This window comes from Sphingomonas ginsengisoli An et al. 2013 (assembly GCF_009363895.1).
GTDB classification, from domain to species: Bacteria; Pseudomonadota; Alphaproteobacteria; order Sphingomonadales; family Sphingomonadaceae; genus Sphingomicrobium; species Sphingomicrobium ginsengisoli.
In genome coordinates this window covers 2586322-2814821 of record NZ_CP045434.1, presented here as the reverse complement: position 1 = coordinate 2814821, position 228500 = coordinate 2586322, and the positions used below count along the sequence as shown (strand labels likewise).

Sequence of the window (228500 nt, the reverse complement as noted above, 5' to 3'; positions counted from 1 at the left end):
TCATCGTCGAGCTCGAGATGCTGCCCGACCAGGCGGGCGACTTCGCCGAAGCCTCGGCCGATCAGGCGCTCGACGCGGTGCTCGAGATCCGCAAGACGCCCTCGCTAACCGCCGCCGCCCAGCAATGCGCGCGGCACGTTCGCGCGATGACCGGGTTCGAGCGAGTGCTGGTCTATCGCTTCGACGAGGAGTGGAATGGCGAGGCGGTGGCCGAGGACCGCGATCCCGACGCCTACCCCTCGCTGCTCGGCCTGCGCTTCCCCGCCTCCGACATCCCCGCCCAGGCCCGCGCCCTCTACGTCAACGCCCCCGCCCGCTTCGTGGTCGATCGCGACGCGGTGCCCGCCGCGCTGGTCGCCCGCCCGCAGGCCGGCAATACGCCCGTTGACCTCAGCCTCGCTTATTCACGCGCCTTGTCGCCCATCCACCTCGAATATCAGCGCAACCTCGGGGTTAACGGTTCGATGTCGATCTCGATCGTGGTCGACGGGAAGCTGTGGGGACTGGTGATCGGCCATCATCGCCGCCCCCACTACGTCACCCCACCGACCCGCGCGCTGGCGACCTTGGTGACCGACGGCTTCGCGCTGCGTGTCCATGAGCTTGCCACCACCTTGGCCTGGGCCGAGCAGCAGGACAGCCTTGAGCAGCAGAACGCCCTGCTCCGTCAGCTCGCCGGCGCCGAGGATTTCGTCACCACGCTCGCCCCGCGCGACGGCGTGAGCCTCGGCCAATTGTTCCGCAGCACCGGCGCGGCGGTGATCAGCGGCGAGCGCGTCGCCACCGTCGGTCACACCCCTGACATCCAGTCGCTGTTGGCGCTCGCCGACTGGCTGCGCGGCGAGGTCGCCCCGGACAACCGCGCCTTTGTCACCGCCGACCTTTCCGAACATTGGCCCGAGGCGCAACGCTGGCGCGACCAGGCCGCGGGGCTGCTGGCGGTGTTCATCGACGCCGGCCGCCGCAACCTTCTGTTGTGGTTCAAGCCGCAGATCACCTCGACCGTCGTGTGGGGCGGCGATCCGAACGAGAAGGTGCTCGCCGACAGTGCCACCGGCACCGTCCTCCCCCGCCGCTCGTTCGAACGCTGGGTCGAGGAGCGCGCGGGCCGCTCCGAACGGTGGGAGGAATGGCAGATCGATGCCGCCACCGCCTTCGCCACCGCGGTCGAGCGGGTCGCGCTCCGCCAGGGCCGCAAGATCGCCGAACTGAGGACCAAGAGCCGCGACCTCGCCGACGCGCTCGAGAAGAAGGACCTGCTCGCGCGCGAGATCGACCACCGGGTCAAGAATTCGCTCCAGATCGTCGCCAGCGTGATGCTGCTCCAGTCGCGGCAGGTCGCCGACGAACAGGCCAAGGCCGCTTTCCAGGACACCTACGCGCGGGTGATGAGCGTCGCCCGAGTCCACGACAGCCTCCAGGCGCGCGACGACCAGATGGTCAATCTCGGCGAGTCGCTGCGTCAGCTCTGCGCCGACCTCGCGCTCGGCGTGCAGAGCCGCGAGGGCGTGGTCGAGGTCGACGTCGACGAGGATCTGCTGGTGTCGAGCACCACCGCGGTCGCGTTCAGCCTGATCGCCACCGAGCTCGTCACCAACGCCATCAAATATGCCTATCCGGGGGGGCGGACCGGCCCGGTCCAGCTGATCCTGCGCGGCGGTCCCGAGGGCAAGCTGACTTTGGTCGTGTGCGACGAGGGCGAAGGGCTGGCCGAGGATTGGGAGACCCGCCAGCGCGAGAGCGGCGGGCTCGGCATGCGGGTCATTCGCGCGCTGCTCAAGCAGATCGACGGTGAGCTCGAGGTCGACCACGACCGCGACCAGGGCGCCTGCTTCACCGTCCGGACCTGACCCGCTGACCGCCGTCGCCGACCTGCTGCGCGAGGGCACCCGCGCCGAGCACGACCGGATCGAGGATGCGCTCGACTGGACGAACTGGGCAGGCGACCGTGCGACCTACGCCGCCTGGCTCGCCCGCCTCCACGCCTTCTACGCCGTCTGGGAGCCGGCGCTTGCCGCCGCCATTGCCGACCCCGCCTTCGTCGATCCCCGCCGCAAGCTGCCGCTGCTCGAGCGCGACCTCGCCGCGCTCGGGAGCGCGCCCGGCCCGCTGGGTGCCGCCCCGACCTATCCCTTCACCACCCGCGCCGAGGCACTCGGCGCTTTCTACGTCCTCGAAGGCTCAACCCTCGGCGGCCAGCTCATCGCCGCCCACGTCCGCGACCGCTTGGGCTTCGAACCCGCCTTCCACGGCAGCTACGGCAAGGCGACCGCCGCCCACTGGCGCGACGTCCGCGACTACCTCGACGCTGCCATTTCTTCGGCGGACCGCACCCAAGCCATCGCCGCCGCCAACCGCACCTTCGCCACGCTCCGCGAGCACCTCGGAATGGACTCTTCGCAACTATAAGTCTTGATCGAAGTTAGTTATGGTGCCGAGCGAACGTAAGCGAGGAGTCCGTCATGCTGCTGCTGGCTGTCCTGGGTGCAACCGCCTTGTCGTCCCTGCCGTCACTGAGCTTCACCGTACCCCCCGACGGCCACAAGTTCGGCTCATCGGTGGTCGTGGACGACTGCGATCGGGCCGAAGCGCAGTTCGGCTGCGCGTCCAGGCTCCTCCTCGCGGGCCACGACAAGGAGGGCGTCGAGGCAATGCGCAGCGCTGCTGCGGGCGGTGACAATCGCGCGCGGCGCGCCTTGGGGCTGATGCTCATTCGCGGCGAATATCTCCCCCGCGACCAGGCCGAGGCCGTGCGCTGGTTTTTGAGCGCCGCCGGCCACGGCGACCGCGCGTCGATGGCCATCCTCGCCACCCTCTACCGCGACGGCATCGGCACCGCCCCCGACCCGCGCAAGGCAGCCCTCTGGCAGAGCCGCGCGGCGCGCTAAAGCGCCAAGATTGATCGGAGAACCTCCCCGTCGAAGATGGGGAGGGGGTGGTGGAGGGGCCAGCCGCGCCGACGTCGCGCGCGCATCTTCGCAAAATCCCGCCGAGCCATCGCCCCCTTACCGCTTGAACAATAGGATTTGGCCTGTTTTGCTGGCGAATGGCGCCGACCAGCGCCCCGCTCTTTGCACCGTCGGCAACCCCCAGCCAGCCGCGCCTCTTCGCGATGTCATCGGTCGCTTCATGGCCGAGCTTCGTGAAGTTTGACCGGTTGGCCGGCACCCCCGAACCAGGGAAACTTGGAAACTTCGCTTCCCGCGGTGGAACGGCATTGGCGCCGCCGACCCCCGAACCAGGGAAACATGGAAACTTCGCATCCCGTCGCGGCACAGATCATGCGCTCTGCGCCGTCGCTTCCTCGTCCTTGTCCTCAACCGCAGCCCGGCCCTTGAAGCCCTGCGCGACCACATACCATTCGCTCGAATCCTTGCGGCTGGCGGGGGGCTTGGCGTGCTTCACCGTGGCGAAGTGCCGCTTCAATTCGGCGAGCAACTGGTGGTCGGTCCCGCCCGCCAGCACCTTGGCGACATAGGCCCCGCCGGGCTTCAGCACGTCTATCGCGAACTCGAGGCCCAATTCGACCAACCCCATCGTCCGCAAATGGTCGGTCTGCGGATGGCCGACGGTGTTGGCCGCCATGTCCGACAGCACGAGGTCCGCCTCGCCGCCGAGGGCCGCCTTCAACTGCGCATCCGCACTCTCGTCGGTGAAGTCCAAGTGGAGGATCGTCACTCCGTCGAGCGGGTCGACGGGCAGGAAATCGATTCCCGCCACCTTCGCCAGCGGCGCCTTCTTGCGCACCACCTGGCTCCACCCGCCCGGCGCGATGCCGAGGTCGACCACCGCCCGGACGCCCTTGAGCAGGCCGTATTTCTCGTCGAGCTCGATCAGCTTGTAGGCCGCCCGGCTGCGATAGCCCTCGGCCTTGGCGCGCTTGACGTAGGGATCGTTCAACTGGCGCTGGATCCACTTGGTTGAGCCGACCTTGCGCCCCTTGGCGGTCTTGACCCGGGTCACAGCTGATACCCGTCGCGGGCCATCAGCGCGCGCAAGATACCCTCGCGGATGCCGCGGTCGGCGACGCCTAGCTGGGCCGCCGGCCAGATGTCGAGAATCGCCTCCAAAATGGCGCAGCCGGCGACCACCAGATCGGCCCGCTCGGCACCGATGCACGGCAGTGCCGCGCGCTCGGGCCCGTCCATCGCCGCGATCGCCGTGCTGATCTCGCGCATCGCCGCGATCGGCACGTGCAGCCCGTCGACCGCGCGGCGGTCGTAGCTCGGCAGCGCGAGATGGACCGAGGCGAGCGTGGTGACCGTCCCGCTGGTCCCGAGCAGGCGGATGTTGGGTTCCTCGCTCGGCAGCAGTTCGGCGAAGCGCGCGAAGCTGTAGCGCGCCCGCTCGACCATCCGGCGGTAGGCGGCGACGCGGTCGGGCCCCTCGAGCGCTTCCTTGCCCTCGCTCTCGGTCAGGCTGACCACGCCCCACGGCGCGCTCCACCACGCCTTGATCCGCGGCGGCGCGCCTTCCTCCTCGTCGCCGGGCTCGACCAGCACCAATTCGGTCGAGCCGCCGCCGATGTCGAAGATGAGCGCCGGCCCGTCACCCGGCTCGAGCAACTTGTGGCAGCCGAGCACCGCAAGTCGCGCTTCCTCCTGCGGGGGGATGATCTCGAGCGCGATCCCGGTCTCGTCGTGGACCCGGGCGATGAAGTCGCGGCCGTTGGCGGCGCGGCGGCAGGCCTCGGTCGCGACCGAGCGGGCAAGGCTGACCCGGCGCCGCTTGAGCTTGTCGGCGCACACCCCGAGCGCTTCCACCGCGCGGTCCATCGCCGCCGTGCTCAGCCGCCCGCTACTCGCCAGCCCCTCGCCCAAGCGGACGATCCGGCTGAAGGCGTCGACCACGACAAAGCTGCCCTCGTGGGGGCGGGCGATCAGCAGCCGGCAATTGTTGGTGCCAAGATCGATCGCGGCGTAGGTGTGGCGCGACGCGCCGGGGGGCGGGAGCTTGGCGTTGGCCGCGGCCGCCGACGGGCGGGGCTGGGGCGCACTGGCGGTCGGGTGCGACGCCATCGGTGACCTGTCTTCTTTCCTGCGCCGCGCTGCCTTGCGGTAACCGGCTGACTTGCCACCGTTGTAGGCTCAAGTCGGCGCCGACCGCAAGTTGACAGCCACTCGGCCCGGACCTAGGTGAGCGCCCGCACCGCAAGCGAGCGCGCTGCCCGATCGTCTAATGGTAAGACTACGGACTCTGACTCCGTCAATCGTGGTTCGAATCCACGTCGGGCATCCAGCTTTTCTCGGTCTTTTCAGTCAGTTATGCCGGCTATTGAGCATGAAAGGTCACAACCTTTGCGTTTGGCTGTGTTCCGCTGATTCCCGCGGTTTGCAAGCCAGTTGCGGCGCTTCCATGCGTCATGGATGCATCATGATGAGACGCGCATCGAACTTTCCGTAGAAACATGGATTAGTTCTGGACTAGGTTCGCATTCTGACCACATTTACCTAGCCGGATAGGCCCACGCTTTTTGCGTCGGCTAGCGGGAGTTAGCTTGTCCATCGACCTGGGCCCCATCCAGTTTGACGAAGCCAAGGTGTTGCGTCAGCTGCGGAGGGACCTGGCCGACGACTGGTTTCCGGACCCTCTCAGATTCGAGGATCTCTTCGACCGGGGTCACGTAGAGCAGATCATTGCAGACAACTTTCAACGGAACGATGGCGCCTTTCGAGCGGGTCGTCGCACCATACTTAACATCCCGAAAGGCAACTTCACTCTTCGCTACGGTCTAGAGACAGGTTTGGCCGATCGAGCTCTCTATCACGCTCTCACCTCGTATCTGGTGCCCTTTTATGATCCGCTGATGCCGTGGAATGTTTTCAGCCATCGAGCAGCTTCCGGCTCTGCGGCTGATCGCTATCTGTTTCGGCGGCCCGTGCCTGCGTGGCAGGACTTCACCGGCATGGTTCGGAACACTCTCGTTGAGGGGTCGGTGCTCCTCTCAACCGACTTGACCAACTATTTCGAGAACATCGATCTTAACATTCTACGTCAAACTTTAGAGGGGCTCATACCGGAGCTTGCCGCTTCGCCCGTCGAAAAGGGACACATTCGCGCTCACATTGCAGCCCTGTTCGAGTGTCTGACCGAGTGGTGTTTCTCTGAACGCTGCGGTTTGCCACAAAACCGGGACGCCTCGTCTTTCCTGGCTAACGTTTACATGCTCCCGGTCGACCGAGCGATGATCGAGTCCGGCTACCAATACTTTCGCTATATGGATGATATTAAGATCGCTTGCGGCGATCGCTTCACAGCGAGACAAGCCTTGAAGCAGCTAAGTCTCCATCTTCGTAGTCGCGGCCTGTCGGTAAACTCCGGCAAGACAACGATGCCGAACTCACATGAAGTAACGCAGATTGCTGAATGCCTGGATGCCGGTCAGGGTGAACTTCAACAGATTGATGCGATTTGGCAGACTAGATCACTAAGATCAATCAGCCGTTCATTCCCTTTGCTAAGTGAACTCACTCAAAGGAAGCTCAGAGCGGGGGAGGTCGGCAGTCGCACGTTCCGCTACTGTATTCGGCGACTAGAAACCCTTGCCAGTAGTCCAGAGTTCGCGGTTCCTCCGCCATATTTTGCAGCTATAACTCCGCTGGTCATCGAAGCTCTCACGGCGCATCCCGCAGCTACTGATGAGTTAGCGCGATACATCAGGGCGGTCCCAACGAGCGCGGACGACCTCAACCAAGTGGCCGCTCTGCTTCAGGACGATCGGCGAAACTTTTACACTTGGCAAAACTATCGCCTCTGGCAGTTGCTCGTGCAGAAGGAACACAGAACCGAGGAGCTTCTGGCTTACGCGGCGACGGTCGTGCAGGAGCAGCCGGACAACGCCACACGCTGCGGGGCGACCTTATATCTCGGAGCATTCGGGAACGATCAGCAGCGCGCGTTGATAGCTCAACGTTTCCGGAGTTTAGACTCTTTCATCGGACAGCGAGCTGCACTGATCGCTGTTCAAGAGCTTCATTTTAGGCCGCACATCGAAGAGCATGTTCAGCCCCATCTCAGAGATGACCTAAGGAATGTCTATCGAGGCTTGGGCCGCGCAGGACGGTATATGGCGCCTCCTGAACCCAGGTCGATCACGCGCATAATAGATGTGGATAGGGACTATGATTGACCTCACTGTCCTCACGTATGTGCCCGATCCCTTCGCGGTGCAGGCGTCACGCTTCTGTCTGAAAACGGCAGAGGGTGAAGTGCGCTTCCTGTCAGCATCTGAGCTGGGCTCAGTGCGGGGGCCGATACTCACCTACGACGTTCCTGCCCTTATCGATGATCTTCGAAGGCTTAACCAATCGCCTCCTACCGGACTCGTCGACATAGGCGAAGCCCTCAGGCTCAAGGTTGGTCTCCCACGAGACGAGGGAGGCGAGAAGCGTTGGAACCTTTGGCGTGCACTTAGTAGGCACTTCCGAGACACCGAGCAGGCGAAGCTTTTTCAATCGGTCGTGCAGGCCAGACACGAGCGTCCGGACACTGAAGAACTCTCGGCGCTCCTAAGCTTGGCCGCCGACGCACTCTCCCGTTTATGGATAGACCTCGCAAAGCATCTTGGTCGCGACGAGTTGGAGCGCCTTTTTCTAGTGGAATGGCCTTTACAGAAGATCTTCTCACATCGGCAGTTCCGAGGAGTGCCGGTGGATTCTACGGGCGCCACGGCTCTTCTTACCTCGCTTTCGGAGGAGAAGTATTCTGCTTACCGGGTTGTCGCAGAAACGCTGAAGATGAGCCCTACGGGGCTAAACTTTTGGAACATTCAAGAGCACCTCAGAAACACCGATGTTTCCCATCTATCTGATGTCGAGCCTGGTGGGCGGCTGCAGGACGCATTCGAGATTGCATCCACTGTGTCGATGTTTGCCGGTGCATTCCTCACTATGGTTAAAGCCGCGAGAGACGAGGCGGTCGTTCGCCGAGCTGTAGGTGCTGACGATCGGTTGCATCCATTCTTCAGCATTCTAGGCACCGTCAGCGGGCGGATCTTGGTGTCTGACCCTTATCTGCAGCAGTTACGACGCGCTTATCGCTCACTCATTGTCGCGGAACCGCGGAAGAGGCTGATCTATCTCGATTACGCTCAGTTTGAACCGGGCGTGCTCGCTGGTCTCGTTGACGATGACGACCTGATCGCCGCCTACAACGAAGGCGACCTTTACACCGCTCTTGCAATGCAGCTCTTTGGCTCCTCGGAAATGCGCTCCGTTGCGAAGCGCGTGTTTCTTGCTTTCTCCTACGGAATGACTCCCGAGCGGATCTCGCTGCTGCTTGCTGGCAAGAACGAAGAATCATCTTTGCGGGAGGCTTATGCGCAACAAATCTCGGCGTTTTTCGCGCGCTTCCCAGCCTTAGAGCGGTTCAAAAGTGATCAGCAGTCGAAGCTCCGAAGCGAGGGCTCCGTTGGTAGTCTCGTAGGCAACAAACGTTACCGGGTCACTGATGGAGATTTGACGTCCAAAGAAAAAAGATGGGCTTTGAATCAGCCAGTTCAGGCCACTGCATCTCTTATTTTCAAAGAAGCCCTTCTGAAGATCAGTGACGCTGTTGGAATGGACGCGATCCTCCTGCCGGTGCACGATGCTGTCTTACTTCAGTTTGACGAAGATGGCTTTGAAAGTCTTACGGAACGGTCGTGCGAGATAATGGTGGAGTCATTCAGCGCACGCTTTCCTAAGCTGCGGCCTAAGGTCACGGCAGGTGCTTTTGCCTGATGTGCCTGTGGATGGGATAAGGCACCGAAGTCACCACAAATAGGCGCCATCCGGGTGATCTGCGCTTGGTGATTCTAGGACTTCCTCTTGACTGATCTTCCCGCGTGAGAAGGGCACCTATTTCTGCGTGCGCTGCGATTCTCTTCCTTGGCTTCTCCTTTGGGGCGTTTCACTAGTCGCAACGACCGTTGCTACTGATGGAACAGCAGATGAAAACGAAGAAGGCAGTGACCTACTACCGTGTGAGCACCGCCAAGCAGGGGAAGAGCGGCTTGGGATTGGAGGCTCAACGGCGGGCCGTGCAAGAGTTCTTGTGCTCGTCAGATTGGGAACTCATCGGTGAGTTCGTTGAAGTCGAATCAGGCAAGATCGATCGGCGACCTGAGCTGGAAAGTGCACTCGCCCACTGCGAGCTCACCGGTGCGACATTGATTGTCGCGAAGCTCGATAGGCTGAGTCGCAACGTAGCGTTCCTGGCTACGCTTCAAGACCGCAGCACTCGTTTCCTCGCCGTCGACATGCCTGAGGCCAATGAGCTGACTATCCATATCATGGCGGCGGTCGCGCAAGCGGAGCGCAAGGCCATTTCTAAGCGGACCAAAGAAGCACTGGCTGCAGCGAAGGCACGCGGGATTAAGTTAGGTGGCTCTCGCGGGAATATGCCCGACCTGCTCAAGGGACCAGCTGCTAGTGCAACCGCAAGATCCGAGACTTCCCGAAAGCGCGCCGAGAAGGTCATGGCGCAGGTAAAGCAGGTTCAGGCCCGAGGTGCTATTAGCCTGCGAGCGATAGCAACAGCGTTGAACGAACGCGGTATCGTTGCGCCACGCGGTGGCGCCTGGAGCGCGGCTCAGGTGAGAACTGTCATGCGGTTGTCGGGGGCGGAGACATCAACAACAGTCACAAAGCGCTACTCGTCTGAGGGCGACAGCTTCGCGGTTGAGGGGTCATACCGATAACGAGTGATCGTCTGATCGCGTATCCTTCCGACAGCCTCGTCTATGACGTTCAGCGGGACGAAGAACCATTCCTTAGCCTCGACCGGCGCACCAAATCGATCAGTAAATCTTGCCTGTAGTCGAGCCCCCGCGAACACCCTGTGAATGAGGTGTTCTAGCTTCGCACGATTTATGTTGAAGAGCTTATAGGTCGCGACGATCTCAACATCCGCGAAAAGGAAAGTCGGGCTCTGCGAAGCTCCGGCAACGCGAGAGCTGACCTCACCTCCGGTCACGCCAATCTTGTGCAGCACCTCGCGGTGTGGAGCGATCGCAGGGTGATCGGACTTGCTTCGCAGCACATATATCGTTCCGCTCTCATGGTCGGCGTTATCAGCCTCTTCGCCAAACAGCGGTCCTGCGGCAGGCTCTGAAACGCGCCTAGCCGCATCATCTTTGTAAAGCGCTCGTTGCAGCGACCACCGCAAGAGGTTGCTTTCCGTTCCATTGGAGTAGATCACTCGCAAACGCGCATCGAACTGACCGTTGGGTGCCTTGATAGTCTCACCTATCTCAGCGACGTAAGCCAACTGTCCTCGGAGGATGAAGAAGTCCCCCTTCGAAATGCTCGCATCCTTACCGAACGGTCTCGTAGTTCTTTCGCCATTAACGAGTTGGCTTTGAACAACATCGAACATCGGCTCGAACGTCTCGAAGTCGCGGCATGGAGTATGTGACGCGATCTCCTCCGAGGCGCGCCTCTCAGCTTGCGAAGACACATTCTTCAACGTGCGTATGTCTGTTTCGCTTCCGATCTCGACGCCGAGCTCTGCAAGTAGCGCCTCGTCGTCGAGCGCGTCGGGATCTTGGACTAGACCATCGGCCGGCGCATCGAGAAGGCCAAAACGGTCTATGCCCTGGAGCAGCTCGCGACAGTCATCCTGCTCGCGCAGTCGATCCAGACGAATCGCAAACAGTCGCTCGAATGTATCTTTGTCCTCACCATGCTGCGGAACACGACCATGCTCTTCGTGAAAGCGCATGATGTCCTCGAAGCCGGCAATGATCCGCTCCTCACGCGGAGTGCGAGCCCTAACCCTTTTGGTCTGAAAGTCGACGCCAAGCTCAGCGAGAAGGTCTCGATCGGACTGCTCAACCATTCGCGGCCTCGGCTGCCTTGCGGGCAAGGAAGGCTACGCCTTCCGCCATGCGCCGCTCCCAGGCATCCTGTGAAGCGATCTCCGGTAGGCGGCCGCGCTCTTGCTTGAACTTCAATGCGCGCTTGGCCAGGTCACGAGCCTCCTCCAGCGTGAGGCTGACCTTTCGAGCAGCGATCGTCTCCGCCACCTGTTTGAGCGTCCCCTCGCTCATCGACTTAGCCAGGATAGCGTAGGCCGCCTCGAAGGGATTGATGCGGTCGATCAAATCGATATCGAGCTCCGTCACGCTCAACGCGAACTTCTTCACCCCATCGATCAGCGCCGTGTTCGCCTTGATCTCACCTTCCGCTTCGTCGCCGGCTGCGAGTTTCTTCGCCTGCTGGGTCAGGTTGAGCGCCGCGATTGCGTGCTGACGGATAGCCTCCTGATCCTCTTCGTCGAGATCAGGATAGCGCTCGCGGACGATCTTCCCCATCCGCATGACAGTAAGCTCTTCGGGCGCAGTTTCGGGATCGAACATGCCCTTCTCGAGGGCCGTTTTGTCCTGGACGAAGGCGGTGATCACCTCGTTCAAGTCCTCGCGGCAAATGCGAGTGGCCTCGGCGCTCTTCGGCTCGACGAGATCCTTGATCTCGAAATGGAAGAGACCGTGCTCTTCATTCACGCCGACATTAGTTTCGCCTTCCTGATAGCCGCCGACATACTCATAGCCTGGCAACGGACCAGCATTCTTGGGCGTGAAGTTGAAGCGCGGCGCCAGCACCTGTTCCATCAGGAGGCTCGCGGCGATTGCCTTAAGCGTGTCGTTGATCGCGTCTACCACCGCTGCTTCCGAAGCATCGGGCTCCGCAATGAGATTCGTGAAGCGTGCGCGCTCCTTGCCTGGGGCGTCGCGGGTGGCGCGGCCGATGATCTGGATGATCTCAGTCAGGCTACTACGATAGCCGACCGTCAATGCGTGCTCGCACCAGATCCAGTCGAAACCTTCTTTCGCCATGCCCAAGGCAATGATGATGTCTACATGATCACGATCGTTGCGATGGGCGGGGTCTTTGAGCGCCTCGACAACTCCGCCGCGCTTCGAGGGATCGTCATCGACGAGATCGGCCACCTTGAGCGTCTTGCCGTTCGCCGTCTCGATCAGCTGAAAGCCCGTAGTTGGATCGGTGCCCTTCCACTTACCGAGGCCGTCCATGATCTCCTCGGCCTCGCGGATCTTGTCCTTCGTGCTCTCTCGCGCATTCACATTCGGAATGTGCACGATCGTCTTCAATGACGGTTCGAGCACCTTCATGATCGCATCGAGGTAGGGGCCGGTGTAGAAGAAGTAGCCGATGTCGAGCGACTTGAGGTGCTCGTATCCGTTCAACTGTTCGTAGTAGGTGTAAGTGACAGTCTCGAACTTCGCCTCGTCGTCAGGAAGAAGCACCGGCTCCGCATCACCGCGAAAGTAGCTGCCGGTCATGGCTACCAGATGCGACTTATCACGGGCCATGAACTGCCGGAGTTGGATTCCCAGCCGATTGTCGTCGTTAGAGCTCACATGATGGAACTCATCGATGGCGATCAGCCGATCGTCGAAGGCTTCGACGCCGAGCTCATCGACCGCAAATCGAAATGTGGCATGCGTGCAGACAAGCACTTGATCGCCGTTGGCCAGAAACTCACCGACGGCCTTGACCTTCGACTTCGCAACCCTTGGCTCGTCGATCGAAGGTGCATTGCATAGGTTCCACTGCGGTTTTACCTCCCAGTCGGCCCAGAACCCATGTTGCGACAGCGGCTCGTCCGCGAAACTCCCACCTATCGACTTTTCGGGAACAACGATAATCGCCTGCTTGAGCCCCTGATGCTGGAGCTTGTCGAGAGCGATGAACATCAACGCACGCGACTTGCCCGACGCTGGCGGCGACTTGATTAGTAAATACTGCTCGCCGCGTTTCGCATAAGCGCGCTGTTGCATAACGCGCATTCCAAACTCGTCAGCCTTTGACGAAGCGCCTGTTTTAGCCGTCTCGAATGAGACCGAAGGAAAGGTGCGGTCCGAAGTCATGATGCGGGTTTCGCTTTTTTGGTCTTAGCTTCTGCGGCAATCATGGTGCCGTAAAGTTGGAACAGCTTTTCCAAACGCTCGGTGTCGTTTCGGAAGCGCCGACCGATGTAGATGCGTTCCAAAGTGTCGTCATTTGCGGCGTGCGCGGCCCTCAAGTCATCAGGCATGTCATCCGACTCATAAAGCTCTGTGATATTCGCGGGGAAACACGCTTCGCGAGCTAGCAGGATGCCTTGAGCACGCGCAGTAAGCTCGTCTTTTTGTGCAGCCGTGAGCCTCGGCAGCGGAAAGGTGTTCCACCCTAGCGTGTTGGAGTAGCGATAGCGCGTTTCTAGCTTACCGCACACCGTCGCGACCCAAACGAGGTGCAGTCGCGACGCGATGATCGCAAGATACCAGAGCGGCACATCAAACAGGCCGAAGGCAAGGTTCGAGATGATTGAACCACGTTCGAAGCAATCGACGGGCAGGTATTCTCGCCTTTCCGAGGAGACTCCGCCCACCGCGATTACAAGCTCGCGGCCGGTCTGACGGATCTCGCCAAAGCGATGCGGCACTCTTGCCAGTGATCTTGTTGCGTCTCGCGAGCTTTTCACTCGGTTGCGTAAGACGGCGCAAACCCTTTGCTTCACAAACGGGACTGCGGCCCATTCCTCCCTCGGCGCATCAGTGAGCCAGAGGCAGTATCTCAGCAGACCCTTCGTCAGCTCATTGGTCCCTAAGAAGCGTCGGACCCATGCTTCCGGCACGCCAGAAGCTTGCGCAGTTTCGCGTTCTTCGCTTGAGAGCAGAAGATGACCCCCGTCATTGGGCATGCTCCCAAACGACATCGGAGCGACCTCCGAGAGAACTCGGCGCCGCTCCTCAACTATGGTCAGCTGATCCGGGACAAGATACGGACCGATGACCGTTGCTCGCTTTGCCAAACCAGCGTCGAAAATGACCTTTGGACGAAGCCCGTTGCGAGCAATGCCGATGATCGAAACCGTGACGACAGCTTTATTGGCCGCAAGATTTGACCACCGAAAGGAAGGCTCGGCGAAGCAAACCTCAAGATCGTCTTTCAAAAGTTTGGGCCAGAAACGCGCAACCTGCCGGCCTTGGTGAACACTGTTTGTGGTTACGAAGGCAAATGCGCCCTCTGACGATCGGATGAAGTTGCAAGCTTTGGCGAACCAGCCGAGAACATAGTCAGCAGTGCCTGTCGAAGCTGTAGGGTCATCAAAAGCTTCCCGGACATCAGCCTTTTGTTCGGGTGTCTGATCTTGGCTGCCCTTATAGGGAGGATTCCCGCAGAGGAAGACCTCGCCCGCAGTCCCATCGCTGTCGAGCGAGAGGCGCCCCGTCGGCCCCGCTAGATCGTGCTCAACAACTTCGGACGATACTACCGGGCAGATAGTTTGCCAGTTGATGCGCAGTGCATTGCCAACATGGATCTGGCCAGTTCGATGGAGCGGCAGCACCATGGCACGAGCCTCGTGTTGACTAATGTATCGGCAATCGGCCTGGAACTCTGCGATGAGGAGCGACAGGCGGGCAATCTCCACGGCGAAGCTCTTGATCTCGATGCCGTAGAAGTTCGTGAGCCGGATCAATGAGCGTGGGTCATCGCCAGTCCGCTGCACAACCTCGTGCTCGATCTCTCGCATTTTGAGGTAAGCGATTACGAGGAAGTTGCCCGATCCGCAGGCCGGATCGAACACACGAATGCCGGCGATGCGCTTCCGCAGGTTACGGAGCTTTCGGATATTATCAGAAGCGGCCTCCAGCTGCTCGCGGAGGTCGTCGAGGAAAAGTGGATTTAAGACTTTAAGGATGTTCGGCACACTTGTGTAGTGCATGCCGAGCTCGCCGCGCTCGTCGTCATCTGCCACGGCCTGGATCATCGAACCGAAGATGTCGGGATTTATCTCCTTCCAGCTTAGCTCGCCGGCGCGCAGGAGATAGGATCGGGCGATGCGGCTGAACTTCGGACACTCGACGCTGCCACTGAACAGGCCGCCATTCACATAGGGGAATGCATCGGCCCAGCTCTTAATCCCGGCGTTCCTACGGTGGCGACTGTCGAGCTGGCCGTTGTGTCGCGTGTCTGTCGCCATGGAACGGAACAGCTCAGCCAGCACCTCGTGAGTATTGCCCCACCGCTCTTCGCCGCTGCCATGGCCGGGGGCGCTCATGCGGGCAACCGTGCTGGTGAACAGTCCGTCTCCCAGGAAAATGCCCGTATCCTCTGCAAAGAAGCAGAAGATTAACCGCGCCATGAACTGGTTCAGCGCGGGCCGCTTCTCCTTGGCGCCCCAATCGGCGTTGTCTTTGAGTAACTCGACGTAGAGCTTGTTGAGCCGTCCGGTCGCCTTGATGTCAATCGGGTTGTTCTTGATCTCGGTGACGGTCGAGATCCCGCCCAAGGGCAGGAAGAAGCCGAAATGCAGCGGCAGATCCGCATACTCGCACGCCATCGCCTCGCCGGAGGCTAAGTCTTCTGCCTCTAGGGTGCCGCCATCCGTCGTGAGAATGAACTTGGCCTTGCTAGCCACCGTTTTGGGGCTGGCGCGGAGGGCTGCCAATGTCTCGCCGACCTGACCAGCCGGTGAGATCGCAATGTGAATGTTGCTGCGCTGGAGGACGCCGCCAGGCACGTCGGAACTGTTGGATGAGCCTGTCCGCAGCCGTCTGACTGTCGTGTCCTTCATGCCGAACGCCGTCAGGAACTGGAATGCAAACTCGTCCCTGTCGAACGGCTCGCCAGCCAGCTCTGATACGGCTTCTTCGATCTCGACGGCGTTCATGGAACTCTACAACCGCTCCCCTCCAAGCAACCGTAGACGACCCCAGGCCGATTTGTCAGCGGCTAACCCGATCTTATCGCATCGCGAGCTGGAGAGCCTTGTCGATCCTCGCGATGTCCGGATTAGCAGTGGTCAGGTCGCCATGCTTACCGGCAGCTTCGATGACGTCCATGAGCTCGTCGACTAACGCGTTAAGCGCTCGTGTTCTTGCTTCATTTCGCGCTGCTTTGCTCCTAGCCCTTACCTCTGCTTCCGCATCAAGCCGCGCTTCGATCTCCGCGATTGTCTCGGCTATTCTGCTCGCCTTGATGCAGCCGCGACGCTTGAACTCGCGTGATACGGTCGCAGGCGAAACTCCGAGCTCTCGCGCAATCTGCACCGCGTGCTTGTGTCCAAGCTCGTAATCGGCAGCTGCCTGATCCCAGCGCTCTGATGCTATGAACTTCGAACATTCTGTAGTCATACTCAAGTATAGCACACATGGGTCAGACTTGGTATGAAAGCTTTCCTGATTGTTCGGTATCAATCCGAACAGCTTTCATCTCAGATCCGCTGAAAAGCGCCACGAATGATTGCTTTAGTGAAGGTCAGAAAGCCGCTTTTAAGCTTTTTGTTCGGAAAGCTTTCAAATCGGCAGCGTAAACTGGCCCGGGCCAACTCACGATCCCCGATCTATCGCTCGCATGCTAAGCCAAAGACGGGTCATTTCAGGCGCGAAGGCCCAGAGGCACAACAAAGACCCACTGGGTTCCTCCTCGCCGAGCTACGACGCCCTCGCGGGTGAGCGAGCGAGCTTCCCTGATCGCCGCTCGCTCCTCATCGCCTAGATGCCTAATCCCAAGCTCTCGCCACATGAGATCGTCGGGGTCTCCACCCTGAGCAAGAACATACTCGCCGAACAGCTCGTGCGCGTCGTCCTTATCCGCTGCGAGCACGTAAGCATGGATAGGGGTGTGATCCTGGAACTCGAACAATCGCATCATTGCTCATCCCCTACATCAACGCTGGAGAGCTCGTCGAAGCGCCGCTCACAAGGCTGGATCGACCAGCCCTCGCCTCTGACAAACGAACCAAAGCCATGGACTTCGTGGGACAGCGCTTTCTCAAGGTAGCTGCGCTCAGATGATGGAACCGTGCTGACGGTGATCTCCTGAAGGTAGAAGCTCGAACACCGGAGCTTCGCGACGACGATAAAGACCCCGAAGAGCTGGCTTGCATGCTCCTCGTCCTCGCAGAAGACATACTCAGAGGATCCATCAACGCTGGAACACGAGAAGCATCTCATAACCGTAACCTCATGTTTCGTTGCTGATGAGGTTAGGTATCGTCGTGCTCAGATAGACGCGGGTGGCTTCAGCATGGCTTAGCTTGGATACCGCTCAATGAGCTTGGCACAGGACGAATGAACGAGAGGTCAGAGGAGCCAGCGGATATATCTGGCTCCCTAACCATCAAAGAATAGCGAGCGCCCTTACCGAAGGCTCGAGCGCAAACTCGTCACGTCTGATTGCCCAAGCCTCGCGAGCGAGAGCAATGTAGGAATGGCTGATGTAGACTCTCCGTCGCCCAAGCCGTTCGTCATAGAGATGCACGTTCTTGGTGATGTATTCGACCCATCGGACACGGCCTTCCACGCCGAGCTTGGAGCATTGGTAGCCGCGGTCCACCTTAACTGAACGCCGACGCCCATTGCGCTTTAGGTCACCGACGAAGGCGTGTTCCAGCGCGACCTTGAACTTCGTTGCTTTCAAGGGATCGTCACAAATAGCAATGCCGTGGAGGTGTGGCTTGCAACGAGCCTTCCCTGACCGCGTGCGGCTTTCAACGACATAACAAAAAGGGAGCTTACAAAGTTCAAGCTTCATGAGCTCCCTGCGAAGCCGCTGGTCGATGTTAGCCATAAACCCGGAACCATTGGCCTCCCATGTCTCCACATATGTCGGGGAAAGATTTGCTGTGAACGGAAAGCACCAGCCGAGCTCCATTCCCAGATCGAACCCAAGGAACATCTTCATACGCTCTGAGAGGTTTCTCCACTCAGGAAGCTCGTATGGTGCATGCTTCGTGTGGTCCCATGTTTGGTCGCAATCGTTCCATACTGATGTGGGGTGGCTGACCTCGCCATAGCCGGTGCGGATGCGACGCCGCGTCTCGTCGTCAGTGAGTAGCTCACCTAACAAAGCGCGTTCTTTCTCGGCGATAGAATCCCGCTCTTGTTTCAAGGCGTTCAAACGCGGAATGGACCGCCGTGGGCAGCTAAAATCGCGTCGGCGCATCGCGGAGATTTTGCGTGCCGATGCGCTTGGTCGTCTGACGGGAGTTGACGACTTTTTGACCGCCGATCTCACAGGAGCTCTCCCGCGCTCATGAAGGCGCGTTCCAGCTCTGACTTACGGAAGTAGAGCCGCCGGCCCTTGCGTATGACAGGGACATGCCCCCGCTCTGCGAGCCGATAAATCTTCCGGCGCGACAAGCCGGTAAACGCGGCCGCGTCATTCGCGCCTTCAATCAAATCCAGGTTCATTCCATCCTCCAAATAATAAAAATAGCATTCTTGTTTCGACGGCATTCGCCCATTGACGGCGGCTCACTCAATGTCAATAAGAACGATAACTTTCTTTTCCTGGAGTATCGATGAACCTGACGTTCAACCAAGTCGAAGCGGTGTTCGCCGCACGCTTCGACATACCGGCCGAAAGGGCAGTCGCCTTTCGTGGTCGTTTGCAGCATTTCCAGCGCTTGAAGTTCCCTTCAGGCGTCAACACCGGGCGAGGCACGAAAGCGACCTACGGGTGGGTGCAGGTCATTCAACTAATGGTCGCGCTCGATCTCATCGACCTGGGTCTCACACCTGACCTGGCGACCAGAAGTGTCAGGCAAAACTCCGATCGACTTATCGGAGCAGTCCACATGGTAGTGACCGGTTTCGGGAGCACCGAGGCACTGGTGAAGGCATTGATGAAGGCGCGGTGCCCCTTCGGCATTACGCAGTTCGCGGTCGCTTCGGTTTTCGCACTGACTCTCCCGCGAGGTGACGATCAAGGCGCATTGATCATGGTCCAGACCGGCAGGGAGTTCACGGAGCAGTTGAACAAAGATCCCGCCGTGGAGCCTGCTGCCATACTCATCAATCTCGGCGCGCGACTTATGCTCGTTGGACAGCATATTGGCCGATGCGCCGGACTCGAACCGATCGAAGTAGCGACCGATCTTATGAGTTGGTCGAGCGAGTGGGCCAACGAAGATAGTCTGAGTTAGTCCATGTCCTCGATCCGTAAACGCAGCTGGACCTCCCCGGCAGGAGAGACAAAGACAGCTTGGCTAGTCGATTATCGTGATGCCGGTGGGCATCGGAGATCGAAGCAGTTCACGCGGAAGAAGGAAGCCGAAGCGTGGCTTGTGAATGCATCCTGGGAGGTGAAGCAGGGCACGCATACGCCCGATTCCAAGTCTATCACGGTCGAGGCAGCAGCACAGCTATGGCTTGATCAAGGTAGGCGGGAGAACTTGGAGCCGACGACCGTCGCCGCGTATGAGCAGCACGTTCGGCTGCATATTGTTCCTCTGTGTGGCGTTCGAAAGCTCAGCCAGCTGACCAAGCCCATAGTTGAAGGCTTTCGGGACGATTTGCTCGACAAGCTCTCACGATCGATGGCGCGGCGAGTGTTGCGCTCGTTGACTGCCATTGTCGCCGAGGCAGAGCGGCGAGGTTATCTCGCGAAAAACCCTTGTTCAGGTGTGACCGTCCGCAAGGCAAACCGTGAGAAGGTGAAACCGGTTATTCCCACCAAGGCGGAGATGAAGGCGATCATCCGAGCGGCACAGGCGTCCGACTTGCCGATGGATGCGCCCCTTGTGGTCACAGACATCTTCTGTGGCCCCCGAGCCTCCGAAGTGCGCGGAATGGTATGGTCCCAGGTCGACCTGAAAACAAAGACACTGACGATTGATCGCCGTGCCGATGCCAAGGGTCAGATCGGAGCGCCGAAGTCTGCGGCTGGCTTTAGGATCATCCCCTTGCCCGATCTCGTCGTTTCCGAGCTGCGAAAGTGGAAACTCCAATGCCCCCGCACTAATCTTGACCTCGTGTTCCCGTCCGAGCGCAAGGCGATCATCTCACATACCTCCCTTCATCGCCTACACATTTGGCCAGTGCAGATGGCGGCCAGGGTGTGTGATGGGGAAGACGCTCGCTATTCCAGCCACGCCTTTCGACATTGCGCTGCATCCTTGTGGATCGAGCAGCGCGTGAGCCCTAAGCGCGTTCAGACCTGGATGGGTCACAGTTCGATCCAGGTGACATTCGACACCTACGGCCATTTGTTCGAGCAGGCGGACGCGGACTCCGCGGTCGTGCAAGCCGTCGAACGCGAAGTTCTCGGCGAGATTGATGCAACACCGATGCAGCAAGGCGCCTAGTTCCTGAATATTTTCAATAGCCCGGCACGGACTCTGACTCCGTCAATCGTGGTTCGAATCCACGTCGGGCATCCAACCCTGAAGCACCGAGAGCAAGCTCAGTCCGCGACGCGGACAAGCTTGGTCGAGAGATGCGAAAGGGCGGCCGGCGGGTAGCTGCAAGCTAGCCCGTCCGACGACGCAGCGGATTCACTCCGCTGCGGCCCCCGCGCCTACTTTCCAGCCTGCTTCCGTCGCGTCTCCCAGCCCTTCTTGGCCGCTTCGGACCGGCTGGATTTGCGCCCCGCGCCGCTTTCCTTGCCGCCGCCCTCGTGGGCGTTGACGGTGCGCCAGGCGCGCTCCTCGGCTTCCTTGCGGCTGGTCCCGCTTGTCACATAATTATCGGCGATATGCTGCGCCTCACGGCGCTGCTTGGCGGTGTAGGCGCTCTTGTCTCCCTGCGGCATGTCGTCGCTGCTCCTTCCGCCTGACCAACGCGCCCAGCCTCGTCCGGATGCGAGTTGCTGCAATGCAGCAGTTGCGCTAAGGGCCGCGCGACTTTCCAAGGACATTTTCAATGACTTCTCGCAACGTGGCGATCATCGCCCACGTCGATCACGGCAAAACGACGCTCGTCGACCAGCTCTTCCGCCAGTCCGGCACCTTCCGCGACAACCAGCGCGTCGAAGAGCGGGCGATGGATTCGAACGACCTCGAGAAGGAGCGCGGAATCACCATCCTCGCCAAGTGCACCTCGGTCGAATGGCAGGGCACCCACATCAACATCGTCGACACGCCCGGCCACGCCGACTTCGGCGGCGAGGTGGAGCGTATCCTGTCGATGGTCGACGGGGTGATCCTGCTGGTCGACGCCGCCGAAGGCCCGATGCCGCAGACCAAGTTCGTCACCGGCAAGGCGCTCGGCCTCGGCCTCAAGCCGATCGTCGTCGTCAACAAGATCGACCGCCCCGACGCGCGCGCCGCCGAGGTGCTGGACGAGGTGTTCGACCTGTTCGTGACGCTCGACGCCAATGACGAGCAGCTCGACTTCCCGGTGCTCTACGCCTCGGGCCGCAACGGCTATGCCGGGACCAGCGACGACGTCCGCTCGGGAGACCTGACGCCGCTGTTCAGCACCATCGTCGACCACGTGCCCCCGCCGTCGGCCGACCCCGACGGTCCCTTCAAGTTCCTGGTCACCCTGCTTGACCGCGACAACTTCCTCGGCCGCATCCTGACCGGCCTGGTCTTCTCGGGCTCGATCAAGACCAACGCGCCGATCCACGCGCTCAATCCCGACGGCAAGATCGTCGAGACCGGCCGCGCCTCCAAGATCATGGCCTTCCGCGGGCTCGAGCGAGTGCCGGTCGAGAGTGCCACGGCGGGTGACATCATCTCGATCGCTGGACTCACCACTGCGACCGTCGCCGACACCATCGCCGACCCGGCGGTGAGCGAGCCGCTGCACGCCCAGCCGATCGATCCGCCGACGCTGTCGATGCGCTTCGCCGTGAACGATTCGCCGATGGCCGGCCGCGAGGGCAAGAAGGTCACCAGCCGCATGATCCGCGACCGCCTGCTGCGCGAGGCCGAGTCCAACGTCGCGATCAAGGTCACCGAGAGCGAGGACAAGGACAGCTTCGAAGTCGCCGGCCGCGGCGAGCTCCAGCTCGGCGTGCTGATCGAGATGATGCGCCGCGAGGGCTTCGAGCTTGGGATCAGCCGCCCGCGCGTGCTGTTCCGCGAGGACGAGAACGGCCAGCGGACCGAACCGTACGAGACCGTCGTGATCGACGTCGACGACGAATATTCGGGCACCGTCATCGACAAGATGGCGATCCGCAAGGCCGAGATGACCGACATGCGTCCCTCGGGCGGTGGCAAGACCCGCATCACCTTTTCGGCCCCCTCGCGCGGCCTCATCGGCTACCATGGCGAGTTCCTCAGCGACACGCGCGGGACCGGGATCATGAACCGGATCTACGAGAAGTACGGGCCGCACAAAGGCAAGATCGAAGGCCGCAAGAACGGCGTGCTGATCTCCAACGGCGCAGGCGAGGCCAACAGCTATGCGCTGGGGCCGCTCGAAGAGCGTGGCATCCTGTTCGTCGGGCACCAGGAAGCGCTCTACGAGGGCATGATCGTCGGCGAGAATGCCAAGACGGACGACCTCGAGGTCAATCCGATGAAGGCCAAGCAGCTCACCAACTTCCGCGCCAGCGGGGGCAAGGACGACGCCATCCGGCTGACCCCGCCCAAGCGGATGACGCTCGAGCAGGCGATCGCCTACATCGACGACGACGAGTTGGTCGAGGTGACCCCCTCGTCGATCCGGCTGCGCAAGCGCTACCTCGATCCGCACGAGCGCAAGCGCCACGCGCGCAAGATGGAAGCCGCCTAAGCGATTCGCCTCGGCTCGAAGCCCCTCGCTCGGTTCACCGCCGAGGGGCTTCGCTTCGTCCAAACCACTGTCCGAAGTCGGGAAAGTTCCTGCGCCCGGTCCGAACGAGAGCTCGGTTCACCGTGCCCTGGGTTGTCGCGCGCCTACCTGTCGGTATCTAGGCGCTACTGAATGTGAGAGCGAGTGAGCGAGCGGCGAGGCCGCGCTCCAGGGCAAGTCGGACGGACGAAGAGCGGCCGGACCTTTCGCAAGAAGGGCCTGGCCGAAGTCGGAAGCCAGCCGCACAGATACGAGACAGAATGACCCGTTTCTTCGGGGCCGGCAGTGTGTCGGCCGTGGCGACCGCCTGTTTGCTGGCCATTGCGGGCGCGACGCCCGCCGCCGCGCAGGTTGCCCCCTCGGCCACGACGCCGCTGGCGATGACCACCGCTTACTCGATCGCTCGGCCGCTCCAGCCGGTGAACGCCAGCCTGACCCGTCCGGCCGCGCCCAGCGTCGCCATTCTCCCCACCACCACGCCGCTGCCGCCGTCGGGCGTCACCACCCCGCCCTCGGGCGCGGTCGCGGTCCGTCCGACTGTCACCCATGAAAGCCTGTGGCCGCTCATCTGGGCCAACATGACCGGCCCGGCGCTCGATGAAGAATTGAGCTGCGTCGCCACCGCCGTCTATTTCGAAGCGCGCGGCGAGCCGTTCGACGGCCAGCTCGCGGTCGCCGAGGTGATCCTCAACCGCGCCCGCTCGGGCCGCTATCCCACCACCTATTGCGGCGTGGTCAAGCAGCCGGCGCAGTTCAGCTTCGTCCGCCGCGGTCAGTTCCCGCGGATAAACGAGCAGAGCGCCGCCTGGCAATATGCCCAGTCGATCGCCCGCATCGCCGGCCGCCAGCTGGTCGAGGCGCTGCCGAGCGACGTCCTGTGGTATCACGCCGACTATGTCGCGCCGGGCTGGGGCCATCGCCTGAGCAAGGTCGAGAAGATCGGCGCGCACATCTTCTATCGCGCCTGATCGCCGAGAGGAGCCGCTTGATGGGCGGTTCCTTGATTTTCCATATACTTCGGTCGTGATCGGTGGTGCCGGGCGCACCAGCCGGTCCGTTCGCCGATAATCGGCCGGCGGCGGATTCTCATCCGCAGCTTTTTCCGCAAGCTTATCCACAGCCGCTGATCGGTGAGGGTGAGATGCTGAAGATCCTGATTGTCGAAGACGACCGCCAGCTCGCCACCACGCTCCAATATCTGGTCGAGGACAATCCGCGCTACCGCGTGGTCGGCCTCGCCGAGGACGCCGCCGGCGCCGCCGCGGTGGCCGAGCAGGACGAGCCCGACCTGGCGCTCATCGACCTCCACCTCGCCCGCGGGACCACCGGCTTCACCGTCGCCGCACGCCTCAACGAGGCGGGTATTCCCTGCCTGTTCGTGACCGGCAAGTCGCCCGGCTTCCCGATGCCCGACCTCGCGCTCGGCTGCCTGATGAAGCCGTTCACCGGCGATGACGTCCACCGCGCCATCGCCATGGCCGAGGACATGATGCGCGGCCGCGAGACGCTCCGTCCGCGGATGCCCAAGAACCTCACCATCTACGAGCCCGACGACGAGCCCGCGCCCGTGCTCGAGCAAGTGAGCTTTGTGCCCGAGCGGCGGTCGCTGACACGCCGGCTGGGCGCCTGGATCACCGGCACTACCCACTAGGCTTGCAACGCGCGCCTTTTGCCGGGAAGGCGAAGGCGATGTCCCGTCCCCGCCTCCCCCGCTCCGTCTGGGTGCTCGGCTTCGTCAGCCTGCTGATGGACCTGTCGAGCGAGATCATCCACGCGCTGCTGCCGCTGTTCATCACCGTGACGCTCGGCGCCTCGGTGACGATGCTCGGCGCGATCGATGGGGTGGCTGAGGCGACCGCCGCCTTCGCCAAGCTTGCCGCCGGGCGGCTGAGCGACCGCGACCAGCGCCGCAAGCCGTGGATCCTCTTGGGCTACGGCCTCGCCGCCGCGACCAAGCCGTTGTTCGCGCTCGCCGGCTCGCCGCTGACGGTGCTCGGCGCCCGGCTGATCGACCGCACCGCCAAAGGTATTCGCGGCGCCCCGCGCGACGCGATGGTCGCCGACGAGACCCCGCCCGAGATCCGCGGCGCCGCCTACGGTCTGCGCCAGGGCCTCGACACGATCGGTGCCTTTCTCGCCCCGCTCGCGGCGGTCGCGCTGATGTGGGCATTCGCGCAGGACGTCCGTGCAGTTTTCTGGATCGCGGTGATCCCGGGCCTCGCCAGCGTCACCCTCGCCTGGCTCGCGCTGCGCGAGCCGCAGCGCCGCGCCTCGCCCGGCAAGGCGCCCCCCTTGCTGCGCGGCCTCACCCACGTCAGCCCGGCCTGCCGGCGGCTGATCTTCGTCGCCTTCATCTTCACGCTGGCGCGTTTCTCCGAGAGCTTTCTCATCCTCAAGGGCGTCGCGGCCGGCCTGTCGCTGACCCTCGCCCCGCTCACCCTCGTGCTGTTCAACCTCGCCTATTTGCTGCTGAGCTATCCCGCGGGCGCGCTCAGCGACCGGCGCGACCCGCGCGCGATCCTCGCCGGCGGCATCGCGCTGCTGGTGATCGGCGATATCGTCCTGGCGGGGACCGACGGCCTCGCCGGGCTGGCGCTGGGCGTGTTCCTGTGGGGCGGACATATGGCGCTGACGCAGGGGCTGTTCGCGCGGATGGTCGCCGACGTGGCGCCGGCCGACGGCCGCGCGACCGCCTTCGGCCTGTTCCAGTTTGCCACCGGCATCGCCACCCTGCTCGCCAGCCTTGCCGCGGGCTGGCTGTGGGATCGCTCGGGGCCGGAGGCGACCTTCATCACCAGCGCGGCGATGGCGCTGCTGGCCGGGCTACTGATCTTCACCCTGCCGAAGACGGCGCCGACCGCTTAGGCTTCGGCCGCCTCGACGCTGGTCCGGCCGTGACCCTGGCCGATCACCGTGCCCTCGCCATGGGGCGGGCGGAATGGCGGCATTCGCCCGGCGGCGGGGGCGTGGTCGACGAACTGGTGCTTGAGCGCCGCGAGGAAATGTACCGCGATCAGCGCAATCAGGACCCAGGCGAGCAGGCCATGCATATTGCCCGCCAACTCCCCCATCTGCCGTGAAATGCCGGGGATCGTCGGAATGGTAATCCCGCCAAGCAGCGTGGTCGTGCCGTTTGGGCTGTGCCCCGACACCGCGACATAGCCGCCGATCGGCAGCCCGATCAGCAGCAGGTAGAATAACCGGTGATTCCACACCGCCGCCACCCGCTCCCAGTGCGAGACATCGGGCGAGAAAGCGGGCGGCGGGTTCTTGAGCCGATAGGTCAGCCGGCCGAGCGTCGCAAGCAGGATCAGGATACCGATCGTCTTGTGCCAGTCGAAGGTGCTCGCCTTCGCGGCCCCCTTGAGATCGTCGAGACTGAGCCCGAGCCAGATCTGGAACAGCACTAGCGCGGCGGTCACCCAGTGAATGGTGACCGCGACGTTGGAATAGCGGCGAATGGGGTTCTGCGGGACGGCGTCGGTCTCGGCCACGGGCCATTCTCCTGCGTAAGTTCAGCAGGGGAAAAGCTTGGGCAACCGTTTCGGGTCCGTCGCCCCGCCCAAAGCCCTAGCGGCCGGTGAACTTCTCGTTCGCGGCCGCCTTGTCGAGGAGCAGTTGGGAGAAGAAGAAATCCTTGCCCATCCGCTCGGCCTGCGCCTTCAGCCCGTCGACGATCTTCTGGAGGCCCTCGGTATCGGCCCAGAACATTGGCCCGCCGCGATAGACCGGCCAGCCGTAACCGTAGATCCAGACCACATCGATGTCCGACGCGCGCTGAGCCATGCCCTCCTCGAGGATCTTCGCGCCTTCGTTGACCATCGTGTAGAGCGTGCGGACGACGATCTCCTCGTCGCTGATCTCGCGCTTCTGCACGCCGGCCTTGGCGCGGAAATCCTCGATGATCTCGGCCACGCGGGCGCTTTCCGACGGCCGACGCTTTTCGTCATAATCGTAGAAGCCGGCCTGCTTCTTCTGGCCCCAGCGGCCCTCGGCGGCGAGCGCGTCGCGGATGTTCTCGATCCGGGTCGGGTCGCGATGCCAGCCGATGTCGACCCCGGCGAGGTCGGCCATCTGGAACGGGCCCATCGGCATCCCGAAATCGGTGTGGACCTTGTCGATCTGCGCCGGGGTCGCGCCTTCGAGCAGAAGTTTGGTCGCCTCGGTCTGGCGCGGGATCAGCATGCGGTTGCCGATGAAGCCGTAACAGACCCCCGCCACCACCGCGACCTTCTTGATCTTCTTGGCGAGCGCCATCGCGGTGACCAGCACGTCGTCGGCGGTCTTGGCGCCGCGCACCACCTCGAGTAGCTTCATCACGTTGGCGGGCGAGAAGAAATGCAGGCCCACCACGTCCTGCGGGCGACTGGTAGCCGCCGCGATCTCGTCGATATTGAGGTAGCTCGTGTTCGAGGCAAGGATGGCGCCCGGCTTGGCGATCTTGTCGAGGCGACCGAAGATTTCCTTCTTCACCTCCATCTGCTCGAACACCGCCTCGATGATGAGGTCGCAGTCGGCGAGCGCCTCGAAGTCGAGGGTGGGGGTGAGCCGGCCCATGAATTCGCCGACCTGACCTTCCGTGAAGCGACCCTTCTTCGCGCTCGCCTCATAATTGCGGAGCATCACGCCGGTGCCACGGTCGAGCGCTTCCTGCGCCATCTCGACGATCGTCACCGGGATTCCGGCCGAGAGGAAATTCATCGAGATGCCGCCGCCCATCGTGCCGGCGCCGATCACGCCGACCTTGCGGATTTCGCGCGGCTTCACGTCTTCGGCGACGCCTTCGACCTTCCCCGCCTTGCGCTCGGCGAAGAAGAAATATTGCTGCGCCTTGGCCTGGGTGCCGCTCATCAGCTCCATGAACAGCCGGCGCTCGTCCATCACGCCCTCGGCATAGGGCTTCTGCGTCGCGACGCGGACTGCCTCGAGGTTCTTCATCGGGGCCTCGAAGCCCTTGAAGGTGCGCGCGTTGGCAGCGACGAACTGATCGAACACCGCCGCGTCGGTGCCGTCGACCTTGTCCTGCTTCTCGCTGGTCTTGGGCAGTGGACGGACGTCGGCGACTTCGGTCGCGTAGGCCACCGCGTGCTGAAGCAGATCGCCCTCGACGATGCGGTCGACGAGCCCGCAGTCGGCCGCTTCCTTGGCGCCGATCGGGGTGCCGCTGGTGGTCATCTGCAGTGCCTTCTCGACCCCCGCGACCCGCGGCAGGCGCTGGGTCCCGCCGGCGCCGGGAAGAAGGCCGAGCTTGACCTCGGGCACGCCCAGCTTCGCGGTCGGCACCGCCACTCGGTAATGACAGCCGAGCGCAACCTCGAGCCCGCCGCCGAGCGCCGTCCCGTGGATCGCGGCGACCACCGGCTTGGTGCAATTCTCGATCCGGTCGACCACCTCGGGCAGCCACGGCATCACCGGCGGCTTGCCGAACTCGGTGATGTCGGCGCCGGCGAAGAAGGTCTGCCCGTCACAGCGGATGACCACCGCGGCCACGTCCCCGGCCGCCTCGGCCTCTTCGATCGCCGCCACCAGCCCCTGCCGCACCGCCGCGCCGAGTGCGTTCACCGGTGGGTTGTTCGAGGTAACGATGAGGACGTGGCCGTGCTTCTGCGTGCTGATGGGCGAGGTCACTGAGGTCTCCGTAAGTTAGATGGCCGTACGGCCGTAATCCTGGCGATTGAACGGGTGCGACGAGGACAGGCCACCGTCGACGACCAGCGCATGGCCGTTAACATAGCTCGACTCGTCCGAAGCGAGGAATAAGGCGGCGTGGGCGATCTCGCTCGGCACCCCGCCGCGACGGAGCGGATTGAGGTGACCCAGCCGGTCCTCCTGCCCCTTGGCGCGGGCGCGGTCGTAGACGAACTCGGTCATGCCGGTTTCGATCAGCCCCGGGCAGATCGCATTGACCCGGACGTTCGAGCCCGCGAGCTGCTGGGCGGCGGTCTTGATCAGACTGATCACCCCCGCCTTGGACGCCGAATAAGCCGCCCCCCCCGCGCCGGAGCGTAAGCCTGCAACACTGGCGGTGCAGATGATCGAGCCGCCGCCCTGCTCCTTGATCACCGGCGCGGCATGCTTGATCGCGAGGAACGGGCCGATCAGGTTGACCCGCAGGATTTCCTCCCAGTCGGCGACCGTCTGCTCGAAGATTGAGGCGAGCCCGCCCGAGATGCCGGCATTGGCGAAGAAGCCGTGGAGCGCGCCATGCTCCTCGCGCGCCATGGAGACGAGGCGGACGACATCCTCTTCCTTGCCCGCGTCGGCGACGTGGTGAGCGCCCTTTAAATCCGCGGCGATGACGTTCGCGCCATGCTCGATGAACAGCCGCGCGGTCGCCTTGCCGATGCCCGAACCCGCGCCGGTGACGATGATCACCTTGCCTTCGAGGCGGGGGTGGTGGCGGTGTTCGGGTTCGACGGACATGATGACCTCGCTTATTTCCGCTCACCCTGAGTAGCCAATGCAATCGGCGTATCGAAGGGCGTAGATGCGTGCTTCGATACGCCGCTGGCGCGGCTACTCAGCATGAGCGGGTTGATTCAAAACCCCGCTCCGAACGTCGATCCCCCGTCGACCACCAGCGTCTGCCCGGTGACGAAGCTGCCGGCCTGGCTGGCGAGGAACAGCGCGGCACCCGCGATCTCGCGCGGTTCACCGATCCGCTTCAGCGCCGAAATGGCGGTGACGCGCTTAAGGATTTCGGGGTTTTCCCACAGCGCGCGGGCGAAGTCGGTGCGGACGAGGCCGGGGGCGATGGCGTTCACCCGCACGCCCTTGGGCCCGAACTCGGCGGCGAGGTTGCGGACAAGCTGGAGGTCGGCGGCCTTGGAGATGTTGTAGGCGCCGATCACGGTCGAGCTGGTAATCCCGCCGACCGAGGAAACGATCACGATCGAGCCCTCGCCACGCTCGACCATCTCGGGCGCGACCATGCTGGTCAGCCAGTGGTTGGAGAGGACGTTGTTGTCCATGATCTTGCGAAACTGGTCGTCGCTGATCCCCGCCATCGGCCCGTAATAGGGATTGGAGGCGGCGTTGCAGACGAGCACGTCGATCCGGCCGAGCTGTGCGCGCGTCTCATCGACCAGATGTTGCAGCGCCTCCTTGTCGGAAATCGACGCGGCGATCGCGATCGCCCTGCCCGCGCCGCGCTCGTTGATCGCGTTCGCGACCTCCTCGCAAGCGTCCTGCTTGCGGCTCGAGATGACGACGGTGGCGCCGTGGGCGGCCATCTCCTCCGCGATCGCCCGCCCGATCCCGCGCGAGGAGCCGGTGACGATGGCGGTCTTGCCGGTGAGGTCGAAGAGGCTGTTCAAGATAAGGTCTCCGTCGTCCCGGCGGAGGCCGGGACCTCAGGTCGCCGCGCTCCGCCTGTTCTCCCTGAGATCCCGGCCTTCGCCGGGATGACGCTTGCTACGGCACCTGCGGGTCGTCCGGCAGATGCTTGCCATATTCGATCAGCGCGATCGAGCGGTTGTGGACCTCGTCGGGACCATCGGCCAGCCGCAGCGTACGAATGCCGGCCCACATGTGCGCGAGCGGCGTGTCCTGGCTCACGCCGGCGCCGCCGAAGGCCTGAACCGCGTCGTCGATCACCTTGAGCGCCATCCGCGGCGCCTTGACCTTGATCATCGCGATCTCGGCCTTGGCGGCCTTGTTGCCCGCCTTGTCCATCCGGTCTGCCGCCATCAGGCAGAGCAGCCGGGTGGCGTCGATCTCGATCCGCGCCTCGGCGACGCGCTGCTCCCACACGCTATGCTCGGCGATGCGCTTGCCGAAAGCGGTGCGGCTCTGGATCCGCGTGACCATCAGCTTCAAGGCCTCTTCGGCGGCGCCGATGGTGCGCATGCAATGGTGGATGCGTCCCGGCCCCAGCCGGCCCTGCGCGATCTCGAACCCGCGCCCCTCGCCGAGCAGCAGGTTGTCGGCCGGAACGCGGACGTTCTCGAGGCGAATTTCCATATGCCCGTGCGGCGCATCGTCGAAGCCGTAGACGCTGAGGTAGCGCTCGACCGTGATGCCGGCGGCGTCCATCGGCACCAGGATCATCGACTGCTGCTGGTGCTTGCGCGCTTCGGTGTCGGTCTTGCCCATCAGGATCGCGACCTTGCAGCGCGGATCGCCCGCGCCCGAAGACCACCATTTCTTGCCGTTGATGACGTAATCCGCACCGTCCTTTTCGATCCGGCATTGGATGTTGGTCGCGTCCGAGCTGGCGACCCCCGGCTCGGTCATCAAAAAGGCCGAGCGGATCTCGCCGCGCATCAGGGGCGCGAGCCACTGCTCCTTCTGCTCCCGCGTGCCGTAGCGGTGGAGCACTTCCATGTTGCCGGTGTCGGGGGCGGAGCAATTGAACACTTCGCTGGCGAAACCGACCCGGCCCATCTCCTCGGCGCACAAAGCATATTCAAGGTTGGTCAGTTGCTCGCCCTCGAAGGCGAAGCTTTCGTCGACATGCTGGAGCGCGCCGCCCGGCGGCATGAACAGATTCCACAGGCCGGCCGCGCGGGCCTTCGCCTTCAGGGGCTCGATCCCCTCGAGATGGTGCCAGCGGTCGCCCTCGTTCAACTCGGCGGCGAGGCCCGGCACCGCGGGTCGGACGTGATCGTCGATGAACTGGCGAACGCGGTCGCGAAAATGAGCCTGCCGGTCGGTAAGGTCGAAATCCATGAAGACCTCTCGGATGAAGCGCTGGGCTTCGCTGTGTCAGAAAGGCAGGCGCCGCGCCAGCCTGCCGGAACGGCGCGCTTGGCCGGCTCGTTGGCCCCCGATGCGACACTATCTTCCCCTCGCCGCCGGGCTGCTCGGCGCCTGTACCGCCCAAGCTCCCACGACCGACAACGCCGCTACCCCGCGCACCGGCGAGGTCGCCGCCGCCAACGCGGTCGAACCGCCGCCGCCGTCCACGGCCGCCGAGAACCGCGCCATGCCCGAGCCGGCGACTTCACCGAGCAAGACCGACGTGCCGGTGACCAACAATCCCGCCCCAGCCCGCGAGGTCGTCAGCGAAGCGCCCTTCACCGCGACCAGCGCGCAAGGGGCCGCCAACGTCGTCCAGACCTATTTCGCGCTGATCGAGGCCCGTAAATACGCCCAGGCGCACCAGCTGTGGGGGCCGTCGAGCGACCTCGCCGACGCGACCTTCGCCGCGCCCTATCGCCAATATCGCGAATATCATGCCGAGGTCGGCAAGCCCGGCGATATCGAAGGCGCCGCCGGCTCGCTTTACGTCGAGGTGCCGGTGCGGGTGTACGGCGTCACCGTGAAAGGCGAGAAGTTCGAGGAGCCCGGCACCGTGACGCTGCGCCGGGTCAACGACGTCGACGGCTCGACCGCCGAGCAGCGCCGTTGGCACATCGCCAAGATCGACCTGCCCCCCAGCCCGCATTGACGAGCGCGCGCCGGCCGTTGCATCGCTGCGCGAAGAGGAGTGCACCATGGCCGACACCGCCGAGCTGACGACTTTCCGCGAGGAGACCCGCGCGTGGCTCGAGGCGAATTGCCCGCCCGAGATGCGCGAGCCGGTCAAATCCGAGGAAGACGTCTGTTGGGGCGGACGTCACTTCCAGTTCCAGTCCGCCGCGCAGAAGAGCTGGCTCGAGGCGATGGCGGCGCGCGGCTGGACCACGCCCGACTGGCCGAAAGAGGTCGGCGGTGGCGGGCTCTCCCCGGCCGAGGCAAAGATTCTCAAGGAGGAATTGCGCCGGATCAACGCGCGCAATCCCTTGAACAGCTTCGGCATCTCGATGCTCGGGCCTGCGCTGCTCAAATATGGCACCGACGAACAGAAGCAGCGCTTCCTGCCGCCGATCGTCCGCGGCGAAATCCGTTGGTGCCAGGGCTATTCCGAACCAGGCGCGGGTAGCGACCTCGCCGGGCTGCAGACCAAGGCCGAGGACAAGGGAGACCACTGGCTGGTCAACGGCCAGAAGGTGTGGACCAGCTACGCCGACAAGGCCGACTGGATTTTCTGCCTCGTCCGCACCTCGACCGAATCGAAGCATGGCGGGATCAGCTTCCTGCTGTTCGACATGGAATCGGAAGGCGTCTCGACCAAGCCGATCCTGCTGATCAGCGGCTATTCGCCATTCTGCGAGACCTTCATGGACGACGTGAAGGTGCCCAAGGATCAGGTGGTCGGCGAGGTCAACAAGGGCTGGGACGTCGCCAAATACCTCCTCGGCCACGAGCGCGAGATGATCAGCGGGATGGGGCTCGGCGGCGGCTCGGCGCTGCTCGGCAAGAGCGTCGGCGCGATCGACGACCCCGTCCTCCGCGCCGAGATCGCCGCCTTCGACGTCGACGCCCTCGCCTTCGCGGCGATGAGCGAGCGTTTCATCGACCAGCTGAAGGCCGGCGAAGCGCACCCCGCCATGCCCAGCATGATGAAATATTCGGGCACCGAACTGAACAAGCGCCGCCACGAACTGGTGATGGCGGCCGGCGGCGCCGACACGCTCGAATGGGAGAGCGAGCGCAGCCGCAAGGGCAAGCCCGCGCGCGAATGGCTCCGCACCAAGGCCAATTCGATCGAGGGTGGGACCAGCGAGGTCCAGCTCGGCATCATCGCCAAGCACATCCTCCGCCTGCCGGGAGCATAGCGAACAACCACCGCTCGTCCCGAGCGAAGTCGAGGGGCGCAGAACGAGCGGTCGTGAAAGCGCGCCTCGACGTCGCTCGACACGAGCGGTGATGGGATGACCAGATGACGTTATTGACCGACGACCAGCGCCAGCTCCACGACATGGCGAAATCCTTCCTCGCCGAGGAAGGGACGATCAAGCAGCAGCTCCGCCATTGGCGCGACATCGGCTGCAAGGACGGCTTCGGCCACGGCTTGTGGAAGCAATTCGCCGAGCTGGGTCTGACCGGTATCGCCATCCCCGAGGATAAGGGCGGGCTTGGTCTCGGCGCAACCGAGGCGGCGCTGGTGCTCGAGGAGGTCGGGCGCAACCTGACGCCGTCGCCCTTTCTCACCACCGCCGTCGCTGCCGTCCGCGCGCTCGAGGGCACTGCGCAGGGCGACCGCTGGTTCCCGGGCATCCTCTCGGGCGAGACGGTCGCCGCGCTGGCAGTCGACGAGGGCAAACACCACCGCCCCGATGCCGTCGCCACCACCGCCACCCGCTCAGGCAACGGTTTCACGCTGAACGGCGGCAAGCAGTTCGTCGTCCACGGCGCTTCGGCTGATATGATCCTCGTTGCCGCGCGCACCGGGGGTTCGGCCGGCGAGCGCGAGGGCCTGACCCTGTTCGCGGTCGAGCGCGACGCCAAGGGGATGGAGGTCGAGAACGTCGCGCTGACCGATCACAGCAAGGCCGCGCGGCTGACGTTGACTGATGTCGCGGTCGACGCCGACGCAGTGGTCGGCGAGGTCGACGCTGGCTGGGCGCCGCTGTCGCGCGCACTCAACGCCGGTCGCGCTGGCTCGGCGGCCGAGCTGGTCGGGGTCGCCGCGGGCGCCGCCGACATGACCACCGACTACCTCAAGCAGCGCAAGCAGTTCGGGAAGCTGATCGGCGAGTTCCAGGCGCTCCAGCACCGCGCCGCGCACTTGTTCAGCGAGATCCAGATCGCCCGCGCCGCCGCCTACAAGGCCGCCGAGCTGCTCGACGCCGGGTCGGACCGGGCTGAGCTGATGGTCCATGTCGCAAAGGCCAAGGCCGGCCGCGCCGCCGCGCTCGCCGTCCAGGAAGGCGTCCAGATGCACGGTGGCATCGGCATGACCGACGAGCATGACATCGGCTTCTACATAAAGCGCCAGGCCGTCCTCGATCGCCTATTCGGCGACTGGCGCTTCCACGCCGGCGAAGTCGCCCGTCTCGCAGGCTACTGACGCTCGAGCAGGAAGTTGATCCGCGCGGTCGCGATCGGCCGCTCGCGCGTTTCCTGCCAGGCGACCGCATCGACATTGGCGACCGTCCGCCCGAGCCGTTCGACCACCGCCTCGGCGTAGGTCTCGCGGTCGCGGCCGCCGAGCAGATAGGTGACCGTGACCGTGATCGGCTTCATCTGCGCCGCGACCTCGTCCGCCTCGGCCAATGCCTCGCGCAGGCTGGTGAAGGCGGCGAACTCGAGCAAGCCGGCGATCGCCCCGCCGTGGAGGAATAAAGGACGGCCCACCACGTCGCCGTGCCACGGCATGACGAAGCGCGTGCCGTTCGCCGTCTCGTCGGCGCGGAGCCCGAGCAGGCGGGCGTAGGGCGGCAGGTCGATCATCCGCGCGTCCTGCGCAAAGCAAGCCCTGACTGCAACCCGCAGCGTCGATGCGTCCAAGGTCGTCGCTCAAGCGTAACTGACGGATGATTCGTCCCATCTTTGCCGCCGCCCTCGCTGTCGCGGCGCTCACTGCCTGTTCCCCCGCCGGTCTGCTCAACGGTCTCGATCACGTCAGCGCGCTCGGCGAGCCAGGCCGCGTCGCGAGCGGGATCGCGTTCGGTCCCGACCCGCGCCTCAAGCTCGACGTTTACGCGCCCCCGCGTGCGGCGCGCGGCGCACGACTGCCGGTGGTGGTCTTCTTCTACGGTGGCGGGTGGGTCGGCGGCGCGCGCGGCGACTATGCCTTCGCCGGCCGGGCGTTCGCCGCCAACGGCTTTGTCGCGGTGGTGCCCGACTATCGGCTGGTGCCGCAGGTCCGCTTCCCGACCTTCGTCGAGGACGGCGCGCTGGCGGTCCGCTGGGCGCGCGATCATGCGGCGGAATTTGGCGGCGACCCCCGCCGGATCACCCTCGCGGGGCATTCGGCCGGCGCCTACAATGCGGCGATGCTTGCGCTCGACCCGCATTTCCTGCGCGACGCCGGAGTCGACCCGCACACCGTCCGCGCCGCGGCGCTGCTGGCGGGGCCGTACGATTTCTACCCGTTCACCGAACAGCGCGGTCAGGACGCGCTGGGGGCGTGGCCGCGCCCGCTCGAAACCCAGCCGATCCACTTCGCCCGGAAGGACGCGCCGCCATTGCTGCTGATGGCCGGCACCGCTGACACGGTGGTCAAGCCGGGTAACAGCGAGCGCCTGGCGGCGCGGCTGCGCGCCCTCGGCGCGCCGGTGGCGCTCAAGCTCTATCCGGGCAAGAGCCACGTCGACTTGGTGAAATCGCTGTCGGTGCCGTTCCGCGGAACGAGCCCGGCGCTTGCCGACAGTGTCGCCTTCCTGCGCGCAAATACGCGCTGAGGCCGAGGCTTACTTGCGCGGTGCCGGGGCTGGCGCGGGCGCTGGCGCAGGCGGCGCGAGCGACTGCATCCTTAGCCCGCTCGCCTGCACGCCCTTGGCGCAGCTGCTCATCTGCGCCGACGCCGTCGCCTGCGTGATCTGCTTCTGCTGCTCGGCGAGATGACGGCGCAGGTCGGCGTTGCTCATCTCCTGCAGCCTGCCGAGATAGTAAAAGCCGCTGACCTGGGCGAGCTTGCGGCCTTCTTCCTTGTCGGACTTGGCCGCGAACAGGTTGCTGAGCATGAAGCAGCGCACGTCCATCGCGGTCGGCGCGGCCGCGGCGGGCGCCGAGATGGTGAGCAGGCCCATCACGGCCGCGGTCGACAGGGTCTTACGGAACACCGGCACTTCCTTCGTTCGCCTGCCCGTGCCGGTCGTCGATGACCAGCGATCCATGGACGTCGGCCAACAGGCTCGGCTCGGCCGGCTTGGGCGCCGCGACAGGCGGAGCGGTGACGGCAGCGACGCTGGGCACCGCGCGGCTGTACCGCGTCGCCGCCACATCGCCAAAGGCGAAGTGGCTGTGATCGACCTCGTCGAGCGATTCGATCAGATTGAAGCCGGCGCGGCGCAGCGCCGCATCGATCATCGCGTGGGTCACGCCCGGGCGCCGCTGCACGTCGATCGCGCGACCCTGCAGGTGGTAGCTATTGAACACCCCGCCGACCCGGCGGTTGTGCTCGGCCGAGCGGAACCCGCTGGTGACCGTCCCGTAGAGCGCGCCGATCCGCGCCGGGGCGAGCAGATAGGGCGAGGAGACCGCGCCGAGCAAATGATCGACCGGCGGCTTCGAGGCGGCAGCCGCTGGCGCGCCGGCGAGCGCGACGCAGGCGGCAAAGAGGGCACCGCCACTACGCAGCGCGAAGGAAAAGCCGACCGGCATGAAGCGCCTTTAACGGCAAACGGGCGGCCGCGTTCCTCCAGATCTGGCGCTGCACCGATTCGACACAGACGCGCGACCGCTGATTCCAAGGTCGGTCCGGACGCGCCCGCGCTGGACTGGCGAGGCCGTCCGACTATGCAGGGCCGGTGACCGCGCGCGATGCCCAGACCCTGCCGACCGGCGATGTCAGCCTGGCCGAGGCGCACCGCTCGATCGCCATGGCTTCCCCCTCGAGCGGCGTGCTGCGCCGGTTCGGGGCATTCGCCGGGCCCGGCTATCTCGTCGCGGTCGGCTACATGGACCCGGGCAATTGGGCGACCGATCTCGCCGGCGGGTCGGCCTATGGCTACTCGCTGCTGTGGACGATCCTGCTCGCCAACTTGATGGCGATGCTGCTCCAGGCGCTGACCGCCAAGCTCGGCATCGCCACCGGCCGCGACCTCGCCCAGGCCTGCCGCGACCATTACAGCAAACCCGTCTCGGTCGCGCTGTGGCTGATCTGCGAGGCGGCGATCGTCGCCTGCGACCTCGCCGAGGTGATCGGCTCGGCGATCGCGCTGCAATTGCTGTTCGGCCTGCCCCTCGTGGTCGGAGTAATCCTGACCGCGCTCGACGTGTTGCTGCTGCTCGCCCTCCAGCGCCGCGGCTTCCGCCAGCTCGAGGCGTTCGTGATCGCGCTGCTGGTGCTGATCGCCGGCTGCATCGGCTACGAGGTGGCGGTATCGCAACCGCAGCTCGGGCCGATGCTGCGCGGCTTCCTTCCGTCGACCGCCATCGTCCACGATCCGGCGATGCTCTACATCGCGATCGGGATCATCGGCGCCACGGTGATGCCGCACAACCTCTACCTCCATTCGGCGGCGGTGCAGACCCGTGCGTTCGACACCAGCCCGGCGGGTCGCAAGACGGCGGTGCGCTTCGCGGTGTGGGACAGTAGCATCGCCCTGCTCCTTGCGCTGTTCGTCAACGCCGGCATCCTGGTCCTCGCCGCCTCGGTGTTCCACGCCTCGGGCCAGACCGGGGTCGCCGAGATTCAGGACGCCTTCAAACTGCTCAGCCCGACCGTCGGCGTGGCCGCCGCAAGCACCCTGTTCGCGATCGCGTTGCTCGCCTCGGGCCAGAGCTCGACATTGACCGCGACCCTCGCCGGCCAGGTGGTGATGGAAGGCTTCCTCGGCCTCAAGCTCGCACCGTGGGTGCGGCGCTTGCTGACCCGCGGGCTGGCGATCATCCCGGCGGTGATCGTCGCCGCGCGCTACGGCGAGAGTGGCACCGCCAAGCTGTTGGTGTTGAGCCAGGTGGTCCTGAGCCTCCAGCTGCCGTTCGCCATCGTCCCATTGATCCAGTTCACCAGCAACCGCGCGCGGATGGGCGCGCTGGTCAACGGCCGCGCGCTGACCATCGCCGCCAGCTTGTGCGCGGCGCTGATCATCGCCCTAAACCTCCGCCTGATCGCGAGCTTCGTGCTGGGCGACTGAACGCCGCTGACGTGCTAGTCTTGTTCGCGGTGGAGGCAGGCGATGCGCGTGACGGGTCGGCTCAGCATGATGTGGGTGGTGGCCGGCATGGCCATGCTGGCAGCGATCGCGCCGGCGGCTGCCGCCGACCCGCCGCAGATCGGCAAGCCCCGCCCGACGCCCACCATCCCCGGCAACGTCCTGCCGCTGCCCCCGGCGACCTACGACCCCGCGCTCAAGATCGGCGGCAACGACATCAAGGCACGCAAGGTCGAGACCCGGCTGAGCGTCGAGGTCAGGGTCAACGACCGCGGCCCCTATCGCTTCATCGTCGATAGCGGCGCCGACAGCTCGGTTATCGGGGCCGGCCTCGCCCGCCAGCTCGAGCTGCCGCTGGGCACCCCGATCACCCTCCACGGCATGACCGCTAGCGCGGTGGTCGACCGGGTCCGGGTCGGCGCCCTCACCGTCGGCACGACCACCGTCCACGACCTCCAACTGCCCGCGCTCAGCGAAAATGACCTCGGCGGTGCGGGGATTATCGGCCTGGACGCGCTGGTTGAGCAGCGGCTGCTGATGGATTTAGATCGCCGGCTGATCAAGGTCGAGGATGCGCGCATCCCGGTGCGCTCCTTCCCCGGCGAGATCGTGGTGACCGCCCGCCGCCGCCGCGGCCAGCTGATCATGACCGGGGTCCGCGCCGACAGCCAGCGGCTCGACGCGATCATCGACACCGGCAGTGAGGTCAGCATCGGCAACGTCGCGCTGCGCGACAAGCTTATCCGCAACAAGCGCGCCCGCTTCGAGACCCTCGACATGATCGGGGTGACGGGCGTGTCGATGAAGATCGAGCTGGCAATCGTCGGCGAACTCGAGATCGGGCCGATCCTGCTACGCGAAGTGCCAATCGCCTTCGTCGACGCCCCGCCGTTCAAGCTGTTCGGGCTCGCCGACCAGCCGGCGCTGTTGCTCGGCACCGACTTGATGGAGAAATTCCGCCGCATCTCGCTCGACTTTCGGGCGCGCAAGGTCCGCTTCCAGCTCCGCCGCTGCTCGAGCGAGGGGATCATCATCAGCACCAACCCCGACCGGATGACCCGCATCCAGGGCCTCAACGGCAACCAGGCCTGCCTCGATTGAGCGGCAGCTAGCGGTGCTGCCGCATTCCCGCCGCACAACGTTGCCACCGGCACCCGCGCACTTTAGGACGCCGCCATGACCGACCGCGACGAACGCCTCGAGACCATCCAGCGCCTGATCGGCGAGTTCAACAAGAAGGGGATCGCGGTCACCGAAGCGACCCGCTTCGCCCAGGACCTCGAGTGGGACAGCCTCACCGTGATGGACTTCGTCGCCGCGGTCGAGGACGAATTCGACATCATCATCACCATGAACCGCGCCGCCGAGATCGAGACCGTCGGCCAGCTGGTCGACGCGGTGGGCGAGCTCAGCCAGCCGGGGAACGCATGACCGATCCCGGCCTGGCGATGACCGCCGATGCCGCGCGGCCGAGCGTGCGCGGCACCGCGCCTGATCTGTTCGACAAGTTCCAGCCGCTGATCGACCAGCGCGAAGCCTTGCTGTCGACCGGACTGACCGACCCGTTCAACCTGGTGATGGAAAAGGTCGAGAGCCCGACCGTCGCCATCTGCAACGGCAAGCGGACGATCCTGCTCGGCACCTATAATTACATGGGAATGACCTTCGACCCCGACGTGATCGCGGCGGGCAAGCAGGCACTCGACGAGTTCGGCTCGGGCACGACCGGCAGCCGGGTCCTCAACGGCACCTACCAGGGCCACCGCGAGTGCGAGGACGCGCTGCGCGACTTCTACGGCATGAGTGGCGCGATGGTCTTCTCGACCGGCTACCAGGCCAATCTCGGGATCATCTCGACGCTGGCGGGGAAGGACGATTACGTCATCCTCGACATCGACAGCCATGCCTCGATCTACGACGGCTGCGGGCTCGGCAACGCCCAGATCGTCGCCTTTCGCCACAATGACGTCGAGGCGCTCGAGAAGCGCTTGAAGCGCCTTCCCGCCGAGGCCGGCAAGCTGGTCGTGCTCGAGGGCGTCTATTCGATGCTCGGCGACGTCGCCCCGCTCAAGGAAATGGTCGCCATCTCCAAGGCGCATGGCGCAATGGTGCTGGTCGACGAGGCGCATTCGATGGGCTTCATCGGCGAGCATGGCCGCGGTGTCGCCGAGGCGCAGGGCGTGATCGACGACGTCGACTTCATCATCGGCACCTTCTCGAAGAGCGTCGGGACGGTCGGCGGCTTCTGCGTCTCCAACCATCCCAAGTTCGAGATCTTGCGGCTGGTCTGCCGGCCCTATGTCTTCACCGCCAGCCTGCCGCCGAGCGTGGTCGCCACCGCCGCCACCTCGATCCGCAAGCTGATGAGCGACACCGGCAAGCGCGAGCATCTGCTGGCGAACAGCAAGCGCCTGCACGGCGGCTTGAAGCAGCTCGGCTTCCAGCTCGGCACCGACGAGCCGCAATCGGCGATCATCGCCGTCATCATGCCCGACCTCGAGCGCGGCGCGGCGATGTGGGAAGCGCTGCTCCACGAAGGCCTCTACGTGAACCTCGCCCGGCCGCCGGCGACGCCACAGGGCATGACCCTGCTGCGCTGCTCGCTCTGCGCCGAGCATAGTGAGGCCCAAGTCGGCGAAATCCTCGGCATGTTTGAGGCGGCGGGGAAGCGCGTCGGGGTGATCTGAGGCGCTTGCCTCCTGCGTTCGCCAAGCGCAGGAGAAAGCCATGACCCTGCTCAACACCGACTTCCGCGCGGCTGCCGCAGCCGAATTCGACTCCATGATCGAACTGCGCCGAGCGATCCACGCCGATCCCGAGCTCGGCCTGCATTGCACGCGGACGACCGAGAAGCTGAAAGCGGCGATTGCCGGGCTGCCGCTCGAAATCCGCGACAGCCAGTCAACCAGCGGCTTCGTCGCGATCCTCCGCGGCGGGCAGCCGGGCCGCACCGTGCTGCTGCGCGGCGACATGGACGCGCTGCCGATCCGCGAGGAGACCGGTCTGCCCTTCGCCAGCCAGGTCGAGGGCAACATGCATGCCTGCGGTCACGACACCCATTCGGCGATGCTGGCGAGCGCCGCCCGTATCCTCTCGGCCCAGCAGGCAAGTCTCGCGGGGACGATCGTCTTCATGTTCCAGCCGGGCGAGGAAGGTCACCACGGCGCACGCTTCATGATCGAGGACAGGCTGCTCGACGATCCGACGCCCGACGCCGCCTTCGCGCTGCACATCTTTCCCAACATCGCCGGCGGGGTGGTGACGACGCGGGCCGGCGCGCTGCTCGCTTCGACCGATGCGCTCAACGCCACCATCACCGGCCGCGGCGGGCATGCGGCGATGCCCTATGACGCGATCGACCCGATTCCGGTGGCGTGCGAGGCGGTCGGCGCGGCGCAAGCCTTCATCGCCCGACGCACCCCCTTCTTCGATCCGGCAATCCTGTCGGTGACCCAGATCCACGCCGGCACCGCCTACAACATCGTCCCCGACACGGTGGAGATCAAAGGCACGCTGCGCACCCTGTCGGACGAGCGGCGCGAAGCCGGTAAGGCGGCGTTCGAGCGGATCATCACCCAAGTCGCCGCCGCTCACGAATGCACCGCCACGGTAAAGATCGACACCGGCTATCCCGCCTGCGTCAACGATCCGCGCGGTGCCCGGCTGATCGCCGAAATTGCCACCGACCTGTTCGGGGAAGGCCAATATGCCGAGATGCCGACCCCGATCATGGGCGGCGAGGACTTCGCCTATGTGCTGCAGAAGGTGCCCGGCGCGATGGCCTTCCTCGGCGTCGCCCCGCCAGGCGAAGAGCCGGGCCCGCGCGCCCCGCTCCACAATGGCAAGATGACCATCCACGAGGACTGGCTCGAGCGCGGCGTCGCGCTCCACTGCGCCTTCGCGACGCGTTTCCTGGCGAGCGGGTGGGAATAGACACGGCGGCGCGGCAATCGGCGGTTCAGACGGTGTGGCGTGAGGTGGATTGCTTCGCGCCGCTCGCAATGACGAAGGATCAGACTTGGCGAATATTCCCACCACGGCCCCGGCCAAGCACACCGAACTGACGATCCGCGGCATCCTGCTCGGCGCGGTGCTGACGGTCGTGTTCACCGCCGCCAACGTCTATCTCGGGCTCAAGCTCGGGATCACCTTCGCGACCTCGATCCCGGCCGCGGTGATCTCGATGGCGGTGCTCAAGCTGTTCAGCGACAGCACCATCCAGGAAAACAACATCGTCCAGACGATCGCCTCCTCCGCCGGAACGCTGAGCGCGATTATCTTCGTCCTGCCGGGGCTGATCATGATCGGCTATTGGAGCGACTTCCCCTACTGGCTGAGCCTGCTGGTGATCGGTCTCGGGGGCATTCTTGGCGTGCTCTATTCGGTCCCCCTGCGCCGGGCGCTGGTGACCGGGAGCGACCTTCCCTACCCCGAAGGCCTGGCCGCGGCCGAAGTGCTCAAGGTCGGCGCCGGGGTCGGCGGGGCCGAAGAGAATCGACGCGGGCTGGTCGCCATCGTCTGGGCCTCGGTCGTTTCGGCGCTCTACTTCACGCTGACCAAGACCAAGCTGATCGTCGACACCGCGACCAAGTCGTTCCGCGTCGGCGCCGGGGCGAGTCACGTCACCGCCAGCCTGTCCTTCGCGCTGATCGGGGTCGGGCACCTCGTCGGCATGGCGGTCGGAATCGCGATGTTCGTCGGCGTGCTGATCAGCTGGACGTGGCTGGTCCCTCATTACAGCGGGCTCGCCGGGCTGGCGTCGGGCGCCGACCTTGAAGCGGTCATCGGCGACGTCTTCCGCAACAAGGTGCGCTTCATCGGCGCGGGCACGATGCTGGTCGCGGCGGTGTGGACGCTGGCCAAGGTGATCGGCCCGATCATCCGGGGCATCACCCAGGCGATCGCCGCCAACCGCGCGCGCGACGCGGGCGAGCAGCTCGAGCTCACCGAGCGCGATCTGCCGATCACCATCGTCGGCGGCGCGATCCTCGCCTCGATGGTGCCGATCGGGCTGCTGTTGTGGGACTTCGCCGGCACTGGGGCGCTCGCCAGCCACGCGCTGCCGCTGGTCGCCATGTCACTCGCCTACATCATGGTCGCGGGGCTGATCATCGCCTCGATCACCGGCTACATGGCGGGCCTGATCGGTGCCTCCAACAGCCCGGTCAGCGGCGTCGGCATCCTCACCGCGGTCGGCATCTCGCTCATCCTGCTGACCGTCGCCAGCGGCCTTGGACCGGAGGCGTCGAAGAGCCTGATCGCCTTCGCCTTGCTGGTCACCGCCATCATCTTCGGCGTCGCGACCATCGCCAACGACAATCTCCAGGACCTCAAGACCGGCCAGCTGGTCGGGGCGACGCCCTGGCGGCAGCAGGTCGCGCTGATCATCGGCGTGATCTTCGGAGCGCTGGTCATTCCGCCGGTGCTGAACGTGCTTAACTCGACGCTCGGCTTCGTCGGCGTTCCGGGGGCGGGCAAGGACGCGCTGAACGCTCCGCAGGCGGCGCTGATCAGCTCGATCACGACCGGCATCCTCGGCGGCAGCCTCGACTGGTCGCTGCTTCGCAACGGCGCGCTGATCGGCGCGGTGGTGGTGGCGATCGACGAAGTGCTCAAGCGCGTGTCGGGCGGCAAATACAGCCTGCCGCCGCTGGCCGTTGGCATGGGCATCTACCTGCCGATGGAACTGACGCTGTTCGTGTCGCTGGGCGCGCTGCTCGGCTGGTTCTACAACCGCTGGGCCGTGCGCGCCGCCAACCCGGCCTTCGCCGAGCGGCTGGGCGTCCTGATGGCGACCGGGCTGATCGTCGGGGAAAGCCTGATGGGCGTCGCTTATGCGATCGTGGTCTACGCCGCCGACAAGGTCGGTGCGAAGGATAGTGCGAACGTCCTTGCACTGGTGGGGGACACGGCCTGGGCAATGCCGCTCGCGATCGCGCTGTTCGCGCTGACTGTCGGTGCGCTCTACGCGCTTACCCGCCGCGCGGCCGCTACCATGCCCGCTGCCGACCCGGCCGACGCCGCGCCGCCACAGGAAAGCTACCGATGAGCGAGCCGCGCTTCCTCGGCCAGTCGACGCCGCTTCCTGGCTCGCCCGAAGAGGCGCAGCTCGACTACGTCCCCAATCCGCGGGCCGGATCGCTCTACCTCGTCCGTTTCGCCGCGCCCGAATTCACCTCGCTCTGCCCGGTCACCGGCCAGCCCGACTTCGCGCATCTGGTGATCGACTATGCCCCGGGTGAAACGATCGTCGAATCGAAGAGCCTCAAGCTGTTCCTCGGCTCGTTCCGCAATCATTGCGGCTTCCACGAGGACATCACGGTCGGGATCGGCCAGCGCCTCACCGAAGAGATGAAACCCCGCTGGCTGCGGATCGGCGGCTACTGGTATCCGCGTGGCGGCATTCCGATCGACGTTTTCTGGCAGACCGCCGCCCCGCCCGAGGGGCTGTGGGTGCCCGATCAGGGGGTGGCAAGCTACCGCGGGAGAGGATGATGCAGAACCTCGTTTCCACCGAATGGCTGGCGGGCGAACTCGGCGCGCCCGACCTCGTCGTCCTCGACGCCAGCTGGCACATGCCCGCCGCCAACCGCGCCCCGCGTGAGGAATATGAGGCGCGACACATCCCGGGCGCCCGCTTCTTCGACATCGATGCCAACAGCGACCATGACGCGGGCTTTCCGCACATGCTGCCCTCGGCCGAGCTGTTCGGCGCGGCGATGACCGACCTGGGCGTCAACGGCGACGACCGCATCGTGATCTACGACGACAGCGACCTCAGGACCTCGGCGCGGGCCTGGTTCATGCTCCGCCACTTCGGCGCGACGCAGGTGGCGATCCTCGACGGCGGGCTGGCCAAATGGGTCGCCGAAGGCCGCCCGCTCGAGAGCGGGCATCCGGTTCGCCGCGAGGCGCGGTTCGACGCCGTCGCGGGCCAGGATCACGTCGTCCACAAGGACGAACTGCTGCGAGGGCTTGGCCTGCCGGTCGTGGACGCGCGCGGCGCCAAGCGCTTCACCGGCGAGGAAGCCGACCCGCGACCGGGCGTCGCCCCGGGTCACATGCCGGGCGCGCACAATCTGCCTTATGCGGGGATGTATAGGGCCGACGGCACCTTCCGTCCGGTCGCGGAACTGCGTGAAGCTTTCGCCTCAGCCCAGGTCGATCCGACGCAGCCGTTCGTCGCGAGTTGTGGGTCGGGAGTCACCGCCAACAGCCTCATTTTCGCCGCGCACCTGCTCGGCAACGACGAAGTCCGCCTCTACGACGGCAGCTGGAGCGAGTGGGGGAGCGACCCGGCGACCCCGAAGGTCACCGGCCCGGCCGACTAGCGCCGAAACAGCGCCTCGACCTCGGCCAGCCCGGCGCGCAAATCGTCCGACAGCCGCTCGGCGGCATGCGGATTGGGGGTCGTAAGCAGGAGCTCGAGCCCGCCCAGCGCGCGGTCGGCCACCCGCTGCGAGCGCCGCGCGAACGCCTGGCGATGGAGCGGCGGGAGGTCGGTCCAGACTTCGGTGATATCGACCGGCTCGGCGCATTGGGCGGCGGTCTTGCCCGCGATGAGGTCGGCAGTACGCAGCGCTTGGCGGATGCTGGCGAGGTGGGCGGCCGCGTGCGCGCCCTCGGATACGACGGGCGACTCGGTGCGGGGAAGCGGTTGGGCCATGCCTCGGGCATGCGCGCCAATGGTGAATCAATGGTAAAAACGGGCACCGGCGCCGGGCCGATCGCCCGCCCCCCGGGTCAGGCCGCGTCGGCGGCCTGGATGTCGCGCAGGATCCAGCCGCGCTGAGGAATCGTCTCGATGAACTCTGCCCCGCCCGACGCCATCCGCAATTTCTTGCGCAGCTTGGAGATGAAGACGTCGATGATCTTGGGCTGCGGCTGGTCGTCGGCGCGGCGGTAGAGATGCTTCAGCAGCATCGTCCGGGTGACGACATTGTTGCGCGCGAAGGCGAGCAATTCGAGCACGCGATATTCCATCTCGGTGATGGCGATCGGGTGGCCGTCGATGCGGATCAGCCGCTGGACCTGGTCGACCGCCAGGCGGCCGCCGCACAAGGTGGCCGGCATTTCCCCACCGGTCGCCTTGATCGTCGACAAGAGCCGCGAGGCCATCTCGTCGCTGTCGTCCTGCACCGTATTGGGCGCGCCGAGCAACTGCTGCTGCAGCTCGGCGATCGTCTTGTGCGCTTCTTCGACCAGCTTGGCGCCTTCCTCGAAGCGCCGGCGCGAACGGTCAAGCATCGCTTCGATCTCGACCAGTCGGCCCGAAAGATTGTCGTCGGCCATGTGTCCCCCGCGTCCTTCCCTTGCTCGAGCTTACGGAACCGAGGCGATGGCCACCTGGCTGTCCGCGGCGGGTGCGGCCAGGAGGGTACGCGTGGTCTCGCCCTTGTCGACCACCTGGGTGTCGTTGTCGCCGACATTGCTGCGAATGCCAAGCGCGACGCGGTCGCCGCCAGCCTTGTCGAGCAGGCTGGTCTCGCTCGCCGAGCGCGGGGCGGCGCCGCCGAACAGCGCCTGGATCGCCTGCTGCTGCGCGTCCGACGCGCTCAGCGAAGCGGTGCCCGGCGCCGGCGGGGTCAGCGTATAGTCGGGCGGAATCACCAGCGGCGCGTTGCGCGCCACCGCGAACTCGTCGAGGCGCTTGGTCTTGCCGCCACCGAAGCTCGAGCAGCCGGACAGCAGGACCGCACCGGCGGCGAGGCCCAAAGCGAGAGTCGACTTACGCATTTTGAACTTTCTCCTTGGGCGGCCGGTCTTTCACCAGCAGAGCCCGTAATATCAGGATCACGACGCCGATACTAATCGCTGCGTCCGCGACATTGAAGACCAGAAACGGCCGGCACACTCCATTGTCGAAGCTGGGGCATAGTGCTTGCGGAACGCCGCGCAGATGAAAGTCAGCGAAATCGAGCACATAGCCATAGCGCGAACGGTCGATGATGTTGCCGAGCGCGCCGCCCAGCACCATGCCCAGCGCAAGCTGGTCGCCACGCTTCGGCTCGCGGAACAACCACACTGCGACCAACACCGCGATACCAGCGGTGAACAGCACCAGCAGCCAACGGCTGGCGTTGCTGGACGCCGTCAGCAGCCCGAGCGAGATGCCGTGATTATGCACTCGCAGCAGGTCGAAGAAGGGCAGCAGAAGCAAACGGTCGCCCTCTTCGCGAAGCGCCAGCGGGCCCGCCACCAGCCACTTGCTGAGCTGGTCGGCGAGGAAGATGAGGGCCGCCGTCAGCAGGCCGAAGGTGGGACGGGTGCGGGTCACCAATTCACTCACGCGACCACCTCCTTGCAGCGGTCGCACAGGCCCGCATTGGCTTCGACCTCGGGCAACAGCCGCCAGCAGCGGTTGCACTTGTCATAGGTCACCCGCTGCACCGCCACGGCCGGACCGCTCACTACATGGCCGGTGTCGAGGACGACTTCCGACACGATGAACAGCTCGGCCAGCTCTGCCGCCGACAACATCGGCCGGTCGGCGTCGTCGGGGAAACCCAGCGCGACCCGAACTTCGAGGCTCGAGCCGACTTCCTTCTCGCGGCGCATCGGCTCGATCTCGGCGGTGACCTGCTCACGCAGGGCGCGATAGCCGGTCCAGATCTCGGTCAGGCGGCGGTCGGCCCAATCGCCGATCTCGGGCCATTCGAGCAGGTGAACGCTGTCGCCATCAGGGAAGCGCGTCCCCCAAACTTCCTCGGCGGTGAAGACCAGCACCGGCGCGGCGTAGCGGACCAGCGCGTGGAACAGCGTGTCGAGGACGGTGCGATACGCCCGCCGCTTCGTATCGTCCGCGCCATCGCAGTAGAGGCTGTCCTTGCGGATGTCGAAGAAGAAGGCCGACAGGTCGTTGTTGCAGAAGTCGCCCAGCGCGCGGGTGTAGGCGTTGAAGTCATAGTCGACGACCGCGCGCTTCAACTCGGCGTCGAGCTTGCTCAACAGCGCGAGCATGTAGCGCTCGAGCTCGGGCATCGCCGCGACGTCGGCGACGCGATCCTCCTCGCCAAATCCGTCGAGCGCGCCGAGCAGGTAGCGGAAGGTGTTGCGGAGCTTGCGATACTGATCGGCGACCCCGCGCAGGATCTCGTCGCCGATGCGATGGTCTTCGGTGAAGTCGACGCTCAGCGCCCACAGCCGGATGATGTCCGCCCCGTTGGTCTCCATCACTTTGATGGGATCGACCGTATTCCCCAGGCTCTTGGACATTTTCATGCCCTTGGGGTCCATGGTGAAGCCGTGGGTCAGCACCGCTTCGTACGGCGCGCGGCCGCGGGTGCCGCAGCTTTCGAGCAGGGAAGACTGGAACCAGCCGCGATGCTGGTCCGATCCTTCGAGATAGAGGTCGGCGGGCCAGCGCAGCTCGGGCCAGCGCCCGCTCTCGAGCGTGAAGACATGGGTGCAGCCGCTGTCGAACCAGACGTCGAGGATGTCGGGAACCTGCTCGAAGTCGTCGGGGTTGCGGTCGGCGCCGAGGAAATGCTCGACGGCGCCCTCGGCGGTCCAGGCATCGACCCCGCCTTCGCGGACCGCAGCGACGATCCGGGCGTTGACCTCAGGGTCGACCAGATACTGACCCGACTTGCGGTCGACGAACAGGGTGATCGGCACGCCCCAGGCGCGCTGGCGCGAGAGCACCCAGTCGGGACGGTCGGCGACCATCGCGCCAATCCGGTTGCGGCCCTTCTCGGGATAGAAGCGGGTGTCAGCAATCGCCTGCAGCGCCAGCTCGCGCAGCGTCGGCGAGCCGGCCGCGGGCTGGTCGTCGATCGCCGTATTGCCGCCTTCGCCTTCCCAGCGCTGCTCGGAGCGGGTGAGCGCGGGCAGATGCTCGAGCGGATTGTCCATCGGCACGAACCATTGCGGCGTGCAGCGATAGATGACCCGCGCCTTCGAGCGCCAAGAGTGCGGATAGCTGTGGCGGAAATCGCTCGCGCTGAGCAGCGCGCCGGCTTCCTTGAGGTCCGAGCAGATCGGGCCGTCGGGGGCGTTGAACTTCGTATTGATGACGCTCCCCTGCCCGCCCAGCCACAGCCAGTCGGCGCGATACTTGCCGTCGCCCTCGACCGCGAAAACGGGGCCGATGCCGTGCGCCTTGCAGACCTCGAAATCCTCCTCGCCATGGTCGGGCGCCATGTGGACGAGCCCGGTGCCGGCGTCGGTGGTGACGTGGTGGCCAGGGATCAGCGGTCGCGGCGTCGCGAAGAAGCCGCCGAGGTGATGCATCGGATGGCGAGCGATGGTGCCGGCGAGGTCGGAGCCTTTACCTCGCCAAGTGCCGCCCCATCGATATTCGTCGTGAACGTCGGACAGCCGCATGAAGACACTGTCCTCAAGCTCCGTAGCTATTAGAAGCTTACGACCACCTGGCTCAGTGACCAATTGGTACTCGACCTCTTCCCCATATGCGATCGCCTGATTGACCGGGATCGTCCACGGGGTGGTCGTCCAGATCACCGCATGGGCACCGACCAGCTCGGGGATCGGGCTCTCGACGATCTCGAACGCCACGTCGATCTGGGTCGAGGTGACGTCCTCATATTCGATCTCGGCCTCGGCCAGCGCGGTCTTCTCGACCGGGCTCCACATCACCGGCTTGGCCCCGCGATAGAGCTGGCCGTTGGCGGCGAATTTCAGGAGCTCGGAGACGATGGTCGCCTCCGCCTCGGGGTCCATCGTGAGGTAGGGCTTGTCCCAATTGCCGCCGATGCCGAGCCGCTTGAGCTGCTCGCGCTGGCGGTCGACCCACTGCTGGGCATAGGCACGGCACTCGGCGCGGAACTCGGCCGGGGGCACCTCGTCCTTGTTGCGCTTCTGCTTGCGATACTGCTCCTCGACCTTCCACTCGATCGGGAGGCCGTGGCAGTCCCAGCCGGGCACATAGGGCGCGTCCTTGCCGAGCAGAGTCTGGGTGCGCACCACCATGTCTTTCAGGATGTGGTTGAGCGCATGGCCGATGTGCATGTCGCCGTTGGCGTAAGGCGGGCCATCGTGGAGGATGAATTTTTCACGCCCCGCGCGGCTTTCCCGGACGCGAGCGTAGAGGTGCTCGGCCTGCCAGCGGCTGAGAATCTGCGGCTCCTTCTGCGGCAGCCCGGCCTTCATCGGGAAGGCGGTCTTCGGCAGGAAGACGGTGTCGCGCCAATCGCGCGTAGCAGAAACGTCGGTGGTGGGTTCGTCAGCCATTTGCGGGCGGCTCTAGCGAGGCGAAAGCGGCAAGGGAACCTTTCGCCCACGCTCGTCATGCTGAACTTGTTTCAGCATCCATGCCGCCACCCGCGCCGCGGCCCGAGGATGGATCCTGAAACAAGTTCAGGATGACGCGGCGATGACCTACTCGCGCTCCCGCCGCCGCTCGAGCCCCGCATTGGCGGCGTCGATCTGCGCCTGGTTGCGGAAGTCGCGGTCGGGGTGCAGCGCCGGCCCGACCGTCCAGATGTCGTCGACCAGCACGAAGCCCTTGAAGCTGTCGGGCACCTGGCCGAGCTGTTCGGGCAGGGTCAGCCCCATCCCCAGCCCGGGCGAGCCCTGCGGGCCGACCACAACCACCCGCCCACCGACCCGCGCCATCCGCGCGAGCAGCCGGTTCGGCCAGCCGGCGAACGCCCAGGCGCGATCGAGCGGCACATACATCGTCCCATTCCGGCAGGCCTCGGGGACGATCCCGAACCAGCCGGTCTTGAGATAGCCGATCGTGCAGGCCTGCACGCTCGTCCCGCTGAATGTCCACGCGTCGGGAAAGGCCGCTTTGACCCGCGCCATCAATGCCGGATCGCCGGTGAAGGCGTCGCCACGCTGCTTGACGTCACGCTCGGCCGCCTTGAGCGCGGCGACCAGCCGGTCGGCCTCGGCCGGATCGCGGCTCTTGAGCGTGAACAGGATCGAGGTCCGCGGGAGCGCCGCCAGCCCTTCCTCGAGGCTGGGGATGCGCGCCCCGGTCTTGCCGCGCAGCGGGAAGGTCTTGCCGCCGTCGGCGCTGTAGCCATAGCCCGGATCGAGCCCCTGCAACTGCGCCAGCGTCGCGGCGCGCGTGTCACCGTGACCGTTGGTCCGGCAATCGAGCTTCCAATCGTGAAACAAGGCGATCTTGCCATCGGCGGTGGGCACGACCTGCACCTGCACCATGTCGGCGCCCAGCCGCTGCGCGTCGGCCATCGAGCGCTCGGTGTTCTCGAGCTCATTGTGCACCGGTTGCTCGATCCGCGTCGCCGAGCAGCCGTCGTCGGTGAGGCCCTGGTGATCGAACAACTGGCTGACCCCGCGGCTGGCAATCAGCCGCAGGCTGCCGCGCGGAGCGGGCGCGAGCCAGCTCGCGTTGAAGACGGTCAGCGCGACCAGCAAGGTGGCCAGCGTGCCGAGGATGCGCCACGTCCAGACGATCGCGCGCGAGCGCGGCTTCTCGGCGAGCTCCCCCTCCTCGTCGGTCATGCGAACAGCAATCGGCGGGCCTCGGCCTCGTCGGCCCGCATCTGCGCGGCAAGCGCCTCCATGTTGGCGAACTTCTGCTCGGGGCGGAGGAAATGATGCAGCGCGACCTCGATCGGCTGGCCGTAGAGGTCGCCCGAAAAATCGAACAGGTAAGCTTCCAATAATTCGACCGGCGGATCGAAGGTCGGACGGACGCCAAGGTTGGCGACCCCGGCATGCTCGCTCCCGTCGGCCAGCGTCACCCGCACCGCATAGATGCCATAGGCCGGCCGCTGATAGTCGGCGAGGATGAGGTTCGCGGTCGGATAGCCAAGCTCGCGCCCGCGCTTGTCGCCGTGCTGAACCGTCCCGGCGATCGCGAACGGGCGGGTCAGCAGGTGCGTCGCGGTAGCCGGATCACCCGCGGCGAGCGCGTCGCGGATCCGGCTCGACGAGACCGGTTCGCCGTCGGCCAGCACCGGGGCGACGGTCTCCGCCGCCATGCCGCGCGCCGCGCCGAGATCGCGCAGCACGTCGACGTTGCCGCCGCGCCGCGCGCCGAAAGTGAAATCGTCGCCGGTCACCACCGCCGCCGCGCCGATCGCTTCGGCCAGCATGCCCACGAAATCCTCGGCGCTGGTGGCGGCGAGCGCTGCGTCGAAATCGAACACCAGCATCGCGTCGGCACCGGCGTGGCCGAACAGCGTCTGGCGCTGGTCGAGGCTGGTCAGCCGGAACGGCGGCAGGTCGGGTTTGAAGAAGCGCACCGGATGGGGATCGAAGGTCGCGACCAGCGCCGGGCGGCCCTCGTGCGCGGCACGCGCCACCGCGCGCCCGACCACTGCTTGGTGGCCGAGGTGGAAACCGTCGAAATTGCCGAGGGCGACGACGCCGCCCCGGAACCGATCGGGCAGGCCGGCGCTTAGGGAAAGGCGCTCCATCGGTGGCTGCTGTAGTCAACCGCGCGGCGGAAAGTCACGCCTTTGTTGACTCTCGGGCCGCCCAAACCTATCTGGCCCTCATCCCGTTACCCCGGTGTCCGGCGGCGCATTCCGTGCGCGCGTCGTTTTCGTGTTCTCCACGAGGCTCCGGGAAGCGGGAGGAAGCGTCGAGATGGGACGGTCGCTCGTGATCGCCCCGTGGAGCTAACAAGGAAGAACGAAAAGCACATGGCTCGTATTGCCGGGGTCAACATCCCCACCAACAAGCGCGTCGAGATCGCGCTTACCTACATCCACGGCATTGGTCGGACCAAGGCCAAGGAAATCGCCGCCAAGCTGAACATCGCGCCCGAGCGCCGCGTCCAGGACCTGACGGACCAGGAGGTCCTCCAGATCCGCGAGACGATTGACGCCGATCACACGGTCGAGGGTGACCTCCGCCGCGAGACCGCGATGAACATCAAGCGGCTGATGGACCTGGCCTGCTACCGCGGCCTGCGTCACCGCAAGGGCCTGCCGGTCCGCGGTCAGCGCACCCACACCAACGCCCGCACCCGCAAGGGCAAGGCCAAGCCGATCGCTGGTAAGAAGAAGTGACTGGCACAGCGACCATCCGGGGGATGGTCGCGCTGCAGTTTCTCCTCATCGGAGGCCCGCCTCCGCCGCGACACGCACCACTCGGATTGTAGGAACACCTTATTATGGCACGCGAACCTCAGCGTCTTCGCCGCCGCGAGCGCAAGAACATCAGCGCCGGCGTCGCTCACGTGAACGCCAGCTTCAACAACACCATGATCACGATCACCGACGCGCAGGGCAATGCGATTGCCTGGAGCTCGGCCGGCATGATGGGCTTCAAGGGCAGCCGCAAGTCGACCCCTTACGCCGCCCAGGTCGCCGCCGAGGACGCGGGCCGCAAGGCCGCCGACCACGGGGTCCGCACCCTCGAGGTCGAGGTCAAGGGTCCAGGTTCGGGCCGCGAGAGCGCGCTGCGGGCCTTGCAGGCGGTGGGCTTCACCATCACCTCCATCCGTGACGTGACCCCGATCCCGCACAACGGCGTCCGCCCGAGCAAGCGCCGCCGCGTCTGACCGGGTGGCCGAAGTGGTACTTCGGCCAAGGGTTTACGAACAAAAGATAACATGGGTGCCGCGAGACGTCGCAGCCCCGCTGCCAAGGAAGCAAAATGGCCGTCAACGCAAAGAACTGGCAGGAACTCAAGAAGCCCAACGCGCTGGAGCGCAAGCCGACCACCGACGCGCGCCGCAAGGCGGTGTTCGTGGCCGAGCCGCTCGAGCGCGGCTTCGGCATGACGCTGGGCAACTCGCTGCGCCGGGTGCTGCTGAGCTCGCTTCAGGGCGCCGCCGTCACCTCGATCAAGATCGAAGGCGTGCTGCACGAGTTCTCGAGCCTCGCCGGCGTGCGTGAGGATGTCACCGACATCATCCTCAACATCAAGAAGCTCGCCATCCGCATGGAAGGCGAAGGCGCTAAGCGCCTGCACCTGACCGCGACCGGTCCGGGCGAAGTCACCGCGGGTCAGATCCAGACCAGCGGCGACATCGAGATCACCAACCCCGAGCTGGTCATCTGCCACCTCGACCAGGGTGCGACGCTCAACATGGAGCTGACCGCCGATATCGGTAAGGGCTATGTCGCGGCCGCCAGCAACCGTCCGGCCGACGCGCCGATCGGTCTCATCCCGGTCGACGCGCTGTACAGCCCGGTTCGCCAGGTTGCCTACAAGGTCGAGAACACCCGCGTCGGTCAGGAGCTCGACTACGACAAGCTCACGCTGACCATCGAGACCGACGGCACCGTCGCTCCCGAGGACGCGCTGGGCTATGCCGCGCGCATTCTGCAGGACCAGCTTGCTCTGTTCGTCGGCTTCGACGACGGTCAGATCCGCTCGGCCTCGCCGATGATCGGCCAGGCCGCCGCGCCGAGCGCCGGTGGTTCTGCGATGCCCGAGACGACCACCGACACCAACCAGCTCAACCGTTACCTGCTCAAGAAGGTCGACGAACTCGAGCTGTCGGTCCGTTCGGCCAACTGCCTCAAGAACGACAACATCATCTACATCGGCGACTTGGTCCAGAAGACCGAGGCCGAGATGCTCCGGACCCCGAACTTCGGCCGCAAGTCGTTGAACGAGATCAAGGAAGTGCTCGCGTCGATGGGTCTGCGCCTCGGCATGGACATCCCCGGCTGGCCGCCGGAGAACATCGAGGAAATGGCCAAGAAGCTCGAGCAGGAGATGCTGGGCTAAGCCGCCGTGCGCAGGGGAGCGATTGCGAAGGCAATCGCGACCCAGCGCGAAGAGCCGGCGAAAGCCCGGCCGGCCTGCAGCCGCAGGCTGACAGGACCGACGACGGCGCGGATTTACTCCGCGCCGTTTTCGTTTGTGTTGATGTTGCAGAAGGCAGGTGGACCCCGGATCAAGTCCGGGGTGACGTCTTACCGAACCTAGAAACTCAGCTCGTCATACACCCGGCTAACATCCCCGCCCCACTCGCCATTATACCAGCCGAGCAGCCGGTCGGCGGGGGTGACACCGGTCGCCACGACCTCGCGCAACGGATCGAGGAACCCGCCCTCATTGTCCCCCGCCCCGTTCAACCGGGCCCGCGCGGTCAGGCCGGCGGCGGCAAGGTCGAGCACCTCGCCCGCAAACTCCTGCATCGAGCGGCCACCGGGCACGCGCGCTTCGAGCGCTTGCGCCGGCACGTCGCTGCGCAGCTGCTCGCGCTCGTCGATCGTCCAATCCTTGACCAGGTCCCAGGCGGCGTCGAGCGTCGATTGGTCGTAGAGCAGCCCGACCCACAAAGCCGGCAACGCGCAGATCCGCCCCCAGCGCCCGCCATCGGCGCCGCGCATCTCGAGAAAGCTCTTGAGGCGGACCTCGGGGAAAGCGGTCGAGAGATGGTCGACGAAATCGCTCTTGCGCGGCAGCTCACCGGGCAGTTGCGGCAGCTTGCCGTCGAGAAAGGCGCGGAAGCTCTCGCCGGCGACGTCGATATACTGGCCGTCGCGGTAGACGAAGTACATCGGCACATCGAGCGCATAGTCGCAGTAGCGCTCGTAGCCGAAGCCGTCCTCGAACACGAACGGCAGCATGCCGGTGCGGGCCGGGTCGGTGTCGGTCCAGATGTGGCTGCGAAAGCTCTTGAAGCCGTTGGGCTTGCCCTCGGTCAGCGGCGAGTTGGCGAACAGCGCGGTGGCGACCGGCTGGAGCGCGAGGCCGACCCGGAACTTCTTGGCCATGTCGGCCTCGGACGAATAGTCGAGATTGACCTGGATGGTGCAGGTCCGCAGCATCATGTCGAGGCCCAGCGTGCCGACCCGCGGCATGTGGCTGAGCATGATCTTGTAGCGCCCCTTGGGCATGATCGGCAGTTCGGCGCGGGTCTTGTCGGGCCACATGCCGAGCCCGAGGAAGCCAAGGCCCAAGCGATCACCGACGGTCTTGCACTGCTGGAGATGGCGGGCCGCCTCGGCGCAAGTCTGGTGCAGATTCTCCAGCGGCGCGCCCGACAGCTCGAACTGGCCGGCGGGCTCGAGGCTGATGGTACCGTCGTCGCCGGCGAGCGCGATGATCTTGCCGTTTTCCTCCACGGGCACCCAGCCGAACTCGGTCAAGCCATTCAACAGGTCACGGATGCCGCCGGGCTCGTCCCAGCTCGGCGCGCGATGGTCGGCGGTGCGATAGACGAACTTCTCATGCTCGGTACCGATCCGCCAGCGGTCGGCGGGCTTCTCGCCCTTGGAGAAAACCGAGAGAAGATCGTCCCGACTCTCGATGAGGGGGCTCTCGCTGAGGTCGGTGCGTGTGGTCATGGTGGGCGGCGCTTAGCGCCAGTCCCCGGCCAGCGCCATATAGGCCGTTAGCGCGGCGAGCGCGGCGGTCTCGGCGCGGAGGATCCGCGGGCCGAGGCTGATCGCGACCGCGTTGGGATGGGCGCGGACCAGTTCGCGCTCCTCGGGCGTAAAGCCGCCCTCGGGACCGATCAGGATGGCGGCGGGGCCTGACCGGATGACGTCGGTCACCGGCGCGCCGCCGGTCTCGTCGGCGAAGTAAAGCGGGCGATCGAGTGTTTGAAGGAGTGCAGTCAGAGCAAGCGGGTCGGCGATCGTCGGCAGTAGCGTGCGACCGCACTGCTCAGCCGCTTCGACCGCAATGTGCTCCAGCCGCTCGTGCTTGACCCGTTCGGCGACGGTGCGGCGGGTCATCACCGGCTGGAGGTGACGGACACCCAATTCGGTCGCCTTCTCGACCAGCCAGTCGGTCTGCGCGCGCTTGACCGGCGCGAACGCCAGCGTGAGGTCGGGCACCTGCTCGAGCGGCCGGGTCTGGCGCTCGACCGTCAGGGTCAGGCGCTTCTTCGCCGTGGCGACGATCCGCGCCAGCCACTCGCCCGAGGCGCCGTCGAACAGCAGCACCTCGCCGCCTTCCCCGAGCCGCAGCACATTGCCAAGATAATTGGCGGCACTGCCCTCCAGCTCAACCGTTGCGCCCTCACCGAGCGGGGACCGGACGAACAGGCGCGGCAGGCTGCGCGGCGGCCAGGCGGGCGTCGCGGCCACCGTTGGCGCTAGCGGCGGGCCTTGCGGGCCGCGTAGCGAGCGTCGCGTGCGGCCTTCTTCTCCGCCTCGGTCAATTCGGGCTTGGCATTCTTGGCCGCCGCCGCGGCCTTGGCTTCCGCAGCCGCCGCGACCCTGGCCTCGGCCTCGGCCTTCTTGGCGGCGGCCTTTTCGGCCTGCGCCTGCTGCTTGCGCTCCGCCGCCGCCAGCCGCTCGGCGGCGATCGCCGGGTCCACCGCGGGCTTGTTGCGCAGTTTCTCCAGGGCCTTGGCGCGGGCGTCATTGGCCTGCGCGGCGCGGTCCTGGAAGGTCGGATTCTTGAAACCCATCGGTAAAGTCGCTCCTGTCGGCCCGGCTCAGGAGGAGCGGGCCTCTCGTTTGGCGTGCGCCTAGCACAGGTTGGTCAAAAGTCCGCCACGCCTCGAAAGGTCCGTCCGGCTTCGCTAAGCGGGCCCGATGAGCGACCTCGAACTCGTCCCCGACAGCGAGCGGCACGGCCTGATCGGAGCGTTGCCCAGTAGCTGGCGGCCGTTCGCCAGCTTGATGCGGCTCGATCGGCCGATCGGTACCTGGCTGCTTTACTGGCCGTGTGCGTGGAGCGTGGCGCTGGCCGGCGTCGGCGGACGCTGGGCGCTGTTCGCCTGGCTGGCGCTCGGCGCCTTCGCGATGCGCTCGGCCGGGTGCGTCTACAACGATATCGTCGATCGCGACCTCGACGCCCAAGTCGCGCGCACGCGGCTGCGGCCACTGGCCAGCGGCCGGGTCTCGCTTAAGGCCGCATGGATGCTGCTAGTGGGGCTCAGCCTGATCGGGCTCGTCGTGCTGCTCGAGCTCGAGCGCACCGCGCAGCTCGTCGCGTTGGCCAGCCTCGCTCTGGTTGCGGCCTATCCCTTCATGAAGCGGATCACCTGGTGGCCGCAGGCATGGCTCGGACTTGTCTTCAGCTGGGGCGCACTGGTCGGCTGGCCCGCGGTGACCGGGGCGGTGGCATGGGCACCGGTACTGCTGTGGCTCGGCAGCGTGGCATGGGTGGTTGGCTACGACACGCTCTACGCGATTCAGGACAAGGAAGACGATGCGCTGGTCGGCGTGCGCAGCTCGGCGCGCCGGCTGGGCGAACGGGTCCGGCTTGGCGTCGGCCTCTGTTACGCGCTGGCGGTGCTCGGCTGGGGCAGTGCGCTGTGGACGGTGCGGCCCGACTGGCTGGCGCTGGTCGCGCTGGTGCCGGCGGCGTTGCACGTCGCCGCTCAGGTGCACCGGGCCGACCCCAACGACGGCGAATTGGCGCTCCACCTGTTCCGCTCGAACCGCTTTGCAGGGCTGCTGGTGCTGGGCGCAATGCTGGTGGTGGGGTTGAGCCAGCCCGCCTAGCCGCTACATCGCGGCGATGCTGACCCCCGAACATGCCCGCGACATCGCCGCCGACCTCGTCGAGCGGGCGACCAAGGCCGGCGCCACCGCCGCCGACGTGATGATGGTGGCGGGCAGCTCGACCTCGGTATCGGTGCGTCTGGGCGAACTCGAGGACGTCTCGCGCTCGGACGACCGCGATATCGGCCTGCGCGTATTCGACGGCCAGCGCTCGGCGAGCGTGTCGAGCGCCGACTTCAGTGACGAGTCGCTCGACGCCCTCGTCGCCCGCGCGGTGGCGATGGCGCGCGAGGCGCCCGAAGACCTGTTCGCGGGCTTGGCTCCGGCCGAGCTGCTGATGCGCGAGGACGCCCCCGATCTCGGCGGCTACGACCCGAGCGACCCCGACCCCGCGGCGCTGCGAGCCCGCGCGCTGGCGGCCGAGCAAGCAGCGCTAGCGGTACCTGGCGTGACCAATTCGAGCGGCGGCTCGGCGGGAAGCTCGGCGATGACGGTGGCGCTGGCGACCTCGGCCGGCTTCGCCGGCGCCTATCGCTCGAGCGGTTTCTCCTGTTCGGCGAGCGTGGTCGCCGGCGAGGGCGCGACGATGCAACGCGACTATGCCTCGCACGGGGTCCGCCATCTCGCCGACCTCGACGATGCCGAGACGATCGGGCGCAAGGCAGGCGAGCGCGCGGTGGCGCGGGTCGGCCCGACCAAGCCGGCGCCGGGCCGTTTCGCCATCCTGTTCGATCCGCGGGTCGCCGCCTCGCTGCTCGGCCATTTCAGCGCGGCGATCAACGGCAGCGCCATCGCCCGGCAGACGAGCTTCCTGCTCGGCAAGCTCGGCGAGCCGATCTTCGCATCCGGGGTGACGATCCGCGACGATCCCCACCGATTGCGCGGGTTGCGCTCGCGGCCGTTCGATGGCGAGGGCCTGCCCGCGCGGGCGCTCGACCTGGTCGCGGACGGCGTCTTGACGACCTGGCTCGCCGACAGCGCCGCGGCGCGCCAGCTCGGCATTGCGCCGACCGGCCATGCGAGCCGCGGGGTCGGCGGCGCCCCGGGTGCCGCGCCGTCCAACCTGACGCTGCTGGCCGGGTCGCGCAGCCGCGAGGAGCTGCTCGGCGCTCACCCCCGCGCCATCCTGGTGACAGAGCTCATCGGCCAAGGGGTGAACGGGGTGACCGGCGACTATAGCCGGGGCGCGGCGGGCTTCCTGGTCGAGGGCGGCGAGATCGTCGGACCGGTCGCGGAAATCACGATCGCCTCCAACCTGCTCGAGATGTTCCGCACGCTTGAGCCGGGCAGCGACCTCGAGCTACGCCGCGGGATCGACGCGCCGACCCTGCTTATTCCGGAGATGACGGTGGCGGCGGGCTGACCCGCAGCCGCGCGGCGTCTATCTTGATGCAGCGGTCGACCACGGTTTTGAGCCCGGCCTCCTCGGCGCGGGCGATCGCCGCTTCGTTGACCACGCCGAGCTGGAACCACACCGCCTTCGCCTTGGCGGCGATCGCCTGCTCGACCGCGTCCAGCGCGTCCTCGGGCCGGCGGAAGACGTCGACGATGTCGATCGGCACGCCGACCTGGCTGAGGTCGTGCCAGACATATTCGTTGTGGACATGCTCGCCGGTGATCCGCGGATTGACCGGGATGACGCGCCAACCATGGTCGCTAAGCCACCCGGACACGCCGTAGCTCGGCCGCCCCGGATTGTCCGAGGCGCCGATGACGGCGATGGTGCGGCTGCTCGACAGCAGGGCGGACAGGTCTTCGTCGCTGGTCAAGGGCATAGAGCCCTCAACCGTTCAGACGGGAATCGTTTCCAGCCCCGCGAGCACGGCGTGGGCGAGCGCGGTGAAGGCGTCGGCGGCGGGCCCCTCGCCGGCGGCGGGCGGCTGGCCCGCATCGGACGCCTCGCGCAGCGACGCCGACAGCGGCAGCCGGCCGAGGAACGGCACCTCGAGCGCCTTCGCCGCGGCCTCGGCGCCGCCCTGGCCGAACGGATCGGACGCCTCGCCGCAATGCGGGCAGGCATAACCCGCCATATTCTCGATGATCCCGAGCACCGGCACCGCGGTCTTGCGGAACAGGTCGATCGCGCGGGTGGCGTCGATCAGGCTCAGATCCTGCGGGGTCGAGACGATCACCGCACCGGTTGGCTTGGCCTTCTGGACCAGGCTCAATTGCACGTCGCCGGTGCCGGGCGGCAGGTCGATCACCAGAATGTCGCGCCCCGTCCAGTCGCCCTCGACCAATTGCATCAGCGCGCCCGACGCCATCGGCCCCCGCCAGGCGAGCGCATGGCCGGCGCTGACGAGCTGGCCGACCGAGAGAAGATCGACCCCCGCGGGCGTCGGGACCGGGATGAGCTGCTTGTCCTTCGCCTCCGGACGCGCCCCGCTGCCGAGCAGGGTCGGCTGCGAGGGACCGTAGATGTCGGCGTCGATCATCCCGACCTTCTTGCCCAGCCGCGCCAGCGCGACCGCGAGGTTGGCGGCGACGGTCGACTTGCCGACCCCGCCCTTGCCGCTGCCGACCGCAAGCAGGATCGGGCCCGACGGCTTGGACGCGGTCAGCGCGACCCGGACCTCGCGCGCCTCACCTGTCGCCAGCGCCGCGTCGCGCAGCCGCTGCTCGAGCGCTGGACGCTCCCCAGCGGGCAGGCCGGTGGCGTCGGCGACCAGCGTGGCGACCCCGTCGACCAGACGTACGGCACGGAGACGGGCGCCGTCTGGCGCGGCGCGGAGGGTATCTTCAAGCGACATGTGGGGCAGCTAGGGACAGCCGCCGGGCGGCGCAATGCGGGGTTATTGACGAGGCCACTGTTAAATCCCCCTTTCCCATCTATATCTGCGGCCATGACGGTTTTCTCCGGGTGGGGTTCGCGCGCACGCGGCCTGTTTGCTGACAACAAGAGCCCGTGGGGTCCGGTCTCCGGCCCGGGCGAGGACGAACCCCCGCGCGAAGGACCGCGCAGCCCCTGGTCGGATCCCGATCGCGGCGGCCAGTCGCCGAGCGGCGGCGGGGCGACCAACAGCCTCGAGGACCTGCTCCGGCGCGGCCGCGAGCGGCTCGGCGGCGGTGGCGGTCGCTCCGGCGGCGGGGGCGGCTTCGAACTGCCCAGCGGCGGGCTGATGGTTTGGGTCGGGCTGGCGCTCGTCGCCGCCTGGCTGGTGTTCACCAGCTTCCACTCGATCGCGCCCGAGGAACGCGGCGTGGTGACTACGCTGGGGCGCTACAACCGCACGGTCGGTTCGGGCATCGGTCTGACCCTCCCTTATCCGTTCGAGCGGATGCAGAAGGTCGACGTCGAGAATATTCGCAACGTCGATTTGGGCTCGACCGGGACCGAGACGCTGATGCTGACCGGCGACCAGAACATCATCGACATCGCTTATTCGGTGCGCTGGAACATCCGCGATCCCGAGCTCTACATCTTCAAGCTGCAGAACCCCGACGACACGATCGAGCAGGTCGCCGAAAGCGCGATGCGCGCGGTGATCGGCACCGTCACGCTGAACGATGCAATCGGCCAGCGCCGCGGTCAGATCGAGGCGCAGGTGCAGGAGAATATGCAGCGCATCCTCGACCATTATCAGGCGGGCGTCCTGGTCCAGGGCGTGGCGATCAAGCAGGCCGACCCGCCGGCCAAGGTCAATGAGGCGTTCAAGGACGTCACCGCCGCCCAGCAGGAAGCGGCGAGCTACATCAACTCGGCCAACGCCTACTCGCTGCAGCTGCGCCAGAAGGCGCTGGGTGAGGCGGGCGCGTTCGACCGCATCTACGCGCAGTACAAGCTCGCTCCCGAGGTGACCCGCCGCCGCATGTATTATGAGACGATGGAGAACGTTCTGGGTAAGGTCGACAAGACGATCATCGAGGCGCCGGGCGTGACCCCCTACCTGCCGCTGCCCCCGGCCGGCCGGAGCGCGACCACCCCGCCCGCCGTCCAGCAGGGAGCCGCCAAGTGATCGGCGCCATCACCCGCCGCCCGATCCTGGCGGCCATGATCGCCCTCATCGTGCTGGTCGCGATCCGGCTGAGCTTCATCGTGGTGCCCGAAACCAAGATGGCGCTGATCGTCCGCTTTGGCGCGCCCAACCGCGTGCTCGGGCAGAGCCAGGCCGGCATTAACTGGCGCATCCCCTTCTTCGAGAACACGGTGTGGATCGACAAGCGCGTGCGCGATGTCGACATGGAGCAGCAGCAGGTGCTGTCGACCGACCAGCTGCGGCTGCAGGTCGACGCCTTCGCCCGCTTCCGCGTGATCGATCCGCTGCGGCTTTACATCCGCGCGCGGTCGGAGGACCGGGTCAGCCAGGCGCTCCGCCCGATCCTCGGCTCCGAACTCAGGAACGAGCTTGGCAAGCGCAGCTTCGCCTCGTTGCTCAGCCCCGAGCGCGAAGGCGCGATGGAGAACGTCCAGCGCGGCCTCAACCGCGTCGCCGCCCAATATGGCGTCCAGATCATCGACGTCCGGATCAAGAAGACCGACCTACCCGAAGGATCGCCGCTCGAGAGCGCGTTCGAGCGGATGCGCACCGCGCGCGAGCAGGAAGCCCGCTCGATCCGCGCCGAGGGCGCCAAACGGGCGCAGATCATCCGCGCGCAGGCCGACGCCGAGGCGGCGCAGACCTACGCCGCGAGCTTCGGCAAGGATCCGCAATTCTACGACTTCTACCGCGCGATGCAGAGCTATCAGACGACGTTCCTCGGGGACGGCCAGACCAAGCCGGCCGCAACCCAGATCATTATGTCGCCCGATAATGAATTCTTGCGTCAGTTCCGCGGCGGGGCGGCTCGCTAACTCGTCGTTCAATGGCCGTTCAGCCGCTTGACCTAGCAGCTGAAAACAAGGCCAATCCGTGAGGTGTTTGTAAAATGACGTCGCCGAAGGAGTTTCCCAAAGTGCGCTATGCCTATGGTGTCGCGGCAGCCCTGCTGATCGGGGGCTCGGCATTTTCGATCGCGACCGGTCCGGTCGGCGCCCAGGTGGCGCAGAACGCTCCCTCGCAAATGTCGCCGCGGCCGGGTGCGCCGACCTCGTTCGCCGACCTGACCGCGCGACTGGCGCCGGCGGTGGTCAACATCTCGACCAAGCAGCGCGTCCCCGTCGCCCAGCAGGCGACCGACCCGATGGCCGAGCTGCTCCGCCGCTTCGGCGCGCCGGTCCCCGACCAGGGCCAGGGCGGCAGCGGCGGCGCGCGCACCCGTGAGACCGGCTCGCTCGGCTCGGGCTTCATCATCTCGCCCGACGGCTATGTCGTCACCAACAACCACCTCATCCAGGGCGAAGGCGGCAAGGGCGTCGTCGACCAGGTGTCGGTGAAGATGCCCGACGGACGTGAGTTCCCGGCGCGGATCGTCGGCCGCGACGTCCCCTCGGACCTCGCCCTGCTCAAGATCGAAGGCTCGGGCCTGCCCTACGTCAACTGGGGAGACAGCACCCGCGCCCGCGTCGGCGACTGGGTGATCGCGATCGGCAATCCCTATGGCCTGGGCGGCACCGTCACCGCCGGCATCGTCTCGGCGCTGCACCGCGGCATCACCGGCGTCGGCGCCTACGACCGCTACATTCAGACCGACGCCAGCATCAACATGGGCAACAGCGGCGGCCCGATGTTCGACATGTCGGGTAACGTCATCGGCATCAATTCGGCGCTGATCAGCCCGACCGGGACCAACGTCGGCATCGGCCTCGCCATCCCCGCCGAGCTGGCCCAGCCGGTGATCGAGAGTCTCCGCCGCGGCCAGGCGCCGCAGCGCGGCTACCTTGGCGTCGGCCTCCAGCCGCTCGACGACGGCATCGCCAACAGCCTCGGGCTGCCGAAGGACCGCGGCGAGCTGGTCCGCTCGGTGGTCCCGGGCGGCGCCGCGGCTCGCGCCGGGCTGCAGCAGGGCGACGTCGTGCTGTCGGTTAACGGCCGTGCGGTCACCCCGGACGAGACGGTCAGCTTCCTCATCGCCAACACCCAGGTCGGCACCCGCGTCCCGGTCGAGATCGTCCGCGGCGGGCGCCGCCAGACGGTTCAGGTCACCGTCGCCCAGCGGCCGAGCGAGGATGAACTCGCCAAGCAGGCCGGCGCCGGTGGTGGAGGATTCAACGACAACAATGGCGGCACTGCGCCCGTCGCTCCGGGCGCCACCACGCTCGGGCTGACGCTGCAGGTGCTGACCCCCGATATCGCGCGCGACGTCAATCTGCCGGCGAGTGCGCGCGGCGTCATCGTCGGCAAGGTCGATCCCGACAGCGATGCCGCCGACAAGGGCCTGCAGCGCGGCGACCTCATCATCTCGGTCAACCAGCAGCCGGTGACCACCCCCGCGCAGGTGGCGGCGCAGGTCGATGCGGCGCGCAGGGCCGGTCGCAAGTCGGTGCTGTTGCTTGTCAAGCGCGGGCCGGCGCCCGAAGCCTTCTTCGGGATCGACCTGACCCGCTAGCGTCGTCGGTTCGGCCACGCTAGGCTCGCCATCCTGATCAGGACGGGGAGCAAGGCGTGGCCGACGGTTCAACGAGCATCTTCATCGGCGCCGAGAGTGGCGGCGCCAACCCGCAGGCGCTCGAGCTCAAGCGCTCCAACCGCCACGGGCTGATCGCCGGCGCGACCGGCACCGGCAAGACCGTCACCCTCCAGGGCATTGTCGAAGGCTTCAGCCGCCAGGGCGTCGCCTGCTTCGTCAGCGATGTGAAGGGCGATCTGAGCGGGTTGGCGATGGCCGGCTCGGCACAGTCCAAGCTCCACGAGACCTTCGCCGCACGCGCGCAGGACATCGGCATGACCGACTGGACCTATGCCGACGTGCCGGTCCAGTTCTGGGACCTGTTCGGTGAGCAGGGCCACCCCATCCGCACCACCGTCAGCGAGATGGGGCCGCTGCTCCTCGCCCGGCTGATGAACCTGAACGACGTCCAGGAAGGCGTCCTCAACATCGCCTTCACCGTTGCCGACAAGGAGGGCCTGCTCCTCCTCGACCTCGACGACCTCCAGTCGATGCTCGTCCACTGCGGCGAGGAAGCCGACCAGCTCACCCTCCAATATGGCAATGTCACCAAGCAGTCGGTCGGCTCGATCCAGCGCAACCTGCTCCAGCTGCGCAGCCAGGGCGGCGACCATTTCTTCGGTGAGCCGGCGCTCGAGCTCAGCGACTTCATCGGTGCCGACGACCAGGGCCGCGGTATCGTCAACATCCTTGCCGCCGACAAGTTGATGGCGAGCCCCCGGCTCTACGCGACCTTCCTGCTGTGGCTGCTCTCCGAACTGTTCCAGGACCTCCCCGAGGTCGGCGATCCCGACAAGCCCAAGCTGTGCTTCTTCTTCGACGAAGCCCACCTGCTGTTCGAGAACGCCCCCGACGCACTGCTCGAAAAGGTCGAGCAGGTGGTCCGCCTGATCCGCTCCAAGGGCGTCGGCGTCTATTTCATCACGCAGAACCCGATCGACATTCCCGACAAGGTCGCCGCGCAGCTCAACAACCGCGTTCAGCACAAATTGAACGCCTTCACCCCGCGCGACCAGCAGGCGGTGCAGGCGGCGGCGAACACCTTCCGGCCCAATCCCAAGGTCGATGTCGCCAGCGCCATCACCGAACTCAAGATCGGCGAGGCGCTGGTCTCGCTGCTCCAGCCCGACGGCTCGCCCGAGCCGGTCCAGCGGGTGCTGATCAAGCCGCCCTCGACCCGGGTCGGCGCGCTCACCCCGCAGGAGCGCGGGGTCATCATGACCACCGACGCCATCGGCACCAAATATGACACGCTGGTCGACCGCGAGAGCGCGGAGGAATTGCTCAAGGCCAAGGCCGACGAAGCCGCGGCCGCCGCGCAGCAGGCGCAGGCGCAGGACCAGGCCGCCAAGGATGCCGCGGCGCAGGCCAAGGTCGATGCCCAGGCCGCGCGCGAGCAGGCCCGGGCCCAGCTCGAGCAGCAGAAGCTGCAGATGCAGCAACAGCGCATCCAGCAGCAGGAGGCGGCCCGGCAGGCGCGCGAGGATGCGCGGCCCAGCGTCGCCGACAAGATGATCCAGTCGGCGGTGCGCGCGGCGTCGAGCTCGGTCGGGCGCCAGCTCGGCAATCAGCTGCTGCGCGGGATCATGGGCGGGCTGTTCAAGGGCCGCTAATCGCCCGTCAAGGCGTTGACAGCTTGGCCCCCCACCGCCAAGAGCGCCCCCGCGCCTCGTGGAGAGGTGGCCGAGTGGTTAAAGGCAGCAGACTGTAAATCTGCCCGCGCAAGCGTACGCTGGTTCGAATCCAGCCCTCTCCACCATCATTGTCGCCCCCGCTGGCGGGCGCCTCGGGACCGATCGCTTCTCCTTGAACAGCATTAATCGGTGGCGTGACCGCCGACCGGGGATTTTGCGACGTTGATGCGTTCTGCCGACCAATCGCGCGCCGGTTGAACGCACGATGGTTTCGCCACAGGCATATCAAGCTCATTAACCTGCGCAGCCTTTTCCCTAGGTTACTTCTCCAAACTTCGGCATCATCGCTGCCGCACTTATGCACAGCGTCGAGTCGGCGACTTGGCAGATTGATTTTATTCGGCAACCTGCCGGGGGGAACTAGCGTGTATCAGCAGTTCGGGGGCCCATTCGTCGTGGACAAGGACAAGCTCGACTCGCCAACCGAAGAGGCGCGCCGGGCAGCAGAAAGAATCGCTTCCCTCACCGTCGGCCAGCTCGAGGTCCTGCGGCTGGTCGATCAGCATCTCAGCAGCAAGGAGATTGCCGGACGCCTCGGCATCTCGCCGCACACCGTGGACCAGCGCATCCGCACCGCCATCCGCATTCTCGGCGTCGCCCGCCGGCAGGACGCCGCGCGACTGGTCGCCCAGGCCGAGCCATATCAGCGGTTGATACATCAAGCGCCGTATCTCGACCCGACCCCGGCCCCCGACCATCCAGACGGGGCGATCAGTTTTCAGATTCGGCACGCTGATCGTGCAGTGGGGATCGGGGATGGTGAAGTTCTCGAAACCGAGCAGGGGGCGACACGGCCCCGGTCCTCGCTGGTTCTGCCGTGGTCAACCAGGAGCAACCCGCGCAATGAGATGAGCTTCGGCCAGCGGTTGCTCTGGATCCTCGGGATCGCACTGGGCGCCAGCTTCTCGGCCGGTATGTATCTCGCGGGACTCGAAAGTCTCGCCAGGCTCGCCGGACACTAAGGCCAGTTCAGCTCTACCGCGGACCACATAAGACCGGGCGGCTCTCCGCCTGGCACAGAGAGGTCATGCGAAAGCAAATCATCGAGCAATCCGCCCACGCCGTCGCCACCCAGATCCGGGCGGTCGAGGACAGCATCGAAGCGGCCCTAATGGAACTGGCCGAGCTGCAGTCGCGGCTGATCCGCGCCCGCTCCTGCACCGGCGTCGCCATCGGCACGGGTCATGAAGCGTTCGAGGAAGTCGCCGGCGCCCTGAACGGGCTGGTCGCCGCACGCGGCCGGATGGGGCAGGCGCATGTCATCCTGCTCGACGCCAAGAACAAGATCCCGGGCCTGCGGACGGTTTCCTTTGGCGACGGGATGGAATGTCCGCCCGCGTCGGCGCACTTGCGCGCGGTCGGCTGATCGAGACCCACTTTCATCACAAGCGAGCCGGCCGGGCATCCCGGTCCGGCTCCTTTTGATTTAGGGAGGCGACGCCATGGTCCACATCGCTCTCTATTACGGCCTTGTCCTGTTGGTGGTGGTGATCGCCCTCGTTCGCGGCGACCGCGAAATCCGCATTGCTGCGATTGTCTGCCTCTGTGCATCGGCGCTCTCGACGGCGCTCATCAACGTCGAGACCCAGATCGCCGTCAGCGTCGCGCTGATCGACCTCGGCATGCTCGCCTTCTTCGTGGCGCTCGCGCTGACCACTCACCGCTTCTGGCCATTGTGGGCTGCCGGGCTGCAACTGACGACGCTCATGGGACATGGGCTGCGCCTCCTTCAGCCGAGCCTGCTCAACATCGCTTATGCCGCCGCAATGCGCTTCTGGGCCTATCCCATCCTGCTCATCCTCCTCGCTGCGGCGCTCAGGAGCGATCGTTACCGCCGACTGGGGCTCGACTTCTCCGCCTAGCCCTTGGCGCCCGCCTTCGCCTAAGACGAAGCGGAGATGATCGACCCACCGCCCCTCGTCCGTGCCCTGCTCGACGCCGCGGGCGATCCGACCCTGCTGATCGAGCGCGAGCGCACCGTCGCCGCCAACGCCGCCGCGCGCGAGCTGTTCGGCGACGCGATCGTCGGGCGCGACATCCGCCTCGCCATCCGCCAGCCGCAGGCCTTGTCGGCGATCCAGGTCGGCAAGGCCGCCGAACTGGAAGTGAGCGGGATCGGCGGCATCGCCCGCAGCTGGAGCCTCTTGGTCCGCCCGCTCGACGACGACCTGCTGCTCGTTCGGCTCGCGGACCGGTCGGCGATGCGCGCGGCGGAAAAGACCCGGGTCGATTTCGTCGCCAATGCCAGTCACGAGCTACGTACTCCGCTGGCGACGATCATCGGCTATGCCGAAACCCTCGCCGACGACGGCGAATTGCCCGATCCGCTGCGCCGCAAGTTCGCCGACTCGATCCACGGCGAGGCGCGACGGATGCTGCGGATCGTCGCCGACCTGATGAGCCTCAGCCGGATCGCATCGGAGCGCTTCAGCGTGCCGTCCGAGCGGGTCGATCTGCGCGAGGTGGCGCTCACCGCCGTGGTCAACGCCGGCCCGCTCGCCAGCGAACGCGGCGCGAAGATCACCGTCGGCGAGGAAGCGCACCGGCCCCAAGTCGCCGGCGATTATGCGCAGTTGCTGCAACTGGCCGATAACCTCGTCGCCAACGCGCTGCGCTACGGCTGCCCGACCCCGGGCCGGACGGTCGAGGTGACGATCGACCAGCGCGGCGGCGAGGCACTGCTCAGCGTGCGCGACCATGGCGATGGCATCGCCAGCGAGCATATCCCGCGGCTGACCGAGCGTTTCTACCGTGTCGATGCCGCGCGCAGCCGCGACAGCGGCGGTACCGGGCTCGGGCTGGCGATCGTCAAGCACATCGTCGAGCGCCATCGCGGCCGGCTCGACATCAGCAGCACGCCCGGCGCCGGCACCACGGTGACCGTCGCCCTGCCGCTCGCCTGAGTCGCCGTCACAAAACCGTCACCGGACCGTCACGCTTGAATCGCTTAGCCACGGCTAGGGCGAGCGGGACTCGATGCGGGGAAGGATTCGCAAAGCCATGAAGAAGATCGTCTGGGCCACGCCGTTGGTTGCTCTGGTGGCCGCCTGTGGTGGCAATGGCGGCAATGCCGCGCAGCAGCTCAAGGTGGTCGGTTCGGCCACCGTCTATCCGTTCACCACCGCGGTGGCCGAGGCCTTTCAGAAGGCCAACCCCGGCGCGCGCGTGACCGTCGAGGCGACCGGCACCGGCGCCGGCATGAAGATCTTCTGCGGCGGTGTCGGCGCCGATTCGCCCGACATCGAGAACGCCTCGCGCGCGATGAAGAAGAGCGAATATGACCTGTGCGCCAAGAACGGCGCCAAGGACGTCATCGAAGTGCCGATCGGGATCGACGGGCTGACCCTCATCCAGAACAAGGGCGCGCAAGCCCTCAACCTCACCCAGGCCGACATCTACAAGGCGCTCGCCGCCAACCCGTTCGGCAAGGGTCCGAACACCGCCAAGACCTGGCACGACGTCAACCCGGCGCTGCCCGCCACCCCGATCCGGATCATGGGCCCCTCGCCCGTCTCGGGCACCCGCGACAGCCTCGCCGACCTCATCCTGACCAAGGGCTGCGACACCGACCCGGCGATGGCCGCGCTCGCCAAGTCGGACGACGCCAAGCACAAGGACATCTGCTCCAAGATCCGCGAGGACGGCGCCTATGTCGAGGTCGCCGACAATCCCAACCTGCTGGTGCAGAAGGTCAGCCTCGACAACACCACCCTGGGCGTGCTCGGCTTCTCTTACCTCAACGTCAATGGCGACAAGGTGAAGGCGGTCCAGATCAAGGGCGTCTCGCCGAGCGAGGCGACCATCGCCGACCTGAGCTACCCCGGCGCGCGCAAGCTCTACATCTACGTGAAGGGCGAGCATCTCGCCGCGCGTCCGGCGCTCAAGCAGTTCGTCACCTTCTACGCGACCCAGTGGGGTCAGGGCGGCGCGCTCCAGAAGAAGGGCCTGGTGCCGTTCGGTGGTGCCGATGCGACCGCGGCCACCGCGCAGGCTGCGGCCCTCAAGCCGCTCGACCCGTCGACCCTCAAGTAAGCGGAACCGCCCGCGCGTGATCTTGCTGCTGACCTTGGCCGCCATCCTCGCGGTGGCGGCGGGCGGCTTCGTGCTCGCCCTCAACCGCGCGCGCGCCCTGCGCCGCGCGGGCGGCCGGCTGCACAGCCTGCCCGTCTACCACGCCAGCCTGGCCGCGCTGGCGGGGCTGCTCCCGGCGCTGCTGGCGCTCGCGGCCTGGGTACCGGCCCAGCAGGCCATGGTCCGCCATGCCGTGCTGTCGAGCCCGGTGGCGGCGGCGATGCCCGCTGATCCGATGCTCCAATCGGCCGTGCTCGACGAGGCGCGGCAGATCGCCCGCGGCCAGCTCGCCGCCGGGTTCAATCCGCAATCGACCAGCCTCGCCCCCATTTGGGCGGCGGCCGAGCGCCAATGGTCGTGGCTCGGCGCGGCGCTGGTAATCGCGGTCGCGCTGGCGGGGACCGCGCTGGCGTTCGCGCGGGTGCGTACCTCGTTCCGCGCGCGGCCGAGCGTCGAGCGGCGGCTGCTGTGGGTGCTGGCCGGCGCCTCGCTGATCGCCGTGCTGACCACCGCCGGCATCGTCCTTTCGCTGCTGTTCGAAAGCCTTCGCTTCTTCCAGCAGGTCAATCCGCTAAGCTTCCTGTTCGGCACCGAGTGGAGCCCCCAGACCGCCCTGCGCGCCGACCAGGCGGGGTCGTCGGGCAGCTTCGGCTTCGTGCCCCTGCTGTGGGGCACCATCTTCATCGGGGCGATCATCGCGATGATCGTCGCCATTCCGCTCGGGCTGATGAGCGCCATCTACCTGACCCAATATGCCGACCCGCGCCTGCGCAAGTGGCTCAAGCCCGTGCTCGAAATCCTCGCCGGCGTGCCGACCGTGGTCTACGGCTATTTCGCCGCGATCACGCTGGCGCCCGCGATCCGCGACCTCGGGCTCGCAATCGGCATCAGCTCCGCCTCGGCCGAAAGCGCGCTGGCGGCCGGGCTCGTCATGGGAATCATGATCATCCCCTTCGTCAGCTCGATGGCCGACGACAGCCTCGCCGCGGTGCCGCAGGCGATGCGCGACGGCAGCCTGGCGATGGGCGCCACCCGCTCCGAGACCATCCGCAACGTGCTGCTGCCCGCCGCGCTGCCCGGCATCGTCGGCGGCGTCCTGCTCGCGGTCAGCCGGGCGATCGGCGAGACGATGATCGTCGTCATGGCCGCCGGCCTCGCCGCCAATCTCACCGCCAATCCGTTCCACAGCGTCACCACCGTCACGGTGCAGATCGTGCAATTGCTCACCGGCGAGCAGGAGTTCGACAGCCCCAAGACGCTGGCGGCCTTCGCGCTCGGGCTGGCGCTGTTCGCCATCACCCTCATCCTCAACCTCATCGCGCTGATCGTCGTGCGCCGCTATCGGGAAGCCTATGAGTAAGAGCGCGCCCCGCTGGACTGACGCGGCGATGCAGGCGCGCGTCCGCCGCCGCTACGCCGCCGAGCGCCGCTTCAAGGCGTTCGGGCTGGCGGCGATTGGCCTGTCCGTCGCCTTCCTCCTGTTCCTGCTCGTCACCATAGCCGCCAACGGCTTGGGCGGGCTCAGCCTCGACTTTCTGACCAGCAGCGATTCGACCGACGCGGCCAGCGCCGGCGTGTGGGGCGCGCTGGTCGGCAGCTTCCTCACCATCCTCGTCACCATCGCACTGGCCTTCCCCATCGGCGTGCTGGCCGCGCTCTACCTCGAGGAATTCGCCGCGCGGAACCGCTGGACCGACCTCGTCGAGGTCAGCATCAACAACCTCGCCGCGGTCCCGTCGATCATCTACGGCCTGCTCGGGCTGGCGGTATTCCTCGACCTGATGGGCCTGCCCCGCTCGGCGCCGCTGGTCGGCGGGATGACGCTCGCGCTGATGACCTTCCCGGTGATCGTGATCGCGGCGCGCAACGCCATCAAGGCGGTGCCCCCCTCGATCCGCGACGCCGCGCTCGGCGTCGGCGCCTCCAAGATGCAGGTGGTGTTCCACCATGTCCTCCCGCTGGCGCTGCCCGGCATCCTGACCGGCACCATCATCGGGGTCGCCCGCGCGCTGGGCGAGACCGCGCCGCTGCTGATGATCGGCATGCGCGCCTTCATCGCCATCCCGCCGCATGGCGTGACCGACCCCGCCACGGTGCTTCCGATGCAGATCTTCCTGTGGTCGGACCAGGTCGATCACGCCTATGTCCAGAAGACCAGCGCCGCCATCATTGTGCTGCTCGTCTTCATGCTGCTGATGAACGGGCTGGCGATCGCGCTCCGCAACAAATTCGAACGACGCTGGTAGGGCCGTGCAGATGACCAAGGAACAGCCGCCGATCTCGCCGACCACGCCGGTGCCCTTTCCCTCGACCGCGATCGCGGCTGACGCCGCGCGGGAGGACGAGTTCAACGCCGAGCGCCAGCCCGAGCCCGCGCCGGCGCTCGACGAGGCCGTCGCCAGCAACCCGACCGCGGCCGAGCCGGCCACGGGCGAGGCGCCCAAGATGCGCGCCGAGGACGTAAGCGTCTTCTACGGTGAAAAGCAGGCGCTGAAAGACGTCTCGATCGAGATCCGCGACGACAAGGTCACCGCTTTCATCGGCCCGTCGGGCTGCGGCAAGTCGACCTTCCTGCGCTGCCTCAACCGGATGAACGACACGATCCCCGGCGCGCGCGTGACCGGCGACATCAGCCTCGACGGCGAGGACATCAACTCGCCCGACATGGACGTCGTCCAGCTCCGTGCCCGCGTCGGCATGGTGTTCCAGAAACCCAACCCCTTCCCCAAGTCGATCTTCGACAACATTGCCTACGGCCCGCGCATCCACGGCCTCGCGCCGACCCGGACCGACCTCGAGGGGATCGTCGAGCGCAGCCTCAAGCGCGCCGGCCTGTGGGACGAGGTCAAGGATCGCCTCACCGAAAGCGGCACCGCGCTGTCGGGCGGCCAGCAACAGCGGCTGTGCATCGCCCGCGCCATCGCGGTCGATCCCGAAGTCATCCTGATGGACGAGCCCTGCTCGGCGCTCGACCCGATCGCCACCGCCAAGATCGAGGAGCTGATCCACGAATTGCGCGGCCGCTACGCGATCGCGATCGTCACCCACAACATGCAGCAGGCGGCGCGGGTCAGCCAGCGGACGGCCTTTTTCCACCTCGGTGAGATGGTCGAATATGGCAAGACCAGCGACATCTTCACCAACCCCCGCCAGCAACGCACGCAAGACTATATCACCGGCCGCTACGGCTGAGTGGGAGCACGACCATGATGGCCACCCAGGGACATACGATCAAAGCCTTCGACGAGGATCTCGACCGGCTGCGCGCGCTCATCAGTGAGATGGGCGGGCTGGCCGAGCACGGGATCATCGAGGCGATGCGCTGCCTGACCGAGCGCGACCTCGACGGCGCTCATCAGGTGATTGAGGACGACAAGAAGATCGACGCGCTCGAGGTCGAGACCGAGAGCCGGGTCATCCGCCTGATCGCGCTGCGCGCACCGATGGCCGGGGACCTGCGCGACGTAGTCGCCGCGCTCAAGATCTCGGGCGTGGTCGAGCGGATCGGCGACTATGCCAAGAACATCGCCAAGCGCGTGCCCCTGCTCGAGGACGCCGCTAAGATCGAGCCGCTGTCACTACTGCCCGAGATGGCGCGGATCGCCACCCAAATGGTGCAGGACGTGCTGAACGCCTTCGTCAACCGCGACGCCGAGGGCGCGCTCCGCGTCTGCGCCCGCGACAAGGCGGTGGACGATTTCTACGACAGCATCTTCCGCACGCTGCTGACCCACATGATGGAGAACCCGCACAACATCGGGCAGTCGGCGCACCTGCTGTTCGTCGCCAAGAACCTCGAGCGGGTCGGCGACCACGCCACCAACATCGCCGAGATGGTCTATTACGCCGCCACGGGGGAACATATGGAGCAGCGCGCCAAGGGCGGCGAAGGGCTCGCCAAGCCGTGACCACCAAGAAGCTCCTGCTGGTCGAGGACGACCGCAACCTGGCCGAGCTGATCGGCTTCCACTTCGAGCGCGCGGGCTTCACCATCACCCGCACCGGCGACGGCGAAGAAGCGCTGATCCTCGCCGAGGAGACCCGCCCCGACCTCATCATCCTCGACTGGATGATCGAAGGGATCAGCGGGATCGAGGTCTGCCGCCGCCTGCGCCGCCGCCAGTCGACCGCGCACCTGCCAATCATCATGCTGACCGCGCGCGGCGAGGAGGACGACCGCATTCGCGGGCTCGAGACCGGCGCCGACGATTATCTGACCAAGCCGTTCAGCCCCAAGGAACTCGTCGCGCGTGCCTCGGCGGTGCTGCGGCGGGTGCGTCCGGCGCTGGCGGCCGAGCAGCTCGACTATCAGGGGCTCGAGATGGACCTGACCGCCCATCGCGTCCGCCGCGAGGGCAAGCCGGTGAGCGTCGGCCCGACCGAATATCGCCTGCTCCGCCATTTCCTCGAGAACCCGGGCCGGGTCTTCTCGCGTCAGCAATTGCTCGAGACCGTCTGGCCGCACAGCGAGGAGATCGAGCTGCGCACGGTCGACGTCCACATCCGCCGGCTGCGGCTGGCGCTGGGCGAGCCCGATCTCATCCGCACGGTCCGCAGCGCGGGCTATGCCCTGGATGCCGAAGGGGTGGCATAAGCTCACCACCCGTCATGCTGAACTCGTTTCAGCATCCATTTTCGAGCCGCACCGTGCATGTCGAGATGAACCCTGAAACGAGTTCAGGGTGACGGCTGGGGCCTGAGCGCTTAAGGCGCGGCCATGACCCGCCGCAAGAAATCGCACCAGAGCCACGGCAGCGCCAATCGCCCGCGACTGTGGGGCAAGCACGCCGTCGCCGCCGCGCTCGATAATCCCAATCGCAAGATCCTCAAGGCATGGGCGACGCGCGAGGCCGCGGGCTTCATGCAATTCCCGCCCGATGTGCCCCTCGTCTTCGCCGAAGGGCCCGACATGGGCCGCCTCGTCCCCAACGACGCCCCGCACCAGGGCGTGGTGATCGAGGTCGAGCCGCTCGAGGACGTCTGGCTCGGCGACATCCTCGCCGAGGCCGACGAGAAGGCGATCCTGCTGGTCCTCGACCAGGTCACCGATCCGCACAATGTCGGCGCGATCCTCCGTTCGGCGGCGGCGTTCGGCGCGGTCGGGATCGTCACCCAGGACCGCCATTCGCCGATCGAGGGCGGCGTCCTCGCCAAGGCGGCGAGCGGCGCGCTCGAGCGGGTGCCATGGGCGCGCGTCGTCAACCTCGCCCGCGCGCTCGAGGAGATCGCCGAGGCCGGCTTCTGGCGGATCGGCCTCGCCGGCGAAGCCACCACCGAATTGAAGAACGCACTCGGCCCGCAGCGGGTGGCGCTGGTCCTCGGCGCCGAAGGACCGGGCATGCGCAGCAACACCCGCGAGCATTGCGATGCGCTCGCGAAGCTGCCGATCAGTGCCGCCATCGAAAGCCTCAACGTGTCCAACGCCGCCGCCGTCGCGCTTTACGCGGCGAGCGTGGCGTGACCCTCCGCGCAAGCCGTCATGCCGGACTTGATCCGGCATCCACCTTTGTCTTCGGCGCAGCGAATGCAGTTGGACCCCGGATCAAGTCCGGGGTGACGAACTGAGATGGTAAGAACCACCGAAAGCCTCGAAGTCGCGCTCGACCATCTCGCCGCGAGCGAGCCCGCCTTCGCCGACGTGATGGAACGGCTCGGCCGCCCCGATCCGCGCCATTCCGAGCCGGGCGTGACCACCCTCCTCCGCACCATCGTCGGCCAGCAGGTCAGCGTCGCCGCGGCGCGCTCGATGTGGAACAAGCTGGTCGCCGGCTATGGCGACCCACCCGACCTCGAACGGCTCATCGCCGCCAGCGACGAGGAGCTGCGCGAGGCGGGCCTGTCACGGCAGAAGGCCGGCTATGCGCGCAGCCTGGCGTCGCTGGTGCTCTCAGGTGAACTCGACCTCGCCCATCTGCCTGCGGACAATGAGGAAGCGATCGCGCTTCTGACCAGGATCAAGGGCATCGGCCGCTGGTCGGCGGAAATCTATCTGCTGTTCGCCGAAGGCCGCGCCGACGCCTTTCCGGCCGGCGACCTCGCGGTGCAGGTCGCACTCGGCAAGATGCTCGGGCATGACGAGCGCCCATCGGAAAAGCATCTGCGCGAGCTGGCCGAACCGTGGCGCCCCTATCGCGGCGCCGCCGCGGTGCTCGCCTGGCACCATTATAACAGCGACGTGCTCTGAGCCGCGCCCGCTAAAGGCCCTTCACTAACGCTCGCTTCTGGGTCACCTTGCGCCAACCACCACGACGGAGGCGAACATGGCGCACAAGTTCGAGATCCATAAGGACAAGAAGGGCGAGTTCCGCGTCCGCTTCAAATATAACAGCGAGACGATGTTCGCGTCCGAAGGCTATTCCAGCAAGGCGTCGGCGATGAACGCGATCGAGTCGGTCCGCAAGAACGCGCCCGGCGCCGAGGTCGAAGACAATAGCTGAGCCGGCCGCTTAGCTAGCGGCGGACCTGATCGGGCAGGCGCTTGAGGCCGAGCCGGTTGAAGCCCTTGGGCCCCTGGTCGGTCGGGAACGGCCCGAGCTTGTCGGCGTCCGCCCCGGCCCGCCCGACGAGGAAGGCGGCGGACGACCGCCCGCGCGACGATCCGGCCTTGTAGCCGGTGTTGAGCGCGACGATCGGCACCACCACCGAGCCGCCGCCGACCGCATATTCGCGGAACGCCCCGCGCGGCATCTTCAGCGTGGCCGAGAAGGCCGTCTGTCCCATCGGCGCGACCGTCTCGGCCGCGAAGCCGTCGGCGTCGGGCCGGGCGAAAAAGGCCTTCACCTCCTGCTCCTGGTCGGGCCCGGCGTTGATCAGCAATGCCTCGACCGCAATCTCGCGCGCCGCCGCGCTGCCCGAGTTGGTGAGCACGATATCGATCTCGAGCGAATATTCCTCGTCGGTGATCGCGGCGACGCGGACGCCCAGGTCCACATCGAGCCACGCACGTAAGCGCGAGCTGACCAGCCCAACGCTCGGCGCGCGCACGGGCGCTTCGGGTTGCGGCGCGGGAACCGGCCGCGGCGCCGGCGCACGCACCGGCTCGGGCGACAGCGCCGCCGGGCCGCCGGCAAAGGCGAGCTGGCCGAAGCCCTCATCGGCCCCGGCCCGCTTACGGCGCGGCCACCACCAGGCGAACAGCCCGCCCGCTGCAACGAGCGCGAGGATCGGGAGCCAGGTCGTCAGCCAGTTGCTGGCCGGTTCTTCGGTCGTCGCCGGGATCGGTGCGGTCGACACCGGGACCGACGAGTCCGACCCCGGGAACAGCGGAGCTGTGGGCAGTGCGGTGCCCGTCGGCGCCGCAGACGACAGGGCTGGCGTCGTCGCGGTCGAGACGGTGGTTGCTGCGGCCGGCGCCTGGGTGCGCGGCAGGGCAACGCTGACGGTCTCGGCCGGGCGGCTCGCCGGAGCGGCGGCGCGGCCGGTGCCGGCGATCGGCGGCGGGACCAGCGTGGTGCGCTCGCGGCTGGCGGGCGGCAGCGTGGTGGTGGCCGCGCGTGCCGGGCGTGTCGGCGTGGTCGTCGCTGGCCGCGTGTCGGTCGCCGGCTGCTCCTGCGACGAGCCCGGCAGCGCGAAATTGCGCAACTGCTCGGGCCCGACGGTATCGGCGCGCGGCGGCGGCGGCGGCGCGACCGGCGAGCTTTGCGCGGCAGCTGCGGACGCAAGGCCGCTCAACAGGAAGGAGACGAACAGGCGACGGACGCCGAACACGGGCACGTATCGAACAACCTTATAGTGGGCGCCAGGACCCCACGGACGCCCCCGCGTCCGGACCGGCGGATCAGCGGCGCCTCATGCCCGCTAATCCGCCGCCAGACAATCCCGAAGCTGCCCCTAGCGGGCGTCGACCAGAACCAGCTCGGCGTCTTCCTCGGCGGTGATCGTCACCGCGGTCTCACCCGTGATGGCGATCCCGTCACGCGGGTTGGCGGGCGTCCCGTTGACCAGGACCTTACCCGAAGGAACGAGGTAGAGGTGCCGCGCGGGATCGGCCTCAAATGCGATTTCGCTGCCCGCGGCCAGCGTCGTGCCGAGAATCCGCGCGTCGGCATTGATCGTCAGCGCCCCATCGTCGGCATTACCGCTGGCGAGCAATTGGAAATTGCCCGCCCGCGCCTCCTTGGGGAAGGGCATCGCGCCCCAGCTGGGCGGGGCCGACTTGCGATCGGTCTCGATCCAGATCTGAAACAGCGTCGTCGGCTCGTTCTCGAGGTTATATTCGGCGTGGGTCACGCCCGAGCCGGCGCTCATCACCTGCACGTCGCCGGCGCCGGTGCGGCCCTTGTTGCCGAGGCTGTCCTGGTGGGTGATCGCGCCGGTGCGGACGTAGGTGACGATCTCCATGTCCTTGTGCGGATGCGGCGGAAAGCCGCTCTGCGCGGCGATCCAGTCGTCGTTCCAGACGCGAATGCTTCCCCACCCCATCCGGGCGGGATCGTAATAGTTCGCGAAGGAGAAATGGTGGTGGGCATCGAGCCAGCCATGGTTGGCATGACCCAGCGAAGCGAAGGGGCGGATGTCGATCATGGACGATAGGTGGGCGAGGCGTGGCAGCCCGCCAAGTGTCAGGCTTGTGACCTAGCCGACGGCCTTCAAGCCGGCGGCATAAGCGGCGGCTTTCTCGGCATAATGGGCCGCCGACACGACGAGCGCCGCCAGCTCGGCCTCGCTCAGCGGACGGATCGCACGGGCGGGTGCGCCGACGATCAGCATCCCCGGTTCGAACGTCTTGCCCTCGGTCACCAGCGCGCCCGCGCCGACCAGGCAGCGTTCGCCCACCAGCGCCCCGTTGAGCACCCGCGCGCCCATCCCGATCAGCGCACCCGCACCGATCGTGCAGCCGTGGAGGATCGCCTGGTGGCCGACCGTGACCCCGCGCCCGATGGTCAGCGGCGCCCCAGGATCGGAGTGGCAGACCGCGCCGTCCTGGACGTTGCTCTCCTCACCGATCAGGATCGGGGTGTTGTCGGCCCTGATCACCGCCCCGAACCACACGCTCGCGCGGGCGGCGAGGCGGACGTCGCCGACGAGGTCGGCCGAGGGTGCCGCCCAGGCGCCAGTCCCGAGCTGCGGGGCGAGATCGTCGAGGGCGTACAGCGTCATCACCGCGTTTCTAACGAGGGGAAAGCCGCGCGTCATCCGTCCCATCCTCGGACGCTGCGCGACTCATCCCTATCGGAAGTGGCGGAGTTCCGGCATTTTTCGGGTCGTGGAGCCGAACTTGAGAAAGTGGAACGCGAGAATCATGGAGCAGGACAACAAGCGACGCGACGGGCGCGAGCGGCTGACCGCCGCGGTGAATTTCCGCAAGCCCAAGGAAATGCCCTACGAGGTCAGCCTCGAGAACATGTCGCCGCACGGCTGCTGCATCGCCCTGCGCGAGCGGGTGGTCGAGGGCCAGTTGCTGTGGATCACGGTGCCGGGAATCGAACCGCTGCAAAGCTGGGTCCGCTGGCATGGCGAGTGGCACGCCGGGCTCGAGTTCGAGCGGCCGATGCACGTCGCGGTGTTCGATCATGTCGCGGGGCAGATGAAGCGGGTGACCGCCGCGGCCAACTGAGGCAAGCGCTGGCGGCGGACTGAGCGGCGGGGTTGCGCGGCACGGACGGCGTGCCTAGATACGTGCTACTGTTCTAGCACGTTGTAACAAAATGACCCCTTCCCGCGACCTCTCCCAACTCACCGACGACCTCTGCGCGGCACTGCGCGTGCCGCGCGACGCGGCAGAGATGCGCCGCTTCCTGACCGACCTCTGCACCCCCGCCGAGGTGCGGACGCTGGCCGAGCGCTGGCACATCGCGCGGCTGCTAGACGGCACTGACCTCAGTTATCGCGACATCCACGACGGTACCGGGGTCAGCACGACCACCATCGTCCGGGTCGCGCGCTTCCTCAGGCAGGAGCCGCATCAGGGCTACCGCCAGACGCTCGACACGCTGGAGGCGCGCGATGCTGGTTGACGCCGAGCGGCTGCACATCGCCATCCAGAAGTCGGGCCGCCTGTCCGAGTTGTCGCGCGACCTGCTGCGCGATGCCGGCCTGCGCATTGCCAACGGCAAGAACGTGCTGGCGGCGCGGATCGAGAATTTCCCCGCCGACCTCATGTTCGTGCGCGACGACGATATCCCGACCTTCGTCGCCGACGGCGCCTGCGAGTTCGGGATCGTCGGCCAGAACGTCCTCAACGAGTTCGCGCTCGCTGAGCGCGAGCAGCGTTGCGAGGTCATCGCCGAGCTGGGCTTTGGCCGATGCACCCTCAAGCTCGCCGCGCCCGAAGGCGTCACGTGGGGCCTGCCCGACAGCCTCGCCGGCCAGCGCATCGCCACCACTTATCCCAACATCCTCGCCGCCTGGCTCGCCGCGCGGGGCATCGCGGCCGAAGTCGTCAAGATGAACGGCGCGGTCGAGCTGGCCCCGCGGCTGGGCATCGCCGGCTTCATCTGCGACCTCGTCTCGACCGGCGCGACGCTCGAGGCCAATGGCCTCAAAGCGGTCGAGACCGTGCTTGAGAGCGAGGCCGTGCTGATCCGCACCCGCCGCCCGATCGCCGCGCCCAAGCAAGCGCAGGCCGAACGGCTGTGGAAGCGGTTGCAGGGCGTCATCGGCACCCGCGACGCTAAATACATCATGCTCAATGCGCCGAGCACCGCGCTGCCCGCGATCACTCGCCTGCTGCCGGGCGCCGAGGCGCCGACCATCTTGCCCTTGCACGGGCGGCCGGGGCACTTCGCGGTCCACGCGGTGTGCCAGGAATCGGTATTCTGGGAGACGCTGCACGACCTCAAGACTGCCGGCGCCTCGGCTATCCTGGTCCTCCCCATCGAAAAGATGATGCTGTGAAGCGGGCGGTGTGGAGCGACCTGTCCCCGGCCGAGCAGCGCCAATTGCTGGCGCGGCCGGCGGGGCGGTCGGACCCGGCGCTCAAGGCGCGGGTCGCCGAAATCGTTGCCCAAGTCCGCGACGGCGGCTGGAACGCGCTGTGCGAACTCGCCACGGCGATGGACGGCGCGCCGCCGCGGCCGGTCCCGATCGCCGCCGCCGCCGCCGAGGCGCGCCGCCGGCTGTCCGCGGACGAGCAGGCAGCGTTCGACCTCGCCGTCGCCAATATCACCGCCTTCCATGCCGCGAGCCGGCCCGCCGACCTCGCGGTCGAGACCATGCCCGGCTTGACGGTGCGCAAGGTCTGGCGGCCGATCGACCGGGTCGGGCTCTATGTCCCCGGCGGCGCGACGCCCCTCTTCTCGACCCTGCTGATGCTCGCACTGCCGGCGCGCGCCGCCGGGGTCGGCGAGCTGGCGGTCACCACCCCGCCCCGCGCCGACGGCAGCCTCGACCCGCTGGTCGCGCTCGCCGCCGAACGCTGCGGGATCGACGCGGTGTGGACGGTCGGCGGCGCGCAGGCGATCGCCGCTTTGGCCTTCGGCGCGGGCGAGATCGGCCGTTGCGACAAGATCGGCGGGCCGGGCAACGCCTGGGTCGCCGAAGCCAAGACCCAGGTCGCCGCGCTCCCCGGCGGTCCCGCCATCGACATGCCCGCCGGTCCCTCGGAACTGATGGTGATCGCCGACGAGCGCGCCGATCCGGCGGCCGTCGCCGCCGACCTCCTCAGCCAGGCCGAGCATGATCCCCAGGCGCAGGTCCTGCTGGCGACGGCCTCGGCCGCCTTGCTCGCCTCGGTTGAGCAGGAACTCGCGCGGCAAGTCGCCACCCTCCCCCGCCGCGCCATCGCCGAACGCGCCCTCGACGCCGCGCGGCTGATCCGCTGCGCCGACCTCGCCGAGGCGACGGCGGTCGCCAACGCCTATGCCCCCGAGCATCTCGCGCTCAACGTCGCCGACCCTGCCGCGCTGGTCCCGCTGATCCGCCACGCCGGCTCGATCTTCGCCGGGCGCGGCGCCGCCGAGGCGTTCGGCGATTATTGCGCGGGGTCGAGCCACGTTCTCCCCACCGACGGCGCCGCGCGCGCCTGGGGCGGGGTGTCGGTGCTGACCTTCATGAAGGCGATGACGGTGCAGGAACTGACCCCCGCCGCCGCCGCGGCGATCGCCCCGGCCGCCGCCGCGCTGGCCCGGCTCGAAGGGCTCGAAGCCCACGCTCGATCCGCCGAGGCGCGGCTGGCGGAGGCGTGCGCATGAGCCTCGCCCAGCGCCTCGCCCGGCCCGAAATCCTCGACCTGCCGCCGTTCGATCTCGGCGGCCGCGCCGACGACCCGTTCGGTGCCGACGCGATCAAGCTCGACGCCAACGAGAATCCCTACCCCCCGCTCGGCCCCGCCGGGGTCAACCGCTACCCCGAGCCCCAGCCGCGCCGGCTGCGCGCAGCGATGGCCGCGCTCTACGGGGTCGACCCGGCATCGTTCCTGGTCACCCGCGGCGGCGACGATGCGATCGACCTGCTCATCCGCACCTTCTGCCGCCCCGGCGTCGATGCGGTCAGCGTCTGCCTGCCGACCTTCTCCGCCTACGCCCATTTCTCCCGCCTGCAGGGCGCGCGGGTGATCGAGGCGCGGCTGGGCGCGGACTATGCGTTCGAGCCCGCGCGGCTGATCGCGGCGGTGGCGGGCGAGCCCGGCCTCAAGCTCGCCTTCGTCTGCGCCCCCAACAACCCGACCGGCACCCCGGTCGCCCCGGATGACGTGCTCGCGCTGGCTGCGGCGTTGCCCGACACGTTGATCGTGCTCGACGAGGCCTATCTCGAGTTCGGCGACACCCCGAGCCTTGCCGCCGAAGCCGCCACTCGCCCCAACCTCATCGTCCTGAAGACGCTGTCCAAGGCCTTCGGGCTGGCGGGCGCGCGAGTCGGCGGGCTGGTCGCCCAACCCGACACGATCGCCTTGGTCGCGCGCGCCGCCCCGCCCTATCCGCTGCCGACGCTGAGCATCGCCGCCGCCGAGCAGGCGCTCAGCCCCGCCCGCCGCGCGGTGCACCTCCAGCGGATCGAGGAACTGAAGGCCGAGCGGGCGCGGCTGGCGCCCCTCCTCGCCACTTCCCCCATCGTCACGCGCGTCCACGCCAGCGACGGCAATTTCCTCTTCCTCGAGGTCGACGACGCCGCCGCGCTCGCCGAGCGGCTCGACCGCCTCGGCATCCGGGTCCGCTTCCGCGAGAATGCGGCGCCCGGCGGGGTGCGGCTGACGATCGGCACCCGGGAGGAGAATGACGCGGCACTGCGCGCCTTCGAGGTCCCGCTCGCCGCCGAGCGCCCCGCCCGCCGCGCGGCGCTCGCGCGCGACACCAACGAGACCCGCATCGCGGTGGCGGTCGACCTCGACCGCGCCGAGCCCCGCCGGATCGACACCGGCGTCCCCTTCTTCGACCACATGCTCGACCAGGTCGCGGCGCACGGCAATTTCAGCCTGACGCTGGCGTGCGACGGCGATCTCGCGATCGACCCGCACCACAGTCTCGAGGATGTCGCCATCGCGCTCGGTACCGCGCTGGGGCAGGCGCTCGACGACAAGCGCGGGATCGGCCGCTTCGGCTTCGCGCTGCCGATGGACGAGACGCAAGCGCAGGTGCTGATCGACCTTTCCGGCCGCCCCTACTGCCGCTTCGAAGGCGACTTCACCGCCAGCCACATCGGCGATTATCCGACCGAGATGACCCCGCACATTTTCCGCAGCCTGGCGGATTCGATGCGCGCGGCGATCCACGTCCGGGTCGACGGCGACAACGACCACCACAAGGTCGAGGCCTGCTTCAAGGCGTTCGGCCGCGCGCTTCGCCAGGCGGTCGCGCGCGAGGGATCGGACGCGGTGCTGCCCAGCACCAAGGGACTGCTGTGAAGCTGGTCTGCGTCGATCTCGGCTACGGCAATCTCGGCTCGGTGGCGATCGCCTTCGAGCGGCTCGGCGTCGCGCCCGAGGTCAGCGGCGATCCCGAGGTCCTGCGCGCCGCCGACAAGCTCGTCCTTCCCGGAGTCGGCCATGCCGGCTTCGCGATGCGCCAGGCACGCGCCCGCGGCCTCGACCGCTTGCTCGCCGAGCTGCCCCAACCGCTCCTCGGCATCTGCCTCGGCATGCAGCTGATGTTCGAGGCCACCGAGGAAGAGGACACGCCAGGCCTCGCCCTCCTCTCCGGCCGCGTCCGCAAACTCGCGCCCGCGCCGGGCCGCCCCGTCCCGCACATGGGCTGGAGCCCATTGACCGTCAGCGCCGACGCCTTCGGCCTCAGCACTGGCGACCACGTCTATTTCGCGCACAGCTTCGCCTGCGACGACGGCCCCGTGACCGTCGCTAGCACCGCTTATGGCCGCCCCATCCCCGCCGTGATCCACGCCGGCCGGCTGACCGGCGCGCAATTCCATCCCGAGCGTTCCGGCGAGGCCGGGGCGCGATTTCTGCAAGGATGGCTCGCCGCATGATCGTCTATCCCGCCATGGACCTGATCGGTGGCCGCCCGGTGCGCCTGCGCCAGGGCCGCTTCGAGGAGGCGACCTTTTACGACGAGGCGCCGGCCGCCGCGCTCGCCCGCTTCGCTTCCGCCGGCGCGAGCTGGGCGCACCTCGTCGATCTCGACGGCACCCGTGTCGGCGAGCCGGTCCAGCACGACCTCATCCGCGCCCTCGCCCGCGACAGCGGCCTTCAGATCCAGGTCGCCGGCGGAATCCGCTCGGCCGGCCACGTCGCCCGCCTGTTCGAGGCCGGGGTCACCCGCGCGGTGGTCGGCAGCCTGTGCGTCACCCGTCCCGACCTCGTCACCTCGATGCTCGACAGCTTCGGACCAGACCGCATCACCCTCGCCCTCGACGTCCGCGTCGAGGACGACACGCCGATGGTCGCGATGCACGGCTGGCAAGCGGCGAGCGGCATCAGCCTGTGGGAGGTCGCGGCGCGGTTTCCCGCCGCGCGCCACCTGTTGCTCACCGATATCGGCAAGGACGGGATGCTCGCCGGCCCCAACCGCGCCCTCTACGCCGAGGCCACCGAGCGCCTGCCCCACCTCGCGATACAGGCCAGTGGCGGTATTTCATCGCTTGGCGACGTCACCCAACTGGACACCGATGGCGTGATCGTCGGCAAGGCCCTGTGGGAAGGCCGGATCGCGCCCGAGGAGCTGTTCGCTTAAACTTTATGCCGACCCGCCGCATCATTCCCTGCCTCGACGTGCGCGACGGCCGCGTGGTCAAGGGCGTGCGCTTCGAGGGGCACCGCGACATGGGCGGGATCGAGGAGCACGTCCGCCACTATGTCGCCGCCGGCGCCGACGAGTTGGTCTTCTACGATATCTCCGCCAGTCCCGAGGGACGCAGCGTCGACCTCGACTGGATCCGCCGTGTCGCCCGGCTGATCGACATCCCCTTCGCCGTCGCGGGCGGGATCCGCACCCGCGACCAGGCGGCGGCGGTTCTCGAGGCGGGCGCCGACAAGGTCTCGGTCAATTCCCCGGCGCTCGAGCGTCCCGAACTTATCGAGGAGCTGGCGGCCGACTTCGGCAGCCAATGCGTGGTGGTCGGGGTCGACAGCCTCGAAAGCGACGACGGCGACCATCACGTCAAGCAATATACCGGCGATCCGGCCAAGACCCGCGCGGCCGGCCGTCGCACGCTCGACTGGGTGCGCGAAGCCGCCGACCGCGGCGCGGGCGAGATTGTCTTGAACTGCATGAGCCGCGACGGCGTCCGCACTGGCTACGACCTCGCCCATACGCAGCAGGTGGTCGAAGCGGTCCCGGTCCCCGTCATCGCCAGCGGTGGCGCCGGCGAGCCCGAGCATTTCCGCGACGTCCTTGCCGCCGGCGCCAGCGGCGCGCTCGCCGCCACCGTCTTCCACGATCGCCGGATCGCGATCCCCGAGCTCAAGGAGTACCTCGCCTGGTGCGGGATCGACGTTCGCCCCTGACCTCCGCCGACCTCGACCAGCTCGCCTGGGACAAGATGGACGGGCTGCTCCCCGCCGTGGTGCAGGACGCCGCCAGCGGCCGCCTGCTGATGCTCGGCTACATGGACCGCGCCGCGCTGACCGCGACGCTCGAGAGCGGCTTCGCCACCTTCTTCAGCCGCTCGAAAGGCCGGCTGTGGCGCAAGGGCGAGAGCAGCGGCAACACGCTCACGGTGCTGAGCGTCCACGAGGATTGCGACGCCGACGCGCTGGTGGTCCAGGCCGAGGCGGCCGGCCCGACCTGCCACGAGGGCAGCGTCAGTTGCTTCGGAGCCGAGCCGATTGGTCCAGGCTGGCTGGCCGAGCTGGCGGCGGTGGTGAAGGAGCGCGCCAAGGCGGGCCCCGACACCAGCTACACCCGCTGGCTGCTCAAGGAAGGGACCGAGCGGATCGCCCAGAAAGTCGGCGAGGAAGGGGTCGAAGTCGCCCTCGCCGCCGTCACCCGCCCGCCCGAGGGAATGGCCGAGGAGATCGCCGACCTCCTCTTCCATTTGACCGTCCTGCTCGAGGCGCGCGGGAGCGACTGGACCGCGGTAACCGACGTGCTGCGCCGGCGGCATCGCAACTAGGCGGGCCCTCCCCCATATCCGCCGCATGAGCGAGGATGACTATCGGTCGGTGCCGCGCGGGCGGTTGGCGCGGTTCGGCCAGTTCGGACGGCTGGCGGGCGGGGTCGCCGGCGGAATGATCGCCGAGGGCGCGCGGCGGCTGGCCGACGGGCAGCGGCCGAGCATGCAGGACATGTTGCTGACCCCGGGCAACGCCAAGCGGCTGGCCGACCGGCTGGCGCACCTGCGCGGCGCCGCGATGAAGCTGGGCCAAATGATCTCGCTCGATGCGGGCGAGTTCCTGCCCGACGAACTGGGCGCGATCCTCGCCCGCCTGCGCGACCAGGGCTATCGCATGCCGCCGCAGCAGCTGCAGCAGATCCTCAATCGCGAGTGGGGCGTGCCGTGGCGGCCGCGCTTTCGCCAGTTCAACGCGACCCCGATCGCCGCCGCCTCGATCGGGCAAGTGCATCGCGCGACGACGCAGAACGGGCGCGACCTGGCGATCAAGGTGCAATATCCGGGCGTCGCCGACAGCATCGATGCCGACGTCGACAATGTCGCGACGCTGCTGCGCGTGTCGGGACTGCTGCCGACGAGCCTCGACATCGCGCCGCTGCTGACCGCCGCCAAGGAGCAATTGGCGCGCGAAGCCGACTACCGGCGCGAGGCCGACTATCTGCAACGCTATGGCGCCCTGCTGGCCGGCGACGAGCGGTTCGTGGTGCCAGCCTTCGATGCCGAGTTCAGCACCGGGCATGTGCTGGCGATGAGCTATGTCGCCGGAACGCCGATCGAGCGACTGGAAGATGCCGAACAGCCGGTGCGCGACGCGGCGGTGGCCGAACTGGTCGAACTGGTGCTTCGCGAGCTGTTCGAATTCGGGCTGATGCAGACCGATCCCAACTTCGCCAACTATCGCGTCCAAGCCGAGACGGGGCGGCTGATCCTGCTCGATTTCGGCGCGGCGCGGGAGATCGCGCCGGAGGTCTCGCAGGGCTACGCGCGGTTGCTCGCCGCCATGCTCGACGGCGACGTGCCACGGATCCGCGCGGCCGCGGTGGCGGCGGGCTTCCTCGGCGCCCGCGCGGCCGAGCGGCATGGCGCGCTGATCGACCGGATGATCGGGGTGATCCTCGAGGTGCTCGAGCGCCCGGGCCCGTTCGACTTTGGCGACCGGGCGTTCATCGCCACCTTGCGTGAGCAGGGGATCGTGATCGCCGCCGACCGCGAAAGCTGGCACCTGCCGCCGGCCGCGCTGCTGTTCGTGCAGCGCAAGGTGAGCGGCACCGCGTTGCTCGCCGCACGGCTGGGCGCCAGGGTCCAATTGAAGGAGCTGATCGGGCGCTTCGTGGCGGGGTCGCCGCCTAGAAGCTGCCCTTGATGCTCATCGCGAAGATCGGCCCGATCAGCTGGTCATGGCTTTCGCGGAACAGCAGCGGACTGACGGTGCGGCGGCCGGCATAAACCGAGCGATCCTCGCGATGGCGGGCGTTGAGCAGGTTGGTGATCGAGAAGCGCACCGTCATCCCCGCCACGTCCTTATTCTCGATGAAGGTCTCATCGAAGAACGGGCCCTCCTCGTTCCGATCGACCTCGGTCAGATAATAATATGGCACGAAGTGGTTGTGGCTGAGTGAGGTGCCCCACGCCCAGTTGCTCCTGGGAATGTCGTGGCGCAGCGACAGGCTGAACCAGCGGTTCATATTGCCGCTGATCGGCCGGATCCGGCCGGTCAACGGATCGCGGACGCGGGTGTGGTCGACCCCGAATTGCAGGTCGAGCTTGGCGCCGTGCCAGCCGATCGGATCGAAATTGAACGTGCTGGTGCTCTCGAAGCCGAGCCGCTTGGCGCTGGGGAGATTGCCGATCCCCTGCCCGTCCGACCCGATCGGAACGATGTCCACGATGTCGGTGATCCGGTGGGCGTAGAGCCTGAGCCGCGTCTTGCCCCACTTGCCGAGCGTCCGCCCGCCCTCAAGTTCGAGCTGCCAGCTCTGCGGCGGGACCAGCAGGGCATTGCCGTCATTGTTGCGGTCGTCGCTCAGCCGCGGCTGGTCGAGGAAATCGTAGAAGCTGATCTGCCCGACCTTGCGGTTAAGCTTCAGGCTGATGTCCCACGCCTTGGTCGGCCGCCAGCCGAGCGTGATGCTGCCCTTGGGACGGAAGAATTTGCGCGCCGGCAAGTTGCTGCCGAGCAGCTCGAGGTGCGAGACTTCGGCGCCGCCAACGACCTGCAGGTCGAGCTTGGGCGACAGCGCCCGGCCGAATGTCACCAGGCTTTCGTAGCGCCGCTCGCGCACCGTGCCCGTCCCGTCGGGCAGCGGCTGCTCGTTGAACGCGCCGGTTGGGTCGAGCGTGAACAGCCGCCCGACCTGCGCCAGGCTGTTGTCCGCCCGCTCGAACGAGACCTGGAGCGTGTTGCGCCCCATCTTCCAGTCGTATTCGCCGCGCCCGACCGTCTCCTTGATCCGGACGTCGCGGCTGAAGCGGACGCCGTCGGACGGCTGGCCTGAATCGTAACTGGTGACCTGGGTGGTGACGGTCGGCTCATGCTCGAAATGCTTGAGACCGATCAGCTTGAGCCGCCCCGGCCCGAGGGCGAAGGTGTAATCGCCATTGGCCTCGGTGATGTAGCCGGGCCGCTTCGACCGGGTCACCCGCGCGCGATCGTCACCATCGAGGCGGATACGGCGGTCGGCGATCTCGTACCGCGACCAATAAGGCTGGTAGAAAAGGATCAGATTGCCGACCGACGAACCGGGTCCGTCGAGCTTGGTCGTCAGCGAGAATTTGGGCCCGGTGAAATCGGACCACAGCGTTTCGTGCCGCCGCTCGATCACCTGGCCCGACGCGTCGGTGATGATGACCGGGCCGCCATAAGCGCCGCGCCCGGAATCACCGTTCACCGCCAGCGTATATTCCACCGGGCCAATCCGATCGTTGTAGCTGATCGATCCGCTGTCGTAGCGCGGGTGGGCGTAATGGGCCCGCACGTCGGGGCGCCAGGCGAACTGGCCGTGACTCTTGCGGTTGGCCTTGACGACCACGTTGGCGACCTGGCCCGTCAGCCCCGCGATGCCAAGCTGGGCGGCGTCGACGATGTCGATGCGCTCGACATCGGCGGCGTTGATCTTGCCGAGTTCGGCGATCGCCCCGCCCGACTTGTTGGCGACCCGCTGCCCGTTTAGCAGCACGTTCTCCGATGCCTGCCCCAGGCCGCGGTCCTGGTCAGCCTCGCGAATAGTGAAGCCGGGCACCTGCTGGAGCATGTCGAGCGCGGTGCGCGGGGCGAAGCGCGCGAAGTCGGCGGGCACGAAAGTCGTCTTGCCCGCCAGCGAGGTCGCCAGCGGCGCCGTCGGCGGCGCCGCGGCGGTCTGCGCCCCGGCCAGCGAGGGCAGAAAGGTCGCCGTGCCCAACAGGCCGAGACGAAGGAACAGTGACATGGAATTACGCTCCGGCAACGGCGAGGGCATGGAAACGACGGATCGGCGGATCAACGGCGGCGGTCGACGAACCCGAGGGCCTTGGCCTGGACCAGCCGGTCGACGTCGACCCGGCCGTAGTCGGCGCGAAAGCGGGCGAAGTCGGCGGGGGTGATGCCAAGCGCGCGCATTTGCACCACCTCCGAACTGCGGAACGGCGCGTAACCGGCGGCGCGAAGCTGGGCGAGATAGTCGGGCGAAACGCCGAGCGCCTTCAACTGGACGATGTCGTTGGCGGCGAGGCGACCGAAGCCGGCGCGGACCAGTCCGTCCACATATTCCGGGGTCACGCCGAGCGCCTTGAAAGCGGTCAGGTCGCTGAGGTGATCAGGCTTGTAGCCACGCCGGTCGAGGTCGCGGATGTAAGCCGGAGTGACGCCGAGAGCGGCGAGCCCCGTCAGGTCGCTGATCGAGGGCTTACGGTAGCCGGCATCGCGCACCGCGACGACCAGGTCCCGCCGAACGTCGACCAGCAGCATGCCGAACGCTTCACGACGGTCGGGCCGGGGGATGCCGGCCTCAGCCAGCAAGGACTCGAAGCCGCGTTCGGGGGTCACGGTGCAGCGGCCCGCGCCGCGCCCGTCGCCCCCGGTCCCGGCACAATCGGCGCGCCCCGCATCGCGGACCATTGCGAAACGGAGCGGCCGACTGCCGCCTCCCAGCAAGTCGCCCGGCGCGAGCCCATTCAGGTCGCGGATGGGCATGGTGGAATTGGTGCGCCAGCGATTGTGGTCGCGGCCGTCACGCTCATCGAGGTCGAAGCCGACCTGGGCCTTGGCGCCGGGTCGCGCTTCGAGGGTGAAGCGCAGCTCGCCAAGGTCGGCGGCGAAGCCGGCGGTGGTGATGCTGATGGCGGCCAGCAGGATGCTGCCGAGGAAGACGAACAAGCGGATCATGGTGGATCTCCTTGGGAGGGATTTTTGGCAAAGGGATCCCGTCCACCCGCGAAGGGTGCTGGCGAACGGGCGTCAGTGGGATGGTGCGGCGGGCGGCCTAGTCGTGATCGACGGGGTCGGGCGGCTCGGGCGGGTCGGGCGGCTCGGCTCCGCTGTCGCGTCGCCAGCTCGGCGGCCGCGGCAGCGCGGGCGGCCGAGCTCGCTCGGCGCGGAGGCTGCGGGTGGCGATCCCCATCGCGCGATATTGCACCAGCTGGTCGGGCGTCATGCCCGTATGCCCTTGCTGGCGCAGCTGGCGGATGTAGGCCGCATCGACCCCCATCGCGCGCATGCTGGTTAGGTCGGACAGCGGCAGGCCCCGATAGCCTTCGCGGGCAAGCTCGGCGACGTAGGCCGGCGACACTCCGACCGCTCGCGCGCCCGTCAGGTCGCCGGCGTCGCGCGGCTGGTAGCCCGCCGCGATCATCGCCCGCAGCCAGTCGGGGCTGACCCCCACCGCCTGCATCCCCATCAGGTCGCCATTGTCGAGCTTGAGGCCGGGCGCCGCTGCGCGGATCTGCGCGGCATAGCCCGGCTCGACCCGGCCGACGCGCTCGGCGGCCGCCGCGGCGAGCGCCTGGTTCTGCGCCTCGATCGCGGCCTCGTTGGCGCGCGCCTGGGCATCGGTGGCGCGTTGCTGCTCCCCGCTGGCAAGCTGCTGGCGAGCGTTGGCGAGCGCCTGGTCGGCATCGCGCCGCGCCTGCTCGGCATGCTCCCCGGCCAGCGCGGCCGAGACCTGGGTCGTGACGACGTCGGTGGTGACCGTGGTCGCCCGAGCCACCGAAGCCGCGACCACCGCTGGCAGCGAGCGTTCGGGCGGCGACACGTAATAGCGCTTGCCGCCGTCGGTACCCGCCGCGCTCGGCACCAGCGTCAGCGCCGCGAGCGGGGCGGCAGCCGCGACCACGCCGAGCGCCAGCCCGGCGCCGAAGCCACGCGCCACCGGGGTCCGCGGCAGGCTCTGGTCGAGCACCCGGCGGACCCGCCGCGACAGGCTGTTCTTGGCCGGGGCGACGCCGTGGCTGGCGAGCAGGATGCCGCGGCATTCGTGGCGCGCGACGCCGACCAGCAGCTGGGCATAATCGGTGTTGGCGACATCGGCGGCGAGCACCGCGTCGTCGGCCGTCTCCTCGCGCAGCTGATGCGCCTCGCGGGCGAGCAGCCAGACCAGCGGATTGAACCAGAACAGGGCGCTGACGATGCGGGCGAGCAGCAGCTTGGCCCAGTCGAGTCCGCGGACGTGCGCCAGTTCATGCGCGATGATCGCCTCGGCGTCGCCATGCGCGCCGATCGCCTCGTCGTTGATCAGGATGACCGGGCGCAGCACGCCCCAGCTGATCGGGGACTTGAGGTCACTGCTGCTGAGCAGCGCAGTGCCGTTCTTGAAGTCCATCCGCCGCTGGGCATGGGCGAGCGCGCTGATCCAGCTCGGCTCGACCAGTACCGAGGCACGGGCGCGGAGCGTCAGCAGGCGCAGCACCGCCAGCAAGGTGACGATCAACAGCAGCGCCGCGGGCACCCCGTAGAGCAACGGCCATAGCGCGGTGACGTCGAACGCCGGCGCCGCCGCCGGCGCGGCGGTGGCGGCGGGAAGCGCCATGCTTGCGGCGGCCGGCGTCGCGGTGACCGCGACCGGCGCGGCGGCCGGCGCCAGCACCGGCGCGCTCACCACCAGCTGCGGCAGGAAGATCGAGCCGAGCGGCATGATCAGCAGCGCCAGCAGGCCGAAGTGCGCGACCATGTTGCGCTCCGCTGCCGAACGATCTCGCAGCAGGCGCAACAGGCCGAGGGTCAGGCCGGCGATCAGCAGCGATTTCAGTGCGAAGGGAATGAACAAGGCGATCATCTTACTTCCCCTTGGCCTTGCGGGCTTCGGCGATCATCCGCTCGAGCGCGTCCAGTTCGGTCTCGTCGATCTTGTCGGACATGCCGAGCAGCGCGCTGGCGGCGCTGGTCGGCGAACCGTCGAAGAACACCCGCACCACTTCTGACAGGGCCGACTTGCGGGCGGTCTGCTCGGACTGGGCGGGAGCGTAGAGATAGCCGCGCTCGCTGTCGGTGCGGCGCACCGCGCCCTTTTCTTCCAACCGGCGAAGCATGGTGCGCACCGCCGAGCCGCTCAGCCGCTCCGGCAGTCCGTCAACCACCTCGCCCGATGTCATGGCGCCGCGCTGGTAGAGCAGATCGACGATCTGCCTTTCCTTGGGGGGCAAGCGGTTCAGCACGAATCGGAACTCCTCAGCTACATTTGTAGCGTACGCCACAATTGTAGCGCGACGCAAGCGCGAAAGTTGCGGCCGCGCAATTTTGTGTCCGAGCGGCTTGCGCGCGGGCAGCCGCGTGGCCAGTCAGCAGCCATGCGCATCGCCCTGTTCGAGCCCGAGATCGCCGGCAACGTCGGCGCCGTGCTGCGCCTCGCCGCCTGCCTGAGCGCGGCGGTCGACCTGATCGAGCCGCTGGGCTTCGCGTGGGATGACCGGCGCGTCCGACGGGCGGCAATGGACTATATCGACCATGTCGAGTTCGTCCGCCACGCGAGCTTCGACGCCTTCCGCGCGACGGTCGGCGCGCGGCGGCTGGTGCTGTTCACCACCAAGGCGAGCGAGGACGCTTACGCCTTCCGCTTCGGCGCCGAGGACGTGCTGCTGTTCGGCAAGGAAAGCGCCGGCGTTCCAGCCGAGGTCGCGGCGGTTTGCGACGCGCGGGTGCGCCTGCCGATGAGGCCCGAAGTACGCTCGCTCAATCTCGCAACCTCCGCAGCCTTGGCGCTGGGCGAAGCGCTGCGGCAGACGGGCAGCCTGCCGCGCTGACCCTCAGGCGGCCTGCAGCACCGCACGGACGCCGCTAGGCGCCGCCTCATAGGCGAAATTGGCCGACATGCTGCGCGCCATGGCCTGGATGATCTTGGATCCAAGGCCGCTGCCCTTGGGCTTGTCGCCGGCCTTCATGCCGACGCCATCGTCCTCGATCTCGAGCCGGAAGCCGGACGGGCGCTGCTCGGCGAGCTTGACCCGGATCTCGCCAGCCTGCTCGGGCCGATAAGCATATTTGCAGGCGTTGCTGACCAGCTCGTTGACGATCACGCCCAGGGAGACCGCATGATCGGTCTTCATCATGACCTTGTCAGCCTCGAGCCGGATCGGCCGGGGCGCGGCCGGTGTCGACCAGGTGTCCTGCAGCTCCTGCACGATGGCGGCGAGATATTCGTCCATGGCGACGCTTTCGACATCGTCGGACGTGTAGAGGCGGCGGTGCACCTGCGCGATCGCCTTGATCCGGCTGTCCGTGTCGCGCAACGCGTCGCGCGCCGCCTCGTTGGTCACGTCGCGCGCCTGCATGTGGACGAAGGCCGAGACCATCTGCAGCGAGTTGGCGACGCGGTGATTGACCTCGCGCAGCAGCGTCTGCAGCCGCTCGTTCGACGCCTTGAGCGCCTGTTCGGCAGCCGCCTTGTCCTGCTGCAGCCTGACCGCCGCGAGCGCCCCGGTGAAGCTCTGCTCGAGCAGTTCGACGAAGTCGCCGCCGGCCGACTTGACGATGTAATCGGCGGCGCCGGCCTTGAGCGCGGCAACCGCGACGCGGCTCTCCTCCGACCCGGTGACATAGACGATCGGCGGCGTGTCCGGCAGCCGCTGCAGCGCCGCCAGCGTCTCGAGCCCATCCTGACCCGGCATGTAATGGTCGACCGCGATCACGTCGAACTGCCCCTCGCGCGCCCGCGCCACCCCCTCGTCGCCGCTGGTGGCGGTGACGACGGCATGACCCTGTCGCTCGAACGACTTCTGTACGAGGCGGCACAGCCCCGGGTCGTCGTCGATGTAGAGGATGCGGCGCGGTTGCTTCACGCGGCGTCGACGTCCGGCACCTGGATCACCGACAGGAACAGCCCCAATTGGCGGATCGCGTCGGCGAAGCTTTCGTAATTGACTGGCTTGGTGATGTAGACGTTGGCGCCAAGGTCATAGCAGCGCTCGATCTCGACCTTGTCGTCGGTCGTGGTGAGCACCACCACCGGCGTCCGCTTGAGCCCGGCGTCGCTCTTGATCTTCTCGAGGATCTCGGTGCCGCTCATGTCGGGCAGATTGAGGTCGAGCAGGACCAGCGCCGGGCCGTTGTGGCGCGGCCCCTCGGCGTGGTTGAACAGATAGTCGAGCGCGCTGCCGCCATCGAGGAAGTGGACCAACGCGTTGGAAATGCCCGCGCGACGGATGTTCTTCTCGATCAAACGCGCATGGCCCTCGTCGTCCTCGATCATGACGATGCTGACGGGTCGATGCTGGTTCAAGCTTCAGGCTCCTGTTCGCGGAAGGTCGTCGGCACGAGTAGCCGAAAGGTCGCGCCCTCGCCAAGTTTCGAGGAGACGTCGATCGAGCCGCCGAGGCGGTAGGCGAGCGCGCGGACGTGGGCAAGGCCAAGCCCCTCGCCCGCCACGTCCTGCTTGCCCGCACGGCGGAACAGGTCGAAGATCCGCTCATGATCCTTGGGATCGATTCCGCGCCCGTCGTCGGCGACGGTGAGCTCGGTCATGATCCCGCGCTGGCTGGCGTCAATCCGGATATGTCCGCCCCGCTCGACCCCATATTTGAGCGCATTGTCGATCAGGTTGGAGACGATCTGCTCCATCACCACCCGGTCCTGGGTGATCGTCGGAAGCCCCGGCGCGATCTCGATGTGCGCGTCGAGATTGCCAAGCTGCTGGCCGAAGGTGGCGGCGGTGGCCGCCAGCATCTCATTCAAATCGAGCGGCTCGGGCCGGAGGTTGCGCCGCCCCTCGCGCGACAGGCGCAGGATGGCGTTGATCAGCCGGTCCATCTTCTGGGTCGAGGCGCGGATGAAGCCGACCGCCTCGGGCAGGTCCTCGCGCGCGGCCAGCCGGGCGGGCTCGTCGACCAGCGTCGGCGCATCGGCCTCGACCTTGTCGATTAGCCCGGCGATTGCCTTGGCCGAGGTGTCGAGCTCGGCGGTGAAGCCCATGATGTTGACCAGCGGCGAGCGCAGGTCGTGGCTGACGATATAAGCGAACCGCTGCAGCTCGGCATTGACCCGGCTCAAGTCGGACGTCCGCTCGCGCACCCGCGTTTCGAGCCCGGCGTTGGCCTGGTCGAGGCGGGTCCGCGCGCTATTGAGCTGCTCGGTGTAGCGGCGCACGGTGAAAAAGGTCACGATCCCGAGCACCGCAAGCAACAGGCCGGTCGCGAACAACGCCCATTGCGATACGTTCGAGGCTTCGCGTGCATTGGCGATGCGTTGCTGCAGCAGGCGCAATTCCTCGGCCCGCATCTCGGCCGAGACGGCGCGGATGCCGTTCACGCGGCGCTTGTCCATCTCCACCGCAAAGTCGGCCTGGGCGGCCGCCACGCCCCGGCTGTCGGCCAGCGCGAGAGTCCGGTCGAGCACCCCGCGCTCGTCTTCGAGCAAGGGCCACAGCCGCGCGATCAGCGCCACCTGGCGCGGATTGTCGGCCGTCGCCTTGCGAAGGCCGTCCACCGACGGCGCAAACAGGTCGCGGTTCTGCTCAAATGTCTGGCGCCGCAGCGGATCGGGACGAATGATATAGCCGCGCGCCGCGGTTTCGCTCCGCTCGACGATCAGCTCGAGCCGGTTCAAGTCATCGACCACCTGGAAGGTATGCTGGACCCAGCGATTGCTGCGGCGATCGAGCGCCTGGCTCGCCAGCACGGCGGCAAACGCACCCGCCAGCAACAGAAAACCAAGCAGCATCGCGCCGAGCGCAAGTCGATTGAACCGGCGTTGATCGAGTTCAGGCATCCCTCCGCCTTGGCGAAGGCCGGCCCGACGAGCAAGGTTGGTGTACGCGCGCGGTACTCGCGAAAATTCAGAGAAGCTCGGTCGGCATTCCGCCTCCGCTGCCAGGCAGGCTAAGTCGTGGCTTCCTGGGTCGGCACGCCCCTGCGTTCCCGCCAACGCTGCAGCAGCCGGGCCAGGCCGATGTGGAAGGCGGGCGTCAGAAACAGGGTCAGGGCTTGCGAAAAGAGCAGTCCGCCGACCACTGCGATCCCGAGGGGCCGGCGCGCCTCGGCACCCGCACCGAACCCCAGCGCGATCGGCAGCGAGCCGAGGATGGCGGCAAGCGTGGTCATCGTGATCGGGCGAAAGCGCACGGTCGCCGCTTCGATCATCGCCGCACGGGGATCGCGCCACTTTTCCTCACCCGAGCGCTCGAGCTCGAGCGCATAGTCGATCATCATGATCCCGTTCTTCTTGACCAGCCCGACCAGCAGGATGAGCCCGACGAAGCTGAACAGATTCAACTCCTGCCCGAACAGCGCGAGCATCAGCAGTGCTCCGAACCCCGCCAATGGCAACGACGTGAGGATGGTCAGTGGATGCAGCGCATTCTCGTAGAGGATGGCGAGGACGCCGTAGATCAGGAGGATGGTGACAAGCAGCAGCAGCGGCAGCGTCTTCATCGAATTTTCGAACGCCTGCGCCGCACCCGCGAACGTCCCGCTGATCGACGCGTCGGCGCCCTTGCCGAGCGTTTGCGCCATGGCCTGCGAGATGCGGGTGGTGGCGTCGCCGAGCGAGACCCCGGGGGCGAGATTGGCTGACAGCGTCACGGCCGGCAGGCTCGCATAATGGTTGATCGCGACCGGACCGACCCCGGTGGCGACGTCGGCGACCGCGCGCAGCGGGACCATCGGCCCGCCCGCCGCGGTCAGCACCGCCGCCGTCCCCGAGCTGCTGTTCGATGTCTGGGTGCCGATCGCGGTGATGCCCGGCGACTGATTGCCGTTGAAGGACAGAGCGTCGAGCCCGTTGAGGTCTGCCTGCGCGCGCGGATCGACCTGGAGCAACACCTCATATTGGTCTGTGTCGCCGTAGATGGTGCTGATCTTGCGGCCGCCGTAAGCGCTTTGCAGCGTGTCCTGCAGCCCGGCGGCGGTGACGCCCAGCGCCGCCGCTTGCTCGCGGTGCAGGTTGACCCGGATTTCGGGATTGCGGATCTCAAGGTCGCTGTGGACGTCCTGAATGCCCGGCAGCGCCTTGATCCGCTGCATGATCGGATCCGACTGGGCGTAGAGTTTCTGCTGGTCGGTCGACTGCAGCACAAATTGCAGCGACCCGCTCGAGGCGGTCGGCCCCATGTCGATCGCGGGCGGATTGGTCAGGTTGAGCGTGATCCCGCGAATGCCGGCGACCTTGGCGCGCACATCCTGGATCACCTCGTCGGCCGAGCCCTTGCGCTCGTCGAGCGGTTTGAGGCCAATGAGCAGGCGCCCGCTGTTGCCCAGCGTGTTGTCGGCGCCGATGACCGATTCCACGTTGGCGACGTTGGGATCGCTCTGGATGATCCGGACGACCGCATTCTGCTTGGCCACGAAGTCGGCGTAGGCCGTGCCCTCGGGGACGCGGGTGTCGCCATCGATCTTGCCGCTGTCGACCTTGGGGATGAAGCCCTTCTCGACCAGCTGGTAGATGAGCACCGTGCCCACCATCGTCGCGGCGCCGATCACGAGCATCAGCCCGACCCGCGCGGTGGTCCAGTCGAGCGCGCGGGCATAGCCGCGCTCGGACGCGGCAAGGATCCGCTCGAAACCATCGAACAACCGCCCCTTGGCCTTCTTGGTGGTGAGCAATCGCGCGGCGAGCATCGGGGTCAGCGACAGCGAGATCAGTCCCGAGAGGATGACCGTGGTCGCGATGACCACGCCGAATTCGGAGAAGAGCCGTCCGACCAGCCCGCCCATGAAGACGATTCGGCAGGAACACCGCCGACAGCGACAGCGTCATCGACAGGATGGTGAAGCCGATTTCCCTGGAGGCCGCGATCGCCGCCTCCATGCGGCCGGCGCCGGCTTCGGAATGGCGGACGATGTTCTCGATGACCACGATCGCGTCATCGACCACGAACCCGACCGACAGCGTCAGCGCGAGCATCGAGATGTTGTCGAGGCTGTAGTGGAACAGCTTCATCACCCCGAAGGTGCCGATCAGCGAGGTCGGCAGCACCAGCGCGACGATCAGGGTCGCGATCCAGCTGCGCAGGAAGAGGAGGATTACCGCGATCACCAGCACCAGCGATCCGACCAGGGTCCACTGCACGTCGCGGACCGACGAACCGATATAGTCGCCGCGGTCGTAGAGCACGTCGAGCTGGGCGTCGCCAGGCAGCTGTGCACGGATCTGGGGCAGCGCGGCCTGGATGCCCTGGGTCACCGCCAGCGTGTTGGCGCCCGGCTGGCGGTGGATGTTGATCTCGATCGCGCGCTGGCCGTTGACGAAGGCCGAGGTCTTGAGATTTTCGACGCTGTCGACCGCGCGGCCGAGGTCGCGCAACCGAACGGGCGCGCCGTCCTTGTAGACCAGCACCATGTTGTCGAAGTCGGCGGCGGTCTTGAGCTGGCCGTCGGCCTTGACCGTGTAGGAGCGCGCCTGGCCCATCAGGGTGCCGGCGGGCGCGTTGCTGTTGGCCGCCTGCACCGCCGACAGGATCTGGTCGAAACCGAGGTGGCGCGCCGCCATCAGGTGCGGGTTCACGTAGAGCCGCACCGCATATTTCTGCGCGCCGTTGACGTCGATCTGCCCGGCGCCCGGAACCGAGGCGAGGCGCAGCGCCACCCGGTCCTTGGCGAACTGGTTGAGCAAGGGCAGCGCGATCGTCTTCGAGCGCAGCACCAGATGCATGATCGGCGCGTCGCTCGGATTTTCCTTGTGGATCTCGGCGGGATTGATCTCGCGCGGGAGCAGGCCCGCCGCCTGCGACACCGCGCTCTGGACGTCCTGCGCGGCCGCATCGACATTCCGGTCGAGCGAGAATTGCAGCACGATCCGGGTCGAGCCGGTGCTGCTGGTCGAGCTCATCGTGTCGAGCCCCTGCAGGCCGCTGAACTGCCGCTCGAGCGGGGTCGCGACCGCCGCCGCCATCGTCTCCGGGTTGGCGCCGGGCAGCGACATGTTGACCGTGATGGTCGGGAAATCGACTGTCGGCAGCTCGCTCACCGGCAAGGTGAAGAAGGCCATCCCGCCGAACAGCACCAGCGCGATCATGACCACCGACGTCATCACCGCGCGGCGGATGAACAACGCGGAGAGGTTCACGCGCGCGGCGCCTCGGCGGGGGCCGCTGCGGTGCCCCGCTGCGGGGCTGCACGGACCGCGCTCCCGTCATGCAATTCGTTGGGAACGGTCAGGATGATCGTGTCGCCCGCGCGTAGTCCGCGGGTCACCACCGCCTTGCCGTCGAGCATCCGCGCGACGGTCAGCTGGCGGATCGCCGCCCGGCCGTTGGCCAGCACATAGACATAGGGTCCCTGCTGTCCCTGCTGGAGCGACGATTCCGGGATCGCCAGCACCGGCGCTTCAGAGAGGATGACGCGGATCGTGACGAACTGGCCAGGCCACAATTGCTCGCCGGGATTGGGGAAGCGCGCACGGACCGTCAGCGTCCCGCTGCTGTCGTCGAAACTATTGTCGAGGAAGTAGAGCTGGCCGCGCGCCAGTGGCTTGCCGCTGATCGAATCGAGCGCCTCGACTGCCAGTGGTCCGCCGCCGGCGCCCCGCTTGACCTGGTCGACCTGCGCGCGCGGCAGCGCGAAGCTGGCTTGGACGTTGCCGGCGACGTTGAGCGTGACCAGTGGGCTCGTCATGTCGGCGGTGACGACATTGCCGGGCTTGACCTGGATCGCGCCCGCACGACCGCTGATCGGCGCGCGCACCTGCGTGTAGGCGAGGGACAGCCGCGCCGAATTCACCTGGGCGCGGTCGAGCATCACCGTTCCGCGCAGGGCTTCGGCCGAATGGCGGGCGGTGATCGCGGTCTTGTCGTCGACCGCCCCCTCCCGAGCGAGCGGGCGGTAGCGCTGGGCACTGTCGGCGGCATCGGCGGCGAGCGCCCGGTCGCGGGTCAGGGCGCCGCTCGCCTGTTCAAGCGCGCTGCGCAGCGGCCGCGGATCGATGGTGAAGAGGAGTTGGCCCTTCCGGACCGAGGCGCCATCGCCGATCAGCACGCGCTCGATGACGCCGCCGGTCTGCGGCCGGACCTCCACCGTTTGTGGCGAGATGATCGTGCCGGAGGTTTCGATGACGTCGGGCACCACCGTGGGACGGACCTGCGCGGTCGCGACCTCGATCGGCGGCCGCGGCGGCGCCGTCTCGTGGTTGGGTCGAAGCAGCAGCACCGCCGCGACGATCAGCACGAGCGCAGTCAGTCCGGCCAGCAACCAATGTCGACGCCGCTTGGATTGATCGGGAGCAGCGGTCGGCACTGGCTCCGTCACGCTCAACCTCACCCCGTCCCACCGGCAGAAGCAGCGCGCCTAGACGGACCGCTTAAACCGAAACTGAACAACTGTTCGCTTGTTCAGAAGGGCAGGGAGTGGGCTCTGGGTCGATCCAGCCGTTCTTTCGAGCCGGGCCTCAAAAACCATTTTGCGTCGAAAAGTCATGGCGACTTCAGATATCTTTGCCAGCGACGGACATTCCATTGCGCTGGTCGCTTAGTGGAGGCTGTCGATGAGGTCTGCCGTCACGCCATTCGTCCAGCCGAACCCGATCTGCGGCGCGTATTCGCCGCCGGCACCCACAGAGCCGTTCTCGATATCATATTTCTCGAATAGCAAGCCGGTGCTGCGGTAGGCTGCATCGACCGTCGCGACCCACCGCCGCGCGATCTCCTCGGCAAGATCGTGAAGGCCGAAACGGCGGAGACCTGCCACCGCGATCCATTGCAGCGGGGCCCAGCCGTTCGGGCAATCCCATTGTTGACCGCTGTTCACCAAGGTTTTGCGGAGACCGCCTGGGGCCAGCATCTCCTTATTCACGTAATCCGCGATTGCCGACGGTTGCGCCGGGTCTGGGTGCCGAGCGGGCTGGTCTCCGTCATGCCGTAGCCGATCGAGATGTCGGACAGGTGCATGGTCTCGATCATCCGTCGCATCATCGCCGGCGGACAGGGCGCGCCCGCGGCGACGCCGGTGCGCAAGCTCGACAGGTCGAAAGACTTGAATCCGGGGTGATCGAGCATCGCCACGAACATGGTCGGGACGCCGCGGACCGCGGTGCAGCGCTCGCTTTCGATGCAGCGAAACACCGCTTCGGTCTCGAAACTCTGACCTCTGAGGGGCATCGCCGCGCCGCTGGTCAGGCTCTGAGTGGAGAAACGTCGGCTCTGCCCCTGCGCTCACCCGACTGCTGTCGTTCCGCGCAAATCAATAGCTGACGCGATATTGCAGATGTTCGCAATGATGCGCGGCAGCTGAAGCATGCGGCGATCCGTCCCCGCTTGCCAAGGGCAAGCGCGACGGCCAGTCTGGCGACCTCATCAGAGGGGACGACGAATGTTTATTCGTGTTGCTGGTCTGGCCTGCCTCGTTTGCGCAACTTCGCTCATCGCCGCCCCATCGGACCCGACCGCGACAGAACTGGTCGCCAAGAACCTCCAGGCCCGCGGCGGCGCGGCGGCGCTGGCGGCGATCAACACGCTGCAGTTCGACGGCAAGTTCATCGCTCCCGGCGATTTCCAGCTGACCTATCATGGCACCCGCGCCCGCGGCGGCGCGGCCGGCGACAAGATGCGCGACGACCTCAGCGTCCAGGGGCTAACGATCGAGCAGGCCTATGACGGCACCTCCGGCTGGCGCGTGAACCCGTTCCAGGGCCGCAAGGACGCCGAACGCATGTCCGCCGACGAAGCCCGCGCCCAGGCCGACGCCGGGAGCATCGACGGCGTGCTGCTCTCATCGCTGCATGACGGATCGACCGTCCGCTACCTCGGCCGCGAGGATTTCGACGGCACCAACGCCTACAAGTTGCAGGTCCAGCAAAAGGATGGCGACCGCTATAACTTTTTGCTCGACCCCGACACCTTCCTCGAGATCCGGGCAACCGAGACCCGGCAGGTGCGCGGTGCGCAGACGGTCACCGAATATGAATATGGCGACTATGAGAAGGTCGGCGGCGTCTACTTCCCGATGGCGATCGACAGCTGGCAGCCGACGCAGCCCGACCAGCGCGTCCGCACCCTGATCGCCTCGGCGGTCGCCAACCCGCGGATCGATCCGGCGAGCTTCGTGCAACCAGGTGCGTCGCCCCGACCAAGCGCGCAGCCGGCACCCGATGCGTCCGAACGGCCGCCGTCCGAGCCATCGAAGAACACTAGCTCCCCGACACCGCCGAGCCCGTCCAAGCCGTCGTCGGCTCGCTGAGGAGGATGAACGTCATGCGCACTCCCCTGACCTTTTTGCTTCTCGCCGCCGCCAGCTCCGCCGCCATCGCCGCGGCGCCCTCCTCGCCTCCGCTGGTCGACACCGGCACCGTGTCGGGACTGGGCATTCGCAACATCGGCTCGGCCACGATGTCGGGCCGGATCGCTGCCCTCGCCGGCCACCAGGACGCCGATGGCAAGGTCACGCTCTACGTCGGCTCGGCCTCCGGCGGCGTGTGGAAGTCCGAAGACAGCGGCACGACCTTCCGGCCGATCTTCGACAAGGGCGGCTCGCAGTCGATCGGCGCCCTCGCCATCGATCCGAAGGACCCCAAGACGATCTGGGTCGGAACCGGCGAATCCTGGACCCGCAACTCGGTCTCGATCGGTGACGGCATGTGGAAGTCCACCGACGGCGGCGACAACTGGACCCGCATGGGTCTCGCCAAGACCGAGCGCATCACCAGGATCGTGGTCGACCCGACCAACAGCAACATCGTCTACGCCTGTGCGCCGGGCGCGTTGTGGAGCGACAGCGCCGACCGCGGGCTCTACCGGACCACCGACGGTGGTGCGACCTGGAGCCAGGTCCTCAAGGGCGGCAATCTGTCGACCGGCTGTTCGTCGGTCACGCTCGATCCCGCCGACCCCCGCCACCTCCTGGCCGGCATGTGGGACTTCCGCCGCAAGGGCTGGACCTTCCGGTCGGGCGGCGACGGGCCGACGGCGCCGTCGGGCAGCCGAATGATGGAAAGCCGCGACGGCGGATCGACCTGGACCCCGCTCGATGCGAGCACCCGCAGCGGACTTCCCAAGGGGCCGTGGGGCCGCGTCGAAGTGGTCTTCGCGCCGTCCAACCCCAAGATGGTCTACGCCTTCATCGAGAATGTCCGCTCGGCGCTGTTCGCGTCGAGCGATGGTGGCCGGACCTGGGAAGAACGCGATCGCAGCCAGGGGATGGTCTGGCGGCCCTTCTATTTCAGCCGCCTGGTCGTCGATCCCAAGGACGACCAGAAGATCTACAAGATGGGCTATTCGGTGATTGCCTCCGAAGATGGCGGCAAGAGCTTCTCGAATGCGGCCGGCGCCAGCCACGGCGACTGGCACGACGTCTGGATAAACCCCACCAACAGCAAGGAACTGGTCGGCGCGGACGACGGCGGCCTCTGGTTCAGCCATGACGGCGCCAACAAGTGGTGGAAGGGCTACAACCTCCCGATCAGCCAGTTCTACCACGTCAGCGTCGACGACCGCGATCCCTATCAGGTCTATGGCGGCCTGCAGGACAATTCCAGCTGGGTCGGCGACCAGGAATATCCCGGCGGCATCACCAATTCGCGGTGGGAAAACCTCTACGGCGGCGACGGCATGTGGACCTTCGCCGATCCGACCGACCCCAATTTCGCCTATGCCGAATATCAGGGCGGCACGATCGGGCGCATCAACCGACTGACTCACGAGGTCCGCTCGGTCCAGCCGATGGGCGGCTACAAGGAGAAGCTGCGCTACAATTGGAATACGCCGATCGCGCTGTCGCCGACCGACAAGAGCGTCGTCTACATCGGCTCGCAATTCCTGTTCCGGACGCGCGACCACGGCAACACCTGGGATCGGATCTCGCCCGACCTGACGACCAACGACCCGATGCGTCAGAAGCAGGAGCAATCGGGCGGCATCACGGTCGACAACAGCGCGGCCGAGACCAACGCGACCATCTACTCGATCTCGGAAAGCCCCGTTGCGCCCGGCCAGATCTGGGTGGGGACCGACGACGGCAACATCCAGCTGACCCGCAACGGAGGGCAGAACTGGACCAACCTCACCCGCAACCTCAAGGTGCCCGCAGGCAGCTGGGTGTCGTGGGTCGAGGCCAGCCGCACCGACCCCGCCGTGGCCTATGTCGCCATCGACCGCCACACCTTCGGCGATTTCGCACCCTATGTGTTCCGGACCGCCGATTACGGGCGGAGCTGGAAGCCGATCGTCGGCCCGCAGACCAGCGCGGTCACCGGCTATGCCTGGGTCATCAAGGAAGATCCCAAGCGTCCCAACATCCTTTTCCTCGGAACCGAAAAAGGCTTGTTCACCTCGCTCGATCGCGGCGCGAGCTGGGCCCGGTTCCAGCCGACGGGCTTTCCCGACGTCGCCGTTCGCGACATCGCGTTCCAGACGCGCGACGACGACATGGTGCTGGCGACCCATGGCCGCGGCATCTGGATCGTCGACGACATCGCGCCGCTCCGCAGCCTCGATGTCGCGACGCTCTCGGCGGACCTCAAGCTCATCCCCTCGCGGCCGGTCGAACAGCGCATCCGCGGCAATGGCGGCTGGGCGGAGGGCGACGCGACCTACGCCGGTCAGAACCCGCCCGACGGCGCGCAGATCACTTACTACCAGCGCGCGCGGCACGTGATCGGCCGCATGAAGGTCGAGATCCTCGACGCCAGCGGCAAGCTGGTGGACGAGATCCCGGCCGCGCGGCGCAAGGGGCTGAACCGGATCAGCTGGTCGATGCTGACCAAGCCGCCGCAGGTCCCGCCCGCGGCCTCGATCGCCGGATCCTCGACGCAGGGCCAGCGCGTGATGCCGGGCCACTATACGGTTCGCATCACCAAGAACGGGGTGTCGGAAACGATGCCGCTCGACGTCGTGCTCGACCGCCGCGCAACCTACACGGTCGCCGACCGGCAGGCGCAATATGACGCAGCGGAGCGGGTGAAAGCCCTGTTCGCGCGGATGAGCACGCTCGCCGCGAAGATCGCCGCCGCGCGTGAGGGCGCGGAGCGGATCGCCGACGACAAGGCCGCACCTGCCGCGACCAGGGCCCTCGCCGAAAAGGTGTTCGCGCAGGGCGACGTCCTGCGCAAGCAAATCGCGGCGACCACCGAAGGCGGCGCGATCACCGGTGAAGAGCGTCTGCGCGAACATGCCGACACCGCGTACGGCAGCATCACCAGCACCGACGGCGCGCCCACCGCTTACCAAGTTGCGCGGGTGGCCGCGCTCGAGCGTGAGCTGGCCGACGTCGAACGCGACTTCGCGACCTTGCAAGCCGGCGATCTTCAGCGGCTCAACGGCGCCCTCCAGCAAAGCGGAAAGCCGGTCATCGATGTCGCCTCGGCGCAATTTGACGCCGACGAGGCGCGCGGCGGCAGGCTGAGTGCCTTCGCCTCAGCCCTGCTCGGCACCCGCCTGCTCGGCAACACAGCCAGTTTCGCTCAGGAGCGCGAAAAGGACTGACCGGCGCCGCGCGTTTAGCGCGGAACGATCAGAATCCGGTGGCGATGCCTGCGTAGACGGTGCGCCTGGCACCGGGCTCGATACCGTTCTGGAAGACGCGGTTGTAATAAGCGCGGTTGGTGAGGTTCGACACGCCGCCGAGCAGCCGGAGGTTGCGCGTCAGCTGCCAATCGCCCGCGAGGTCGAGCAGAGTCACGGCCGGGACCTTCGCCGGGATGAAGTTGGCGCTCGTCGGCGTGCCCACGGGCAGATTGGAATCCTGGAAAAACTGGCTGCCGACGCTTTGACCGGTGACACTGACCTTGAAGCGCCCGTCCGCGCGGAAGGTCAGCCCATATTTGGCGGTCACCTTGGGCGCGAAGGCCGGCCGATTGCCGACGCGGGCGGCCAGCTTGCTGGCGGTGAACTTCGCGTCGAGCAAGCTGACATTGCCGAAGGCGGTCAGATGCAGGTCGCCCTCGCGGCCGGCGAAGAAATCGTAGGACAGCTCGCCTTCGAACCCGCGATGCCGAGTGTCGCCGCTATTCTGGTAGATCGACTCGGTCGGCGACAGGACGATCGTCTCGATGCGGTTCCTGAACTCGATCCAGAACAGGCTGGCGTCGTAGAACAGACCCTTGAGCGGGGTCCCGTGCACCCCCGCTTCCCACGCAACCGACTTGGACGCGGCGGGTACGCCGCCCGGGTTGATGTTGGAAAAGGGCGAGGCGACGTCGAAGAAGCGGACCGGGCGATACCCCTGGCTCACGCTGAAATAGGTCTCGTTCCCCTGGCCGAAATCGAACCCGGCGCCGAACCCGAATAGCGGGATCGTCCGGCTCGCGGACTGGCTGATGAGCGGCCTCACGAGGTTGGGGGGACGAACACTTTCGTCGATACGAATGCGTTCGTGCTCGAGACGAAATGAGGGCACGACGTGCCAGCTCCCCGGCAAGCGGAACACGCTTTCGCCGAAGATGGCGCCGTACCAGCTATCGCGATCCTGATCGAGCCGCGGGGTCCCCGTCGTGGTGTTGCGCGGGGCGGTGATCTCGCTGCTCGTCCACTGCCGGAACGGTGCGCTGTCGTGATAGAGCACGGTGCCGAACGTCAGCGCGTTGCCGCGTCCCCAGCGCTTGCGGAAGCGCCAGTCGAGACCCTGGCTGCGGAACTGCTCGTCGACCAGGGTGGTGGTGGCCGGATGCGCGCCGGCGGCGGCCGATCGCTGGTAGAGCCGCTGCCAGGCCGCCCACAGCTTCACCTCGGAGCGCCAGCCGTTGCCGATGTCGGCCTCGTTGCCGAGGGTCGCCGACGTCCGGCGCACCCAATTACGATTGAACGGCGTCAGCGCCTGATCGGGGTCGGCACGATAATGAGGGTAGGACAATCGCCCCGCATCGCCGGCGCTGGCATCATGCGCGTGGAGGTCGATATACCAGACATCGTCCTTGGCGGGCCGGTAAGCGACGTACGCGTCCCCCTGAATCGTTCGGGAGCGATTGTTGTCGCGCTGCCCGCGACTGCGAACCACGCCAAGGTTTGCGCGACCGGAGAGCGACCCGCTGGACCCTTCGATCATGTTGTAGGTCGAGAAGAGCCCATTGCTGCCGATCACATTTTCGCTGGTCCCGCTCAGCGGCGCGTCAGCCGCGGGTCGCTTCGAGACGAGGTTGACGGCGGGCGCCGGATTGGGGCCGTAGAGCAGGCTCGACCCCCCGCGCACCAGCTGCACCTCGGCCAGCGACCGCGGCAGCGGCAGATAGTAGACCGTCGGGAAGCCGATCCAGTCGGTCGCGATCGGCACCCCGTCCTGCAGGACGAGCACGAACTCGCTCTCCTGCGGGTTGCCGAGCCCGCGATAGCCAAGATTATATTGCGTCCTGGTCTGCTGCTCCGACACGAACAGCCCCGGGGTGCGCGCGAACAGCTCGCGCGGATTGCCGTCCACGATGGTGGGCACGAGATCCAGCTTGGTCACACTGGTCTTCTTGGTCACGGTGATCTTGGCGCCGTCCACCTCGGGCAGGATGTGCTCGAGTTTTTCAGGGGCGGGCTTCGGTCGCTCCCCGGTGACGACGACGCTCGGGTGCAACGGCTGACCGACCGCCGCCGCCGGCACCGTCCCGACGGCACCAAGCAAAGCAACCCGCAAACCCCGTCCGCTCACTCCGCCCCCCGCCCGGCAAACGTTCCGCGCCGGAAGGAAGCACGGCGCTGCCCTCCCGTCCATCCTCCGCGACGCTTGGCTCAGGCGAGGCGTTCGAACCTCAGCGACCGCGCCACCGGGTCGGCCGCGGCGAGTCGGACGCGAATCTTAGTGCCGGGCTCGACCCCGTGCGCCACGACGCGGGCCACGATTGGCTCGACTTCAAGCTGGATCCGTACCCCGCGCTCATCCTCATCGGTCACCACCGCGTCGAACGCTTCGCCCTCGCGCCCCTGCAGGGTGACCGCTTCGGCAAGGTCGATCACTGCGCGCTCGATCGCCGCGCTCTGGGCATCGGCGCGGGCCATGACCTTGGGCAGGCGCGCAAAGGCCGCGCTCAAGTCGTCGGGCACCGGCTGGCCATTGGCCACCGCGAGCGCGGCCATCACCACATACCGGTCGGCGAGGCGACGCAGCGGGGCGGTGGCATGGACATAGGTTGCCGCCATCGCCGAGTGCCACGGGATCTCGCCGGGGGTATAGGGCCGATACGATGCGCCCTCGCCCGCCCGGCGCACTGCGAGCATCATCGCCGCCTCGGCACGATCGGCGGGGTCGAGCGTGCGCTCATAGTCCTTGAGGCTGGTCGTGGCGGGCCAGTCGAGATGGAGCGCCTTGGCGGTCTGGCGCAGGCGGCCGATGGCGAAATCATTGGGTTCGGCCATCACCCGGAACAGCCCGGCGTGCGCCGCCAGCAGGGCGTCGGCGATGGCCAGGTTGGCGGCAAGCGACAAAGCGGCGTTGCGGCTCTCCGATTCCAGTCGCGGCCGGAAGGAGAGCGTGTAGCAGCCCTCGCCCACGGCGGCGACTTCCTGCTCGGGTGGGTCGACGCGCGACGCCCCGCGCGCTGCCTCGGCCGCCGCAATCCGTCGCGACAGTTCGGCGAACCCCGCGGGCAGGTCGGCCTCGTTCACCGCATCATAGGCAAGCTTGGCACGGCTGCGGATCAGAGCGCGCTCGGCGCCGTCGAGGCTCGCCTTGCCCGCGGGGTCGATCCGCACCGCGAACACGACCGCCGGCCGCGGCCCGTCGGGAAGCAGGCTGGCTGCAGCTTCGCTCAGCACGGGCGGATAAAGACCCGCCTTGCCATCGGGGAGGTACAGGGTCGTCCCCCGCCGCCACGCCTCGGCTTCGATCACCCCGCCATCGTCGACGAACCAGGCGACGTCGGCGATCGCATAATGGAGGATGAGGTCATCGCCCGCGGCTTGAATCGCAAACGCTTGGTCGAGGTCGGTCGAGGTTGCCGGGTCGAGCGTGACGAACGCCTCGCCCGTACGATCCCGATGCGCGCTCGGGACCCGCTTGGCAGCCTCGTCGGCGGCGGCGAGCACCTCGGTCGGAAAGCCTTCGGGCACCTGATATTGCAGCCTGATCGCAGCCAAGCCGGCCGTGAGCGCGTGTCGCGGATCCTGGATCGCCTTCATCGCGCTTGCTTACACGAACCAGCGCATTTGCGACCGTCTTGAAACCGCGGCGCCCATCCGCGGCCGCGGTTCGCTTCGACTTCGGTTGTGTAATGGTGCGGCTTGAGGTCGATCGATAACGCGTCTCAGCCCTGATCTTCCCTGTTCTGCAGCGATTTACAGGGAATTCGCGTGTTTTTGAGCCCTTCGTCGGGCTTCTCAGCTGCAGCAAGCGCCTGAAAACGCGCGATATTCGGTTCATTCAGCCCTGTCGCAAAACAGGGAACTGTTAGCTCCGAAACAGGGAACTGTTATCCCCGAAACAGGGAAGCCGCGGCGGCCTAACAGGCAATTATTCGAAGCGGATCAGCGAAGCCTACAATCGGCGGTTATCCACCGCATCTTTGCGGCTCTCGCTTGACGATGTTCCCGTTTCGTGCTGCCATGTTGAGGCCGGAACATTTTGTGAACGGCATAGGGGAGTAGTCGCATGCTTATCAACGGGCGGGGTAGCCACCATGGAACACCAACTCAGGATCGAATATCGCCGCGTATCTGACCTCAAGCCGTTCGAGCGTAATGCTCGAACACATTCCAAGAAGCAGGTCCGCCAGATTGCGGACAGCATCGAGCGGTTCGGATTCACCAACCCGCTCCTGATTGGCGACGATGGGGTCATCGTTGCCGGACACGGCCGACTGGCGGCCGCCAAGCTTCTCTCCATCGAGAGCGTGCCGACGCTTCGGCTTTCCAGCCTCAGTCAGGAAGAACGCCGCGCTTACGTGCTGGCGGACAACAAGCTGGCACTTAACGCCGGCTGGGATCGCGAGATACTCGCGCTCGAACTTCAGGGCCTGATCGACCTCGACTTCGATGTAACGGTCACCGGCTTCAGCCTGGCCGAGGTCGACATGGTCCTGGATGATGCCAGCGACAGTGATCCAGGGGGCAGTGATGCGCCTGAAGATGAAGTTCCCAAACTAGGCGTTGAAGCCGTCACACGGGCTGGCGATGTCTGGGTGCTTGGTCGTCATAAGCTCATTTGTGGCGATGCGCGCAGAGTAGCGGATTATGAGGCCCTGCTGGCGGGCGAAAAGGCGGACCTAGTCTTCACCGATCCGCCCTACAATGTGCCGATCGATGGCCACGTCTCCGGCCTCGGGAAGGTCCAGCACCGCGAGTTCGCCTTTGCCAGCGGCGAGATGAGCCAGTCGCAGTTCACCGCCTTTCTGACTGAGTGCCTCTCTGCGACGTCCGCCGCCATGCGTGACGGCGCCATCGCATTCGTGTGCATGGACTGGCGGCACATGGGCGAGCTGCTCGCGGCCGGGCAGATCGCATTCACCGAGCTCAAGAACCTGGTGATCTGGAACAAGACCAACGGCGGCATGGGCTCGTTCTACCGATCGAAGCACGAGCTTATCTTCGTCTTCAAGGCCGGCACCGCCGAGCACACCAACAGCTTCGGCCTCGGCGAAACCGGCCGCTACCGCACCAACGTGTGGGACTACGCCGGGATAAGCTCGATCAGTGCGACGCGATCGAGCGAGCTGGCGATGCATCCGACGGTGAAACCGGTCGCCATGATCGCCGATGCGATCCGTGACTGCTCACGCCGCGGCGAGATCGTGCTCGATGCTTTTGGCGGTTCTGGCTCGACCCTGATTGCCGCGGAGAAGACCGGTCGCTGTGCTCGCCTGGTCGAGTTTGACCCACTCTACTGCGACACGATCGTGCGGCGTTGGGAGCAGCTTACCGGCAGGGGCGCGATGCTGGCGTCCACGTCGACGAGCTTTGAGGATACTGCCGAGCAGCGATCCTGCTCGGCGGAGGCAGCCTGATGAGCGGCGCTGATAACGATAAGCGCTCACAGCTGCCGGCGGTGCAACCGGTGGGATATGGCAGCCCGCCGGTCGAGCATCGATTTAAGAAGGGCGTTTCCGGCAATCCTCGCGGGCGGCCCCGAGGATCACGCAATCAGCCGGCCAAGTTCAATCCGGCTGACGAGCCGACTGCGAGCTTGATCCTCGAGGAGGCGTATCGGCCGGTCGCCATCCGCGAGGGCGACAAGGTCATCGAGCTGCCAGCGATCCAGGCCGTCATGCGGGCGATGGGCGTGTCGGCCATGAAGGGGAACCGCCTGGCGCAGAAGACCATGACCGAATTCGTCCAGAAGATCGAAGCCAGTCGGAACGCCGACCACCTCACCGCCTTCGAGAATGCGCTTGAGTACAAGCAGCGGTGGGAGAACGAAATCCAACGTTGCCAGGCTGCTGGATTACCTGACCCTGCGCCCCTGCCCCACCCAGACGACGTCATCATTAACATGCGAACGGGCACCGTACGGACCGAAGGTCCGATGTCGAAGGAAGAGTTGGCGCACTGGCAGAAGCGGCTTGATCGGCGAGCCGAGGCGCAGAAGGAAGTCAATTACTTCGCCGCCCATTGGCGCCGCGCACGCAGTCCGAAAAACAAGGACTGGTGGCTGAAGGAATGGCACTTCGAGCAGCGCATCTTCGACATCATCAACGACGGCTTTCCCGACCGCTACAAAATCAAGCTGGAGAACCGCTCGTACAAGGAAGGTGCGTCGCGAGAGGGCGATGCGCTGAAGAGATGGATGCATGAACGGAAGAAGGGACCGCGACCGCGGGACGCAGATGATTAATTCGATTGATGCCGGCGGCGACGGCGTTTTGGTTCGCCGTTTACCGAGTTCGGCAATCCATCGTTGAATGATTGACCGTTAAGGCCTGCGCACGACAGGGGTGCTCGGGTCATGGCGCGTACGTTGGCGGAAGAAGCGGATTACTGCCGGCAGTTGGTCGGCGAAGTCGGCAGCCTGGCTGAACAGGTTATGCTCAACAGCATCGCGCGGGAGTTCGATCGACTGGCCAACGCCGCGCTCGTCGCGGACCGTCCGCATTATGCTGCACGAGCGGCCCAAGAACTCACGGCAGCGGCGGCGGCTCGACATCCGCGCGCCCGCTCGGCTCACATCACGATGGCTGGATACTACGGTGCCCTTGCCCGATAACCGGGGTAAGCCTGGCCAAAGCCACGGCACGACTCATCTAGCGGCAGTTCGACGAGCATATTCGCTCGCGCGTTCAGGCCAGTGCCGAAGCGTAGCGCAGATCATGCGTCGACTAACAGAGCACGACCGACCCGTTCTCGAAGAGCATTTGGCGGAGCCGGCCGCTCGCCGGGAGTTGATCCTAATCTGCAGCGCCGCTTGGTTGTCGGCAAAAGAGTAATACACTTCCTTGGGGTCGCGGCCGCGATGTCCGCTTTCGACCCAAAGCAGACGTTCACGAAAGCGCTAAAAGCCCTGCTCGATTCCAATGGTCACCGCCCGCCGCCGGGCGAACCGCATCCAGTCGCCCTCCAGCGCAGTCGCGTCGTTGCTGGGCGCATGGCTGTTCGTCAGATTGGTCAGGTCCAGCCGCACGTCCACTGGCTTCCCGGCGAGGGTCAGATGATAGACTCCTGCTAACCCAAACTCCGCCGAGAAGTGCTGGCGTGATCCGTTGGGGTCGCTTGGTGACAAGGTTCGAACCGCCCCGCTCGAAACCAGGGAATCCGCCCCAAGGCTGAAGTGGCCGAACCGCTTGGTAAAACCACTGGCCACATGCACCGGGCGGTCGCTGCCAAGCGATACATAGCGACTTGCGGTGGCAGCCAGCGTGGCGGCCGGAAAGATGGCTCCGCCGCCGATTATCTGTCTGCCCTCCGCCTTGGCCAGTGACAGGCTGGCCCACGCTGTCGTTCCTCGCCAACCGTAGCTGCCCGAAAGTTCGACACCGCGCATTCGCCCCTGCTCGAACTGAAAGCTGTCGGGAAGAGCCGAGCCGATGATGCGCCGTTCGACTAGCAGGCCGTGTGCATGGCGCCAGTAAGCGTCAGCAGCGAGCGTCAGCGGTCCCGAGGTTCGCGACACCCCCACATCGAACAAGTCGTCTGTTTCGCGCCTGAGCGGCGGCAGCGCGTTCGGTTCGTCCAACGGCGGTGCGGCAGCGTAGCGGGCATAGCCGACGTGCGCAGTCAGGTTGGCAATCGGTGCCCACACCAGGCTCGCCCGGGGTTCGAGCTCCGCGCGGCGCTGCAGGCCCTCCAGCCACTCCAGCCGAAGTCCGGGATTTAATGTCAGCCCGTGACCGAGTGACCACTCGTCCTGCGCATAGAGATTGAGCGCTGTCCGGGCGCCACTGCGAACACCGCTCGCCCGCACCTGCCGCACGGTCGAGCGTGTCGCCAGCAGTCCAATCCGCAACAGATGCGCTTCGCCCACCTTGGTCGAGCCATCGACTTGGCTCCCCCACGAGCCTCGCCGTTCCTCGCTTGCGCGCAGGAAAGCGGCCTTGTCGTCGCCCACGCCGCCGAACATTGACGCCTGAACCGTGAGGCCGCCTTCACTGTGCTGGAAGGTCGCGACCGCGAAGCCGCCGCGGGCCTTCTCCTCGCCCGCGCCGAAGCTGGTGGGTCCAAAGCGGTGACGCTCGTGCGACCCGCCGAGGATCAGCGACACGCGGTTCTCGTCATCGATCACGTGATCGGCAAAGCCAAGACCCTCAAGCGCTTGCCGGCGATCGCTGGTCCAGGCCCCAGTCGCGTCGGCAACCCGCGTCCTCCTCCGCTCTAGGCTGCCGGAGGCGAACAAGCTGGTTCCCTCCGCCGAACCCGCCCATTCCACGGCCGGTTCGACCATCCCGTCTGTTCCGACGAACAGCTCGGCTTGGCCGCCATGCTGGTAGAGGCCGTTCTTGGTCGTGATGCTGATGACGCCAGACGGTGCGAACCCGAACTGGGCGGGGAGGGTCCCGGTGATCAGCCGGGTCGTCTGCGAAAGTCGCGAACTCAGCAAGTCGGCCGGGTCGGTAATGGCTTCGGGCACGATGACATTGTTGATGCGGACCTGATTCGCCGCGCTGCCTCGCACGGTCAGGATGCGGCCGGTCAGAAGGGCGCCCGGTACCTGCTGTAGAGTGGTCGCGATGCTTCCGGTCTCGCCGCCCGGACGGTTTTCGACCGCATCGTTCGACAGGCTGGTGACGGTGGCGCCAAGTCCTACGTCGACCAGCGTCCTCGCTGCATCGAGCCGTCGGGCGGTGACGACCACCGCCGTCTCGGGCTGGGCTCGACCTTCCTCCGCCTCCTCGTCATCGTCGTCACGATCTGGCTTGCCCGAAGCGGCGATTGCCTGTTTCGGCGTTGCCCGATCATCGTCATCGCCGTGCGCTGGCGGTGTCGACGGTGGGGCCTGCGCCGGCCGTGGCGATGCTGGCACCTGCGCGCTTGGCTTGTCATGATCGTCGTCATCGTAAGCGGGCGCTGGCGCCGTCGTGCGCGCACGATGCACCCGAGAAGACTTTGTTCGCTCGCGATCGTCGTCATCGTCGCGACCTGGCGGCGGGGACATGCCGGCAAGAAACAAGGCGGTAAGTAGCATCGCGGCCGCTTAGCGGAAGCACCCGCAGCTACAAGCCTAGGCAGCCCCGGTCCCGAGGTCCGCTCTCGCCGACAGGCCTTGCCCTGCGCCAATCCTAGCGCAGGTTTAATGGAGCGGACGCTATTCCGACATTCTGGTGGGCGCACCATTATGGAATGTCGGCCTGCGAAGATCGCCTCTTTTTGCTCGCCCTTGCAAGCGGGTCGATCTCATTCGTCCTTTTCGTCGTCGATCTTGGCGAGACCCCGCTGGTGTTCGAGAACATCCGCCCAGAGGCTCTCTTCGCCATGCCGCTTATTCTGTGGCTCGGCTGGTGCTGGCTACGCCGGAAGTTGATGATGCGCCATGAGGATGGCGGCCGGCTTAAGTAGTCAGCCGCGTTCGCTCAGACTTATTGCTGACGTTCGAGCCAATGTCCGCTTTCAACCCATTGCGGACATTGAACACGCGGGCCACCATGCTGCCTTTCGAACAGGATGACGCATGAGCGATGAAGAACTGCCGCCAGGCTCGCGAACTCCCCACCCTGCACAATCAACCGCTGCGCGCCCTAAGGGCTGGCCCACTGGTGTGCGCCCAATATCGGTCGACGGCCTCAGTCATATCGGAGTCGGTCATGACGGCGCACTCTACTGGGACGGCAGGCCCATTCAGGTCGCGCGACGTTTCGATCTGAGTTTCTGGCAAAAGACTGGAGCCGTAATTACGGTCTTAGCAGCTGTGACCGCAGCAATCGCTAGCGGTGCTTCAGCGGTGGCTGATTGGAGAGGAACGACCTGCGCCCACGCAAGCCCCTAATGTCTGCTTTGGGTGGAAAGCGGACATTGAACGAGCAGGCGCTCCGACCGTTCGAACGGCGGGAGAACGATCAATGAGCTATCGCCGCTTCGCCGCAATGATTGCCACCTCTACGGTGGTCATGTTTGGCCTAATGTACCTCAACACCTTCGTTCTGGATCACGTGGAGTTCAGCCAAACGCGGATGTGGATGGCGCTCCTCATGGGAGCGGTGATGGCGATGATCATGCTCGGTTTCATGTGGGGCATGTACAAGAGCAAGGCGGCAAACTTCGGCATTCTGGGAGGCAGCGCAGTCGTCTTCGTACTCGCACTTTGGCTGGTGCGCAGCCAAGAGACTGTTGGTGACGTGGCTTGGATGAAGGCAATGATCCCTCATCATTCCATTGCCGTGATGACCAGCGAGCGAGCCCACATTAAAGACCCAGAAGTGCGGCGCCTCGCCGATGGCATCATCGATGCTCAGGTCCGCGAGATTGCCGAGATGAAGCGGATGATTGCTCGTCTAGAAGCCCACCCGACAGCGGCAGGCGCACCAGACCTCCCATCTTACCGCAATCGGCAAGTCTCGCCGCCGCCACCCGAGACAGACGAAAGCGCCGGAGTGAACACGCAGCAAGCGCGCTGATGTCCGATATCTGTCGAAAGCGGACGTTCAGCTTCAACGTATTTGCTCCGCTGAGTGCTCGTGCTCGTGCCCGTGCTCGGCATGACCTGCGTGACGCGCGTGATCCGGCCCAGCGACCGGAGCTTCGGTATCCATGCCATGAGCAGTCATGATCTCGTCGTGATCAGCGGGAGCACTCGCGATCGCCGCCCTGTATTGTTTCGGAGACATCTTGGGTAGCTGCCGGATGAAAGCCACCATGTCCCAGATCAGCTCATCATTGTGGGTCTTGCCCCAAGCAGGCATGGCACTGAGCTTCATCCCATGCTTGATGATCCAGAACTGCTGAGCAGCTGAGCGTGTGGTAGTTGTCGCTAGTTCTGGAGCTGCTGGGTAGAGGCCCTGGCTCAACTCCGACGGCTCAACGCCTGGTCCGAGATGGCAGCTCGTGCACATCTCTTGGTAAAGGCCAGCGCCCGCTTCGATCCGAGCCGGCGTTGCTAGGTCCTTAGGTGCAACGATGTCGCTCGAATGACGCGCGATGGCACGCTCCCGCAACTGCCTCAGCAAGCCATAGACAACCTGAGAGTGCGGCGCGTCTGCTCCGATGTTGTAGACACCAGCGTAGATGAACACCGCGCCGACCGCGGCCAGAAGGATCAGGAAGACCGCTGCAAAGCTAGCGCTTGGAAAGTGTCGCTTTAGCAATCCCATCGGCCCAACCTCAATTCAGCTTCAGTCGGACAAAGCCCATTGTACCGACGGGATTATGCCGGCCGTATAGGGGTGCAAGGCCGTCCGGGACGAAATTGACCGAGGCTAGCCCACCGACGCCGAACGAGAGATGGTCTGCAATCCTAAAGTCGCGAACGGCGCCTAGCGAAGCTTTGCCCACGCGATAGGCAGGGCCATCCTCGACATCGATCAGCTCACGGTTTTCCGTCAGCTCGGCGCGACCGAAGACAGTCCATTGTTGATGCTTCAATGAGGCCTCCGCAGCATAGCCGTCGTCGCTATGCCCGTGTGCAGTTTTTCGACCCCAAGCCAAAGTAGCGGCGATTTTCCAACCGGGCGCAACTTCTTCCGCCCACAAGGCGCTTGCCGACCACCTCTTCTGATTCACGCCGGGCTCAAGCTCCTCAGGGTCCACGAAGTGACCCCAACTGCCCTGGAGAGCCAAGGTCCGAGTGGGGTTCCACGAAACCCGAACTGCAGTCGAATCCAGCTGACCTGTTTCGATGTTCCAGCGGTGCTCATCCGGCTCCCTGCCATTGAAGCGGCTGGCCTCGACCTTAAAGCGATCGAGCACTACGCCAGCTGTGAAAACGCCAAAGCTGATGTGCGTCGAGTCCAGCCAGTGATGTGTGATCGGAGCCTCAGGCGAGTCCATGATGGCTTCGCGATGCATGAAGGCTGGAGGGCCAAACGCCGGTTCGCCAGGTAGTCCTGCGTAGACAAAAACACTGCTCTTCCGGCCGATGTTCTGCGATACGGAAGCCGACAATTCCATGAAAAGATCGTGCGGATGCTGACGATCGATTAGCCGGTCGCGGCCATTTGCTGTCTCCCCGCTGGCGAGGAGTAAGGGATAGCCACTAGGGCCCATGATGGGCTCAGGGCTGAGCATTGCCTTGAACTGCAGCGTTCCGTTGCCGAGCGGCCGGCGCGCCATGCCCATGAGCATGCCTGACGGAAACACCTTGTCGTCGCCGCGAGGGCCGCCCTGGTGATCGGCAACGAGGTTGAGCACGCCATGCGCCATGAGCGTCCAGTCGCCCGACATGGCCATTAAACCTTCGTGCTCGGACGTATCGGGTTGCCACGCCGTCCCTGAACTCTCCCGTTCCATGGGATAGGAGCCGAACGCACCGTTCATGGCCATGTGATTGCCGTGCCCGTTCATCGGCATACTCATCTGAGCCGTGGAGCCATGGTCCATCTGCGAGTGGTCCATCTGCGAATGGTCCATTGGCATGGGCATCTTGCTGCTCGATCCCGCCGGGATCTGCACCGTCATGCTGTGCTGCATCGTTGAGTGATCGGGCGACGTCGCTGCGCCTTCCTGGGTCTGTGGCGACATCTGCATCGAACTATGATTCATCGGCATGGTCATGCCGTGAGCCATTGCCTCGTGTTTTGGCGACTTCGCCACACTCTTGGATACTGACCTACCGCCGCCCGGCGCCTCAGCGGTACGCTTCTTAGTCGGAGCCGTCGACCTAGGAGCTGGCTTCTTCTTCGCAGTGGACTTTTTCGTAGTGACTTTCTCAGCAGGGGCCTTGGAAGGCATAGGCATCGCCATGCCAGGCATGTTCATGTGTTGCGCTCGCGCATGCGCGGCGGCTGGCGCCAGCGCGAAGGCGCTGACGGCAACAAGCAAACTCATTCTCAAAATACATCTCCAAACAGGAGCGACGCGATTGCGCGCCGCCCCCGCCCTGGTTTCTTCAAAATAGCGGACTGCGCGGCCTTAATGCTTCTTGGCCATGTCCTTGCAGCAGTCCTTGCAGCAATCCTTGCCCTTGGAGGCTGCGGCACGATGCTGCGCGTGCATCCCCGACATCGAATGCGAGGGAGTTGAAGGCTGAGCAGCAACAGCGGCTGCAGCGATAACCAAAGTGATCATTGTTGTTCTCCTGAGTTTCGTTGGATCGTTCGAAGCTCAGGCAGTCTTTGGCGGAGGGGTAGAGGTCTCGGTCTCAATCCCGCTCAGAGCCGGCCGCGCGACTTGGTACGTTACCTGGCGGGCAGTGCGGGGGGCCTCGGTCTGAGCCGCATCTTGGGCGGGCAAGGCTGAAGCACAGGCCATTGAGCAAGCCGCTAAGGTATGGCCAACATGCCGCTTGTTCGTCTGTTCGGGGCAATGCTGCATCGCCATGCGGGCCATTGCAGCTTGGTGATCGGTCGCTGGCACATTTGCAGGCGCCGACGCCATGCCAAGCGGCATAAGCAGCACGGCTAATAGAAGCAGCAACTTGGCAACGAGCGTTTGCACCGCCCTCATATAGCCCTTCACATCGCCACCATCCAGATCGCCATTCCGATCATCATCAAGTTCTCGGTCAGCGAGATGAAGCCAAGTGGCACGTTGCTTGAGCCGCCGACGCACGCACACTTCAGCTCACGCTTGTCGATGTACACTGCCTTGAAGACGGAGATCGCACCGACCGTGCCGATGAAGAGGGCAACCGGCGCAGCGAGCCAGGTTAGTGCTCCGGCTACCATCAACACGCCAGCCGCACCTTCTGCGAAGGGATAAACGTAGCTGTAAGGCACCCACCGCTTTGCCAGCAGGTCATAGTTCAGGAACATGGTCGCGAACGTCTCGACGTTCTGCAGCTTGAGTAGCGCAAGGACGATCATGGACATGGCAATGAACCACTGACCGGCTCGCGCCGAGAGCACGTCACCTGTCACCGCATAGCTCGCCGCCATGGCCATGAGGGCCGTCATGGTGAAGAGAGCAAGAACAGGCCGATAAGTGGTAGCCTTTGGATCCGTTACTTGCTTGCCTAGGAAACGCCTCAGGTCGTCATAACCTCCCACCCGTTCGCCCCCGATGAACACCTGCGGTGTCGTCGGGACGTTGTGCTCACTCTTGAACGCGTCGGTCTCGTCCCGCGTGGTAAGGTGATGATCCTCTACTTCGTAACCCGAGCGTCGAAGCAGGTCCTTTGCCTTGAGGCCATACGGACAGGTGTGGGTTGGCATCACCATGCGGTAGAGTACGGCTCGCTTTGCGGCGGTGGGATGATTGGCCATGTCGGACATGTCGCTCTCCATTGTGATCAACTCGCCGGGTATATAGGGTCCGTACCATGGTACAGGATCAAGACCATTATTCGTTGACGATCGGCAAACTTGCTTCAGCCGGAGGCGTCAGCGTTGAGACAATCAGATTCTATCAGCGCAGAGGTCTCTTGAACGAGCCAACGCGCGAGGGCGGTATCAGGCGCTACGGCGTTGGGGACGTGCGCCGCCTAAACTCTATTCGGCGGGCGCAAGCGGCCGGCTTCACTCTTGAGGAAATCAGAGAACTTCTAGAGCTTGATAAGAGCGACGATCGCAGCCGAGCTCGTCAACTCGCCCTAGCGCGCGTTGAAGCACTCACGACCAAGATCGAGCAGCTTCAGCGAGCCCGAGATGCGTTGACGCGCCTCGCTCACGAATGCAGCCATTCAGAGAGCGGCGCGTGCCCTATACTGGCTAGCTTTGAGCCTTGAACTGAGCAACCAAACGGAAGGAATGTCTGCTTAGGGTCGAAAGCAGACATTCGCTCATGTCGCTCCCGCGGCAGGAAAGACCCACAAGCCGACATTCGAAGCCGCTTTCACGGTGCCGAAATTCGGACTCTCATTCATCTAGCTCTGTGTCCGGTCGCGGATTGTCACCGTTCGAACTCGTTGCGCCAAGTCTCGCGACGTGGCAGATTCATGGTTCGTTCTAAAGGCCGATGAATAATGGCAGATGGCAGTGCAATTGAATGGACGGACGCGACGTGGAACCCGGTCACGGGATGCACGAAGATCACGGCCGGCTGCGACAACTGCTATGCTGCCCGGTTTTCCGAGCGCTGGCGCGGAATTCCCGGCCACCCATTCGAGAACGGCTTCGATTTAACACTTCGACCGGAGCGGATGGCGCAACCTCTTGCTTGGAAGCGGTCGCGAATGATCTTTGTTAACTCGATGAGTGACCTGTTCCACAAGAAGGTTCCGCGCACCTTCATCGACTTGGTGTTCGACACAATGGAGAGGGCCGACTGGCACGTTTTCCAGGTGCTAACGAAGCGCAGCTCTCTGATGCGCGAGTATCTGAATAGCCGGTACCGCAATGCCTCTCCTCCAGCCCACATTTGGCTGGGGGTCTCAGTTGAGGACGGCCGCTCCTCATCTCGGATAGTCCACCTCCGTCAGGCTTCGGCCGCCGTACGCTTCCTTTCAGTTGAGCCACTGATCGGAGCCGTCGGTCCAGTCGACCTTACCGGCATTCACTGGGTGATCGCCGGCGGCGAAAGTGGTCCTGGTGCCAGGCCAATGAAGATCGATTGGGCACGAGAGATCCGGGACCAATGCGCCGAGCAGAGCGTGGCGTTCTTCTTCAAGCAGTGGGGAGGTATCCGTCCTAAGACGGGCGGTCGCGACTTAGACGGTCGGGAATGGAACGAGCTCCCAGTCCCAGTCGCCTCCCGGGCCGCATGATAGCCGCTGCCGCCCACGGCATCGAAGTTCATGCTTTTCCGTTCTGCTTCGAGCACAATTCAGACAGACCCCGGTGGCAAACTTGGAACTAGCAGAGCATCGCTTTGGCGGCAGCTGGACTGAGATCAAGCTTAACGCTGTCTCAGATTACCTAAACTTCTACACCGCAGCGCTTAAGGCCAAGCCATCGCCCGCCGATCCCTTCGAAACTTGGTATGTGGATGCCTTCGCTGGTACGGGCGACCGAGCCGTGGACGGTGGGCCGAGTGGCCTCTTCACCATTGGCGGGGGCGTTCTCGATCGAGCCCGTTTCGAAGGATCGGCACGACGCGCGCTGGCGATCGATCCCCCTTTTCGCCACCTCGTTTTCATCGAGAAGAACGCAGGCCGGTTCAGCGCCCTCGAGCGGGTCAGGAACGACTTCCCGAACCGCGACATTCGCTGCGTCCAAGGAGATGCGAACGAGCAAATCCGGGAGATCTTTACCAGAGGACCATGGGTCGCGCATGGCCGAAGCGGTCTGCAGCGGGCGGTCGTCTTCCTCGATCCCTACGGCATGTCCGTCAGGTGGGATACGTTACGTTTCTTGGCGGAGACTAGTCGCGCCGACGTCTGGTACCTCTTTCCGCTGCATGCAGCGCTGCGCCAGCTCAGTCACGATCATGCCGCATTAGATCCGAGCAAGAGAGCCGCACTCGACGAGGTCTTCGGCACGTCCGACTGGGAGACACGCTTCTACGACTATCAGCCCGCTCCGACGGACCTGTTCGACCTCCCTCCACCGACAGGCCCAAGCCGCAATGCCGACCCAGGCAAGGTTGAGAAGTTCGCAGCTGAACGGCTTCGATCCATCTTCAGCTTCGTGTCGGAGCCGATTCCAATATTGACACGGCGGAAGCTGCGTCAGTTCTCGCTCTTTCTCTTGAGCGGCAACTCCAACGAGCGCGCGATCGATCTGATTAAGAAGGGCGTATCAGCACAGATCAAGAAGTATGGTGCAAGGTAGGGTCGGCGCCTTCGAAAGGTTTACGGCTCCCCACTAATGCATAGTAAGGTGCTGCTGAAGAAGGGCCGCTCACGAGATTACCGCGCTTCAGCCTGAATGGTGAGAGGCAGCTCTTCGCAGAAACGGTGAGCCGGCGTAGCCGGCTCACCTGCGTGCTTCAGACCTCAGTCGCTTCAGCTAGGGTGAGGGCATCTTCGACCTCAACGCCCAAGTACCTGACCGTCGTTTCGATCTTTGTGTGCCCGAGCAGTATCTGCACGGCTCTCAGGTTGCCTGTCTGCTTATAGATCAAGGCCGCCTTGGTTCGCCGAAGTGAGTGGGTGCCGTATTCCTCACGCCGGAGCCCAATTGCGGTCACCCACTCATCAACCAGACGAGCATACTGTCGCGTACTGATATGGTAAGAGTGGTCGATCCGGCTTGGAAACACGAAGTTGTCGAGCGAACCGCGACGCCGCTCCAGCCCGTCCAGCAAACTCGTCCTTGCTGGCTCCAGCAGTTCGAACTGGACGGGTCTGCCGGTCTTCTGCTGGATGACGATGGCGCGCTGGCGGATACGTGCGCCACTCACTAGTTCGCCGATCCGGATCTTCACGAGATCGCAGCCACGAAGCTTGCTGTCTATTGCAAGGTCGAAGAGGGCGCGGTCTCGAAGTCGGTGCTCCTGTTCTAACCAGAAGCGCACGGCCCAAACCTGCTTGGGATGGAGTGGCCGCTTCGCGCCTAACTTCCGACCGGCGTTCCACGCAGCGCGGCAGTCCTGCCCGGGATCATAGTTCGAGTGTCCCATCGTTCATCTCCTGTGGCCATGAGCGGCCGGGAGAATCAACGAGTGCTCTCGAAAGCATGCTTTGGCTGATCCTGGCCGGTACCAGACCGTCCGCCTCATCGCGCTAGATAGATCGATCTGCCGTTCGTTCATTGAAATGCGCGGGCAGGCACTTGAAAGGGAGATCACCTCACTGTGCGGAAAACTGTCCAGCAAAATGCCTGAGAACTGCTCCAAGGTGTCAGATGGTTTTCAGACCATGCTTCGATGAGTTCGAAATTAGAACCAAACTCGGCCTGAAGCGCGGGAACGTCGTAACGTTGGACAGGCAGACCGCTGCAGCGTTCAGGTCCATCTAGAGCGAACGTCGCCATGATGACAATTCCCTTAGGTGACAGGCCCTCAAGAAGCCTCTGCTTGTAGCGCTCGCGATCGTTCGCGTTTACGAGGAAGTGAAATACAGCTCGGTCGTGCCAAACGCTCCAGCGTCGATCCGGCAACCAAAGACGGATGTCTTCGGCTATCCAGCGCACCTTCGCCGCATGATTACCAAAGCTGGTTCGCGATGCGTCGAGCGCCGCTTCAGAGATATCGAGCACTGCAAGATCGTCCCAGCCGCGCTCGATGAGCGCATCCACTAGGGTCGATGCCCCACCACCGACATCGATCAGGCTGTCTGCGGGCGTTGCGCCAATTCTATCGAGTGCATCGAGCGAGGCTGCTGGCGTCGGCTGATACCAGCTCATCTCGGTCGAGCTCTTTGTTGAATAGACGTGCTGCCAGTGTTGTTGGTCGTCGGACATCATCAATCCTATCAACGAAGACAGGTGTCAGTGGAGAAACCAGCGGATCACCAAGGCGATCAAGCCCAGCAACAGGACGCTCGCTGCCCAGATGAGCGCCATCCAGCCAAGCCTTCGCCACAGGCTGGCGCGCGGCTGCGGCGGCTGCGTCAATGATAGCCTTCTTCCGCGACCTTGCCGCGGAATACCCAATAGGCCCAGGCAGTGTAGGCAAGGATGATCGGCATGATGATGGCGACGCCGACCAGCATGAAGACTTGGCTACGCTCCGGAGCCGCTGCGTCCCATATCGTCAGCGCACCCGGCACGACATAGGGCCACATGCTGATGCCGAGGCCCGCCATGCCAAGCGCAAAAACACCAAGCGAGAGTAGGAACGGGCGATAGCGCCGGCGCTTGGCGATGCTACGAAACAGGGCGAAGAACAGGATGGCGGAAAGCAACGGCACCTGGGCCACAATCAGCACGCTTGGCCATTCAAACCAACGGTCCCAATATTGCCGGAAGAGAAACGGCGTGGCGAGGCTTACAGCTGTCAGCAGAGCCAGTGTGGCAATCCCAGCTTTGTGTGCCAGGCGGTAGGCATGCTCTTCGGCGCGTCCGGTTACTTTCATCGCCAGGAACGAGGCTCCGAGGAGCGTATAGCCGATCACCACGCCGATACCGGTCAGCAGCGAATAGGGCGACAGCCAGTCCAACCAGCCGCCAGCATAGGATCGGCCCTCGACCGCGATGCCCTGAAGCAGGGCGCCTAAGATCATTCCCTGAGTCATCGCCGCGATCAGCGACCCGAAGAAAAAGGCGAAGTCCCAGAAAAGTTCATGCCGGGGATCGCGCCACCGGAATTCGAAGGCAACGCCACGAAAGATGAGGCCAAGGAGCATGGCTATTGCGAGTGGGTATGTCGCCGGCAGGATGACGGCGTAAGCGAGCGGAAAGGCCGCGAACAACCCACCGCCACCGAGCACCAACCAAGTCTCGTTCCCGTCCCACACGGGCGCGATGGCATTCATCGCTTGGCTGCGTTCGTCCCCGCGTCGGAAGGTCGGGAAGAGGATGCCGATACCAAGATCAAAGCCGTCCATGACGACGTACATGAAGACCGCAAAGGCGATGATGAACGCCCAGATGGTGGTGAGGTCGACATTGACAGCCATCGGCCTACTCCGCCGCCCCGGGAAGTGGCTCGCGGCCGACCTCCGGCCCCGGATTCTGGGTCGGCCCCGGCGTAATTCCCGCCGTGCGGATCGGCGCCCGCTCGGTGCTGGCCACGCCGCGCTCGCCGACATGCGGAGGATGGCTCATCAACCGCAGGATGTACCAGGTGCCGATGCCGAACAGGGCGAAGTAGACGAGCACGAAGGCGGCGAGCGATGCCGCGACAGCCGGGGCCGCCAGTGGACTGGCGCTCTGCGCGGTGCGGAGAATGCCGTAGACCGTGAACGGTTGGCGTCCGACCTCGGTGGTGATCCAGCCAGCGATCACGGCGATGAAGCCCGACGGCCCCATCAGCAAGGCCGCCCGATGCAGCATCGGCCAGTCGTAGAGCCTCTTGCGCCAGCGCGCGAGCAAGCTCCACAGGCCGAGGCCAAGCATCAAGAAGCCAAGCCCAACCATGATCCGGAACGACCAAAAAACGATCTTCACCGGTGGCTGCCGATCACGGGGAATGGTGTCCAGACCGGCCAAAGGAGCGTTCGGATCATGCTTCAAGATCAGGCTCGATACCTTGGGGATGCCAACCGCATAATCGAGTTGCTGCTTGGCGTCGTCAGGAATGCCGAAGAGGTAAAGCGGGGCGCCGTCCGGATGGCTTTGGTAATGGCCTTCCATCGCCATGACCTTGGCGGGTTGGTGCTCGAGCGTGTTGAGCCCGTGCATGTCGCCTGCGAGGATTTGCACCGGCGCGACCAGCGCGGCCATCCACATCGCCATCGAGAACATCTTGCGCGCATGCAAGTTCGCCCGGTCCTGAAGCAGGTGCCAGGCGCCGACCGCGCCGACCACGAAGGCGGTCGTCAAATAGGCGGCAATTACCGTGTGGACCAAGCGGTAGGGAAAGCTGGGGTTGAAGATGATCGGCAGCCAGCTCGGACCCGGCAGCAGCCGGCCATCGGGTGAGACGACATAGCCCTGCGGCGTCTGCATCCAGCTGTTGACGCTCAGGATCCAGAACGCTGAAATGAAGGTGCCTAACGCAACCATCAGTGTGGCCGCGTAATGTAGGCGCGGACCGACCTTCTTCATTCCGAACAGCATCACGCCGAGGAATCCTGCCTCAAGGAAAAAGGCGGTGAGGACCTCGTAGGCCATCAGCGGGCCGATCACGCCTCCGGCCTTGTCCGAAAAGACCGCCCAGTTGGTCCCGAATTGGTAGGACATCACGATTCCGCTGACGACGCCCATGGCGAAGGCGATCGCGAAGATCTTGAGCCAATATTTGAAAAGGTCGAGGTAGAGCGACTTGCCGGTTTTCAGCCAAAGCCCTTCGAGCACCGCGAGGTAGCTCGCCAGGCCGATGGAAAAGGCCGGGAAGATGAAGTGAAAGCTGACGGTGAATGCGAACTGGACCCGCGCGAGGGTCAGGGCCGTGACATCCGTCAGCACGAAGCTATCCATCCTTTCTTGCCCGGCAGCTTCGCAGCGGCGTGTGGGGCGACCCAATCGTCGAAGATTGGCATGGCTGATCCTAGCGGGTCCACCATAGCCTAGCGGGTCTGACGTTCCAGATCACGCAGCTCAGCTTCCAGCATTGCGCGCGAGATTTCGCCGAAGTGCATCGTCTCGATCTTACCGGCCGAGTTTACGAACAATGTGGCGGGATAACCACTGACGCCGATAGCGGCCGCCAACGCGGCTCCAGGGTCAAGCAGAACGGACCGGCTTGGCAGGCGGCTGCGCTCGAGAAACCCCGCAGCGACGTCGCGCGGCTCGCCGCTGTTCACCAGCAGGATCGCGACGGGAGAATGCGACGCTTTCGCCGCCAGCATTGGCATTTCCCGTCGACACGGCAGGCACCAACTCGCCCAGAGGTTGATCACAAATGGTCGACCACGAAGCTCTGAAAGGACCACCGGCTCGCCGGAAAGCGTGCGAAGGGCGATAGTCGCCGGAACTGGTATAGGTGCAGGGCGGAGAGCTGCTGAGACACCAACGAATGCGGCGCCCAGCACGGCGATCGAGGACGCCATAATCATTACTGGTCGCAGGCGACGCATCGTTACAGCAATCGGCGCCAGCGCGCCCGCCAGGCCGGCCGCCAGCGAAAAGCCGCCCTGCCAAATCCACATGATCGAGAGAGGGTCGGTGGCAAATGCGGCCCAATTCATCAGAACATAGCCGGCGCGTGCTGCCACGATACCGATCACCAGTGCCCACCAACCTGCTCGCTCCGCTCGCGCATCCACCTTCTTGGCGACCACGCTCGTGATGGCGAGAAAGACAGCAAACAAGACAAGCGCCGAAGCCCGGTCGGAAGAGAGGATCAGGGGGCCCAGCTGGAAGGTTTGCGGAAGGGTCATCGCTCAGAATGCCGCCCCAGCACTCTTCCACAGCATGTAGCCGGCAACGACGAAGATCAGCACCGCGAAGATCGTTGAAAGTTGCCCCGAACTCGACAACCGCTTGGCGGCCCGCGTGCCGGCAAAGCTGCCGATCACTCCGCCTACGATGAACACGCCTGCCAGCACCCAGTCGACTAGGCCGGAAAAGGCGTAGTTGGCCGCCGTGGTCAGGCCAAAGGCGGTCACCGCGACGAGGCTGGTGCCCACTGCATTGATCATCGGCATGCCGGTCGAGGCGATCAGGCCGGGCACAATGAGGAAGCCGCCGCCGATGCCGAAGAAGCCGGAGAAGCCGCCGGTGCCCATGCCAGCACCGAGCACCTTGGCCGCATTCTCACGGTTGCATTCGGCGCCTTCGTGCCCTTCTTGCTTGCGCCGGCGAAGCATCAGGACGCCGACCACCACCATCACGATCGCGAACAGGAACAGCAGGCGTTGGCCGTCGAACGCCTTGCCAGCGCTTGACCCGAAGAACGCCCCGATCACGCCGGCGCCGGCATACATCAATCCGCAGCGCCATTTCACCGTGCCGTGCCTGGCGTGGTTGGCAAGACCGGTGGCGGCATTCACGGCGACTGCGAGCGCGCTGGTCCCGATTGCCACGTGCGGGTTCTGGACGCCGACAAGATAGACCATCAGCGGGACCGCGAGGATCGAACCGCCACCGCCGACCAGGCCGAGGGTGAAACCCACAAGACTGCCGGACAGCAGGCCAAGGACGTATTGGAGGGTGTCGACCATCAGGCGGCCTTCGTCATCTCGGCGGGCGAGGCGAGCCATTCGCGGCCCTTGAGCATCGCGTCCCAGTAGATGGCGGGAAGCAGGTCCTTCTTGAGGTGCCATGCAAGCCGAGAGGGCTTCGTGCCGTCGATTACGAACTTCGGGAAGCTCGGCAGAAGCACGCCGCCATACCCAAACTCCGCGAGCAGGATCTTGCCCTTTTCGACTGTCAGCGGGCAGCTCCCGTAGCCATCGTAGATCGCGTGAGGGCTTTCACCCGCGAACACTGCCTCGACATTCTCCGCGACCACCGGGGCTTGCTTGCGGACCGCAGCCGCCGTCTTTGCATTGGACATGCCGCCGATGTCACCGAGCGCAAATACATTCGCGAAATGCTTGTGCTGGAGCGTCATCGGATCGACGTCGACATAGCCGGCCCGATCAGCGAGCAAGCTGTTTGTCACGATCTCCACCGGCTTTTGGGGAGGCGAGACATGCAACATGTCGAACGAGCGCGTGATTTCGCCCTTGGCCGATCTAAATGTGGCCACCCGCGCCCGCCCATCGACAGCAACTAGATTGCTCTCAAAGTGTGGATCGATCCCATAGCGCTCGATCGTCTCTTCGAGCGCGGGCACATAATCCGCGACGCCGAAAATCGTTGGAGCGGCGCTGTGGAACTCCACGCCGATGTTGCGGAGAACTGACGTGCGCTCCCAGTGATTTGCAGAGAGGTACATGGCCTTCTGCGGCGCGCCGGCGCACTTGATGGGCATTGGCGGCTGCGTGAACAATGCTCGACCTGCCCGCAGGCCTTGCGTGAGTTCCCATGTATACGGTGCCAAGTCCGACCGGTAATTGGACGTGACGCCATTCTTGCCAAGGGTCTCGGTGAGACCGGAGATGGCGTCGAAGTCGAGGCGATTTCCAGTCGCGACGATGAGGATGCGGTAGCCAACGACCACCCCGGTCACGAGAACTACTTCATTGATGTTCGGCTTGAGACTCTTGGCCGACGTTCTCAACCAGGTCACCCCGCGCGGCATGACTTTCGCCATGGGCCGACGGACATCGGACAGGTTGAAGACGCCGGCACCGATCAAGGTGTAACCGGGCTGGTAATCGTGAAACTCGCGCGGCTCGATGACGGCGATGTCGAGTTCCGGGTCGCGCCGGAGCAGGGACGCGGCAGCGGCAAGGCCGCCTGCACCCCCGCCGATGATTACAATATCATGCTTCAGCATTGTTGATCTCCCGCGAGAGGCGCTGGCGGAAGGGCTCGAGATCGTAACCTTCCTTGGCTGCGATCCCGATCCGCTCATCGGCGGTCAGATTGGCCTGATTGGCCAGCGCCCACATTAGGGCCGCGCGGGTGCCGCTGCGGCAAAAGACCGCAATCGGCTTTGGCAGCGTGTCGAGCGCCTCGCGGAAATGGGCAATCTGTTCGTCGGTAATCTGCCCCATCACGACGGGGATCTGCAGGGCACTCATATCGGCCTTTGCCGCAGCCGCCTGCAGATCGGCCCATGCGGGTTGATCCTCGCTCTCGCCCTCCGGACGATTACCGATGATCGAGCGGTAGCCGCGTTGTCCAAGGGCAGCGATGTCATCCGGCGCGGGCTGCGCGAGAACTGTAACGTTGGGGGTTAGGACGGCAAGCTTCATGAATCAGATTCCTTATGCTTGGACGCGAGCGGCGCCCATTTCCAGAAGGCGATGAAGGGCCATTCCGAGAATCATGGCCCCGACGAAGGGGAAGACGGCGGCCGGAGCCAGGGCCAGCGAGGCGATGGCCGGACCGGGGCAGAGGCCCGCAAGGCCCCAGCCGATCCCGAACAGCGCAGAGCCGGTGATCAGCTTACCGTCGAGGTCGGTGCGGTCCGGCAAAGCGAAGCGTTCACCGAAGAGCGGACGCACCATTCGCGCCTGCAAACGCCAAGCGATCGCCATGACGATCACCGCGCCTCCCATAACAAAGGCCAGCGTGGGGTCCCAAGAGCCGAACAGGTCGAGGAAGCCGCGCACCCGTGCCGGGTCGGTCATCCCGCCGATAGTGAGCCCGCCGCCGAACAATGCGCCGGACAGCAACGGTGGCAGAAGGTGCCGTAAACGGTCCATCACCGAGCTCCTAGAATGGTCGTGATGGCGACAGTGGCAATGCCGGCGGCCATGAAGGTCGCCGTGGCAACCATCGAGCGAGCTGATAACCGGCTCACGCCACACACGCCGTGACCACTGGTGCACCCGCTGCCGACCCGCGTGCCGATACCTACCAGTAAGCCGGCAATTGCAAGCACTGGCCAAGGTGCGAACGATGCCTTCTGCGTACCCATGGCGGCTGCCGCGAGGATGGCACCCAGCGGCAGGCCCATGAGAAACAGCCACGCACTGCTGCGCGACATGCCGCTTTCAGCCAGCCCGGTGGCGCGCGCGGTGATGCCCGACACGCCGGCAATCCGGCCGGCTCCGAGCAGCATCAGCGCTGCGGCAAGGCCGATCAGGACACCGCCGACTAGACCATGGAGCGGCTGCGCATTGGCGAAGATGCTGCTCATAGCAGATTGATCGGCTGCTTGAGGTAGCGGACGCCATTGTCGTCCGGCTCCGGCAGGTGACCGCCGCGCATGTTTACCTGCAGCGAGGGCAGGATGAGCTTGGGCATCGACAATGTCGCATCGCGCTGGGTGCGCATTGCGACGAAGTCGTCCTCGCTCACGCCCTCATGGATGTGAACGTTGCCCGTGCGCTCGGCGAGCATGGTGGTTTCCCACACGAACTCGTCACGATTGGGTGCCTTGTAGTCGTGGCACAGGAACACGCGCGTTTCGTCCGGCAGCTGCATCAGCCGGCGAACGGAGCGGTAAAGCTGCCGCGCGTCGCCACCTGGGAAATCGGCGCGCGCCGAACCATAGTCCGGCATGAACATGGTATCGCCCGTGAACAGGGCGTCGCCGACGACATAGGCCATGTCGGCCGGCGTGTGACCGGGCACATGCAATGCGATCAGCGGGATGCCGCCGATGTCGAGCACATCCCCATCGTCGAGCAGCCGATCGAACTGCGACCCGTCACGCGCGAACTGGTTGCCCTCGTTGAAGATCTTGCCGAAGACCCCTTGCACCGTGACGATCTCGCGCCCGATGGCCAGCTTTCCGCCAAGCTTGTCCTGCAGGTACGGAGCGGCCGAAAGGTGATCGGCATGGGCGTGGGTCTCAAGGATCCAATCGACCGTGAGGCCCTGCTCTTGCACGTAGGCAATGATCTTGTCAGCGCTATCAAAGCTGGTGCGGCCAGAGGCTTGGTCGAAGTTCCAGACGCTGTCGATGATCGCCGCGCGCCCGGTCGCAGCATCGCTGACGACGTAGCTGACGGTGAACGTCGGCTCGTCGAAGAACGCCCTCACCTGCGGAGCGCGGAGTTCGCCATGAATGACATCGGCGACTTGAGAAGCCGCGTGATCCATGTGTCGGTCGTCGATTGAAGTGGTGGTCATCGGACTAGCTCCTGCGTGAATTTGACGTCCCGAGATCGGGACAGAAAAGATCGTGAAGGAGGGCGAGGAGTTGCTGCGCCTTTGGGTCGCAGACGCGGTAGAAAACCGTTTGCGATTCCTTGCGGGTGGCGACGAGCCCCTCATCGCGCAGCTTGGCGAGATGCCGAGACAACGCCGATTGTCCTAGGCCCACCCGGTCCTGCAACTCACTGACCGAAAGTTCGCCCTCGGCGGCAAGGTGGCAAAGCACCAGCAGCCGGCATTCGTTGGCCATCGACTTGAGGAGACCCACCGCCTTCTCAGCCTGCGCGCCAAACCTCGCCAGTGACTCAACGTCCATGCGTCACTCCATAAGAGAACGCTTATTTAGCATTTTCTAATGGATCGTCAAGGCTCTGGCGTCGGCTCGCTCAATGAGCATCGTAGGCGTTAGCAGCTGGGGAAGCAGTTCAGGCCTTTGTCCCGGGCGGACGAAAAGGTAGAAGGGAATGCTGTTTCGGCCGTTTTTGGCTAGGAAACGGGTCAAAGCGGGGGCGCCAGTCGTCCAATCGCCACGCAAAGTGATCACACCCGCGCGATCAAACGCCGCTCGAGTTTCTAAGCGATCGATGGCCATCTTCTCGTTGACCTTGCAGGTGAGGCACCAATCGGCAGTAAAATCGACGAAGACTGGCCTCCCCTCCCGCCGCAGCTCAGCGAGGCGCGCTTCGGAGAATGGCTCGCTGCCGGCCGGGGTTGGCGCGCTGACAAAGTCTGCGGATCTGATCGGTGAAGCCAAAATGAGCAGGGTCATGGACAGGACGGCGGGCAATAGCGGAAGCCAGGGTCGTGGCCGCTCTCCGGTTTGCCGACGGCCCATCCACCACGTGGCCGTGCCCAGGATCGCCGCCAGTCCGATAGCAAGGGTCATGGCCGTCGTGCCGCCCTGGCGCCCAATCAGCCACACCAAGGCCACGGACGTCGCGAGCATTGGCAGCGCCAGAATGCGCCGGAAGGTCGCCATCCATGGCCCCGGTCGGGGCAGCAGCCTGCGAACAGGCGGCACAAAGGCGATGACGAGAAACGGCAGTGAGAGACCAAGACCTAAAGCCAAGAAGACTAGCAGCGCGCCTCCGATCGGAAGAAGCATCGCCGACCCCAATGCTGCCGCCATGAACGGTCCGCTGCACGGCGTTGCTACGAAGGCCGCCAATGCCCCCGAGGCGAACGCGCCCGGCGTCCGTTTGCTTTCGACGGACATGGCGGGCAGCTCGAAGATGCCGGCAAGATTGAAGGTTATCGCAACGGAGAGCAGAAACAGGATCAGGATCGTCGCCGGATGCTGCAGCTGGAATGACCAGCCAATTTCCATGCCTGTTCGCTGCAGAACAACCAGCAACAGGCCTAGGGCGCCCGTGCCGAAGAGCGCACCGGCCGTGTAGCCCATTGCCTCAACCCGTGCTTCCCCGCTCGTTCCATCAGACCGCGCGAGCCCCAGCGCCTTGAGGCTGAGGATAGGAAACACGCAGGGCATCAGATTGAGCAACAGACCACCCAAGAGCGCCAGGAGCACGGCAACTGCGAGCGACCCGACCGGCGGCGCGATTAAGCTGCCCGAAGACGGGAGAAGCGCTCTCCGTCCGGCGTCATCACGATCGTGATATGAGACTTGAGGTTGGGCGCCTTGCTCTTGCGAAGCTTGGGGAGGCAGTGCCGATGTCGACGCGGGGACGGGCGCAGGTGCTTTCCCGTCGGAGCTCGCCTCGACGACCGGGGTGAGGCGAACGCGATAGGCCTGCCGACCGTCCGCCAGCACGCCCGTAATCGCCGCCGGCAACGAGCCTGAAAGGCTTGCGTGAAGAACGCCGTCCTCCACTCGTGCGGTCGACGCGTCGAAATACCCATTCCGATCGGGAAAGAACCGAGTTCGATCGCCTTGCAAATGCAGCCCGGCCGGCAGGGGCATGCGCAGGGTGCGACCACGTCGTTCGAACGGGATAGGCGTAGGAACGACCTTCGGGAGATCGGCCTGCGCTTGACGGATCAATGTCGCGTCGGCGCCCGGCGTTCCTGTACCGACAGTGAGTACGACCGTGAGTGTGGCATGCTCGGGCACACAAAGTGTCTCGGAACAGGCAAGCCAACTAATCGCCGCGCTCGCCGGAACGCTCGAACCTGTCCCCAGCGACGTAGGCACATGCACTGATGTCAGCAGGACATGCGATCCCGCATGAACGAAGCTGGTGATACCAGCGACATGAAGGATCGTTGGCGCTGGATGCCGCAGGGGACCGAAACGTAGCCCTCCGGATGCGCTCCACACGACTTGAGGTGCGAGACCGCTGTCTCCCGGGTTCGTCCAGTAGCCGTGCCAGCCCGGCTGCGGTTGAAAGCGTAGTCCGAAGGTGATGGTGCCCCCCGCCTGGGGCTCGTCCGAGCTAGTCAGCAGGGACACTGCGATATGCTGTTCCCGAGCCATCGCAGCGGCCGGCCAGAGGAGTAAAATGAGGGCAAGCAGCAGGCGCATGACGATCTCAGATGCCTTGCGGCGTGACCGGAACTAGACCTTTCTTGCCACCTGACTTTCGCACTTGCGCCACGGCCTCCTTGAGCCCGGTAAAATCCATCCCCCCTGAGTAGAGTCGATCGCCGATGATGAAGCCGGGCGTACCTTCAAGACCGAGCTGCATCGCCTGATTGTCGTTGCGCTCGAGCAGAGCCTCGATCTCAGGTTGGCGTCGTTTGAGGTCCGCCTCGAGCTTGGTCCAGACCACGCCAGCTTTGGTCGCGGCGGCCCTGATCGACTGCTCCGTCAGCGGCCGCGGCGTCTTCATGAGAGCATCCTGGTACGCTGAGAATTTCCCTTGCCACTGGCTGGCAATCGCCAAGCGAGCCGCCCGTTGCGATTGAGGGCCGAAGATCGGCCAGTCGCGAAAGATGATCCGAACCTTTTTGTCCGTGGCAGCGAGCTTGACCAAGGCATCGTGCGCCGCACGGCAGTAAGGGCACTGATAGTCGGTGTATTCAACGATGGTGACGTCGTAGCTGGCTGGCTTCACCTGAGGAGCCACCGCGTCGTCAAGGAACGCCCGTTTAGTCGCCTCGATATCTGCTTCTGCTGTTGGAGGCACGGTCGACTTGCTTGGCGCGGCTGCCATGATGCCTGCACCGGAGAGGGCCATCCCCGACATTGAACCTGCAAGGATCAGGGCAGCGCCCACAAGAAGGGTCTTCATAATCTAGCTCCCGTCGAAGGTCAGCCTGATCGGCCGTTGATGCTCGCGGAACGAGACGGTTGAGCTTAAGTCAGCCTTAAGCCGAGCCTTGCAGCGGCGAGACCAACATGAGCGAAGCCGAATGAAAGTCTTGGTCGTCGAGGATGACGAAGTGCTCCGCGAAGCCTTGGAGACGGGGCTGATGCTCGCCGGCTTCACGGTCGACCCGGTCGGCACGATCGCTGACGCGCGAGCGGCCGTCGTCGACTGGACATACGATGCCGTCGTCCTCGATCTGACGCTCCCTGATGGCTCCGGGCTGGATCTTCTCGCCGATTGGCGAAAGTCGGATCTCGCAATCCCCGTGCTGCTGTTGACCGCGCGAAATGCGACGCGGGACCGCATCAACGGCCTTGATGGTGGGGCCGACGACTATCTCGGCAAGCCTTTCGATCTCGACGAGCTTGCCGCTCGCCTGCGTGCTCTTTCTCGGCGGCAGCAGGGAAGAGTGTCGACAATGCTCGAATGGCGCGACCTACAACTCGATCCTGCGACCCGGGAAGTACTGAAGGCAGGCTCTCCAATAATGTTGTCCCGCCGGGAATTCACTATTTTGCAAACGCTTATGGAGCAGCCGGGACGAGTGCTGTCCCGACCCCAGCTGGAGGAACGGCTATACGGTTGGCAAGACGAGATTGAGAGCAACGCGATCGAGGTTCACATCCACAATCTGCGCGGCAAGCTTGGCCGTGAATCGATCGAGACGGTGCGCGGCGAGGGTTATCGGGTTCCTCGCAGATGAGATCCATGCGCTCACGCCTCTTCGTTCTTCTCCTGGCGGGAACCGTGCTTGTTTGGTCGGCGGCGGCGGCGTGGATCAACATCAGCACGCGCAACGATGTGCAGAGGGTGTTGGATAACCGTCTCATCGAGGCGGCGGGGATGGTGGCATCACTCGCGCGGAACAGTGCGTCCAATCTCCAAGCTGTTCCTGGCGGGGGCAATGATCCAGCGCCGGTGCATGTCAGTCGTCAGCTCTCGTGCCAAATCTGGACCCTCGATGGCCGCCTTGTCGGACGGTCGGGAAGTGCTCCGAAGGTCCCACTATCGCGGATCAATGACGGTTTTTCGGAGAAAGTGATCAATGGCGAGCAATGGCGCGTCTATTCGCTTGTCGAGCCGCAGGCAGGGTTGCGGATCCTTGTGGGAGACAATCTCAAGGTCCGGCGAAATCTGATCGCCGACGTGCTCAAGGGATTGCTGGTGCCCGCCGTCGTGGGAATCGTGGCCTTGGCGGTCCTCCTGTGGTCCGCAATCGGTCAGGGTCTCTCGCCAATGCGCCGCGTGACTGACGAGTTGTCTATGCGCGCGCCCGACGAAATCAGGCCGCTTGAGGTTGAAGAGCCAGTTCGCGAACTCGCCCCGCTGGTAGGCGCGATCAACGGCCTGTTCGAACGGCTGGACGAATTGCGAGCCAGCGAACGCCACTTCATCGCCAGCGCCGCTCACGAATTGCAGACGCCTTTGGCCGGGTTGAAGGCCCACGCGCAGATTGCCCTTGCTACGGACGACCCAACGCTGCGCGAACGATCACTCCGCAGCATTGAGGCCTCGGTCGACCGCACTTCGCGACTGGTTGAGCAGTTGCTCGACTTGGCGCGGGAAGAAGCACGAACAAGTGAGACTGCGCCAGGCTGGACCTCGCTTGCGAGCGTCTTCCAGTCGATTGCCGAAGAGGCACAGATCTTCCTAGAACGACGCCAGGTGCAGCTAAGGCTGGATGCGGGCGCCGCGAACGCGGACATTCGTGCTGATGAAGCCGCGCTGACCCTCGCGCTACGCAATCTCATCCGCAACGCCGTCGAGCATTCCCCTCAAGGCTCGGACGTGAGGGTCAGCGTCGCCCGGAACGAAGGCATGTTCGCTATTCAGGTCTTTGACGAAGGGGCCGGCATTCCGCCTGCCGAGCTTTCCCGAATTCGGGAGCGATTCGTCCGAGGTAGTGGCGCGAAGGGTTCAGGAAGCGGCCTGGGTCTGTCCATTGTCGAGCTGGTCGCTGCAGGCTTCGGCGCGACGTTGACGCTCGCCAATCGCACGATTGGGGGCTGGAAGCCTCCTTGCAGTTCCAACCCGACGCGTTCCGCGAGCGGGCCTAAGGTTGCCTTAAGGCACGCCCTACATCTGGCTCCGCAATTACGGAGCCTGGCCTGACATGATTTCTACAGCCCTCTCTATGATCGCCGTGGCGCCGCTTATGCTGGGAGCGGGCTCCGCTCATGCTCAAGTCGCACCGACGATGTCGCAGATCGCGGCCGAAGCGCAGGCGTTCCATCGCTACCCGCGCGCCCGTCCCTTCTGGACCCCCGCCGCAATCGACACCCTTCTGACGCTGCTCGACAGCAGCGACCTCGATGGCCTTTCACCGCAGACCTACCATGTAGCCGAGCTGCGTCGGCTATCGCAAACTACCCTGGCGGACCCTCGTCGGGATCGCCGAGCGATGGACGTTGCGCTATCTGTCGCGCTTGTTCGCTTCGCCGCCGATCTCGCCCGAGATGCTGATACGGGAGTGACGTACGTCGACCCTGCAGCGCGCCCACGCCCCGTTCGTCCCACGATCTTGCTGCTTCGCGCAAGCGAAAGTGGGTCGGTGCAGCGTTACATCGAGACGCTGGCGTGGATGAACCCCATCTACGGGCAACTGCGCAAAGACTTGGCTCAAACAGCAGATCCTGCTCAAGCTCGCTTGCTGAAACTGAACCTCCGGCGCGCCCGCGTCCTGCCGCGTGGACCGGCGCGATACATCCTGGTCAACATTCCGTCGGCCAGGCTCGAGGTTCGCGAAGGTGACCATGTGCTCACGAGCATGAAGGTGATCGTCGGCCTGACGCACACACAGACGCCGGTCATGGCCGGAATGATGCGCTACGCGATACGTAATCCCTCGTGGCACATCCCGCCCGACATCACCCGCGAGAAGGTGGCACCCCGTGTGCTCAAGGAAGGCGCCGCCTACCTTCGTGCCAAGAATTACGAGGTGCTTTCCGATTTCGCCGCCGATGCCAAGGTGCTCGATCCTGCTGCCATCGACTGGAAGGCCGTCGTGCAGGGTAAACGAGAAGCCTATGTGCGTCAGAAGCCCGGCCCAACGAGCGGTCTCGGCAAGATCGTCTTCAAGTTTCCCAACGAGATGGGGATCTATCTTCACGACACGCCAGGTCGAGCCCTGTTCCAGCGGAACGACCGATTGGCCAGCGCCGGCTGCGTGCGTCTCGAGGATGCCGACGGTCTCGCCCGCCTCGTGCTCGGTCGTCCCTTGGATCCGAATGTTACCGAGACAGACAAGTACGTGCCGCTGCCTCGACCCGTGCCGGTCTACCTCACTTACCTCACCGCCTTTCCGATAAGCGGGCAAATCGTTGCGCAGAAGGACATCTACGGCAAGGATGAGCCGGCGGCGCCTAGCATGGGAGCACTCGCGTCTTGATCATTCGCTCCCTCCTCGTCCTGTTCGCCGCCACGCTTTCGCTGAAGGCCGAAGCGGCAGGCAGCCAATCCACTCCACCCGTGCCAGGATTCGGAGCCATCACTCCGTTGCCGCAGGCAGCGATGCAACCCGTTCCGGCGTTGACCTATCGGGTGGCCTTCAATGTCTCCAGCGCAGCAAAGTTGCCGGGTGATCCCAACCCCGGACTTCTGCGAGCCGCGCGGTACATGAACCTGATGCGGTCTGCCGGCGTGCCAAAGTCTCGCACGAAAATCATGGTGATCGTCTCAGGCTCGGCGACCCCACTCGTACTCAGTGAAGCAGCCTTCCGCCAAAAATCTGGCGTCGCGAACCCCAATCGAAAATTGATTGAGGAACTCGTTGCTGCCGGGGCCGAGATCCATGTCTGCGGGCAAGCGTTGGCGGGGCTGAAGCTTAATCAGAACGACGTTTCGCCCATGGTTGTGGTCGACCTTTCGGCAATGGTGACGCTGACGACGTTACAGTTGAAGAGATGGGCGGTCGTCGCCGACTGATCCGGATCAGCGCGTCACTCTTGACGCCCGCTTCGACATCGCTCGAATAATCTGCCGAAGGCTTGATGGCTCGTTCTCTCACTCGGCGTGAAGCTCTTTCGCTCACGGGACTGGCGGTTGTTGGCGGTGGCGCCAGCGTGGCCTTGCAGCGAGCGGCCCCGCTGGCGCGAGACGTCCGAGCTAGCGCAGCCGCGAGAGCCGTTTTGGGTGACGATAACTGGCCGACATACGGCCCCGACGATGCCGACCTGACGGTGGTTTGCTTTACAGACTATCAATGTCCTGCTTGCCGTTTTGCCGAGCCGAAGCTCGCTGAGGCAATCGAGAACGACGGCAAAACCCGGATCATCTACCGTGACTGGCCGATCTTCGGATCGCGCTCGCTCGAAGCCGCTCGAACGGCTCTCGCCGCAACCTACCAAGGCCGATATCTCCCAATTCATCAGGCATTGATGAAATCGGCGGCGGCGCTCACCGCCAAGGAGATAGTAGCAATTGCCCAAACTGCCGGCGTGAACGCGACAAGCCTGAGGGAGGACTTGGTCGCCCACGGTTCAGACATATCTCGCCGGATCGAGCAAACAAATGTCGACGCGGCGCGGCTGCACTTACCTGGCACACCTGGCTATCTGATTGGCGGCCTTTTGCTCATCGGAGCTCACGCGACTGCAGAGTTCTCGCAGGTTATCGCGAGCGCGAGGAACCTCTGAGCCTTTTTCTTGGATCATGCGCGCGGGTGACGAATTCAAAAGCGCTCGCAGAAGCGCAGTCCGCAAAGCCGCGCCGCTGTTTTCGGAATTGAACGAACGTCCGTTAATCGGAGCCGCAACCTGCAGTCAGAACGGCAGCAATGGGCGCTAAGCGGACGAGTCAGCAGGCCTGAACGAAGGGCAGCTTATTGGCATTGCTCACCCAGAAGCTGCCAGTCTGCTTGCCACCACCACTAGCCGCATAGCTGCTACCGCTTCGTGCGGGCGCAATCCTTAAACCTACGGACGCAAGTGGCCCACCAGCAGAAGCGAGCATAGGTGTTTTCGGAGGTTCGTTGCTTGTCTATTATGCTTGCAGGTGAGAGCTGCGAGGACTGCATTGAGCAAAAGCAACAAGGAACGAGAGGGACTAGAGGAACTCATTAGCTCTATCCGACTGTCTCCTATCGCTTCGATTGTGACCGATCCGAATGCCGATGATAATCCAATCATCGCTGTCAACGAGAGCTTTGAGCGGCTCACTGGGTATGCAGAGGAGGAGATTGTTGGCCGCAACTGTCGCGTTCTTGCGGGGCCGGATACCGAAGCTGCCCAGTCGGCTGCGCTTAGCCGTGCCATAGCGTCCGCAACACCGCAGGTTGTGGAACTGGTCAATTATCGCAGGGACGGCAGCAAGTTCCTGAACGCGGTCATGATCGCGCCCGTGTTCGATGATGCTGGAGAGCTGGCGTACTTCGTCGGTAGTCAAATGGAGGCTGCCGACCCGAAGGCTGACGCATTCCGAACAACGGCCGTCGAAAGGGTAACGAGCCTGACGGCGCAACAGCAAGCAGTGCTGCGTCTCATGGCTCAAGGTCTTCGCAACCGACAGATCGGAGAGGAACTCGGTCTGACCGAGAAGACCGTCAAGATCTACCGGAGCGCATTGGTCAGGCGCCTGGGCGTGTCCTCCGCTGCCGAGGCCATGCGGCTCGCGATCGAGGCCGGCTTCTGAGCTGAGGATCGAGCAGGTCAGCCCGATTTCTGTTGCGCGAGTCTCCTTCTGCACTATGGCCTTTGGTCTATATCAGCCGAGGGGCTAAGCACAGGACGTGACCTTGCCTTTATCGGACAAACCGAAGCAGCCTCCTGCCGAGACATTCCAGCTGCTCGTAGACTCTATCACTGATTACGCTCTCTATATGCTCGATCCTGAAGGCCGGATCGTGACTTGGAATTCAGGCGCGGAGCGCCTCAAAGGCTATTCCAGTCAGGAAATCATAGGCGAGCACTTCTCGCGCTTCTTTTCGCAAGAGGATCGTGACGCAGGACTCCCAGGCGCCGCCCTCGCAACAGCAGCGCGTGAGGGGCGTTTCGAGGCCGAAGGCTGGCGCCTCAGGAAGGACGGGAGTCGCTTCTGGGCGCACGCGATCCTGGACGCAATTCGAGGCGAGGACAGAGCCATCATTGGTTTCGCGAAGATCACTCGCGACATCACTGAGCGCAAGGAGCGGGAGCGTGCGCTGCGCGACAGCGAGCGCCGTTTCCAGCTACTCGTAAACTCAGTCGACGATTACGCCATCTACATGCTCGACCTGCACGGTAGGATCACCACCTGGAACGCGGGAGCTCGTCGGTTCAAAGGCTATGAGGCCGACGAGATTATCGGCCAGCACTTCTCAAGGTTCTTTCTGCCGGAAGATCGAAAAGGAGGTCTCCCGGCACACATTCTGAAGACTGCAGCCGAGCATAAGCGTTTCGAGATGGAAGGGTGGCGGCTGCGTAAGGACGGAGAGAAGTTCCTTGCACACGTCATCGTTGACGCCGTGCATGACGAGGAAGGTAGCCTAGTAGGCTTTGCGAAGATCACGCGCGACATCACAGAGAAGCGCCGCTTGGAGCAAGCCAATCACGAAAGCGCGTTGCAGCTCAAGCTACTGGTTCAAGGCGTGCGCGACTACGCTATCTATATGCTCGATCAGCAGGGCAGAGTTACGAGTTGGAACTCTGGCGCCGAGGCGATCAAGGGGTACGCTGAAGCAGAGGTGCTGGGTCAACATGTCTCGCTTTTCTATACCGAAGAGGATCGTGCCCGAGGTGCCGCCGAGGCTGCGCTGGAGACTGCCCTCACAGAAGGGAAGTTCGAAGCAGAGGCACAGAGGGTCCGGAGGGACGGAACTCTGTTCTGGGCGCATGTTCTGATTGACCCTATCTACAACGAGGCAGGGCAGCATGTGGGTTTTGCCAAGATCACTCGCGACATAAGCGGGAGGAAGCTCGCGGAGCAGCAACTTCGACAAACTCAAGAGGAGTTGCTGCAATCGCAAAAGCTGCAAGCATTAGGTGAGCTAGCCGGCGGGATTGCGCACGACTTCAACAACCTTTTGACGGTTTTGCGCGGCTCAGCCGATTTCATGCTGAAGCAGCCGGACCTTCCTCTTGCTAAGCGAAATCGGTATCTAAACGTGATGCTGGAGACTGCAGAGCGGGCAAGTAGCCTTACCTCGCAGCTACTGGCCTTTGCTCGGCGCCAGCCGCTTGAGCCTGAGGTGATCGATCTCAGTGTCAGGCTCGATGCGCTAGGAGAAATGCTCCAACGCACTCTTGGTAGTCTCTACAATCTCGAACTCGCTCTCGCCCCCGACTTGTGGGCCGTCGAGATCGATCCAGCCGGCCTAGAGGCCGCCCTGTTGAATGCCGTTGTCAACGCACGCGATGCGATGCCCGATGGCGGGAAGATCATTATCTCGACCAAGAACGTGAGCCGACCGGAAGGTGACGGCGTCCTCCTTGCGATCCGCGACACGGGGTGCGGGATACCGGCAGAGACTCTAGAGCGGGTATTCGAGCCGTTCTTCACGACGAAGCCAACTGGCAAGGGTACCGGTCTCGGCCTGTCACAGCTTCACGGCTACGCCGTTCAGTCGAATGGATCGGCGAGTATCGAGTCCGAGGTGGGGAAAGGCACGGTAGTGGAGCTGTGGCTCCCTCGGAGTTTGAAGGAGCGGAAGATCGAAGGTCCGTCGCCAGAGCAACTCGCCATACCTAGAGGGCTGCGAGTCCTCGTGGTGGAAGATAGCGAGCACGTGCGGTATTTTGCTCGTCAGCTTCTAAGCGATCTCGGCTGTAAGGTCGTAGAAGCGGTCGACGGCACGGAAGCCTTAGAGCTCTTCGCTAAGCACGACTTCGACCTGGTTTTCTCGGACATTGTGATGCCGGGGATCAATGGTCTGGAACTTGCGAAACATATCCGCGAAAGTGGCTTGTATGTCCCTGTCCTTCTGGCCAGCGGCTACAGCAGCAAACAGTTCATTCCAAAAGACGAACGCGAGTTCCCTATACTGCGCAAACCCTACAAGCTCGAGACGCTTGCAGCTGGGATCAGCCAGGTCATAAACCTGAACTTAGGCGCAGAGCACCAGGGAGCCGATTTAGCCACCACCGCGACCGACCCTCGTGCTACCTCGGCCTGAGGGCGGCCCGAGCAGAGGCGATCACCATCATCGACAGCAAATTGGCTGTCCCGATTGATGTCCGTAATGAACAGCCAGTTAGGTGAACAAACGTCCGCTCATGGGTGCCAATGAAAGCGCGCGCAGGATCTGCAATGGGCGCTAAGCAGCCGCTCGGGCTTCGCAGGAGCGAATGTCTGCTTTCGGCCGGTGCGGACCCAAAGCCGCCGTTCCGCTTACCACCACTCGAAGACATCGGCGAAGCTGAACGAAGGTCTGTTTGGTTAGCCACGCTTCATTACCCAGGGCGTAGTTCACTTTGCCTGCGACTGGACTTCGCCCGCAACTAGAGCATTGCTGTTGACGTGCCGCAGGTGATCGACTCGGCACCGCCGCGCAGCGTCTCCCCGCTACCGCGGCCTTGGTCAGTGCAGGCATGTCGCCCGCGGAGACTGACCTATGCCCAAGACCAAGAAGATGCCGAGCAAGTCGGAAATCTTGCGTAAACTGCTGACGCGCGAGCGCGGCGCCACCGTGCCAGAACTGTGCAAAGCGGCTGCGTGGCAGGAACATAGCGTCCGCGCGTTCCTGTCAGGTGTGCGCAAGACCGCTGAGGTGGTGAAGGAGCAGCGCAGCGACGGCGCGATCAGCTACCGGCTAGTGCCTAAGCCTGCAGCAGTCACTGCAGAGGATCTCGCCGCGTGACCGCGCTCGAGGAAAAGATCGCGCAGCTACCGGGCATGCGTCCGACCGAACTGCGCGCATTGTGGCGCGAGGTCTGGCGCCAGCCGGCGCCAAACCTCGGGCCCGACCTGCTGCGGCGCGGGATTGCCTGGAAGCTGCAAGCGCGCGTGCACGGCGACCTGCCGTCGTCAGTGCGACGGGATATCGATCGAGTGCTGGCTCGGCTCCGAAGCGGCGAAGCATTGGCGCCGCCACGACCGTCGTTGCGGCCGGGTACCCGGCTCATCCGCCAATGGAACGGCACGACCTACCAAGTGGTGGTGCTCGACCAGGGCTTCGAGCATGCGGGCAAGCGCTATCGCAGTTTGACCGAGGTCGCGCGAGCGATCACCGGCACCCACCAGTCGGGTCTGCGCTTCTTCGGCGTGACCGCGCGGAAGAGAGCCGCGTGAAGCCGCGCCGCTGCGCCATCTACACGCGCAAGTCGACCGAGGAGGGGCTCGAGCAGTCGTTCAACAGCCTCGATGCCCAGCGAGAGGCCTGCGGCGCCTATATCCTCAGCCAAGCGCATGAGGGTTGGCAGGCGGCCAGCGAACTCTACGATGACGGCGGCTGGTCGGGTGGCAACATGGAGCGCCCTGCCCTCCAGCAGCTGCTCAGCGACGTGCAAGCCGGCAAGGTCGATGTGATCGTCGTCTACAAGGTCGATCGCCTGACCCGCAGCCTCGCGGACTTCGCCCGCATCGTCGACATCCTCGACAAGGCAGGCGCCTCGTTCGTCAGCGTGACCCAGGCCTTCAACACCACCACCAGCATGGGCCGGCTGACGCTCAACGTGCTATTGTCCTTTGCGCAGTTCGAACGCGAGGTCACGAGCGAGCGGATCCGCGACAAGATCGCGGCGTCCAAACGCAAGGGCATGTGGATGGGCGGCCCCGCGCCGCTCGGATACGTCGTGCGCGATCGCAAGCTGGTGATCGAGCCCGTCGAAGCAAAGACGGTCCGCATACTTTTCCGGCGCTACGCCGAGGTTCGGTCGATCGTCCGGCTGGTCGACGAGCTTGCACAGGAAGGCGTCACCACCACCCAGCGAACCCAAGGCAGCGGCCGCGTCATTGGCGGCAAAACCATCTACCGTGGTCCACTCGCAAGATTGCTCAAGAACCCCCTCTACATCGGCAAGGTCAAGCATCGCGATGAACTGTATGACGGCGACCATGAGGCGATCATCGACCCCGCCCTGTGGGAGGAGGTGCAGGCAATTCTCGCGATCAACCGCAACGAACGGAAGGTCGGAGTGAGCACCCGCTTCCCAAGTTTACTCACTGGCATGCTCACCGATCCGGATGGTCGGCCGATGACCCCGGTGTTCACAAGCCGCGGTGGCAAGCGCCACCACTATTACGTCAGTCGGATCGCGCCGGGTGAAGCCCGCCAATCCGCCTGGCGTGTTCCCGCCGCTGAGGTCGATCGTGCGGTGATCAGCCTTGTCCAGAAGGCGATGCTTGAGCAGGCAGCCTCAGTGGGATGCATCGCTTCCTTGGATCAGAGCCGTACGTCATCCGAGCGGTTGCCGAGCCTGCCAGTGCCTGAGCAGCGCAGACAGCTGCTGGCTTTGGCGCTGAAGGCAAAGCTCGCCTCGGATCACATCACGATCGAACTCAGGGACTCCGCGCCGCAGTCGATCGCCATCCGCCTTGCGAGCCGCGGCAACGAACGGCGCGTGATCACCGCCGCTGACCGTGTGCATCAGGAGCCCGATCCCGCGCTCGTCAGGATGGTCGCGCTGGCCATGGCGGTGCGCACTTCAGCCCTCACCGGCACCAAGGATTCGCTCGTGGATCACTTCAGTCCGCGCCATCGCGCGCGGATGCTCAAGATCTCGTTCCTGGCGCCCGAAGTCCTGAGCACCATCATCGAAGGGCGGCAGCCCGCCGATTTGACGACCCAGCGCTTCCTGCGCTGCGAAGAGATGCCTCTCGCCTGGGAAGCGCAGCGCAAAGCACTCCGCCTTTAGCGCCCCAAATTACCATCAAGTTCTGCATCGCATCTCGGCCTCCCGAAATGCGCCGCCAGAGAACTATGCACTATCCATGGCAGTACAGCGACAGCAGAGATAGAAGTTCGACACTAACAAGATGCGTCGGTCGCGCGCAAGGTCATAAGAACGCGCGGAAACTTGGGCAGGCCCTATACCTGGCCCCTCCCCACTTTTACTTAGGTTTTAGTAGTGGTGCCCAGGAGAGGACTCGAACCTCCACGCCCTTGCGAGCGCCAGCACCTGAAGCTGGTGCGTCTACCAATTCCGCCACCTGGGCACAGGAGCATCGTCTGCGGTAGGCGGCGGCGCTTAGGGGAGCGTGGGCGCGACTGTCAACGGCTTTGGATGAACTGTTCGGCGCCGCCTTGTTCGGGCCCCGGGCCGAGGCTAGGGCTGCCAGCATGATCGACCCGGCAATCGACTGGCGCACGCGCATCATCACCGTCCTTGGCGGCGGCGGCTTCATCGGCCGCTACGTCTGTGAGCAGCTGCTGAAATCGGGCGTCCGCCTGCGGGTCGCCCAGCGCAGCCCGCGCCGCGCCTACTTCCTCCAGCCATTGGCCGCGGTCGGCCAGCTCGAGCTCGTCTCGATCGACATGGGCAAGCCGGCCAGCCTCGACCGGGCGATCGCCGGCTCGTGGGGCGTCATCAACCTGGTCGGCGCCTTCACCGGCAATCTGGGACAGATCCAGGCCGACAGCGCCGGCAAGGCGGCCGAGCTGGCCCGCGCCACCGGCGCCGAAAGCTTCGTCCACGTCTCCGCGATCAACGCCGACCCGGAGAGCGAGAGCAGGTACGGGTCGACCAAGGGGCTCGGCGAACAAGCCGTGCGCGCCGCCTTCGCCCACGCCGCCATCCTCCGGCCGAGTCTGGTGTTCGGCCCCGAGGACCAACTCACCAACCGCTTCGCCAGCATGGCACGGCTGCCGGTCCTGCCGGTGCTCGCCGGCCAGCGGCGCTTCCAGCCGGTCTATGTCCGCGACCTCGCCCAGGCGATCGCCGAGGCGGCGCAGGACCCCGAGGAATTCGGCGGCGAAACCTATGAGATCGGCGGCCCCGACGTGATGACGATGCATGAATTGAACGCCGCCATCGCCAGCGCGGCGGGCCAGTCCCCCGACATCGTCGACCTGCCCGATTTCGTCGGCTCGGCGATGAGCCGGTTCGGCTTCCTCCCGGGCGCTCCGCTGACCCGCGACCAGTGGCTGATGCTGGCACACGACAATGTCGTCCACGAAGGGATGCCCGGCCTCGCCGCCTTCGGCATCGCCCCCACCCCGCTCGCCAGCGTCGCCCCCGAATGGCTCGGTCGGTTCGAGGAAGGCGGCCGCTTCCAACGCAGCCAGCGCCGCAGCCAGGCGAGCGTCGGCTAGACCATGCCCATCCTGCTGCTCGTCATCATCCTCGGCCTGGTCGAGGGGATCACCGAATTTCTGCCCGTCAGCTCGACCGGCCACCTCATCCTCGCCACCGAATTGCTCGGCTTCAATGCCGACAAGTGGGCGCTGTTCAACGTCGCCATCCAGCCCGGCGCGATCCTGGCGATCGTGGTGCTCTACTGGCGCACCTTCTGGACCGTCGCCAAGGGCCTGTTCGGGCTCCAGCACGGCCCCTTGATCTTCACCCGCAACCTGCTGGTGGCGTTCATCCCCGCGGTCGTGCTCGGCCTCGCCTTCGACAAATATATCGAAGAATTGCTGGGCAATGCGACGGTCGTCGCCGCGGCGCTGATCGTCGGCGGCGTCGCGATCCTGCTGGTCGAGCGGTTCGCGAAGACGCAAGAGACCGGCGGCATCACCGGGGTCAGCCTCAAGCAATCGGCGATGATCGGGCTGGTCCAGTGCCTCGCGATGGTGCCGGGCGTCAGCCGCTCGGGCGCGACCATTCTCGGCGCGATGAGTTTCGGGGTCGACCGCCGCACCGCCGCCGAGTTCAGCTTCTTCCTCGCCGTGCCGACGCTCGCCGGGGCGACCGTGCTCCAGCTCTATAAACACCACGACCAACTCCAGAGCGGGATGGGCGGCTACATCCTGCTCGGCGCCTTCATCTCCTTCCTCGTCGCGGTCGCGGTGGTGAAGAGCTTCATGGCGATCATCACCCGCTACGGCTTCGCCCCCTTCGCCTGGTACCGGATCGTCGCCGGCGCCGCCGCGCTCGCGTGGCTGACGCTCCGCTAGCGCCGTTCAGGAAAGTCTCATCAAAAATCAGTAGGATGGGTCGTTCGTGATTCGGCGCGAGGACTGCTCATGCGTATCCCCCTTCTGATCGCCGGCCTGGTCGTGGCCGCCCCCGCCATGGCGCAGCCCATGCCCTACCCCTATCCCGATCCCTATGCGGGGCCGCCCCCGTCGCAGCAGCTGCCGCCCGAGATCGCCAACGGCGAGATCGTCGACCGCGCGGTGCCGGTGCTCCGCGCGCTCAGCCACGCCTTCCTCGACCTGCCCGTCGGCGAGGTGCAGGCGGCGATCGAGGATCGTCCCGTCACCCGCGCCGACCGCAACCGCCGGGTCCGCGACGTCGCCGGGATCGACGAGCGCGACGTCGATCGCGGCATCGCCCGCAACGGCGCGACGCTCAAGCATGGCGCGCAGTCGATGGCGCGCGCGCTGCCGGTCATCCAGCGCGCGCTCAATCAGGCCGGCGACGACGTCGCCCGGGCGCTCGATAACCTGCCCTCGCCCGCCTATCCGCGAATGTAACAAAGCGTCCGGCTGGACGCGCCGGAGCGAGCCGCTAAAGCCACGAAACGATGTGGCAGCTCCTTCAATTCCCGCTCTGTCCCTTTTCCCGCAAGGTCCGGCTGGTCCTGGCCGAAAAGGGCGTCGCGGTTGAGTTGCTGCGCGAACATCCGTGGGAGCGGCGCGACGAGTTCGTCGACCTCAATCCGGCCGGCGAAACCCCCGTGCTGGTCGAGCCCGACCAGGGGCTGACGCTGATCGGCTCGCAGCCGATCGCCGAATATTTCGAGGAAACCGTCCAGCGCTCGCCGCTGATCGTCGGCGACGCCGCGATGCGCGCCGAGATCCGCCGGCTGGTCGAGTGGTTCGACGAGAAGCTGTTCCGCGAAGTGGTCGAGCCGCTGATGGTCGAGCGGATGCGCAAGCGCCTCGTCAACAAGGAAAGCCCCGACACCCGCGTCCTGCGCGACGCGATGCGGGTCGGCAACAACCACCTCGACTATCTCGATTATCTGCTCGACCACCGCCGCTGGATGGCGGGACCGGCGATCAGCCTCGCCGACTTCGCCGCCGCCGCGCAACTGAGCGTGATCGACTATCTCGGCGCGCTCGACTGGCGCGGACACAAGCAGACCAAGGACTGGTATGCGGTGATGAAGTCGCGGCCGAGCTTCCGTCCCCTGCTCGCCGAGCGGATGGACGTGATCGTCCCCCCCGCCCACTACGACAAGGTCGACTTCTAGCCCGCGGCCCGCGCCAGCGGCGGCTGCGGCCGGCCCCTGCCCGCCTTGCGGACGACCCGCGCGAGTGCGTCGATGAGGTCGCTCTGGCGGAACGGTTTCGCCAGCTGCGGCAGGCTCAACTCCAGATCCCCGCCGGCATAGCCGGTGACGATCAGCACCGGCAGGTCGGGCCGCTGCGCCAGCGCCCGCTCGGCGAGCTCCGCCCCGCTCATCCGCGGCATCATGTAATCGGTGATCAGCGCGTCGATCGGCGCGCCCTTGGCGATCAGCGCGAGCGCCTGCGCCCCGCCCGCCGCCTCGTGGACCGTGTGGCCGAGCTCGCGCAGCATGTCAGCGGTGCCGGTGCGGACGAGGTCCTCGTCGTCGACCAGCAGGATCGACAGCGGCTCCAATTCGGCGAGCGGGCCCGAGAGGTGGCTCTTGAGCGCACGCGCGGCCTCCTCGGCGACCGGCAGGTAGAGGTCGGCGTGGGTGCCCTCCCCGGCCTTGCTGCTGAGCTCGAACTTGCCGCCGAGCTGGGCGGCGAGTCCATGGACCATCGACAGGCCGAGGCCGGTGCCCTTGCCGATGCCCTTGGTCGAGAAGAAGGGCTCGACCGCCTTGGCCAGCGTCGCCGGGCTCATGCCGGTGCCGGTGTCGGAGACCCGCACGCGGACGTAGGAGCCGGGGCGCAGCGCCCCCGCCTGATCGGGACCGAAGCGCAATCGCTTGGCGCTGATCGTCAGCACCCCGCCGCCGACCATCGCGTCGCGCGCATTGACGCACAGGTTGAGGATCGCCAGCTCGAGCTGGTTGGGATCGGCGAGCGCGGTCAGCCCGTCGCCGGCCGCCTCCATCCGCACTTCGATGTTGGCCCCGACGCTGCTGGTGACGAGGTCGCGCATCCCCTCGAGCAGCGCTTCGATATCGACCGGGCGCGTTTCCAGCGTCTGGCGCCGGGCGAAGCCGAGCAGCCGGTTGACGAGGATCTTGGCCCGTTCGGCCGACTGCAACGCCCCGTCGAGCAGCCGTGCGGCGCGCGGGTCCTGCTCGGCATAGCGCCGGTTGATGACGTCGAGCGCGCCGGTGATCGGGGTCAGCAGATTATTGATGTCGTGCGCCACCCCCCCAGTGAGCTGCCCGATCATCTCCAGCTTCTGCGCTTCGTGCAATTGCGCGGTCGCGACCTCGCGCTCGCCGATTGCTTCCTCGACCCGCCGTTCCAGCGTTTCGTTCAGCTCGCGCAGTTTGAGTTCCGATGACCTGCGGTCGGTCACATCCTGAAAGATCAGCGCCACTTCCCGGCGGCTTGCGGGCTCGACCCGGAACGCCGCGAGCTCGAGAATCCTCTCCGCGCCGGGCATCGCCAGCTCGAAACGTTGCGGCACCCCGGTGCGAAGAACCTCCCTGAACAACGGAATCCAGCGGTCGGCTTCCGCCGGGAAACGTTGGCGCGCAGTATGCTCCAGATCCTGCGCGATGCCGGTGTGCCGCTGGTAGGCGGGGTTGGCCTGCGTGATGAGATAATCGTCCTGCGGTCCGTCCAGAAAACGAATGACGCAAAACGCTTCGTCCATGGTGTCGAACAGCGTGCGGTACCGCAGCTCGCTCTCGCGCAGGTCGATCAGCCGCGCGCGCGCTTCATACTGGCGCCGGCGACCGCGCAGGGCTGATCGCGCCAGGCTGACCAGCGAGGTCGGATGGAACGGCCGTTCCAGAAAGGTGACGTTACCGAGCACGTCGAGGAAGCGCGCCGCGGCCGGGTTGCGCTCGAGCCCACCGCCGCGGTTGGTCAGCAGGATGAAGGGCAGGTCCGACCACTCCTGTTGGTCGGCCAACCAGGCCGCGAGCGGATGAAGGTCGGCACTGGTCAGCGCCTCCTCGGTGACCACGACAAAGGCCGCGCCACTGTCGAGCTCGGTCATCAGCTCCGGCAGCCCGGCAGTGACGACAGCGTCAATCTCCGCCTCTCGCAACATGCTGGCCGCGATGGCAGCGTCGCGCCCACGTGGAGCGAGCACCAGGGCACGTTCAGAGACGGTGGTGCGCTTCACGCTTGCGGCGCACCCATCAACGCCGTCTCGCCGACGATCGTCGGAACGCCGCGCAGGATACCCTGGAAGTTGTCGAGCGGCGGTCCCAGCGTCAACCCGCCGCGGTCGATCCGATATTCGCGGATCGTATCCTCGTGCGCGCCGGTGCGCTTCTTGACGATCGAGATGGCGCGGCGAACTCGGCCGGTCGCCTCGAAATAGCGCAGCAGCACCACCGTGTCGGCAAGGTAGGTGATGTCGACCGGTGACTTCATGTCGCCGACCAGCCCGTGCTGGGCGACGGTGAGGATGGTCGTCGCGCCCTTGCGGTTCAGATATTGCAGCAGCTCGTGCATGTGCAGCACCAGCGCATGCTCGCCGGGCATCGCCGACTGATAGCCGTTGAGGCTGTCGATCACGACCGTGCGGGCGCCATGCCCCTCGACCGACACGCGCACCCGCTCGGAGAATTCGCCCGGCGTCAGTTCGGCGGCGTCGACCTGCTCGATCCACAGCGCGCCCGAATCGACCATGCTGCCAAGATCGATGCCGAGCCCGAGCGCGCGGGTGAACAGCAGCCCGAGCTCCTCGTCGAACACGAACATCGCGCACTTCTCACCGCGGGCGACAGCGTCGCGGATGAAGGTCAGGCTGACGATCGACTTGCCGGTCCCGGCCGGGCCGAGGATCAGGATGCTCGACCCGCGCTCGATCCCGCCGCCGAGCAGGTCGTCGAGTTCGCGGATTCCGGTCCGGGTGATCTCGCGCGGGACCACGCCGCGATGCTCGGCCGAGACCAGCCGCGGGAAGACCCGCACGCCGCCGGTCTGGATCGCGAAATCGTGATAGCCGCCGCGGAAACGCCGTCCGCGATACTTGAGCACCCGCATCCGCCGCCGCTCGCCGCCATATTCGGGCGACAGTTCCTCCAGCCGGACGACACCGTGCGCGACCGAGTGGACGGTCTTGTCGTTGGCATCGCTGGTAAGGTCGTCGAGCAGCAGGACGGTCGCCTTCTGCCGCGCGAAATAATGCTTCAGCGAGAGGATCTGGCGGCGGTAGCGCAGCGAGCTCTGCGCCAGCAGGCGGATTTCGGACAGGCTGTCGAGCACCACACGCTCGGGCCGAACCTGCTCGAAAGTCTCGAAGATGCGCTTCGTCGTCTCGCCCAACTCGAGGTCGGAGGAATAAAGCAGGCTCTGCTGATGATCCTCGTCGAGCAGGCTTTCGGGCGGGATCAGTTCGAAGATCTCGATCCCGCTCAGGTCCCAATGGTGCGACACCGCGGTCGAGCGCAACTCATCCTCGGTCTCCGACAGCGTGATGTAGAGGCAGCTCTCGCCCAGCTTGGCACCGGTCTGCAGGAATTCGAGCGCGACGGTGGTCTTGCCCGTCCCCGGACTTCCCTCGAGCAGGAACACGCGGCCGCGCTCCAGCCCGCCGCCGAGCACGTCATCGAGCCCGGCAATTCCCGTCGCCGCGTCGGCTGGCCGATCCATAACTGCTTGTCCTCCACGCCTGCCGTTGCCGGGCAACAACGAACCGGGCCATTTTAGGTCCCCTCGCTATGCCTCGCCTTGGCGGATTGCCGGACGACGAACAACCGCCTTGTCGCAAGGCCTCGCTGGCCAGCCGCGCCAAAGTCGGACAGACTTGCCCGATGCCTGAGCCCCTCCTCTCGCCGCACCGGCCCGTACCGAGCGGATCGCTGGCGATCGCGGCCTTTTCGACCATCGTCGAATGGTATGATTTCACCCTCTACCTCTACTTCGCGACCGTCCTCTCGCGCGTCATGTTCGGCGGCGGCGAGGCGGGGCTGCTGACCACGCTGGCGAGCTTCGCGCTGGCCTATCTGCTGCGCCCGCTCGGCGCGCTCTTCTTCGGCCATATCGGCGACCGCCACGGCCGCCGCCGCTCGCTGCTGCTGAGCGTCGCGCTGATGACCGCCGCCATGCTGGCGATGGCGCTGCTGCCGACCCATGCCGAGGTCGGCGGCCTCGCCGGCGTGCTGATGATGCTGCTGCGCTGCGTGATGGGGTTCGCGGTCGGCGGCGAATATACCGGCGTCGTCGCTTACCTGCTCGAAGGCGCCCCCGCCCACCGCCGCGGGCTCATCACCTCCCTGGCGGCGGCGGCGAGCGAGGTCGGCGGCCTGCTCGCCGTCTTCCTCTCGGCGCTGATCGTCAGCCTGGTCCCGCCCGGCGCGCTCGAGCAGTGGGGCTGGCGTATCCCCTTCCTGTTCGGCGCCCTGCTCGCCGCCGGCGTCTGGGCGCTGCGCACCACCGTCGCTGAAAGCCCCGAATATGAGCGGCAGCAGGCGGCGGGGACCGTCCCGAGCGAGCCGCTGCGCCACGCCCTCACCCACCATCGCGCCGGCATCCTGCGCGGCTTCGCCATCTCGGCGCTGGGCTCGATCACTTACTACGTCGGCATCTCCTACGTTCCGGCCTTCCTTACCTCGGTCGGCTCGCGCAGCGAGACGACCAGCCTGTGGTGGTCGACGGGTGCCGCGGTGGCGGTGATCCTGGTTACCCCGCTGGTCGGGCTCGCCGCCGACCGCTGGGGCCGCAAGCCGCCTCTGCTGCTGCTCTGCCTCGGCAGCGCCCTGCTCCCGGCGACCATGTTCTGGCTGATGGCCGGCGGCTCCCCCGCCCTCGCGCTCGGCGGAACCTTGGTCCTCGCCTGCCTCGCCGGCGGCGTCAGCGCGGTCGGCGCGGTCGCCACCGCCGAGCAATTCGCCGGCGAGGCACGGCTGACCGGGCTCGCGCTCGGCGCGACCGTCGCCACCGCCATCTTCGGCGGCCTCACCCCTTATGTCGCGCAGCGGCTGAGCAGCGGCACCGGCTGGCCGAGCGCACCGGGGCTGATGATCGCGGTGGTCGCGCTCGCCGTCCTGCCGGTGCTGTGGCGCCTCCCCGAGACTAAGCCGGCTCTTGGGCCCGAACCGCGCTCACCAGATAATTGAGGCGCAAGTCGTCGCTGAGGTGCAGCCCGCGCGAAGGCGAGGCGGCAATGCCCGCGGTGTCGCAAACCTTGAGCCCAACCTCGGCCAGCAGCGCGGTCATCCGCTCGGGCGCGATGAACTTGTCATAGTCGTGCGTGCCACGCGGGATGCGCCCCAGCCCTTCGGCCAGCGTGATCGTCAATAGCTTCGACCAGCCGGTGCGGTTGGGCGTCGACAGGATCAGCAGCCCGCCCGGCGCCAGCCGCGCGGCGAGGCTCGCCAGGAACGCCGCCGGATCGGCGACATGCTCGATCACCTCCATCGCGGTGACCAGGTCATACTGCCCGCCCAGTTCCTCGACCCCGCTCGCGACATAGCTGATTTCCAGCCCCTGCCCGGCGGCATGCGTCCGCGCCGCCGCGATCAGCTCGGGCGCGGCGTCGATCCCGGTGACCGCGGCGCCCAGACGGGCGAGCGGCTCGCACAGCAGCCCCGCCCCGCACCCGACATCGAGCGCCGTCTTGCCGGCAAGCGGCCGCAACGCTCGCTCGTCGCTACGCCAATGCTGGTCGATCCGGTCGCGCACATAGGCCAGCCGGACCGGGTTCAGCCGGTGGAGCATGGCCGAGGCGCCGTGCGGATCCCACCAGTCGCCGGCCATCGCCCCGAAGTGCGCGGCCTCGCGGCCCACGATGCTTGTCTCTGCCATGCCCCGCCCGTAACAGGGCCTCGCCCCTTCCACCATCAGGACCTTGGCGCCCAAGCCCCCCATGCCCCGCATCGTGATGAAATTCGGCGGCACGTCGATGGCCGGGATCGAGCGGATCCTCAGCGTCGCCCAGCTCGTCCAGCGCGAAGCCAAGAGCGGCGCCGAAGTGCTGGTGGTGGTGTCGGCAATGGCCGGCGAGACCGACCGCCTCGTCCAGCTCTGCCGCGAGGCCGCCGCGCTCCACGATCCGCGCGAATATGACGTGGTGGTGGCGAGCGGGGAGCAGGTCACCGCCGGGCTGCTCGCCATGACCCTCCAGAACCTCGGGGTCACCGCGCGCAGCTTCATGGGCTGGCAACTGGTCCAGGCGAGCGGCGCCCACGGCAATGCGCGGATCGAGGCGGTCGAGACCCCAGTCCTCGACGAGGCGCTGCGCTCGGGAGCGGTGTGCGTCATCCCCGGCTTCCAGGGCGTCAGCGGCGAAGGCCGCATCGCCACCCTCGGCCGCGGCGGTTCGGACACCAGCGCGGTGGCGCTGGCGGCGGCGGTCGGCGCCGACCGCTGCGACATCTACACCGACGTCGACGGCGTCTACACCACCGATCCCCGTATCGTCCCGCGCGCCCGCAAGCTCACCCAGATCACCTTCGAGGAAATGCTCGAGCTGGCCGGCGTCGGCGCCAAGGTGCTGCAGGTGCGCAGCGTCGGGCTGGCGATGCGCGAGAAGCTCCCCCTCCGCGTCCTCTCCGCCTTCGAGGACAAGCCCGGAACCACCATTGTCGAACGACTGGACCCGAACATGGAACGCAACGCCATCGCCGGCATCGCCGCCGACCGCAACGAGGCCCGGATCACGCTGACCGGGATCGCCGACCGTCCCGGCACCGTCGCGGCGGTGATGCGCCCGCTCGCCGAGGCCGGCATCAGCGTCGACCTCATCGTCCACGCCGCCACCCCCGACCACGGCGCCTCCGACCTGACCTTCACCGTCGCCCGCGCCAACTTGGCGCAGGCGCTCGCCGTGCTCGACGAGTGGAAGGGCGACATCGGCTATTCGGCGCTGCTGACTGACGATCGGGTCGCCAAGGTCAGCATCGTCGGGGTCGGCATCCGCTCCAACCCCGCGCTCGCCTCGACCATGTTCGACACGCTGGCCGAGCGCCGGATCAACCTGCTCGCGGTGACCGCGAGCGAAATCAAGGTGAGTGCATTGATCGCCGAAGACGAACTCGAACTGGCGGTGCGGGTGCTCCACACCGCCTTCGGCCTCGACGCCCCGGTGGGAGCCGGCGCATGAGCGCGCAGCGCCTGAACGAACTCTGGTCGCGCGGCACCGACTTCCTCGGCTGCCAATCCGCCATCCTCGGCGGGGCGATGAGCTGGGTCTCCGAACGCAACCTCGTCTCGGCGATCAGCAACGCCGGCGGGTTCGGCGTGATCGCCTGCGGGGCGATGAATCCCGAGCTCCTCGACACCGAGATCGCCGAGACCAGGGCGCGCACCGACAAGCCGTTCGGGGTCAACCTCATCACCATGCACCCGCAATTGACCGACTTGATCGCGGTCTGCGGCAAGCACCGGGTCAGCCACATCGTGCTCGCGGGCGGGCTGCCGCCGGCCGGGGCGATCGACAAGATCAAGGCCACCGGCGCCAGGCTGATCGCCTTCGCCCCGGCGCTGAGCCTCGCCAAGAAACTGATGCGCTCGGGCGCCGACGCGCTCGTGATCGAGGGGATGGAGGCCGGCGGCCACATCGGCCCCGTCTCGACCAGCGTCCTCGCGCAGGAGATATTGCCCCACATCGCCGCCGACATCCCGGTGTTCGTCGCCGGCGGGATCGGGCGCGGCGAGGCGATCGCCGCCTACCTCGAAATGGGCGCGGCTGGCGTTCAGCTCGGCACCCGCTTCGTCTGCGCGACCGAGAGCATCGCCCACCCCAATTTCAAGAAGGCCTTCCTGCGCGCCTCCGCCCGCGACGCGGTGCCGAGCGTCCAAATCGACCCCCGCCTGCCGGTGATCCCGGTCCGCGCGCTCAAGAACAAGGAGACCGAGCGTTTCGCCGCCAAGCAGCGCGAGATCGCTCAGGCGCTCGACGAGCAGGACCTCGAGATGGCCGAGGCCCAGCTCCAGATCGAGCATTATTGGGCGGGCGCGCTGCGCCGCGCGGTCATCGACGGCGACGTCGAGACCGGCAGCGTGATGGCCGGCCAGTCGGTCGGCATGGTCACCAGGGAGCAGCCGACCGCCGAGATCATCGCCGAGCTGGTCGACGAAGCCGCCGCCGCCCTTGCCCGCCGTGGATGATGCGATAGCCTGCGCGGCCTAACCAGGGGGACCTAAAGCGATGCCGCTTCTCGATCAGGGCCAGGCCGTCAGCTTCGTCTACACCACCGACGTCGAGCGCTCGGTCGCCTGGTATCGCGACGTGCTCGGCGCCACCGTCCGCGAGCGCGACGATTATGGCGCCTCGCTGGCGGGCGCGGGGGCGCTGTTGCGGATCACAATGCTGCCCGCCGTAACCCCGTCCGAGCATCCGGTCGCGGGGTGGGAAGTCGCCAGCGTCGCCGCCTGGGCCGACGCGCTCGAAAAGCATGGCGTCCGTTTCACCGTCTACGACGGCATGGGGCAGGACGAGCGCGGCATCTGGACCGGTCCCGACGGGAGCCGGCTGGCGTGGTTCGCCGATCCGGACGGCAACATGCTGATGATCAGCGAAGCCGCCGCCGCGGGTGCCTGACGCTCGGTCCGCTTGCGGCGCCCGGTGACCGACCCCTACGCCACGCTCGGCATCGCGCCCGACGCCGACGAGCAGGCGGTCCGCGCCGCCTATCGCGCGGCGATGAAGCGCACGCACCCTGACCAAAATCCATCGGCCGACGCCGCCGATCAGGCCCGCGCGGTCGCCGCCGCCTACAAACTACTCAGCGATCCCGCCCAGCGCGCCCGCCTCGACCGCCAGCGGGCCATGCGCGAGCAGGTGATCGCCCCGCCCCCGCCGCCGCCGCCGCGCAGCGCCCCGCGCGGCCGGCTCGGCGGCCTCGCCTTGGTGCTCCTCAGCATCGGCATCCTGTGGTTTGCGACCACCCGCCTCGCCGTCCCCACCGCGCCGCCAGCCAGCGCCCCGCACCCCACACAGCTCGCCGCGGCTGAACCCGCCCCCGACCTCACTCCGCCGCCCGAACTCGTGCCGGCACCGCCAGCACCGCCCATGGCCGCGCCGCCAACCGCTCAGCCCGTCGCAGCGCCCCCCCCAACGCCGCCAGCCGCGGCCCCTGTCCTGCCCCGGTCCGCGCCGCCGACCCCCGCCAAGCCTGCCCCGCCGCATCGCCAGGCCGCCGTGCTTGCTGTCGCTGCGCCGACCGCCCCGCCGCCCCCCGTCGCCATCACCACCACGCCCGACGACTGCGACCGCGCCGCGACCTGCGCGCGGATCGACCTCGCCGCGCTCGATCACATGCAGACCCTGCTCTACAACCAGAGCTACCTCGCCGCCCCCGCGCCCAAGCAGGCCCAGCTGCTGAGCACCCGCGCGACCTTCCTCGCCCGCCTCGGCCGCTGCATTTCGGCGGCGTGCAAGCGCGACGCCTACCTCGACCGCAACCGCGAGATCGCCGCACTGATGCGCAGCTAGAGCGTCAGTGCCAGTCGGCGTCGGCCTGCGGGTGCAGCTCGGCCGCCGCGCGCTTGATGTCGTCGAGTTCGACCGCACTGTCATAGGGATCGTCGTCGAGCTGCTCGACCCGGTTCAGTCGCTTCTGCCACTTGCGCAACTCGTCGACATAAGGCTGGAACGGCGTCCGCATCAGCGCGCCCGAGGGCAGCTTCTCGACGTCGGCGATGCCGTTGTGGATCATCGCCCCCGTATGCCAGTCGGGCATGTCGACCGCCGGGAACAGGCACAGCCCCTGCAGGTCGATGCCCCGATTGACCGCCGCTAGCGCCTCGTTGGTGACGTCGCGCAGCCAGTCGTCGCGCCCGCCCTCGAGCCCCGAGGTCTCGGCGATGATGCACGGCCGCCCGTAACGCTTGGCCCCGCGCTCGATGAGGTCGGCGAGCGGGAGGATGCGGTCGTCGCCGGGGCAAAGCGCGGCATGCGGCCCGTGCTCGCGATATTCCATCTGGCCGAAGCTGTAATTGTTGAACCCGGCGATATCGAGGATCTCCGGGCTGCCGCCCAGCTCGGGCCAGCCGCGCCCGGAAATGGCGTCGAACGCGATATAGGCGTCCTCGCATTCCTCGCGCCGCGCCGCCTCGGCGAGGTCAGGCCGGTCGCGCGGCGGGACGACGTGGATCAAGGGATCGATGTGGACGAAGCGCGCCTCCGGCAGCTCGGCCTTGATCGCCTTCACCGCCGCGATGTCCGCCGCGCACATCGCCAGCGTCAGCCGTCGCCGCGTCTCGCGGTCCCGCCCGAACGGCGCCGCCCACGCCCATTCCCCGGCCATGTAGCCGAAGAAGGTGATCTCGTTCATCGGGGTGAAGATCGGCGGCCCGTGGTGCGCGCGTTCGGCGACATAGCGCGCCGCGGCCACCGCATAACGCGCGAAATGCTCGGCGAAATTCGCGTCGAACGGGTCGCAATGATCGGGATAGCCGTAATGGCACAGGTCCCAGATCGGCAGGATCTGATGGTGCCGCTGCGCCGCCAGGAACGGGTCGATATAGCTGAAGTCGTAAGTGCCCCCGCCGCGGTCGACCAGCGGCCAGGGAATCCCCTCGCGCGCCACCGCGATCCCCAGCGAGGCGAGCAGCCGATAATCCTCCTCGGCATGGACCCGGTGCTGGGTCTCCTCGCACAGGTCGCGGCGGCCGACATCCTTCCACCAGAAGGTCGAGCATTCGAACCCGCTCAGGTAAAAGGTCGGAAAAATCCCCGGATGTCTGGCCATGGCGCGCCCAACGCGCCAGCTGTCCGCTTGGAACCGCGCCCCCTTCCTGTTAGCCCCAAGCCATGCCGCTGACCGCCGCCAACGCTGCCCGTGAAATCCTGACCGGCCTTCACGAGGTGATGGCCAAGCGCGGCTCGGCGCAGGCCAAGCTCGACAAGGTGGTCGACCTCATCGCCGACGCGATGAAGAGCGAGGTCTGCTCGATCTATTTGCTGCGCGACAACGCGCTCGAGCTGTTCGCCACCCACGGCCTCCGCAAGGAAGCCGTCCACGTCACCCGGCTCGAGCTCGGCCAGGGCCTCGTCGGGACCATCGCCGCGCAGGGCCGCGTCCTCAACCTCGCCGAGGCCGACACCCACCCCGCCTTCGCCTACCGCCCCGAGACGGGCGAAGAGAGCTTCCACAGCTTCGCCGGCGTGCCGATCGTCCGCCGCGAGAATGCGATCGGGGTGCTCGCGGTCCAGCATGCCGAGGCGCGCCGCTACGAGGATGTCGAGATCGAGGCGCTGCAGACGGTCGCGATGGTGCTCGCCGAGCTGATCGCCGGCGCCCGCCTCGCCGACGGGCAGGAACGGCGCCGCAGCAAGGAAGGCACCGTCCGCCTCGCCGGATTGAAGCTGGTCGCCGGCATGGCGCGCGGCATCGCCGTCTTCCACGAACCCCGCGTGGTGGTCGAGCAGACCGTCGCCGACGATCCCGAGCTCGAGCGCGCCCGCGTCATCGCTGCCTTCCGCCGGATGCGCGAGCAGATCGAGCATATGACCCGCGAAGCCGAGTTCGGCGTCGCTGGCGAGCATCAGGAGATCCTCGAGACCTACAAGATGTTCGCCTATGACGAAGGCTGGGTCCGGCGGATCAACCAGGCGATCGACAGCGGCCTCACCGCCGAGGCGGCGATCGAGCGGGTCCAGCAACGCACCCGCGCGCGGATGCAGGAGATCGACGATCCCCTCCTCAAGGAGCGGATGCACGACCTCGAGGACCTCGCCAACCGCCTGCTGCGGATCGTCTCGGGGCGGATCGGCACCGCGGCGCAGACCGGCCTCACCCGCGACGCGGTGCTGATCGCGCGCAACATGGGCCCGGCCGAATTGCTCGAATATGATCGCCGGCGGCTCAAGGCGGTGGTGCTTGAGGAAGGCTCGCTCACTTCGCACATGGTGATCGTCGCCCGCGCCATCGGGGTGCCGGTGATCGGCCGCGTAACCGACATCCGCCACATCGCCAACGAGGGCGACGCGATCCTGGTCGACGGCGACCAGGGCAGCCTTGTCGTTCGCCCGACCAGCCAGGTCGCCACCAGCTTCGACCAGCGGATGGCGATGAGCCTGCGCCGCCGCGCCGAATATGCCGCGATCCGTACCGAGCCGCCCGTCACCAAGGACGGCCACCGCTGCACGCTGATGGTCAACGCCGGGCTCGCCGACGACGTCGACCAGCTCGAAAGCGCCGGCGCCGACGGCATCGGCCTTTTCCGGACCGAGTTTCAGTTTCTCGTTTCCGCCACCCTGCCCGGCCGCGACAGCCAGTTCCGGCTCTACCGCCAGGTGCTCGATGCGGCGGGCGACAAGCCGGTGGTGTTCCGCACGGTCGACATCGGCGGCGACAAGGCGCTGCCCTATCTCTCCGAGGAACGCGACGAGAGCGAGAATCCGGCGATGGGCTGGCGCGCGCTGCGGCTGTCGCTGTCGCGCACCGCGCTAATGAAGGCGCAGGCCCGCGCCCTCATCGAGGCGGCCGACCGCCGCGTGCTGCGCGTCATGTTCCCGATGGTCTCCGAGCCCTGGGAATATGAGCAGGCGCGCGCCCTGTTCGAGGAGCAGCTCGCCTGGGCGCGCGAGCATCGCGGGCACCAGCCCTCGCGCGTCGCCTTCGGCGCGATGCTCGAAGTGCCGAGCCTCGCTGAAGTGCTCGACTTGCTGCTGCCGCGGGTCGACTTCCTCTCGATCGGGACCAACGACCTCACCCAATTCCTGTTCGCCGCCGACCGCGCCGACCCGCGGCTCGCCAACCGCTACGACTGGCTGAGCCCGGCGATCCTGCGCTTCCTCCGCCGCGTCGCGCGCGAGGCCGCCGCCGCCGGCGTCCCCGTCCGGGTCTGCGGTGAGATGGGCGGCCGCCCGCTCGAGGCGATGGCGCTGATCGGCATCGGCATCGAGAATTTCTCGATCACCCCGGCGGCGATCGGGGCGGTCAAGGCGATGGTCCGCTCGCTCGACAGCGCCGCGATCCGCGAGCGGATGGAGCAGCTCTTGGCCCGCCCGCCGCGCGACATGCGGCGGACGCTGACCGACTGGGCGCGGCGGCAGGGCGTCAAGCTGGGATAGGAAGCGCGGCTGGGCGTTGACTTGCCGACGTTCGGCTCCAACAAGAGTGGCGACGAGCGTACCGGGCGGGGAGCAGAATGGTCGAGGAAGTGGAAGCGTCGGGCGAAGCCACCGTGGGCGAGCAGCTGCGCGCCGCGCGCGAAGCGCAGGGCATGAGCCTCGAGGATGTCGCCACCCGCACCCGCATCCCCGTGCGCCACCTCGAAAGCATCGAGGCGAGCGAGTGGAGCCGCCTTCCCGCCAGCACCTATTCGGTCGGCTTCGCCAAGAATTACGCCACCGCGCTTGGGCTCGACCGCGACCAGATCGGCGAGGCGCTCAAGGCCGAGATGAGCGGCTATGACCCGCGGCAGGGCAGCACGGTCGAAGTATACGAACTCGCCGACCCGGCCCGCGTCATGCCCAAGTGGCTGGTGCTGCTCGCGGTGGTCGCGGTGATCGCGGTGATCGCCGGGCTGATGTTCATGCAGCGGCGCGAGCTGAGCGGCGGCAACGAGCCCGCGGCGACCGCCCCCGCCGACACGTCGGCCGCGCCGGCGACCACCACCGCGCCTGCCCCCGCCGCCCCGGCCGTCCGCGGCCCGGTGGTGCTCACCGCCAACGATCCGGTCTGGCTGCAGGTCAGCGAGAAGGGCGGCCCCAGCCTCTTCATGGGCGAACTGAAGTCGGGCCAGAGCTACGAGGTCCCCGCCACCGCCAAGGCTCCGGTCCTCAAGACCGGCAAGCCCGAGGCGCTGCGCATCTCGGTCGGCACCGCCGACGCCCCGGCGGTCGGTCCGGCCGGCCAGACCGTGCGCGACGTCTCCTTGCTGGCGGCCGACCTGATGCGTGGCGGAACCGCCACGCCGGCGCCGCCAACGCCCGCCCCGACCCGCTGATTCATGCTGGCGCAAGGCATGCTTGCCCACGCCGGCACCTGCTGAACTTTCCTGGGATCACTAATGCGTAGCCTGCTCGCCTCCACTGCCATTCTTCTCCTCGCCGTCAGCGGACCCGCCGCCGCGCAGCAGCGCCAGATCTCGCCCGAGCAACGGATCGAGCGGCTCGAACGGCAGGTCCGCCAGCTCCAGGGCCGCATCTTCCCCAAGGGCCAGCCGGTCGACACCGCCGGCCTCGCCGACGATCCCGCCGCCAGCCAGGTCGTCGTCACCGCGCTCAGCAACCGGCTCGACAATATCGAGCGGTCGCTGACCGAGATCACTCGCACCAATGAGGAGAACGCCCAGCGGATCGGCACCCTCGAGGCCGAGCTGGCGCGCGCCAAGGCCGACAACGACCAGCGCCTGCGCGCCCTCGAAAACGCCCCGCCGCCCGCGGCCGCGACTACGACCACGACCGCGACGACCCCCGCCGCCGACGATCGGCCGACCACCGATCGCCCGCCGACGGCCAAGCCCGAGCGCCCGCGCCCGACCCCGGTGGCGAGCGCTCCCGTCGCGCCCCCCAAGACCGGCGACCTCAACACCGATGCCGAGGCGGCCTACGACGTTGGCTATCAGCTGTGGCAGCAGAAGAAGTACGACCAGGCGATCGCCGCGCTGCGCGCGATGGCCTCCTCCTTCCCCACCCATCGCCGGGTGAGCTGGGCCAATAACCTCGCCGGCCGCGCCCTGCTCGACAAGGGCGAGTATCGCGCCGCGGCCGAAGCCCTCCTCGCCAACTACCGCGGCAATCCGCGCGGCGAGCGGGCGCCCGACAGCCTCTATTACCTCGGCCAGGCGCTGATGGGCCTCAAGCAGCCGAGCCAGGCGTGCAAAGCCTATGCCGAGCTCGACCAGGTCTATGGCGACAAGGTCCGTCCCGACCTGCGCGCGCTGGTAACGCCGGCCAAGGCCAAGGCGGGGTGCCGCTAAGACCCGACGAGCGCTCGGTCGAGCGCGTCCGCCGCTCGCTCGCGGCACTGATCGGCGACCATGAAAGCACGACTGTCCGCGTGGGCGTCGCGGTGTCCGGTGGCCCCGACAGCACCGCCCTGCTGCTGCTCGCCGCCGCCGCTTGTCCGGGCCGGGTCATGGCGGCGACGGTCGACCACCGCTTTCGGGCCGACAGTGCAAATGATGCGAGCCACGTCGCCCTACTCTGCGCGCAACTGGGCGTCGCACACGACATCCTGACGCTCGACTGGCAGCCACCGGCCGCCAGCCGCCAGGCCCGCGCCCGCGCCGCGCGATATGCCGCCCTGGCGCGCTGGGCGGCGGCCAATAAGCTCACCGTCGTCGCCACCGCCCACCACCTCGACGACCAGGCCGAGACGCTGCTGATGCGGCTCCACCGCGGCGCCGGTGTCGGCGGGCTCGCCGGGGTGCGGCCGCAAGCGACGGTCGCGACCGACGATGGTCCCGAACTCCATCTCGTCCGCCCGCTGCTCGACTGGCGCCGCGCCGAGCTTGCCGCAATCGTCACCGTCGCTGGCGTCGAAACAGTCGACGACCCCGCCAACCGCGACCCGGCGCACGACCGGACCGGCGCGCGCGCATGGCTGGCCGCCTCCCCCGCCTGGCCCGACCGCCGCCGGCTCGGCGCCAGCGCGGACCATCTGCGCCAGGCCACCGAAGCGCTCGACTGGAGCGCGGACCGCCTTCTCGCCGAACGCGGCCAGCAGACCGGCGACGGCTGGGCGATCGATCTCGCCGACGTCCCGGCCGAACTCCGGCGCCGCCTCGCGCTGCGGCTGATCGAGCGACTGCGGCCGACCGGCCCACCCGTTCGGGGCGACCGGCTCGACCGCGCTCTACTCCTGCTCCAAGCCGGGCGAGTGGCGACGCTCGGCGGCGTCGTCATCCGCCCGCGCGGGGGACAGTGGCACTTCGCCCCCGCGCCCCCGCGTCGCCCCTAGAATTCGCGCCAGTCGTCGTCGCCGGCAGGCGGGGTTAAGGCAGCGATGGCGTCGGCGGGTAGCGCCCTCACCGGCGAACGGTAGGCCCCCTCCTTGCCCGCGCGCGGCAGCTTCGGCGGCTTGGGCGCAGCATTTGCCGCCCCTGTCGTAAACCGCCCGGCCTGCTCGGTCAGCGCGTTGACTTCCGCAAGCAGGTTGCGCGCCGCCGCCGAGGTCTCCTCGACCATCGCCGCATTCTGCTGGGTCGCCTGATCCATGCTGGCGACCGCGCTGTTGATCTCGGTGATCGCGCCGGCTTGCGCCTGATTGTCGCTGGCGATGGTGGCGAGCAGGCTGTGGACCTGCTCGACGTCGCCCGAGATGTTCGCGAGCGCACCGTCGACCTTTTCGACCGCTTCCACCGCCGTCACCACGTCGGCCTGGGTGACAGTGAGCTGATCGCGAGCGCGCTTGGCCTCTTCCTCGGCCCGCATCGCCAGCGCGCTGACAAGGTCGGCGACCACCGCGAAGCCGCGGCCCGCCTCGCCCGCGCGGCCGGCTTCCACCGCCGCGTTCATCGCCAGAACGCGGGTCTGGAAGGCGATCTTGTCCAAGCCCTCGATCACGCTGTCGATGCCCTTGGCGCTGTCGCTGACGCGGCCCATCGCCTGGACCGCCTCGTCCGCGACCGAGCGCCCGCTCGCCACCGTCACCTTGGTCTGGTCGGCGCGCGCCACCGTGTCGCGCGCCGCGCTGGCGGTCGCCTTCAGCCGTCCGTCCATCTGCCCGACACCCGCCGCGGTCTGCTCGAGCGACGCCGCATTGCTCTCGGTCCGCCGCGCCAAATCCTCGCTCGCCTGGGCGATCTCGATCGACCCGGTGCGCAGCTGCTCGGCCGAGGTCACCACCGAGCCGATCAGCTCGCGCAACTGGCCGACCGCCTCGTTGAAATTGGTCTTGAGCGCGGCATTCTCGCCCGAGAATTGGGCATCGACGGTGACGGTCAGGTCGCCATGCGCCAGCCGGTCGAGGCTCTTGCTCAGCGTCGCAACGACCAGCCTTTGGTCCTGGTCGGCCGCATCCTTCGCCGCCTGCAGCCGGATCTGCTCGCGCGAGGCGTCGCGGAACACCAGCAACGCCTCGCCCATCCGTCCGAACTCGTCGCGGCGAAGCGCGCAGGGGACCTCGAAGTCGTTGTCGCCCCCGGCCAGCCGCTTCATGTTGCGGCTCATATTGAGCACCGGCCGGACCACCCCGTTGCGCGCGACATAATAAGCGATCCCGCCGCACAGGCCCGTCAGCAGCACCGACAAAGCGAGCGCCCAATTGTTGGCGCTCTCGCTCCGGTCGGCGATCGCGGTCGTCTCAGCCGCGGCATCGTCCAGCCGCCGGTTGTTGAAGGCGACCATCTCCTTGGTCAGTTCGTGGTTCATCTCGTCGCCCTGCGCCAGGCGCCGGATGCCCCCCGCCTGATCGCCCGAGCGATAGGCCTCGACGCCGCCCTTCAGGCGCTCCGCGATGGCATCGATCCGCCCGACCAGCATCGCCACGTGGCTCGCCACCGCCGGGTCGTCATTCGCCGCCTTGCGCAGCGAGGCCTCCGCGGCATCGCGGTTCTCGCTGATGTTGGCGATCGATTCCGCGCTCGCGGCCCGGTCGGTGTAGATGGCGGCGGCATAGCCTTCCTGGACCATCTCGCTGACGTAGCGGTTGCCCCGCACCAGGCTGATCGTGGTCGGGAAATCGACCTTGGTCAGCCGCGCATAATGGGCGTTGGTCTCGCGGGTCCGGTACGCGAAATAGGCCGAGATCCCGATCGCGAGCGCGCCGAGCACGACGATCGCGGACATGACCTTGACGGTGATCCTGGTGTTCTCGAGCCACTTCTGCACGGCAATGCTCCCGCTTGGCGCGCCCACGGCGCCGCCCTTTGATCCACGAGGCATCATAGGAAGACTTCGCCCGCGGCGGTCCGGACCGGCCAATCGGGCGGTCGACTAGGCTCCACTTCGGACCGATCGGCGAACCCTCCTTCACCTTGTTCCCGCAAGCCCACGCCGATGAGCGGATCGGTGGACAGTAGCGGCGAAGCCCAGCGCCGGGTGGCGGAGCGCACGCATCTGTATCTCGCCGCCATGCTGCGCTGGGATGGCGCGGAGAGCGTGGTCCGCATCCGCAATTTGAGCGCACACGGCGCGATGATCGAAGGAGCGACGCTGCCGCCGCCGGGCCAACTGGTCGCTTTGTCGCGCGGGCAGCTACGGGTCACCGGCCGCGCCGCCTGGACCCATGCCGGGCGCAGCGGGCTCCAGCTCGACCAGCCCATCGACGTCAAAGGCTGGAACGCCGCGCCCGCCAATCGCGGTCAGGCACGGGTCGACGGCCTCATCGCCGCGCTGCGCAGCCGCGACGCGCCGGTCGCCTGGCCGAGCGAGGCCGCCCGGCCCGCGGCCGGCGACGATCTCCGCCTCGCGCAACGGCTACTGACCGAACTTGCCGATCAGCTCGCCGGCGACAATCTGGTGGTGGCCCGGTGCGGTCGCCAGCTCCAGCAGCTCGACCTCGTGGTCCAACTGCTCGGCGCACTGGGTGAGGAAGGCGGCGTGCTGAGGCTGGGCGACCTGCGCCTGGCCGTCCGCAGCGCTCTACTCGGCTGAGCCTTGGCTCAGCGCCCGCCGAAGCCCGACGCGAGCGGGCTCAAGGGATCGGGCAGGACGCGCAGGAATCCGTTGTAGATCGTCCGCGCCGCCTGCGCGATCGAGTTGGGCCGGTCGCTCCCGCCCCGCGCGAACAGCGCGAGCGCAACGCGGCGGCCATCGGGCATGGTGATGAAGCCGACGTCCGAGGTCAGGCCGGTCAGCGTCCCCGTCTTGTGCTCGACCAGCACGGTCGGGTCGAGCAGGCCGCGGATCCGGTTCGAACCGGTCGCGCAACGCCGCATGACGCTCAAGAGAAAGACCCGGCTCTGCGGTGTCAGCACGTTGCCGCGGTCGATCTGGCGGAGCAAAGTGACCATCGCCTCGGGCGTCGCGCTGTCGCGGATGTCGAACAGGTCGCGGGGCGACGCGAGCAACTGGGCGATCGTCCGGTTGACCCGGATGCCGCTCAGCCGGTGGAAGTCGATCCACTCCTGCACCACCCGCGGCCCGCCCAAATTGCGGATGAGGATATCGGTCGCGACATTGTTGCTGTGGATGAGCATCGCTTCCATCAGCGTCTTCGCGCTCAGCGTGCCGATCTTGTCGTCGAGCGAGCGCCGGCCATGGTCGACCTGGCTCAGGTAGGCGGCAGCGACGGCGACCTTGACGGTCGAGGCCATCGGATAGGCCTTGTCGCCGTGGATCGAGACCATCTTGCCGCTGTCGAGGTCGAGCGCGGCGACGCCAATGTCCCCCGGCCGGCTGGCGACCAGCGCCCGCAGCTGGCTCTCGAGCCCCGCCAGTTCGGGCGCGGTGGCGGCCGCCGCGGGGGCCGCGAACCACAGGGTGAGGACCGCGAAGAGGGCAGCAATCCGGCGCAATCGCCACTCCATCAGTTTGGCAACGAGTTGGAAATCTCGTTCCATCATAGTGTTAGCTGCTGAATGGTTGCTTGACTCCCCGGCCCTGCCGCAAAGCGGGACAAACCGTGCAAGAGCCTCGACAGACCGAGTCGGATGCGTTGCATTGCATGTAAGGGGTGAGAGCCTACATATTCACCCGAACCTTTTGGGAAGTGACACGTCGCTCATGAACGACAAGGAAAAGAAGCCCGGCAACCCCTGGACCAAGAGCCTGCTCATCTGGGTGGCGGTCCTGTTCGGGCTGGTGCTGTTCGCCCAGCTGATCGACGGCGGCAGCCGCACCGCGGCGGGTGAGCCGATGGCCTATTCGGACTTCGTTCGCCAGGTGAACCAGGGCAACGTCAAGTCGGTTACCACCGCGTCGAGCTCGACGGGCACGCAGGTCATCGCCGGCAAGTTCAACGACGGCCGCGCCTTCCGCACCACCGCCCCGGCCGATGCGCGGGTCACCGACCAGCTCATCGCCAAGAACGTCACCGTGCAGGCCAAGGAGCCCGAGACCTCCAGCCTGTGGATGATCCTGCTCTACAACAGCCTGCCGTTCATCCTCATCCTCGGCGTCAGCTTCTTCATCATGCGCCAGATGCAGAAGAATGCCGGCGGCGGCGCGATGGGCTTCGGCAAGAGCCGCGCGCGCATGCTGACCCAGAAGGAAGGCCGCGTGACCTTCGCCGACGTCGCCGGCATCGACGAGGCCCGCGAGGAGCTGCAGGAGATCGTCGAGTTCCTGAAAGATCCGGGCAAGTTCGCCCGCCTCGGCGGCAAGATTCCCAAGGGCGCGCTGCTGGTCGGCTCGCCCGGCACCGGCAAGACCCTGCTCGCCCGCGCCATCGCGGGGGAGGCGGGCGTGCCCTTCTTCACCATTTCGGGCTCGGACTTCGTCGAGATGTTCGTCGGCGTCGGCGCCAGCCGCGTCCGCGACATGTTCGAGCAGGCCAAGAAGTCGGCCCCCTGCATCGTCTTCATCGACGAGATCGACGCCGTCGGCCGCCACCGCGGCGCCGGCCTCGGCAACGGCAATGACGAGCGCGAGCAGACCTTGAACCAGCTCCTCGTCGAGATGGACGGCTTCGAGGCCAACGAAGGCATCATCATCATCGCCGCCACCAACCGGCCCGACGTGCTCGACCCCGCGCTGCTGCGTCCGGGCCGCTTCGACCGCCAGGTGATGGTCCCCCGCCCCGACATCGACGGGCGCGAGCAGATTCTCGCGGTGCACATGAAGAAGGTGCCGCTGGCCCCCGACGTCGATGCCCGGGTGATCGCCCGCGGCACGCCCGGCTTCTCGGGCGCCGACCTCGCCAACCTCGTCAACGAGGCGGCGCTGCTCGCCGCGCGGCGCGGCAAGCGGCTGGTCGCGTCGAAGGAGTTCGACGACGCGCGCGACAAGGTCATGATGGGCGCCGAGCGGCGCTCGATGGTAATGACCGAAGACGAGAAGAAGATGACCGCCTACCATGAGGCGGGCCATGCCCTGGTCTTCGCGCACGAGCCGACCGCCGACCCTATCCACAAGGCGACGATCATCCCGCGCGGTTTCGCGCTCGGCATGGTCCAGCCGCTGCCCGAGCGGGACAGCTACAGCTACCACCGCGACAAGATGCACGCCGACCTTGCCGTCGCCTTCGGTGGCCGTGTCGCCGAAGAGCTCATCTTCGGCCACGAAAAGGTCTCTTCGGGCGCGTCGAGCGACATCCAGCAGGCGACCCGCCTCGCCCGCGCGATGGTCACCAAATGGGGCATGTCCGATGCCCTCGGCCCGCTCGACTTCTCCGAGGGCGAGGAGACCCCGACCGGTTACTTCGCGCCGCAGCAGAAGCGGATGAGCGGCGAGACGATCAAGCTCATCGACAGCGAAGTGAAGCGCTTCGTCGAAGGCGGGCTCGAGCGGGCGCGCGAGATCCTCTCAGTCCACATCGACCAGCTCCACCTCATCGCCAAGGCGCTGCTCGAATTTGAGACGCTGACCGGCGAGGAGATCAAAACCCTCCTGTCGGGCGGGACGATCGACCGCAACTCGTCGAGCAACAAGCCGACCCTGCCGTCGGCGGGCAGCTCGGTGCCTAAGAGCCGCAAGCCGCTGGGCGGGCTCGGCGGGGCGGCTCCGGCCGGGGCTTAAGCCTCGCATTCACTCGTGGTTCACGGCAAAGACCCCTTCTCCGGATCAACTGGAGAAGGGGTTTTTCGTATGCGTCGACCGATTGCCGCGTTGCTGATGCTGTCCATGGCCGCGCCCGCGCTGGCCGCAGCGCCCGGCACCGCGCAGAATTTCCTCGACCGCGCCAGCCGGCTCAAGAGCAAGGGCCCGCTGGCGCTGTTCGATGGCGACATCGGCAAGCTCAAGGCCGAGGCCATCGCCGCCGGCCAGTCGATCGCCGCCGACCGCCGCGCCGCCGAAAAGGCCGGCCGGCCCAAGCAATATTGCTCGCCCCAACCAAAGGCCGAGCTCGGCCAGAACGAATTTCTCTCCGGGCTCGAAGCGATTCCCGCCCGTGAGCGCGCCCGCATCAGCCTCAAGCAGGCGATGCTGCAGATCCTGCAGAAGAAATATCCCTGCCCGCGCTAGGCTGGCCGGGCCATTAAATGGTCGTAACGACTTGTGAGTGTGCGCGAATTCGCCCACTTCTCAGGCGCATCAACCGTCGGAGAAGCATGGGTGCGTCGCCATCTGCTCGTCGTGACATTGTTGATCGCCGGGTTCGCCGCCCCGGCGTGGGCGGCGCCGCGGATGAATGCCGCCATCTTCCTCGCCAAGGCGGATTCGCTGCGGCGGCGCGGCCCGCTCGCACTCTTCTCAAGCGACTTGAAAGTCCTCCAGGCGCAGGCCGAAACCGCCGGGGACGAGCTCAAGGCCGAGCATGACGCCGCCAAGCGCGCCGGCCGCCCGCTCACTTACTGTCCGCCCAACCGCAAGATCCTCGGGCCGCAGGAACTGCTCGACGGCCTCCACCGCATCCCCGCGCCCGAACTCGCGCGGCTCGACATCAAGCAGGCGATGCACGTCGTGCTGGTGCGCAACTACCCCTGCTGAGCGGCGATCAGCCGACCACGCCCAGCGCGGCGACGGTGATAAACCACATCACCAGCACGGTGATCGCCCCGAACAATAGCATCGTCGTCCGCGCCAGCGCGCCATACCAGGTGAGGCCGTAGGCGCCCTTCATCTGGCGATACATGTGGATGGGCGGGATCAGCGCCAGGAACGGCGCCCAATTGCTCAAGCCCGCCATCACCAGCAGCCCGCCGACGATGATCAGGAACATCATGAATGACAGCGAATAGGTGACGAACACCGTGTGATCGTAAAGGTGCCGCCGTCTCAGCGGAAACAGCAGCCACAGCACCGGCACGCTCAAGGGGATCAGCAGCCAGCTATATTTGGACGCCGCGTCCTGGACGTGCGCCGACGCCTCGCGCGGGTTGGTGGCGACCTTCTGCACCGTCTGCTTGAGCCACTCGGGGCTCTGCTTGCTGTCGTCGAGGCTGGTCTCGAACTTGCCGTCGCGAACATTCTGCAAACTCTGGACGCTCTTCACCGTCTCGGCGATCTGCCCGTCGACCTTGGCGACATCCTTGCCCTGCCGCTGCAAGGCATCGCGCTGCTCCTGCAGCTTGCGCAATTGCTGCTGGTCGTTGCCGATCGCCTCATTGACCCCCTGCCCGATCGTCAGGTCGCCGAGCGTGCCCGAGAAATTCAGCACCGCGAACATCAGGAAGACGGTGAACAGGTAGAGCCCGATCGGCGAGACGAACCGCGCCCGCTGCCCGTCGACATAGCGCCGGGTCAGCTCGCCCGGCCGCCACACCAGCAGCGGCAGGGTCTGCCACAGCCGCCCCTCGAAATTGAGCGTGCCGGCGAGGAAGTCGGCAAAGAAGCTGCGCAGCGTCCGCGGCAGCTTCGACTTCTGCCCGCAGGCCGAACAATAGTCCCCCGCCAGCGGCGCCGCGCAATTGAGGCAGCGGCCGGCGGTGGCGAACGGCTCGACAGGCGGCTCGGCGGACACTGGATCGATGACGTTCATCACACTTCCCCTGCCCCAAGATTGGCAGAGGTGAGCCGAGGCTGCTAGCCCTTCGCGTCCATGCGGCGGATCGGTCTTCTCGGCGGCAGCTTCAACCCCGCCCACCGCGGCCACCGCCGGATGAGCCTCGCTGCGGCCGAAGCGCTCGGGCTCGACGAAGTGTGGTGGCTGGTCTCGCCCGGCAATCCGCTCAAGCCCGCCGCCGGCATGGCGCCTTATGAAGCGCGCTTCGCCTCGGCCCGCGCGATGGCCCGGCGGAGCATCATCCGCGTCAGCGATTTCGAGCGCCGCATCGGCACCCGCTACACCGTCGACACGCTCAAGACCCTGCTCCACCGTTACCCGCGCGACCGGTTCGTCTGGCTGATGGGCGAGGACACTGTGGCGCAATTCCACCAGTGGAAGGATTGGCGACGATTGGCCGCGATGCTGCCGATTGCCGTCCTCTCCCGCCCCGGCTATGGTGACGACGCCCGCGCGAACCGCGCGATGGGTTGGCTGCGGCGCTTCGTCCGGCCCCGCAGCCAGGCGCCGCATTGGACGCGATGGAGTGCACCGGCAATCGTCTTCTTGTCGCTTCCACCCGACAGGACTTCCGCCACCGCTCTTCGCGCGCGCCATCCCGACTGGCACCTTCTTACCCCCTCCGGCGCGCAGCACCGTGAGGCCGACCATCCAGCAGCGACCAGCAACAGGAGATTTCTTGGCCGACGACAAAGTTAAGACGGTTCCGACTGTCGATGAACTTCACCGCAGCGTTCTGGAGTCGCTCGACGACGACCAGGCGGTGGACGTCGTCACCATCCCGCTGGCCGGCAAGTCGAGCATCGCCGATCACATGGTGATCGCCAGCGGCCGCTCGACCCGCCAGGTCGCGTCGATGGCCAACAAGCTCGCCGACAAGCTCAAGCAGCAATATGGCCGCCCGGTCCGGATCGAGGGGCTGCCCGCGGCCGACTGGGTGCTGATCGACGCCGACGACGTCATCGTCCACCTGTTCCGCCCCGAGGTCCGCACCTTCTACAATCTCGAGCGGATGTGGGCCTTCGGGGACGAGCAGCCGAAGCAGGCCGCCGGCGCGTAAAGCCGCGCCTTGCTGCTCCACCTCATCGCGCGCGGCAAGATCGGCCGCTCGCCCGAAGCCGAGCTGGTTGACCGCTATCTGAAGCGGATCGCCTGGCCGACGCGGCTGAGCGAATTGCCCGACCGCGGCGGCACCGTCCCCCCCGCCCCGCCAAACAGCGTCACCGTCCTGCTCGACGAGCGGGGCCACGCGCTGTCATCGATGGCGCTGGCGAAACAGCTTGAGCGCTGGCGCGACGACGGCAAGCGCGAGGCGCGCTTCCTGATCGGCGCCGCCGACGGCCATGACGATGCGGCGCGGGAAGGCGCCGACCTGCTGCTCAGTTTCGGCGCCGCGACCTGGCCGCACCTCCTCGCCCGGGCGATGCTCGCCGAGCAACTGTTCCGCGCCACCTCGATCCTTGCCAACCACCCCTATCATCGCGAAGGCTAGGCCATGCGCCGCCGCCTGGCCCTCGCTCTGCTCCTCGCCGCGCCGGCGCTGCTCTCCGCCGCCGATCCGCTGGTCGCGGCGCGCGCCGAGGCTGCCGCGGCGGCGCGCGAGCAGCAGCGGCTCGACGGGCTGATCGCGGCCACCAGCGGCACCCAGGCCCGCCTCCGCGCCGAGCAGGATGCCGCCGCCCAGGGCATCGTCGCCGCCGAGGCGCAGCTCGCCCTGTTGAAGTTCGAGGCCATTTCGGCCGAGCGCCAGCTCGTCGGCGTCCGCACCCGCCTCGATGCCGAGCAGCGCCCCGCCGCGCTGCTGCTCGCCGGGCTCGCGCAATATGGTCGCCGCCCCCCGCTCCTGAGCCTCGCGGCGGGCGGCTCGGCGGCGGACATCGTCCACCTCCGCGCGCTGATCGACGCCACCCTGCCCGCGGTCGAGGCGCGCACCGCCGGCCTCCGCCAGCAGCTCGACGCCAGCCGCGCCCTCGCCGCAGAGGCCGACACCGCGCGTCAGGCGGCGCTCCGCCAGCAGGGCGAGCTCCACGCCCGCCAGCAGCGGTTTGCTTTACTCGAAGGCCAGCTCAACCGCCGCCTCGCCGCCCTCGGCGGCGCCGCGCTCGGCGCCAGCGACGTCGCTTTGGCCGAGCTCGCTTCCGCCGACACCGCCGCCGGGCGCGCGCTCGCCGACCAGCAGGCGCGCCGCACCGCCGCCGACCTCGCGCGTTTCGAGCCCGCCCCGCAAAGCCCCTTCGGCGGCACCGGCGCTCCCGCCCCCGCCCTGCTCGCCTGGCGCCTCCCCCTCGATGGCGCGATCCTCGGCGGATTGGGCGAAGTCAGCCCCAGCGGCGTCCGTTCCCGCGGCCTCACCATCGCCGCCCGCGCCGGCGCGCCGGTGGCGATGCCCGCCGCCGGCACCATCGTCTTCGCCGGCCCCTTCCGCAGCCACCTGTCGGTCATCGTCCTCGACCATGGCGGCGGCTGGCTGACCCTCCTCACCGAGGTCCGGACGACGCTGACACCCGGCACCCGCCTCGCCCCCGGCGAGCCGCTCGGCCGCGCGCTCGGCAACGTCACCGTCGAACTCAGCCGCAACGGCCAGCCCCAGCCCGCGGCTCTCATCGCCGGTTCATCTCCCTTGCTGTCAAAGGGGGGATAACCCCGCTAGAAGTGGGCGGATGACCCACAAGGATTCGCGTATGCTTCGCAAGCTTCTTCCGCCCCTCGCCCTGGTCGGCGCGCTCGCGCTGGTCCCGGTCACGACCTCGACGGTCGCGGCGGCGGACGTCGACACCTACAAGGAGCTCGAGACCTTCATGGGGGTGTTCGAGCGGGTCCGCGCCAATTACGTCGACAAGGTCGACGACCATACGCTGATCAAGGGCGCGATCGACGGCATGCTTGCCTCGCTCGATCCGCATTCGAGCTACATGGAAGGCTCCGATTTCCAGCAGCTCAAGACCACCACCGACGGCAATTACGGCGGGCTCGGCCTGTCGGTCACGATGGAGGACGACACCGTCAAGGTGATCGCCCCGACCGAGGACACGCCGGCGGCGCGCGCGGGTCTCAAGTCCGGCGACTACATCACCCACATCAACGGCGAATTGCTCTACGGCCTCAAGCTCGACGAGGCGGTCGAGAAGATGCGTGGGCCCGCCGGCAGCCAGATCAAGCTGACCATCGTCCGCCCCGGCCGCGACAAGCCGTTCGACGTCACCCTGACCCGCGAGCGGATTGTGCTCCGCCCGGTCAAGTGGGAGGTCCGCGACGGCGTCGGCATCGTCAACATCAACACCTTCTCGGGCAACGTCGGCTCCGAGACCGAGGCCGCGCTGACCGCGATCGACAAGGCCACCGGCGGCAAGCCATTGGGCTACATCGTCGACCTGCGCTCGAACCCCGGCGGCCTGCTCGACCAGGCGATTCAGGTCTCCGATGCCTTCCTCGACCGCGGCGAGATCGTCTCCGAGCGCGGCCGCGCCAAGGACGATATCGAGCGCTTCTACGCCAAGGCGGGCGACATGGCCCACGGCAAGCCGGTGATCGTGCTGGTCGACGCCGGCTCGGCCTCGGCGGCCGAGATCGTCGCCGGCGCGCTCCAGGACCAGCGCCGCGCGCTGGTCATGGGCGAGCAGAGCTTCGGCAAGGGCTCGGTCCAGAGCGTCATCCAGCTCGGCCAGGACAGCGCGCTCAGGCTGACCACCGCGCGCTACTACACGCCGTCGGGCCGCTCGGTGCAGGCGGGCGGGATCACCCCCGACATCGTCGTCCCCCAGCTGACCGACGAGGATTACAAGGACCGCCGCGTCGTCCGCGAGGCGGACCTGCGTCGCCACCTCATCGCGCAGAGCACGGTCGACGACAAATTGCTCGAGCGGGACGACACCCCCGACCCGCGCTTCAACCTCACCAAGGCCGAGCTCGACAAGCGCGGGATCAAGGACTTCCAGCTCTATTATGCGCTGCAGACCTTGAAGCGCCTCGGCGCGGCGACCGCGCCCCGGGTGGCCTCGGGCGGCGCTCCGGCGCGCTCGCGCTAGGAGGAAAGCGATGGACGCGCGCACCGGCAGCCTCGGCCTGGGCTCCGACAAAAGATCGCTCGACCGCGCCTTGTGGCTCGCGCTGCTGGTGCCGGGCGGCCTGCTCGCCGGCGCTTATGCCTCGCAGATTTTCGGCGGGCTCCACCCGTGTGAAATGTGCTGGTGGCAGCGCTACGGCCATTTCGCCGGGCTGACCGCCGCGACGCTCGCGCTGCTCCTGCCCCCCGCGCGGCGGCCGCTATTGTTGCTCGCCGCGCTCGGCATCGCCGTCTCGGGCGCCATCGCCGTCTACCACGCCGGGGTCGAGGCGCGCTGGTGGGAGGGCTTCACCACCTGCACCGCGACCGGCGCGAAGACTCTGCAGGACATTTTGCGCACCCCGCTGATCCGCTGCGACCAGGTCCAGTGGAGCTTCCTCGGCCTGTCGATGGCGGCGTGGAACGCCATCTTCTCCCTCTCCGCCGCCGGAGCGATCGCATGGCTGACGCTGCGCCGCCGCTGAGCCCCAAGCGCTGGCAGCCCGGCGACCGCCAGGCCGACCGTGTGGCGATGCTGCGGGTCGACCAGGCCGGCGAATATGGCGCGACGCGCATCTACGCGGGCCAGCTCGCCGTGCTGCGCGGCTCGTCCCCCGCCGCCCACCTCGTCGCCCACATGGCGGGGCAGGAGGAACGCCACCTCGCCCGCTTCAACCAGCTGATGGCCGAGCGGCGGGTCCGCCCGACCCTGCTCCAGCCGCTCTGGCACGTCGGCGGCTTCGCGCTTGGCGCGGTCACCGCGCTCATCTCCGAAGAGGCCGCGATGGCCTGCACCGACGCGGTCGAGACCGAGATCGACCGCCATTACAGCGAGCAGCTCGACCAGCTCGGCGAGCAGGATCCCGAACTCAGCGCCGACATCCGCTCCTTCCAGGCCGACGAGCTCGAGCATCGCGAGACCGCCCGGGCGGCCGGCGCCGCCAACGCCCCCGCTTACCCCCTGCTCACCTTCGCCATCCGCGGCGTCTGCCGCGCCGCGATCGAAATCTCGAAACGCATCTGACGGTTCGGCCGTTGGGGCGATGAAAGGACTATCCTGATGTTGAAGCCGATCCTCACCGCCGCCGCGCTCGCCGGCTTCGCTGTCGCCGCCGCCCCCGCGCAGGCGCAGGACAGCGACACCGGCCGCAAGATCGCCGAGATCATCGTCTACGGTAACGACCCCTGCCCGCGTTCGACCGACAGCGAAGTCGTGGTCTGCGCCCGCAAGCCCGAGGGCGAGCGCTTCCGCATCCCCGAGCGGCTGCGCCAGGGCGGCGCTCGCCAGAGCCGTGAGGCCTGGGCCAACCGCGCCCGCAGCTTCGAGGTCGCGACCCGTCAAGGCGTCGCCACCTGCGACGCGGTCGGACCCGGCGGCCAGAACGGCTGCCTCCAGAAGATGATCGACCAGGCCAAGGCCGAGCGTAACGAGCAGGACGCGGCCGACTCGCCGCCGCCGCGTTGAGCACGGCCGAGCAGCCGAGTTCGCTCGGCGACGTCCTCGCCAAGGTCCCGGCGATCACGCTCGGCTTCTGGATCGTCAAGATCCTCGCCACCACATTGGGCGAAACCGCCGGCGACACGGTGACGATGACCTGGCTCGGCGAAACCACCCCCGACGCCGCCGGAGCCGCGGTCAGCGGCTACCTCATCGGCACGCTGATCTTCGGCATTCCGCTGCTGTTGCTGGTCGCCGCGCAGATCCGCGCGCGGCGTTTCCACCCCGCGCTCTACTGGGCGGCGATCATCGCCTCGACCACCTTCGGCACCACCCTCGCCGACTTCGCCACTCGCTCGATCGGGCTCGGTTACCTCGGCGGCTCGCTGCTCCTCCTCGCACTGGTCCTCGCCAGCCTCGTCGCCTGGCGGCTGACGCTCGGCCGGATCGCCGCCGACGACATCGTCAGCCGCGGGCAGGAGCTGTTCTACTGGATCACCATCACCTTCTCGCAGACGCTCGGCACCGCGCTCGGTGACTGGGTCGCCGACAGCGGGCCCGGCTATGCCGGCGGCGCGCTGATCTTCGGCGCGGCGATCGCGCTCGTCGCCCTCCTGTGGTTCACCACCCGCCTCCCCCGCGCCATCCTCTTCTGGGCTGCCTTCATCCTCACGCGCCCGCTCGGCGCCACCATCGGCGACTGGTTCGACAAGCCGGTCGCCAAGGGCGGGCTCGAGATCAGCCGCCCGCTGGCCTCGCTCATCCTGCTCGTGCTGATCGTCGCCCTGCTGTGGCTGCTGCCCCAGCGCGCCGGTACCCACCGCGCGGAGCCGGCCTAAGCGCAGCCGTTCGGGCGGCGGAACGAAGCGGGGCGGGTTGCGGTTTGACCGCCGACAGGAGCCCCGATGCCGACCGACGCCAGCACGACCCTCACCCTGCTGACCCGCTTCGGCTTCGCCGCGCGCGGCGTCATGTATCTGGTGATCGCCTGGCTGATCATCGCCGTTGGCCGCGCCGCGGACCCCAGCGGCGCGCTCCACTACCTCTCGACCGGACGGACCAAGTGGCTGCTGCTGGTGATGATCGCGGGCTTCGTCGCCTACGGCGTCTGGCGGCTGAGCGACGCCCTGCTCAACATCGAAGGCCATAAACCTGGCCGCAAGGGCTGGGGCCCGCGCGCGGCGGCCGCCTTCAGCGGCGCCGTCCACCTCGCCTTCGCCTGGCAGGCGATCCGCTTCCTGCGCGGCGTTCGCGGCGAGCACCTCAGCGGCGCGAAGGAAGGCGCCATGGTCGCGATGGACCTCCCCGGCGGCGCCTGGCTGCTCCTGCTCGGCGGCGCGGTGCTGGCCGGCGTCGGCATCGCCCAGTTCGTCAACGCCTGGCGCTGCAAATTCTGCGAGCGGCTTGGCGGCGGAGTCCGAAGCGCCCCGTGGGTCCGCTGGACCGGCCGCGGCGGCTATCTCGCCCGCGGCATCGTCTTCCTGATCAGCGGCTATTTCCTCTACCGCGCCGGGATGGACAGCCGCGCGACCGAGGCCGGCGGGATGCAGCAGGCGCTCGCCTGGCTGACCTCGCCGTGGGACGTGATCGTCGGCGTCGGCCTCGCCCTGTTCGGCTGCTTCAGCCTGATCGAGGCGCGTTACCGAGTCATCCACGACGTCCCGGTCGAAGAGGTCGCAAGCAAGGCGCGCCAGCACCTCTCCGTCTGACCTAAGCTGCTCAAATCACCGGAAAAGCTTGCCCGTCCCCGGATAAGAACATATACCGAACATCATGGCGCAGCTCGACACCCGCGAGAAACTGGCGATCCTCGCGGATGCCGCCAAATATGACGCGAGTTGCGCCTCGTCGGGGACGGCCAAGCGCGACAGCAAGGGCGGCAAGGGCCTCGGCTCGACCGAGGGCATGGGCATCTGCCACGCCTATGCGCCCGACGGCCGTTGCATCTCTTTGCTCAAGATCCTGCTGACCAACAGTTGCATCTTCGACTGCCATTATTGCATCAACCGCAAGAGCTCGAACGTCCGCCGCGCGCGCTTCACCGCGCAGGAGGTCGTCCAGCTCACTCTCGCCTTCTACAAGCGCAACTACATCGAGGGGCTGTTCCTCTCCTCGGGCATCATCAAGTCCTCCAACTACACGATGGAGCAATTGGTCGAGGTCGCGCGCTCGCTCCGCGAAGACCACGACTTTCGCGGCTACATCCATTTGAAGACCATCCCCGACGCCGACCCTGAGCTGGTGCGCCTCGCCGGCCTCCACGCCGACCGCGTCTCGATCAACGTCGAGCTGCCGACCGTGTCGGGCCTCGAGAAGCTCGCGCCCGAGAAGAGCGCCCCGCAGATCGAGGGCGCGATGCTCGGCATGAAGGGCGCGATCGAGGACGGCAAGGACGCCCGCAAGAAGTATAAGTCGGCGCCCAATTTCGCCCCCGCCGGCCAGTCGACCCAGATGATCGTCGGCGCCGACAAGGCGACCGACGGCGACATCGTCACCAAGGCCTCGACCCTCTACGACCGCTTCTCGCTCCGCCGCGTCTATTATTCGGCCTTCTCGCCCATCCCCGACGCCAGCGCGGTGCTGCCGCTCCAGCGCCCGCCACTGATGCGCGAGCATCGGCTCTACCAGTCGGACTGGCTGATGCGCTTCTACGGCTTCAAGCCGGCCGAGGTCGTCCAGGCGGCGGGCGACGACGGCATGCTCCCGCTCGACATCGACCCCAAGCTCGCCTGGGCGCTCAAGTTCCGCGAGCATTTCCCGGTCGACGTCAATCGCGCGCCGCGCGAAATGCTCCTCCGCATCCCCGGGCTCGGCACCAAGGCGGTCGACCGCCTCATCCGCTCGCGCCGCCATCGCCGCTTCACCCTCGACGACGTCGCCCGGCTGACCGTCAGCATCGCCAAGATCCGCCCCTTCATCGTCACCGCCGACTGGCGCCCGACCCTGCTCACCGACCGCGCCGACCTCCGCACCCTCGTCGCCCCCAAGGTCAGCCAGCTGGAATTGTTCGCCGCGTGAGTGACGCCAACGGCCGCCACGGCAACAGCGCCGACCTGTTCTCTCCCGCCCACGGCACCAGCGGCAAGACCGGCGTCCTCCTCCCCGACGGCCCGCAGATCGATCCGCTCAAGATCACCCTCGACCGGCCCGACGATTTCGACGGCTGGCGCGAGGCGGCGCGCGAGCTGATCGGCGCCGGCGTCCCGCCGATGAGCGTGGTCTGGCAGGTCGCCGGCGACGATGGCGAATTGTTCGGCAGCGAGGGCGCCTTGCCCCCGGGCGGGGGCGGCCAGCCGATGTTCTCGGTGCCCAAGCCCTTCATCGATCTCGCCAAGGCCGCCGTCTGCCACTCAGACCCGCAGCGCTTCGCCTTGCTCTACGCGCTATTGTGGAAGCTCAAGGGCAACCGCCGCGCGCTCGAGGACCGCGCCGACCCCTTGGTCGACCGGCTCGAGAAGCTCGCCAAGGAAGTTCGCCGCGACGCGCACAAGATGCACGCCTTCGTCCGCTTCCGCGAAGTGGCCGAGGAGAACGGCACCCGCTTCGTCGCCTTCTTCGAGCCCGACCACCACATCGTCCGCCGCGAGGCCGGCTTCTTCGCCCGCCGCTTCGCCAGCATGCGCTGGTCGATCCTCACTCCCGAACTGTCGATCCACTGGGCGCCCGAGACGCAGACCCTGTGCGAAGGCCCCGGCGCCACCCGCGCCGACGCCCCCGACGGCGACCCGCTCGAGGAGACCTGGCGCACTTACTATTCGAGCATCTTCAACCCGGCGCGCCTCAAGATCGGGGCGATGCTCAAGGAGATGCCCAAGAAATATTGGCGCAACATGCCCGAGACCTCGCTCGTTGCCCCGCTGATCGCGGGGGCGCGCGCACGGGAGCTGGAGATGATCGAGCGGTCGGCGAACAATTTCGGCGCGGAAGCCGCCGTCAAGGCCGAGCGCCAGCTCCAGACCGGCGGCAACCTCCGCGCCAGCTGGGAAGCGCTGATGGCCGAAGCCCGCGGCTGCACCCGCTGCGACCTCCACTGCAACGCCACCCAGACCGTCTTCGGCGAAGGCCCGCTCGACGCCTGCATCCTGTTCGTCGGGGAGCAGCCGGGCGATCAGGAGGACGTCGCCGGCCGCCCCTTTGTCGGCCCGGCCGGCCAGTTGTTCGACGCAGCGCTCGAGAAAGCCGGGATCGACCGCACGCAGACCTACGTCACCAATGCGGTCAAGCATTTCAAATTCGTCCTGCGCGGCAAGAAGCGCATCCACTCCAAGCCCGACACCGCCGAGATCGACGCCTGCCGCTGGTGGCAGGAGCAGGAGCGCGCGCTGATCAGGCCGCCGCTGACCGTCGCGCTCGGCGCCACCGCCGCCCGCTCGCTGACCGGCAAGACGCTGACCATCAGCCGCGCGCGCGAAGCTCCGCTGACCCTCGCCGACGGCAGCGAATGCTGGGTCACCGTCCACCCGAGCTTCCTCCTCCGCATCCCTGAGGAAGACCGCCGCGCGGAGGAGCGCGCCAAGTTCGTCGAGGACCTCACCCGCATCCGCGCACGGGCGAAGGAACTGGCAAGCTAGATCCTCCCTGCGCCGCAGGCGTGGGGAGGTGGCAGTGCGAAGCACTGACGGAGGGGCCTGCAAGGTTCGCGCCTGCGATGAGGCTGCAGGCCCCTCCACCGTCAGCCTGCGGCTGAACGGTCCCCCTCCCCATCCTTCGGACGGGGAGGAACCCGGACTAGAAATCCGCCCGCAGCGTCAGCCGCGCATTCCGCGGTGCCCCCGGCGCGATGTTGTTGTCGCTGTTGGCGGTCGGGAAATAGGCTTTGTTCAGCAAATTCTCGACGTTGAGCTGCGCCTCGAATCCCGGCGCCAGCCTGTAGTAAAGCGCGCCGTCGAGCCGGGTGTAGGCCGGCAAGGCGACCAGGTTGCTGATCGTCGCATAGCTCTTCGAGCGCGAGATGATGCCCAGACCCGCGCCGAACGGCTTGCTGAACTGATATTTGCTCCACAGCGAGAGCGAATGGCGCGGGACCAGCGGCACGCTCCGCCCGGCCGGCGCGGCGGTGGTGGTCCGGCGGATCTCCGCCTTCTGCAGCGCATAGCCCGCCGACACCTGCCAGCGCGCGCTGATGCTCCGCTCGAGCCCGAGCTCGAGCCCGCGCGTCCGGGTCGCCCCGGTCAGCACGATATTGTCGAGCGCGTCGCGGCTCTGCGTGTTGCTGCGGTCGAGCCGGTAGAGCGCGGCGGTGGCGAGCAACCCGCCGAGCGGCTCCCACTTGGCGCCGACCTCGAGGTTGGTGAACCGCTCGGGCTCGAGCGCCGCGGTGGTCAGGGTAAGCGCGCTGGACTGGTCGCCCGACTGCGGCAGGAAGGAGCGCGAGAAATTGCCATAGGCCGACAGGTTGCGCAGCGGCTTCAAGACGACCCCCAGCCGCGGCGACACCGTTCGGTCGGTGCGGCTCTGCGTCGCCACCCCCGCGCGCTGGTCGTCGACGGTCAGCGTGAAGCGGTCGAACCGCAGCCCACCGACGATCTCGAGCCAGTCGGCCGGCCGTAACTGCGTCTGGACATAGCCCGCCGCGACCGAGGCACGGGTGCGGTTGTTGGCGTCGCTCGCGCTGGTCGCGAACACCAAGGTGCGGTCGACGGTCGGAGCGCTCACATTGACCGAACCCGGATTGAGCCCGGTCATCCGGAGGTTGCGGCTCCGCTGCCCCGACAGCTCGACCCCGATCAGCAGCGTCTGGTCGATCCCGGCCACCGTCCCTGTCCACACCAGGTCGGTCTGGCTGATCAGATTCCGCCGGTCGTTGCGGTTGTTGTAGGCGCCGAGCGACACCGCGCCGGTGGCGGCATTGACCGCCGAGGCGGCGAAGATGTTCTGATAGAATTTGTCATAGTCGGCGAATTGCGTTCGGTTGCGCAGGGTCAGCGCGTCGCTGAACCGGTGCTCGACGGCCAGGGTCGCGATCTGCACCTTCGCGTTCGAATAGCTGTCGTCGGGATCGCCGAAGAAGGTGCGGGTGAAGCCGGTCAGCGGCACGCCCGCCAGCGACGGCACCCCGCGGTCGCTAGTCCGCCGGTCGTGGAAATATTCGTACGAAAGGTCGATCCGCGTGTCCTGCCCGGCGAGGATGCCGAGCGTCGGATTGATCCCGTAGCGCTTGAGCCCGACATGGTCGCGGAAGCTGTCGCCCTGCTCGTAGACCGTGTTGACCCTCAGCCCGAGCGCCCCCGCCAGCCGCGCATCGACGTCGCCGGTGGTCCGCGTCCGGCCCTCGCTGTCGACGCTGGCCATGATCTGCCGCCGGTCGGTGAAGCCGGCGCGCTTTGTCACGCGGTTGATGATTCCGCCGCCCCCGCCGCGTCCGAACATCATCGCGTTGGGGCCCTTCAAGACCTCGACCCGGTCGAGGTTGTAGAAGTCGCGGAAATATTGCGCGTCGTCGCGCAGGCCGTCGAGGAAGAAGTCGGCGGTGGTGTTGTTGCCGCGCAGGGTCAGCTGGTCGCGGTTGCTCTCGCCAGTGCTGGGCGTCGCGCCGGGCACGAACATCAGCAGGTCGCCGACCGAGCGCAGCGACTGGTCCTCGATCTGCGCCTCGGAGATGACCGAGATTGCCTGGGGCACGTTGCGCAACAGCATGTTGGTCTTGGTCGCGGTGCTGGTCGACTTGACCCCATATTCCTCGCGCTGGCCGGTGACCGTCACGGTCGGCGCCTCGGCCTCAGCCTCGGCTGATGGCGCAGCGGTAACCGCCACCGTCTCGGCGGCGGCCGGCAGCGCCACGGTGCACAGAGAGGCGCCGACCAGCGCCTGACGAACGATCTTCACGGACTTCCCCTCGGACGAGTTTTTCTCGTTTGTGAGGGACGCCACTATCGCTAATGAAAATCGTTCGCAACAGCAGTTCAGTTGTTATCGAGAATCATTATCAGTTTGGCGCGAGTGATTGGGCGCGTCGTTCGACGCGCAGGACGACCCCGCCGCGCGGCCGCATCGTCACCAGCCCGGTGACCGTCACCGGGCGGCCGAGCGTGACGAAGCGCCAGCGGGCGAGCCAGTGCGCCAGCACCGTCAGCGCCTCCACCGTCGCGAATTGCGCCCCGACGCAGATCCGCGGCCCCGCCCCGAACGGCAGATATTGATAGCGCCCCGGCCGCGGCTTCTCCGGCGCAAAGCGGTCGGGATCGAACGCGTCGGGATCGTCCCACAGCCGCCGGCTCCGATGGAGCAGCCACGGCCACACCGAGACGATGTCGCCGGGCGCGATCGCCTCGCCATTGGGCAAGACATCGGCCGCGACCGCCTGGCGATCGAACCGCGGCGCCGGCGGATAAAGCCGCAGCGTCTCCTGCAGCACCGCATGGAGCCGGGGCAGCGCGGCCGTCACCGAACGCCCTGCCAGCCCGTCCCCGGCGAGTGCCGCCTGCCCCTCCGCCGCCACCGCGTCCTGCACCGCCGGCTGCTCCGACAGCAAATAGAGCGTCCACGCCAGCGCATTGGCGGTCGTCTCATGCCCCGCCAGGTAAAAGGTCGCGGCATTGTCGATCGCCAGCTCGCGCCCCTGCTCGGGACCGAACTTGTCGCGCAGGTCCCGGATGATCCCGCCGAGGAAATCATCCCCCGGCGCAGCGTCGCGCAGGCGGTCGTCGACCAGCTCGGCCAGCGTCCGCCGCAGATAGACCCGCCCCTTCCGCGCCGCCCGGCCCTTGGGCGTCAATGGCACCATCGGCAGCCCGAGCAGCGCCTGCAGCCGCGGCCCCGCGATCCCGTCGAGCGCGGCGGCGATGTGCGTGAGCGCCGCCTCGCTCACCAGCCGTGGGTCGGCGCTGAACAAAGTCTCGGCGATGATCAGCATCGTCGCCCGCGTCGCATCGACCGCGACATTGCGGGTCTCGCCGTCGCGCCAGCCGTCGAGCGCCGCTTCCGACGCCGCCCCGAACACCGGCCGCACTCGCTCGACCGCCGCCGGCGAGAAGCTCGCCGCGACGATCTTGCGCTGCTCGCGCCACAGCGCGCCGTCGGCGGTCAGCAGCCCCTCGCCGATCACCGGCCCGAGCAACGTCCGCGCGATCGCCGGCTTCACATAATTGGCCTGGTTGGTGAGCATCACATGCTCGACCAGCGGCGGGTCGATCAGCACATGGACCCGCAGTTTCATGATCTGCCGCCGATAGTAAGGCAGCGCGTACATCTGCTCCGACCAGCCATGGACCGAGGTCCGCGACCGCTCGCCGACGAACCCGCGCCAGACCGGCACCGGCCCCGCGCCGCGCGGCGGGAAAGTGGGGACGAACCGCTCGCTCATTCGGCCGCCAGCAAGGTCTCGGCCCCGCCGAGGTCGACCGACACCAGCCGGCTGACCCCCTTCTCGACCATCGTCACCCCGTAAAGGCGCTGCATCCGGCTCATCGTGACCGCATTGTGAGTGACGATCAGATAGCGCGTCTCGGTCTCGCGCGTCATCCGCAGCAGCAGGTCGCAGAAGCGCTCGACATTGGCGTCGTCCAGCGGCGCGTCGACCTCGTCGAGGACGCAGATCGGCGCGGGGTTGGTGAGGAACAAGGCAAAGATCAGCGCCACCGCGGTCAGCGCCTGCTCGCCCCCCGACAGCAGCGTCAGCGCGGTCAGCCGCTTGCCCGGCGGCTGCGCCATGATCTCGAGCCCCGCCTCGAGCGGATCGTCGCTGTCGATCAATTCGAGATGCGCTTGGCCGCCGTCGAACAGGGTCGTGAACAGGCTGCGGAAATGGCGGTCGACCTGGGTGTAGGCGTCGAGCAGCCGCACCCGCCCCTCGCGGTTCAGGCTCCCGATCGAGCCGCGCAGCCGGTTGATCGCCTCCTGCAATTCGTCGCGCTCGGCGGCCCCGGTCAGTCGCGCCTCGTCGAGTTCGGCAAGTTCCTGCTCGGCGACCAGATTGACCGGCCCAAGCCGCTCGCGCTCGCCGGTCAGCCGCTCGAGCGTCGCCGATTCCTCCACCGCGTCGGTCAATTGCGCCGGATCGAAGCCGAGCTTCTGCGGCAGGAGCGGCGGCGGGCATTCGAACTTCTCGCCGCACACCCGGCCATATTCGATCCGCCGCGCCACCTGCGCTTCGGCGCGGGCATCGGCACCGGCGCGCCGCTCGCGCGCAGCGGCCATCGCCTCATTGGCCTGGTGGAAAGCAGCGGCGAGCCCGGCCAGCGCGGCCTCGGCCTCGCGCTCGGCGGCGAGCGTCGCCGACACCGCCGCCTCGCTGTCACGGCTCTGCTGCTCGAGCCCGGCGATCTGCTCCTCCAGCGCCTCGGGCTCAGCCGCCAGCGACTCACGCTCCTCGGCCAGCGCCGCGGCGCGCGCTTCCGCATCCGCGATCCGCTGCCCGGCCGCCGTCGCCCGCTCGGCCCACGCCCGCTGGTCGCGCGCGGCGGTCGCCTGGCGCTCGCGGTCGGCGGCGGCGGCGCGCGCCAGCGTCGCCTGCTCGGCGCGCCGCTCGGCGACCTGCGTCCCGTCGGCCGCCGCCTGCCCGCGCGCCTCGGCGATGCTTCCTGCCAGCAGCCCCGCGTCGGGCAGCGCGGCCAGCGCATTCTCGGCCTGCGCCACCGCGGCGGCCGCCGCCTCACTCACCGGCCGCGTTTCGGTCAGCCGCTCGTCGAGCAGCGCGCGCTGGCTGTCCAACCGCTCGATCGCGCCCGTCGCGACATCCTCCGCCCGGCTCGCCTCGCGCGCCTCGCGCTCGGCGGCGGCGATCCTGGCCCGGGCCTCGTCGGCGGCGGCACGCGCGCGCGCCACCGCGTCGAGCAGCGCCTGCCGCTGCGCCTCGGCCTCCGCCGCGTCGCGCCGCAGCGTCTCGATCTGGTCGCCGATCTCCGCCAGCCGGTTCTGCCGCACCAGCCGCTCGGCCGCCGCCGCGCCCGAGCCGCTCGCGCGATAGCCGTCCCACCGCCGCAGCAACCCGCCACGGGTCACCAGCCGCTGCCCGACCGCGAGCGGCCGCCCGTCATCCGCCTCGACCACCGCCACCTGGGCCAGCCGCCGCGCCAGCGCCGCCGGCGCCTCGACATGATCGGCCAGGCACTCGCTCCGGGCCGGCAGCGCCGGATCGCCCGCCAGCGCCTCCGCCCCACCCCAGAAGCGCGCGCCTTCATTCCCGACCGGCGCGTCCAAATCGTCGCCAAGCGCCGCCGCCAGCGCCCGCTCATAGCCCTTGGCGGCGCGAACGTCGGCGAGCACCCCGCGCCCACCGCCGGTCGCCAGCGCCCGCGTCAGGGCCCCATGCTCGGCCTCGGCCGCCGCCAGCGCCGCGCGCGCCGCCGCCACCGCCGCCTCGGCCCCATCGCGCCGCTCCGCCGCCGCGCCGCGCTGCGCTTCGGCCACGTCGAGCGCCGCTTCCGCCTCGCCCTGCGCGCTCACCGCCGCCGCCCGCTTGTGCTCCGCCGCCGCCTTCGCCGCGCGCTCGCTCGCGCCGTCGCCGAGGCTCGCCAGCTGCGCCGCCAGCCGCCGCGCCTCTTCCTCGATCCGCGCCGCCTGGCCACGGGCGGCGGTCAGCGCCGCTTCGGCGACGCTGCGCTCGGCCTTCATCGCCGCTTCGCGCGCCAGCAATCCCGCAAGCGCCGCCTCGCTCGCCCGCGCCTGTGCCTCGGCGGCGCCGAGCGCGCGCGCGATCCGCACCGCCTCCGCCTCGCCATTGGCCAGCCGCTCGGCGATCGCTTGCTGCTCGGCGGCCAGCGCCTTGCCCGCCTGCTCGGCATCCTCGCGCAACGCCGTCTCGCGCGCCTGCTCGGCGCTAAGCTGCTGCCCCAGCCGCTCGAGCTCCGCCTGCCGCCGCAGCACCGTGTCGAGCCGCGCCCGCGCGGTCGCCAGCTGGTGCGCCAGCGCCTGCCCCTGCTCGCGGGCCGCCGCCGCCGCCCGCCGCCGCGCCACTTCGCCCGAGCCCGCGACCTGCGCCTCCTGCGCGCGGGTCAGCGTCGCCGACAGCGCTGCCACCTCGGCACTCGCCGCGCTCGCCTCGGCGGCGGCAGCCTTGGCGGCCGCCTCGGCCTCGGCCCAGCGCCGGTAGATCAGCCGCCCCTCGGCCAGCCGAATCCGCTCGGTCAGCTGGCGATAGCGTTCGGCTATCCGCGCCTGCCGCTTGAGCGCCGCGATCCGGCTCTCCTGCTCGGTCAGCAATTCGTCGAGCCGCTGGAGGTTGGTCTCGGTTGCCCTGAGCTTGGTCTCGGCGTCCTTGCGCCGCGCGTGGAGCCCGGCGATCCCCGCCGCTTCCTCGAGCATCTGGCGCCGCTCGGCGGGTTTGGCGGCGATGATCGCCCCGATCCGCCCCTGGCTGACCAGCGCCGGCGAATGCGCGCCCGTCGCCGCATCGGCGAAGAGCAGCGCCACATCCTTCTGCCGCACGTCGCGCCCGTCGAGCCGGTAGGCCGAGCCCGCGCCGCGCTCGATCCGCCGGGTTACCTCATGTTCGGGGCCGTCGCTGGCGTCGAGCAGCAGCGACACTTCGGCGAAATCGCGCGCCGGCCGGCTCGCGGTGCCGGCGAAGATCACGTCCTCCATGCCCCCGCCGCGCAAGCTCTTGGGGCTGCCCTCGCCCATCACCCAGCGCATCGCCTCGAGCAGGTTCGACTTGCCGCAGCCGTTGGGCCCGACAATCCCCGTCAGCCCCGGCTCGATGCGCAGCTCGGCCGGTTCCACGAAGCTCTTGAAGCCGCTGAGTTTCAGCCGGCGAAACCGCACCTGTTCACCCCCCGGCGCTGGCGGCCCTCAGGCCAGCGCGTCCTTGATCCGTTGCTCGAGCGTATCCCACACCTTGTCCTCGGCGATGCCGGGCATCTGCTGGACCCGGTTGTTGATGAGGAAGGTCGGCGTCCCCTCGATCTGGTAATTCGACACCGCGTCGCTGTTCATCGCCACCAATTGCTGCGTCTCGGCCGCATTGGCGAGGCACTGGCTGGTCTTCGCCGAGGGCAGCCCATGCTGCGCGGCGAAAGCGGGCAGCCCGGCATAATCGGCATAGCGCTGGAACTGCTGCGCCGGCGGCAGGCTGGCGAGCCCTTGCAGCGTCGCCTGCGGCACCGCCTGCACCCGCTCGAACATCGCCGTCTGGTCCTTGTACATCGCGTCGGTCAGCGTGAAGAACTGCGCGCTCGCCCCCGCGCAGCGCGTGACCAGCGCCATCGCAATGTCGAGCGGATCGCGGACGAAGTTGCGCAACTCGAACGAGACCTGGCCCGTCTTGACGTATTGGGCGACCAGCTTGGGCGTCCCGTTTTCCGAGAAATGCGCGCAATGCGGGCAGGTCATCGAGGAGAATTCGACCACCTTCACTTTGGCATTGGGATTGCCCATCAGCATCCCGCCCTCGCTCGTCTTGGTGACGGTCTGGGTCCAGTCGCCCCCGTTCGGCGCGGCGATCGGCGCCGGCGGACCTGCGTCCGCCTTGGCACTGTCATTGCCCTTGCCGCCCGAACAGCCGGCCAGCACCGCAACGGCGGCAAGCAACGCGATGATCTTCATGGTGGTTCAGCGGACCTTCGGGATGTTGGTGAAGATAGCGAGCGGGTTGGGCCGCTCCGGCTCGGCCGGCCGCTCGGCGGGGTCGAGCCGCCCGGCGAGCGATTCGAGCACCGCCTTCAGCTCGGGATCGCCGATCTCGCGCAGCCCCGGCCCAAGCTCGCGGGGCGCCGCCGCAGGCGCAACCGCACGGCGCGGTTCGGCCTTGGGCAGGCGACCCTGGCGGAACTGGATGCGCGCCACCGCGGGATGGCCGAAGAAGCGGTTGACCCGCTCGACGATGGTCGGCGCCAGATGCTGCATCACCGGAGCGTGCGAGCCTTCGACCACCAGCGTCAGCGTGCCGCCGTCCTTGCGCCCGGCGGGGAAGCGGATCGATTCGGGCGCCGACACCTTGGCGTAGCGCTCGCCGACGATCTCGGGCCAGCGGCTGACCACCTGCCCCTGGACGAAGCCGAAGCGCTTGAAGGCCATCCCGCCGATCGCGGTCACCATCTCACCCGCCGCCCGCGCGCGATTCTGGCGCGGCGCGTCGCTGGCTTTGCCATGGGGATAGAGGGGTTTGGCCATCGCTCCGGCTCATGCCATAGGGCCCCCATGCACGCAAAGGCGGCGGACCGACTTCTCCACTATTATTCTAAGGCCGCGCGGGACCTGCCCTGGCGCGCCCCGCCGGGCGCCCCGCGCCAGGACCCCTACCGGGTGTGGCTCTCCGAGGTCATGCTCCAGCAGACCACGGTGGCCACTGTCACCCCGCGCTACCGTCGCTTCCTCGAGCGCTGGCCGACCGTCGAGGCGCTCGCCGCCGCCAGCGACGAGGACATCCTCGGCGAGTGGGCCGGGCTCGGCTATTACGCCCGCGCCCGCAACCTCATCGCCTGCGCCCGCGCAGTGGCGGCACGCGGCGGCTTCCCGGCGAGCGAGGCGGAGCTGCGCCAGCTTCCCGGCCTCGGCGCCTATACCGCCGCGGCGGTGGCGGCGATCGCCTTCGGCGAGGATGCGGTGCCGATCGACACCAATGTCGAGCGCGTCGTCGCGCGCGTCTTCGGCCTCGCCGATCGCGGCGCGGTCGCCGAAGCGGCGCGTGACTGGTGGCCCACGGGCCGCGCGGGCGATTTCGCGCAGGCCTGCATGGACCTGGGCGCGACCATCTGCCGCCCGCGCCAGCCGCTGTGCGACCGCTGTCCGCTACAGCCCGACTGCCGCGCCGCCGCGCTCGGCCGCCCCGAGGACATCCCCGCGCGCAAGGCCAAGAAGGACCGCCCGCACCGCTTCGGCCTCGCCTGGTGGATCCGCCGCGACGACGCGCTCTGGTTGACCCGCCGCCCCGCCACCGGCCTGCTCGGCGGAATGGCCGCCTTGCCCGGCCCCGAGTGGAGCGAGGCGCGCCCCGCGGCCAACCCGCTCGCGGTTCATCGGCACGGCTTCACCCATTTCACCCTCGACCTGCTGGTCGTCCCGCGCGGCGAGCCCGAGGGCGACGGCTGGTGGCAGCCACTCGCCACGCTTGCCGAGGCCGGCCTGCCGACCCTCTACCGCCGCGCGGTCGAGGCCGCGCTCGCCGCCGAACGGGAGCCGCGCCTTGCTGCCTGACGCCTTCTTCGCCGGCCCCGGGCTCGACCGCGCCGACGCCCTGCGCGGCCAGCCCGACGAACTCGCCCGCCTCAAGGACGACTCTCGCGCGCTTGAGCTGGTCTGGGCCGACGGCCTCCCCGCGATCGACAATGCCGGCCGTCTGCAGTGGCAGCCGCTGGCCCAGCCCGACCTCTTCCTCGGCCTCGCCGACGGCGCCCCGCGCTACTCGCCGGCGCTCGACTTCGACGGCGACCTGCGCGCCCGCTTCAACGCGCTCGCCCACCTCTCCGCCAGCGACGCGCCCTTGTTCGCCGCCGCGCTGTCGCTGTCGAGCTGGCACCGCCGCCATCGTTTCTGCGCCAATTGCGGCCACGCCACCGACGTGGTCCGCGGCGGCTGGTCGCGGCAGTGCCCCGCATGCCAGGCCGAACATTACCCCCGCGTCGACCCGGTGGTGATCATGTTAGCCGAGCATGACGACCGCCTCCTGCTCGGCCGCCAGCCGCAATATCCGCCCGGCCGCTATTCGGCGCTGGCCGGCTTCCTCGAGGTCGGCGAGACGATCGAGGCCGCCGTCGCCCGCGAGCTGTTCGAGGAGGCCGGCGTCACTGTCAGAGACGTCCGCTACCTCGCCAGCCAGCCGTGGCCGTTCCCCTCCTCGCTGATGATCGGCTGCGCCGCGCGGGCGGAGGGCGACGCGATCACCGTCGACGTGACCGAACTCGAGGATGCGCGCTGGTTCACCCGTTCCGAGGTCGCCGCCGCCTTGGCCGGCGCGCCCGACGCCGCGTTCATCCCCCCGCCGCCCTTCGCCATCGCCCGGACGCTGCTCGAGCACTGGCTGTTGGCTTGAACGATTGGCACGCCCTCTCTAAAGGGGCGCCAGCCATATTCTTCCCCTCTTTTCCGGAACCGCATTCTCCATGAAGGACACCTCGAACACCATCGCTGGCTGGGTCCTCGGCGCTGGCATTGTCGCCCTTGGCGGCTCGCTGCTGGCCGGAGAATATTTCAATAATGAGCGGCCGGAGAAGATGGGCTTCCCGATCGAGGGCGTGGTCCAGGAGGGCGACGCCGGCGCCGCCGCCGAGCAGCCGATCGAATTCTATCTCGCCAAGGCCGACCCGGCCAAGGGCGCCGACGTGTTCAAGAAGTGCCAGGCCTGCCACACGATCGAGCAGGGCCAGCCCAACGGCCTCGGCCCCAACCTCTATCACGTCGTCGGTGAGCCGGCCGGTTCGGGCCGCGGCTTCGCCTGGTCGCCGGCGCTGAGCGGCAAGGGCGGCACCTGGAACTGGGACACGCTCAACCAGTGGCTGACCAGCCCGAAGAAGTATGCGCCCGGCACCAAGATGACCTTCGCCGGCCTCAGCAACCCCGAGGAGCGCGCCAACGTCATCGCCTTTTTGAACAGCAAGAGCCCGTCGCCGCTGCCGATGCCGGCGGCCCCCGCGGCCGGTGCCGACGCCAAGGCCGGCGGCGCGACTCCCGCCGCGGCGGGCGCCAAGGCGGCTGCCGAGAATGCCTCGGCCGGCGCGCAGAAGGCCAAGGACCAGCCGGTGCTCAACGAGCAGCAGGCGGCCACGGCCGGCCAGGGCAGCATCGGTGGCGAAGGCGCCTCCAAGCTGACCGGCCCGTCGCCGACCCAGAAGGCCAGCCCCGCCAACAACAAGAAGTAAGGGTAAAAGCGCCGCCACTTACCGGCGGCGCCGAGACCTATTCGGCCGCCGCGCGCTGCTCGGCCTCGGCATAATGGTCGCACACCGCGGCCCAGCCTTCCTCGGCCGTCTCGCACCAGGTGATGAGGTCGAGGTCGCGGGCGCTGATCACGCCCTCCTCGACCAGCGCCTCGAAATTGACCACCCGGTTCCAGAACTCGCGCCCGTAGAGCAGGATCGGCAGCGGCCGCACCTTGCCCGTCTGGATGAGCGTCAACAGCTCGAACATCTCGTCGAACGTCCCGAACCCGCCCGGGAACACCGCCACCGCCCGCGCGCGCAGCAGGAAGTGCATCTTCCTCAAGGCGAAGTAGTGGAACTGGAAACTGAGGTGCGGGGTCACATAGGGGTTGGGCAATTGCTCGTGCGGCAGCACGATGTTCAAGCCGATCGACTCCGCCCCCTCGTCGGCGGCGCCGCGGTTGGCGGCTTCCATGAAGCTCGGGCCGCCCCCTGAGCAGACCACGAAGTGGCGCTTGCCCTCGTCGTCGGGCTCGGTCCGGCTGACCAGCCGCGCCAGCTCGCGCGCAACCTCGTAATAATGCGACTTGGCCTTGAGCCGCTCGGCGATGACCTTCTGCTCGTCGGTCCGCGCCGCCGCGAGCAGCGCCTCGGCCTTGGCCGGCTCGGGCACCCGCGCCGAGCCGTAGAAGACGAAGGTCGAGCCGATCTTCTGCTCGTCGAGCAGCAGCTCGGGCTTCAACAGCTCGAGCTGGAAGCGCACCGGCCGGAGATCGGGCCGCAGCAGGAAGTCCTTGTCCTGGAACGCCAGCGTGTAGGCGGCGTCCTCCGTCTGCGGCGACGACGGGATATGCTTGGCGGCTTCGGCGTCGACCTTCGCATTGGGAAAGATACGCTTGGGGGGAACAGGATCAGTCATAAGCGGACGGCGCCTATTCCCCTTTGCGCGCGGCGTCAAAGCGGCGCCGCTTCCTCCGCCACCCGCCGCCGCTCCCCGGTCCAGTCGAGCCGGCGGGTGACGTACATCGTCCCCGCCAGCGCGACGAGCAGCAGCAGCGCGCCGATCAGCAGCGCATAGGCCTCGAGGCTGAGCAGGACGTAGAGCACGGCATAGAGCGCGGCGAGGATCGCCCCGATCACCAGCCCGCGCCGCCAGCTCCCCAGCACCGCCGCCGAATAAGCCGTGTTGAGCGCGGCGATCGCGCCCGCGGCGACGACGTAGGCGGCGGCAAAGCCGATCACCTCGGCAAACGCCAGCAGCAGCACGAAGAACAGCACCAGCGCCGCCCCGGCGAGCAGATATTCGATCGCCACCACGCGCACCCCGCCGATGATGTCGAACAGCAGGAACGCCAGGAAGGTGAAGCCGATGAACAGGAAGCCGTATTTCGTCGCCCGGTCGACCTGGCTGTAGAGATCGACCGGCTGCATCAGGTCGACCCCGGCGCGCGCCTGGCTCACCGCCTCGTCGCTCGAATTCCCCTTCTCGTCCCCCTCGATGAACAGCAGCGAGCGGCCGAGCGCGAGGTTGCCGATCCGATAGGCAGCGGTGAAGCCGTCCTTGGCCACCTGGCGCTGCTCGGGGAGGAAGCCGCCGGTGAAGCTCGGGTTCGCCCAGGTCGAGCTCAATTTCCACGCGGTGTCGCCCGCCCGCGGCATGAAGGCGAACGAGCCGTTGCCGCGCAGCGCGAAGGAGAAGTCGACCGAGAAGCGCGCCGGGTCGAGCTGCGTCAGGTCGATCGGCGCATAGAATCCGCCATTGACCATGCTGGTCCCCCCGCCCGGCCCAAGCGGAAGCGCTTTCCCGCCGACCCGCACCAGCGGATTGGCGCTGAGGCCCCGGCTATCGCTGACCCCGAAGTGCAGTTCGGCCCGATTGAGTTCGAGCGACCCCGCCGGCACGCCGAGCCGGGTCAGGTCGCTCGGCAGCGCAAAGGTCGCGCGGCCTTGCGTGTCGGCATGATAGACCACCACCTCATAGATCGACCGGGCCCGGCGCTCGGGCGCGATCCGCGTCGCCGCATCGACCCCCTGCGGCGCGACGATCAGCCGCCGCTCGACCGTCTCGGGCCCGCTGACGATCTTCCCATTGGCATCGGTGGTCGCCGCGCTGATGGTCTTGAACGGAATGCTGAGCTCGGGCCCGGCAATCACCTGCGGCTCGCCCCACCCCGCGGCGATGCTCGAGCGCGCCTCGTCCGATTGCGAGCGGCGGTCGCTGATCATCAGCCAGGTGACGAAAATCCCGATCGACAACAGTGCGGCGATACCGAGCGCGCGAAGCAGTTTTCCGGTCGGGGTGGGCTGATCCATCGGGCGAGACTCCGTCGTTGAAACTCGGTTCGTCTACAGATTTGCACGGTTCGTCGTCAACCCTGCCATTTCGACCGCCCTTGGGCCAAGCCGCGCGTCCTGCTAATCGGCTGCCCGGCCCTGCCTTTTTCCGTTGGAGACCCCATGCCCGAAACCGCCGTCCCGCAGCATTTCGCCGGCGAGGAACTCGAGCATCTCTGGCTGCCGGCCGAGGGCGCCGCGAAGGGCACGGTGATCATCGTCCCGACGGTGATGGGCGTCTCCGACCTCGAGCGCGGGTTCGCCGCGCGGTTGAACGGCTGGGGCTATCACGCCCTCGTCGCCGACACCTTCGGCAAGCAATTTCGCGGCGCCGCCCGCGAGGTGATGTTCGGCGAACTCACCCGCCTGCGCCAGGACCGCGCCGCCCTGCGCGACCGTCTGCTCGCCATCCTCGACGTGACCCGCGCCCAGGGCGGTGTCGACCCGGCCCGGGTCGCGGCGATCGGCTTCTGCTTCGGCGGCCAGTGCGTCCTCGACCTCGCCCGCTCGGGCGCGGACGTGGCGGGCGTCGCCAGCTTCCACGGCCTGTTCGATCCGCCCGGCCTGCCCGCCAACCCGATCAAGGCCAAGGTCGTCGCCTACCACGGCTGGGACGATCCGATGGTCAAGCCCGAGGCCGTCGTCGCCCTCGGCCAGGAACTGACCGCCGCCGGCGCCGACTGGCAGATCCACGCCTACGGCCACACCGGCCACGGCTTCACCAATCCCCACGCCACCACCGAGATCGGCATCCCCGGCGTCGCCTTTAACGAGGCTGCCAACCGCCGCAGCTGGCAGGCGCTCGAGGATTATCTGGCCGAGCTGTTCGGCTGAGCGTGCCGGGCTATGCGGCCTTGCTGCGCGCGGTGAACGTGTCCGGCACCGGCAAGCTGCCGATGACCGAGCTGAAGCGCATGGGCGACGAGTGCGGCTTCACCGGAGTGCGCACCTACATCGCCAGCGGCAATCTCATCTTCGCCAGCCCCGCGTCCGAAGCCAAGGTCGTCGCCCTGCTCGACGCGCAGGTCGAGCGCTGGTTCGGCAAGGCCGTCCCGGTGATGGTCCGCAATGCGGACGAGCTGGCCGCCATCGTCGCCGCCAATCCCTTTCCCGACGTCGCCGGCAACCGCCTCGGCGTCAGCTTCCTCGCCGCCGCGCCCGACCCCGACCTGCTCGACCAGGTGCGCGGGCGGCAGGACGAGCGCACGGCGCTCGGGACCCGCGAAGTCTACATCGCTTATGGGGCGGGCATGGCCGACAGCAAGCTTACCTTTCCGGGCATGGGCACCGCCACCGCGCGCAACATGAATACGGTGCGCAAGCTCGCCGAGCTGGCCGCGGAGGTGGCATGACCGAGGCCGAGGCCGCCAATCGCCTCATGCGGCTGGCGAAGGAGATTGCGCGCCATAACCGGCTCTACCACGACCGCGACGCGCCCGAGATCAGCGACGCCGACTATGACGCCTTGGTCCGCGAGAATACCGCGCTAGAGGCCGAATTCCCCCACCTCGTCCGCGCCGACAGTCCGAGCCGGCAGGTCGGCGCCAACCCCTCGGGCCCGCTCGCCAAGGTCACCCACGCGCGGCCAATGCTCAGCCTCGAGAACGCCTTCTCGGCCGGCGACGTCGAGGAGTTCGTCCGCCGCGTCCGCCGCTTCCTCAGCCTCGGCGACGACGAACCGATCGCGCTGACCGCCGAACCCAAGATCGACGGCCTCTCCTGCTCGCTGCGCTACGAGGACGGCCGGCTGGTGATGGCCGCGACGCGCGGCGACGGCGCGGTGGGCGAGGACGTCACCCCCAACGTCCGCACCATCGCCGACATCCCGCAGGCACTGATCGGCGCCCCCGCGGTGCTCGAGGTGCGCGGCGAGGTCTTCATGTCCAAGGCGGACTTCGCCGCCTTGAACGCGCGGCAGGAGGCGAGCGGCGGCAAGCTGTTCGCCAACCCGCGCAACGCCGCCGCCGGTTCGCTCCGCCAGAAGGACCCGGCGATCACCGCCGCGCGCCCGCTTCGCTTCCTCCTCCACGGCTGGGGCGAATTGTCTGAACCCCTCGGCGCGACTCAGACGCAAGCGGTCGAGCGGCTCCAGGCGCTCGGTTTCCCCGCCGCCGCGCAGTTCAAGCTCTGCGCCGACACCGCCGAAGCGCTCGCCCATTACGCCGCGATCGAGCATCTCCGCGCCGACTTGCCCTTCGACATCGACGGTGTGGTCTACAAGGTCGACCGGCTCGACTGGCAAGACCGGCTCGGCAGCGTCGGCCGCGCGCCGCGCTGGGGGCTGGCGCACAAATTCCCCGCCGAGAAGGCCGAGACCACGCTCGAGCGGATCGAGATCCAGGTCGGCCGGACCGGCAAGCTGACCCCGGTCGGCCGCCTCACCCCGGTCGGGGTCGGCGGGGTGATCGTCGCCAACGTCACACTCCACAACCGCGACGAGATCGCCCGGCTCGGCCTTCGCGAGGGCGACCGCGTCCGCATCCAGCGCGCCGGCGACGTCATTCCGCAGGTGGTCGAGAACCTCACTCGCGACGAGCCGCGCCCGCCCTACGTCTTCCCCGACCATTGCCCCGAATGTCAGTCCGAGGCGGTCGCCGAGGAGGGCGAGGTCGACGTCCGCTGCACCGGCGGCCTCATCTGCCCCGCCCAGCGGATCGAGCGGCTCAAGCATTTCGTCAGCCGCGGGGCGATGGACATCGAGGGTCTGGGCGAAAAGACGATCGAGGAATTCGTCACACTCGGCTGGCTCCACGGTCCCGCCGACATCTTCCGCCTCGCCGATCACCGCGCCGAGCTGCTCGGCCGCGAGGGATGGAAGGAGAAGAGCGTCGACAACCTCCTCGCCGCGATCGACGCCAAGACCGGCTTCGACCCCGCCCGCTTCCTGTTCGGGCTCGGCATCCGCCACGTCGGCAGCGTCACCGCGCGCGACCTGATGAAATGCTTCGGCACGATCGAGGCGCTTGAGGCCGCCGCGCTCAGCGACAATGGCCTCGCCGAGCTTGCCTCGGTCGAGGGGGTCGGGCCGGTCGTCGCCGAGGCGCTCCACGATTTCTTCCACGAAGCCCACAATCGCGCCCAACTGGCCGACCTCCTCGCCCTCGCCCGCCCCGCCGCCTTCGTCAGTTTGGCCCGCGAGACCGAATGGAGCGGCAAGACCATCGTCTTCACCGGTTCGCTCCAGACCATGAGCCGCGACGAGGCCAAGGCCCAGGCCGAAAAACTGGGCGCCCGCTCGGCCGGCTCGGTCAGCGCCAAGACCGACCTGGTCGTCGCCGGCCCCGGCGCTGGATCGAAGCTCAAGAAGGCCGAGGAGCTCGGCATCCGGGTGATCGGCGAAGAGGAATGGCAGCGGCTCGTCGCCGAAGCCTGATCCCGTGCGACATTTGGCGGATCTGAATGCGACATTTGGCGGAAAGTGTAGTGTAACATTACAGTTATTTGACAGTTACTTTGCACGAGCGTTACACCTCCGGGACAAGATCGGAGACCGCCATGCGCCTGCTGTTGACCGTCGCCCTGCTCGCCGTTCCGGCGGCCGCCCTCGCCCAGCCCGCCGACACGTTGGTCGTCCAGGGCACCCGCACCCTCGCCGACAACCAGCAGCTGGTCAGCTATGCCGACCTCCAGCTCGCCAGCGCCAGCGGTCAGCGCGAGCTTCGCCACCGCGTCGACGGGGCGATCGCATCCCTTTGCGATAGCTCGCATTTTTCGATCAGCGATCCGCAGGGCTCGCTCAAGTGCAGCAATCAGGCCTGGACCGACGTCGCGCCGCAACTGGCCCGCCTGACCCCGCGCTTCGCCTCGCGCTAGGCGCTCCGCTCGAGCACGAGGATCCGCCACTCGCCGGTGCCGCCATCGATCAGGCGGCACCCGCGACTCTCATAAGCCGCCGCCACCGCCTCGGCCTGGCTGTCGAGCAACCCCGCCAGCACCACCCAAGCCCCCGGCCGCAACGCCCCCACAAAGTCCGGCGCCAGCTCCACCAACGGCCCCGCCAGGATGTTGGCGATCAGCAAGTCGAACGGCGCCCTTGCCGAGAGCAGCGGCGAGTCCATCCCGTCGGCGGTCGTCAGCAGCAATTCACCCGCGCCATGTCCCAGCGCGATCCCGTTGATGCGCGCATTGTCGCGCGACACGTCGACCGCGATCTCGTCGATGTCGGTCGCGATCGCCTTCGCCGCCGGCCACAGCCGCAGCGCCGCGAAGGCGAGCAGGCCCGTGCCCGTCCCTATGTCGGCGATATTCTCGAACCGCCGCCCCTCACGCTCGAGCCGGTCGAGCGCCTCGATACAGCCCTTGGTGGTCGCATGCTGCCCGGTCCCGAAGGCGAGCCCGGCATCGATCTCGAAACTGATCGCCGCGGGGTCAGGCGCGGCGGTCGGTGTGTGGACAAAGAAGCGGCCGGCGCGGATCGGCTCGAGCCCCGACTGGCTCTTCGCCACCCAATTCTCGTCGGCCAATTGCTCGATCCGCGGCGGCCCGCTCGCCAGGCCGCTAAGAACGGCGAGCGCCTCGGCGTCGGGCCGCTCCTCGAAATAAGCGTGGATGACCCAGTCGTCCGGACGGTGCTCGTCGGGCTCGTCGGCGACGATCACCGGCGGCGAATCGCGGTCGGGGAAGAGCTCGTCGGCGCTGCCCACGGCCTCGCCCTGCGCCCGCGTTGCCGGCAGGGTCACGCGCCAGCTCATTTGCTCGCCGCCTCCTTAGCGAGCCGCGCGTCGAGGTCGCGCCCCTTCTGCGCCGCATAGTCGCGACAGGCGTTGGGATCGAACAAGGGCTTGTCGCCCGCCAGTCGCTCGGCGGTGGCGCTGGCGGAGGGGTGCGGGGTGAGCAGGATTTCGCAGCGCAGCGCCGCCACCTTGACGAAGGACCTGCGGAACGAGGCGACCACCTCGGGATGCGCCGAGAAAAGATAATTGTCGCTGCTGACCGGCGAGAGGCTGTCGGCATAGACCATCGACCGGCACACCGCGCCGTCGCAGCTTTCCCACGACCAACTCAGCGCGCCCGGGGTGTGGCCGGGCGTGGCGTGGGCGGTGATGGTGATGTCGCCGAGCCGCAGCGTCTGCCCGTCGCCGACGATCCGGTCGGCCACCACCTTGGGAAAGGTGCCGAGCGAGGCCGCCTGCGGATCGGCCGGGTCGAGCGCGCCATTGGCCATCGCGCGCGCTGCAGCGGCCGAGGAGATGACGCTGGCTCCGGTCATCTGCTGGAGCTTGGCGATCCCGCCGACATGGTCGAGGTGCTCGTGGCTCTGGAGGATCCAGCGCACGTCGCGCAGGCGAAAGCCGAGCGAGCGAATGTTGTCGGCGATGAGGTCGGCGGCGCGCTCCGGGCCGCCGTCGATCAACACGTCGCCGCCGGGGCTAGTGATCAGGATCGAGGAGATGCCGCAGGTGCCGACGAGATAGACGTTGGCGTGGACGCGGACCGCGGGCGCGGGCTTGGTCCAGCTCGCCTGGTCGGTCGCACCCGCGCAAGTCTGCGCCCACAGCGGGCCGTAGGTCTCGATCGGCGCGCGGATCGGCTCGGGATGGGGCGGCGGCTTGCCGAGCGGGATGACGATCTGCTGCAGCGCCAGCAGGAGGACGGCCGGGCTAACGGACATAGCTTGCTCCATTGGCGTCGATCACGCTGCCGGTCGCGCTGGCCGGCGCCTCGGTGGCGAGCCAGCGGATGATCTCGCCGATTTCCGCCGCGCTGGCGACGCGTCCGAGCGGGATTTCGGCGAGGATTTTCGCGCCGCCGCGGCTGGCGAGATATTCCTCGGTCATCTCGGTCACGGTGAAGCCCGGGCAGACCGCGAAGGCGAGGATGTTGTCGCCCGCATAGCCGCGCGCGATCGTCTTGGTGACGCCGATCATCGCCGCCTTGGACGCGGCGTAATGCCAGTGCTGGGGTGAGTCGCCGCGATAGCCGGCGCGGCTGGCGACGTTGACGATCCGGCCACCGCCGTGGGCGCGGAAATGCTGGACGGCGAGGCGGGCGAGGTCGGACGAAACAGTCAGGTTGATCCGCATCGTCCGCTCCCAGGCGGCGAGCCAGTCGGCGTCGGCGGCATCGTCGGCGACCGCTTCGTAGATGCCGGCGTTGTTGACGAGCACGTCGACCTTGCCGCCAAGTTGGGCGACGGCCGCATCCCACAAGCGGCGCGGCGCGGCGGGGTCGGTGAGATCGGCGCCGAGAAGGCCGTCGCCGCCGTTGGTCGAATGGCCTGCGACCTGGTGGCCGGAGGCGGTCAGCGCGTCGAATGCGGCCTTGCCGATCCCGCGGCTGGCGCCGGTGAGGAGGATGTTCATGGCGGCCGCGTTAGCGACCGCGAGGCCCCGCCGCAAAGCTTCTTCGCTCGTCCTGAGCGGAAGCCCGCAGGGCTGTAGTCGAAGGGCGTCGTGCGAAACGCCCTTCGACTTCCCCCGGATCAAGTCCGGGGTCCGCTCAGGACGAGCGGGAAGCGGGCTGCGTCAGGCCGCGAACTTGCTGACGAATTCGGCGGTCGCGTTGCGGAAGTCGCCGACTTGGTCGGTGAAGCGGCCGAAGCCCTGCTCGACCTGGTCGATGTCGCGCGCGACATTCTCGGTGTCGGAACGAATGGCGGCGATGGTCGAGCTCATCGAGTCGGCGGCGAGCGCCGTCTCGTCGACCGCGGCGGTGATCATCGTCACCGTCTGGGCCTGCAATTCCATCGCCTGGCGGATGCGGTCGGCGCTGACCTGGACTTCCTCGACCGTGCCCTGGATCGAGCCGTTGGCCTCGACCGTCTGGCGGGTCGCCTGCTGGATGGCCGTGATCTTGGCGGTGATGTCGTCGGTCGCGCGCGCGGTCTGGCTGGCGAGGCTCTTCACTTCCTGCGCGACGACCGCGAAGCCGCGGCCGGCATCGCCCGCACGCGCCGCCTCGATGGTGGCGTTCAAGGCGAGCAGGTTGGTTTGGCCGGCGATGTCGCGGATCAGGCCGAGGATCGATTCGATCGCTTCGACGTGCGCCGACAGCATCCGGCTGACCTCGACCGCCTGGCTGGCCTGGTCGCCCGCCTTGGTCGCGATCCCCGCCGCCACCTCGACTTCGGTCCGGGCATCCTCGATCGCGCGGATGAGGCCCGCGGCGGTTTGCGCCGCTTCGCGCATCGCCACCGCCGACTGCTCGGCCGCCGCGGCGACTTCGCTGGTCTTGCCGAGCATGCCGCGCGCCGAACCGGCGGTGCTGCTCGCCTGGCCGCGCAATTGCTCATTTTCGCTGACAACCTTGGTGACGACGCTCATCACCTTGCGGTTGAATTCCTCGGCCTGCTGCTGCTGCTGGGTATCGACCTCGGTGCGGGTGATCGAGACGGCGTGATGGACGAAGACGTCGGTCTCGAGCGCCACCACTTCGGACAGCGTCCGGCACATGGCGACCAGCTCGTCCTGGTCGGTGACCGCGGTGCGGATCGCGGCATAGGCGGCCTCGGTTTCGGCATTGAGGCCCGACAGCAGCGTCGACAGGCTGAGGCCGGCGGCGAGCGCCTTTTCGACATAGCCGCGCGCGGTGCTGACCCAGGTCGGGTCGTTGAGCTTGCCGAACTTGGCGCGCAGATAGGGCACGATGCGGTCGGCGAACTGGTCGACCTGCTCGTCGCTGATCGCGGCGGGGAGCTCTTCCGATTGCCGATAGCGGCGCCAGAATTCGCGCGCGATCTCCTTTTCGGCGTGGCCGATCGCGTCCCACATCGCGGCCGACCGCTTGGGCAGCTCGCCCTCACCGCCGTAGAAGCGAAGGCCCCGCGCGAGATCGTAATCGTGGGCCTTGGTACGCCATGCGCTCATGTATGTCTCACTCGCCTCGAAGTCTGGTCGTTGGGACAGGCTTCTGGCGCGCCAATGGTTAAGGGCGGGTTAGAGCGGGTACGGCCTCCTCGCCGCCTTGCCTCTTCAGCCCCTGCCGCCTAAGCGGCTGGCAGTCCTTTTTGCCCTGCTTTCATGAAGTGAGCTTATGGCGCGCAACACGGCCCGTCCCTTATCCCCGCACCTCTCGATCTGGCGTTGGGGTCCGCACATGGCGACCTCGATCCTCCACCGCGCGACCGGGATCGCGCTGTCGGTCGGAGGGCTGATCGTGCTGACCTGGTGGCTGCTGGCGCTCGCCGGCCCCGCCAGCGGCTCTGCCGACTTCGCCAAGGTCGCGGGCAGTCCGTTCGGCCTCTTCGTCCTGATCGGGTTGAGCTGGTCGTTCTTCCAGCACCTGCTGTCGGGCGTCCGCCATCTCGTCATGGACACCGGCTCGGGCTTCGAGCTCGGCCGCAACCGGACCATGGCGATCGCGACCTGGGTGGGCTCGGTGGTGCTGACCATCGCCCTGTGGGCCTATCTGCTGGGAGTGCGGGCATGACCGGTCCCAAGGAGAGCGGTCGCCACGACCGCGTTTCGGTGCCCGAGGGCAAGAGCCCGCTCGGCCAAGTCCGCGCGCTCGGCAGTTCCCATCATGGCGGCCACCACTGGATCCGCGAGCGGGTCGGCAGCATCGCGCTGCTCCTGCTCGGCATCTGGCTGATCGTCTCGCTACTGCTGCTGCCTGACTTGAGCCAAGCCACCGTCCGCGAGTGGCTGGCGGGGCCGCTCGGGTTCGTGCCGATGGCCCTCTTCGTCTATCTCGCGTTCGAGCATAGCGTCGACGGCCTCAAGGTCGTGATCGACGACTATATCGTCGACGAGGCCGGGCGCGCGATGTGGACCATCGTCAGCCTGTTCCTTCATGTCGGGGTCGGCGCGCTGGCGCTGTTCGCGCTCGCCAAGATCGCCTTCGGAGCTGCTTCCTAAGATGTCCTACAAGATCGTCGACCACACCTATGACGTCGTTGTCGTCGGAGCCGGCGGCGCGGGCCTGCGCGCGACGATGGGCGCCGCGGGCAAGGGCCTCAAGACCGCCTGCGTCACCAAGGTGTTCCCGACCCGCAGCCACACCGTCGCCGCGCAGGGCGGGATCGCCGCCAGTCTCGGCAACATGGGCCCGGACCACTGGACCTGGCACATGTACGACACCGTCAAGGGCTCCGACTGGCTCGGCGACCAGGACGCGATCGAATATCTCTGCCGCGAAGCGCCCGCCGCGGTCTACGAACTCGAACATGCCGGGCTGCCGTTCAGCCGCACCGACGAAGGCAAGATCTACCAGCGCGCGTTCGGGGGCATGACCCAGAACATGGGTGAGGGTCCGGCCGCGCAGCGAACCTGCGCCGCCGCCGACCGCACCGGCCATGCGATGCTGCACACGCTCTACCAGCAGAGCCTGAAGTACGACGCCGACTTCTTCGTCGAGTATTTCGCGCTCGACCTGATCATGGAAGACGGCGTCTGCCGCGGCCTCGTCGCCCTGTGCATGGACGACGGCTCGATCCACCGCTTCCGCGCGCAGGCGGTGGTGCTGGCGACCGGCGGCTACGGGCGCTGCTATTTCTCGGCGACCTCGGCGCACACCTGCACCGGCGACGGTAATGCGATGGTGCTCCGCGCCGGACTGCCGCTCCAGGACATGGAGTTCGTCCAGTTCCACCCGACCGGCATCTATGGCGCGGGCGTACTCATCACCGAGGGCGCGCGCGGCGAGGGCGGCTACCTCACCAACTCCGAGGGCGAGCGCTTCATGGAGCGCTATGCGCCGAGCGCCAAGGACCTCGCCAGCCGCGACGTCGTCTCGCGCTCGATGGCGATGGAGATCCGCGAGGGCCGCGGGGTGGGCAAGGACAAGGACCACATCTTCCTTCACCTCGACCACATCGACCCCAAGATCCTGCACGAGCGGCTGCCGGGCATCACCGAGACCGCCAAGATTTTCGCCGGCGTCGACATGACCCGCGAACCGATCCCGGTCACCCCGACCGTCCACTACAATATGGGCGGCATCCCGACGAACTATCACGGCGAAGTCGTGACCCTGAAGGACGGCAACCCCGACAGCGTCGTCCCCGGCCTGTTCGCGGTCGGCGAGGCGGCCTGCGTCTCGGTCCACGGCGCCAATCGCCTCGGCTCGAACAGCCTGATCGACCTGGTCGTCTTCGGCCGCGCCGCGGGCCTCCGGCTGGGCGAGATCGTCAAGCCCGGCGAGAATCAGAAGGCGCTCCCCAAGGACAGCGCCGACCTCTCGCTCGGCCGGCTCGACAAGTTCCGCTACGCCGACGGCGGCACCCCGACCGCGCAGATCCGCAACGAGATGCAGCGCACGATGCAGGCCGATTGCGCGGTGTTCCGCACCGAGCGAACGCTGGCCGAGGGCGAAGAGAAGATCGACGCCATCTTCAAGTCGATGGCCGACGTGAAGGTCACCGACCGCAGCCTTATCTGGAACACCGACCTGGTCGAGACGCTCGAGCTCGACAATATGCTCGGCCAGGCGGTCGTCACCATGCATTGCGCCGCCAACCGCAAGGAAAGCCGCGGCGCGCACATGCACGAGGACTTCCCCAAGCGCGACGACGCCAATTGGATGAAGCACACGGTCGCCTGGCTGGACGGCTGGGGCGGCGACTTCGGCCGCGGCGTGGCGATCGATTATCGCCCGGTGCACGAATATACGCTCACCGACGACATCGGCTACATCAAGCCGAAGGCGCGGGTTTACTAAGCCGCTTCGAGTAGCCGAGCGGCTTGCGCCCGGGCCTCGTCGGTGACGTCGGCGCCCGAGAGCATGCGGGCGATCTCCTCGCGCCGTTCGTCGGCGGTCAGCTTGTGGACGGTGGTGCGGGTGCCGTCCGCGCCGTGGCTTTTCTCGATCCGATAGTGATGCTGCGCCCTGGCGGCGACCTGGGGCGAGTGAGTGACTACCAGCAACTGGCTCTGATGCGCCAAGCGGGCTAGCCGCTCGCCGATCGCGCTAGCGACCGCGCCGCCGACTCCGCGGTCGATCTCGTCGAAGATCATGGTCGAGGCGCCGCCTGCTTCGGCCAGTGCGACTTTGAGGGCGAGGATGAAGCGCGACAATTCGCCGCCCGAGGCGATCCGCGTCAGCGCCCCGAACGGCGCGCCGGGGTTGGTCGAGACGGTGAACTCGACCCGGTCGTGCCCGGACGGACCCGGCGGACCGTCGCCGAGCGAGGTGCGGAAGGACGCGGCCTCGAGCTTGAGCGGCGCAAGCTCATGGTTGACCGCCGCATCGAGCCGGGCTGCCGCGTCGAGCCGAGCGAGGCGAAGGCCGGTCGCGGCGTCGGAATAGGTTTGTTGCGCCGCACCGAGCGCGCGCTCGAGCTCGGCGATGCGTTCGCCGCCCGCCTCGATCAGTGCCAGCTTGCCCTTCATCTCATCGCCCAGTGCCGCGAGCGCGTCGGCCTCGACCCGATGCTTACGGGCGAGCGCGCGGATGTCGAACAGCCGGCTTTCGACAAGCTCGAGGCGTTGCGGATCGAACGCCATCGCCTCGGCGGCGCGGGCGATCCGGTCCTCGGCCTCGGCGGTCTCGATCACCGCCCGATCGAGCCCGGCCAGCGCTTCGGCAAGCAGCGGATGCTCAGCGGCGCCGCGCTCGATCCGCCGAGCGGCGGCGCGGAGCTGCGCTAGCGCCCCGTCCGACCCGCTCAACAGGTCATCGAGGCCCTGCAGCGCTTCGCCGGCGCGGGCGCCCGCCTGCATCGCCGCGCGCTGCTCCGCGAGGCTGGTTTCCTCGCCTGGTTCCGGCGCGAGCTTGGCGATCTCGTCGGCGGCATGGGTCAGATAATCGCGGTCGCGCTCGGCGGCTTCGGTCGCGGCGCGGGCGTCCGCCAGTTCGCCTTCGAGCGACTGCAGTCGTGCCCAGGCGGCCGCGACCATGGTCGTGTCGAGCCGGCCGAAGGCGTCGAGCAGGTCGCGATGGCCCTTCGGGTTGAGGAGGCCGCGGTCGTCATGCTGGCCGTGGATTTCGACCAGCGTCGACCCCAGCTCGCGCAGCACCGAGGCCGGGACCGGGCCGCCCGCGGCGAAGGCGCGGCTGCCGCCGTCGGCCTTGACCTGGCGGCGCAACAACAGGGGCTCGCCCGGCTCGGCCTCGACCCCGGCTTCGTCGAGGACCGCAAGGCCGGGGTGGTCGGGGGGAAGGTCGAAGGCGGCGGTGACCGCGGCGCCGTCCTGCCCGGTGCGGACGAGGCCGCTGTCGGCGCGTGCGCCGAGCGCCAGGCCAAGCGCATCGAGCAGGATCGATTTTCCGGCGCCGGTCTCACCCGTGAGCACGCCGAGACCTTCGCCGAAGTCGAGTTCGAGCCGGTCGATCAGCACCACATCGCGGATGACGAGTTGCCGCAGCACTCCCCCGCCCCGCTCGCCTACGCTAGCTTCGGCGGGCGGCCGCCGCCTGTCGCGGCGCCTTGCGCTGGATCAGGTCGTAGGCGTGCTTGTACCAGTCGGTACCCGGATAGTTGCGGCCGAGAACGGCGGCCGACTTCTCGGCCTCGTCGGGAACGCCGAGCGCGAGGTAGCTTTCGGTCAGCCGCATCAGCGCCTCGGGCGTGTGGCTGGTGGTCTGATATTTGTCGACCACGGTGCGGAAGCGCTGAACCGAGGCGAGCCAGTTGCCCGACCGCTGGTAGAAACGGCCGACTTCCATTTCCTTGCCGGCGAGATGGTCGTTGATGAGGTCGAGCTTCAGCCGCGCGTCCGAGGCGTAGCGGCTCTCGGGATAGCGGCGGATGAGTTCGTTGAAGCCGTCGAGCGCCTGCCCCGTCACCTTCTGGTCGCGGGTCACGTCGGCGATCTGGTTGTAGTAGCTCATCGCCACCAGATAGCTGGCGTAGGGCGCGTCCTTGTTGCCCGGGTGGATGGTCAGGAAGCGCTGCGCCGAACTGACCGCGTCGGGATATTTCTGCGCCATGTAATAGCTGAACGCGCTCATCAGCTGCGCGCGGCGGGCCCATACCGAATAGGGGTGCTGGCGCTCGACCTCGTCGAACAGCTTGGCGGCGGTCTCATAGTCCTGGCCGTCGAGCCGCTGCTTGGCGACGCCGTAGAGCGTGTTCACGTCGCTCGCGACATAGTTGACGTCGCTCTTCGCGCGATTGCGGGCGCAGCCGGTGACCGGAAGGATGATCGCGCAGGCGACGAGCGCGGTAGCGACCCGGGAAAACTTCAGCATGGGATGGCCTTCTAACGCTGAGGGCGTGGCAGGGAAAGCACGCGTTTAGCCTGCTGGCAGATGAACGGTCGCTGGCTTCGCTCAGACCACCGCGCCGTCGTCGCGGCGGACGACCTTGTCGCCATCGTCGCTCTTGAGGAAGCTGTCGGGCTTGACCCCGAGCCAGACCAGCACCGGCGCCGAGATGTAGATCGACGAATAAGTGCCGATGAAGACGCCGAGGAAGATGGCGATGGCGAGGCCGAACACGACCTGCGGACCGATCACCATCAGGATGGCGAGCGCGATGAGCACGGTCAGCGAGGTGACCACGGTGCGCGCCAGCGTCTCATTCAGGGAGAGGTTGAGCAGCGGAAGGATCGACATCTTGCGATATTTGCGCAGGTTCTCGCGGATGCGGTCGTAGATGACCACGGTATCGTTGAGCGAATAGCCGATGATGGTCAGGATCGCCGCGACGACGTTCAAGTCGACCTCCATGCGGGTGATCGAGAAGAAGCCGACGGTCATCGCCACGTCGTGTGCCAGCGTCAGCAAGGCGCCGACGCCGAACTGCCATTCGAACCGGAACCAGATGTAGAGGGCGATCCCGAGCATCGCCAGCCCGATCGCCAGCGCGCCGTTGAGCGCCAGTTCTTCCGACACCTTGCCCGACACCGATTCGCCCGCGTCGACCCGCGCACCGGGATATTGGGTGGTGATCATCTGGCGCAGCTGGGTGACGACCTGGTTGGCGGCGGCGTCGGGGCCGGGCGGCTTGGCGAGACGGATCTGGTAGGAGCGATCGCCGCCGAGCGACTGGATGAGCGCGTCACCATCGCCCAGCGCCGTGACCCGCGCGCGCAGGTCTTCGACGTGCACCGGCTGGGCGAATTCGGCGTGGACCACCTGCCCGCCGACGAAGTCGATCCCGAAGTTGAGCCCACGGACCACCGTCACCGCGATGGCGGCGATCGTCAGCAGGGTCGAGACGACCACCGCGACGTTGCGCCAGCGCATAAAGTCGATGTTGGTGTTGTCGGGAACGAGCTTGAGCAGCTTCATGGCCGGCCCTTAGAGATGGAGGTCGCGGGGGCGAGTGTGACGCGCCCACTGCGCGACGAGCATGCGCGTGAAGAAGACCGCGGTGAAGAAGCTGGTGACCACGCCGATCAGCAGCACCACCGCGAACCCGCGCACCGGACCCGACCCGAAGTAGATCATCAGCGTCGCCGAGATGACGTGGGTCAGGTTGGCGTCGAAGATCGCGCGGCGCGCCTCGTGGTAGCCGGTCTCGATCGCGTCGAGGATCCGCCGGCCGCGCCGCACTTCTTCGCGGATGCGCTCGTTGATCAGCACGTTGGCGTCGACCGCCGCGCCGATGGTGAGGATGAAGCCGGCGATGCCGGGCAGCGTCAGCGTGGCGTTGAACAGCGCCATGATGCCGAGGATCAGGAAGGCGTTCACGATGAGCGCAATGTTCGCATAGACGCCGAAGCGGCCGTAGGTGACGAGCATGAAGACGATCACAGCGCCGACCGAGACGACCGAGGCGATCGCGCCCTTGCGGATCGAATCGGCGCCGAGGTCGGCGCTGACCGTCCGCTCCTCGACCACGTTGAGCTTGATCGGCAGCGAGCCCGACTTGAGCGAAGTCGCCAGCTGATTGGCCGATTCGGTCGTGAAGTTGCCGGTGATCTGACCCTGACCGCCGAGGATCGGGGTGTCGATCCGCGGCGCCGACAGCACCCGGTTGTCGAGGATGATCGCGAACGGCTTGCCGACATTCTCCTGCGTCACCCGGCCGAATTTCTTGGCGCCGGCGGTGTTGAAGGTGAATTCGATCGCCGGGCGCCCGTTCTGGTCGTTGGTGGCGCGGGCGTTGGTGAGTTGATCGCCGGAGACGAGCACCCGCCGCTGGACCGCGATCGCGCCGCCGCCGTCGACCATCGGCAGCACCTGGCTGCCGGCGGGGGCGCGGCCCTGGGCGACCTGGGCCGGATCGGCGGTCAGATCGACCAACTTGAATTCGAGGCGCGCGGTCTGCCCGACGAGCTTCTTGAGCGCTTCGGGATTGTCGACGCCGGGGACCTGGACGAGCACGCGCTGCGAGCCCTGGTTGATGACGGTGATTTCGCGCGTGCCCGACGGGTCGATCCGCCGCCGCACCACGTCGCGCGCGATGGTCAGCGCATCCTTGAGCGCCGCGGTCGTGCCTTCGGGGGTCGGGGTCATGACGACCCGGTTGCCGTCGAACGCCTGGACGTCCCACGCCCGGCTGCCGGTCAGGCCGACCGGGGCCGCCAGCGCGCGCATCTTCTCCACCGCCGCGTCGAGCTGGGCGGGATTGCGGAGCATGAAGCTGACCCGGCCATTGGCGATCGAGATGTCGCCCGTCTCGATCGGGTTGTCGCGGCGCAGCTCGGTGCGGACATTGTCCTCCATCGAGGCCAGCCGCTGACGGTTGAAGTCGGGCACGTCGGCCTCGAACAGCAACTGGCTGCCGCCGGCGAGGTCGAGCCCGAGGCTGATCTTGCTGTGCGGAAGGAAGCGCGGATAATGGTCTACCACCGATTGCGGCAGCGGCAGGCTCGGCAGCGCGAGGAGCACGCCGACGGCGATCGTCAGCCAGATCGCCCACACCTTCCAGCGGGGAAAGTCGAGCATCAGTCGTTCGCCGGCTTGGTGGCGGGAGTCAGGACCTGCGCGATGGTCGCCTTGACCACCCGCACCTTGACGCCCTGGGCGATCTCGACCTCGGCCTCATTGTCGTCGATCACGCGGCTGACGCGGCCGCGGATGCCGCCGGCGGTGACGATTTCGTCGCCCTTCTTGATCGCCGACACCGCGGTCTGATGGTCCTTCACCCGCTTTTGCTGGGGGCGGATCATCAGCACGTAGAATATAACGAACACCGCCAGCCAGGGCAGCAAGCCGATGAGGAAGCTGGTCGGTCCGGCACCGGTGCCCGCGCCGGTGGCGGCGGTGAGGAAGAGGGTGGTCGTCAAGGTGAGAAATATCCTTGGGCTGCGGCCGAAGATCATCCGGGAAAAGCGCTCTTCGAACACTTTTCTACTTCGAATGATGGTCGGAGCGACAGGATTCGAACCTGCGACCCCCACACCCCCAGTGTGATGCGCTACCAGGCTGCGCTACGCTCCGACCCGGCGGGGCATCTAGGCGGCGAGCGGCGGATAAGCAAGGCGTAGGGGGTGAGACGGGTGAATCGACGGCGCACAAAAGGACGGGGACGGCGGACGCGCTGGCGGCGGCTGGTGGCTGCGGCGCTCGCCATCCCGGCGCTGTACCTGCTGGCGGCGGTGGTGGGGGGTCTCGTCCCGCTGAACGCCGACTGGCGAGAGGCGCCGGCGGGAACCACCGTCTACCTCCGCTCGAACGGCATCCACGTCGACATCGTCATGCCGGCGGTGGCGCAGGGGCTCGACTGGCGGCCTTATTTCCCGGCGGGCGATTTCGCCGCGCCACCCACCGACGCGCGCTGGTTCGGTTTCGGCGCGGGGGAGCGGCGGGTCTATCTGGAGACACCGACCTGGGCCGACATCACCCCGCGCACCGTGTGGGCGGCGACGGCGGGTGGCGAACGCGTGCTCCACGTCGACGAGGTTGCGACGCCGGGCGACAATCTGGTCGCCATCCGCCTCCGGCCCGAGGAATATCGCCGGCTGTGGGCCGCGGTCCGGGCGCAGTTCGTGCTTGGCGGTGCGGGCCGGCCGACCCGCCTGCCTCACCCCGGCTATGGCGGCGACGACGCCTTCTACCGCGCGCATGGCCGGGCGAGCGCGATCAATACCTGCAACCAGTGGGTCGCCGACCAGCTCCGTATCGCCGGGGTCAAGGTCAGCGCCTGGGCGCCGTTCCCGCTCGGGCTACGGTGGCGCTATCGGGCGGTCGATCGATCCGCGCGTCCTGAGCGGAGGGCTGAAGGCCCGTAGTCGAAGGGCGCTTCGCGATAACGCCCTTCGACTTCGCTACGCTCCGCTCAGGACGAGCGACGTTCGCTTTAGAGGACGTAGCGGCTGAGGTCGGTGTCGCGGGCGATGCCGCTGAGTTGCGCTTCGACGAAGGCGGCGTCCACCGTGAGAGTCTCGCCGCGGCGGTCCTCGGCCTCGAAGCTGATCGTCTCGAGCAATTTCTCGAGCACCGTCTGCAACCGCCGCGCGCCGATGTTCTCGACCGCCTCGTTCACCTCGGCGGCGATGCGGGCGAGGCCGCGGATGCCGTCGTCGGCGAAGCTGATCGTCACCCCCTCGGTCGCCAGCAGTGCGCGATATTGCTCGGTCAGGCTGGCGCGGGTGTCGGTGAGGATGCGGACGAAATCGTCCTCGCTCAGTGCCTTCAATTCGACCCGGATCGGCAGGCGGCCCTGCAGCTCGGGGAGCAGGTCGGCCGGCTTGGCAACGTGGAACGCGCCCGAGGCGATGAACAAGATGTGGTCGGTCTTGAGCGGGCCGTATTTGGTCGCGACGGTTGTACCCTCGATCAGCGGCAGCAGGTCGCGCTGGACGCCTTCGCGGCTGACAGAGCCACCGCGGACGTCGCTGACCGCGATCTTATCGATCTCGTCGAGGAAGACGATGCCATTCTCCTCGGCGTCGGCGAGCGCGGCGCGATTGACGTCGTCCTGGTCGAGGCGCTTGTCAGCCTCCTCGTCGACCAGCTTGGCGAAGGCCGCGGGCACCTTCAATTTCCGCCGCTTCTTGGGCGCGCCGCCCATCGCCTTGCTCATCATCTCGGACAGGTTGATCATCCCCATCCCGCCCCCGCCGGGCAGGTCGAACGGCATTGCCGGGGCCTCGCTGACCTCGATCTCGACCTCGGCATCGTTGAGCGCGCCGTCGGCGAAGCGCTGGCGGAAGCTGGCGCGGGTCGCCTCGGACGAGCCCTTGCCGGTCAGCGCGTCGAGCAGCCGGTCCATCGCGGCTTCCTCGGCGGCGGTCCGGACGCGCTCGCGGCGGCGCTCTTTCTCCAGCCGCACCGCTTCCTCGACCAGGTCGCGGGCGATCTGCTCGACGTCGCGGCCGACATAGCCGACCTCGGTGAACTTGGTGGCCTCGACCTTGACGAACGGCGCGTCGGCCAGCTTCGCCAGCCGGCGGCTGATCTCGGTCTTGCCGCAACCGGTCGGCCCGATCATCAGGATGTTCTTGGGCGTGACCTCGCCGCGCAGCTCGGGGCCGAGCTGCTGGCGGCGCCAGCGGTTGCGCAAGGCGACGGCGACCGCGCGCTTGGCGTCGGCCTGGCCGATGATGTGCTCGTCCAATGCAGCGACGATCGCCTTGGGGGTGAGTTGGTCGTTCATGCTTGCTCAAAAACCTCGTTCGTCCCGAGCGCAGTGTAAGGGGCGTGGCCGCACCTGACATTGACGCCCCTCGACTTCGCTCGGGACGAGCGGAGGGGTGAAATTGGGAGCTTAGATCGTCTCGACGGTCAGCCGGTCGTTGGTGAAGACGCAGACCTCGGCGGCGATCGCCATCGCGCGGCGGGCGAGCTTCTCGGGATTGGGTTCGTAGTCGACCAGCGCCTTGGCCGCCGACAGCGCGTAATTGCCGCCCGAGCCGATCGCCGCGATGCCTTCCTCGGGCTCGAGTACGTCACCGTTGCCGGTGAGGATCAGCATCACCTCGGCATCGGCGACGATCATCAGCGCCTCGAGGTTGCGGAGATATTTGTCGGTCCGCCAGTCCTTGGCGAGCTCGACCGCCGCGCGCATCAACTGGCCGTGGTGCTGCTCGAGCTTCTTCTCGAGCCGCTCGAACAAGGTGAAGGCGTCGGCGGTCGCGCCGGCGAACCCGCCGATGACCTTGCCGTCCTTGCCGATGCGGCGGACCTTGCGCGCGTTGGGCTTCATCACCGTATTGCCCATGCTGACCTGGCCGTCGCCGGCGATCACCGTGCGGCCGTCCTTTTTCACGCCCAGGATCGTCGTCCCGTGCCACTGTTCCAAGATGTGCGTTCCTTTGCGCTCTTATGCGGGAGAGGTGGGAAGCGCGGTGGCGGAGCGCAAGAAAGTGACCGCATCCTCGAGCACTGGCAGGCGATTGCGGAACACCCGCGACAGCGCGATCAGCGGGTCGATGTGGTTGGCCTGCGGATAAATGTTGAGCACCACCGGCGCGCCGACGGCCTCGAGCCTAGCGGCGACGGTGCGGCTGTTCTTGGCATAGACCAGCCGGTCGGATTGGCCATGCAGCAGCAGGAGCGGCGGCGCATCGCCGCGGACGTGGGTGATCGGCTGGGTCTCGACCGGATCGGGCCAGTGGCCGAACGCCGCACGGCCGCGGAATTCGCGAAAGGGATGAAAGTCGTAGGGGCCGCTGATCAGCGCGGCGCCCTTGATGATGCTGGCGGGCAATTGCACCCCGTCGAGCCAGCGATGGTCGAGCGCCAGCATCGCCGCGATGTAGGCGCCGGCGCTGTGTCCCGCGAGCGCGATGCGGTCAGGATTGCCGTCGTAGCCGGCGATGTTCTTGACCACCCAGCGCAGCGCCAGCGCGGCGTCCCACAGGAAGCCCGGATAGCGAACCGCGGGGGCGAGGCGGTAATCGGCGATGACCGCGGCGAAGCCCGCTTCGGCAAAGGCCGCCGCGGCCCAGCCATAATCGCCGCGATCGCCCGCGCGCCAGCCGCCGCCGTAGAAGAACATCACCACCGGCCAGCCGCCCTCGGGCGCGCTCATCCGCGCCGGCGGCAGCCAGATGTCGAGGTGATGGCGGTCGTGTGGGCCGTAGCGGACGCCCTTGCCGACCTGGCGCGCACCATTGCGGCCCGCCATCAGCCGGTCGGCGCGGTTAAGCACCGACAGCGGATTCCAGCCACGGGTCTCGAACAGGTTGGCGATGGTTCGCGGCAGGTCCTGCCACGGGCGCTTGACCGGCGGCTTGACCATCAGGCGGTGGCCGGCGCCTTGCGCCGCCGGAAATGCTTGCGGCCCTTCCAGCGCTGGCGCACCGGATCGAACAGGCTGCGGTGGGTCATGCCTTCGAACATCATCGCCGGGCTCTTGGGATCGAGCAACTCGCGGTCGGCGATGAACTCGGCGGCTTCGGACGGCTTTTCGATCGGCAGCAGGACGAGGCTCCGCCCCGGCCCGCGCAGGGCTTCGACCGTCTCCAGCAGCGAGCCGGTCGCGGCGAACCTGGCCGCCACCTCGGCCACGTCCACGCCGAGATGCTCGGCCATCAGGCCGGTGCGGATCGCAGCGATCTCGGTCCGCTCGGCATCGCTGGTGGCGTCGAGCGCGAGGTCGCATTCGCTGTCGAGCCCGAGGCTGCGGTTGTTGAAGTTGGATGAGCCCACTCGCAGGATCTGGTCGTCGACGACCATCAGCTTGGCGTGGACGTAGATGTCCGCGCCTTCCGCCGTCTTGGGAGTGTAGATACGGAAGCGATTGCCCTTGTCGTGATGGCCGATCTGCTGGGTCAGGCGGACCCGCGCAGCGTCCATCGCGACCTGCTCGAGCCAGCCATCGGCGGTGAGCGGCTGGACCAGCAGGAATTCGGGCGGATTGGGCAGCTCGAGCCGGCGAACGATCGCCGCCGCGATCACCGGCGAGGTGAAATACTGATTCTCGATGTAGACGAAGCGCTGCGCCCGCTCGATCATGTCGACGAACAGCGCCTCGACTTCCTTGACCGCGGGCCATTGCTCATATTCGGCGGCGGTCCGCGCCACCGCCAGTTCGACATTCTCGAATTGGGGTTCGAGCTCCTCGGGCCAGACGCTGCGGCAGGGCTCGCACGCCGGCAGTATCTCCCCGGTCGCGCGCAGCCAGCGGTCGCGCGCGATCTCCCCCAGCACCGCCGCCGCCGGTCCGTCGACCGCCATCGTCGCGTCGTGCCAGGGCTCATATTCGCTGCCGTTGGGGCGCACCCGGCCCGGATCGTGGTCGGCGTGTGCGGGCCGGTCCCAGCGATCGCTGGTCATGTCGATCCCGCCGCAGATGGCGAAGCAATCGTCGATCACCACGATCTTCTGGTGGTGGCTGCAGCCGGTCGGATGAGCGTGGTCGAGCTTGAAGCGGATCCCGCGCTGCCACGCCAGCCGCGCGATCCACAGCAGCGCGCTGCCGCGGAACAGCATCTTGAGCGCACCCAAGTCCCACTTGAGGATCAGGATGTCGAGTTTCGGCGAGCGCTTGGAGAGGCCGAACAGCAAGTCGCCGAGCGTCTCCGAGCGGTCGTCGCCGGTGCGGTCGAGCGTGATCCGCGGATCGAAGTCCCAGCCGATGATGAGGATGCGGTGCTTCGCCTTGAGCATCGCCTGGCGGATCACATGATAATAGTCGCAGGCATCGACGATGACGGTCGCCCGCTCGGCTGTCGCCGTCCGCCAGCAATTTCGACCCGGTTCGAACAGCGCCATGCACACCCCCATTTCAGCCCAGGGGAAAGGCCGCAAGGGTCAGCTTCGTTCCATCCGAGAAAATGAGCGGTCTAGCGCGGCGCGAGCTGGATGGTGGTTTCGGTGGTTGTCGCAGGCTTGGCGGCGACGGTTCGGACGGGCGCCGCCTGCGCCACATGGCGGCCCGGCCAGGCGGCGACCGCGATCGCCACCGACATGATTCCCAGCCCCAGCATCAGCAGCACGAACGGCACCAGTCCGAGCATCATCCGCTCGGCCTTGCGACCGTCGTCGGAGCCATGCTGCGCCGGAAAGGCGGTCAGGGCCTGGCCGCCGGTCCCGCGGCGGAGACGGCGCGGCGGCAGATAGTCTTCGGCGCGGGTCCAGCTCCGACGGCTCGGCTGCGTCGGCTTCAACGCATCATGCTTCATGGACGGCACATTGGGACGATGTTCATGAATGCTCAACGCCGCGACTCGGCGAGGGTCGCACCTTCCGTCTCAAAGCCGGCATGCCGCCGCGCAACTCGTCGCAAAAAGCTGGGCAAGCGCAGCGGCGGTGCGCCTGGCTTATCGACGGAAACCGAGCAGCACGTTGCCTTCGGTGCTGAGGTAGTTGCGGCGATAGTCGAACCGCGGGGTGTCGGCGAACAGCAGATAGTAATATTTCATCTGCTCCGACCACCAGTAGCCGGGGCAGTGGTCGGCCTGCCGCTTGGGCGTCGTCGTGACGTCCGCCAAGTCAGTGTAGCCGTGGGGAGCGCGGTTGCTCGCCTTCATCGCCAGATAGTGGCGGCGCCCGATCTCCCGCCAGCGCGGATGCCGGTCGATCAGCCAAAGGGTGAAGGCCGAGTCGGCGAGTTCGGGGCGGAGGGCATTGGTGAGCTGGGTCGGTCGGCCGCTGGCATAGTCATAGCCTTCGGGGAGAACGCCGAAGCGGTCCTGCACTGCCGCCCAGCTCTCGGTATAGGCCGCTCCCTCGCGCATCGCCCCGCCCTGGCCGAGCAATCCACCGTAGAAGGAGGCGAGTTCGTCCTGCTCGGTACTGACGACCTGGCCGGTCTCGAAATCGACGTCGGCGAACCAGAGTTGACCGTCCTTCCACGCCTGCTGGTGCGCGAGGATGGCGGCGGTGCAGGAGTCGTACATCCGCTTGCACTCGGCGTCGCCGAGCAGCTGCCAGCCGTCCCACAGATATTCGAAGAAGCTGTCGCAATAGGAGCCGACCGTCGCGGTGCGCGATTTCCACGCGCCGGTCTCGACGTCGATCTGGGTGGCGACGAGCCCGAGCTTCGAGCGCCGTTCGAACACCGCGACCTGCGCGCGCTTGGCCGCGCGGCGGTAGCGGTCGTCGCCGGTCAGCCGGCTCAGTGTCGCCCATTCGGGCAGGTAGGTGGCGATGTCGGCCGGGCTGGTCACCGGCTGGCGCCGCGCACCGGTGCGCAGGTTGACGAAGCGGGTCGGCATGCCCGTCGGCGTGTCGAAGGCCGGAAGCAATCGATCGGCGAGGTCCTTGCACTTGGCGAGCACTCGGGCGTCGCCGCTGGCGAGGTGCGCGCTGAGCAGGCCGCCGACCAGCCGGATCGAGGTTTCGAAGACCGACACCTCGCCGTCGACATCGAAATCGGCCTCGCGGCGGACCCAGTCGAGCCCCTCCTCGAAGCGGCTGTCGAGACCCATCAGCCACAAGGTGTCGAGCGCCTCGATGAGGGTGAGGCCGAGGTGATGATCCTTGAGCGGGAAGCTCGAAAACGTGCCGCTGACCGGCTTGATTTCGTCCTTGCCCCAGGCGAGCGCGCGATACTGGTCCCACGCCCACGCCATCTCGCGGCGGACGTCCTCGGCCAGCGCATGCCAGTCGGCGCCCGCGCTGCCGGGACGGTCAGGCAGCGCCGCGCAGCCCGCGAGCCCTGCGGAGCCGAGAAGGACGCTGCGCCGCGCGAATTGCATCTGCTCATTCCTCCCCGGACCGAGCGCGAAGGGTAGCGACGTTGCACGGGGCGCGGCAACCGGCTTGCTCGCACGCTCGCGCGCGACCAAGGTTGCGGCCATGTCGATCCCCTCGCCGGCCGCCGCGGCCATCGTCGCCGCTCTTTCGACCACCGCCTTCGCCGCCGCGCCGCCGACCGCCACGCCTTTCCAGGCGGTCGACCCGATGATCGGCACCGGCGGCGAAGGCCACACCTACCCCGGTGCGGTCGCCCCGTTCGGGATGGTCCAGCTGTCGCCTGACACCGACACCAGCTGCACGGTGCGCGAATGCTACGCGCATGCCGCCGGCTATCATTACGAAGACCCGACCATCCAAGGGTTCAGCCACACCCATTTCTCGGGCGCCGGCCATTCGGACCTCGCCGACTTCCTGCTGATGCCGGTCAGCGGCGACCGGGTTCCGCTCGAGCCCGGCAACGCGAAGGTGCCCGGCTCGGGCTATCGCTCGCGCTTCGACCATCGCAGCGAGGTCGCCGAGCCCGGCTATTATGCGGTGACGCTCAGCGATCCCGGTGTCCGCGCCGAGCTGACCGCGGGAACGCGGGTCGGCATCCACCGCTACACCTACCCCGTCGGCAAGGCCGCGCACCTGGTGCTCGACCTGCGCACCAGCCTCTACAATTATCCCGGCAAGGTGCTGTGGTCGTCGATCCGCCTGCGCGACCCGCAGACGCTGACCGGGTGCCGCCAGACGCGCGGTTGGGCGCCCGACCGCATCCTCTGCTTCGCCATGCATTTCTCGGCGCCGATCGCCGCGCAGCAATTCGTCGATACCGAGAAGGACGTCGCCTATCGAGGCTTCCAGGGGCCGGGGCGTGGCACCGACGCGGTCGCCTACAAGGAAGGGCGCCAGCTCGTCGCGCGGCTCGACTTCGCGGCGCTCTCTCGCCCGCTCGAGGCGGCGGTGGCGATTTCTTCGGTCGACGAAGCGGGGGCACTCAACAACCTCGCCTCCGAAGCGACCGGCTTCGACGCGGTCCGCGCCGCGACCCGGGCCCGCTGGTCGCAGGCGCTCGGCGTGCTGGCCATCGACGCCCCCGCGCCGATGCGCATCAGCCTCTACACCGCGCTCTACCACGCGCTGCTCGCCCCCTCGATCGCGGGGGACGCCGATGGACGTTATCGCGGGACCGACAACCAAGTGCATGTCGCCAACGGCTTCGCCTTCCGCTCGACCTTTTCGCTGTGGGACACGTTCCGCGCCGAGCAGCCGTTGCTGACGTTGGTCCAGCCCGAGAAGGTCAATGCCGACATCGTCAAGTCACTGATCGCCAGCCGCCGCGACAGCCCATTCGGGATCCTGCCAGTGTGGCAGTTCCAGGGCCGCGAGACGTGGACGATGATCGGCTACCACGCCGTCCCGATCATCGCCGACGCCTACCTCAAGGGCATTCGCGGGTTCGACGCCAACGCCGCGCTCGACGCGATGGTCGCGAGCGCCACTTACCGCCCCTACGGCGACCTCGGCGATTACATGCGGCTCGGCTACGTGCCGATCGACCGCGAGCCCGAGGCGGCCTCGAAGACGGTCGAATATGCTTATGACGACTGGACCATCGCGCGGATGGCGGCGGCGCTCGGCCGCAAGGATGTCGCCGCCGAGTTCACGAAGCGCGCCGGTTACTGGCGCAACACGTTCGACCCCAACACCGGCTTCGTCCGTGCCCGCAAGGCCGACGGCAGCTTCCGCGTGCCCTTCGACCCGACCGCGATCAACTACGGGTCGGACTACACCGAGGGGAATGCCTGGCAGTACAGCTGGTTCGTCCCGCAGGACCAGGCGGCGCTGTTCGCCGCGCTCGGCGGCGACGCCGCGGTGGTCGCCAAGCTCGACGCCATGTTCGACTATGACAACAGCAAGCTCGACTACAGCCACGCCGAGGACATCGCCGGGCTGATCGGCCAGTACATCCACGGCAACGAGCCCAGCCACCACGTCGCCTATCTCTACAATTACGCCGGCGCGCCGTGGAAGACGCAAGGCCGCCTCAAGCAGATCGTCGACAGCCAGTACAAGCCAACTCCCGACGGGCTGTCGGGTAACGACGACCTCGGGCAGATGTCGGCGTGGCTGCTGTTCACCGGGCTCGGCTTCTATCCCGTCACGCCCGGCAGCCTCGAATATGTGATCGGCCGTCCGTTCGTGAACCGCGCCGTGCTGCACCTTCCCAACGGGCGGACCTTCACGGTCAGCGCGGACGGCCTCGACGACCAGCGTCCCTATGTCGGCAGCGTTACCCTGAACGGCCGCCCCCTCACCCGCAGCTTCATCACCCACCGGGAGATCATGGCGGGCGGAGAATTGCACTTCGTCATGCAGGCCGCGCCCAACCGCGAGTGGGCAACACAGCTCGGGGCGCGACCCTATTCGATGTCGGCGGCGAAAGGCGCCGGACCGCTCAACCAGTGAATGGATGGCGCGCCCCTTGGCAATGCGGCCAAGTTCCTGCGCCGCATTGTGGTGACCCCTACGGGAATCGAACCCGTGTTTCAGCCGTGAAAGGGCCGCGTCCTAACCGCTAGACGAAGGGGCCGTGAGGCGGGGGTGCGCTTAAGGGCAAGGGCCCGCACGGTCAAGCGAGGGCAGCGTCGTCGAGGTGCATCTCGGCGCGCTCGCCGCCGTTCCATTCGTCTCGCTTGACCGAGCCGGCCAGCCAGAACCTCCGATCAGCCCCAGCGGCGAGCAATGCCTGGCCGAGCGGCGTGTCGGCCTGGCGAAAGGCGATCCACTTGAAGCTGGCACCATCGTCGCCGCAGGCGAGGCCGCGGACATGACCGTTGCCGACCACCCCGATCTTGATCAGCCGAACCGGGCCCGAGACCAGGCGCGGGCTTGGCCAACCGGCGCCATAAGGTCCGCCCGCGTCGAGCGCGTCGCACAGGCCCGCCGACACCCCGCGCGGCGCGCAGAGGCTATCGATCAGCAACGCGCGTCCGGCGCGACTGCGTTCGATGTCGGCCGCCAGCCGCTCAGCGAGGTAGGCGCGCAACGGTTCGAGGCCGCCCGGCGGCATCGTCAACCCTGCGGCCATGGCGTGGCCGCCACCGGCGATCAGAAAGCCCTCGTCCTTCGCCGCCAGGACCGCGGCGCCGAGATCGACCCCGCTGATCGATCGGCCCGAGCCCTTGCCGACACCCGCCTCGTCGAGCGCGATGACGAGCGCCGGGCGGTCGAACCGCTCCTTGAGGCGGCTCGAGACGATCCCGACCACGCCGGGATGCCAGCCATTCCCGGCGACGATGATCACCGGTGCGTCGGCCTGATCTTGGGCCTGGGCCTCGGCCTGTTCGAGTACGATCGTCTCGATCGCGCGGCGCTCTTCGTTGAGCCTGTCCAATTCCGCGGCGAGGCTACGCGCCTCCTCGGGATCGGTGGCGGTCAGGAGGCGGACGCCGAGGTCGGCCTTGCCGACCCGCCCACCCGCGTTGATCCGCGGCCCGAGCGCGAAGCCGAGGTCGCGACAGGCCGGCGCGCGGGTCAGCCGCGCCGCCTCGGCCAGAGCGACCAAGCCAAGATTCTGCCCTGCAGCCATTACCTTGAGACCTTGCGTCACAAAGGCGCGGTTGAGGCCATGAAGCTTGGCGACATCGGCGACGGTGCCGAGTGCGACGAGGTCGAGCAGGTCGATTAGCTTGGGCTCGGGGCGATCGGCGAAGCGACCGCGCCGGCGCAGCTCGCGCAGCAGCGCCACGCCGAAGAGGAAGCACATCCCGACCGCGGCAAGATGGCCGTGCGCGGCGCCGACGTCGTTCTCGTCGAGGCGGTTGGGATTAACCAGCGCGTGGGTGAGCGGGAGCGCGGCAGCGCACTGGTGGTGATCGACCACCACGATCTCGATTCCCGCCTGATGCGCGGCGGCGAAGGCGTCGAACGCCTGCGCACCGCAATCGACGGTGACGATGAGGTCGGCGCCGCGCTCCCTGAGCGCGAGCAAAGCGGGCGCGTTGGGGCCGTAGCCCTCGGCCTGGCGGTCGGGGATATAGAGCATCGGCTCAATCCCCAACCGCCGCAACAGCAGCGTCAGCAAAGCCGCGCTGGTCGCGCCATCGACGTCATAGTCGCCGAAAATGGCGATGGTCTGGCCCTGATCGACCGCGTCGGCGACACGGCTCGCGGCCTTGTCCATGTCCTGGAAAACCGACGGGTCGGGGAGGAAGTCGCGGATCGTGGGCGCGCGATGGCGCGGCAGGTCGTCGCGGGGCACGCCGCGCGCCAGCAGCAACTCGTCGACCAGGGCGTCAGGCGTCAGCGGGTCGCCCCCGCTCCGCCGCCAGCGCCAGGGGTTGCCCGCCAGCGAGGCAGCGACATTGCAGGCAAGGTCTTCACGGGCCATTGCCGCCTCCTTAAGCGGCTTTGATCACTTCGTGAATCCCGCGCGGGATCAGCTGAGCTTGTGGTGCTCGCCGGTCACCCGGCGGACGGTGCCCGAGCTCGCGCGCATCACGATACTCTCGGTCGAGACGAAGCTGCGGCGACGCTTCACGCCCTGGAGCAACGAACCGTCGGTGACCCCGGTCGCGGCGAAGATGCAGTCGCCCTTGGCCATGTCCTCGAGCCGGTAGATGCGGTCGAGGTCGTCGATCCCCCAGCGATGCGCGCGCCCGCGCTCGTCGTCGTTACGGAACAAGAGCCGGCCCTGGATCTGCCCACCGACGCAGCGCAGCGCGGCGGCCGCCAGCACGCCCTCAGGCGCACCACCCGAGCCCATGTAGATGTCGATCGTGGTGTCGGGGTCGGTCACCGCGATCACCCCGGCGACGTCGCCGTCGGGGATCAGCGTGATGCCGCAGCCCAGCGCCCGCAGCTCGGCGATGATCGCGTCGTGGCGCGGGCGGTCGAGCACGCAGGCGTTGATGTCGCCGGGCTGGACGCCCTTGGCCTTGGCGAGGCTGCGGACGTTGTCGGTCGGGCTCCGCGCGAGGTCGATGACGTCGTCGGCATAGCCCGGCCCGATCGCCAGTTTCTGCATGTAGACGTCAGGGGCGTTGAGGAGGCCGCCCTGCTCGGCGATTGCCAGCACCGCGAGGGCGTTTGGGCCGGCCTTGGCAGTGATCGTGGTGCCTTCGAGCGGGTCGAGCGCGATGTCGATCTTGGGGCCGCTGCCCTGCGCCGAGCCGACCTTTTCGCCGATGAAGAGCATCGGCGCCTCGTCGCGCTCGCCCTCGCCGATCACCACGGTGCCGTCCATCGGCAGCTCGTTCAGCGCCGCGCGCATCGCTTCCACGGCGGCGGCGTCGGCGGCCTTTTCATCGCCGCGCCCGACCAGCTTGCTGGCGGCGATCGCGGCGGCCTCGGTCACCCGGACCATCTCGAGCACGAGCACACGGTCAAGGATGCTGCTGGCGGAAACCATTTACTCTTCCCCTTTTCGGACGTGGCGCAGCGCTTAAGCGGGGGCGCGGCTCCTGTCGAGGCGATGGCGCGTTGGAGCCGCCATGAAAGCCCTTTTCCCGACCCTCGCCCTCCTGTCGTGCGCCGCCTGTTCGTCGGGCGGCAACATCGCCAACAACAGCGTCGCGCCGCCGGCGGTCGTGACCGAGACGCCCGGTGACTGGTCGGCGCTCGCCGGCATGACCGGCCGCACCCCGGCCGACAGCGGCCTCTTCACCAACAGCGCAATCTCCACTGACCTCGACGCGCTGCTCGGCCCCGCTTCCGCGGCCTATCGCGAGCAGGCGCGGTCGGGATCGCCGCTGACCCGCGACGGGCCGGTGCTGGTCACGATCGGAACCGCCCGCACCAGCTTCCTCGTCATCCTGCCCTCTGACCATGCGCTGCAGGCGGGCCTCAAGCAGAACGGCAAGTGGCGGCTGTGGACCACGCCGGCGGCGCAGGTGCCGCGGCCGGCGGCGATCGCGGCGCTGCTGGCGAGCTGACGCTACTCGGCCTCATGCTCGAGGATATCGCGGTCGATCCGTAGCGCCCGCGCCGCGACCCGCGTCTCGACCAGGAAGATGAAGAAGCCGGCGGCGAGGCTGATCATCGCGCCGATGAACAGCAAGGCGATGGCGGTGCCGACGTGGAGCCCGACCAGCGAGGCCGAGAACAGCAGCACGACCACCGCGCAGACCAGCACCGCCGACAGGACGGTGACGGTGATCGCCCAGCTGACGAGGTGCATCCGCCGGTCGAGGATGCGGAGGTCGCGGACGTGGCCGTCATGCTCGCCGCCGCGGCTGGCGAGCAGCTTGGGGGTCACCTCGCGCGCCCGGTCGACGATCCGCGCCAGACGCGAGGCGCAGACGTTGAGGAAGGCGCCGATGCCGGCGAGCAGGAACACCGGCGCGACCGCCAGCTGGATGATTTGCGCCACTTGCTTGGCGGTTTCGGGCGTCGAATACATCGTGGAGGAGTGGTCCGTTTATCTTTTCTTAGGGTCAAGGGGACAAGGCTGAACGCGACTGCCGGAAAGGCTTTTAGCAGACCGTGACGGACGCGACCGCCACTACTTTCGTTCTGCCGTCCAGGTTGCCCTGGCTGGATACCAGCGGTTTCGTCCCCGATCCCGACGAGACGCTCGACCCGACCACGGTCCACATCGGCCCGGTCGCGCTGGCCTCCGAAATCCGCGAGATCTCCGCGCTCGGCGCAACGCTGCGCGGCTGGCTCGACGTTCCGCTCGGCGCCGCCATGTACCTCGAGCTCGGCAACGGCCAGCGGGTCGAGGCGGTGATCGCCTGGCGCGGCGAGCAGGACGTCGGCGTCCGCTTCACCCGCCCGATCGATGTCATGGCGCTGATCACCCGCCAATTGGTCGCCCAGCCCGCCGACCGCCGCCAGATGCCGCGGGTCGAAGTGCTGGCGAGCGCCTGGCTGCGCAAGGCGGAGAATTTCCTGCCGGTGACAATCCGCAACATCTCGGCCGGCGGCCTGCAGATCGAGGGCGAGGAACTGCCGGCGGTCAACGAGGGCTGCCAAGTATTCCTCGAGGGTCTCGGCATCCCGCCCGGCGAAGTCATCTGGCGCCGCGAGAAGCGCGCCGGCATCCACTTCGAGCGCGAGCTCGGCTGGCAGGCGATCCTGCCGTGGGTCAAGGGCCTCCACGCCTCGCACAAGCGGTAGCCCGCGCCGCCCCATTTGCGTCATCGCGGGACGCGAAGTTTCCATGTTTCCCTGGTGCGGGGGTCGGCGACGCGGAAAGCGTGCCGTGGCGGGACGCGAAGTTTCCAAGTTTCCCTGGTGCGGGGGTTGGAGGGCGGCTCCCCGAACTTCTCGAAACTCACCCATGACGTCGTCCGCACCGCCGCGCGCGAACACACCTGCGTAGGGGGCTGTCGACGATCCAAAGAGCGCAGCGCCGAGGCGGCGCCTGTCGCAAGCCAAGCAGGCGAAATCCTATTGTTCAAGAGATGAGTGGATGTCGGCTATGGGTGGAAAGCGGACGTTCGGACCACTAGCGGTAGGCGTCTTCGATCTCACTTTCGTGGAAAGTCTTATGTGGTTTTGGTTTGCGGGCGTCTCGGCCTTGATGCTCGCAGCGCCGGCAGGAGCCGCGACGGTCGCCCCTTTTTCCAGCGCACGGACGCTCGCCGGCCAGCCCTTCGAACCCGGCCGCCAGGTCACGATCGTCAACTTCTGGGCGACGTGGTGCGCGCCCTGCCGTGCCGAGATGCCGATGCTCGACACTTTCTACCGCAAGCACCGCGCGCAGGGACTGGGGATGCTCGCCATCTCGGTCGACCAGGGGGTCTCGACCGGCCGGCTCCGCGAAGTGACCGGCCAATTCGCCTTTCCGGTGGCGCGCCTCGACGCGGTCAAGATGCCACGGCGAGACATCCCGGTCGCGCTGCCCGTCACCCGCATCTACGACCGTTCCGGCCGCCTCGTCTTCGCGACCAAGGGTGACGGCCGCAC

The 228500-nt window shown here is 66.9% G+C and carries 219 protein-coding genes, 5 tRNA genes and 1 pseudogene (2 of these 225 only partly in view); 123 read left to right on the top strand and 102 right to left on the bottom strand.

Going from position 1 to position 228500, the window contains the following annotated elements; genetic code table 11:
• The 3 genes in view from GCU42_RS13760 to GCU42_RS13750 are tightly spaced (at most 53 nt apart) and all read left to right on the top strand, a layout consistent with a single transcriptional unit that may run on beyond the window.
• Positions 1–1850, top strand: the 3' portion of a protein-coding gene (locus GCU42_RS13760) for a histidine kinase dimerization/phosphoacceptor domain -containing protein (RefSeq protein ID WP_205215007.1). The gene continues 763 nt to the left of window position 1, outside the view; only the last 1850 of its 2613 coding nucleotides appear in the window; its start codon lies off the left edge, out of view; it ends in the stop codon at positions 1848–1850.
• Entirely contained in the window at positions 1792–2409 is a 618-nt protein-coding gene (locus GCU42_RS13755) for a biliverdin-producing heme oxygenase (RefSeq protein WP_114228491.1), read from the top strand. The genes GCU42_RS13760 and GCU42_RS13755 overlap by 59 nt, the downstream gene beginning before the upstream one ends.
• A gap of 53 nt (positions 2410–2462) precedes the next feature.
• The gene (locus GCU42_RS13750; protein WP_114228492.1) at positions 2463–2888 is read left to right on the top strand and encodes a tetratricopeptide repeat protein; all 426 of its coding nucleotides are present in this window, start codon (positions 2463–2465) and stop codon (positions 2886–2888) included.
• Positions 2889–3279: 391 nt separating this feature from the next.
• Here the strand turns inward: GCU42_RS13750 and GCU42_RS13745 are convergent, their stop codons facing one another.
• Positions 3280–3963: an RlmE family RNA methyltransferase gene (locus tag GCU42_RS13745; RefSeq protein ID WP_114228493.1), complete on the bottom strand. Its 684-nt coding sequence runs from the start codon at positions 3961–3963 to the stop codon at positions 3280–3282.
• Positions 3960–5018: a Ppx/GppA phosphatase family protein gene (locus tag GCU42_RS13740; RefSeq protein ID WP_114228494.1), complete on the bottom strand. Its 1059-nt coding sequence runs from the start codon at positions 5016–5018 to the stop codon at positions 3960–3962. The genes GCU42_RS13745 and GCU42_RS13740 overlap by 4 nt, the downstream gene beginning before the upstream one ends.
• A 146-nt stretch (positions 5019–5164) precedes the next feature.
• On the opposite strand from GCU42_RS13740, the gene GCU42_RS13735 reads away from it, so the two are divergent.
• The 4 genes from GCU42_RS13735 to GCU42_RS13720 all read left to right on the top strand — a co-directional run bounded on the left by GCU42_RS13735 (position 5165) and on the right by GCU42_RS13720 (position 9679).
• Positions 5165–5238, top strand: a tRNA-Gln gene (locus GCU42_RS13735).
• 259 nt (positions 5239–5497) lie between these two features.
• A complete protein-coding gene (locus GCU42_RS13730; RefSeq protein WP_114228495.1) occupies positions 5498–7129 on the top strand; it encodes an RNA-directed DNA polymerase in 1632 nt (543 codons plus the stop codon).
• Complete coding sequence (locus GCU42_RS13725) at positions 7122–8720, top strand: DNA polymerase (RefSeq protein WP_162789301.1); 1599 nt, start codon at positions 7122–7124, stop codon at positions 8718–8720. The genes GCU42_RS13730 and GCU42_RS13725 overlap by 8 nt, the downstream gene beginning before the upstream one ends.
• 197 nt (positions 8721–8917) lie before the next feature.
• The gene (locus GCU42_RS13720) at positions 8918–9679 is read left to right on the top strand and encodes a recombinase family protein (protein ID WP_240309525.1); all 762 of its coding nucleotides are present in this window, start codon (positions 8918–8920) and stop codon (positions 9677–9679) included.
• Here GCU42_RS13720 and GCU42_RS13715 read toward each other — a convergent pair.
• The 7 genes from GCU42_RS13715 to GCU42_RS13680 all read right to left on the bottom strand — a co-directional run bounded on the left by GCU42_RS13715 (position 9631) and on the right by GCU42_RS13680 (position 18184).
• Entirely contained in the window at positions 9631–10818 is a 1188-nt protein-coding gene (locus tag GCU42_RS13715) for a GIY-YIG nuclease family protein (protein WP_114228497.1), read from the bottom strand. The two genes, GCU42_RS13720 and GCU42_RS13715, sit on opposite strands and share 49 nt — an antisense overlap.
• Positions 10811–12871: a pseudomurein-binding repeat-containing protein gene (locus GCU42_RS13710; RefSeq protein WP_114228498.1), complete on the bottom strand. Its 2061-nt coding sequence runs from the start codon at positions 12869–12871 to the stop codon at positions 10811–10813. The genes GCU42_RS13715 and GCU42_RS13710 overlap by 8 nt, the downstream gene beginning before the upstream one ends.
• Positions 12868–15660: a class I SAM-dependent DNA methyltransferase gene (locus GCU42_RS13705; protein ID WP_114228499.1), complete on the bottom strand. Its 2793-nt coding sequence runs from the start codon at positions 15658–15660 to the stop codon at positions 12868–12870. Before GCU42_RS13705 ends, GCU42_RS13710 begins: the two co-directional genes overlap by 4 nt.
• Before the next feature lie 73 nt (positions 15661–15733).
• Complete coding sequence (locus GCU42_RS13700; protein ID WP_114228500.1) at positions 15734–16123, bottom strand: helix-turn-helix domain-containing protein; 390 nt, start codon at positions 16121–16123, stop codon at positions 15734–15736.
• A gap of 516 nt (positions 16124–16639) precedes the next feature.
• A complete protein-coding gene (locus tag GCU42_RS13690) occupies positions 16640–16945 on the bottom strand; it encodes a hypothetical protein (RefSeq protein WP_114228502.1) in 306 nt (101 codons plus the stop codon).
• A gap of 166 nt (positions 16946–17111) precedes the next feature.
• Positions 17112–17882, bottom strand: coding sequence for a hypothetical protein (locus GCU42_RS13685; RefSeq protein WP_152569593.1), 771 nt, complete (start codon positions 17880–17882; stop codon positions 17112–17114).
• A gap of 122 nt (positions 17883–18004) precedes the next feature.
• A complete protein-coding gene (locus tag GCU42_RS13680; protein WP_114228504.1) occupies positions 18005–18184 on the bottom strand; it encodes a helix-turn-helix domain-containing protein in 180 nt (59 codons plus the stop codon).
• Positions 18185–18294: 110 nt separating this feature from the next.
• Between GCU42_RS13680 and GCU42_RS13675 the strand changes: the two genes are divergently transcribed.
• Both GCU42_RS13675 and GCU42_RS13670 read left to right on the top strand, forming a co-directional pair.
• Positions 18295–18918: a hypothetical protein gene (locus tag GCU42_RS13675; protein WP_114228505.1), complete on the top strand. Its 624-nt coding sequence runs from the start codon at positions 18295–18297 to the stop codon at positions 18916–18918.
• Between the two features lie 3 nt (positions 18919–18921).
• Positions 18922–20079 (top strand): tyrosine-type recombinase/integrase, encoded by a 1158-nt coding sequence (locus GCU42_RS13670; RefSeq protein ID WP_114228506.1) that lies wholly within the window; start codon positions 18922–18924, stop codon positions 20077–20079.
• A gap of 212 nt (positions 20080–20291) precedes the next feature.
• Here GCU42_RS13670 and GCU42_RS13665 read toward each other — a convergent pair whose 3' ends face one another.
• Positions 20292–20525, bottom strand: a complete 234-nt coding sequence (locus GCU42_RS13665) for a plasmid stabilization protein (protein ID WP_114228507.1) — start codon at positions 20523–20525, stop codon at positions 20292–20294.
• Positions 20526–20635: 110 nt separating this feature from the next.
• On the opposite strand from GCU42_RS13665, the gene typA reads away from it, so the two are divergent.
• The 4 genes from typA to GCU42_RS13645 all read left to right on the top strand — a co-directional run bounded on the left by typA (position 20636) and on the right by GCU42_RS13645 (position 25363).
• Entirely contained in the window at positions 20636–22459 is a 1824-nt protein-coding gene (gene typA, locus GCU42_RS13660) for a translational GTPase TypA (protein ID WP_114228508.1), read from the top strand.
• A gap of 299 nt (positions 22460–22758) precedes the next feature.
• Positions 22759–23466: a cell wall hydrolase gene (locus tag GCU42_RS13655; protein ID WP_114228509.1), complete on the top strand. Its 708-nt coding sequence runs from the start codon at positions 22759–22761 to the stop codon at positions 23464–23466.
• Positions 23467–23639: 173 nt separating this feature from the next.
• On the top strand, positions 23640–24149 hold the full coding sequence (locus tag GCU42_RS13650; RefSeq protein ID WP_152569592.1) for a response regulator: 510 nt from the start codon (positions 23640–23642) through the stop codon (positions 24147–24149).
• A 38-nt stretch (positions 24150–24187) separates the two neighbouring features.
• A complete protein-coding gene (locus tag GCU42_RS13645) occupies positions 24188–25363 on the top strand; it encodes an MFS transporter (RefSeq protein WP_114228511.1) in 1176 nt (391 codons plus the stop codon).
• Here GCU42_RS13645 and GCU42_RS13640 read toward each other — a convergent pair.
• The 5 genes from GCU42_RS13640 to GCU42_RS13620 all read right to left on the bottom strand — a co-directional run bounded on the left by GCU42_RS13640 (position 25360) and on the right by GCU42_RS13620 (position 31168).
• A complete protein-coding gene (locus GCU42_RS13640; protein WP_114228512.1) occupies positions 25360–25992 on the bottom strand; it encodes a cytochrome b in 633 nt (210 codons plus the stop codon). The genes GCU42_RS13645 and GCU42_RS13640 overlap by 4 nt on opposite strands.
• Before the next feature lie 76 nt (positions 25993–26068).
• Complete coding sequence (locus GCU42_RS13635; protein ID WP_114228513.1) at positions 26069–28126, bottom strand: 3-hydroxyacyl-CoA dehydrogenase NAD-binding domain-containing protein; 2058 nt, start codon at positions 28124–28126, stop codon at positions 26069–26071.
• Between the two features lie 15 nt (positions 28127–28141).
• Positions 28142–28921: an SDR family NAD(P)-dependent oxidoreductase gene (locus GCU42_RS13630; protein WP_114228514.1), complete on the bottom strand. Its 780-nt coding sequence runs from the start codon at positions 28919–28921 to the stop codon at positions 28142–28144.
• Between the two features lie 116 nt (positions 28922–29037).
• Positions 29038–29817, bottom strand: a complete 780-nt coding sequence (locus GCU42_RS13625) for an SDR family NAD(P)-dependent oxidoreductase (protein WP_205215013.1) — start codon at positions 29815–29817, stop codon at positions 29038–29040.
• Positions 29818–29911: 94 nt separating this feature from the next.
• Positions 29912–31168, bottom strand: a complete 1257-nt coding sequence (locus GCU42_RS13620; protein WP_114228516.1) for an acyl-CoA dehydrogenase family protein — start codon at positions 31166–31168, stop codon at positions 29912–29914.
• Positions 31169–31268: 100 nt separating this feature from the next.
• Here GCU42_RS13620 and GCU42_RS13615 point away from each other — a divergent pair, with 100 nt between their 5' ends.
• From GCU42_RS13615 to GCU42_RS13605, 3 genes are all read left to right on the top strand, one after another.
• Entirely contained in the window at positions 31269–31889 is a 621-nt protein-coding gene (locus GCU42_RS13615) for a hypothetical protein (protein ID WP_114228517.1), read from the top strand.
• 46 nt (positions 31890–31935) lie between these two features.
• Positions 31936–33099: an acyl-CoA dehydrogenase family protein gene (locus tag GCU42_RS13610; RefSeq protein WP_114228518.1), complete on the top strand. Its 1164-nt coding sequence runs from the start codon at positions 31936–31938 to the stop codon at positions 33097–33099.
• A gap of 104 nt (positions 33100–33203) precedes the next feature.
• Entirely contained in the window at positions 33204–34334 is a 1131-nt protein-coding gene (locus tag GCU42_RS13605; protein WP_114228519.1) for an acyl-CoA dehydrogenase family protein, read from the top strand.
• Here GCU42_RS13605 and GCU42_RS13600 read toward each other — a convergent pair.
• Complete coding sequence (locus GCU42_RS13600) at positions 34328–34717, bottom strand: PaaI family thioesterase (RefSeq protein WP_114228520.1); 390 nt, start codon at positions 34715–34717, stop codon at positions 34328–34330. The genes GCU42_RS13605 and GCU42_RS13600 overlap by 7 nt on opposite strands.
• Positions 34718–34800: 83 nt before the next feature.
• Here GCU42_RS13600 and GCU42_RS13595 point away from each other — a divergent pair, with 83 nt between their 5' ends.
• Positions 34801–35670: an alpha/beta hydrolase gene (locus tag GCU42_RS13595; protein ID WP_114228521.1), complete on the top strand. Its 870-nt coding sequence runs from the start codon at positions 34801–34803 to the stop codon at positions 35668–35670.
• A gap of 9 nt (positions 35671–35679) precedes the next feature.
• Here GCU42_RS13595 and GCU42_RS13590 read toward each other — a convergent pair whose 3' ends face one another.
• Complete coding sequence (locus tag GCU42_RS13590; RefSeq protein WP_152569591.1) at positions 35680–36051, bottom strand: hypothetical protein; 372 nt, start codon at positions 36049–36051, stop codon at positions 35680–35682.
• Positions 36041–36592, bottom strand: coding sequence for a D-Ala-D-Ala carboxypeptidase family metallohydrolase (locus GCU42_RS13585; RefSeq protein ID WP_114228523.1), 552 nt, complete (start codon positions 36590–36592; stop codon positions 36041–36043). Before GCU42_RS13585 ends, GCU42_RS13590 begins: the two co-directional genes overlap by 11 nt.
• A 146-nt stretch (positions 36593–36738) precedes the next feature.
• Here GCU42_RS13585 and GCU42_RS13580 point away from each other — a divergent pair, with 146 nt between their 5' ends.
• From GCU42_RS13580 to sseA, 8 genes are all read left to right on the top strand, one after another.
• Entirely contained in the window at positions 36739–38070 is a 1332-nt protein-coding gene (locus GCU42_RS13580; RefSeq protein WP_275887920.1) for an Nramp family divalent metal transporter, read from the top strand.
• A gap of 42 nt (positions 38071–38112) precedes the next feature.
• Positions 38113–39189, top strand: a complete 1077-nt coding sequence (locus GCU42_RS13575; protein WP_114228524.1) for an aspartyl protease family protein — start codon at positions 38113–38115, stop codon at positions 39187–39189.
• A 75-nt stretch (positions 39190–39264) separates the two neighbouring features.
• A complete protein-coding gene (locus GCU42_RS13570; RefSeq protein ID WP_114228525.1) occupies positions 39265–39519 on the top strand; it encodes an acyl carrier protein in 255 nt (84 codons plus the stop codon).
• A 17-nt stretch (positions 39520–39536) separates the two neighbouring features.
• Positions 39537–40775, top strand: a complete 1239-nt coding sequence (gene spt / locus GCU42_RS13565; RefSeq protein WP_114228654.1) for a serine palmitoyltransferase — start codon at positions 39537–39539, stop codon at positions 40773–40775.
• Between the two features lie 40 nt (positions 40776–40815).
• Positions 40816–42021 carry a M20 metallopeptidase family protein gene (locus GCU42_RS13560; RefSeq protein ID WP_114228526.1) on the top strand — a complete coding sequence of 402 codons (1206 nt, stop codon included), beginning with the start codon at positions 40816–40818 and terminating at the stop codon, positions 42019–42021.
• An 85-nt stretch (positions 42022–42106) separates the two neighbouring features.
• Complete coding sequence (locus GCU42_RS13555; protein ID WP_240309526.1) at positions 42107–44137, top strand: OPT family oligopeptide transporter; 2031 nt, start codon at positions 42107–42109, stop codon at positions 44135–44137.
• Entirely contained in the window at positions 44134–44583 is a 450-nt protein-coding gene (gene queF, locus GCU42_RS13550) for a preQ(1) synthase (protein ID WP_114228527.1), read from the top strand. The genes GCU42_RS13555 and queF overlap by 4 nt, the downstream gene beginning before the upstream one ends.
• Positions 44583–45419: a 3-mercaptopyruvate sulfurtransferase gene (gene sseA / locus GCU42_RS13545; RefSeq protein WP_114228528.1), complete on the top strand. Its 837-nt coding sequence runs from the start codon at positions 44583–44585 to the stop codon at positions 45417–45419. The genes queF and sseA overlap by 1 nt, the downstream gene beginning before the upstream one ends.
• Here the strand turns inward: sseA and GCU42_RS13540 are convergent.
• The 7 genes from GCU42_RS13540 to GCU42_RS13510 all read right to left on the bottom strand — a co-directional run bounded on the left by GCU42_RS13540 (position 45416) and on the right by GCU42_RS13510 (position 52442).
• Positions 45416–45754, bottom strand: coding sequence for a hypothetical protein (locus tag GCU42_RS13540; RefSeq protein ID WP_114228529.1), 339 nt, complete (start codon positions 45752–45754; stop codon positions 45416–45418). The genes sseA and GCU42_RS13540 overlap by 4 nt on opposite strands.
• A 77-nt stretch (positions 45755–45831) precedes the next feature.
• Positions 45832–46380: a winged helix-turn-helix domain-containing protein gene (locus GCU42_RS13535; protein WP_114228530.1), complete on the bottom strand. Its 549-nt coding sequence runs from the start codon at positions 46378–46380 to the stop codon at positions 45832–45834.
• A gap of 30 nt (positions 46381–46410) precedes the next feature.
• Positions 46411–46824 carry a DUF3035 domain-containing protein gene (locus tag GCU42_RS13530; protein WP_114228531.1) on the bottom strand — a complete coding sequence of 138 codons (414 nt, stop codon included), beginning with the start codon at positions 46822–46824 and terminating at the stop codon, positions 46411–46413.
• The gene (lspA, locus tag GCU42_RS13525; RefSeq protein WP_240309527.1) at positions 46817–47377 is read right to left on the bottom strand and encodes a signal peptidase II; all 561 of its coding nucleotides are present in this window, start codon (positions 47375–47377) and stop codon (positions 46817–46819) included. The genes GCU42_RS13530 and lspA overlap by 8 nt, the downstream gene beginning before the upstream one ends.
• A complete protein-coding gene (gene ileS / locus GCU42_RS13520) occupies positions 47374–50280 on the bottom strand; it encodes an isoleucine--tRNA ligase (RefSeq protein WP_114228532.1) in 2907 nt (968 codons plus the stop codon). Before ileS ends, lspA begins: the two co-directional genes overlap by 4 nt.
• Before the next feature lie 147 nt (positions 50281–50427).
• Entirely contained in the window at positions 50428–51522 is a 1095-nt protein-coding gene (locus GCU42_RS13515; RefSeq protein ID WP_114228533.1) for a glycerophosphodiester phosphodiesterase family protein, read from the bottom strand.
• On the bottom strand, positions 51519–52442 hold the full coding sequence (locus GCU42_RS13510; protein WP_114228534.1) for a bifunctional riboflavin kinase/FAD synthetase: 924 nt from the start codon (positions 52440–52442) through the stop codon (positions 51519–51521). The genes GCU42_RS13515 and GCU42_RS13510 overlap by 4 nt, the downstream gene beginning before the upstream one ends.
• A gap of 228 nt (positions 52443–52670) precedes the next feature.
• Between GCU42_RS13510 and rpsM the strand changes: the two genes are divergently transcribed.
• The 3 genes from rpsM (at position 52671) to GCU42_RS13495 (ending at position 54711) form a co-directional block, all read left to right on the top strand.
• Positions 52671–53039 (top strand): 30S ribosomal protein S13, encoded by a 369-nt coding sequence (rpsM, locus tag GCU42_RS13505; protein WP_114228535.1) that lies wholly within the window; start codon positions 52671–52673, stop codon positions 53037–53039.
• 104 nt (positions 53040–53143) lie between these two features.
• Positions 53144–53533, top strand: coding sequence for a 30S ribosomal protein S11 (gene rpsK / locus GCU42_RS13500; protein ID WP_114228536.1), 390 nt, complete (start codon positions 53144–53146; stop codon positions 53531–53533).
• Positions 53534–53628: 95 nt separating this feature from the next.
• Complete coding sequence (locus tag GCU42_RS13495; protein ID WP_114228537.1) at positions 53629–54711, top strand: DNA-directed RNA polymerase subunit alpha; 1083 nt, start codon at positions 53629–53631, stop codon at positions 54709–54711.
• A 197-nt stretch (positions 54712–54908) separates the two neighbouring features.
• On the opposite strand, the gene GCU42_RS13490 is transcribed toward GCU42_RS13495, so the two are convergent.
• From GCU42_RS13490 to GCU42_RS13480, 3 genes are read right to left on the bottom strand one after another with little or no spacing between them, the layout of a single operon-like run.
• Positions 54909–56279, bottom strand: coding sequence for a glutamate--cysteine ligase (locus tag GCU42_RS13490; RefSeq protein ID WP_114228538.1), 1371 nt, complete (start codon positions 56277–56279; stop codon positions 54909–54911).
• A gap of 12 nt (positions 56280–56291) precedes the next feature.
• A complete protein-coding gene (locus tag GCU42_RS13485) occupies positions 56292–57026 on the bottom strand; it encodes a 16S rRNA (uracil(1498)-N(3))-methyltransferase (RefSeq protein ID WP_114228539.1) in 735 nt (244 codons plus the stop codon).
• A gap of 8 nt (positions 57027–57034) precedes the next feature.
• Positions 57035–57352 carry a DUF6481 family protein gene (locus GCU42_RS13480; RefSeq protein WP_114228540.1) on the bottom strand — a complete coding sequence of 106 codons (318 nt, stop codon included), beginning with the start codon at positions 57350–57352 and terminating at the stop codon, positions 57035–57037.
• A gap of 127 nt (positions 57353–57479) precedes the next feature.
• On the opposite strand from GCU42_RS13480, the gene ubiA reads away from it, so the two are divergent.
• The gene (ubiA, locus tag GCU42_RS13475) at positions 57480–58394 is read left to right on the top strand and encodes a 4-hydroxybenzoate octaprenyltransferase (RefSeq protein ID WP_114228541.1); all 915 of its coding nucleotides are present in this window, start codon (positions 57480–57482) and stop codon (positions 58392–58394) included.
• A 16-nt stretch (positions 58395–58410) separates the two neighbouring features.
• Positions 58411–59757 (top strand): TldD/PmbA family protein, encoded by a 1347-nt coding sequence (locus GCU42_RS13470; protein ID WP_114228542.1) that lies wholly within the window; start codon positions 58411–58413, stop codon positions 59755–59757.
• Here GCU42_RS13470 and GCU42_RS13465 read toward each other — a convergent pair.
• A complete protein-coding gene (locus GCU42_RS13465; RefSeq protein WP_114228543.1) occupies positions 59726–60169 on the bottom strand; it encodes a CoA-binding protein in 444 nt (147 codons plus the stop codon). The two genes, GCU42_RS13470 and GCU42_RS13465, sit on opposite strands and share 32 nt — an antisense overlap.
• A 15-nt stretch (positions 60170–60184) precedes the next feature.
• Entirely contained in the window at positions 60185–61144 is a 960-nt protein-coding gene (locus GCU42_RS13460) for an Mrp/NBP35 family ATP-binding protein (protein ID WP_114228544.1), read from the bottom strand.
• A 93-nt stretch (positions 61145–61237) separates the two neighbouring features.
• Here GCU42_RS13460 and hflK point away from each other — a divergent pair, with 93 nt between their 5' ends.
• The 18 genes from hflK (at position 61238) to GCU42_RS13370 (ending at position 77082) form a co-directional block, all read left to right on the top strand.
• Positions 61238–62350 (top strand): FtsH protease activity modulator HflK, encoded by a 1113-nt coding sequence (hflK, locus tag GCU42_RS13455; protein WP_114228545.1) that lies wholly within the window; start codon positions 61238–61240, stop codon positions 62348–62350.
• The gene (gene hflC, locus GCU42_RS13450) at positions 62350–63186 is read left to right on the top strand and encodes a protease modulator HflC (protein ID WP_114228657.1); all 837 of its coding nucleotides are present in this window, start codon (positions 62350–62352) and stop codon (positions 63184–63186) included. Before hflK ends, hflC begins: the two co-directional genes overlap by 1 nt.
• 74 nt (positions 63187–63260) lie before the next feature.
• On the top strand, positions 63261–64820 hold the full coding sequence (locus GCU42_RS13445; protein WP_420496925.1) for a Do family serine endopeptidase: 1560 nt from the start codon (positions 63261–63263) through the stop codon (positions 64818–64820).
• Positions 64821–64876: 56 nt separating this feature from the next.
• Entirely contained in the window at positions 64877–66493 is a 1617-nt protein-coding gene (locus GCU42_RS13440; RefSeq protein ID WP_114228546.1) for a helicase HerA-like domain-containing protein, read from the top strand.
• 60 nt (positions 66494–66553) lie between these two features.
• Positions 66554–66639, top strand: a tRNA-Tyr gene (locus tag GCU42_RS13435).
• A 300-nt stretch (positions 66640–66939) separates the two neighbouring features.
• Positions 66940–67536 carry a helix-turn-helix domain-containing protein gene (locus GCU42_RS13430; protein ID WP_162789304.1) on the top strand — a complete coding sequence of 199 codons (597 nt, stop codon included), beginning with the start codon at positions 66940–66942 and terminating at the stop codon, positions 67534–67536.
• Between the two features lie 65 nt (positions 67537–67601).
• Positions 67602–67940 (top strand): hypothetical protein, encoded by a 339-nt coding sequence (locus GCU42_RS13425; protein ID WP_114228548.1) that lies wholly within the window; start codon positions 67602–67604, stop codon positions 67938–67940.
• A 76-nt stretch (positions 67941–68016) separates the two neighbouring features.
• Complete coding sequence (locus GCU42_RS13420) at positions 68017–68436, top strand: hypothetical protein (protein ID WP_114228549.1); 420 nt, start codon at positions 68017–68019, stop codon at positions 68434–68436.
• A 36-nt stretch (positions 68437–68472) separates the two neighbouring features.
• On the top strand, positions 68473–69477 hold the full coding sequence (locus GCU42_RS13415; RefSeq protein WP_114228550.1) for a sensor histidine kinase: 1005 nt from the start codon (positions 68473–68475) through the stop codon (positions 69475–69477).
• A gap of 97 nt (positions 69478–69574) precedes the next feature.
• A complete protein-coding gene (locus GCU42_RS13410; protein ID WP_114228551.1) occupies positions 69575–70606 on the top strand; it encodes a substrate-binding domain-containing protein in 1032 nt (343 codons plus the stop codon).
• Positions 70607–70622: 16 nt separating this feature from the next.
• Positions 70623–72005 (top strand): phosphate ABC transporter permease subunit PstC, encoded by a 1383-nt coding sequence (gene pstC, locus GCU42_RS13405; protein ID WP_420496926.1) that lies wholly within the window; start codon positions 70623–70625, stop codon positions 72003–72005.
• Positions 71998–72891, top strand: a complete 894-nt coding sequence (gene pstA, locus GCU42_RS13400) for a phosphate ABC transporter permease PstA (RefSeq protein ID WP_240309528.1) — start codon at positions 71998–72000, stop codon at positions 72889–72891. Before pstC ends, pstA begins: the two co-directional genes overlap by 8 nt.
• A gap of 199 nt (positions 72892–73090) precedes the next feature.
• Positions 73091–73837 (top strand): phosphate ABC transporter ATP-binding protein PstB, encoded by a 747-nt coding sequence (gene pstB / locus GCU42_RS13395; RefSeq protein ID WP_240309538.1) that lies wholly within the window; start codon positions 73091–73093, stop codon positions 73835–73837.
• A 17-nt stretch (positions 73838–73854) separates the two neighbouring features.
• Positions 73855–74553, top strand: coding sequence for a phosphate signaling complex protein PhoU (gene phoU, locus GCU42_RS13390; RefSeq protein ID WP_114228660.1), 699 nt, complete (start codon positions 73855–73857; stop codon positions 74551–74553).
• The gene (phoB, locus tag GCU42_RS13385) at positions 74550–75239 is read left to right on the top strand and encodes a phosphate regulon transcriptional regulator PhoB (RefSeq protein WP_114228554.1); all 690 of its coding nucleotides are present in this window, start codon (positions 74550–74552) and stop codon (positions 75237–75239) included. Before phoU ends, phoB begins: the two co-directional genes overlap by 4 nt.
• Positions 75240–75362: 123 nt before the next feature.
• Entirely contained in the window at positions 75363–76106 is a 744-nt protein-coding gene (rlmB, locus tag GCU42_RS13380; RefSeq protein ID WP_114228555.1) for a 23S rRNA (guanosine(2251)-2'-O)-methyltransferase RlmB, read from the top strand.
• Between the two features lie 105 nt (positions 76107–76211).
• Positions 76212–76829, top strand: coding sequence for a DNA-3-methyladenine glycosylase family protein (locus GCU42_RS13375; protein WP_114228556.1), 618 nt, complete (start codon positions 76212–76214; stop codon positions 76827–76829).
• Between the two features lie 76 nt (positions 76830–76905).
• On the top strand, positions 76906–77082 hold the full coding sequence (locus tag GCU42_RS13370) for a YegP family protein (RefSeq protein ID WP_114228557.1): 177 nt from the start codon (positions 76906–76908) through the stop codon (positions 77080–77082).
• A gap of 13 nt (positions 77083–77095) precedes the next feature.
• Here the strand turns inward: GCU42_RS13370 and GCU42_RS13365 are convergent, their stop codons facing one another.
• The 3 genes from GCU42_RS13365 to GCU42_RS13355 form a co-directional block, all read right to left on the bottom strand.
• Positions 77096–78358: a hypothetical protein gene (locus GCU42_RS13365; protein WP_152569590.1), complete on the bottom strand. Its 1263-nt coding sequence runs from the start codon at positions 78356–78358 to the stop codon at positions 77096–77098.
• Positions 78359–78475: 117 nt separating this feature from the next.
• Positions 78476–79168 carry a pirin family protein gene (locus GCU42_RS13360; protein ID WP_114228559.1) on the bottom strand — a complete coding sequence of 231 codons (693 nt, stop codon included), beginning with the start codon at positions 79166–79168 and terminating at the stop codon, positions 78476–78478.
• 51 nt (positions 79169–79219) lie between these two features.
• A complete protein-coding gene (locus tag GCU42_RS13355) occupies positions 79220–79744 on the bottom strand; it encodes a gamma carbonic anhydrase family protein (protein ID WP_114228560.1) in 525 nt (174 codons plus the stop codon).
• A gap of 142 nt (positions 79745–79886) precedes the next feature.
• Here GCU42_RS13355 and GCU42_RS13350 point away from each other — a divergent pair, with 142 nt between their 5' ends.
• From GCU42_RS13350 to GCU42_RS13305, 10 genes are all read left to right on the top strand, one after another.
• Positions 79887–80201: a PilZ domain-containing protein gene (locus tag GCU42_RS13350; protein WP_114228561.1), complete on the top strand. Its 315-nt coding sequence runs from the start codon at positions 79887–79889 to the stop codon at positions 80199–80201.
• 91 nt (positions 80202–80292) lie between these two features.
• Entirely contained in the window at positions 80293–80601 is a 309-nt protein-coding gene (locus GCU42_RS13345) for a YerC/YecD family TrpR-related protein (RefSeq protein WP_114228562.1), read from the top strand.
• Positions 80591–81481 (top strand): ATP phosphoribosyltransferase, encoded by an 891-nt coding sequence (gene hisG / locus GCU42_RS13340; protein WP_114228563.1) that lies wholly within the window; start codon positions 80591–80593, stop codon positions 81479–81481. The genes GCU42_RS13345 and hisG overlap by 11 nt, the downstream gene beginning before the upstream one ends.
• Positions 81478–82776 (top strand): histidinol dehydrogenase, encoded by a 1299-nt coding sequence (hisD, locus tag GCU42_RS13335; RefSeq protein WP_114228564.1) that lies wholly within the window; start codon positions 81478–81480, stop codon positions 82774–82776. Before hisG ends, hisD begins: the two co-directional genes overlap by 4 nt.
• On the top strand, positions 82773–84425 hold the full coding sequence (gene hisC, locus GCU42_RS15275; RefSeq protein ID WP_114228565.1) for a histidinol-phosphate transaminase: 1653 nt from the start codon (positions 82773–82775) through the stop codon (positions 84423–84425). Before hisD ends, hisC begins: the two co-directional genes overlap by 4 nt.
• A complete protein-coding gene (hisH, locus tag GCU42_RS15155; RefSeq protein ID WP_162789306.1) occupies positions 84422–85003 on the top strand; it encodes an imidazole glycerol phosphate synthase subunit HisH in 582 nt (193 codons plus the stop codon). Before hisC ends, hisH begins: the two co-directional genes overlap by 4 nt.
• Positions 85000–85707 carry a 1-(5-phosphoribosyl)-5-[(5-phosphoribosylamino)methylideneamino]imidazole-4-carboxamide isomerase gene (locus GCU42_RS13320; RefSeq protein WP_114228566.1) on the top strand — a complete coding sequence of 236 codons (708 nt, stop codon included), beginning with the start codon at positions 85000–85002 and terminating at the stop codon, positions 85705–85707. Before hisH ends, GCU42_RS13320 begins: the two co-directional genes overlap by 4 nt.
• A gap of 5 nt (positions 85708–85712) precedes the next feature.
• Entirely contained in the window at positions 85713–86480 is a 768-nt protein-coding gene (gene hisF, locus GCU42_RS13315; RefSeq protein WP_114228567.1) for an imidazole glycerol phosphate synthase subunit HisF, read from the top strand.
• Positions 86456–87088: a bifunctional phosphoribosyl-AMP cyclohydrolase/phosphoribosyl-ATP diphosphatase HisIE gene (gene hisIE / locus GCU42_RS13310; RefSeq protein WP_205215009.1), complete on the top strand. Its 633-nt coding sequence runs from the start codon at positions 86456–86458 to the stop codon at positions 87086–87088. Before hisF ends, hisIE begins: the two co-directional genes overlap by 25 nt.
• 25 nt (positions 87089–87113) lie before the next feature.
• On the top strand, positions 87114–88451 hold the full coding sequence (locus GCU42_RS13305; RefSeq protein WP_114228568.1) for an ABC1 kinase family protein: 1338 nt from the start codon (positions 87114–87116) through the stop codon (positions 88449–88451).
• Here GCU42_RS13305 and GCU42_RS13300 read toward each other — a convergent pair.
• The 4 genes from GCU42_RS13300 to GCU42_RS13285 form a co-directional block, all read right to left on the bottom strand.
• Entirely contained in the window at positions 88435–90513 is a 2079-nt protein-coding gene (locus GCU42_RS13300; protein ID WP_162789307.1) for a TonB-dependent receptor plug domain-containing protein, read from the bottom strand. The two genes, GCU42_RS13305 and GCU42_RS13300, sit on opposite strands and share 17 nt — an antisense overlap.
• Before the next feature lie 50 nt (positions 90514–90563).
• Positions 90564–91448, bottom strand: a complete 885-nt coding sequence (locus tag GCU42_RS13295) for a hypothetical protein (RefSeq protein ID WP_114228570.1) — start codon at positions 91446–91448, stop codon at positions 90564–90566.
• Between the two features lie 97 nt (positions 91449–91545).
• Entirely contained in the window at positions 91546–93333 is a 1788-nt protein-coding gene (locus GCU42_RS13290) for a M56 family metallopeptidase (protein ID WP_114228571.1), read from the bottom strand.
• A 1-nt stretch (position 93334) separates the two neighbouring features.
• Positions 93335–93712, bottom strand: a complete 378-nt coding sequence (locus GCU42_RS13285; RefSeq protein WP_114228572.1) for a BlaI/MecI/CopY family transcriptional regulator — start codon at positions 93710–93712, stop codon at positions 93335–93337.
• 132 nt (positions 93713–93844) lie between these two features.
• Here GCU42_RS13285 and GCU42_RS13280 point away from each other — a divergent pair, with 132 nt between their 5' ends.
• Positions 93845–94297, top strand: coding sequence for a tRNA (cytidine(34)-2'-O)-methyltransferase (locus GCU42_RS13280; protein ID WP_114228573.1), 453 nt, complete (start codon positions 93845–93847; stop codon positions 94295–94297).
• Between the two features lie 3 nt (positions 94298–94300).
• Here the strand turns inward: GCU42_RS13280 and GCU42_RS13275 are convergent, their stop codons facing one another.
• From GCU42_RS13275 to GCU42_RS13245, 8 genes and pseudogenes are all read right to left on the bottom strand, one after another.
• Complete coding sequence (locus tag GCU42_RS13275; RefSeq protein WP_114228574.1) at positions 94301–95332, bottom strand: response regulator; 1032 nt, start codon at positions 95330–95332, stop codon at positions 94301–94303.
• Positions 95329–95772 (bottom strand): response regulator, encoded by a 444-nt coding sequence (locus GCU42_RS13270; protein ID WP_114228575.1) that lies wholly within the window; start codon positions 95770–95772, stop codon positions 95329–95331. The genes GCU42_RS13275 and GCU42_RS13270 overlap by 4 nt, the downstream gene beginning before the upstream one ends.
• A complete protein-coding gene (locus GCU42_RS13265; protein WP_114228576.1) occupies positions 95769–97256 on the bottom strand; it encodes a sensor histidine kinase in 1488 nt (495 codons plus the stop codon). The genes GCU42_RS13270 and GCU42_RS13265 overlap by 4 nt, the downstream gene beginning before the upstream one ends.
• A 110-nt stretch (positions 97257–97366) precedes the next feature.
• The gene (locus GCU42_RS15570) at positions 97367–99199 is read right to left on the bottom strand and encodes an efflux RND transporter permease subunit (RefSeq protein ID WP_205215010.1); all 1833 of its coding nucleotides are present in this window, start codon (positions 99197–99199) and stop codon (positions 97367–97369) included.
• 70 nt (positions 99200–99269) lie between these two features.
• Positions 99270–100499, bottom strand: a pseudogene (locus GCU42_RS15670) (efflux RND transporter permease subunit); the annotation flags it as partial.
• A 47-nt stretch (positions 100500–100546) separates the two neighbouring features.
• The gene (locus tag GCU42_RS13255; RefSeq protein ID WP_114228577.1) at positions 100547–101671 is read right to left on the bottom strand and encodes an efflux RND transporter periplasmic adaptor subunit; all 1125 of its coding nucleotides are present in this window, start codon (positions 101669–101671) and stop codon (positions 100547–100549) included.
• 276 nt (positions 101672–101947) lie between these two features.
• The gene (locus GCU42_RS13250) at positions 101948–102226 is read right to left on the bottom strand and encodes a trehalase family glycosidase (RefSeq protein ID WP_246165629.1); all 279 of its coding nucleotides are present in this window, start codon (positions 102224–102226) and stop codon (positions 101948–101950) included.
• Between the two features lie 41 nt (positions 102227–102267).
• Positions 102268–102576 (bottom strand): AMP-binding protein, encoded by a 309-nt coding sequence (locus GCU42_RS13245; protein WP_114228578.1) that lies wholly within the window; start codon positions 102574–102576, stop codon positions 102268–102270.
• A gap of 211 nt (positions 102577–102787) precedes the next feature.
• Here GCU42_RS13245 and GCU42_RS13240 point away from each other — a divergent pair, with 211 nt between their 5' ends.
• Together GCU42_RS13240 and GCU42_RS13235 are read left to right on the top strand one after the other, a co-directional pair.
• Positions 102788–103654: a LolA-like protein gene (locus GCU42_RS13240; RefSeq protein ID WP_114228579.1), complete on the top strand. Its 867-nt coding sequence runs from the start codon at positions 102788–102790 to the stop codon at positions 103652–103654.
• 14 nt (positions 103655–103668) lie between these two features.
• Positions 103669–106893 carry a WD40/YVTN/BNR-like repeat-containing protein gene (locus GCU42_RS13235; protein WP_240309529.1) on the top strand — a complete coding sequence of 1075 codons (3225 nt, stop codon included), beginning with the start codon at positions 103669–103671 and terminating at the stop codon, positions 106891–106893.
• Between the two features lie 28 nt (positions 106894–106921).
• Here GCU42_RS13235 and GCU42_RS13230 read toward each other — a convergent pair whose 3' ends face one another.
• Positions 106922–109039: a TonB-dependent receptor family protein gene (locus GCU42_RS13230; RefSeq protein WP_162789309.1), complete on the bottom strand. Its 2118-nt coding sequence runs from the start codon at positions 109037–109039 to the stop codon at positions 106922–106924.
• A gap of 80 nt (positions 109040–109119) precedes the next feature.
• The gene (locus GCU42_RS13225; RefSeq protein WP_114228581.1) at positions 109120–110505 is read right to left on the bottom strand and encodes an RNB domain-containing ribonuclease; all 1386 of its coding nucleotides are present in this window, start codon (positions 110503–110505) and stop codon (positions 109120–109122) included.
• Positions 110506–111002: 497 nt separating this feature from the next.
• Here GCU42_RS13225 and GCU42_RS13220 point away from each other — a divergent pair, with 497 nt between their 5' ends.
• The 3 genes from GCU42_RS13220 (at position 111003) to GCU42_RS13210 (ending at position 113521) form a co-directional block, all read left to right on the top strand.
• The gene (locus GCU42_RS13220; RefSeq protein ID WP_114228582.1) at positions 111003–112325 is read left to right on the top strand and encodes a site-specific DNA-methyltransferase; all 1323 of its coding nucleotides are present in this window, start codon (positions 111003–111005) and stop codon (positions 112323–112325) included.
• Complete coding sequence (locus GCU42_RS13215; RefSeq protein ID WP_114228583.1) at positions 112325–113152, top strand: DUF5681 domain-containing protein; 828 nt, start codon at positions 112325–112327, stop codon at positions 113150–113152. The genes GCU42_RS13220 and GCU42_RS13215 overlap by 1 nt, the downstream gene beginning before the upstream one ends.
• A 111-nt stretch (positions 113153–113263) precedes the next feature.
• The gene (locus tag GCU42_RS13210) at positions 113264–113521 is read left to right on the top strand and encodes a hypothetical protein (protein WP_152569588.1); all 258 of its coding nucleotides are present in this window, start codon (positions 113264–113266) and stop codon (positions 113519–113521) included.
• A gap of 285 nt (positions 113522–113806) precedes the next feature.
• Here the strand turns inward: GCU42_RS13210 and GCU42_RS13205 are convergent, their stop codons facing one another.
• Positions 113807–115933, bottom strand: coding sequence for a TonB-dependent receptor plug domain-containing protein (locus tag GCU42_RS13205; protein ID WP_114228585.1), 2127 nt, complete (start codon positions 115931–115933; stop codon positions 113807–113809).
• 155 nt (positions 115934–116088) lie between these two features.
• On the opposite strand from GCU42_RS13205, the gene GCU42_RS13200 reads away from it, so the two are divergent.
• Positions 116089–116304, top strand: a complete 216-nt coding sequence (locus tag GCU42_RS13200; protein ID WP_114228586.1) for a hypothetical protein — start codon at positions 116089–116091, stop codon at positions 116302–116304.
• 500 nt (positions 116305–116804) lie between these two features.
• Positions 116805–117359 carry a DUF305 domain-containing protein gene (locus tag GCU42_RS13195; protein ID WP_114228587.1) on the top strand — a complete coding sequence of 185 codons (555 nt, stop codon included), beginning with the start codon at positions 116805–116807 and terminating at the stop codon, positions 117357–117359.
• Between the two features lie 33 nt (positions 117360–117392).
• On the opposite strand, the gene GCU42_RS13190 is transcribed toward GCU42_RS13195, so the two are convergent.
• The 4 genes from GCU42_RS13190 to GCU42_RS13180 all read right to left on the bottom strand — a co-directional run bounded on the left by GCU42_RS13190 (position 117393) and on the right by GCU42_RS13180 (position 121100).
• A complete protein-coding gene (locus GCU42_RS13190) occupies positions 117393–118052 on the bottom strand; it encodes a c-type cytochrome (protein WP_114228588.1) in 660 nt (219 codons plus the stop codon).
• Positions 118053–118062: 10 nt separating this feature from the next.
• Positions 118063–119451, bottom strand: a complete 1389-nt coding sequence (locus tag GCU42_RS15150) for a hypothetical protein (RefSeq protein ID WP_162789294.1) — start codon at positions 119449–119451, stop codon at positions 118063–118065.
• A gap of 357 nt (positions 119452–119808) precedes the next feature.
• Positions 119809–119964, bottom strand: a complete 156-nt coding sequence (locus GCU42_RS15145) for a hypothetical protein (RefSeq protein WP_162789311.1) — start codon at positions 119962–119964, stop codon at positions 119809–119811.
• 386 nt (positions 119965–120350) lie between these two features.
• Positions 120351–121100 (bottom strand): glutaredoxin family protein, encoded by a 750-nt coding sequence (locus GCU42_RS13180; protein ID WP_114228665.1) that lies wholly within the window; start codon positions 121098–121100, stop codon positions 120351–120353.
• A 56-nt stretch (positions 121101–121156) separates the two neighbouring features.
• On the opposite strand from GCU42_RS13180, the gene GCU42_RS13175 reads away from it, so the two are divergent.
• The 3 genes from GCU42_RS13175 to tcmP all read left to right on the top strand — a co-directional run bounded on the left by GCU42_RS13175 (position 121157) and on the right by tcmP (position 123545).
• Positions 121157–121561 (top strand): MerR family transcriptional regulator, encoded by a 405-nt coding sequence (locus GCU42_RS13175; RefSeq protein ID WP_114228589.1) that lies wholly within the window; start codon positions 121157–121159, stop codon positions 121559–121561.
• Between the two features lie 237 nt (positions 121562–121798).
• Complete coding sequence (locus tag GCU42_RS13170; RefSeq protein ID WP_114228590.1) at positions 121799–122539, top strand: DUF5131 family protein; 741 nt, start codon at positions 121799–121801, stop codon at positions 122537–122539.
• Positions 122540–122612: 73 nt separating this feature from the next.
• Positions 122613–123545: a three-Cys-motif partner protein TcmP gene (tcmP, locus tag GCU42_RS13165; protein ID WP_114228591.1), complete on the top strand. Its 933-nt coding sequence runs from the start codon at positions 122613–122615 to the stop codon at positions 123543–123545.
• Positions 123546–123702: 157 nt separating this feature from the next.
• Here tcmP and GCU42_RS13160 read toward each other — a convergent pair whose 3' ends face one another.
• The 15 genes from GCU42_RS13160 to GCU42_RS13090 all read right to left on the bottom strand — a co-directional run bounded on the left by GCU42_RS13160 (position 123703) and on the right by GCU42_RS13090 (position 136108).
• The gene (locus tag GCU42_RS13160; RefSeq protein WP_114228592.1) at positions 123703–124335 is read right to left on the bottom strand and encodes a tyrosine-type recombinase/integrase; all 633 of its coding nucleotides are present in this window, start codon (positions 124333–124335) and stop codon (positions 123703–123705) included.
• A gap of 164 nt (positions 124336–124499) precedes the next feature.
• Complete coding sequence (locus GCU42_RS13155; protein ID WP_114228593.1) at positions 124500–125120, bottom strand: class I SAM-dependent methyltransferase; 621 nt, start codon at positions 125118–125120, stop codon at positions 124500–124502.
• 24 nt (positions 125121–125144) lie between these two features.
• A complete protein-coding gene (locus GCU42_RS13150; protein ID WP_114228594.1) occupies positions 125145–125270 on the bottom strand; it encodes a DUF2474 family protein in 126 nt (41 codons plus the stop codon).
• Positions 125267–126274: a cytochrome d ubiquinol oxidase subunit II gene (gene cydB, locus GCU42_RS13145; RefSeq protein WP_114228595.1), complete on the bottom strand. Its 1008-nt coding sequence runs from the start codon at positions 126272–126274 to the stop codon at positions 125267–125269. The genes GCU42_RS13150 and cydB overlap by 4 nt, the downstream gene beginning before the upstream one ends.
• 4 nt (positions 126275–126278) lie before the next feature.
• A complete protein-coding gene (locus GCU42_RS13140) occupies positions 126279–127724 on the bottom strand; it encodes a cytochrome ubiquinol oxidase subunit I (protein WP_114228666.1) in 1446 nt (481 codons plus the stop codon).
• Positions 127725–127825: 101 nt separating this feature from the next.
• Positions 127826–128638 (bottom strand): TlpA disulfide reductase family protein, encoded by an 813-nt coding sequence (locus GCU42_RS13135; RefSeq protein ID WP_114228596.1) that lies wholly within the window; start codon positions 128636–128638, stop codon positions 127826–127828.
• A 3-nt stretch (positions 128639–128641) separates the two neighbouring features.
• On the bottom strand, positions 128642–129421 hold the full coding sequence (locus GCU42_RS13130; protein ID WP_205215011.1) for a sulfite exporter TauE/SafE family protein: 780 nt from the start codon (positions 129419–129421) through the stop codon (positions 128642–128644).
• Positions 129421–130644, bottom strand: a complete 1224-nt coding sequence (locus GCU42_RS13125) for an NAD(P)/FAD-dependent oxidoreductase (RefSeq protein WP_240309530.1) — start codon at positions 130642–130644, stop codon at positions 129421–129423. The genes GCU42_RS13130 and GCU42_RS13125 overlap by 1 nt, the downstream gene beginning before the upstream one ends.
• Positions 130631–131065 carry a protein tyrosine phosphatase family protein gene (locus GCU42_RS13120; protein WP_114228598.1) on the bottom strand — a complete coding sequence of 145 codons (435 nt, stop codon included), beginning with the start codon at positions 131063–131065 and terminating at the stop codon, positions 130631–130633. Before GCU42_RS13120 ends, GCU42_RS13125 begins: the two co-directional genes overlap by 14 nt.
• Positions 131066–131077: 12 nt before the next feature.
• Complete coding sequence (locus GCU42_RS13115; RefSeq protein ID WP_114228668.1) at positions 131078–131518, bottom strand: DUF6691 family protein; 441 nt, start codon at positions 131516–131518, stop codon at positions 131078–131080.
• The gene (locus GCU42_RS13110) at positions 131518–131955 is read right to left on the bottom strand and encodes a YeeE/YedE family protein (protein ID WP_114228599.1); all 438 of its coding nucleotides are present in this window, start codon (positions 131953–131955) and stop codon (positions 131518–131520) included. The genes GCU42_RS13115 and GCU42_RS13110 overlap by 1 nt, the downstream gene beginning before the upstream one ends.
• Complete coding sequence (locus GCU42_RS13105) at positions 131952–132863, bottom strand: MBL fold metallo-hydrolase (protein WP_205215016.1); 912 nt, start codon at positions 132861–132863, stop codon at positions 131952–131954. The genes GCU42_RS13110 and GCU42_RS13105 overlap by 4 nt, the downstream gene beginning before the upstream one ends.
• A 34-nt stretch (positions 132864–132897) precedes the next feature.
• Complete coding sequence (locus GCU42_RS13100) at positions 132898–133233, bottom strand: ArsR/SmtB family transcription factor (RefSeq protein ID WP_152569587.1); 336 nt, start codon at positions 133231–133233, stop codon at positions 132898–132900.
• A gap of 36 nt (positions 133234–133269) precedes the next feature.
• Positions 133270–135399: a protein-disulfide reductase DsbD family protein gene (locus GCU42_RS13095; protein ID WP_114228601.1), complete on the bottom strand. Its 2130-nt coding sequence runs from the start codon at positions 135397–135399 to the stop codon at positions 133270–133272.
• 7 nt (positions 135400–135406) lie between these two features.
• A complete protein-coding gene (locus GCU42_RS13090) occupies positions 135407–136108 on the bottom strand; it encodes a DsbA family protein (RefSeq protein WP_114228602.1) in 702 nt (233 codons plus the stop codon).
• A 121-nt stretch (positions 136109–136229) separates the two neighbouring features.
• On the opposite strand from GCU42_RS13090, the gene GCU42_RS13085 reads away from it, so the two are divergent.
• From GCU42_RS13085 to GCU42_RS13040, 10 genes are all read left to right on the top strand, one after another.
• Positions 136230–136889 (top strand): response regulator, encoded by a 660-nt coding sequence (locus GCU42_RS13085; protein WP_114228603.1) that lies wholly within the window; start codon positions 136230–136232, stop codon positions 136887–136889.
• A gap of 5 nt (positions 136890–136894) precedes the next feature.
• Positions 136895–138298 carry an ATP-binding protein gene (locus tag GCU42_RS13080; protein WP_168713123.1) on the top strand — a complete coding sequence of 468 codons (1404 nt, stop codon included), beginning with the start codon at positions 136895–136897 and terminating at the stop codon, positions 138296–138298.
• 85 nt (positions 138299–138383) lie between these two features.
• The gene (locus GCU42_RS13075) at positions 138384–139574 is read left to right on the top strand and encodes a L,D-transpeptidase family protein (protein ID WP_162789315.1); all 1191 of its coding nucleotides are present in this window, start codon (positions 138384–138386) and stop codon (positions 139572–139574) included.
• Positions 139571–140110, top strand: a complete 540-nt coding sequence (locus GCU42_RS13070; RefSeq protein ID WP_114228606.1) for a DsrE family protein — start codon at positions 139571–139573, stop codon at positions 140108–140110. The genes GCU42_RS13075 and GCU42_RS13070 overlap by 4 nt, the downstream gene beginning before the upstream one ends.
• A gap of 203 nt (positions 140111–140313) precedes the next feature.
• Positions 140314–140820, top strand: a complete 507-nt coding sequence (locus GCU42_RS13065; protein ID WP_162789317.1) for a DsbA family protein — start codon at positions 140314–140316, stop codon at positions 140818–140820.
• Between the two features lie 379 nt (positions 140821–141199).
• Complete coding sequence (locus GCU42_RS13060) at positions 141200–141814, top strand: PAS domain-containing protein (protein ID WP_240309531.1); 615 nt, start codon at positions 141200–141202, stop codon at positions 141812–141814.
• 97 nt (positions 141815–141911) lie between these two features.
• On the top strand, positions 141912–144272 hold the full coding sequence (locus GCU42_RS13055) for a PAS domain S-box protein (protein ID WP_114228608.1): 2361 nt from the start codon (positions 141912–141914) through the stop codon (positions 144270–144272).
• Positions 144273–144710: 438 nt separating this feature from the next.
• Positions 144711–144956: a DUF3489 domain-containing protein gene (locus GCU42_RS13050; protein ID WP_114228609.1), complete on the top strand. Its 246-nt coding sequence runs from the start codon at positions 144711–144713 to the stop codon at positions 144954–144956.
• Positions 144953–145387, top strand: coding sequence for a DUF2924 domain-containing protein (locus tag GCU42_RS13045; protein WP_114228610.1), 435 nt, complete (start codon positions 144953–144955; stop codon positions 145385–145387). The genes GCU42_RS13050 and GCU42_RS13045 overlap by 4 nt, the downstream gene beginning before the upstream one ends.
• Entirely contained in the window at positions 145384–146952 is a 1569-nt protein-coding gene (locus GCU42_RS13040) for a recombinase family protein (RefSeq protein WP_114228611.1), read from the top strand. Before GCU42_RS13045 ends, GCU42_RS13040 begins: the two co-directional genes overlap by 4 nt.
• 214 nt (positions 146953–147166) lie before the next feature.
• On the opposite strand, the gene GCU42_RS13035 is transcribed toward GCU42_RS13040, so the two are convergent.
• Positions 147167–147253: transfer RNA gene (locus GCU42_RS13035), tRNA-Leu, on the bottom strand.
• Between the two features lie 124 nt (positions 147254–147377).
• On the opposite strand from GCU42_RS13035, the gene GCU42_RS13030 reads away from it, so the two are divergent.
• The 4 genes from GCU42_RS13030 (at position 147378) to GCU42_RS13015 (ending at position 150397) form a co-directional block, all read left to right on the top strand.
• The gene (locus tag GCU42_RS13030) at positions 147378–148349 is read left to right on the top strand and encodes a complex I NDUFA9 subunit family protein (RefSeq protein ID WP_114228612.1); all 972 of its coding nucleotides are present in this window, start codon (positions 147378–147380) and stop codon (positions 148347–148349) included.
• Positions 148350–148352: 3 nt separating this feature from the next.
• Entirely contained in the window at positions 148353–149153 is an 801-nt protein-coding gene (locus GCU42_RS13025) for an undecaprenyl-diphosphate phosphatase (protein WP_114228613.1), read from the top strand.
• 69 nt (positions 149154–149222) lie between these two features.
• Complete coding sequence (locus GCU42_RS13020) at positions 149223–149675, top strand: hypothetical protein (protein WP_114228614.1); 453 nt, start codon at positions 149223–149225, stop codon at positions 149673–149675.
• Between the two features lie 50 nt (positions 149676–149725).
• Positions 149726–150397: a glutathione S-transferase family protein gene (locus GCU42_RS13015; protein WP_114228615.1), complete on the top strand. Its 672-nt coding sequence runs from the start codon at positions 149726–149728 to the stop codon at positions 150395–150397.
• Here the strand turns inward: GCU42_RS13015 and GCU42_RS13010 are convergent.
• Both GCU42_RS13010 and GCU42_RS13005 read right to left on the bottom strand, forming a co-directional pair.
• On the bottom strand, positions 150394–152301 hold the full coding sequence (locus GCU42_RS13010; RefSeq protein ID WP_240309532.1) for an ATP-binding protein: 1908 nt from the start codon (positions 152299–152301) through the stop codon (positions 150394–150396). The genes GCU42_RS13015 and GCU42_RS13010 overlap by 4 nt on opposite strands.
• 125 nt (positions 152302–152426) lie before the next feature.
• Positions 152427–153908: an ATPase domain-containing protein gene (locus GCU42_RS13005; RefSeq protein WP_205215012.1), complete on the bottom strand. Its 1482-nt coding sequence runs from the start codon at positions 153906–153908 to the stop codon at positions 152427–152429.
• A gap of 161 nt (positions 153909–154069) precedes the next feature.
• Between GCU42_RS13005 and GCU42_RS13000 the strand changes: the two genes are divergently transcribed.
• Positions 154070–155374, top strand: a complete 1305-nt coding sequence (locus GCU42_RS13000; protein ID WP_114228616.1) for an MFS transporter — start codon at positions 154070–154072, stop codon at positions 155372–155374.
• On the opposite strand, the gene ubiG is transcribed toward GCU42_RS13000, so the two are convergent.
• Positions 155331–156062, bottom strand: coding sequence for a bifunctional 2-polyprenyl-6-hydroxyphenol methylase/3-demethylubiquinol 3-O-methyltransferase UbiG (ubiG, locus tag GCU42_RS12995; protein WP_114228617.1), 732 nt, complete (start codon positions 156060–156062; stop codon positions 155331–155333). The genes GCU42_RS13000 and ubiG overlap by 44 nt on opposite strands.
• Positions 156063–156123: 61 nt before the next feature.
• Here ubiG and GCU42_RS12990 point away from each other — a divergent pair, with 61 nt between their 5' ends.
• Genes GCU42_RS12990 through GCU42_RS12975 form a run of 4 tightly spaced genes read left to right on the top strand, consistent with a single transcriptional unit; the run spans position 156124 to position 159693 of the window.
• Positions 156124–157359: an aspartate kinase gene (locus GCU42_RS12990; protein ID WP_114228618.1), complete on the top strand. Its 1236-nt coding sequence runs from the start codon at positions 156124–156126 to the stop codon at positions 157357–157359.
• Positions 157356–158366 (top strand): NAD(P)H-dependent flavin oxidoreductase, encoded by a 1011-nt coding sequence (locus GCU42_RS12985; protein WP_114228619.1) that lies wholly within the window; start codon positions 157356–157358, stop codon positions 158364–158366. The genes GCU42_RS12990 and GCU42_RS12985 overlap by 4 nt, the downstream gene beginning before the upstream one ends.
• Before the next feature lie 40 nt (positions 158367–158406).
• Positions 158407–158799 (top strand): VOC family protein, encoded by a 393-nt coding sequence (locus tag GCU42_RS12980; RefSeq protein WP_114228620.1) that lies wholly within the window; start codon positions 158407–158409, stop codon positions 158797–158799.
• 24 nt (positions 158800–158823) lie between these two features.
• Positions 158824–159693: a J domain-containing protein gene (locus GCU42_RS12975; protein ID WP_162789319.1), complete on the top strand. Its 870-nt coding sequence runs from the start codon at positions 158824–158826 to the stop codon at positions 159691–159693.
• 4 nt (positions 159694–159697) lie between these two features.
• On the opposite strand, the gene GCU42_RS12970 is transcribed toward GCU42_RS12975, so the two are convergent.
• Positions 159698–160951, bottom strand: coding sequence for a glycoside hydrolase family protein (locus GCU42_RS12970; RefSeq protein ID WP_114228622.1), 1254 nt, complete (start codon positions 160949–160951; stop codon positions 159698–159700).
• A 62-nt stretch (positions 160952–161013) separates the two neighbouring features.
• On the opposite strand from GCU42_RS12970, the gene ptsP reads away from it, so the two are divergent.
• The 4 genes from ptsP to tilS all read left to right on the top strand — a co-directional run bounded on the left by ptsP (position 161014) and on the right by tilS (position 166114).
• Positions 161014–163278, top strand: coding sequence for a phosphoenolpyruvate--protein phosphotransferase (gene ptsP / locus GCU42_RS12965; RefSeq protein ID WP_114228623.1), 2265 nt, complete (start codon positions 161014–161016; stop codon positions 163276–163278).
• Between the two features lie 77 nt (positions 163279–163355).
• Positions 163356–164156, top strand: a complete 801-nt coding sequence (locus tag GCU42_RS12960; protein ID WP_114228624.1) for a helix-turn-helix domain-containing protein — start codon at positions 163356–163358, stop codon at positions 164154–164156.
• 63 nt (positions 164157–164219) lie between these two features.
• Positions 164220–165131 (top strand): tol-pal system YbgF family protein, encoded by a 912-nt coding sequence (locus GCU42_RS12955; protein WP_114228625.1) that lies wholly within the window; start codon positions 164220–164222, stop codon positions 165129–165131.
• On the top strand, positions 165122–166114 hold the full coding sequence (tilS, locus tag GCU42_RS12950) for a tRNA lysidine(34) synthetase TilS (protein ID WP_114228626.1): 993 nt from the start codon (positions 165122–165124) through the stop codon (positions 166112–166114). Before GCU42_RS12955 ends, tilS begins: the two co-directional genes overlap by 10 nt.
• On the opposite strand, the gene GCU42_RS12945 is transcribed toward tilS, so the two are convergent.
• A complete protein-coding gene (locus GCU42_RS12945; RefSeq protein WP_240309533.1) occupies positions 166111–167985 on the bottom strand; it encodes a methyl-accepting chemotaxis protein in 1875 nt (624 codons plus the stop codon). The genes tilS and GCU42_RS12945 overlap by 4 nt on opposite strands.
• Positions 167986–168153: 168 nt before the next feature.
• On the opposite strand from GCU42_RS12945, the gene GCU42_RS12940 reads away from it, so the two are divergent.
• Positions 168154–168750: a PilZ domain-containing protein gene (locus GCU42_RS12940; RefSeq protein WP_114228627.1), complete on the top strand. Its 597-nt coding sequence runs from the start codon at positions 168154–168156 to the stop codon at positions 168748–168750.
• Positions 168751–168758: 8 nt separating this feature from the next.
• On the opposite strand, the gene GCU42_RS12935 is transcribed toward GCU42_RS12940, so the two are convergent.
• Positions 168759–169613 (bottom strand): serine hydrolase, encoded by an 855-nt coding sequence (locus GCU42_RS12935; RefSeq protein ID WP_240309534.1) that lies wholly within the window; start codon positions 169611–169613, stop codon positions 168759–168761.
• A gap of 208 nt (positions 169614–169821) precedes the next feature.
• Between GCU42_RS12935 and ftsH the strand changes: the two genes are divergently transcribed.
• The 3 genes from ftsH (at position 169822) to GCU42_RS12920 (ending at position 172686) form a co-directional block, all read left to right on the top strand.
• Entirely contained in the window at positions 169822–171774 is a 1953-nt protein-coding gene (gene ftsH, locus GCU42_RS12930) for an ATP-dependent zinc metalloprotease FtsH (protein ID WP_114228629.1), read from the top strand.
• Positions 171775–171843: 69 nt separating this feature from the next.
• Positions 171844–172221: a hypothetical protein gene (locus GCU42_RS12925; protein WP_114228630.1), complete on the top strand. Its 378-nt coding sequence runs from the start codon at positions 171844–171846 to the stop codon at positions 172219–172221.
• A gap of 90 nt (positions 172222–172311) precedes the next feature.
• Positions 172312–172686, top strand: coding sequence for a hypothetical protein (locus tag GCU42_RS12920; RefSeq protein WP_114228631.1), 375 nt, complete (start codon positions 172312–172314; stop codon positions 172684–172686).
• 7 nt (positions 172687–172693) lie between these two features.
• On the opposite strand, the gene GCU42_RS12915 is transcribed toward GCU42_RS12920, so the two are convergent.
• Complete coding sequence (locus GCU42_RS12915) at positions 172694–173677, bottom strand: DUF3667 domain-containing protein (protein WP_114228632.1); 984 nt, start codon at positions 173675–173677, stop codon at positions 172694–172696.
• A gap of 60 nt (positions 173678–173737) precedes the next feature.
• On the opposite strand from GCU42_RS12915, the gene GCU42_RS12910 reads away from it, so the two are divergent.
• The 12 genes from GCU42_RS12910 to GCU42_RS12855 all read left to right on the top strand — a co-directional run bounded on the left by GCU42_RS12910 (position 173738) and on the right by GCU42_RS12855 (position 183752).
• Positions 173738–174400: a nicotinate-nucleotide adenylyltransferase gene (locus tag GCU42_RS12910; RefSeq protein ID WP_114228633.1), complete on the top strand. Its 663-nt coding sequence runs from the start codon at positions 173738–173740 to the stop codon at positions 174398–174400.
• Positions 174381–174761, top strand: a complete 381-nt coding sequence (rsfS, locus tag GCU42_RS12905) for a ribosome silencing factor (RefSeq protein WP_114228634.1) — start codon at positions 174381–174383, stop codon at positions 174759–174761. The genes GCU42_RS12910 and rsfS overlap by 20 nt, the downstream gene beginning before the upstream one ends.
• Positions 174762–174770: 9 nt before the next feature.
• The gene (locus tag GCU42_RS12900) at positions 174771–175193 is read left to right on the top strand and encodes a 23S rRNA (pseudouridine(1915)-N(3))-methyltransferase RlmH (RefSeq protein ID WP_114228635.1); all 423 of its coding nucleotides are present in this window, start codon (positions 174771–174773) and stop codon (positions 175191–175193) included.
• 3 nt (positions 175194–175196) lie between these two features.
• Positions 175197–176342 carry a murein hydrolase activator EnvC family protein gene (locus GCU42_RS12895; protein ID WP_114228636.1) on the top strand — a complete coding sequence of 382 codons (1146 nt, stop codon included), beginning with the start codon at positions 175197–175199 and terminating at the stop codon, positions 176340–176342.
• Positions 176343–176382: 40 nt separating this feature from the next.
• The gene (locus tag GCU42_RS12890) at positions 176383–177726 is read left to right on the top strand and encodes a S41 family peptidase (protein ID WP_114228674.1); all 1344 of its coding nucleotides are present in this window, start codon (positions 176383–176385) and stop codon (positions 177724–177726) included.
• 10 nt (positions 177727–177736) lie between these two features.
• Positions 177737–178228, top strand: a complete 492-nt coding sequence (locus tag GCU42_RS12885; protein ID WP_114228637.1) for a disulfide bond formation protein B — start codon at positions 177737–177739, stop codon at positions 178226–178228.
• Positions 178204–178767, top strand: coding sequence for a demethoxyubiquinone hydroxylase family protein (locus GCU42_RS12880; protein ID WP_240309535.1), 564 nt, complete (start codon positions 178204–178206; stop codon positions 178765–178767). Before GCU42_RS12885 ends, GCU42_RS12880 begins: the two co-directional genes overlap by 25 nt.
• A gap of 36 nt (positions 178768–178803) precedes the next feature.
• Positions 178804–179208, top strand: coding sequence for a hypothetical protein (locus tag GCU42_RS12875; protein WP_114228638.1), 405 nt, complete (start codon positions 178804–178806; stop codon positions 179206–179208).
• Complete coding sequence (locus GCU42_RS12870; protein ID WP_114228639.1) at positions 179205–180020, top strand: COG4705 family protein; 816 nt, start codon at positions 179205–179207, stop codon at positions 180018–180020. The genes GCU42_RS12875 and GCU42_RS12870 overlap by 4 nt, the downstream gene beginning before the upstream one ends.
• A gap of 66 nt (positions 180021–180086) precedes the next feature.
• Positions 180087–180890 (top strand): DUF1206 domain-containing protein, encoded by an 804-nt coding sequence (locus GCU42_RS12865; protein WP_114228640.1) that lies wholly within the window; start codon positions 180087–180089, stop codon positions 180888–180890.
• A gap of 64 nt (positions 180891–180954) precedes the next feature.
• Positions 180955–182199 (top strand): putative DNA modification/repair radical SAM protein, encoded by a 1245-nt coding sequence (locus GCU42_RS12860; protein ID WP_114228641.1) that lies wholly within the window; start codon positions 180955–180957, stop codon positions 182197–182199.
• A 113-nt stretch (positions 182200–182312) separates the two neighbouring features.
• Positions 182313–183752: a UdgX family uracil-DNA binding protein gene (locus GCU42_RS12855; RefSeq protein ID WP_114228676.1), complete on the top strand. Its 1440-nt coding sequence runs from the start codon at positions 182313–182315 to the stop codon at positions 183750–183752.
• 157 nt (positions 183753–183909) lie between these two features.
• Here GCU42_RS12855 and GCU42_RS12850 read toward each other — a convergent pair whose 3' ends face one another.
• From GCU42_RS12850 to GCU42_RS12830, 5 genes are all read right to left on the bottom strand, one after another.
• Positions 183910–186006 (bottom strand): TonB-dependent receptor, encoded by a 2097-nt coding sequence (locus GCU42_RS12850; RefSeq protein WP_240309536.1) that lies wholly within the window; start codon positions 186004–186006, stop codon positions 183910–183912.
• A 100-nt stretch (positions 186007–186106) separates the two neighbouring features.
• Positions 186107–187483 (bottom strand): cytochrome P450, encoded by a 1377-nt coding sequence (locus GCU42_RS12845; RefSeq protein ID WP_114228642.1) that lies wholly within the window; start codon positions 187481–187483, stop codon positions 186107–186109.
• The gene (smc, locus tag GCU42_RS12840; protein ID WP_152569585.1) at positions 187480–190881 is read right to left on the bottom strand and encodes a chromosome segregation protein SMC; all 3402 of its coding nucleotides are present in this window, start codon (positions 190879–190881) and stop codon (positions 187480–187482) included. The genes GCU42_RS12845 and smc overlap by 4 nt, the downstream gene beginning before the upstream one ends.
• A 27-nt stretch (positions 190882–190908) precedes the next feature.
• Positions 190909–191661 carry a thioredoxin domain-containing protein gene (locus GCU42_RS12835; protein WP_114229056.1) on the bottom strand — a complete coding sequence of 251 codons (753 nt, stop codon included), beginning with the start codon at positions 191659–191661 and terminating at the stop codon, positions 190909–190911.
• A 6-nt stretch (positions 191662–191667) separates the two neighbouring features.
• Positions 191668–192228: a DUF721 domain-containing protein gene (locus tag GCU42_RS12830; RefSeq protein WP_114229057.1), complete on the bottom strand. Its 561-nt coding sequence runs from the start codon at positions 192226–192228 to the stop codon at positions 191668–191670.
• A gap of 27 nt (positions 192229–192255) precedes the next feature.
• Here GCU42_RS12830 and GCU42_RS12825 point away from each other — a divergent pair, with 27 nt between their 5' ends.
• The 3 genes from GCU42_RS12825 (at position 192256) to GCU42_RS12815 (ending at position 194912) form a co-directional block, all read left to right on the top strand.
• On the top strand, positions 192256–193251 hold the full coding sequence (locus GCU42_RS12825) for an A/G-specific adenine glycosylase (protein ID WP_114229058.1): 996 nt from the start codon (positions 192256–192258) through the stop codon (positions 193249–193251).
• A complete protein-coding gene (gene nudC, locus GCU42_RS12820) occupies positions 193241–194086 on the top strand; it encodes an NAD(+) diphosphatase (RefSeq protein WP_114229059.1) in 846 nt (281 codons plus the stop codon). The genes GCU42_RS12825 and nudC overlap by 11 nt, the downstream gene beginning before the upstream one ends.
• A gap of 70 nt (positions 194087–194156) precedes the next feature.
• Positions 194157–194912 carry a c-type cytochrome gene (locus tag GCU42_RS12815; RefSeq protein ID WP_114229060.1) on the top strand — a complete coding sequence of 252 codons (756 nt, stop codon included), beginning with the start codon at positions 194157–194159 and terminating at the stop codon, positions 194910–194912.
• Positions 194913–194949: 37 nt separating this feature from the next.
• On the opposite strand, the gene GCU42_RS12810 is transcribed toward GCU42_RS12815, so the two are convergent.
• The gene (locus GCU42_RS12810; protein ID WP_114229061.1) at positions 194950–195831 is read right to left on the bottom strand and encodes an LOG family protein; all 882 of its coding nucleotides are present in this window, start codon (positions 195829–195831) and stop codon (positions 194950–194952) included.
• A gap of 35 nt (positions 195832–195866) precedes the next feature.
• Positions 195867–197225: a cell envelope integrity protein CreD gene (gene creD / locus GCU42_RS12805; protein WP_114229062.1), complete on the bottom strand. Its 1359-nt coding sequence runs from the start codon at positions 197223–197225 to the stop codon at positions 195867–195869.
• Positions 197226–197369: 144 nt separating this feature from the next.
• Here creD and GCU42_RS12800 point away from each other — a divergent pair, with 144 nt between their 5' ends.
• The 4 genes from GCU42_RS12800 to GCU42_RS12785 all read left to right on the top strand — a co-directional run bounded on the left by GCU42_RS12800 (position 197370) and on the right by GCU42_RS12785 (position 201059).
• Positions 197370–198080, top strand: a complete 711-nt coding sequence (locus tag GCU42_RS12800; RefSeq protein WP_114229063.1) for a dienelactone hydrolase family protein — start codon at positions 197370–197372, stop codon at positions 198078–198080.
• 2 nt (positions 198081–198082) lie between these two features.
• Positions 198083–198598 (top strand): DUF1697 domain-containing protein, encoded by a 516-nt coding sequence (locus GCU42_RS12795; protein WP_114229064.1) that lies wholly within the window; start codon positions 198083–198085, stop codon positions 198596–198598.
• On the top strand, positions 198595–200619 hold the full coding sequence (gene ligA, locus GCU42_RS12790; protein ID WP_114229065.1) for an NAD-dependent DNA ligase LigA: 2025 nt from the start codon (positions 198595–198597) through the stop codon (positions 200617–200619). The genes GCU42_RS12795 and ligA overlap by 4 nt, the downstream gene beginning before the upstream one ends.
• Before the next feature lie 122 nt (positions 200620–200741).
• A complete protein-coding gene (locus GCU42_RS12785) occupies positions 200742–201059 on the top strand; it encodes a UrcA family protein (RefSeq protein ID WP_114229066.1) in 318 nt (105 codons plus the stop codon).
• Here the strand turns inward: GCU42_RS12785 and GCU42_RS12780 are convergent.
• The 4 genes from GCU42_RS12780 to GCU42_RS15450 form a co-directional block, all read right to left on the bottom strand.
• On the bottom strand, positions 201056–201937 hold the full coding sequence (locus GCU42_RS12780) for a 50S ribosomal protein L11 methyltransferase (RefSeq protein WP_114229067.1): 882 nt from the start codon (positions 201935–201937) through the stop codon (positions 201056–201058). The two genes, GCU42_RS12785 and GCU42_RS12780, sit on opposite strands and share 4 nt — an antisense overlap.
• Positions 201934–202857 carry a subclass B3 metallo-beta-lactamase gene (gene bla, locus GCU42_RS12775; protein ID WP_162789368.1) on the bottom strand — a complete coding sequence of 308 codons (924 nt, stop codon included), beginning with the start codon at positions 202855–202857 and terminating at the stop codon, positions 201934–201936. The genes GCU42_RS12780 and bla overlap by 4 nt, the downstream gene beginning before the upstream one ends.
• Positions 202847–203548 (bottom strand): SDR family NAD(P)-dependent oxidoreductase, encoded by a 702-nt coding sequence (locus tag GCU42_RS12770; RefSeq protein ID WP_114229069.1) that lies wholly within the window; start codon positions 203546–203548, stop codon positions 202847–202849. The genes bla and GCU42_RS12770 overlap by 11 nt, the downstream gene beginning before the upstream one ends.
• Before the next feature lie 162 nt (positions 203549–203710).
• Positions 203711–205051, bottom strand: a complete 1341-nt coding sequence (locus GCU42_RS15450) for a methyl-accepting chemotaxis protein (protein ID WP_240309576.1) — start codon at positions 205049–205051, stop codon at positions 203711–203713.
• A gap of 166 nt (positions 205052–205217) precedes the next feature.
• Here GCU42_RS15450 and sdhC point away from each other — a divergent pair, with 166 nt between their 5' ends.
• Genes sdhC through sdhA form a run of 3 tightly spaced genes read left to right on the top strand, consistent with a single transcriptional unit; the run spans position 205218 to position 207842 of the window.
• Positions 205218–205613 (top strand): succinate dehydrogenase, cytochrome b556 subunit, encoded by a 396-nt coding sequence (gene sdhC / locus GCU42_RS12760; RefSeq protein WP_114229070.1) that lies wholly within the window; start codon positions 205218–205220, stop codon positions 205611–205613.
• The gene (gene sdhD, locus GCU42_RS12755; protein WP_114229071.1) at positions 205610–206041 is read left to right on the top strand and encodes a succinate dehydrogenase, hydrophobic membrane anchor protein; all 432 of its coding nucleotides are present in this window, start codon (positions 205610–205612) and stop codon (positions 206039–206041) included. Before sdhC ends, sdhD begins: the two co-directional genes overlap by 4 nt.
• A gap of 1 nt (position 206042) precedes the next feature.
• Positions 206043–207842 carry a succinate dehydrogenase flavoprotein subunit gene (sdhA, locus tag GCU42_RS12750; RefSeq protein ID WP_114229072.1) on the top strand — a complete coding sequence of 600 codons (1800 nt, stop codon included), beginning with the start codon at positions 206043–206045 and terminating at the stop codon, positions 207840–207842.
• On the opposite strand, the gene recN is transcribed toward sdhA, so the two are convergent.
• The 6 genes from recN to GCU42_RS12720 form a co-directional block, all read right to left on the bottom strand.
• Positions 207839–209491: a DNA repair protein RecN gene (gene recN, locus GCU42_RS12745; RefSeq protein ID WP_114229073.1), complete on the bottom strand. Its 1653-nt coding sequence runs from the start codon at positions 209489–209491 to the stop codon at positions 207839–207841. The two genes, sdhA and recN, sit on opposite strands and share 4 nt — an antisense overlap.
• Before the next feature lie 22 nt (positions 209492–209513).
• Positions 209514–210314 carry an outer membrane protein assembly factor BamD gene (locus tag GCU42_RS12740; RefSeq protein ID WP_114229074.1) on the bottom strand — a complete coding sequence of 267 codons (801 nt, stop codon included), beginning with the start codon at positions 210312–210314 and terminating at the stop codon, positions 209514–209516.
• 81 nt (positions 210315–210395) lie between these two features.
• Complete coding sequence (gene secF / locus GCU42_RS12735; protein WP_114229075.1) at positions 210396–211358, bottom strand: protein translocase subunit SecF; 963 nt, start codon at positions 211356–211358, stop codon at positions 210396–210398.
• 9 nt (positions 211359–211367) lie between these two features.
• A complete protein-coding gene (gene secD / locus GCU42_RS12730; protein WP_114229076.1) occupies positions 211368–212960 on the bottom strand; it encodes a protein translocase subunit SecD in 1593 nt (530 codons plus the stop codon).
• Entirely contained in the window at positions 212960–213337 is a 378-nt protein-coding gene (gene yajC, locus GCU42_RS12725) for a preprotein translocase subunit YajC (RefSeq protein ID WP_114229077.1), read from the bottom strand. Before yajC ends, secD begins: the two co-directional genes overlap by 1 nt.
• 41 nt (positions 213338–213378) lie before the next feature.
• Positions 213379–213455, bottom strand: a tRNA-Pro gene (locus tag GCU42_RS12720).
• A gap of 113 nt (positions 213456–213568) precedes the next feature.
• Between GCU42_RS12720 and GCU42_RS12715 the strand changes: the two genes are divergently transcribed.
• Positions 213569–214246, top strand: a complete 678-nt coding sequence (locus GCU42_RS12715) for a TIGR02117 family protein (RefSeq protein ID WP_240309578.1) — start codon at positions 213569–213571, stop codon at positions 214244–214246.
• Between the two features lie 68 nt (positions 214247–214314).
• Here the strand turns inward: GCU42_RS12715 and hslU are convergent, their stop codons facing one another.
• The 6 genes from hslU to GCU42_RS12685 all read right to left on the bottom strand — a co-directional run bounded on the left by hslU (position 214315) and on the right by GCU42_RS12685 (position 220735).
• Positions 214315–215613, bottom strand: coding sequence for an ATP-dependent protease ATPase subunit HslU (hslU, locus tag GCU42_RS12710; RefSeq protein WP_114229078.1), 1299 nt, complete (start codon positions 215611–215613; stop codon positions 214315–214317).
• 111 nt (positions 215614–215724) lie between these two features.
• Positions 215725–216258, bottom strand: a complete 534-nt coding sequence (hslV, locus tag GCU42_RS12705) for an ATP-dependent protease subunit HslV (protein WP_152569584.1) — start codon at positions 216256–216258, stop codon at positions 215725–215727.
• A 21-nt stretch (positions 216259–216279) separates the two neighbouring features.
• A complete protein-coding gene (locus tag GCU42_RS12700; RefSeq protein WP_114229080.1) occupies positions 216280–217200 on the bottom strand; it encodes an alpha/beta hydrolase in 921 nt (306 codons plus the stop codon).
• Positions 217200–218675, bottom strand: a complete 1476-nt coding sequence (locus tag GCU42_RS12695; protein ID WP_240309579.1) for a phospholipase D-like domain-containing protein — start codon at positions 218673–218675, stop codon at positions 217200–217202. The genes GCU42_RS12700 and GCU42_RS12695 overlap by 1 nt, the downstream gene beginning before the upstream one ends.
• Positions 218676–218746: 71 nt before the next feature.
• A complete protein-coding gene (locus GCU42_RS12690) occupies positions 218747–219085 on the bottom strand; it encodes a hypothetical protein (protein ID WP_114229081.1) in 339 nt (112 codons plus the stop codon).
• Positions 219086–219223: 138 nt separating this feature from the next.
• A complete protein-coding gene (locus tag GCU42_RS12685) occupies positions 219224–220735 on the bottom strand; it encodes a glycoside hydrolase family 47 protein (protein WP_240309580.1) in 1512 nt (503 codons plus the stop codon).
• On the opposite strand from GCU42_RS12685, the gene GCU42_RS12680 reads away from it, so the two are divergent.
• Entirely contained in the window at positions 220704–223055 is a 2352-nt protein-coding gene (locus GCU42_RS12680) for a GH92 family glycosyl hydrolase (RefSeq protein WP_114229167.1), read from the top strand. The two genes, GCU42_RS12685 and GCU42_RS12680, sit on opposite strands and share 32 nt — an antisense overlap.
• Positions 223056–223104: 49 nt before the next feature.
• Here GCU42_RS12680 and GCU42_RS12675 read toward each other — a convergent pair.
• From GCU42_RS12675 to glpX, 3 genes are all read right to left on the bottom strand, one after another.
• Positions 223105–223179, bottom strand: a tRNA-Glu gene (locus tag GCU42_RS12675).
• Positions 223180–223218: 39 nt separating this feature from the next.
• Positions 223219–224979, bottom strand: coding sequence for a single-stranded-DNA-specific exonuclease RecJ (recJ, locus tag GCU42_RS12670; RefSeq protein WP_114229083.1), 1761 nt, complete (start codon positions 224977–224979; stop codon positions 223219–223221).
• Positions 224980–225027: 48 nt separating this feature from the next.
• On the bottom strand, positions 225028–225999 hold the full coding sequence (gene glpX, locus GCU42_RS12665) for a class II fructose-bisphosphatase (protein ID WP_114229084.1): 972 nt from the start codon (positions 225997–225999) through the stop codon (positions 225028–225030).
• 82 nt (positions 226000–226081) lie between these two features.
• Here glpX and GCU42_RS12660 point away from each other — a divergent pair, with 82 nt between their 5' ends.
• On the top strand, positions 226082–226522 hold the full coding sequence (locus tag GCU42_RS12660; RefSeq protein WP_114229085.1) for a hypothetical protein: 441 nt from the start codon (positions 226082–226084) through the stop codon (positions 226520–226522).
• Positions 226523–226524: 2 nt separating this feature from the next.
• Here GCU42_RS12660 and GCU42_RS12655 read toward each other — a convergent pair whose 3' ends face one another.
• Positions 226525–226989 carry a DUF2721 domain-containing protein gene (locus GCU42_RS12655; protein ID WP_114229086.1) on the bottom strand — a complete coding sequence of 155 codons (465 nt, stop codon included), beginning with the start codon at positions 226987–226989 and terminating at the stop codon, positions 226525–226527.
• 125 nt (positions 226990–227114) lie between these two features.
• Between GCU42_RS12655 and GCU42_RS12650 the strand changes: the two genes are divergently transcribed.
• Entirely contained in the window at positions 227115–227708 is a 594-nt protein-coding gene (locus GCU42_RS12650) for a PilZ domain-containing protein (protein WP_114229087.1), read from the top strand.
• Positions 227709–228081: 373 nt separating this feature from the next.
• A protein-coding gene (locus GCU42_RS12645) for a TlpA family protein disulfide reductase (RefSeq protein WP_162789370.1) crosses the window boundary here: on the top strand, positions 228082–228500 show its 5' portion. The gene runs 58 nt beyond the window's last position; only the first 419 of its 477 coding nucleotides appear in the window; the start codon lies at positions 228082–228084; the stop codon falls past the right edge of the window.

Bases quoted from the DNA above. Each gene is read 5' to 3' on its own strand.
- GCU42_RS13610 (WP_114228518.1), top strand. From the start codon at position 31,936: ATGGCCGACACCGCCGAGCTGACGACTTTCCGCGAGGAGACCCGCGCG.
- rpsK (WP_114228536.1), top strand. From the start codon at position 53,144: ATGGCACGCGAACCTCAGCGTCTTCGCCGCCGCGAGCGCAAGAACATC.
- GCU42_RS12980 (WP_114228620.1), top strand. From the start codon at position 158,407: ATGCCGCTTCTCGATCAGGGCCAGGCCGTCAGCTTCGTCTACACCACC.
- GCU42_RS13245 (WP_114228578.1), bottom strand. From the start codon at position 102,576: ATGCCCCTCAGAGGTCAGAGTTTCGAGACCGAAGCGGTGTTTCGCTGC.
- GCU42_RS13090 (WP_114228602.1), bottom strand. From the start codon at position 136,108: ATGAAGACCCTTCTTGTGGGCGCTGCCCTGATCCTTGCAGGTTCAATG.
- GCU42_RS13190 (WP_114228588.1), bottom strand. From the start codon at position 118,052: ATGGGATTGCTAAAGCGACACTTTCCAAGCGCTAGCTTTGCAGCGGTC.
- GCU42_RS13130 (WP_205215011.1), bottom strand. From the start codon at position 129,421: ATGGTCGACACCCTCCAATACGTCCTTGGCCTGCTGTCCGGCAGTCTT.
- GCU42_RS13205 (WP_114228585.1), bottom strand. From the start codon at position 115,933: ATGCTACTTACCGCCTTGTTTCTTGCCGGCATGTCCCCGCCGCCAGGT.
- GCU42_RS13135 (WP_114228596.1), bottom strand. From the start codon at position 128,638: ATGACCCTTCCGCAAACCTTCCAGCTGGGCCCCCTGATCCTCTCTTCC.
- GCU42_RS13240 (WP_114228579.1), top strand. From the start codon at position 102,788: ATGTTTATTCGTGTTGCTGGTCTGGCCTGCCTCGTTTGCGCAACTTCG.
- GCU42_RS13540 (WP_114228529.1), bottom strand. From the start codon at position 45,754: ATGGCCCAACCGCTTCCCCGCACCGAGTCGCCCGTCGTATCCGAGGGC.
- GCU42_RS13100 (WP_152569587.1), bottom strand. From the start codon at position 133,233: ATGGACGTTGAGTCACTGGCGAGGTTTGGCGCGCAGGCTGAGAAGGCG.
- GCU42_RS12925 (WP_114228630.1), top strand. From the start codon at position 171,844: ATGCGTCGACCGATTGCCGCGTTGCTGATGCTGTCCATGGCCGCGCCC.
- GCU42_RS13725 (WP_162789301.1), top strand. From the start codon at position 7,122: ATGATTGACCTCACTGTCCTCACGTATGTGCCCGATCCCTTCGCGGTG.
- GCU42_RS12810 (WP_114229061.1), bottom strand. From the start codon at position 195,831: ATGACTGATCCTGTTCCCCCCAAGCGTATCTTTCCCAATGCGAAGGTC.
- GCU42_RS15145 (WP_162789311.1), bottom strand. From the start codon at position 119,964: ATGATCACTTTGGTTATCGCTGCAGCCGCTGTTGCTGCTCAGCCTTCA.
- GCU42_RS13595 (WP_114228521.1), top strand. From the start codon at position 34,801: ATGATTCGTCCCATCTTTGCCGCCGCCCTCGCTGTCGCGGCGCTCACT.
- GCU42_RS12825 (WP_114229058.1), top strand. From the start codon at position 192,256: ATGCACGCAAAGGCGGCGGACCGACTTCTCCACTATTATTCTAAGGCC.
- hflK (WP_114228545.1), top strand. From the start codon at position 61,238: ATGACGGTTTTCTCCGGGTGGGGTTCGCGCGCACGCGGCCTGTTTGCT.
- GCU42_RS15570 (WP_205215010.1), bottom strand. From the start codon at position 99,199: ATGGGCGGGCTGGTCGGACGGCTCTTCTCCGAATTCGGCGTGGTCATC.
- hisC (WP_114228565.1), top strand. From the start codon at position 82,773: ATGAGCCTCGCCCAGCGCCTCGCCCGGCCCGAAATCCTCGACCTGCCG.
- ubiG (WP_114228617.1), bottom strand. From the start codon at position 156,062: ATGGCAGAGACAAGCATCGTGGGCCGCGAGGCCGCGCACTTCGGGGCG.
- GCU42_RS13175 (WP_114228589.1), top strand. From the start codon at position 121,157: ATGGTACAGGATCAAGACCATTATTCGTTGACGATCGGCAAACTTGCT.
- GCU42_RS13705 (WP_114228499.1), bottom strand. From the start codon at position 15,660: ATGAACGCCGTCGAGATCGAAGAAGCCGTATCAGAGCTGGCTGGCGAG.
- GCU42_RS13675 (WP_114228505.1), top strand. From the start codon at position 18,295: ATGAACCTGACGTTCAACCAAGTCGAAGCGGTGTTCGCCGCACGCTTC.
- GCU42_RS13305 (WP_114228568.1), top strand. From the start codon at position 87,114: ATGAGCGAGGATGACTATCGGTCGGTGCCGCGCGGGCGGTTGGCGCGG.
- GCU42_RS13600 (WP_114228520.1), bottom strand. From the start codon at position 34,717: ATGATCGACCTGCCGCCCTACGCCCGCCTGCTCGGGCTCCGCGCCGAC.
- sdhA (WP_114229072.1), top strand. From the start codon at position 206,043: ATGTCCTACAAGATCGTCGACCACACCTATGACGTCGTTGTCGTCGGA.
- GCU42_RS13515 (WP_114228533.1), bottom strand. From the start codon at position 51,522: ATGACCGACGAGGAGGGGGAGCTCGCCGAGAAGCCGCGCTCGCGCGCG.
- GCU42_RS13295 (WP_114228570.1), bottom strand. From the start codon at position 91,448: ATGATCCGCTTGTTCGTCTTCCTCGGCAGCATCCTGCTGGCCGCCATC.
- rpsM (WP_114228535.1), top strand. From the start codon at position 52,671: ATGGCTCGTATTGCCGGGGTCAACATCCCCACCAACAAGCGCGTCGAG.
- GCU42_RS13425 (WP_114228548.1), top strand. From the start codon at position 67,602: ATGCGAAAGCAAATCATCGAGCAATCCGCCCACGCCGTCGCCACCCAG.
- secF (WP_114229075.1), bottom strand. From the start codon at position 211,358: ATGAAGCTGCTCAAGCTCGTTCCCGACAACACCAACATCGACTTTATG.
- GCU42_RS13235 (WP_240309529.1), top strand. From the start codon at position 103,669: ATGCGCACTCCCCTGACCTTTTTGCTTCTCGCCGCCGCCAGCTCCGCC.
- GCU42_RS12970 (WP_114228622.1), bottom strand. From the start codon at position 160,951: ATGGCCAGACATCCGGGGATTTTTCCGACCTTTTACCTGAGCGGGTTC.
- GCU42_RS13665 (WP_114228507.1), bottom strand. From the start codon at position 20,525: ATGCCGCAGGGAGACAAGAGCGCCTACACCGCCAAGCAGCGCCGTGAG.
- GCU42_RS13720 (WP_240309525.1), top strand. From the start codon at position 8,918: ATGGAACAGCAGATGAAAACGAAGAAGGCAGTGACCTACTACCGTGTG.
- GCU42_RS12885 (WP_114228637.1), top strand. From the start codon at position 177,737: ATGGACGCGCGCACCGGCAGCCTCGGCCTGGGCTCCGACAAAAGATCG.
- GCU42_RS13420 (WP_114228549.1), top strand. From the start codon at position 68,017: ATGGTCCACATCGCTCTCTATTACGGCCTTGTCCTGTTGGTGGTGGTG.
- GCU42_RS12740 (WP_114229074.1), bottom strand. From the start codon at position 210,314: ATGCTGAAGTTTTCCCGGGTCGCTACCGCGCTCGTCGCCTGCGCGATC.
- GCU42_RS12690 (WP_114229081.1), bottom strand. From the start codon at position 219,085: ATGAAGCATGATGCGTTGAAGCCGACGCAGCCGAGCCGTCGGAGCTGG.
- GCU42_RS13300 (WP_162789307.1), bottom strand. From the start codon at position 90,513: ATGTCACTGTTCCTTCGTCTCGGCCTGTTGGGCACGGCGACCTTTCTG.
- GCU42_RS13535 (WP_114228530.1), bottom strand. From the start codon at position 46,380: ATGGCCGACGACAATCTTTCGGGCCGACTGGTCGAGATCGAAGCGATG.
- pstB (WP_240309538.1), top strand. From the start codon at position 73,091: ATGCGCGCCGAGGACGTAAGCGTCTTCTACGGTGAAAAGCAGGCGCTG.
- GCU42_RS13170 (WP_114228590.1), top strand. From the start codon at position 121,799: ATGGCAGATGGCAGTGCAATTGAATGGACGGACGCGACGTGGAACCCG.
- GCU42_RS13700 (WP_114228500.1), bottom strand. From the start codon at position 16,123: ATGACTACAGAATGTTCGAAGTTCATAGCATCAGAGCGCTGGGATCAG.
- GCU42_RS13585 (WP_114228523.1), bottom strand. From the start codon at position 36,592: ATGCCGGTCGGCTTTTCCTTCGCGCTGCGTAGTGGCGGTGCCCTCTTT.
- GCU42_RS13025 (WP_114228613.1), top strand. From the start codon at position 148,353: ATGCCCATCCTGCTGCTCGTCATCATCCTCGGCCTGGTCGAGGGGATC.
- GCU42_RS13480 (WP_114228540.1), bottom strand. From the start codon at position 57,352: ATGGGTTTCAAGAATCCGACCTTCCAGGACCGCGCCGCGCAGGCCAAT.
- GCU42_RS12985 (WP_114228619.1), top strand. From the start codon at position 157,356: ATGAGCGCGCAGCGCCTGAACGAACTCTGGTCGCGCGGCACCGACTTC.
- GCU42_RS13650 (WP_152569592.1), top strand. From the start codon at position 23,640: ATGCTGAAGATCCTGATTGTCGAAGACGACCGCCAGCTCGCCACCACG.
- GCU42_RS13560 (WP_114228526.1), top strand. From the start codon at position 40,816: ATGACCCTGCTCAACACCGACTTCCGCGCGGCTGCCGCAGCCGAATTC.
- rlmB (WP_114228555.1), top strand. From the start codon at position 75,363: ATGACCCGCCGCAAGAAATCGCACCAGAGCCACGGCAGCGCCAATCGC.
- GCU42_RS13490 (WP_114228538.1), bottom strand. From the start codon at position 56,279: ATGACCACACGCACCGACCTCAGCGAGAGCCCCCTCATCGAGAGTCGG.
- GCU42_RS13630 (WP_114228514.1), bottom strand. From the start codon at position 28,921: ATGTCCGTCGAACCCGAACACCGCCACCACCCCCGCCTCGAAGGCAAG.
- bla (WP_162789368.1), bottom strand. From the start codon at position 202,857: ATGTCCGTTAGCCCGGCCGTCCTCCTGCTGGCGCTGCAGCAGATCGTC.
- ileS (WP_114228532.1), bottom strand. From the start codon at position 50,280: ATGGCTGACGAACCCACCACCGACGTTTCTGCTACGCGCGATTGGCGC.
- GCU42_RS13200 (WP_114228586.1), top strand. From the start codon at position 116,089: ATGTCGGCCTGCGAAGATCGCCTCTTTTTGCTCGCCCTTGCAAGCGGG.
- GCU42_RS13215 (WP_114228583.1), top strand. From the start codon at position 112,325: ATGAGCGGCGCTGATAACGATAAGCGCTCACAGCTGCCGGCGGTGCAA.
- GCU42_RS13620 (WP_114228516.1), bottom strand. From the start codon at position 31,168: ATGGATTTCGACCTTACCGACCGGCAGGCTCATTTTCGCGACCGCGTT.
- GCU42_RS12680 (WP_114229167.1), top strand. From the start codon at position 220,704: ATGTCGATCCCCTCGCCGGCCGCCGCGGCCATCGTCGCCGCTCTTTCG.
- GCU42_RS13050 (WP_114228609.1), top strand. From the start codon at position 144,711: ATGCCCAAGACCAAGAAGATGCCGAGCAAGTCGGAAATCTTGCGTAAA.
- ftsH (WP_114228629.1), top strand. From the start codon at position 169,822: ATGAACGACAAGGAAAAGAAGCCCGGCAACCCCTGGACCAAGAGCCTG.
- GCU42_RS13075 (WP_162789315.1), top strand. From the start codon at position 138,384: ATGTCGCAGATCGCGGCCGAAGCGCAGGCGTTCCATCGCTACCCGCGC.
- GCU42_RS13690 (WP_114228502.1), bottom strand. From the start codon at position 16,945: ATGAGATGCTTCTCGTGTTCCAGCGTTGATGGATCCTCTGAGTATGTC.
- cydB (WP_114228595.1), bottom strand. From the start codon at position 126,274: ATGGCTGTCAATGTCGACCTCACCACCATCTGGGCGTTCATCATCGCC.
- GCU42_RS12770 (WP_114229069.1), bottom strand. From the start codon at position 203,548: ATGAACATCCTCCTCACCGGCGCCAGCCGCGGGATCGGCAAGGCCGCA.
- GCU42_RS13460 (WP_114228544.1), bottom strand. From the start codon at position 61,144: ATGTCGCTTGAAGATACCCTCCGCGCCGCGCCAGACGGCGCCCGTCTC.
- GCU42_RS13160 (WP_114228592.1), bottom strand. From the start codon at position 124,335: ATGGGACACTCGAACTATGATCCCGGGCAGGACTGCCGCGCTGCGTGG.
- yajC (WP_114229077.1), bottom strand. From the start codon at position 213,337: ATGATCTTCGGCCGCAGCCCAAGGATATTTCTCACCTTGACGACCACC.
- GCU42_RS13355 (WP_114228560.1), bottom strand. From the start codon at position 79,744: ATGACGCTGTACGCCCTCGACGATCTCGCCCCGCAGCTCGGGACTGGC.
- GCU42_RS13470 (WP_114228542.1), top strand. From the start codon at position 58,411: ATGCTGACCCCCGAACATGCCCGCGACATCGCCGCCGACCTCGTCGAG.
- GCU42_RS12835 (WP_114229056.1), bottom strand. From the start codon at position 191,661: ATGAAGATCATCGCGTTGCTTGCCGCCGTTGCGGTGCTGGCCGGCTGT.
- GCU42_RS13320 (WP_114228566.1), top strand. From the start codon at position 85,000: ATGATCGTCTATCCCGCCATGGACCTGATCGGTGGCCGCCCGGTGCGC.
- GCU42_RS12955 (WP_114228625.1), top strand. From the start codon at position 164,220: ATGCGTAGCCTGCTCGCCTCCACTGCCATTCTTCTCCTCGCCGTCAGC.
- GCU42_RS13710 (WP_114228498.1), bottom strand. From the start codon at position 12,871: ATGACTTCGGACCGCACCTTTCCTTCGGTCTCATTCGAGACGGCTAAA.
- GCU42_RS13110 (WP_114228599.1), bottom strand. From the start codon at position 131,955: ATGAGCAGCATCTTCGCCAATGCGCAGCCGCTCCATGGTCTAGTCGGC.
- sdhC (WP_114229070.1), top strand. From the start codon at position 205,218: ATGGCGCGCAACACGGCCCGTCCCTTATCCCCGCACCTCTCGATCTGG.
- GCU42_RS13530 (WP_114228531.1), bottom strand. From the start codon at position 46,824: ATGCGTAAGTCGACTCTCGCTTTGGGCCTCGCCGCCGGTGCGGTCCTG.
- GCU42_RS13180 (WP_114228665.1), bottom strand. From the start codon at position 121,100: ATGGCCAATCATCCCACCGCCGCAAAGCGAGCCGTACTCTACCGCATG.
- GCU42_RS12845 (WP_114228642.1), bottom strand. From the start codon at position 187,483: ATGAGCGAGCGGTTCGTCCCCACTTTCCCGCCGCGCGGCGCGGGGCCG.
- GCU42_RS13615 (WP_114228517.1), top strand. From the start codon at position 31,269: ATGCGACACTATCTTCCCCTCGCCGCCGGGCTGCTCGGCGCCTGTACC.
- GCU42_RS13125 (WP_240309530.1), bottom strand. From the start codon at position 130,644: ATGCTGAAGCATGATATTGTAATCATCGGCGGGGGTGCAGGCGGCCTT.
- GCU42_RS12800 (WP_114229063.1), top strand. From the start codon at position 197,370: ATGCCCGAAACCGCCGTCCCGCAGCATTTCGCCGGCGAGGAACTCGAG.
- GCU42_RS13360 (WP_114228559.1), bottom strand. From the start codon at position 79,168: ATGATCGACATCCGCCCCTTCGCTTCGCTGGGTCATGCCAACCATGGC.
- recJ (WP_114229083.1), bottom strand. From the start codon at position 224,979: ATGGCCCGTGAAGACCTTGCCTGCAATGTCGCTGCCTCGCTGGCGGGC.
- GCU42_RS13670 (WP_114228506.1), top strand. From the start codon at position 18,922: ATGTCCTCGATCCGTAAACGCAGCTGGACCTCCCCGGCAGGAGAGACA.
- GCU42_RS13410 (WP_114228551.1), top strand. From the start codon at position 69,575: ATGAAGAAGATCGTCTGGGCCACGCCGTTGGTTGCTCTGGTGGCCGCC.
- GCU42_RS12890 (WP_114228674.1), top strand. From the start codon at position 176,383: ATGCTTCGCAAGCTTCTTCCGCCCCTCGCCCTGGTCGGCGCGCTCGCG.
- GCU42_RS12990 (WP_114228618.1), top strand. From the start codon at position 156,124: ATGCCCCGCATCGTGATGAAATTCGGCGGCACGTCGATGGCCGGGATC.
- GCU42_RS13000 (WP_114228616.1), top strand. From the start codon at position 154,070: ATGCCTGAGCCCCTCCTCTCGCCGCACCGGCCCGTACCGAGCGGATCG.
- GCU42_RS13345 (WP_114228562.1), top strand. From the start codon at position 80,293: ATGACCCCTTCCCGCGACCTCTCCCAACTCACCGACGACCTCTGCGCG.
- GCU42_RS13645 (WP_114228511.1), top strand. From the start codon at position 24,188: ATGTCCCGTCCCCGCCTCCCCCGCTCCGTCTGGGTGCTCGGCTTCGTC.
- GCU42_RS13465 (WP_114228543.1), bottom strand. From the start codon at position 60,169: ATGCCCTTGACCAGCGACGAAGACCTGTCCGCCCTGCTGTCGAGCAGC.
- sdhD (WP_114229071.1), top strand. From the start codon at position 205,610: ATGACCGGTCCCAAGGAGAGCGGTCGCCACGACCGCGTTTCGGTGCCC.
- GCU42_RS13350 (WP_114228561.1), top strand. From the start codon at position 79,887: ATGGAGCAGGACAACAAGCGACGCGACGGGCGCGAGCGGCTGACCGCC.
- GCU42_RS12830 (WP_114229057.1), bottom strand. From the start codon at position 192,228: ATGGCCAAACCCCTCTATCCCCATGGCAAAGCCAGCGACGCGCCGCGC.
- ptsP (WP_114228623.1), top strand. From the start codon at position 161,014: ATGCCGCTGACCGCCGCCAACGCTGCCCGTGAAATCCTGACCGGCCTT.
- GCU42_RS12865 (WP_114228640.1), top strand. From the start codon at position 180,087: ATGCCGACCGACGCCAGCACGACCCTCACCCTGCTGACCCGCTTCGGC.
- ubiA (WP_114228541.1), top strand. From the start codon at position 57,480: ATGAGCGACCTCGAACTCGTCCCCGACAGCGAGCGGCACGGCCTGATC.
- ligA (WP_114229065.1), top strand. From the start codon at position 198,595: ATGACCGAGGCCGAGGCCGCCAATCGCCTCATGCGGCTGGCGAAGGAG.
- GCU42_RS12915 (WP_114228632.1), bottom strand. From the start codon at position 173,677: ATGAACGTCATCGATCCAGTGTCCGCCGAGCCGCCTGTCGAGCCGTTC.
- secD (WP_114229076.1), bottom strand. From the start codon at position 212,960: ATGCTCGACTTTCCCCGCTGGAAGGTGTGGGCGATCTGGCTGACGATC.
- GCU42_RS13220 (WP_114228582.1), top strand. From the start codon at position 111,003: ATGGAACACCAACTCAGGATCGAATATCGCCGCGTATCTGACCTCAAG.
- GCU42_RS13370 (WP_114228557.1), top strand. From the start codon at position 76,906: ATGGCGCACAAGTTCGAGATCCATAAGGACAAGAAGGGCGAGTTCCGC.
- GCU42_RS13375 (WP_114228556.1), top strand. From the start codon at position 76,212: ATGGTAAGAACCACCGAAAGCCTCGAAGTCGCGCTCGACCATCTCGCC.
- GCU42_RS13265 (WP_114228576.1), bottom strand. From the start codon at position 97,256: ATGCCTGAACTCGATCAACGCCGGTTCAATCGACTTGCGCTCGGCGCG.
- GCU42_RS13290 (WP_114228571.1), bottom strand. From the start codon at position 93,333: ATGATCGCCTTGTTCATTCCCTTCGCACTGAAATCGCTGCTGATCGCC.
- GCU42_RS13155 (WP_114228593.1), bottom strand. From the start codon at position 125,120: ATGATGTCCGACGACCAACAACACTGGCAGCACGTCTATTCAACAAAG.
- GCU42_RS13095 (WP_114228601.1), bottom strand. From the start codon at position 135,399: ATGCGCCTGCTGCTTGCCCTCATTTTACTCCTCTGGCCGGCCGCTGCG.
- GCU42_RS13005 (WP_205215012.1), bottom strand. From the start codon at position 153,908: ATGGATCGGCCAGCCGACGCGGCGACGGGAATTGCCGGGCTCGATGAC.
- hisF (WP_114228567.1), top strand. From the start codon at position 85,713: ATGCCGACCCGCCGCATCATTCCCTGCCTCGACGTGCGCGACGGCCGC.
- GCU42_RS13510 (WP_114228534.1), bottom strand. From the start codon at position 52,442: ATGGAGCGCCTTTCCCTAAGCGCCGGCCTGCCCGATCGGTTCCGGGGC.
- GCU42_RS12655 (WP_114229086.1), bottom strand. From the start codon at position 226,989: ATGTATTCGACGCCCGAAACCGCCAAGCAAGTGGCGCAAATCATCCAG.
- sseA (WP_114228528.1), top strand. From the start codon at position 44,583: ATGCAGAACCTCGTTTCCACCGAATGGCTGGCGGGCGAACTCGGCGCG.
- GCU42_RS13655 (WP_114228509.1), top strand. From the start codon at position 22,759: ATGACCCGTTTCTTCGGGGCCGGCAGTGTGTCGGCCGTGGCGACCGCC.
- GCU42_RS13570 (WP_114228525.1), top strand. From the start codon at position 39,265: ATGACCGACCGCGACGAACGCCTCGAGACCATCCAGCGCCTGATCGGC.
- GCU42_RS12815 (WP_114229060.1), top strand. From the start codon at position 194,157: ATGAAGGACACCTCGAACACCATCGCTGGCTGGGTCCTCGGCGCTGGC.
- GCU42_RS13010 (WP_240309532.1), bottom strand. From the start codon at position 152,301: ATGACCGAGCTCGACAGTGGCGCGGCCTTTGTCGTGGTCACCGAGGAG.
- GCU42_RS13605 (WP_114228519.1), top strand. From the start codon at position 33,204: ATGACGTTATTGACCGACGACCAGCGCCAGCTCCACGACATGGCGAAA.
- GCU42_RS12685 (WP_240309580.1), bottom strand. From the start codon at position 220,735: ATGGCCGCGGCGGCCGGCGAGGGGATCGACATGGCCGCAACCTTGGTC.
- hisG (WP_114228563.1), top strand. From the start codon at position 80,591: ATGCTGGTTGACGCCGAGCGGCTGCACATCGCCATCCAGAAGTCGGGC.
- GCU42_RS13225 (WP_114228581.1), bottom strand. From the start codon at position 110,505: ATGAAGGCGATCCAGGATCCGCGACACGCGCTCACGGCCGGCTTGGCT.
- GCU42_RS13015 (WP_114228615.1), top strand. From the start codon at position 149,726: ATGTGGCAGCTCCTTCAATTCCCGCTCTGTCCCTTTTCCCGCAAGGTC.
- GCU42_RS13085 (WP_114228603.1), top strand. From the start codon at position 136,230: ATGAAAGTCTTGGTCGTCGAGGATGACGAAGTGCTCCGCGAAGCCTTG.
- GCU42_RS12960 (WP_114228624.1), top strand. From the start codon at position 163,356: ATGGTCGAGGAAGTGGAAGCGTCGGGCGAAGCCACCGTGGGCGAGCAG.
- GCU42_RS13105 (WP_205215016.1), bottom strand. From the start codon at position 132,863: ATGGATCACGCGGCTTCTCAAGTCGCCGATGTCATTCATGGCGAACTC.
- GCU42_RS13750 (WP_114228492.1), top strand. From the start codon at position 2,463: ATGCTGCTGCTGGCTGTCCTGGGTGCAACCGCCTTGTCGTCCCTGCCG.
- GCU42_RS12940 (WP_114228627.1), top strand. From the start codon at position 168,154: ATGAGCGGATCGGTGGACAGTAGCGGCGAAGCCCAGCGCCGGGTGGCG.
- GCU42_RS13030 (WP_114228612.1), top strand. From the start codon at position 147,378: ATGATCGACCCGGCAATCGACTGGCGCACGCGCATCATCACCGTCCTT.
- pstA (WP_240309528.1), top strand. From the start codon at position 71,998: ATGAGTAAGAGCGCGCCCCGCTGGACTGACGCGGCGATGCAGGCGCGC.
- GCU42_RS12780 (WP_114229067.1), bottom strand. From the start codon at position 201,937: ATGAGCTGGCGCGTGACCCTGCCGGCAACGCGGGCGCAGGGCGAGGCC.
- queF (WP_114228527.1), top strand. From the start codon at position 44,134: ATGAGCGAGCCGCGCTTCCTCGGCCAGTCGACGCCGCTTCCTGGCTCG.
- GCU42_RS13495 (WP_114228537.1), top strand. From the start codon at position 53,629: ATGGCCGTCAACGCAAAGAACTGGCAGGAACTCAAGAAGCCCAACGCG.
- phoU (WP_114228660.1), top strand. From the start codon at position 73,855: ATGGCCACCCAGGGACATACGATCAAAGCCTTCGACGAGGATCTCGAC.
- GCU42_RS13020 (WP_114228614.1), top strand. From the start codon at position 149,223: ATGCGTATCCCCCTTCTGATCGCCGGCCTGGTCGTGGCCGCCCCCGCC.
- GCU42_RS12875 (WP_114228638.1), top strand. From the start codon at position 178,804: ATGTTGAAGCCGATCCTCACCGCCGCCGCGCTCGCCGGCTTCGCTGTC.
- GCU42_RS13715 (WP_114228497.1), bottom strand. From the start codon at position 10,818: ATGGTTGAGCAGTCCGATCGAGACCTTCTCGCTGAGCTTGGCGTCGAC.
- glpX (WP_114229084.1), bottom strand. From the start codon at position 225,999: ATGGTTTCCGCCAGCAGCATCCTTGACCGTGTGCTCGTGCTCGAGATG.
- GCU42_RS12660 (WP_114229085.1), top strand. From the start codon at position 226,082: ATGAAAGCCCTTTTCCCGACCCTCGCCCTCCTGTCGTGCGCCGCCTGT.
- GCU42_RS13415 (WP_114228550.1), top strand. From the start codon at position 68,473: ATGATCGACCCACCGCCCCTCGTCCGTGCCCTGCTCGACGCCGCGGGC.
- GCU42_RS15450 (WP_240309576.1), bottom strand. From the start codon at position 205,051: ATGAGCGCATGGCGTACCAAGGCCCACGATTACGATCTCGCGCGGGGC.
- GCU42_RS13080 (WP_168713123.1), top strand. From the start codon at position 136,895: ATGCGCTCACGCCTCTTCGTTCTTCTCCTGGCGGGAACCGTGCTTGTT.
- GCU42_RS12700 (WP_114229080.1), bottom strand. From the start codon at position 217,200: ATGGTCAAGCCGCCGGTCAAGCGCCCGTGGCAGGACCTGCCGCGAACC.
- GCU42_RS12910 (WP_114228633.1), top strand. From the start codon at position 173,738: ATGCGGCGGATCGGTCTTCTCGGCGGCAGCTTCAACCCCGCCCACCGC.
- GCU42_RS13120 (WP_114228598.1), bottom strand. From the start codon at position 131,065: ATGAAGCTTGCCGTCCTAACCCCCAACGTTACAGTTCTCGCGCAGCCC.
- GCU42_RS12860 (WP_114228641.1), top strand. From the start codon at position 180,955: ATGGCGCAGCTCGACACCCGCGAGAAACTGGCGATCCTCGCGGATGCC.
- GCU42_RS13280 (WP_114228573.1), top strand. From the start codon at position 93,845: ATGCGCATCGCCCTGTTCGAGCCCGAGATCGCCGGCAACGTCGGCGCC.
- GCU42_RS13575 (WP_114228524.1), top strand. From the start codon at position 38,113: ATGCGCGTGACGGGTCGGCTCAGCATGATGTGGGTGGTGGCCGGCATG.
- GCU42_RS13445 (WP_420496925.1), top strand. From the start codon at position 63,261: ATGACGTCGCCGAAGGAGTTTCCCAAAGTGCGCTATGCCTATGGTGTC.
- GCU42_RS12695 (WP_240309579.1), bottom strand. From the start codon at position 218,675: ATGGCGCTGTTCGAACCGGGTCGAAATTGCTGGCGGACGGCGACAGCC.
- typA (WP_114228508.1), top strand. From the start codon at position 20,636: ATGACTTCTCGCAACGTGGCGATCATCGCCCACGTCGATCACGGCAAA.
- GCU42_RS12880 (WP_240309535.1), top strand. From the start codon at position 178,204: ATGGCTGACGCTGCGCCGCCGCTGAGCCCCAAGCGCTGGCAGCCCGGC.
- GCU42_RS13680 (WP_114228504.1), bottom strand. From the start codon at position 18,184: ATGAACCTGGATTTGATTGAAGGCGCGAATGACGCGGCCGCGTTTACC.
- GCU42_RS15150 (WP_162789294.1), bottom strand. From the start codon at position 119,451: ATGACCATGCCGATGAATCATAGTTCGATGCAGATGTCGCCACAGACC.
- GCU42_RS13210 (WP_152569588.1), top strand. From the start codon at position 113,264: ATGGCGCGTACGTTGGCGGAAGAAGCGGATTACTGCCGGCAGTTGGTC.
- GCU42_RS12785 (WP_114229066.1), top strand. From the start codon at position 200,742: ATGCGCCTGCTGTTGACCGTCGCCCTGCTCGCCGTTCCGGCGGCCGCC.
- GCU42_RS13740 (WP_114228494.1), bottom strand. From the start codon at position 5,018: ATGGCGTCGCACCCGACCGCCAGTGCGCCCCAGCCCCGCCCGTCGGCG.
- GCU42_RS12895 (WP_114228636.1), top strand. From the start codon at position 175,197: ATGCGCCGCCGCCTGGCCCTCGCTCTGCTCCTCGCCGCGCCGGCGCTG.
- GCU42_RS13115 (WP_114228668.1), bottom strand. From the start codon at position 131,518: ATGGACCGTTTACGGCACCTTCTGCCACCGTTGCTGTCCGGCGCATTG.
- spt (WP_114228654.1), top strand. From the start codon at position 39,537: ATGACCGCCGATGCCGCGCGGCCGAGCGTGCGCGGCACCGCGCCTGAT.
- creD (WP_114229062.1), bottom strand. From the start codon at position 197,225: ATGGATCAGCCCACCCCGACCGGAAAACTGCTTCGCGCGCTCGGTATC.
- GCU42_RS13195 (WP_114228587.1), top strand. From the start codon at position 116,805: ATGAGCTATCGCCGCTTCGCCGCAATGATTGCCACCTCTACGGTGGTC.
- hslU (WP_114229078.1), bottom strand. From the start codon at position 215,613: ATGAACGACCAACTCACCCCCAAGGCGATCGTCGCTGCATTGGACGAG.